The sequence below is a fragment of the Candidatus Acidulodesulfobacterium ferriphilum genome, from assembly GCA_004195035.1.
Classification (GTDB): domain Bacteria; phylum SZUA-79; class SZUA-79; order Acidulodesulfobacterales; family Acidulodesulfobacteraceae; genus Acidulodesulfobacterium; species Acidulodesulfobacterium ferriphilum.
This window is the reverse complement of record SGBD01000001.1, coordinates 690,518-877,655: the sequence shown is the minus strand read 5'-3', so window position 1 is coordinate 877,655 and position 187,138 is coordinate 690,518. Positions and strand designations below refer to the sequence as shown.

At 38.0% G+C, this 187,138-nt stretch carries 171 protein-coding genes, 1 tRNA gene, 1 pseudogene and 1 riboswitch (1 of these 174 only partly in view); of the genes and pseudogenes, 76 read left to right on the top strand and 97 right to left on the bottom strand.

Annotated elements, in window-relative coordinates:
• The first annotated feature begins 49 nt into the window (after nt 1–49).
• Genes EVJ47_04400 through EVJ47_04390 form a run of 3 tightly spaced genes read left to right on the top strand, consistent with a single transcriptional unit; the run spans nt 50 to nt 4,736 of the window.
• The gene (locus tag EVJ47_04400) at nt 50–673 is read left to right on the top strand and encodes a TolC family protein (GenBank protein RZD15519.1); all 624 of its coding nucleotides are present in this window, start codon (nt 50–52) and stop codon (nt 671–673) included.
• Nucleotides 670–1,671, top strand: a complete 1,002-nt coding sequence (locus EVJ47_04395; protein RZD15518.1) for an efflux RND transporter periplasmic adaptor subunit — start codon at nt 670–672, stop codon at nt 1,669–1,671. Before EVJ47_04400 ends, EVJ47_04395 begins: the two co-directional genes overlap by 4 nt.
• A complete protein-coding gene (locus EVJ47_04390) occupies nt 1,668–4,736 on the top strand; it encodes an efflux RND transporter permease subunit (protein RZD15517.1) in 3,069 nt (1,022 codons plus the stop codon). The genes EVJ47_04395 and EVJ47_04390 overlap by 4 nt, the downstream gene beginning before the upstream one ends.
• Nucleotides 4,737–4,754: 18 nt before the next feature.
• On the opposite strand, the gene EVJ47_04385 is transcribed toward EVJ47_04390, so the two are convergent.
• Complete coding sequence (locus EVJ47_04385; protein RZD15516.1) at nt 4,755–5,660, bottom strand: hypothetical protein; 906 nt, start codon at nt 5,658–5,660, stop codon at nt 4,755–4,757.
• Nucleotides 5,661–5,950: 290 nt separating this feature from the next.
• Nucleotides 5,951–6,057: riboswitch (SAM riboswitch) on the top strand.
• A 150-nt stretch (nt 6,058–6,207) separates the two neighbouring features.
• Between EVJ47_04385 and EVJ47_04380 the strand changes: the two genes are divergently transcribed.
• The 6 genes from EVJ47_04380 (at nt 6,208) to EVJ47_04355 (ending at nt 10,582) form a co-directional block, all read left to right on the top strand.
• Nucleotides 6,208–7,452: a threonine synthase gene (locus EVJ47_04380; GenBank protein ID RZD15515.1), complete on the top strand. Its 1,245-nt coding sequence runs from the start codon at nt 6,208–6,210 to the stop codon at nt 7,450–7,452.
• A 96-nt stretch (nt 7,453–7,548) separates the two neighbouring features.
• Entirely contained in the window at nt 7,549–8,064 is a 516-nt protein-coding gene (locus tag EVJ47_04375; GenBank protein ID RZD15514.1) for a hypothetical protein, read from the top strand.
• A gap of 29 nt (nt 8,065–8,093) precedes the next feature.
• Nucleotides 8,094–8,906: a molybdopterin-synthase adenylyltransferase MoeB gene (gene moeB, locus EVJ47_04370; GenBank protein RZD15513.1), complete on the top strand. Its 813-nt coding sequence runs from the start codon at nt 8,094–8,096 to the stop codon at nt 8,904–8,906.
• Between the two features lie 4 nt (nt 8,907–8,910).
• Nucleotides 8,911–9,159 carry a sulfurtransferase TusA family protein gene (locus tag EVJ47_04365; protein ID RZD15512.1) on the top strand — a complete coding sequence of 83 codons (249 nt, stop codon included), beginning with the start codon at nt 8,911–8,913 and terminating at the stop codon, nt 9,157–9,159.
• On the top strand, nt 9,056–10,066 hold the full coding sequence (locus EVJ47_04360; protein ID RZD15511.1) for a PLP-dependent cysteine synthase family protein: 1,011 nt from the start codon (nt 9,056–9,058) through the stop codon (nt 10,064–10,066). The genes EVJ47_04365 and EVJ47_04360 overlap by 104 nt, the downstream gene beginning before the upstream one ends.
• 84 nt (nt 10,067–10,150) lie before the next feature.
• Complete coding sequence (locus EVJ47_04355) at nt 10,151–10,582, top strand: M67 family peptidase (protein RZD15510.1); 432 nt, start codon at nt 10,151–10,153, stop codon at nt 10,580–10,582.
• A 126-nt stretch (nt 10,583–10,708) separates the two neighbouring features.
• On the opposite strand, the gene EVJ47_04350 is transcribed toward EVJ47_04355, so the two are convergent.
• From EVJ47_04350 to EVJ47_04330, 5 genes are all read right to left on the bottom strand, one after another.
• Complete coding sequence (locus EVJ47_04350; protein RZD15509.1) at nt 10,709–11,629, bottom strand: DMT family transporter; 921 nt, start codon at nt 11,627–11,629, stop codon at nt 10,709–10,711.
• A 54-nt stretch (nt 11,630–11,683) separates the two neighbouring features.
• Nucleotides 11,684–12,865: a bifunctional phosphopantothenoylcysteine decarboxylase/phosphopantothenate--cysteine ligase CoaBC gene (gene coaBC, locus EVJ47_04345; protein RZD15508.1), complete on the bottom strand. Its 1,182-nt coding sequence runs from the start codon at nt 12,863–12,865 to the stop codon at nt 11,684–11,686.
• A 199-nt stretch (nt 12,866–13,064) separates the two neighbouring features.
• Complete coding sequence (locus EVJ47_04340; GenBank protein ID RZD15507.1) at nt 13,065–13,694, bottom strand: MBL fold metallo-hydrolase; 630 nt, start codon at nt 13,692–13,694, stop codon at nt 13,065–13,067.
• A 15-nt stretch (nt 13,695–13,709) separates the two neighbouring features.
• A complete protein-coding gene (locus EVJ47_04335; protein ID RZD15506.1) occupies nt 13,710–15,212 on the bottom strand; it encodes a phosphoglucomutase/phosphomannomutase family protein in 1,503 nt (500 codons plus the stop codon).
• Nucleotides 15,184–17,712 carry a nucleotidyltransferase gene (locus EVJ47_04330; GenBank protein ID RZD15505.1) on the bottom strand — a complete coding sequence of 843 codons (2,529 nt, stop codon included), beginning with the start codon at nt 17,710–17,712 and terminating at the stop codon, nt 15,184–15,186. The genes EVJ47_04335 and EVJ47_04330 overlap by 29 nt, the downstream gene beginning before the upstream one ends.
• A 131-nt stretch (nt 17,713–17,843) precedes the next feature.
• Between EVJ47_04330 and EVJ47_04325 the strand changes: the two genes are divergently transcribed.
• The gene (locus EVJ47_04325) at nt 17,844–18,431 is read left to right on the top strand and encodes a phosphatase PAP2 family protein (GenBank protein RZD15504.1); all 588 of its coding nucleotides are present in this window, start codon (nt 17,844–17,846) and stop codon (nt 18,429–18,431) included.
• Between the two features lie 11 nt (nt 18,432–18,442).
• On the opposite strand, the gene EVJ47_04320 is transcribed toward EVJ47_04325, so the two are convergent.
• The 6 genes from EVJ47_04320 to EVJ47_04295 form a co-directional block, all read right to left on the bottom strand.
• Nucleotides 18,443–19,015, bottom strand: coding sequence for a hypothetical protein (locus tag EVJ47_04320; protein RZD15503.1), 573 nt, complete (start codon nt 19,013–19,015; stop codon nt 18,443–18,445).
• Nucleotide 19,016: 1 nt separating this feature from the next.
• Nucleotides 19,017–21,539, bottom strand: coding sequence for a leucine--tRNA ligase (locus EVJ47_04315; protein RZD15502.1), 2,523 nt, complete (start codon nt 21,537–21,539; stop codon nt 19,017–19,019).
• A gap of 31 nt (nt 21,540–21,570) precedes the next feature.
• Nucleotides 21,571–22,032 (bottom strand): signal peptidase II, encoded by a 462-nt coding sequence (gene lspA / locus EVJ47_04310; GenBank protein RZD15501.1) that lies wholly within the window; start codon nt 22,030–22,032, stop codon nt 21,571–21,573.
• Between the two features lie 36 nt (nt 22,033–22,068).
• Nucleotides 22,069–23,289, bottom strand: a complete 1,221-nt coding sequence (locus EVJ47_04305; protein RZD15500.1) for a phosphoglycerate kinase — start codon at nt 23,287–23,289, stop codon at nt 22,069–22,071.
• Nucleotides 23,289–24,302, bottom strand: a complete 1,014-nt coding sequence (gene gap, locus EVJ47_04300) for a type I glyceraldehyde-3-phosphate dehydrogenase (protein RZD15499.1) — start codon at nt 24,300–24,302, stop codon at nt 23,289–23,291. The genes EVJ47_04305 and gap overlap by 1 nt, the downstream gene beginning before the upstream one ends.
• 74 nt (nt 24,303–24,376) lie before the next feature.
• Nucleotides 24,377–25,024: a hypothetical protein gene (locus EVJ47_04295; GenBank protein ID RZD15498.1), complete on the bottom strand. Its 648-nt coding sequence runs from the start codon at nt 25,022–25,024 to the stop codon at nt 24,377–24,379.
• 270 nt (nt 25,025–25,294) lie between these two features.
• Between EVJ47_04295 and EVJ47_04290 the strand changes: the two genes are divergently transcribed.
• Together EVJ47_04290 and EVJ47_04285 are read left to right on the top strand one after the other, a co-directional pair.
• On the top strand, nt 25,295–25,960 hold the full coding sequence (locus EVJ47_04290; protein ID RZD15497.1) for an MBL fold metallo-hydrolase: 666 nt from the start codon (nt 25,295–25,297) through the stop codon (nt 25,958–25,960).
• Between the two features lie 12 nt (nt 25,961–25,972).
• A complete protein-coding gene (locus EVJ47_04285) occupies nt 25,973–26,956 on the top strand; it encodes an HD domain-containing protein (GenBank protein RZD15496.1) in 984 nt (327 codons plus the stop codon).
• Between the two features lie 36 nt (nt 26,957–26,992).
• Here EVJ47_04285 and EVJ47_04280 read toward each other — a convergent pair.
• Both EVJ47_04280 and secG read right to left on the bottom strand, forming a co-directional pair.
• A tRNA-Leu gene (locus EVJ47_04280) sits at nt 26,993–27,078 on the bottom strand.
• A 31-nt stretch (nt 27,079–27,109) separates the two neighbouring features.
• Nucleotides 27,110–27,475 carry a preprotein translocase subunit SecG gene (gene secG, locus EVJ47_04275; protein RZD15495.1) on the bottom strand — a complete coding sequence of 122 codons (366 nt, stop codon included), beginning with the start codon at nt 27,473–27,475 and terminating at the stop codon, nt 27,110–27,112.
• Between the two features lie 280 nt (nt 27,476–27,755).
• On the opposite strand from secG, the gene holA reads away from it, so the two are divergent.
• The gene (gene holA, locus EVJ47_04270; GenBank protein RZD15494.1) at nt 27,756–28,748 is read left to right on the top strand and encodes a DNA polymerase III subunit delta; all 993 of its coding nucleotides are present in this window, start codon (nt 27,756–27,758) and stop codon (nt 28,746–28,748) included.
• Nucleotides 28,749–28,750: 2 nt separating this feature from the next.
• Here holA and EVJ47_04265 read toward each other — a convergent pair whose 3' ends face one another.
• From EVJ47_04265 to EVJ47_04235, 7 genes are all read right to left on the bottom strand, one after another.
• Nucleotides 28,751–29,020, bottom strand: coding sequence for a 30S ribosomal protein S20 (locus EVJ47_04265; protein RZD15493.1), 270 nt, complete (start codon nt 29,018–29,020; stop codon nt 28,751–28,753).
• A gap of 133 nt (nt 29,021–29,153) precedes the next feature.
• Complete coding sequence (locus EVJ47_04260; GenBank protein RZD15492.1) at nt 29,154–29,708, bottom strand: HAD family hydrolase; 555 nt, start codon at nt 29,706–29,708, stop codon at nt 29,154–29,156.
• 4 nt (nt 29,709–29,712) lie between these two features.
• The gene (locus EVJ47_04255) at nt 29,713–30,621 is read right to left on the bottom strand and encodes a hypothetical protein (GenBank protein RZD15491.1); all 909 of its coding nucleotides are present in this window, start codon (nt 30,619–30,621) and stop codon (nt 29,713–29,715) included.
• Between the two features lie 7 nt (nt 30,622–30,628).
• A complete protein-coding gene (locus EVJ47_04250) occupies nt 30,629–31,747 on the bottom strand; it encodes a hypothetical protein (GenBank protein RZD15490.1) in 1,119 nt (372 codons plus the stop codon).
• Nucleotides 31,615–32,001 carry a hypothetical protein gene (locus EVJ47_04245; GenBank protein RZD15489.1) on the bottom strand — a complete coding sequence of 129 codons (387 nt, stop codon included), beginning with the start codon at nt 31,999–32,001 and terminating at the stop codon, nt 31,615–31,617. Before EVJ47_04245 ends, EVJ47_04250 begins: the two co-directional genes overlap by 133 nt.
• Before the next feature lie 13 nt (nt 32,002–32,014).
• Nucleotides 32,015–33,196, bottom strand: a complete 1,182-nt coding sequence (locus EVJ47_04240) for a pyridoxal phosphate-dependent aminotransferase (GenBank protein RZD15562.1) — start codon at nt 33,194–33,196, stop codon at nt 32,015–32,017.
• Nucleotides 33,180–33,716, bottom strand: coding sequence for a pantetheine-phosphate adenylyltransferase (locus tag EVJ47_04235; protein ID RZD15488.1), 537 nt, complete (start codon nt 33,714–33,716; stop codon nt 33,180–33,182). The genes EVJ47_04240 and EVJ47_04235 overlap by 17 nt, the downstream gene beginning before the upstream one ends.
• 246 nt (nt 33,717–33,962) lie before the next feature.
• On the opposite strand from EVJ47_04235, the gene EVJ47_04230 reads away from it, so the two are divergent.
• Entirely contained in the window at nt 33,963–36,827 is a 2,865-nt protein-coding gene (locus EVJ47_04230) for a heavy metal translocating P-type ATPase (protein ID RZD15487.1), read from the top strand.
• A 61-nt stretch (nt 36,828–36,888) separates the two neighbouring features.
• Entirely contained in the window at nt 36,889–39,282 is a 2,394-nt protein-coding gene (locus tag EVJ47_04225; protein RZD15486.1) for a phosphoketolase family protein, read from the top strand.
• On the opposite strand, the gene rsmD is transcribed toward EVJ47_04225, so the two are convergent.
• From rsmD to EVJ47_04210, 3 genes are all read right to left on the bottom strand, one after another.
• Entirely contained in the window at nt 39,267–39,842 is a 576-nt protein-coding gene (gene rsmD, locus EVJ47_04220) for a 16S rRNA (guanine(966)-N(2))-methyltransferase RsmD (GenBank protein ID RZD15485.1), read from the bottom strand. The genes EVJ47_04225 and rsmD overlap by 16 nt on opposite strands.
• A gap of 180 nt (nt 39,843–40,022) precedes the next feature.
• Nucleotides 40,023–40,658 (bottom strand): Crp/Fnr family transcriptional regulator, encoded by a 636-nt coding sequence (locus tag EVJ47_04215; GenBank protein RZD15484.1) that lies wholly within the window; start codon nt 40,656–40,658, stop codon nt 40,023–40,025.
• 30 nt (nt 40,659–40,688) lie between these two features.
• Nucleotides 40,689–41,798: a peptidase gene (locus tag EVJ47_04210; protein ID RZD15483.1), complete on the bottom strand. Its 1,110-nt coding sequence runs from the start codon at nt 41,796–41,798 to the stop codon at nt 40,689–40,691.
• 204 nt (nt 41,799–42,002) lie between these two features.
• Between EVJ47_04210 and EVJ47_04205 the strand changes: the two genes are divergently transcribed.
• Both EVJ47_04205 and EVJ47_04200 read left to right on the top strand, forming a co-directional pair.
• Nucleotides 42,003–42,278 (top strand): zinc ribbon domain-containing protein, encoded by a 276-nt coding sequence (locus EVJ47_04205; GenBank protein ID RZD15482.1) that lies wholly within the window; start codon nt 42,003–42,005, stop codon nt 42,276–42,278.
• 24 nt (nt 42,279–42,302) lie between these two features.
• Nucleotides 42,303–42,851 (top strand): methylated-DNA--[protein]-cysteine S-methyltransferase, encoded by a 549-nt coding sequence (locus EVJ47_04200; protein RZD15481.1) that lies wholly within the window; start codon nt 42,303–42,305, stop codon nt 42,849–42,851.
• 1 nt (nt 42,852) lies between these two features.
• On the opposite strand, the gene EVJ47_04195 is transcribed toward EVJ47_04200, so the two are convergent.
• The 12 genes from EVJ47_04195 to nifH all read right to left on the bottom strand — a co-directional run bounded on the left by EVJ47_04195 (nt 42,853) and on the right by nifH (nt 53,610).
• A complete protein-coding gene (locus tag EVJ47_04195) occupies nt 42,853–43,236 on the bottom strand; it encodes a P-II family nitrogen regulator (GenBank protein RZD15561.1) in 384 nt (127 codons plus the stop codon).
• 79 nt (nt 43,237–43,315) lie between these two features.
• A complete protein-coding gene (locus EVJ47_04190; GenBank protein ID RZD15480.1) occupies nt 43,316–43,633 on the bottom strand; it encodes a P-II family nitrogen regulator in 318 nt (105 codons plus the stop codon).
• A 63-nt stretch (nt 43,634–43,696) separates the two neighbouring features.
• Complete coding sequence (locus tag EVJ47_04185; protein RZD15479.1) at nt 43,697–44,305, bottom strand: response regulator; 609 nt, start codon at nt 44,303–44,305, stop codon at nt 43,697–43,699.
• 100 nt (nt 44,306–44,405) lie between these two features.
• Nucleotides 44,406–44,792 (bottom strand): nitrogen fixation protein NifX, encoded by a 387-nt coding sequence (gene nifX / locus EVJ47_04180; protein ID RZD15478.1) that lies wholly within the window; start codon nt 44,790–44,792, stop codon nt 44,406–44,408.
• Nucleotides 44,793–44,832: 40 nt separating this feature from the next.
• Nucleotides 44,833–46,125: a nitrogenase iron-molybdenum cofactor biosynthesis protein NifN gene (gene nifN / locus EVJ47_04175; protein ID RZD15477.1), complete on the bottom strand. Its 1,293-nt coding sequence runs from the start codon at nt 46,123–46,125 to the stop codon at nt 44,833–44,835.
• 4 nt (nt 46,126–46,129) lie between these two features.
• The gene (gene nifE, locus EVJ47_04170) at nt 46,130–47,491 is read right to left on the bottom strand and encodes a nitrogenase iron-molybdenum cofactor biosynthesis protein NifE (protein RZD15476.1); all 1,362 of its coding nucleotides are present in this window, start codon (nt 47,489–47,491) and stop codon (nt 46,130–46,132) included.
• A gap of 50 nt (nt 47,492–47,541) precedes the next feature.
• On the bottom strand, nt 47,542–48,927 hold the full coding sequence (gene nifK / locus EVJ47_04165) for a nitrogenase molybdenum-iron protein subunit beta (protein ID RZD15560.1): 1,386 nt from the start codon (nt 48,925–48,927) through the stop codon (nt 47,542–47,544).
• Nucleotides 48,928–49,036: 109 nt separating this feature from the next.
• The gene (nifD, locus tag EVJ47_04160; GenBank protein RZD15475.1) at nt 49,037–50,473 is read right to left on the bottom strand and encodes a nitrogenase molybdenum-iron protein alpha chain; all 1,437 of its coding nucleotides are present in this window, start codon (nt 50,471–50,473) and stop codon (nt 49,037–49,039) included.
• Nucleotides 50,474–50,610: 137 nt separating this feature from the next.
• The gene (locus EVJ47_04155; protein RZD15474.1) at nt 50,611–50,907 is read right to left on the bottom strand and encodes a 4Fe-4S dicluster domain-containing protein; all 297 of its coding nucleotides are present in this window, start codon (nt 50,905–50,907) and stop codon (nt 50,611–50,613) included.
• Nucleotides 50,908–50,926: 19 nt separating this feature from the next.
• Nucleotides 50,927–51,883: a methyltransferase domain-containing protein gene (locus EVJ47_04150; protein ID RZD15473.1), complete on the bottom strand. Its 957-nt coding sequence runs from the start codon at nt 51,881–51,883 to the stop codon at nt 50,927–50,929.
• On the bottom strand, nt 51,781–52,716 hold the full coding sequence (locus tag EVJ47_04145; protein RZD15472.1) for a radical SAM protein: 936 nt from the start codon (nt 52,714–52,716) through the stop codon (nt 51,781–51,783). Before EVJ47_04145 ends, EVJ47_04150 begins: the two co-directional genes overlap by 103 nt.
• Nucleotides 52,717–52,746: 30 nt before the next feature.
• Nucleotides 52,747–53,610: a nitrogenase iron protein gene (nifH, locus tag EVJ47_04140; protein ID RZD15471.1), complete on the bottom strand. Its 864-nt coding sequence runs from the start codon at nt 53,608–53,610 to the stop codon at nt 52,747–52,749.
• A gap of 456 nt (nt 53,611–54,066) precedes the next feature.
• On the opposite strand from nifH, the gene aksA reads away from it, so the two are divergent.
• Complete coding sequence (gene aksA, locus EVJ47_04135) at nt 54,067–55,200, top strand: homoaconitate hydratase (GenBank protein ID RZD15470.1); 1,134 nt, start codon at nt 54,067–54,069, stop codon at nt 55,198–55,200.
• A gap of 28 nt (nt 55,201–55,228) precedes the next feature.
• Here aksA and EVJ47_04130 read toward each other — a convergent pair whose 3' ends face one another.
• The 9 genes from EVJ47_04130 to EVJ47_04090 all read right to left on the bottom strand — a co-directional run bounded on the left by EVJ47_04130 (nt 55,229) and on the right by EVJ47_04090 (nt 66,417).
• Nucleotides 55,229–55,726, bottom strand: a complete 498-nt coding sequence (locus EVJ47_04130; protein ID RZD15469.1) for an exonuclease VII, large subunit-containing protein — start codon at nt 55,724–55,726, stop codon at nt 55,229–55,231.
• 282 nt (nt 55,727–56,008) lie between these two features.
• On the bottom strand, nt 56,009–58,168 hold the full coding sequence (locus tag EVJ47_04125; GenBank protein RZD15468.1) for a hypothetical protein: 2,160 nt from the start codon (nt 58,166–58,168) through the stop codon (nt 56,009–56,011).
• Nucleotides 58,165–59,016, bottom strand: a complete 852-nt coding sequence (locus tag EVJ47_04120) for a 4Fe-4S dicluster domain-containing protein (protein ID RZD15467.1) — start codon at nt 59,014–59,016, stop codon at nt 58,165–58,167. Before EVJ47_04120 ends, EVJ47_04125 begins: the two co-directional genes overlap by 4 nt.
• 41 nt (nt 59,017–59,057) lie before the next feature.
• On the bottom strand, nt 59,058–60,221 hold the full coding sequence (locus EVJ47_04115) for a hypothetical protein (GenBank protein RZD15466.1): 1,164 nt from the start codon (nt 60,219–60,221) through the stop codon (nt 59,058–59,060).
• Between the two features lie 28 nt (nt 60,222–60,249).
• Nucleotides 60,250–61,725 (bottom strand): hydrogenase 4 subunit F, encoded by a 1,476-nt coding sequence (locus EVJ47_04110; GenBank protein ID RZD15465.1) that lies wholly within the window; start codon nt 61,723–61,725, stop codon nt 60,250–60,252.
• A 5-nt stretch (nt 61,726–61,730) separates the two neighbouring features.
• On the bottom strand, nt 61,731–62,405 hold the full coding sequence (locus EVJ47_04105) for a hypothetical protein (GenBank protein ID RZD15464.1): 675 nt from the start codon (nt 62,403–62,405) through the stop codon (nt 61,731–61,733).
• Between the two features lie 35 nt (nt 62,406–62,440).
• Nucleotides 62,441–63,400, bottom strand: a complete 960-nt coding sequence (locus EVJ47_04100) for a formate hydrogenlyase (protein RZD15463.1) — start codon at nt 63,398–63,400, stop codon at nt 62,441–62,443.
• Nucleotides 63,401–63,700: 300 nt separating this feature from the next.
• Nucleotides 63,701–65,980: a nitric oxide reductase gene (locus EVJ47_04095; protein ID RZD15462.1), complete on the bottom strand. Its 2,280-nt coding sequence runs from the start codon at nt 65,978–65,980 to the stop codon at nt 63,701–63,703.
• Nucleotides 65,981–65,994: 14 nt separating this feature from the next.
• Nucleotides 65,995–66,417, bottom strand: a complete 423-nt coding sequence (locus EVJ47_04090; GenBank protein ID RZD15461.1) for a c-type cytochrome — start codon at nt 66,415–66,417, stop codon at nt 65,995–65,997.
• Between the two features lie 255 nt (nt 66,418–66,672).
• On the opposite strand from EVJ47_04090, the gene ric reads away from it, so the two are divergent.
• The gene (gene ric, locus EVJ47_04085) at nt 66,673–67,362 is read left to right on the top strand and encodes an iron-sulfur cluster repair di-iron protein (GenBank protein RZD15460.1); all 690 of its coding nucleotides are present in this window, start codon (nt 66,673–66,675) and stop codon (nt 67,360–67,362) included.
• Here the strand turns inward: ric and EVJ47_04080 are convergent.
• The 3 genes from EVJ47_04080 to EVJ47_04070 form a co-directional block, all read right to left on the bottom strand.
• The gene (locus EVJ47_04080; protein RZD15459.1) at nt 67,359–67,802 is read right to left on the bottom strand and encodes an Rrf2 family transcriptional regulator; all 444 of its coding nucleotides are present in this window, start codon (nt 67,800–67,802) and stop codon (nt 67,359–67,361) included. The genes ric and EVJ47_04080 overlap by 4 nt on opposite strands.
• Before the next feature lie 143 nt (nt 67,803–67,945).
• Entirely contained in the window at nt 67,946–68,962 is a 1,017-nt protein-coding gene (cydB, locus tag EVJ47_04075) for a cytochrome d ubiquinol oxidase subunit II (protein ID RZD15458.1), read from the bottom strand.
• The gene (locus EVJ47_04070; GenBank protein RZD15457.1) at nt 68,959–70,386 is read right to left on the bottom strand and encodes a cytochrome ubiquinol oxidase subunit I; all 1,428 of its coding nucleotides are present in this window, start codon (nt 70,384–70,386) and stop codon (nt 68,959–68,961) included. The genes cydB and EVJ47_04070 overlap by 4 nt, the downstream gene beginning before the upstream one ends.
• 440 nt (nt 70,387–70,826) lie before the next feature.
• Between EVJ47_04070 and EVJ47_04065 the strand changes: the two genes are divergently transcribed.
• Genes EVJ47_04065 through EVJ47_04055 form a run of 3 tightly spaced genes read left to right on the top strand, consistent with a single transcriptional unit; the run spans nt 70,827 to nt 73,729 of the window.
• On the top strand, nt 70,827–72,482 hold the full coding sequence (locus tag EVJ47_04065; GenBank protein RZD15456.1) for a hypothetical protein: 1,656 nt from the start codon (nt 70,827–70,829) through the stop codon (nt 72,480–72,482).
• Nucleotides 72,483–72,512: 30 nt separating this feature from the next.
• Complete coding sequence (locus EVJ47_04060; protein ID RZD15455.1) at nt 72,513–73,283, top strand: sulfite exporter TauE/SafE family protein; 771 nt, start codon at nt 72,513–72,515, stop codon at nt 73,281–73,283.
• Between the two features lie 20 nt (nt 73,284–73,303).
• Entirely contained in the window at nt 73,304–73,729 is a 426-nt protein-coding gene (locus EVJ47_04055; protein RZD15454.1) for a hypothetical protein, read from the top strand.
• A gap of 3 nt (nt 73,730–73,732) precedes the next feature.
• Here EVJ47_04055 and EVJ47_04050 read toward each other — a convergent pair whose 3' ends face one another.
• Nucleotides 73,733–74,350 carry a hypothetical protein gene (locus EVJ47_04050; protein RZD15453.1) on the bottom strand — a complete coding sequence of 206 codons (618 nt, stop codon included), beginning with the start codon at nt 74,348–74,350 and terminating at the stop codon, nt 73,733–73,735.
• A gap of 529 nt (nt 74,351–74,879) precedes the next feature.
• Here EVJ47_04050 and nosZ point away from each other — a divergent pair.
• The 9 genes from nosZ to EVJ47_04005 all read left to right on the top strand — a co-directional run bounded on the left by nosZ (nt 74,880) and on the right by EVJ47_04005 (nt 84,677).
• Nucleotides 74,880–76,904, top strand: a complete 2,025-nt coding sequence (nosZ, locus tag EVJ47_04045) for a TAT-dependent nitrous-oxide reductase (protein RZD15452.1) — start codon at nt 74,880–74,882, stop codon at nt 76,902–76,904.
• Between the two features lie 48 nt (nt 76,905–76,952).
• Nucleotides 76,953–77,585: a nitrous oxide reductase accessory protein NosL gene (locus EVJ47_04040; protein ID RZD15451.1), complete on the top strand. Its 633-nt coding sequence runs from the start codon at nt 76,953–76,955 to the stop codon at nt 77,583–77,585.
• Between the two features lie 69 nt (nt 77,586–77,654).
• Complete coding sequence (locus tag EVJ47_04035; GenBank protein ID RZD15450.1) at nt 77,655–79,745, top strand: 4Fe-4S binding protein; 2,091 nt, start codon at nt 77,655–77,657, stop codon at nt 79,743–79,745.
• 55 nt (nt 79,746–79,800) lie between these two features.
• Nucleotides 79,801–81,132 carry a nitrous oxide reductase family maturation protein NosD gene (gene nosD / locus EVJ47_04030; GenBank protein RZD15449.1) on the top strand — a complete coding sequence of 444 codons (1,332 nt, stop codon included), beginning with the start codon at nt 79,801–79,803 and terminating at the stop codon, nt 81,130–81,132.
• A complete protein-coding gene (locus EVJ47_04025; GenBank protein RZD15448.1) occupies nt 81,095–82,096 on the top strand; it encodes an ABC transporter ATP-binding protein in 1,002 nt (333 codons plus the stop codon). The genes nosD and EVJ47_04025 overlap by 38 nt, the downstream gene beginning before the upstream one ends.
• The gene (locus EVJ47_04020; GenBank protein RZD15447.1) at nt 82,089–82,928 is read left to right on the top strand and encodes an ABC transporter permease; all 840 of its coding nucleotides are present in this window, start codon (nt 82,089–82,091) and stop codon (nt 82,926–82,928) included. Before EVJ47_04025 ends, EVJ47_04020 begins: the two co-directional genes overlap by 8 nt.
• 21 nt (nt 82,929–82,949) lie before the next feature.
• Nucleotides 82,950–83,216, top strand: coding sequence for a hypothetical protein (locus EVJ47_04015; protein RZD15446.1), 267 nt, complete (start codon nt 82,950–82,952; stop codon nt 83,214–83,216).
• A gap of 30 nt (nt 83,217–83,246) precedes the next feature.
• Entirely contained in the window at nt 83,247–83,627 is a 381-nt protein-coding gene (locus EVJ47_04010) for a hypothetical protein (GenBank protein RZD15445.1), read from the top strand.
• A 6-nt stretch (nt 83,628–83,633) separates the two neighbouring features.
• Nucleotides 83,634–84,677: an FAD:protein FMN transferase gene (locus EVJ47_04005; protein RZD15444.1), complete on the top strand. Its 1,044-nt coding sequence runs from the start codon at nt 83,634–83,636 to the stop codon at nt 84,675–84,677.
• A 7-nt stretch (nt 84,678–84,684) separates the two neighbouring features.
• Here the strand turns inward: EVJ47_04005 and EVJ47_04000 are convergent, their stop codons facing one another.
• The 21 genes from EVJ47_04000 to EVJ47_03900 form a co-directional block, all read right to left on the bottom strand.
• Entirely contained in the window at nt 84,685–85,905 is a 1,221-nt protein-coding gene (locus tag EVJ47_04000) for a 4Fe-4S binding protein (protein ID RZD15443.1), read from the bottom strand.
• Between the two features lie 18 nt (nt 85,906–85,923).
• The gene (locus EVJ47_03995; GenBank protein RZD15442.1) at nt 85,924–87,312 is read right to left on the bottom strand and encodes a 4Fe-4S binding protein; all 1,389 of its coding nucleotides are present in this window, start codon (nt 87,310–87,312) and stop codon (nt 85,924–85,926) included.
• A 260-nt stretch (nt 87,313–87,572) separates the two neighbouring features.
• On the bottom strand, nt 87,573–87,734 hold the full coding sequence (gene ccoS, locus EVJ47_03990) for a cbb3-type cytochrome oxidase assembly protein CcoS (protein RZD15441.1): 162 nt from the start codon (nt 87,732–87,734) through the stop codon (nt 87,573–87,575).
• Nucleotides 87,735–87,790: 56 nt separating this feature from the next.
• Nucleotides 87,791–90,400: a heavy metal translocating P-type ATPase gene (locus tag EVJ47_03985; protein ID RZD15440.1), complete on the bottom strand. Its 2,610-nt coding sequence runs from the start codon at nt 90,398–90,400 to the stop codon at nt 87,791–87,793.
• 108 nt (nt 90,401–90,508) lie between these two features.
• A complete protein-coding gene (locus EVJ47_03980; GenBank protein ID RZD15439.1) occupies nt 90,509–91,396 on the bottom strand; it encodes a c-type cytochrome in 888 nt (295 codons plus the stop codon).
• Nucleotides 91,397–91,448: 52 nt separating this feature from the next.
• Nucleotides 91,449–92,795 (bottom strand): cytochrome oxidase, encoded by a 1,347-nt coding sequence (locus tag EVJ47_03975; GenBank protein RZD15438.1) that lies wholly within the window; start codon nt 92,793–92,795, stop codon nt 91,449–91,451.
• Between the two features lie 449 nt (nt 92,796–93,244).
• Complete coding sequence (gene polA, locus EVJ47_03970) at nt 93,245–96,121, bottom strand: DNA polymerase I (protein ID RZD15437.1); 2,877 nt, start codon at nt 96,119–96,121, stop codon at nt 93,245–93,247.
• Complete coding sequence (locus tag EVJ47_03965) at nt 96,105–96,521, bottom strand: hypothetical protein (protein RZD15436.1); 417 nt, start codon at nt 96,519–96,521, stop codon at nt 96,105–96,107. The genes polA and EVJ47_03965 overlap by 17 nt, the downstream gene beginning before the upstream one ends.
• 99 nt (nt 96,522–96,620) lie before the next feature.
• A complete protein-coding gene (locus tag EVJ47_03960; protein ID RZD15435.1) occupies nt 96,621–97,784 on the bottom strand; it encodes a radical SAM protein in 1,164 nt (387 codons plus the stop codon).
• Nucleotides 97,774–98,964: a 12,18-didecarboxysiroheme deacetylase gene (gene ahbC, locus EVJ47_03955; GenBank protein RZD15434.1), complete on the bottom strand. Its 1,191-nt coding sequence runs from the start codon at nt 98,962–98,964 to the stop codon at nt 97,774–97,776. The genes EVJ47_03960 and ahbC overlap by 11 nt, the downstream gene beginning before the upstream one ends.
• A gap of 50 nt (nt 98,965–99,014) precedes the next feature.
• The gene (gene cobA / locus EVJ47_03950) at nt 99,015–100,676 is read right to left on the bottom strand and encodes a uroporphyrinogen-III C-methyltransferase (protein ID RZD15433.1); all 1,662 of its coding nucleotides are present in this window, start codon (nt 100,674–100,676) and stop codon (nt 99,015–99,017) included.
• A 68-nt stretch (nt 100,677–100,744) separates the two neighbouring features.
• Entirely contained in the window at nt 100,745–101,704 is a 960-nt protein-coding gene (locus tag EVJ47_03945) for a hydroxymethylbilane synthase (GenBank protein RZD15432.1), read from the bottom strand.
• Between the two features lie 178 nt (nt 101,705–101,882).
• The gene (locus EVJ47_03940; GenBank protein ID RZD15431.1) at nt 101,883–103,286 is read right to left on the bottom strand and encodes a glutamyl-tRNA reductase; all 1,404 of its coding nucleotides are present in this window, start codon (nt 103,284–103,286) and stop codon (nt 101,883–101,885) included.
• 18 nt (nt 103,287–103,304) lie between these two features.
• Complete coding sequence (locus tag EVJ47_03935) at nt 103,305–104,168, bottom strand: hypothetical protein (protein ID RZD15430.1); 864 nt, start codon at nt 104,166–104,168, stop codon at nt 103,305–103,307.
• Nucleotides 104,165–104,815, bottom strand: a complete 651-nt coding sequence (locus EVJ47_03930; GenBank protein ID RZD15429.1) for a bifunctional precorrin-2 dehydrogenase/sirohydrochlorin ferrochelatase — start codon at nt 104,813–104,815, stop codon at nt 104,165–104,167. Before EVJ47_03930 ends, EVJ47_03935 begins: the two co-directional genes overlap by 4 nt.
• A 13-nt stretch (nt 104,816–104,828) precedes the next feature.
• Nucleotides 104,829–105,398 (bottom strand): AmmeMemoRadiSam system protein A, encoded by a 570-nt coding sequence (gene amrA / locus EVJ47_03925; GenBank protein ID RZD15428.1) that lies wholly within the window; start codon nt 105,396–105,398, stop codon nt 104,829–104,831.
• A gap of 92 nt (nt 105,399–105,490) precedes the next feature.
• Nucleotides 105,491–105,913, bottom strand: a complete 423-nt coding sequence (locus EVJ47_03920; protein RZD15427.1) for an OsmC family peroxiredoxin — start codon at nt 105,911–105,913, stop codon at nt 105,491–105,493.
• Between the two features lie 211 nt (nt 105,914–106,124).
• The gene (locus EVJ47_03915) at nt 106,125–107,159 is read right to left on the bottom strand and encodes an NAD(P)-dependent glycerol-3-phosphate dehydrogenase (protein RZD15426.1); all 1,035 of its coding nucleotides are present in this window, start codon (nt 107,157–107,159) and stop codon (nt 106,125–106,127) included.
• A 21-nt stretch (nt 107,160–107,180) separates the two neighbouring features.
• Nucleotides 107,181–109,574: a DNA gyrase subunit A gene (gyrA, locus tag EVJ47_03910; GenBank protein RZD15559.1), complete on the bottom strand. Its 2,394-nt coding sequence runs from the start codon at nt 109,572–109,574 to the stop codon at nt 107,181–107,183.
• A gap of 76 nt (nt 109,575–109,650) precedes the next feature.
• Complete coding sequence (moaA, locus tag EVJ47_03905) at nt 109,651–110,778, bottom strand: GTP 3',8-cyclase MoaA (GenBank protein ID RZD15425.1); 1,128 nt, start codon at nt 110,776–110,778, stop codon at nt 109,651–109,653.
• Between the two features lie 22 nt (nt 110,779–110,800).
• Nucleotides 110,801–113,173 carry a PBP1A family penicillin-binding protein gene (locus tag EVJ47_03900; GenBank protein RZD15424.1) on the bottom strand — a complete coding sequence of 791 codons (2,373 nt, stop codon included), beginning with the start codon at nt 113,171–113,173 and terminating at the stop codon, nt 110,801–110,803.
• Nucleotides 113,174–113,445: 272 nt separating this feature from the next.
• Between EVJ47_03900 and EVJ47_03895 the strand changes: the two genes are divergently transcribed.
• Nucleotides 113,446–113,859, top strand: coding sequence for a hypothetical protein (locus EVJ47_03895; protein RZD15423.1), 414 nt, complete (start codon nt 113,446–113,448; stop codon nt 113,857–113,859).
• Nucleotides 113,860–114,011: 152 nt separating this feature from the next.
• On the opposite strand, the gene EVJ47_03890 is transcribed toward EVJ47_03895, so the two are convergent.
• Nucleotides 114,012–115,217, bottom strand: coding sequence for an HTH domain-containing protein (locus EVJ47_03890; protein RZD15422.1), 1,206 nt, complete (start codon nt 115,215–115,217; stop codon nt 114,012–114,014).
• A gap of 495 nt (nt 115,218–115,712) precedes the next feature.
• Nucleotides 115,713–115,898: a DUF488 family protein gene (locus tag EVJ47_03885; GenBank protein ID RZD15421.1), complete on the bottom strand. Its 186-nt coding sequence runs from the start codon at nt 115,896–115,898 to the stop codon at nt 115,713–115,715.
• Nucleotides 115,899–115,994: 96 nt separating this feature from the next.
• On the opposite strand from EVJ47_03885, the gene EVJ47_03880 reads away from it, so the two are divergent.
• Nucleotides 115,995–116,510, top strand: a complete 516-nt coding sequence (locus EVJ47_03880; GenBank protein ID RZD15420.1) for a hypothetical protein — start codon at nt 115,995–115,997, stop codon at nt 116,508–116,510.
• On the top strand, nt 116,507–117,358 hold the full coding sequence (locus EVJ47_03875) for an SDR family oxidoreductase (protein ID RZD15419.1): 852 nt from the start codon (nt 116,507–116,509) through the stop codon (nt 117,356–117,358). The genes EVJ47_03880 and EVJ47_03875 overlap by 4 nt, the downstream gene beginning before the upstream one ends.
• Nucleotides 117,359–117,379: 21 nt before the next feature.
• Here the strand turns inward: EVJ47_03875 and EVJ47_03870 are convergent.
• The 4 genes and pseudogenes from EVJ47_03870 to EVJ47_03855 all read right to left on the bottom strand — a co-directional run bounded on the left by EVJ47_03870 (nt 117,380) and on the right by EVJ47_03855 (nt 120,151).
• Nucleotides 117,380–117,560, bottom strand: a pseudogene (locus EVJ47_03870) (hypothetical protein).
• Between the two features lie 76 nt (nt 117,561–117,636).
• Nucleotides 117,637–118,194, bottom strand: a complete 558-nt coding sequence (locus EVJ47_03865; protein RZD15418.1) for a sulfite oxidase-like oxidoreductase — start codon at nt 118,192–118,194, stop codon at nt 117,637–117,639.
• A 91-nt stretch (nt 118,195–118,285) separates the two neighbouring features.
• On the bottom strand, nt 118,286–118,675 hold the full coding sequence (locus EVJ47_03860; GenBank protein ID RZD15417.1) for a DUF488 family protein: 390 nt from the start codon (nt 118,673–118,675) through the stop codon (nt 118,286–118,288).
• Between the two features lie 105 nt (nt 118,676–118,780).
• Nucleotides 118,781–120,151 carry a hypothetical protein gene (locus tag EVJ47_03855; GenBank protein ID RZD15416.1) on the bottom strand — a complete coding sequence of 457 codons (1,371 nt, stop codon included), beginning with the start codon at nt 120,149–120,151 and terminating at the stop codon, nt 118,781–118,783.
• A 106-nt stretch (nt 120,152–120,257) separates the two neighbouring features.
• Between EVJ47_03855 and EVJ47_03850 the strand changes: the two genes are divergently transcribed.
• The 3 genes from EVJ47_03850 (at nt 120,258) to EVJ47_03840 (ending at nt 124,631) form a co-directional block, all read left to right on the top strand.
• On the top strand, nt 120,258–121,322 hold the full coding sequence (locus tag EVJ47_03850; protein RZD15415.1) for a hypothetical protein: 1,065 nt from the start codon (nt 120,258–120,260) through the stop codon (nt 121,320–121,322).
• 28 nt (nt 121,323–121,350) lie between these two features.
• Complete coding sequence (topA, locus tag EVJ47_03845; GenBank protein ID RZD15414.1) at nt 121,351–123,678, top strand: type I DNA topoisomerase; 2,328 nt, start codon at nt 121,351–121,353, stop codon at nt 123,676–123,678.
• Between the two features lie 119 nt (nt 123,679–123,797).
• Complete coding sequence (locus tag EVJ47_03840; protein ID RZD15413.1) at nt 123,798–124,631, top strand: HAMP domain-containing protein; 834 nt, start codon at nt 123,798–123,800, stop codon at nt 124,629–124,631.
• A 75-nt stretch (nt 124,632–124,706) separates the two neighbouring features.
• Here EVJ47_03840 and maf read toward each other — a convergent pair whose 3' ends face one another.
• The 3 genes from maf to proC are packed head-to-tail and all read right to left on the bottom strand — an operon-like array spanning nt 124,707 to nt 126,897.
• Entirely contained in the window at nt 124,707–125,291 is a 585-nt protein-coding gene (maf, locus tag EVJ47_03835) for a septum formation protein Maf (GenBank protein ID RZD15412.1), read from the bottom strand.
• Nucleotides 125,292–125,325: 34 nt separating this feature from the next.
• A complete protein-coding gene (locus EVJ47_03830) occupies nt 125,326–126,042 on the bottom strand; it encodes a YggS family pyridoxal phosphate-dependent enzyme (GenBank protein RZD15411.1) in 717 nt (238 codons plus the stop codon).
• Between the two features lie 3 nt (nt 126,043–126,045).
• Nucleotides 126,046–126,897, bottom strand: coding sequence for a pyrroline-5-carboxylate reductase (proC, locus tag EVJ47_03825; GenBank protein ID RZD15410.1), 852 nt, complete (start codon nt 126,895–126,897; stop codon nt 126,046–126,048).
• 250 nt (nt 126,898–127,147) lie between these two features.
• Between proC and EVJ47_03820 the strand changes: the two genes are divergently transcribed.
• From EVJ47_03820 to EVJ47_03795, 6 genes are all read left to right on the top strand, one after another.
• Nucleotides 127,148–127,588: a hypothetical protein gene (locus tag EVJ47_03820; protein RZD15409.1), complete on the top strand. Its 441-nt coding sequence runs from the start codon at nt 127,148–127,150 to the stop codon at nt 127,586–127,588.
• A 179-nt stretch (nt 127,589–127,767) separates the two neighbouring features.
• Entirely contained in the window at nt 127,768–128,331 is a 564-nt protein-coding gene (locus tag EVJ47_03815; protein RZD15408.1) for a cytochrome c, read from the top strand.
• A gap of 141 nt (nt 128,332–128,472) precedes the next feature.
• Nucleotides 128,473–129,795, top strand: coding sequence for a TolC family protein (locus EVJ47_03810; protein RZD15407.1), 1,323 nt, complete (start codon nt 128,473–128,475; stop codon nt 129,793–129,795).
• A 34-nt stretch (nt 129,796–129,829) separates the two neighbouring features.
• Complete coding sequence (locus EVJ47_03805) at nt 129,830–131,188, top strand: efflux RND transporter periplasmic adaptor subunit (GenBank protein RZD15406.1); 1,359 nt, start codon at nt 129,830–129,832, stop codon at nt 131,186–131,188.
• Nucleotides 131,189–131,267: 79 nt separating this feature from the next.
• Entirely contained in the window at nt 131,268–134,423 is a 3,156-nt protein-coding gene (locus EVJ47_03800; protein RZD15405.1) for an efflux RND transporter permease subunit, read from the top strand.
• 484 nt (nt 134,424–134,907) lie between these two features.
• Nucleotides 134,908–135,453: a hypothetical protein gene (locus EVJ47_03795; protein RZD15404.1), complete on the top strand. Its 546-nt coding sequence runs from the start codon at nt 134,908–134,910 to the stop codon at nt 135,451–135,453.
• Nucleotides 135,454–135,576: 123 nt separating this feature from the next.
• On the opposite strand, the gene EVJ47_03790 is transcribed toward EVJ47_03795, so the two are convergent.
• Nucleotides 135,577–136,851, bottom strand: coding sequence for an MFS transporter (locus EVJ47_03790; protein RZD15403.1), 1,275 nt, complete (start codon nt 136,849–136,851; stop codon nt 135,577–135,579).
• 119 nt (nt 136,852–136,970) lie between these two features.
• Here EVJ47_03790 and EVJ47_03785 point away from each other — a divergent pair, with 119 nt between their 5' ends.
• The 12 genes from EVJ47_03785 (at nt 136,971) to EVJ47_03730 (ending at nt 146,604) form a co-directional block, all read left to right on the top strand.
• Entirely contained in the window at nt 136,971–137,984 is a 1,014-nt protein-coding gene (locus EVJ47_03785) for a cation transporter (GenBank protein RZD15402.1), read from the top strand.
• 82 nt (nt 137,985–138,066) lie between these two features.
• Nucleotides 138,067–138,906, top strand: coding sequence for a fumarate hydratase (locus EVJ47_03780; GenBank protein ID RZD15401.1), 840 nt, complete (start codon nt 138,067–138,069; stop codon nt 138,904–138,906).
• A 113-nt stretch (nt 138,907–139,019) separates the two neighbouring features.
• Complete coding sequence (locus tag EVJ47_03775; protein RZD15400.1) at nt 139,020–139,589, top strand: Fe-S-containing hydro-lyase; 570 nt, start codon at nt 139,020–139,022, stop codon at nt 139,587–139,589.
• Nucleotides 139,590–139,763: 174 nt separating this feature from the next.
• Complete coding sequence (locus EVJ47_03770; protein RZD15399.1) at nt 139,764–140,927, top strand: ADP-forming succinate--CoA ligase subunit beta; 1,164 nt, start codon at nt 139,764–139,766, stop codon at nt 140,925–140,927.
• A gap of 66 nt (nt 140,928–140,993) precedes the next feature.
• Nucleotides 140,994–141,869 carry a succinate--CoA ligase subunit alpha gene (gene sucD, locus EVJ47_03765; GenBank protein RZD15398.1) on the top strand — a complete coding sequence of 292 codons (876 nt, stop codon included), beginning with the start codon at nt 140,994–140,996 and terminating at the stop codon, nt 141,867–141,869.
• A 223-nt stretch (nt 141,870–142,092) separates the two neighbouring features.
• Nucleotides 142,093–142,266, top strand: a complete 174-nt coding sequence (locus EVJ47_03760) for a 4Fe-4S dicluster domain-containing protein (protein ID RZD15558.1) — start codon at nt 142,093–142,095, stop codon at nt 142,264–142,266.
• A 40-nt stretch (nt 142,267–142,306) separates the two neighbouring features.
• The gene (locus tag EVJ47_03755; GenBank protein RZD15397.1) at nt 142,307–143,443 is read left to right on the top strand and encodes a 2-oxoacid:acceptor oxidoreductase subunit alpha; all 1,137 of its coding nucleotides are present in this window, start codon (nt 142,307–142,309) and stop codon (nt 143,441–143,443) included.
• Nucleotides 143,444–143,515: 72 nt separating this feature from the next.
• Nucleotides 143,516–144,343, top strand: a complete 828-nt coding sequence (locus EVJ47_03750) for a 2-oxoacid:ferredoxin oxidoreductase subunit beta (protein ID RZD15396.1) — start codon at nt 143,516–143,518, stop codon at nt 144,341–144,343.
• A 42-nt stretch (nt 144,344–144,385) separates the two neighbouring features.
• Nucleotides 144,386–144,940 (top strand): 2-oxoacid:ferredoxin oxidoreductase subunit gamma, encoded by a 555-nt coding sequence (locus tag EVJ47_03745; protein RZD15395.1) that lies wholly within the window; start codon nt 144,386–144,388, stop codon nt 144,938–144,940.
• Between the two features lie 112 nt (nt 144,941–145,052).
• Nucleotides 145,053–145,466 (top strand): nucleoside-diphosphate kinase, encoded by a 414-nt coding sequence (locus tag EVJ47_03740; protein RZD15557.1) that lies wholly within the window; start codon nt 145,053–145,055, stop codon nt 145,464–145,466.
• Between the two features lie 29 nt (nt 145,467–145,495).
• Nucleotides 145,496–146,134: an endonuclease III gene (gene nth, locus EVJ47_03735; GenBank protein RZD15394.1), complete on the top strand. Its 639-nt coding sequence runs from the start codon at nt 145,496–145,498 to the stop codon at nt 146,132–146,134.
• Between the two features lie 47 nt (nt 146,135–146,181).
• Nucleotides 146,182–146,604 (top strand): hypothetical protein, encoded by a 423-nt coding sequence (locus EVJ47_03730; protein ID RZD15393.1) that lies wholly within the window; start codon nt 146,182–146,184, stop codon nt 146,602–146,604.
• A 7-nt stretch (nt 146,605–146,611) separates the two neighbouring features.
• Here the strand turns inward: EVJ47_03730 and EVJ47_03725 are convergent, their stop codons facing one another.
• Entirely contained in the window at nt 146,612–147,244 is a 633-nt protein-coding gene (locus tag EVJ47_03725) for a radical SAM protein (GenBank protein RZD15392.1), read from the bottom strand.
• Between the two features lie 233 nt (nt 147,245–147,477).
• On the opposite strand from EVJ47_03725, the gene EVJ47_03720 reads away from it, so the two are divergent.
• Entirely contained in the window at nt 147,478–147,837 is a 360-nt protein-coding gene (locus EVJ47_03720) for a TatA/E family twin arginine-targeting protein translocase (protein RZD15391.1), read from the top strand.
• A gap of 25 nt (nt 147,838–147,862) precedes the next feature.
• Here EVJ47_03720 and gyrB read toward each other — a convergent pair whose 3' ends face one another.
• The 3 genes from gyrB to dnaA form a co-directional block, all read right to left on the bottom strand.
• A complete protein-coding gene (gene gyrB, locus EVJ47_03715; GenBank protein RZD15390.1) occupies nt 147,863–150,361 on the bottom strand; it encodes a DNA topoisomerase (ATP-hydrolyzing) subunit B in 2,499 nt (832 codons plus the stop codon).
• Between the two features lie 23 nt (nt 150,362–150,384).
• Nucleotides 150,385–151,647 carry a DNA polymerase III subunit beta gene (locus tag EVJ47_03710; GenBank protein RZD15389.1) on the bottom strand — a complete coding sequence of 421 codons (1,263 nt, stop codon included), beginning with the start codon at nt 151,645–151,647 and terminating at the stop codon, nt 150,385–150,387.
• 250 nt (nt 151,648–151,897) lie between these two features.
• Nucleotides 151,898–153,310, bottom strand: coding sequence for a chromosomal replication initiator protein DnaA (gene dnaA / locus EVJ47_03705; protein ID RZD15388.1), 1,413 nt, complete (start codon nt 153,308–153,310; stop codon nt 151,898–151,900).
• Between the two features lie 402 nt (nt 153,311–153,712).
• On the opposite strand from dnaA, the gene EVJ47_03700 reads away from it, so the two are divergent.
• The 6 genes from EVJ47_03700 to EVJ47_03675 all read left to right on the top strand — a co-directional run bounded on the left by EVJ47_03700 (nt 153,713) and on the right by EVJ47_03675 (nt 159,093).
• Nucleotides 153,713–153,862, top strand: coding sequence for a 50S ribosomal protein L34 (locus tag EVJ47_03700; GenBank protein RZD15387.1), 150 nt, complete (start codon nt 153,713–153,715; stop codon nt 153,860–153,862).
• Between the two features lie 64 nt (nt 153,863–153,926).
• Entirely contained in the window at nt 153,927–154,259 is a 333-nt protein-coding gene (gene rnpA, locus EVJ47_03695; protein RZD15386.1) for a ribonuclease P protein component, read from the top strand.
• Nucleotides 154,256–154,480 carry a membrane protein insertion efficiency factor YidD gene (yidD, locus tag EVJ47_03690; protein ID RZD15385.1) on the top strand — a complete coding sequence of 75 codons (225 nt, stop codon included), beginning with the start codon at nt 154,256–154,258 and terminating at the stop codon, nt 154,478–154,480. Before rnpA ends, yidD begins: the two co-directional genes overlap by 4 nt.
• Nucleotides 154,481–154,501: 21 nt before the next feature.
• Complete coding sequence (locus EVJ47_03685; GenBank protein RZD15384.1) at nt 154,502–156,055, top strand: membrane protein insertase YidC; 1,554 nt, start codon at nt 154,502–154,504, stop codon at nt 156,053–156,055.
• Nucleotides 156,056–156,160: 105 nt separating this feature from the next.
• Entirely contained in the window at nt 156,161–157,588 is a 1,428-nt protein-coding gene (gene mnmE, locus EVJ47_03680) for a tRNA uridine-5-carboxymethylaminomethyl(34) synthesis GTPase MnmE (GenBank protein RZD15383.1), read from the top strand.
• 86 nt (nt 157,589–157,674) lie between these two features.
• On the top strand, nt 157,675–159,093 hold the full coding sequence (locus EVJ47_03675; protein ID RZD15382.1) for a hypothetical protein: 1,419 nt from the start codon (nt 157,675–157,677) through the stop codon (nt 159,091–159,093).
• A gap of 102 nt (nt 159,094–159,195) precedes the next feature.
• Here EVJ47_03675 and fdhE read toward each other — a convergent pair whose 3' ends face one another.
• The 3 genes from fdhE to fdnG are packed head-to-tail and all read right to left on the bottom strand — an operon-like array spanning nt 159,196 to nt 164,582.
• Nucleotides 159,196–160,062 carry a formate dehydrogenase accessory protein FdhE gene (gene fdhE, locus EVJ47_03670; protein RZD15381.1) on the bottom strand — a complete coding sequence of 289 codons (867 nt, stop codon included), beginning with the start codon at nt 160,060–160,062 and terminating at the stop codon, nt 159,196–159,198.
• A 14-nt stretch (nt 160,063–160,076) separates the two neighbouring features.
• Complete coding sequence (locus EVJ47_03665; GenBank protein RZD15380.1) at nt 160,077–161,552, bottom strand: formate dehydrogenase subunit gamma; 1,476 nt, start codon at nt 161,550–161,552, stop codon at nt 160,077–160,079.
• Nucleotides 161,553–161,564: 12 nt separating this feature from the next.
• Complete coding sequence (fdnG, locus tag EVJ47_03660; GenBank protein ID RZD15379.1) at nt 161,565–164,582, bottom strand: formate dehydrogenase-N subunit alpha; 3,018 nt, start codon at nt 164,580–164,582, stop codon at nt 161,565–161,567.
• Between the two features lie 350 nt (nt 164,583–164,932).
• On the opposite strand from fdnG, the gene mnmG reads away from it, so the two are divergent.
• Nucleotides 164,933–166,744: a tRNA uridine-5-carboxymethylaminomethyl(34) synthesis enzyme MnmG gene (gene mnmG, locus EVJ47_03655; GenBank protein ID RZD15378.1), complete on the top strand. Its 1,812-nt coding sequence runs from the start codon at nt 164,933–164,935 to the stop codon at nt 166,742–166,744.
• 212 nt (nt 166,745–166,956) lie between these two features.
• Here mnmG and EVJ47_03650 read toward each other — a convergent pair whose 3' ends face one another.
• From EVJ47_03650 to EVJ47_03640, 3 genes are all read right to left on the bottom strand, one after another.
• Nucleotides 166,957–167,562, bottom strand: a complete 606-nt coding sequence (locus EVJ47_03650) for a hypothetical protein (protein ID RZD15377.1) — start codon at nt 167,560–167,562, stop codon at nt 166,957–166,959.
• 269 nt (nt 167,563–167,831) lie between these two features.
• The gene (locus EVJ47_03645) at nt 167,832–168,539 is read right to left on the bottom strand and encodes a hypothetical protein (protein RZD15376.1); all 708 of its coding nucleotides are present in this window, start codon (nt 168,537–168,539) and stop codon (nt 167,832–167,834) included.
• Nucleotides 168,536–168,727, bottom strand: a complete 192-nt coding sequence (locus EVJ47_03640; GenBank protein RZD15375.1) for a hypothetical protein — start codon at nt 168,725–168,727, stop codon at nt 168,536–168,538. Before EVJ47_03640 ends, EVJ47_03645 begins: the two co-directional genes overlap by 4 nt.
• 402 nt (nt 168,728–169,129) lie before the next feature.
• Between EVJ47_03640 and EVJ47_03635 the strand changes: the two genes are divergently transcribed.
• The 6 genes from EVJ47_03635 to nuoB all read left to right on the top strand — a co-directional run bounded on the left by EVJ47_03635 (nt 169,130) and on the right by nuoB (nt 176,558).
• Entirely contained in the window at nt 169,130–171,046 is a 1,917-nt protein-coding gene (locus EVJ47_03635; GenBank protein ID RZD15374.1) for a hydantoin racemase, read from the top strand.
• A 112-nt stretch (nt 171,047–171,158) separates the two neighbouring features.
• On the top strand, nt 171,159–172,139 hold the full coding sequence (locus EVJ47_03630) for a formate hydrogenlyase (GenBank protein RZD15556.1): 981 nt from the start codon (nt 171,159–171,161) through the stop codon (nt 172,137–172,139).
• 32 nt (nt 172,140–172,171) lie between these two features.
• Complete coding sequence (locus EVJ47_03625; GenBank protein ID RZD15373.1) at nt 172,172–172,783, top strand: hydrogenase; 612 nt, start codon at nt 172,172–172,174, stop codon at nt 172,781–172,783.
• Nucleotides 172,784–172,845: 62 nt separating this feature from the next.
• Nucleotides 172,846–174,360, top strand: coding sequence for a hydantoin racemase (locus EVJ47_03620; GenBank protein ID RZD15372.1), 1,515 nt, complete (start codon nt 172,846–172,848; stop codon nt 174,358–174,360).
• A gap of 8 nt (nt 174,361–174,368) precedes the next feature.
• Nucleotides 174,369–175,865, top strand: a complete 1,497-nt coding sequence (locus EVJ47_03615; GenBank protein ID RZD15555.1) for a proton-conducting membrane transporter — start codon at nt 174,369–174,371, stop codon at nt 175,863–175,865.
• Nucleotides 175,866–176,033: 168 nt separating this feature from the next.
• Entirely contained in the window at nt 176,034–176,558 is a 525-nt protein-coding gene (nuoB, locus tag EVJ47_03610) for an NADH-quinone oxidoreductase subunit NuoB (GenBank protein RZD15371.1), read from the top strand.
• 100 nt (nt 176,559–176,658) lie between these two features.
• Here nuoB and EVJ47_03605 read toward each other — a convergent pair whose 3' ends face one another.
• Nucleotides 176,659–177,402 carry a sulfite exporter TauE/SafE family protein gene (locus EVJ47_03605; protein RZD15370.1) on the bottom strand — a complete coding sequence of 248 codons (744 nt, stop codon included), beginning with the start codon at nt 177,400–177,402 and terminating at the stop codon, nt 176,659–176,661.
• A gap of 292 nt (nt 177,403–177,694) precedes the next feature.
• Here EVJ47_03605 and EVJ47_03600 point away from each other — a divergent pair, with 292 nt between their 5' ends.
• Both EVJ47_03600 and EVJ47_03595 read left to right on the top strand, forming a co-directional pair.
• On the top strand, nt 177,695–178,687 hold the full coding sequence (locus EVJ47_03600) for an aminodeoxychorismate synthase component I (GenBank protein ID RZD15369.1): 993 nt from the start codon (nt 177,695–177,697) through the stop codon (nt 178,685–178,687).
• Complete coding sequence (locus tag EVJ47_03595; protein ID RZD15368.1) at nt 178,671–179,294, top strand: 4-amino-4-deoxychorismate lyase; 624 nt, start codon at nt 178,671–178,673, stop codon at nt 179,292–179,294. Before EVJ47_03600 ends, EVJ47_03595 begins: the two co-directional genes overlap by 17 nt.
• Nucleotides 179,295–179,313: 19 nt before the next feature.
• Here the strand turns inward: EVJ47_03595 and EVJ47_03590 are convergent, their stop codons facing one another.
• The gene (locus EVJ47_03590; GenBank protein RZD15367.1) at nt 179,314–179,979 is read right to left on the bottom strand and encodes an alpha/beta hydrolase; all 666 of its coding nucleotides are present in this window, start codon (nt 179,977–179,979) and stop codon (nt 179,314–179,316) included.
• A 312-nt stretch (nt 179,980–180,291) separates the two neighbouring features.
• Entirely contained in the window at nt 180,292–180,744 is a 453-nt protein-coding gene (locus tag EVJ47_03585; GenBank protein RZD15366.1) for a hypothetical protein, read from the bottom strand.
• A 979-nt stretch (nt 180,745–181,723) separates the two neighbouring features.
• Between EVJ47_03585 and EVJ47_03580 the strand changes: the two genes are divergently transcribed.
• Nucleotides 181,724–182,332, top strand: a complete 609-nt coding sequence (locus tag EVJ47_03580) for a hypothetical protein (GenBank protein RZD15365.1) — start codon at nt 181,724–181,726, stop codon at nt 182,330–182,332.
• 89 nt (nt 182,333–182,421) lie between these two features.
• On the opposite strand, the gene EVJ47_03575 is transcribed toward EVJ47_03580, so the two are convergent.
• The 3 genes from EVJ47_03575 to EVJ47_03565 are packed head-to-tail and all read right to left on the bottom strand — an operon-like array spanning nt 182,422 to nt 184,560.
• Nucleotides 182,422–183,048, bottom strand: a complete 627-nt coding sequence (locus EVJ47_03575; protein ID RZD15364.1) for a hypothetical protein — start codon at nt 183,046–183,048, stop codon at nt 182,422–182,424.
• A gap of 25 nt (nt 183,049–183,073) precedes the next feature.
• Nucleotides 183,074–183,532 (bottom strand): hypothetical protein, encoded by a 459-nt coding sequence (locus tag EVJ47_03570; protein ID RZD15363.1) that lies wholly within the window; start codon nt 183,530–183,532, stop codon nt 183,074–183,076.
• A 38-nt stretch (nt 183,533–183,570) separates the two neighbouring features.
• Nucleotides 183,571–184,560 carry a hypothetical protein gene (locus EVJ47_03565; protein ID RZD15362.1) on the bottom strand — a complete coding sequence of 330 codons (990 nt, stop codon included), beginning with the start codon at nt 184,558–184,560 and terminating at the stop codon, nt 183,571–183,573.
• A 308-nt stretch (nt 184,561–184,868) separates the two neighbouring features.
• Here EVJ47_03565 and EVJ47_03560 point away from each other — a divergent pair, with 308 nt between their 5' ends.
• The gene (locus EVJ47_03560; GenBank protein RZD15361.1) at nt 184,869–185,288 is read left to right on the top strand and encodes a hypothetical protein; all 420 of its coding nucleotides are present in this window, start codon (nt 184,869–184,871) and stop codon (nt 185,286–185,288) included.
• Nucleotides 185,242–185,697: a DUF86 domain-containing protein gene (locus EVJ47_03555; protein RZD15360.1), complete on the top strand. Its 456-nt coding sequence runs from the start codon at nt 185,242–185,244 to the stop codon at nt 185,695–185,697. Before EVJ47_03560 ends, EVJ47_03555 begins: the two co-directional genes overlap by 47 nt.
• A 109-nt stretch (nt 185,698–185,806) precedes the next feature.
• Here EVJ47_03555 and EVJ47_03550 read toward each other — a convergent pair whose 3' ends face one another.
• Nucleotides 185,807–186,202: a heavy metal-responsive transcriptional regulator gene (locus EVJ47_03550; protein RZD15359.1), complete on the bottom strand. Its 396-nt coding sequence runs from the start codon at nt 186,200–186,202 to the stop codon at nt 185,807–185,809.
• A 225-nt stretch (nt 186,203–186,427) separates the two neighbouring features.
• Between EVJ47_03550 and EVJ47_03545 the strand changes: the two genes are divergently transcribed.
• Together EVJ47_03545 and EVJ47_03540 are read left to right on the top strand one after the other, a co-directional pair.
• The gene (locus tag EVJ47_03545; GenBank protein RZD15358.1) at nt 186,428–186,814 is read left to right on the top strand and encodes a heavy-metal-associated domain-containing protein; all 387 of its coding nucleotides are present in this window, start codon (nt 186,428–186,430) and stop codon (nt 186,812–186,814) included.
• Nucleotides 186,815–186,892: 78 nt separating this feature from the next.
• Nucleotides 186,893–187,138, top strand: the 5' portion of a protein-coding gene (locus EVJ47_03540) for a hypothetical protein (GenBank protein ID RZD15357.1). 213 nt of this gene lie beyond the right edge of the window; 246 of the gene's 459 nt are visible here — the first part of the coding sequence; the start codon lies at nt 186,893–186,895; the stop codon falls past the right edge of the window.

Here is a 187,138-nt window from a genome sequence, read left to right as displayed (position 1 = left end):
CATTTGTTTGGTATAATGAATGTAAAACTTATGATGAGAAAGAACAGTTGTGATTTGCGGTCAGGCATTTGTCAATTACCGGATTCCTCCTTTAAACAGGCTGATTTCTAAAGCTATAAAAAAACAGCCGCTGATTAAAATAGTACGCGCTGAAATTAAATCTGCAAAGGCATTCGTTTCAATAAATAAAGCAGGAAGACTTCCGAGTATTCATGGCGGCGCCGCATACGGAGAGGACACCGTAAATTCCTTCGATGCCCCGAATCTGGGGTGGCAGTTTTTTGTTATGCTGAACATCCCTATTTATAATTTTGGACTTCATAAAGGTTCTATTGATGCGGCAAGTGAAAGGCTTATGGCGCTAAAATCCGCAAAATCCGCTGTTAAATTATCCGTAAAAAAAAGGCTGGCAATTGATTACGGCAGAGCGGCAGCCTCAAAAAAGAAAATTTATGGAGCAAAAATTTTAGTCAAAAAATCTGGGGAAGTTTTTAAAATGACAAAAGAAGGTTACTTAGCAGGAGCCTTTAACGCTCTTGAATTACAGGAAGTCCAGAATAACTGGATAAAATCGCGCATAGAACTTGCTAAAGCAGTAAACGAGTTTTATCTGGCAATTTCTCAGTTAGATATAGATATGGGAATAATCCCCTCTGGAGACGGAAAACTATGAAAAGAACAACCGTGTTTATTTCAATTTCAATTTTAACCTTGTGTATCGTTTACAGCATCGGCATGCCCTTAGCTTTTGCCGGTTCCGCAATGCCGGTAAAAGTCGCCTATGCAAAAAAAACGCTTGCGGTAAAAAATATTACCTCGCCCGGAAAGGTTCACAGCAACGGCAGACAGGTTTTTACGGCTCCTTTTACGGGAAGGCTGATAGAATCCTTTCCTTTCCCAAAATCCGTAACCGCCGGAACGGTTATCGCAAGGGTCGTAAGTCCCGGCTTATACGCAAAAATTATTTCGGCGCAGGCTTCGGTAAAATACGCGAAGATAAAGTTTAAAAGAGAAAAACTTTTATTTAATTACGGAGTTGCGGCAAAAAAAACATTGGAGCGGGCGGCTTTAAATCTGTCTAGCACATATTCGTCTCTTCACGCCCTTGAGTCCCTTGACCGCGAAGGCATCCTTATTTCACATTTTAAAGGAACCGTGCATTATCTCACGGCCGACGGCGCAATAGTTGCGGCGGGAAGCCCCGTTGCCGTGTTAAACGGCAAAGGATTGCCGTGGGCAAGGACATATTTAACTCCTTCCCAGAGTTTTAATCTTTATATTAATATGCGGGTCGAAATAAAAAGAAGGCGCATTAAGGAAACCGGCAGGATAATTTCTATCGGCGGCAATGCCGCTCATAACGGTCTTGTGCCTGTTTATATAAGCCTGCCCAAAAATTCTCCTTTATTACCGGGAGAATGGGTTAACCTTCGTTTTGCCGAACCTTCCGCCACCGCCTTTTCTTTGCCAGAAAGAGCGGTTGTTATGCTTAAAGGCGGGACGGTCGTATTTGCGGTAAAACATAACAAAGCTCAAGCCGTGAAAATAAAAGTAATAGGACGGAAAGACGGCAAGGTATATGTTAAAGGAGATATCAACGCCGGCGAACCCGTAATAATATACCCCGTTACACGGCTTGTATCCGGTATTGCCGTGGAGATAAAACATTGAAAAGATATCTTAATTTTCTTTTAAAAAATAAGTTTTCGATAATTCTTCTTTCTTTAATGGTTATCGGCATCGGCTGGTTCTATACGCGCAATATGCCTGAAAGCATTTTCCCCGATGTCAATTTTCCAAGGGTTTCCGTTTTAGTCCACAGCGGCAGACTTCCCGTAAAATTTATGCTTGTTCAGGCGACCAAGCCTCTCGAAGCCGCGGCGGAAGGAGAACCCGGCGTCCGTCTCGTCCGCTCCCAAACGGGCAACGGCATATCTAAAATCACCGTTTATTTTCAATCGAACATAAAACCGCATATAGCTTATTTAATGCTTGAATCCCGCTTAAGCCAGGTGGCGCTGCCGCCGGGAAGCAAGATGACCGTCCGGCTGATGTCCCCTAACGTATATCCTTTTGCCGAGTATGCCCTTGTTTCGAATAGGAAAGATTATAACAGCTCCGATATGATGTCGGTTTTTGCCTTTAAAATCAGGCCGGCTTTACTTTCCATTAAAGGAATTTATCAAATAGAAGGAACCGGGCGCGGCTGGCCGGAGGCCGGAATAAACTTAAATCCGCTTCGTCTTGCCCAGTATCATATCGGTCCGGAAAACATCGTAAAAATACTGAGGTCGTATCAGGGACCTTTTTTTTCGGGAGTGCTGAATACATATCATAAGCAGTTCGTAATCGCGACCACCCCGCGTCCGGCAGATATAAAAGACCTGTCAAACCTTATGATTCCGGTAAGGCATACTCTTCTGCCTTTAAAAGCCTTAGGCAGGGTAAATATAATCTCTCCGCCGTTAATCCGCGAAGCGGCGGTAAGCGGTTACCGGCATACACTTCTAATTGATATTATGCCGGATTTAAATATAAATACGGTTAAAGTCGCCGGAAATATCGGCCGCCGCATTAAATCTTTAAACAGCCGCCTGCCGAAAGGTTTAAAAATAATCTCAGTCTATAATACAAGCCGGCTTATCCATTCCAATCTTAAAGATGTCTGGATTGCGCTTATTCTCGGCGGTTTAATAGCATTGTTCGTAGTATTCCTCTTTTTAAAGCGTATGGACGGCGCTCTTATAGCCCTTGCCGTGATACCCGTTTCGGTATCTTTAACGGTCGTTATTCTTAATGCCTTAGGCTTCGGTCTTAATATTATGACGCTCGGCGGATTAACCGCTTCGATAGGGGCTATGATAGACCATGCGATTGTCATAGTGGAAAGAGGTTTTCATAAGATGAAGGGAGGGCTGGCGAATGAAACAGGCGGCGACTCGGCATTAGAGCGTGTAGGCAAAATACTTCCGCTTATGACCGCGGCGACAATTACGTCTTCCATAGTTTTTATACCCCTTATCTTTATCCACGGAACTCTCGGCATCCTTTTTAAACAGATGGCGCTTTCGATAGTTATCGCGCTGATAACGTCACAGCTGACGGCTTTAACTCTTACCCCGATACTTACCGTAATGCTTGCAAAAAGAAAAAACGGCGGAAAAAAAAGTAAAATTTATAAAAAAAACAGGCTTAGAAAAATTTATGGCTATATACTGATTAAGGGCATGAGGTCGCCTTGGTTTGCATTGCCGGTAATTTTTGCGCTGATAATAACTATAGCGTTTTCTATGTTTTATCTGCGGACGGCTTTTTTGCCGAAATGGGACGAGGGAATTTTTGTCGTTCCGTTCAGGACTCCCGTGGGAAGCAGTGTTGCCGGCACCGAAAGAACCGGAAAATATCTTATGCATATCGCTAAAGAAAACTCTAACGTAAAAAGGGTTTCCTTAGTAGTCGGCAGGAGCTTGGACAACCCTTATTCTACGCCTAACAAAGGCGATTTGACAATCGTATTAAGAAGAAACCGCACCGAAACAACCGAAAAAATAATGAGAGGGCTTTATAATAAGTTTCATAACGCGGCTCCCGACCTTATCGACCTTAATTTTCAACAGCTCATGGTAAACCGTCTCGGGTTTTTATCCGGCTCCCATGCGCCTTTAGAAGTTATGCTTTTCGGCAAAAGCTCCGGCACGCTCAGAAAATACGGTAAAACTTTAGCAGGTAAACTAAGAAAAACCGGCGATTTCCAGTACGTCAATTTTAAATCTCCTTCGGCAGGACCGGAAATAACGCTGACGCCGTCCGATTACGCGGCGGCTTACGGCGTACCGCCGCCCGTTATAGCGGATAAAGTCAAAAGACTCCTGTGGGGACAAAAAGCGGGCTTTTTGCTGTACGGCGAACAGGTACTGCCGGTACGCGTTTTTCTTAAAAACAAATCCGTCACCCTGCCGGAGCTAAAAAACTGGCCTTTTACCCTTAAAAACGGCACGCATACCAGATTAGATTATCTTTCTAAAATACGCGTCAAAAAAGCCGTCCCTTTTATAACCCACCAGAATATGGCTCCGTATGCCTATATCTTCATTCAGCCCGTAAAAGGCGAAGGTCTTTCGGCAGGAGCGGCTAAAGCGCGCTTCGTTATAGGTTCAATGCATCTTCCGCCGTCTGTTACAGCCTCTATCGGAGGATACTACCGCTCTCAGGTAAAGAGCTTCGAGCAGATGGCGGTTATGCTTATCTTTGCACTGATTTTGATTTTTGTCTTTTTTGGTTTCCAGTTTGCAAGCCAGCGGGCGGCAGTCGCATCTATGACAGCTATTGCGCTGTCTGGAGCAGGGGCGCTTGCCGCCCTTTTAATAACGGGCATAGAACTCGATAGCACGGCATTTCTCGGTATTCTTTTAGTTTTTGCTATTTCCACCAATAACGCGATCCTTATATTCGCAAGGTCAAGGCAGATAAGCGGCGCGGTTAACTCGTCCCCAAGCCCTTCGTCCGTTTTTCTTGCCGCCAGAGAACGCCTCCGCCCGATACTTATGACTATGCTTGCCGACGTTTTCGGTTTTCTGCCGCTGGCTATAGGCATAGGAAGAGGAACCGACCTCCTGAAACCCCTTTCCGTTGCGGTTATGGGAGGCTTATTAATATCCGTTTTTATGTCCCTGTGGCTTGCCCCCGTTATATACGGCGGACTTTTTATGAAGAAAAATAAAAATACGTTACCTTAAACCTAAGGCATATTACTTTCAGCAGGGAGCAGGAGGTATATTGTTATTGCTTTCAAGGCTGGATTTATCGAGCTTCAAACTTATTTCAACGGGAGCAACCTTGAGGAACCGGGATATAGCCGTATCTTTCAAATTTTCTTTTAACCATTCGACGCTAACGGTATAAGAAGGGGCAAAATAAGGGCATTTTTCCTGCATGCACCCATGGGGATGCAGTTCCTTGAAATTGCATGATATATCTACATCGTTATCTATTAAAAGAAAGTTAAAATCTTCGTAAAGACTTGCGGAGATTATCTCAAGAGCCTTAAAGAGATAAGCTTTACAGCATGAAGGTCCCGTTAAATCGAATACGGCTTTGGAAAGAAGAGCCGTAATCTTCATGGTTATTTTTTGTTCAATATCCTTGCCGCAGACCGAACCGGTTAAAATTGAATATACGATACCGCCCGCAGGAACTATGCCGCAAACGCCGCTTAAGCCGCAGTAGCCTCCTACAGCCTGCTTTGAGAGCCTGTAAAACGCTTCTTCGATATCGGCTTCTGAAATATGCACGTATCCCCTGTTTTTTAGCGAAGCTAAAACCGCTCCCGTTAAAATATAAGCATGGTGGCATCCTAACATAGGCACCGTTACGCTTGGATTATTTAAAATATCGAATGTAATTTCGAAAGGGTTTTTGCCTTCCGTAGATAATATAAAATCTTTTATATAATTGAAAGAAGATAGGTTATGGCAGTCGTCGCAAACGTAATGAGACCTATCCGACGAACAAACGATACTCCCCTTTTCTTTTTTGCCGCAGTAAAAACAGGTCAGCTCGACGGCGAAAGGCAGATATTCAAGAGAATGCCCGCATATTAAGCAATTAGCAATTAGATTATGTTCCTGTTCAGAACAATAACTGCCGGACTTATTAGACATTTTATTCCCTTTTAAAAATCTCTTAAATAATTTATAAGCAATTTTGCCTATTAAATTTCATTATAATTTGTTTTTTACCTCCATGCAAATTATATTTGCCTTTTTTTGGCAATTTTACCTTAATCCTGCAATAGAAAATATTTAAATGTTCCTATTTTACGTAAATACTGGATTAAGGTTTTATATTGACATTCTTTATAAATAATGTTATACATAATAAAATATGTTTATTAGCCCAATATTTAATATTAATAAACAATAGATCTTTTTATATTTATATACAAATTTGTTTCTTATCAAGAGCGGTGGAGGGACGGGCCCGTTAGATACCGCAGCAACCGATAGCAATATAGAAATCGGTGCTAATTCCCGCAGGTTAATCCCTGGAAGATAAGAAGAATTGAGTTTTTAAAACCCCTTCTTCTATATTTATCAGGAAGAAGGGGTTTTTTAGTTTCAATCCGGCATTTTGTCATTATCTTAAAATATACAGCTTAAATAAAAAAATAGACAGCTTAAATAAAACAACTTAAAAGAAGGAGAAAAAATGTTCGTTAAAGGTTTAAAATGCCGTGAATGCGGCAAAGAATACCCTGACAGCCCCCTTTATGTTTGCGATTACTGCTTCGGACCTCTTGAGGTAGATTACGATTATGACGAAATTAAAAAACACATAAGTATCGATAAAATTAAATCCAGAGAGCCTAATATGTGGCGTTATCGCGAACTGCTTCCAATAAAAGGGGAAATTAAAATAGGTAAAAATGTGGGCTATACCCCTCTTGTGAAAGCGGATAATCTTGCAAAGGAATTAGGCGTTAAAGAATTATATGTCAAAAACGATGCCGTAAATTTCCCTACATTATCCTTTAAAGACAGGGTTGTGTCTGTTGCGATAGCCAAAGCTAAAGAATTTGGCTTTAAGGTTGTGGCATGCGCTTCGACTGGAAATCTTGCCAACGCGGTTGCGGCTTTGGCGGCGTCGGCAAGTTACGAAAGTTTTGTATTTATTCCTTCAAACCTTGAAATCGGAAAGGTTTTGGGGACTTTGATTTACGACACCAATTTGGTTAAAATTGACGGGAGTTATGACAAGGTCAACAGGCTTTGCACGGAAATTGCGGGAAAACATAACTGGGGTTTTGTCAATATCAATTTAAGGCCGTATTATGCCGAAGGTTCAAAATCGCTTACCTTCGAAATGCTTGAACAGCTCGGCTTTAAAGCGCCGGATAATGTGGTTGTTCCTATGGCTGGAGGTTCTTTAATTACAAAGGTTGGAAAGGCGATAGACGAATTCGAATATTGCGGCCTGCTAAAAGAAAAGCCGCATACCAAAATTTTTGGCGCTCAGGCTGCGGGATGCAACCCGATAACCGCCGCCGTCAAAGAAAAAAGGGAATTCATCAAGCCGGTTAAAACCCCGGACACGATAGCAAAATCTCTTGCAATAGGCAACCCTGCCGATGGATATTATGCCTCTGACCTTATGAGTAAAACAGGGGGATACGGCGAGGATGCAACGGATGATGAAATCGTCGAAGGGATGAAACTTTTAGCCAAAACGGAAGGAATATTTACCGAAACCGCCGGCGGCGTCACCGTTGCCGTGGCAAAAAAGCTGATAGACAAGGGTTATATCAATAAAAATGAAACTACGGTTCTTGCCATAACGGGCAACGGCTTAAAAACGCTGGAGGCAATTAACGGAAAGCTGAAAGAACCGGCAACTATCGATGCAAATTTGGAAGAATTCGAAAAGGTGCTTGCTAAAATCAGGGGTAAAAGCTAAAAGAACTTAAATTATTTAAATTTTAAAAAAAGTATAAAATAAAAAATTCTTATCATAAATAATAATAATTTATAATTATCATAGCAGGAGGATTAAATGTCAGTAAAAGTCAGAATACCAACACCTTTAAGGTCTTTAACTAACGGAAAAGCGGAGGTCGATTCTAACGGTTCAACCATTATCGAAATAATAAACGACCTTGAAAAAAATTTTGCGGGTATTAAAGAAAGAATATGTGAACAGAATGACCAAGTTAGGAGATTTGTTAATGTTTATCTTAACGATGAGGATATCAGATTTATAGACAGCATAAATTCAAAAGTTCAAGACGGGGACACGATTTCCATAATTCCCGCAATTGCGGGAGGCGCGGCCGAAAAGAAAAAATTTTATCTTAACTATCCACAGGAAGCTATTAAAGAACCGCTAATCTATCTTGCAGGTAAAAATTACAATGTTATTACAAATATAAGAAGTGCAAGTATCTCGAACGATATAGGAATAATTGCTATAGAGATAGAAGGCGAACCTAGGGAGATAGAAAAAGCCATCAAATTTTTGGAATCAAAAGGCGTAACGGTGGAACCAATTGTTCTCGATGTGGTAGAATAACTAATGCAAAATTTAACGGAGGATATAATATTTTGGAATTTACCGAAGAACAGATTAAAAGATATGCAAGACATATAATATTGCCTGAGGTGGGCGGCGAGGGGCAGATAAAATTACTATCCTCAAAGGTGTTATTGATCGGAGCGGGAGGGCTCGGCGCTCCTTGCGGATATTATCTGGGCGCTGCAGGAATCGGAACACTCGGCATCGTAGATTTCGATACGGTTGATCTGTCTAATCTTCAAAGGCAAATATGGCACGGCACTCGTGACGTGGGAAGGTACAAAGTGGACTCTGCAAAAGATTCTATCGCAAGGATTAACCCCGATGTTAATGTCGTAACTTATAAGGAAAAGATTAGTTCGGAAAACATAAAGGGTTTAATAAAAGATTATGATGTAATAATAGATGCCACCGATAACTTTCCGACAAGATATTTAATAAACGATGCCTGCCATTTTATGAGAAAACCCCTTGTTTACGGTTCTATTTTTCGGTTTGACGGACAGGCAACGGTATTTTTGCCGGAGGAAGGGCCTTGCTACAGATGCTTGTTTCCGTCGCCCCCTCCCCCCGGTTTGGTTCCGAGCTGTCAGGAGGCAGGGGTCTTGGGAGTTCTTCCCGGGGTAATAGGAGCAATTCAGGCAAACGAGGCTATAAAAATTATTCTTGGCGTAGGCCTTACCTTGAACGGCAGACTTTTAATCTATGACGCATTAGATATGAAATTTACCGAGATGAAACTAAGGCAGGACAAAACCTGCCCGTTATGCGGGGAGTCCCCCAGCGTTTTTGATTTGATAGATTATGAAGATTTTTGTGAATTTAGAAAGGAGAATTAATTAAATGCCGGAATATAACAGTAATAGCGAATTAAATATAAAAGGGGAAATTTGCCCCTTTACATTCGTAAAATCCAAACTTGCTTTAGAAAAGATGAAAAAAGGGGAAATTTTAAGGGTTATCGTCGATTATGAACCCGCCATAAGAAATGTCCCACGCTCTATGGAGGAACAGGGCCATAAAGTCCTGTCTATTAATAAAATTAACGATACCGATTATGAAATTATCGTCGAAAAAGATGGAAAAAAATAATCCTTATCTGTTTAGTTCCCTGTCGAATATAGGCGGCACTGGCGCGGTTTTGCTTAACAAAATAATTAACCCGGGGGCTGGTTCAAAATTATACGCAAAATTAGAAAGCCTTAATCCCGGCGGTTCCGTCAAAGACAGACCTGCATTGTATATGATAAAAAATGCTCTTGAAAAGGGACTTTTAAAAGACAATATGACCATAATCGATTCTTCTTCGGGCAATACCGGTATTTCATTTGCTATGATAGGGGCTTTTTTGGGGATTAAGGTTAAAATTTACGCCCCTTCCAATATGAGCGAGGAAAGAAAAAAGATAATGCGGCTTTTTGGAACGGAATTGATACTTACCCCCGCGGAAGAAAGCCATGACGGCGCAATAAAAAGGTCGATGGAGGAATACGCAAGGGGAGGCAAAGATTTATATTATATGCCGGACCAGTATAATAACCCGTGTAATCCGCTGGCGCATTACGAAACAACCGCGGCGGAGCTTCTCAATCAGACGGGCGGAAATATAGACTGTTTTGCGACCGGCATCGGCACTGGCGGAACAATACTCGGCGTAGGAAAAAGGCTTAAGGAATATAACGATAAAATAAAGGTCATAGCAATAGTTCCGGATAGCGAAATGCACGGAATAGAGGGTTGGAAATACAACTATTCCCTGAATTTCGAAGGTTTCGACCATAATAAAATTATAGACGATTTTATAAAGGTCGACACTGAAGGAAGCTATGCAATGCTTAAAAGAATTATTAAAGAAGAAGGACTTTTATGCGGATTTTCTTCCGGAGCCAATGTGTACGGCATTTATAAACTTGCGGGCAAATACAGGGGGAATTTTGCGACGGTATTGCCCGACACAGGCTCAAGATACCTTTCTACAAGGGTTTTTACCGAGTTATAATTTAAGGATTTTGTAAGCCCCTGCGGCTTATAAAATTTAACAAATTTTAGTTATATGTTTTAACTTTTAAGTTATAATTTTATTATGGCTATAATAATTCCGGAAACCGAACTTGAAATTATCAAAAAGCATGCGACGGAAATTTTTCCGTACGAAGCATGCGGGGGGCTTTTAGGAAGGCTCGAGGGAGACGATAGAGTAATCGTAAAGGTTTATCCCGCCGAAAACCGCTTTGGAAAAATAGCATGGGACAGCTTTGAAATCGAACCGAAAGATATGCTTGAAATGGATAAAATTGCAAGAAAGGAAAATCTGGAAATCATAGGCTTTTATCATTCACATCCCAACCACCCCGCAATACCCTCAAGTTTCGATATAAACGCCTCCTGGCCATATTATTCTTATGTAATCCTTTCGGTAAAGGGCAACAGCCCCGAAAATGTCGTAGATGTTAAAAGCTACCTGATGCCGGATAAAAATTCGGCCCCGGTTTCGGAAGATGTAGTGATTGGCTGACCGGTTTCTAAAATTAATTTTACCTGCAAGCCGAAATCGGCAGGCAATTGGTTAGATTAGTCTTGCGGCTTGCGGCTCTTGACCGCAGCCGCCGTCAGAGGGGTTACTATAGGGTTTTTGTCAAATTTATTCTTGCGCTTCCGCAGTTTTTTCCTTTATTATTACAAGTATAATGCCTCCTAAGATTAAAATAGAAGAAATTATAAAGGTATATGATATTTTTTCGTTTAAAAATATTATTCCTAAAAATGCGGCCATAACTGGCGCTAATAATTGAACCGATGACGCTAAAACGCGGGATAATTTTATTACCACCTTATACCATATTACATAGAAAAGTGCCGAAAATATAGCCCCCGATAAAATACCGTAAATTATGGGATGCAAATATACATACGGCGTATTAATAAATTTTTCGTTAATAAAACCATTTTTTAGGAAAGCAAATATGACGATAAAGGGTATAAAATAAATTAATGAATAAACGAAGTTTGACGCAGTTCTTAATACATACTGTTTTTCAAATTTGCCTTTTAGCGTATAAATTCCCCATGCTATTCCTGAAATAATCATCATAACGGCTCCAAAATATCCGATAATATTTTGGGGAACATTTAAGCCTTTATATACAAACAAGACAAAGCCGGCCATCGCAATTATCACCCCTGATATTTGCAATATATTAAGTCTTTCTTTATAGATAAACACCGCATTTCCTATTATCGTAAATTGGACTGCGGAAAACAACAGAAGCGCTCCGACCGCCACGCCGACAAAAACATAACCGACGGAAAAACAGAACGCATAAGCAAATAAGGCAAATGCGGATAAGTATTTCGGCTTTGGAAGCTGATTTTTTTTATGGAATACCAATAAAAAAAGAATAAGCGCTCCGCTTCCAAGGCGGAGTAAGCTATAAAATACGGGGGTTATCGCATTTTTATCTAACGCTACCCGCGCAAGCAGGCTATTTACGGCAAATCCAAAAATCGTAAAAAATGTCAAAAAACCAATCCATATATATTGAAATCTGCCTGATTTATTCATAACGGTTTTAAGTGGATAAAAGAAATATAAAATGAGGGACTTGTCCTTAATTTATTACCTTAGTATTTCTGCAAGAAGTTTCCCTGCAAGTTCGGTTTTTAGCTGTCTTACGAACCTTTTTATTTCGCCTTCTTTGTTTATTAAAAAACCTTCATTTTCGTCTTCGCCTATAACATTTTTTGAAACATCGTTGATAAAGATATAGTCCAATGATTTTTCCATAAGTTTTTTCCTTCCGTTTTCTATCACGGAATCGGTTTCGGCGGCAAAACCGAAAATTATCTGTTCCTCTTTTTTCATTTCGGACAGAGCCTTCAACAAATCCTCATTCTGAACAAGCTCTATATTAAGATTTAAGTCCCCCTTTTTTATCTTATTTGAGCTTTTTTCTTTAAAGCTATAATCCGAAACGGCGGCCGCCATCAAAAGTATGCCGCACCGTTTAAATTCACTCAATAATGCATCTTTCAAATCGGCAAAACTTTTACATCTTATTATTCTTATGTTTTTATTGATATATTGACAGGAGGCATCGATATTTAAGGCTATTAAGGACACATCCGCACCGAGTTTCACCGCTTCGTTGGCAAGGCTGATACCCATTTTTCCGCTGGAGGCGTTTGAAAGAAACCTCACAGGGTCGAGATATTCCCTTGTAGCTCCTGCCGTTATTAAAACTCTTCTGCCTTTAAGCGTCTTTTCTTTAAAAACCGATTCAAGTTCAAACATAATGTCGGAAGTGTCGGGAAACCTTCCTTCTCCAAAATCGCCACAGGCCATATTTCCCATTCCCGGTGAAATAAGATAAAAATTATGTTCAGTTAGCCTGTTCAAATTTTCTTTTAATATTTTGTTCGAAAACATATTTGGATTCATTGCCGGAACCAGAACCTTTAGTTTATCCTGCGAGGCTGAAACAACCAGAGTTATTAATGTATCCGCTATACCTGCGGCAAGTTTATTTATTGTGTTGAATGTGGCGGGAGCAATTAATATCAGGTCGGCATATTTGGAAAGCGAGACATGGGCAAGAGGGCTCTTGAAAGCATCATCGCTAAAAACCTCTTCCCCGAAAGATTCAAAAATATAAGGAGAGATAAATTTGGCGGCGGACGAGCTGACTATTATTTTAACATCTGCGCCCTCCCTTTTAAGCTCTCTATATAAATCAACGCTTTTATAGCAGGCAATGGAACCGGTTATACATAAAAGAATATTTTTGCCTTTTAATGTCATAATTTTAAAAGCATTGAAATTAAGCTATATTAAATATCGTTACGCATTTTGCATATTCATACATTACTGGATTAACGCTTCGCGCCATCTTCACCTGCGTTTTCGACATGCGAAAACGACCGTGCAAGCGAAGATATGCGCCTCTTCGAGGCACTCATGAAGTTCCTTAGGAACTTCATGAGTGCGCAGGAATGACGGGTTAGATTAAATACGCGTTATATTTTCTTTCTTCCCCTATGGTGGTGGTTTCGCCGTGACCCGGCAAAACTATTATGTCGTCACCTATTATTAATAATTTGTTCTTAATAGAACTTATAATCTCGTCAAACGAGCCGCCTAAAATGTCAGTTCTTCCGATAGTGCTTTTAAAAAGGGTATCTCCGCTAAAAAGATATTTTTCATTTACTAAAAATGATGTGCTGCCAGGGGAATGCCCCGGCGTAAAAATCGGCAGAATACTAATATCCCCTATATTGATAACATTATTTTCGGTTAAATATTCATCTATTACAACATTTTCATTAAAATCAAATCCTAAGTATTCAGCCTGATTTTTCAAGTTTTTTAATATAAGTTCATCTTTTTTGTTGGCAATAATTTTAATGCCGTATTTTCTCTTAAAATAATTATCCATACTTACATGGTCTATATGGCAATGCGTATTAAGTATAAATTTTAAATCTATATTTTCATCCTTTATTATCTTGTCTATTCTTTTTTCCTGGCCTCCAGGGTCGATTATAAAGCCCTCTTTTTTGCCATTCTTATCATTAAATACAAGGTATGTGTTTACCTCGAAAGGCCCTGCCGGAATAGTGTAAAATTTCATAATTTATTTTTTGAGTTAAATTAAATATTCTTGAAATGAATTTATTAAGGTATTAAGATTTTCTGCCGTATCGGATTCGCCGTAGATTCTCATTAAATCCTCGGTTCCAGAAAGCCTTGCCAAAAGCCACGAATCGTCGTCAAAAAATATCTTATAGCCGTCGGCCGTATTTTTGCCGGTAACTTTCTTGCCTTCGTAAACGGACGGAAAATTTTCCATCTTCTCGTCGATTTCCGCTTTAAATTTTTCTTTATCCACCGGAACATTTATTCGCTTGCTATAAATAGGCCCAAATTTTTCAAGAAGGGCTTTCACAAGCAATTTTAAAGGCTTCATATAATAGGATAACATTTCAAGAACTAAAAGACATGTATAAATTCCGTCTTTATCCGGGGTATGCCCCATTACCGTTAACCCGGAGGATTCCTCCCCTGCCATTACGGCTTTGCCCTCCGATATAAGTTTACCGAGATATTTAAAGCCGACGGGGGTTTCGATGACTTTAAAACCGTAATATTTCGCAACCCTATCGACTAAGGCGGTAGTAGCCACACTTCTTGCAACATCACCCTTTATGCCCTTTCCCTCTATATAATAATTATAAAGAAGCGGAAAAATGATATTGGGTTCGACAAGCTCCCCGTCTTCATCCAATATACCGTATCTATCGGCATCCCCGTCTGTCGCAAGCCCTAATGCCAGCTTCCCAGGTTTATTTCCTGCCGCATTTTTATTATAATCTTTAATTAATTTCCCCAAACCTCTCAAATTTTTAGCGGAAGGGTCTGGCGCCATGCCCGGCAAAAAAAATGCATCTCTTTCCTTATCGATTTCTTCAAATTCAAAACCGGCTTCTTTCAATACATTTCCTATAATACCCTGCCCCGTTCCATGCAAAGAGGTTATGAAAGGAAATATATTTTTATTATTTTTCGATATAAGTTTTAAATCTAATTTAGTTTTTATTAAATCCGCATAATCACTTATAAAATCCGCCTCTACCAATAACCCTCGGTTTTTCGCATCATCTATGTCCATAAATTTATATTCGGGTAATTTTAAAAGTTCATTGGATTTTCTTGTTATAATTTCCGTATCTTCGGGAAGAGCGGGTCCTCCCCAATCGGGGGAAAACTTAATCCCGTTGTAATTATAAGGGTTATGGCTTGCCGTTATGTTTATTGCCCCTAAGGCTTTTTCTTTCAGGATTTTTATAGCTATAACCGGCGTCGGGGTAAAGGTGTTTGCAAAAATCACGGAAAACCCGTTGGCGCAAAAAACACAGGAGCTTAATTTTGCAAATTCTTCCGATAAAAATCTTGTATCATAGCCTATGATTATCTTTTTTGAAGGAAACGAACCGCCGTATTTTTCCGTTAAAAAATCGCATATAGCCTGCGATACGATTTTGACGGCATCAAAAGTAAAATCGTCCGCAATCCTGCCTCTGTAACCGGATGTTCCGAACTCGATCCAAGGGCTTTCCTTGCTATGACAGAGCGCTGAAATTTCTTTCATTTTTCCACCTATCTATATCGCCGCTAAATTGATTTATTAAAGCTAATGCTTCGTCTTTTTCCCTGCTTTCGGAAAATATCTCAAAATGGGCGCCTTCGGAAGCCGGATATGCCAGAACCCAACCGTTTGGCTTTATCAACTTTATCCCATCGATGAATAACGCATTTTCATCCCTGTATTTTTCTATGAGTTTTCTCATTATAAACCCCTTTAACTCGGTTGGGCAAGGAATTATTTTATATTCAAAATAGGTCGGCTCGATATAACGCATCTCATTTTTAATTGTAGTGTTAAGTCTGGCAAGCATCTCGAGAAGTTTTACCGCGGAATACATTCCGTCAAATGCGGGCATAAATTTAGAGTAAATGTAGCCCCCTTCGTTATCGCCGGCAAAATAAACATTGGAATCGGCAGATTTTTCCATAAGGGCGTTGGAAGAGTTTTTAGCTAAAATAACTTCAAAGTTATAATCCTTGGCCATTTTTAATATATTACACGATGAATTTACCGGAACGGAAATTATCTTATCCATTTTTTCCGTCTTCATAACGAGAAGGCACATTAATGACAATGCCGTATTTCCGTCTATATTATCCCCGTTTTCATCGCAGATATATATCTTTTCTCCGCCGTTGTCGATAAAAATACCTATATCCGCGCTGATAGATTTTACAATACTCGACAAGTCCTTAAGCGATTTTTTAAATTCCCTTTCCGTTTTTGTAATCTTCGTCTGGTCTAAATTTGCATTCAAATGAACGGAATCTATCCCCAGCCTTCCAATTATCGCCGGAAAAATCTTGCTCGAACTTCCATACGAATAATCGATTACAATCTTAAATTTTTTCTTTATAATTTTATCGGTATCGATTTTACTCAAAAATCCGTCCGTATAATATTCGGTTCCATGCGTGGGATAAAATATTTCTCCCGTCTCTTCCGAACCGACCCTTGCATAATCTTCCCTAAAAAACAATCTTTCGATTTTCTGTTCGCCTAAGGGAGATAAATCTAAGCCGTTGTGGTCAAAAAACTTTATATTCAACAGTTTTTTATCAAAGGGGTGTTTTCTGACATGAATGCCTCCATAGCTCTTAAACTGCTTTGCCTGATACCGAACGATGGATATTGGAGTATCGCTAAAGTCGTTTACATTGACCCCCACGGAAAGAACTCCCGACATCATAGCCCTTGAAAATAATCTTGATGTTTTATGGCTGTCCCTCGAAACTGAAATAGTTCTGTTTTTACCTATCGTTGCGCCAAAGGCGGCCCCCAGTTTCGACGCGAATTCAGGGGTTATTTCCAGATTTGCGAGAGCGGTTATACCGTATTGGCCGAATATCTTAGCGCTCCATTTATCCGACCAAATCAGGCTTTCCGATAATATTGCCCCGTCTTCCACATTTTTAAATGGCCAAATTTTAACATTGGGATTTATTACCGCTTCGTTGCCGATATTGCAAACATCGGATATCACGGCGCCTGAACCGATAAAAACATTTCTGCCGATATTTGATTTGTATCCTATTATGGCTTCCTGAATCTCGCAATTTGCGCCTATTTTTGAATTTTTTCCGACCACGGAACCGCTTAACGCCGTATTTTCACCGATGATGCAGTTATCTCCTACAACGCAATTTTTAATTTTGCAGTTTTGAAGTACATGAACATCTTTTCCGAATATCGAGTTTTCGACATCGCAGCTTATATCAATAATGCTTTTTTCGCCGATTTTTATATTGTTCTTTGCAAGCGTTTCCCCCTCTACATTCAAATCTATTTTACCCGCTATGATATCCAGATGGCTTTGCCTGTATTCCGAAAGCGTGCCTACATCCCTCCAATAGCAGGAACATATGTGGCCGAAAAGGTTCTTATTTTCTTTTAAAAGCAGGGGGAACAGGTCTTTCGAGAAATCAAACTCGCTTTTTTCGGGGATAAGCTTTAATACATTTTTACGCAAGATATAAATTCCGGTGTTTACCGTGTCGCTGAAAACCTCGGACCATGTAGGTTTTTCAAGAAATTTAGTTACCCTACCTTCGCTGTCGGTAATGACAATTCCGTAAGGCAATGGATTTTCGACCCGCGTGAGAACGATTGTGGCATCGCTTTTTTTGCCGATGTGAAAATCTATAGGCTTTTTTAAGTTGACATCGGTAATTATATCGGCGCTGATTACAAGAAAGTCGTCATCATTTCCGTCCTTAATTATTTTTTCGACATTTTTAACCGCTCCAGCGGTTCCGTAGTCTTCTTCCGCCAGCACATATTCGATATTCACCCCGAAACCGGCCCCGTCCTTAAAATAATTCTTTATTACCTCAGGCTGCACATAAAGCAAAACAATTAAATCGACTATCCCGTGTATTTTTAACAGATTGACGACATGCTCCATCATAGGTTTGTTTGCCACATGTATCATGGGTTTTGGAGCATTATTCGTCAAGGGTTTAAGCCTTGTCCCGAAGCCGCCTGCCATTATAACTGCCTGCATATAAATACTCCTTTTTAGACGATAAGAATAGTATTTTAAGAAATATTACAAAATCCCGGGTTGCATTACAGGATTAATTCTATTAAAATTATATCTTAATAATTTATAAAATCAAAAATAAAAATTTATTTATGCTTTCCTATATTCTTCATTTAGATACTGCCATTTTTTTATTCATAAACAATAATTTTCATTTTTCCTTTCTCAATGAAAATATGCGGGCATTTACATTTCTGGGCAACGGGTGGGTGGCATACTGGCTTGTTCTTGTTTATGTTTATATATATAACCGTTCAAAATTGAAACAATCGTTCTTTGTGCTTGTTTTGACGCAGCTTGTTCCCGGGATATTCGATATTATTATAAAAAGGTTCGTGAATAGGCCGAGGCCGATAGTCGCGCTTCATAACCTTATAAAAGACGGCGCAGTGCACATTAATTTACTTGGAAGGCACCTCACCGAATACTCATTCCCATCAGGCCACGCTACTACCGCTTTTTCTTTAGCCGTTGCTCTTTCATACCTTTTTCCGAAGCGCTATAAATTGTTTTATACTCTGGCATTCATAGTTGCCTTTTCCCGTGTTTACGACGGCGAACACTATCCATTGGATGTTATAGCGGGAGGAATTTTAGGTTACCTGTTTGCAAAAATTACCCTTATAGCGTATAAAAAAATAAAGAAAATAAACGGCTATAACTTTGAAAGAACGGTTTAATATCGGATAGATTATTTCTTAATATTATTATTTCTTATTAATCTTTTTGACTCGATAAATATCGCAATTTTTCTGGCAACCCTTTTTGACACGGTTTTCAACGCCGCCTTTTCTTGTTTATGCGCAATAAGGGGATTAATATAATTATAATAAAAAGCGCTGGACGAGATATTAACATTTTGAAAAATTATTTTTCCGCTTGTCTTGTACAAGCTTACCTGTACGGTTGCCGTTATCATATATTCAACCGCCGCGGCAACGCCGGTGTATGACATAACGCTATTTTGGATAGAAACAATCTTTCCGGTTAAATAATATCTTGCGTCTCCCTGGTTTGCGGTAAACATATCCGTCGAGGTATTTAAATAATAAGCGAGATTATTTGAAAAGTAAACTCCCACACCGGATTTATAGGTTAAATTTTTAAAAGGCTTTATAAATATTTGAGAAATATTATTATATTTTTTATATCTGCCGTAAATATTAACGGAGCTATTTTTTTGACTTAACATGCTAAAGCCGCAAGCGGAAGTAAAAAGAGAGGCAAAAGCAATAATAACAACTAAGGCAAATTTATTTTTCATATCACACTATTATGCTTAAAAGCTTATTTTTAATATATATAGTTTTTTTAATACTGCTTTTATGCGCGACATATTTTCTTATCTTATTGCTGTCCAACGCGGCTTCTATTACCGAATCTTCGCTTGCATTTAAATCTGCAACAACAAGGTCTCTCATTTTCCCGTTTATCTGCACGGCTATATTGCATTTTTCCTGAATATATCCCGTGTCTTTAATCTCCGGCCACGGTGCCTTTTCTATTGCCGAACCGTTCAAAATTTCATAGGCTTCCGAACAGGCATGTGGAATAAACGGATATAACATTATAATCACGGAGTTTAGAAAATACTTTAGTAAATATCTATCCGCCGGATTTAAAACCCCCTCTTTTTGAATCTCATCCGCCATATAATCGTTAAAATTGTTAAGTAATTCCATTGAAGAACTTATTATCGTATTGAAATGATAACGCCCGTTCATCTCCGCTTCCGTTTTTTCTATCACCAGAGAAAGCTGATAAACAATTTTTTTAACGCCCTGATTTATGTTGTCCGCGCTTCCGTCTTCCATTGTAAAATCGTTATCCATATTTTTAAAAATATCCGCATAAGCCGTAATAATCGTTTTGTAAAACTTATTGATAAACCTGAATGCCCCTTCGACCCCGGAATCGTTCCACTCTAAATCCTTTTCGGGCGGAGCGGCAAAAAGAATGAATAACCTTACCGTATCAGCTCCGAATTTTTTAATAAGCTCATCGGGATCTACGACATTGCCTTTAGATTTGGACATTTTGGCGCCGTTTTTTACAACCATTCCCTGTGTTAAAAGATTTTCAAACGGCTCGTCTAAATCAAAGTAATTTAAATCCCTCAAGACTTTTACAAAAAATCTTGAATATAAAAGGTGCATAACGGCATGCTCGACCCCGCCTACATACTGATCAACCGGAAGCCAGTAGGATATATCGTCTTTTTTAAACGGAACCTGTTCTATCCTGTTTAAAAGAGTATATCTTAAAAAATACCATGAAGATTCAACGAATGTATCCATTGTATCGGTCTCACGCCTTGCATAGCCGCCGCACTTAGGGCATTTTGTATTTATAAAGGATTCCAGCTTTTCTAAAGGCGAAGCGCCTTCCCCCGTAAAAGTAATGCCGTCAGGAAGAATTAACGGCAAATCGATTTCATTTAAAGGAACCGTTCCGCATTTTTCGCAGTAAACCACGGGAATAGGGCACCCCCAGTATCTTTGTCTGGATATTCCCCAATCCCTGAGTCTGTAATTAATAACTTTTTTACCTATCCCCAATTTTTCCGCATAAGCCGAAATCTTTTCTTTTGCCTCTTCGGAAGAAAGCCCGTTAAACTCTCCTGAGTTGACAATTGTCCCCTGCAGCATATATGGAAGACTATCGTCCTGTTCTTTTTCAAACCCGCTTTTATGCCTTATTACCCTGATTATTTCAAGGTTATATTTTTTTGCAAATTCATAATCCCTTTCGTCATGGGCCGGAACCGACATTATCGCGCCTGTTCCGTAATCCATCAGGACAAAATTAGCCACATATACCGGAATCTTTTTATCCGTAAACGGATTAATAGCATAAGAGCCGGTAAAAAAACCCTCTTTTTCCGCAATATCTTTTGAAACTAACGAATTGTGAATAATTCTTTCTAACTCGATTCTTTTTTCAGGCTCTTTAACTAATTTTTTTGCAAGCGGGTGAAACGGGGACATTGCAACAAAAGTCGCTCCGAAAATAGTATCCGGCCGCGTGGTAAATATTTCTATTCCGTCTTCGCTATCTTCGGAACCTTCTATCTTAAAAAATATGCTTAAGCCGGAACTCTTGCCAATCCAATTTTTTTGCATTGTTCTAACCTTATCCGGCCAGCCTTTCAAATCGTCCAAATCTTCGAGCAGCTCTTCGGCGTAAGCCGTTATCTTGAAAAACCACTGCTCCATATTTTTAATCGTTACATTATTTCCGCATCTCCAGCACTTGCCGTCTTCAACCTGTTCATTGGCAAGCGTGGTATGGCAGGACTCGCACCAGTTGACATTTGAAGCCTTCTTATAAGCCAATCCATTCTTTAGCATCTGCAAAAAGAATAACTGCTCCCATTTATAGTATGACGGGTCGGATGTTATTACTATCCTGTCCCAATCATAAGAGAAACCGAGTCTTTTTAACTGCAGGGTCATTGAACCTATATTGCTTTTAGTCCACCCGGATGGATTTGTTTTATTTTTTATTGCGGCATTTTCGGCAGGAAGCCCAAAGCTGTCAAAACCGATAGGATGAAGCACAGAGCAACCCTTTAATCTTTTGAATCTCGCAATTGCATCTCCGATTGCGTAGTTTCTGACATGCCCCATATGAATTTTGCCCGAAGGATACGGGAACATTTCTAAGCAATAGAATTTTGGCTTGCTTGCGGAAATATTATTCTGTACGCCGAATGTCTTTTCCTGTTCCCAGAGGAATTGCCACTTGCTTTCTATTTTATTAAAATCGTAACTTTTGTCTATTTCCATTTTTATGATGTATAATGCTTACAACAATATTCTATATGTACTTAATTATAGAAATAAAAAACAGTATTGTTCCCGTCACAACGGAGCTGTCCGCAAGATTAAAGCTTGGCCAGTGATAGCCGTAAATATGAAAATCAAGAAAGTCAACGACATATCCCTGAAAAATTCTGTTTAGAAGATTCGAAAATGCGCCCGAAATTATTAAAGACGAACTAATTATAAATAAAGGCGAACTAATTTTTAATTTAAACAAAATATAGGTTATAAGAACAATAATTAAAGCCGTAAATATTATAATAAACAAAGACGAGTAATTATTCATAAGGCCGAAAGCAACGCCGGTATTATCGACATGCACTATATTGAAATAGTGCTTTATAACGGTTATCTTCCGAAATAACGAGATGCGTTTATTAACTAAATATTTTAAATATTGATCAAAAATTAAAACTGGAAGGAAAATCGAAATTAATATGATTAACTTTTTCTTCATTTAGTTCATTTAATAGGTTAAATTAATAATGAGGATTCACAGCAATTTTTTTAAATTATTCTTTTTGGAGCAGTTTATCAATGCCTCGATTCCCGGCAATTTCTTCCCTTCCAAAAGCTCCAGGAATGCCCCTCCGCCGGTTGAGACATAGGACATTTTGGCAAACTCTCCCGCTCTGTGCAGGGCAACATCCGTATCTCCGCCACCTACAATCGTGAGAGCATAAGCATTTGCCACGCTGGAAACCAAAGCAAATGTTCCTCTGCTAAAGGCATCGAATTCAAAGACGCCCATCGGGCCGTTCCATACAATTGTTTTGGCATTTTGAATAGCCTCCGTAAAAAGGGTAACCGTTGCAGGACCTATATCTAACGCCATCCAGCCTTTTGGAATTTCCTGAACGGTGGTAACCTTAGTTTCCGCATCTGGAGTAAATCTGTCGGCAACAACGACATCTACCGGAAGGTAAAGTTTTATATTTTTTTCTTTTATTTTTTCAAGGGTTTTTTTTGCGTATTCAATCATGTCGTCTTCAACTAATGAACTGCCGACATCATACCCCATAGCCTTAAGGAAGGTATTAGACATGGCGCCGCCTATTATAAGTTTGTCCACCTTGTCCGCAAAATTCGATAATACCTCTATTTTCCCTGAAACCTTTGCCCCTCCGACAATGGCGACAAACGGCTTCATAGGGCTTTCTATCGCCCTTGTAAAATAATTTAACTCTTTTCTGATAAGAAACCCGGCGGCACATGTTTTTACGAATTTAGCAACCGAAACATTAGAGGCGTGAGACCTGTGCGCCGTTGCAAATGCATCGTTAACATAAATATCGCATAACGATGCCAATTTTTTCCCGAATTCTTCATCATTATTTGTTTCTTCCGAATAAAATCTTAAGTTTTCCAGAAGTATAATATCTCCATAAGATGCAGACTTAACGGTATTTTCCGCTAACTCTCCGATGCAGTCGTTTACAAATTTAACATCTTTATCTAAAAGCCTGCTTAATCTTTTCGCAACCACTATGAGCGAAAGTTCGGGAACCTTATTTCCTTTAGGCCTTCCCATATGGGATATTAAAACTATCTTTGCATTCTCGTCCAAACAGTAATTAATCGTGGGAAGAACCGCTCTAATTCGGGTATCATCGGTAATGTTTCCGTTTTGATCGAGCGGAACATTAAAATCCACTCTTATAAGCAGTGTTTTATTCTTTATTTCGATCTCGTCGATGTAAACTATATTTTCCATTATTGCATCATCATAACCGCCATTTCGGCAAGCCTTGTGGAATAACCCCATTCATTGTCATACCACGCCAGAACCTTAACGAGATCGTCTCCTATCACCTTCGTGCTTAAAGAATCGACGGTGGAGGAGTAAGGATTTCCGAGATAATCTATCGAAACCAAAGGCTCTTTGCTAAAAGCAAGAATTCCTTTTAAATAACCTTCCGAAGCCTCTTCCAATTTTGAATTTACCTCCAAAACGGATGTTTTTTTAGAAACCTTGCATACTAAATCGTTAATAGAGACATCGGGCGTAGGCACCCTTAAAGACATCCCGTCAAGTTTATCTTTGAGTTCTGGCAACACCTCGCAAAGCGCCTTTGCGGCGCCGGTTGTCGTAGGAATAATCGAAACGGCGGCGGCCCTTGACCTTCTTAAATCTTTATGCGGCAAATCTAAGATTCTCTGGTCATTGGTATAAGAATGAACCGTGGTCATGTTGCCCTTTTCTATCGCAAAATTTTCATGTATTATTTTGGCCACCGGAGCAAGGCAGTTTGTGGTACATGATGCCATGGAAACGATGAAATGCCTGTCTTTGTTATATATCTTATCGTTTACTCCAAGAACGATAGTAACATCGGGATCATGGGCAGGCGCCGAAATTAAAACCCTTTTTGCTCCTGCCTTAAGATGTTTTGCCGCATCGTCTCTTTTTGTAAAAAGGCCGGTCGATTCGATAACAATATCGACATTCAGATGTTTCCAGAGAAGCTCGGAAGGGTCTTTTATTGCCGTAATCAAAGTTTCCCTGCTATCCGCAATAATATGGTCAACATCATATCCGACATAAAAATTAGCTTTACCGTGAACGGAATCGTATTTAAGAAGATGGGCAAGCACCTGCGGGTTGGTAATATCGTTAATCGCGACTATTTCAATCTCTTTGCCCTTTTCTATCATACCTTGAAACACCCTGAAAACATTCCTTCCGATTCTGCCGAACCCGTTTATCGCAATTCTTAAATTTGCCATAAAGCCCTCCCTGCCGTTTATTGAATGCCAAAAATTTTAAACCGTGTTTATTTTCTAATGAAACTAATTTATCCTTAATGCCCAAAAAATGGACCGTGATGCCCGTGCATAAATCCCGGGCCCCCGTGTTCAGGGCCTCTGCGTCCGGGACCCTCGCGTCTTGGACCCCCGTGTTCAGGACCTCTGGGTCCGAAATGTCTCCTCATTCTCCAGTTTTGGTACGGATGATTGCGGTAAAAACGATTTACATGCAACCGCCATTCGCCGTAATTCCTTAAAAACATTTGATGCCTTGCCCACCAGCCCGGATGATAAGCCCTATACCATGGACCTACATGCATCCTCCACCATACAAAATACGGCCTGTAAGCAATTACCGGGGGCGGCGGACCAAAAGCCAATATACCCGGAAGAAAAATCCCCGCGGTTACCGGATACCAGGGACCCTGATATACGCTTGCGTAAACCCAGCCGCCGTTAAGCCACCTGTAATAATAACCGTTATATCCGTAAATATAGGCGCCAAACTCGGGAGCATAATATGCGTTTACGCCTTCGCCGAACGAAAAGGCAAAATTGGGCGTAGCAACGCTTATGTATCCCTGCGAATATGCCGGTGAGGCCAGCGGACCGTAATATGCCGCACAGCCGCTTAAAAATAAGACAAACATACCTAAGGATGCGGTAAATAAGAAAAACTTTTTGATTCTTTTAGCATTCATGGTTTTAACCTCGAATAACTTTAAAACTATTAAAATTAATTTTAGATATTTTGTTCGCCGCAAAACAAAACATATCATCCCCGCAGCGTCTTCAGTGCGGGTATGCGATATTATTATATATTACAACTATATATAATTACAATATATATTTATATGTTCTAATTCTTAACAATTCCACGATAATTATGATAAAATATAATACAATCTTTTAATATCTTTTGCATTGATAATTAAGATAACAAATAAATTAAATTTGCGGGAGGTTTTTTTATGTTTAACTATAAAGGACTTGAAATAAAAAGGTTTTGCCACGACAGTTTTCTGGTAACGAACGGCAAGGTAAATTTATACTTTGATCCATTTAAATTGCACGACGGCGAACCTAAAGCGGATTATATTTTCGTATCGCATGAACACTTCGATCATTTTTCCATGGATGATATTCGCAAAATAATAAAAGATTCTACCGTTTTATTCATGAATAAAATGACGCATAAAGAAATGGGTGCATCGCTTGATAATAAAGTCGTAATTATTGCCCCGGGCGATTCAATCGATTTTAAAGACTTGCATATAGAAGGCGTCTCTGCTTATAACATAAACAAATTTCGGGAACCGGGCAAGGTTTATCATCCGAAAGAGGATAAAAAACTCGGGTTTATCGTTACTTTTAACGGGGTTAAAATTTATCATACGGGCGACACTGACCATGTACCCGAAATGGACAATCTGGCCTCAAAAAATATCGATTTGTTATTTATTCCGGTTAGCGGCACATATGTGATGACTCCTGCCGAAGCGATAGGCGCTGCCGAAAAAATCAGGGCGGCAGTATCTATTCCTATGCATTACGGAACTATAGTGGGGGACAGAAAACAGGCTGAAGATTTTAAGGAAGGTTGTCAAAAAAAAGGGTTGAACTCTGTGATAATATAATTTTAAACTAACATGCGCGACCTTAGAAAAGGAGAACTTCCCTGCATGGAAAAAAAAGAAAATTATCTTCCGATATTAATCGAAAGCCTGATTTTTGGCAAAAATTCCGACTACCCCCTTTATATAAAATCGGGAGAAAACTATATTTTATACAGGGCAAAAGCCCTCATATTTTCTCAAAGCGATGCTTTAAGATTAAAAAACAACGGCGTAGACCATCTTTACATTAAAGGAGAGGATAAAGAAAAATATGACGGCGATATAATGGGACATATGGAAAGTATCGTAAACTCAAAAGATTTAGCTCTCGAAGAAAAGGCCGTAAAAATTTATATTTATTCTAAAGTTTACGCGGAATATCTTATAACAACGGGAAATCTTAAGGATAATAAGGAAAATGTCAAAAAAACCATCGAAGCCACAATCGATTATCTTTTAATCAGCGAATTTGCTTTTACTAATCTTTTAAATCTTTCGGATTACGATTATAATGAAGTAAGCCACGGGATTAATGTTAGTATTTATGCCATGTCTTTGGCAAACAGGCTTGGCTTTGCCAATAAAATTTCGCTTTTTGAAATCGGTTTAGCGGGGCTTATACACGATATCGGAAAATTAAAAATTCCCAAAGCGCTTCTGTCAAAAAGGGGTTTGGGGGAAATCGAACTTAACGAAATCCAAAAACACCCTATATATTCAAAAGATATTGCGCTGCAAAACGATATGGAGAATAATGACATTATTAACGGTATTTTAGACCATCACGAAGCTTCAAACGGCTCGGGTTACCCGTTCGGCAAGACAGAAGAAGATATTTCCACTTACGGAAAGATTTTAATAATCGCCAACAAATTCGATTCTCTTACAAGGAATAGGCCGTATAGAATAAAATTAAACATGCCGGACGCGTTAAACCAGATGAACTTAAACAGCCATCTTTATAATAACGCATTCTTAAGGGAATTTACCCTGCTTATGTCAAAGAATATTAGCTAAAGAATAATTATTTTGCAGAAAGGTTAAAATAATGAATGGTGCCGAAGGCCGGAATCGAACCGGCACGGATATTATCCACCACCCCCTCAAGATGGCGTGTCTACCAATTCCACCACTTCGGCATTTTTATTAAAACTTACCTATTAAAGTAAATTATTTATTATTAACCGTTTTTAACGGCTTAAATGGCTTAGTTAAGGCTTGGTCTTTTGGAGCAGGCTTGGCAGCCTTTTTAACTAAAGGCGGTTTTTCCGTCTTTTTAATGTAACTTTTAATTGCGATAGGGCTTATCTGCCTGGCCGAAATATAAGATATTAGAAATGCCGAAGCCATAAAAATTAAGGCTAAAATAGCGGTAGCTTTAGTTAAAAAATTGCCCGCGCCGGAAGCTCCAAATATGGTTTGGGAACTCCCCCCGAACACGGCGCCCATTTCTTGTCCTTTGCCCTGCTGCATAAGAATAACGATAACCAAGAAAACGGCGGAAACTATTAATATAATCGTCAAAAATTCTATCATGATGAAATTATATTAATAAAATATGATATAAAAGTCAACCGCAAAATTTAACCTTAACCCCCGATAGAAATTTATTTTCTGGATTCCCGCTTTCGCGGGAATGACTTAAAATGACTTAATAAGGGTTGGAAGTTTCACCTTTTAGGTGTCATTCCCGCGAAAGCGGGAATCCAGTATTACTTAATATTGAGTATTGCAATATCTAAACAGTTTCTATTGCGGAATTAAAACTTAAGATTAATATCTTTAAAAAAGATATTTTTTATTATAAAATTTAAATATGGAAAAAGATACTCTCGTCTATTTTTTTTACGGGGAAGATGATTTTAGAATTGCTAAGGAAATAGAAAAAATAAAATCCGGAATATTAAAAAAAGAACAGACGGATTTTAATTTTGACAGGCTTATATCCCCCTTGCCCGTCGATTTTTTAACCATAGCCAACAGTTATCCTGTGCTTTCGGAAAAAAGGGTTATACAGGTAGAAGATTTTGACGGCTCGTTTCTTAATGATACGGAACTGCTTGATTACTTAAACTCTCCATCTCCGTCAACAGTAATCATTTTTTATGATAACAGCCCGAAAATTAACGAAAATATTAAATTTTTCAAGGAATTAAAAACCAAAAATTATTTTAAACTTCATAAAATCAGGCTTCTATATGAAAATGAACTTTTCTCTTATATTAGAAATTTATCTAAAGAAAAAGGTATAAAAATTTCCGATGAAGCAGTATATTACCTCATTAGATATACGGGTAATAACACGGTAAATATCGATAACGAACTTAACAAAATAGTATCGGGAATTAAACCCGAAAACAAATCAAAAGAACTTTCCGTTAACGAATTAAAGCCGCTTCTTGCTTTTTCAAAAACATTCACTATTTTTGATTTTATCGATAAAATATTAGACAGGGATATAAGGGGGGCATTTTCAATATTCGGCGTTATTTATAATGACGGGGAAGAGCCTGTAAAAATTATATCGGTATTGTATAACGAAGCGAGAAAGCTCCATAAAGCAAAGGTGCAGGAATCCTCGGGTATGGATTTCGAAACCATTTTACGGATAAACGGGGTTCTGCCTTTTCTCAAAAAGAAATTTCTAAAAAATCTATCTTTATTTTCTGTTCATGAACTTAAAAGAATTATGGAACTGCTGGGAGAAACGGATTTCAGGCTTAAAACAACATCCCACCCTCAAAACCTGATATTCGAAGAATTTATCTTTAAACTTGGGTTTTTAGATATTTCCAGAAACTTAAGATAACGCTAATCCTGTTTGATTGAGTTATGAAGCCTCGCCAGCGCCGAGATTTTCCTTGAGGCATTATTTTTATGAATTATACTTTTGGATGCCAAATGCATAATATAAGACGCATTTAATTTAAAAAGTTCCAGAGCCTTTTCTTTATCGTTTTGAGAAACAGCCGCTTTAAATTTTTTAATATTCGTTTTCATTTTCGAAATACTGCCTGTGTTGCGCAAAGTTCTTTTTTTCGTTTGCCTTGCCCTTTTCTCAGCCGATTTATGATTTGCCATAGTTTACTCCTTGTTTATGAGGACAAACTTAAGTCTGTCCTCTTTTTATTGGTATATTTAAATTTAAGCATTAAATTTTAACAAACTTTTTATTTAAAATCAAACAAAAAAATAAAGATGCGATAACTCTTTCTCAGCCGCCCTGTAATTCTATTATAATATCCGAAGCTTCTTTCAAATCTGAAACATAAAAATCCGGGGTTATATTTTCATCATGTTCGTACATCGAATTTTTTATATAAAACGACCTTAAACCGGAATTTTTTGCGAGAAGAATATCGCTGTCCTTATCTCCAATCATAAATGATTTATTAATATCGATGCCGAACTTTTCTACGCCCTTAACCACCATTCCTAAATCGGGCTTTCTGCAAGAGCATTTGATATTATAAGGCTCTACAATTCCATTTTCGTGGTGGGGGCAAAAATATAAATCGTCTATCGCAATATCGTTAGTTTCATAAACCTTTATCAATCTTTTATTAACTCTTTCCAAATCATCTACGGTGAAAAAACCTTTTGCGACACCCGCCTGATTTGTAACTATTATGAGCAAAAACCCGATTTTCTTTAAATTCTTTAATGCCTCGATCGTTTGCGGCATTAAAATTATATCGTCCGGATTTTTTAAATAGCCTACATCTTTAATCAGAACGCCGTCCCTGTCTAAAAATACGCATTTTTCCATATATTTATTTCTCTGGATCCGGTCTTGTTTTCCACCTGTTGTGAATCCAAAACCACTGCTCCGGATAATTTTCTATTATGTTTTCTATTGTTTCATTGAACATTTTCAAGATGTTTATCATATCGGTCTTTCTGTCTCCGGTATAGGTTATCTCAAGGGGTTCTCCGATTATCAGTTTATGTTTTTTAAAATTGCCGTCTTTAATCCTGACAATAAAAGCCGGAATGACCGGCGCTTTTGTCTTTGCGGCAATATTCGCCATACCCGGCATAGTGCAGGCTTTAACGCCAAAAAAATCTACAAATACGCCTATCCGTTTCGAAGCATTCTCGTCCGGCAAAAATCCAACCATTTCATTTTTATTTAATGCCGACATTATGCTTTTAATAGCATTTTCCCTGTTATATATTACCTTATTCCCGGAATTTGTCCTTAATCCATAAAGAATTTTTTCTATATAAGGGTTGTCTAACGGCCTTGCTAAAACATTGCCCGAATAACCTTTCAGGCTGAAAGTTTTTGCCAAAAGCTCCCAATTGCCGAAATGAGCGGTCAAGAGAAGTATTCCCTGCTTTTTGTAAATGCCCTTAAACGCGTCGAAATCCGAGTCGACAAAGCTGTCTATATTCTTTTTATTATACCTGTTTAATCTAAAAATCTCAACGAAAATCATGCCGATATTTTTGTAAAAATTAATGCAAATATCGTTTAGCTCCTCTTTTTTTTTATTCGGAAAAGCGATGGTTAAATTATTAATCGTATTTTTTGCATGTCTTTTGTCGATTTTATAAAATATTATCCCTAAAATCCTGCCCAATTTTAACGCTAAACCAAGAGGGATAATGTTTATAAAAAGATAAAACCCATAAACTGCGATAAATTCAGCATATAACAGTATCCTATTTTTCTTCATCTTTTGTTTAATTTTTAATTATATATGGAAGTAATTCTGGATTGATCCTTTCTATATATTTTTTATAATTATCATAAATAAACTCAAAAAATAATTTATCTATAACCAGCTCAAAATCCAAATAATAAACCTTTTCTATAATATCCTTATATTCTTTCCGTTCGCCAAACTTTTTTAATTTAACATAATCTTTTAAAGTAGTTATAATAATACAGGGATTATTAAGATTCAGGTCATTCTTTAATAAGGTTAAATCCTGCGCCGTATATATATGGTGGTCTTCAAACTCGAACTTGCCGTCTATTTTAATCCCGCGGCTACTCAAATTATCGTAAAAGTAATCCGGGTTTCCGATTGCACAGACGGTCAATATCCTCATCCGTTTGTCATGGAGGCTATCAAAATTTAACGATTTTTGCCCAGCGTCCCCTCCTAAAAGATTAACGGGCTTATAATGAGAATAGAATACTGGGCAGGATTTATTAAATCTTTTAATGTCTTTCTCTAAATTTTTATCGGTTATTTTTGTAATATCGCAGGCTTGTTCAGTATTTTTGGTTATAATTATAATATCGGCATATTTAAGAACAGTTAAGTCCTCCCTTAAAACCCCTGCGGGAATAACATTTTGATCGAAAATGTTCTTAGTCCTGTCTATCAGAACTATATTTAAATCCTTTTTGATATTTAAAGCGGTAAATCCGTCATCTAAGACGGCAATCTTTTTATATTCTTCATATTTATCGCAAACATCTTTATATAAGCAATGATCGGAAAAATTATGCACGGCATCATCGGACGGGTTTGCGCTTAAATCTACCTTTTCGCCCGGGGGTTTTGTCGAATCTAAGTTTGAAAATACATTAAGATCTTCGGCAAGATTATAATATATGCTATCTTCCCCCGAACAAACTTTTGCGGCCGATAATCGGTTTCTGGAAACTATAACGGGTATCCGAATATTTTTTGATTTAAACCTTTCAACTAAAAGAATTACTTCGTCGGGAAGCTTTTGCCGGACATCCTCAAGCTCGTACTCCCAACCGGCAATATAGATTTTTTTTTTAAACGGCCTTTGTAGCCCCTGCTTATAATGCAGGGCTTTAAACCCCGTCCGTACAAGTATTCGGCAATAGTATAGGAAAACGGGGTTTTCCCTGCTCCGCCCAAATTTATATTCCCTATGCTAACCGTAAACATGCCAGGTTCTTTAGATTTAAAAATAAAAGAACGGTTATACAATGTTCTTTTTATTTTTGTAGAAAGAATAACCGCATACGATATTAAAAATAAGGGGAGCTTAAGGATAAACTTAAATAAGTTAAAATCGCCCCTGTTATTATTAAGAAAGTTAAGGATGTATTTATGAGCCCTTTTCATAAAATTATTTGCCTCAAAAGGATACCGCTTCTTTTATTCTATTTAAACCTTCTTTTATGACATCGAGGCTTGTCGCAAAAGACAGCCTTATAAAATTGTCATTGCCAAACTCAACGCCGGGAACGGCTGCGACAAGATATTTATCTAAAAGATAATCGCAAAATTCGGTCGAGGAATTTATTTTATTCTCGCTTTCGCCAAAGACCTTTGAAATATCGGCAAATATATAAAATGCCCCATCCGGCTTAACGGGAGTGATGCTTTTTATGTTTTTGTCAAAAAAATCCATCATATAATCCCTTCTTTTTTGAAATTCGTTCCGCATCATAACGGTAAAATCATAGCCGCCCTTTAATGCCGCCAAAGCCCCGTATTGGGCAAATGTCGTGGGGTTGGATGTGCTTTGGGACTGGATATTATTCATTGCCGATATTAAATCTTTGGGGCCGGCCGTATAGCCTATTCTGAATCCTGTCATAGAGTATGTCTTGGAAACTGCATTGACGGCAACGGTATTTTCTTTCATCGATTTGCCGGCCATCAGCGCATTAAAAAATTTTTTATCGTCAAAGATTATTTTTTCGTAAATATCGTCGGTTATTATGTATAAACCTTTCTTTTTGACAAAGTTTGCAATTTCGATAATATCTTTCTCGTCCATTAAAACCCCTGTAGGATTAGAAGGACTGTTTATGATTAATCCCTTTGTCTTTTTCGTCAAATTGCTTTCGAGCATTCTCAGGTTAAATTTAAACCCGTTTCGGGATGTATCGACTATAACCGGAACGCCGCCGGAAAGCTTTATGATTTCGGTATAAGACACCCAATAGGGCGATGGAATAATAATCTCGTCGCCTTCGTTTAAGAGAGCCGAAAAGAGATTGTAAAGGCTGTGCTTTCCTCCGCAAGAAACGATTATCTCGCTCTGTTCGTATCCGACATTATAATCGGATAAAAACTTATCCGCAATCGCCGATTTAAGCTCCTCGATTCCCGACACGGGGGTATATTTGGTATAACCTTTGTCAAGGGCATCTTTTACGGCGTCTTTGATATAGCCCGGCGTGTCGAAATCCGGCTCGCCCGCCCCAAAACCGATAATATTTTTCCCTTCGGCTTTAAGTTTCTTAGCCTTTGCGGTTATGGCAAGAGTGGCCGACGGTTTTATTGAAGACGCTCTACATGAGAGTTTCATCATTTTCTCCTTTGGAATAAATTTTCGCAAGCTCGGAGGCTATTACCTTCGGAACCATGCTGGAAACATCTCCTCCGAGACGGGAAATCTCCTTGACTATCGTGGAACTTAAAAATGAGTACTTTTCGGCGGTCATCATAAATATCGTCTCTATGTCGGAATTAAGCGTCCTGTTAGTTATCGCAAGCTGAAGTTCGTATTCAAAATCGGAAACTGCCCTAAGGCCCCTTATAATTACCTTTGCGTTAATACTTTCCACATACTTAACAAGGAGCCCCTTTAAAGCTATTACTTCAACCCTGCCGTTGTCGATTTCTTCGTCTTCTTTTAAAATCCTGTCTATAAGGTCAATCCTCATAGACTGCTTAAAAAGATAAGGCTTCTTTTTATTGCAGGCAACCGCTACAACCACCTTGTCAAATACGCTGAGACTTCTTTTTAAAACATCTAAATGACCGTAAGTAACAGGGTCGAATGAACCAGGGTAAACGGCGGTTTTATATTTAGATATATTTGCCATTCATCAGCCTCGTTAAACGCTTTTATTTTGTATATAAGTGATATATTATAAAACTTAACGATTATTTTTTCAATAGAATAAATCCGCTTACCCCGTTTGAAAAAAGCTCCTTTCGATGATATGATATATTGATAAATATATAATTTGGTCTAAAAGTAAAAAAGCACGGTATATATTTTAGTTAATCATTTGGTTAACCGCGGGTTATTAATAAAGCCGGTTAATAATAAAAAAGAGGTGCATATTATGAAAAATGAAAAAATAGCCGTCCACGGAATGACATGCGAACATTGCGTAAAAACTGTTACAAAAGCCGTATCTTCCCTTAAAGGAGTAAAATCCGTCAATGTAAGCCTTAAAGATAAATGCGCTGATGTGACATTCGACGAAGGAACTACCTCGGCTTCGGATATTAAAAAAGCCATAAAAGAAGCGGGTTATGAAACCGAAGAAGAAGGCGACCCTGGACATGAAACAAAAGACCGTTCTCCCACCTTGACTGATAAAGGAAATGCCGCCCCCGCGCAACAAAAACAATATAAATTTAAAATAAGCAAAATGGACTGCGCTTCATGCGCGGAAACCATAGTGGACACCGTAAAAAGAATAGACGGCGTCAAAAACGCGCGGCTTAATTTCGTAAACGAAACCCTCTATGTCGATTCGGGTGCAAATAATCTTTCGCCCGATGAAATAATTAAAATGGTTAAATTTGCAGGGTTCGGCGCCGAGCTTATAGACGAAGCACGGCAAGCCATACCGCAAGGTTGGACAATTCAACCGGCAGAGAGTAAAAATAAACAGGAAAAACCGGAAGCAGAAAACCTCAGATTTAAGATAGAAGGAATGCACTGTACCAACTGTGCCAGAACTATCGAAAAAGGGGTCGGGAAGATCGATGGAATAAATAAAGTAACCGTTAATTTTGCCGGGGAAAGCGGATTTGTATCGTTCGACCCGTCCCTAACATCTAAAGAGGCTATATTTAAAGCCGTAACGGAAAGCGGATACACGCCTGTGGACGAAACTGAAACCGGCGAAGAGGCGGAAAAATCCTTAAGCATAAACGCACATATCCCGTTTATGGACAAATGGTTTCGTAAAATACCCGATTGGAAAAAAGATATTTATTGGCTTATATTCACATTTATTCTTACGATTCCCGTCGTTATACTGACCTATAAAAATATGTTCGGCATGGCAAAAATGGCGGAAACCCCGAATGAATTTAAGATATTTATTTTATTTATATTAGCCACGATAGTTCAATTTACCGCCGGACTTACATTTTATAAAGGCGCCTATTATTCTTTAAAAAGCTTTTCCGCCAATATGGATGTTCTCGTCGCATTGGGAATATCCGCCGCTTATTTTTATTCCGTCGCGGGGGTATTTTTATTTAAAGGCGAACTTTATTTCGATACATCCGTTTTGCTTATACTCTTTATCAGAACGGGAAAACTGCTGGAAAAGATTTCAAAACAGAGAGCGGCATCATCATTAAAAGCCTTGTTTAAACTTCAGGCTAACAAAGCGAACCTTATCGAAAACAACGGGGCAGTGAAGGTGGTGGACACTTCGAGCGTGAAAGCGGGGGATGTTCTTTTAGTAAAAAAGGGCGATAAAATTCCCGTTGACGGTGTAATCATGGAGGGGCAAACCCAGATAGACGAGTCTATGCTGACGGGCGAGCCTATCCCCGTTGAAAAAAAGGTTAACGGCGAGGTAAGCGGCGCAACGATAAACATAGGGCAGGTTATAAAAATAAAGGCTTTGAGGGTTGGCAAGGATACCATACTCTCCCAGATTGTCCGCTTAGTCGAAGATGCCCAGGCGGATAAAGCCCCCATTCAGCGAATAGCCGATGAAGTAACTAACTATTTTGTTCCAATCGTCGTTGCAATATCTTTAGCAGTATTCTTCTCATGGAGATATATTTTTCATTCTAATTTTTTATTTGCTCTATCCGCCGCTATCGCAGTACTGGTTATAGCCTGCCCCTGCGCAATGGGGCTTGCTACGCCTATGGCTCTTATGGTTGGAAGTTCAATCGGCCTCGAAAAGGGGATATTAATAAAAAAATCATCCGGCCTCGAAGAAATCGCAAGAATAAACGCCGTTGTTTTTGATAAAACTGGTACAATTACTTACGGCAAACCTGAGGTAACGGATATAATACCCTTAGGCAGTTTACCCGCAAACGAAATTTTAAAAATCGCTGCTTACGGAGAGGGTTTCTCCTCCCACCCTATTGCAGCGGCAATAGTTAAGAAATATAACGAATCTAACGAAAAAACTGCCGTCGGTATAGACAGAGCCGAGATTCAGCCTGCCGATTATAAAGAAATAGGCGGCCTTGGCATAACATTGAATTACGGCGGTAAAAAGATTTTTATCGGGAAGAAAGGGCTGTTCGAGACCGAAAATATCGATTTGTCTAAATTTAGCGAACTTGAGGAAAAATATGCAAAGGAAAGCAAAACCGTTATCGGAATTTCTGCCGGCTCAGATATGGCCGGCATTATTACTTTAGCAGACAAAGTTAAGAAAGGGGCAAAAGAAGCGATAACTAAATTAAAATCCATGGGTATAGCGGTATATCTTTTAACGGGGGATAATCTAAATTCAGCTGCAAACGTTGCCGTTCAAGTGGGGATAGACGAAAAAAATGTCATCGCAAATGTTTTACCGCAGGACAAACTTAATGAAGTAAAAAAACTAAAAAATTTAGGCTTAAAAGTCGCAATGGTCGGCGACGGCATAAACGATGCGCCGGCGCTGGCTTATGCCGATGTAGGAATAGCAATAGGCAGCGGAACCGATGTCGCAAGGGAAACCGGCGACATTATATTAGTAAAAAGCGATATTAAAGATGCTTATAAAAGCGTGGCGCTCGGCAGAAAAACTTTAAACAAAGTGAAACAAAACCTTTTTTGGGCATTTTTCTTTAACGGGCTAGGTATTCCGTTCGCGGCGGGGGTTTTTTACCACTTCACCGGCTGGCTGCTGCCGCCGGCAGCAGCGGGGGCGGCAATGGCGGTTTCCAGTATAACCGTGTCGCTTAACTCCATTATGTTAAGGGGCTATTCAAAGAAAATAGATAGGTTATGAAACGGCCTGCGATATAAAAACAACCTTAAATATTAATTTTATTATATATAAGGGGGTATGAATGAATATCAAACAATCCGATAAATTCCAGAATTATCTTTCCGAAAGCGAACTTCAAACATTAAATCTGTATTTCGACGCGGCAAACTATTTAACGATAGGGCAGATTTATTTAATGGACAACCCATTACTGCTAACCCCCTTAAAACTCGAACATATAAAACCCAGGTTATTAGGACACTGGGGTACCTCGCCCGGACTTAATTTTATTTATGCGCATTTAAATAGAATCATAAAAAAATATGATTTAAATTCGCTGTTTATTACCGGTCCCGGGCACGGCGGCCCTGCAATCATCGCAAATACTTACATCGAAGGAACCTGCAGTGAATATTATCCGAATATTTCCGAAAACGGAGGCGGACTTAAAGCGCTTTTCAGGCAATTTTCTACGCCGGACGGCGTCCCAAGCCATGTTTCCCCTAAAACTCCGGGCTCTATCCACGAAGGCGGCGAGCTTGGTTATGCCTTAAGCCATGCCTATGGGGCGGCGTTAGATAACCCTGATTTAACCGTTTTTTGCGTAGTCGGAGACGGCGAAGCCGAAACCGGACCGATGGCAGCCTCATGGCATATTAACAAGTTTTTAAACCCCCTGATAGACGGTATCGTCGTTCCGATTTTACATTTAAACGGCTATAAAATTAATAATCCGACAATATTAGCCCGCATAAGCGAAGAAGAGTTGGTAAATCTGTTTAAAGGCTATGGATATACGCCTTATCTTGTCGAAGCGGAAGATGTAAATATAGCCCATAATAAAATGGCGTTGACGCTTGATAAAATTTCTGAAGAAATTAATACTATTAGAAATACCGTAAATAAAAAAAATGATAAAAATTTTACAAGACCCGTCTATCCCATGATAATTTTAAAAACCCCTAAAGGCTGGACATGCCCGAAAGAGATCGACGGGCTTAAGCTTGAGGGGTACTGGCGCGCTCATCAGGTTCCTATCACGGATTTTAAAGAAAAGCCTGAACATATAAAAATATTGGAAAACTGGATGAAATCTTATAAACCCGAAAAATTATTCGATGAAAAAGGTTCTTTAATAAACAAAATAAAGGAATTTACTCCTAAAAAAGAAAAGAGGATGAGCGCCAATATCCATGCTAACGGCGGCTTATTGTTAAAAGATTTAGTTCTCCCCGATTTTACAAAATATGCCGAAAAGGTGGAAAAACCCGCTACGGTTTACGGAAAAGCCACAACCACGCTTGGATATTACCTGCGCGATGTAGTTAAATTAAACCCCGATAACTTTAGAATTTTCAGTCCCGACGAGCATAATTCAAACAGGCTTAACGCTGTTTTTGATGTAACCGATAGGCAGTGGTGGGGTGATATTTTTAATTATGACGACCATCTGTCCCATAAAGGAAGGGTTATCGAAATACTTAGCGAACATACTTGCGAAGGCCTTCTGGAAGGATATTTATTAACAGGAAGGCACGGCTTTTTTTCATGCTACGAAGCCTTTATTCATATAATAGACTCTATGTTTAATCAGCATGCAAAGTGGCTGAAAGAAGCAGGTGAAGTAGAATGGAGAAGACCGATACCTTCTTTAAATTATCTTCTGACATCTCATGTATGGCGGCAGGACCATAACGGTTTTTCACATCAGGATCCGGGATTTATCGACCATGTAATAACAAAAAAACCTAAATATATAAGAATATATTTGCCGCCGGATACAAATACGCTCCTTGCAATTGCCGACAAATGTTTTAGAAGTAAAAACAGGATAAATGTCATAATAGCCGGCAAGCAAGAAGAGCTTCAGTGGTACGATATGGACTCCGCTATTAAGATTTGCAAAAAGGGGCTGGGAATAATGGATTTCGCAAGCAATGACAGGGGTTATGAACCTGACATCGTTATGGCATGCGCCGGGGATGTCCCGACATTGGAAACCCTTGCGGCCGCGTCTATTTTAAACAATCTTGCTCCAGAACTTAAAATAAGGGTTATTAATGTGGTTGATTTAATGACGCTAACGCCGAAGGAAGAACACCCTAACGGCTTATCCGATAAGGAATTCGATACCCTGTTTACGGAAGACAAACCGGTTGTTTTTGCCTTCCACGGGTATCCGTGGCTGATACACAGGCTTAGCTACAGAAGAACGAACCACAAAAATATTCATGTAAGGGGCTACAAAGAGGAAGGAACAACAACCACGCCTTTTGATATGACGGTTAGAAACGACTTAGACAGATTCCATCTTGTCATGGATGCCGCAGACAGGGTTCCGTATCTTAAATATAAAGCCGCATATATTAAAGAGGAAATGACTAATAAAATTATAAATCACAAAGAATATATTTCAAAATACGATGACGATATGCCCGAGATTAAAAACTGGAAGTGGGTTTATAACACGCGGTAAAACGATAAAACCGATTTGCCGTGTTTTTTCTCACTTACGAGTTTATAAGGGGGATATTCCCCGGATAAAATCTCCCGTTTATCGTGCTGGACTATAATATTATTGCCCCTATTATTACCCGCGTTAAAATTATGGGAATATAAGTTTGCCGTTATCCCGTCAATTGTTTTCCCGCAAAGCCCTGAATTATAAGGCGGGTCAAGAAATATATAATCAGGCTTATACTCTTTTAAAAGCCCCTTTTCTAAAGCCTTAAACGCATCCTTTTTTATAATCTTAACTTTTTCTTCGATGCTGAATTTTTTTGAAAGATCGATTATTATCGATATTAAAGCGGGTGAGGTTTCAACAAAAACACAGAAAGCCGCCCCCCTTGAAAGGGCTTCAAAACCTATATTGCCTGAACCTGCGTATAAATCGCAAAAAACCTTGCCCCTTATGTCGCGTCCGATTACATTAAACAATACCCCTTTTAAAAAGTCCGATGACGGCGAAACATTTTTGATTTTATATACATTGGGAATTTTCCTTCCCCTTAATGACCCGCTTATAATACGCATTTCCGGTTGTTATTTCGGTTATTCCCCCTAATCACGATTTAGAAATTTATTCTGGATTCCCGCTTCCGCGGGAATGACACCTAACGGGTGAAATGATAAATCACTGCATTGTCATTCCCGCGAAAGCGGGAATCCAGATTTACTTAGCATTGGAATATATAAATATTTTCTAAATCGGGATTAGGATTCCCCCAAATCCTTCAATTTTTTCTTATCTAATATTATTATATCTCTTTTATCTATCTTTACGATGCCCCGGGACGAAAAATCCTTTAGCGCCCTCGAAACAACCTCTCTTGCCGTTCCCGCGATATCGGCAATTATTTTCTGGCTTAATTTTTTGCCCTCGAATAAAAGGAGTATCTTTGCAATTCTTTCCTGCGTATGTTTTAACGAAAGGTCCTCTATCCTGCCAGTTAAATATCTTAGTTTCTCGGTCATACTCTTTATGATATTCAAAGATATTTCGGGATGTTTGTAAATTAAACCGATTATATTTTCGCGGGACAATAAATATAATTTTACATTTGTAACGGCATCCGCCGAAGCAGGGTTTATATCGCTTGTAAATGCCGTAACATCGTTAAAGGAATCCCCCGCGTAAATAAGCTTAAGTATCTGCTCCCTGCCGTCTTTAGACGATTTATATACTTTGACCGCTCCCCGCATAACAAAGTATATTCCTTTAGATTTATCCCCTTCTATAAAAATATTCTCGCCCGCTTCATAGTTTTCTTCCTTGAAGAGGGGCACAACATCGTTTAAAATGCCCTCATTTAAAGATTTAAAATAATCTATCGATTTTATGTCTTCCATAATTTAAATAATTTAAAGCAAATGCGATATTTAATGCGATAACTTAAAACTATTTCCGTCTTTTGTCGTAACCGTTATTTCGGGATTAAATAAAATAAAATCCTCATGAAAATTGACCCTTACAATTCCGCCGAATGATGAGTTATCTCCAAGCGCCATATGGATAGTGCCGTAAATTTTTTCGGCCTCCAGTATATTTTGAAAGTTTTTCGCCGCTCTGTTTGTCCCTATGCCGAGCTCGGCAATATTGGATACAAGATTGTTCTTTTCTATCGCCTCGGTCAAGTGCCGTTTGAAATCGTCGTTCCCTTCGATATAGCTTAACTTGCCTTTGTCTATATAAAGCGTAAGAGGCTTTTTAAGTTTAGAAGTCGGCGCATATTCCATAACAAATTTTCCATGCGTCATATTTTCTAAAGGCGCGGTATAAACCTCTCCAGCAGGAAGATTACTGAAAGAGCCTCTGCCGGTAAGCAAGCCCGTATCGGGCATAAAACCGTTTTCGCGGATATAAAATGTTATATCCGTTCCATTTTTTGCGCTTATGTTCACTTTGGAAGCATCTATCAACTTTTTATAAACATTTAAGGTAAAATCGGCTAATTCGGTTGGATCGATATTTAGAGCGGTTTCGAACATAGAGTCTTCGAATAAAGGCATACTAGCGAACCGCGCGCCGCCGTAATTGGTTATGAGGTCTCTGAACAGGGTATGGCTTGTGGAAAAATTAGAAAGGGCAATAACGGCATTCACATATTCGCCGTTATGATTTTCGATAAAATCGGATAATAATTTTTTTTGCCCGCCGCTTATTATTTTTTGAGTAATATTAACCAAAAGTTTATTTTCTTTTATAAATTCAAAAAATGATTTGCCGAAGGCAGACTTCCAGACTTCTATCGGAGGTTCGTTTCCGTGTTCTTTTAAGGATTCGTATTCGATATATTTAACATTCCCAAAACTTTTTCCTATATCTACAAAATCGGAAGCAATTTTTATAAGTTTTTCTCTTCTTGACCTGTCCTTTTTTGTGATATTTTCATCTTTAGATATTGTATCGGTATAAATTAAAACAGTTTCTCCGGGTTTCACGCAGAAATTTTTTTTAAATATGTTTTCTATTACAGTTTTTCTGTCCATTGTAATTTCCCATAATTTAAATTAACCTATTTTAATTATAAAATAAACAAAAAATCTCATAATAAATAATCTTATATGTATTATATAATAAAACTGCGCAAAGATGTATAATCATATTTCATGATTTGTAAATTTATGATATAATTAACTAAATAATCGAATGTTAATAAAATTTATAAATAAATATTTTTACGGAGGTCAAAAATGCCTATCAGGGAATACAAATGCAAAGACTGCGGCAATTATATGGAAGTGATTCAGGGTATTAATGAAAAACCTTTGGGAACCTGTCCTGAATGCGGAGGAAAATTAGAAAAGCTCATATCGAATTCAAGTTTTGTGTTAAAAGGTTCGGGCTGGTATAAGACCGATTACAGCAGTTCTAGTTCGGAAAACGCATCCCAAAAAACAAAAACGGAAAACGCGGCAACCCCTGCTCCTGCTTGTTCCTGCGCCAATAAAACTTGCGGGCATAATTAAAATAAAAAGCTAAATCACAAGTCATTGTTATATATTTTTGAATTTAAGACAAAAATAGCCGATTTGGAAATAAAGTTATCGGAAAATTGTATCGAAGAAATAAAAATAAAAAATCCCGATATCAAAACTTTTAAGGAATTTAACGGCAGGCGGTTAAATCAAAACGGGCAATCTTTAATATTGCTGGGGCAGAATGATTATAACCGCCTGGACTATTTATGCAGCCTGATAAATCTATTGGATAACTATTTTTCGGGCAAAATTGCCGACTTCGCAAAAACCCCCGTAAACTTTTCTTACTACGGCGATTTTACAAAAAAGATACTTTTTGCCTCACGCTCTATTAAGTACGGCGAAACGATGTCATACAAGGAACTTGCGCTGAAAGCAGGCTTTGAAGGAACTTACTCGAGGGCTTGCGCCGGCGCTTTATCTATAAACAAAACGCCCATCGTTATACCGTGCCACAGGATAATAACCTCCGGCGGAAAATTGGGCGGATATTCCGGGGGCGGAGGCGCACATTTTAAAGCCAAACTGCTTTCGTTGGAGCGGCGCTCCTTTTCTTTTTGACTTAACTCACCGCGTACAGTCCTTCTTCCGCCGTCCTTATCCTTTCGACAAGCCTCACCGGCACAACAAATATCTTGCCGTCGCCGTAATGTCCTGTACTATTTACATCCGTTATTATCTTTACGATTTTATCCGTCTCCTGTGCCGGCGCCACTAATGATATCATCCTTTTAGGCAAAAAGCTGTAATCGTTATCGGCTATATCGGTTTTATTATTAATTAGATTTAACCCCGGGTCTAGTTCATTTGCAAGTCCTCCACGCCCCTTTTGCCTCCCCCTGCCGTGAACGGAATAAAAGGTCATCTGGCTGAAACCTTCTTTATCTAACGCATCTTTTGTTTCCTGAATTTTATGTCTTCTTATTATAGCAATAATCTCAACAATATTTTCTTCGAATTTAGATTCCATAAAAACCTCGTTAATATGAATTTAACATAAATAAATTAATGTATAATAAATAATATTATAAGCCTTCGGCGCCGGTTCTTACCGTATATGTCCTTGAAACAGGCACAACAAATATCTTGCCGTCGCCGATATGCCCCGTAACGGCATTTTCCTGAATAATATCGCAAACCCTGTTCGCGTCCTCTTTTTTCACGACAATCATAAGTTCCAGTTTTGGCAATTCATCGTAAACCACATCCCCGACTTTAATTCCCTTTTGTTTCCCTCTTCCAAAAACATGCATTTTCGTAACCGAAACAAATCCGTTTTCTTCAAGCGCCTTAAGCACATCTTTTTCTTTCTCCGGCCTGATAATCGCTCTTACCATTTCCATAAATTACTCCTTATTATTATGTTATATTTAAATTATCTTATAATCTTTTTCGAGTAAATATCTTCAACTTGAACTTGTCAAAATAATAGCTTTTGCAATATCCGCTAACGGACGCCCGCTGCTCATGCTTAATCTTTGAAGTCTTTTATGCGCTTCTTTTTCGGGGATGCTTTCTTTATCCATAAGGATACTTTTCGCCTTGTTAATTAACTTTCTATCCTCGATATATTGCTTTAAAGTTTCGTTCTCTTTTTTTATATCCTGCAATCTTTTAAAATTTTCGATTGCGATAATTGTTTGGGCCAAAACCTCGCTCTTTCTGGCAGGTTTCATTATGTAAGAAAATGCCCCGGATCCTTTAAGCTCTTCCATATATTTATCGTAATCTTTTATATCGCCCGCACCCGCCGTTAAAAAAATAATTGGAAGGGGGTTTGTCTCCATAATCTTTTTGCAGGCGGTAATTCCGTCCATTGACGGCATCTTTATGTCCATAAAGATAATATCCGGTTTAAATTCTTCTGCCGCTACGATAGCTAACGCTCCGTTATCAGCCTCATATATATTAGTTGTAATAGAATTTAAAATAACCTTAAGTTCTTCCCTTCTTTCTTTTATATCATCGACAACTAAGACTTTTATATTTAAATTCAAGCCTTTTTCATTTACCATAATTTAATAACCGGACGGGGTGTTATTTTCAATAAAATAAAAGACACAATTTTTTATTTATTAAATTTAGTTGCAAATTTAATGCCATTTATCTAAAAGTTCAAGCCAGACCTGCAATATTTCCGGATTCTTTAAGAATAATTTTTTTTAGCCATGGAGGGGGATTGCCTGATAAAACCGTTTTAAGGTCTTTCATAACATATTCTATTTTATCGTTCGGTTTGGATTTAACCGGATGAATACCTGATTTTACGACGCGGGCGGCCGCCGTCCCGCCGATGCTTTCTACAAAAATAATCTTCAAATCTTTTAGCCTATCAATCTTCTTATCTATCTTATTGAGTTCCTCAATCTCGTCTTCTTCAAAATGCCTATTTTCCAAAAATCTGAAGCCTTCCTGATTTATTTCGTATATTGCAAAATTTTTAGCCCATCCAAAGTGGTCGTTGATTAAAATATTATCAGTTGTGGCAAAACCTACCTTCATTTAGACCCCCTCCTTAAAAATTTTTAGATTAAATTGAATTTTATCCTTTATTAAGCAAGTTTGCGCTTTCAACGGCAAGATTAACCGCCCCTCTGTAGAGTATATAATGCTTATAGCCGTGTCCTATTTCGTCGATTAGCGGAAAGCCCGCCCTTAGCAGGGGTATTCTAAAATCTTTAGCATAAAATCCTGCATTGGAATTGGAAACAATTAAATCGACATTCCTGTAATTATCGAGCAAATCTAAATCGCCTTCGCAGAAATTTAAAAATCTATATTTAATATCATCGCTAAATTTTGTCGATATTCCGATTTTTAAATTTGCGCCCATTTCCGAATAAATCATAGAAAAAGAATCTAAAAGATCTATGCCGAGAGCCAACGCAATATCTTTTCCTAAAAAATAAAAATGCGTATCTAAATAAGCATCCATAAGCTGTCTTCTCTGCCTTTTATATTTTTCGGGAATTTCTTTACCCGAAAGTTCGGATAAAAGATTGAAGAGTTTATCGCTATTTTTAAGCCCGCACACATTCGGAAAGTAATATGTCGCTAAACCGGTTAATTCACTAATGGATTTAACCGCGTTCCCCAAACTTAAACCTATAACTATGTTAAATTCGCTATTATGAATATTTTCCATATCTTTAATCCCAAGCCCATCTGCGGTTGTCTGTAAATATCCCCTTTCGTCAAGATGTCCGTCTAAGGACAAGCCCAAATCGGGTATCATAACCGGCTTTAAATCAAAATAACCTACGGCCTCCCGGAGTTCCAAAAAATCCTGGGGGGTGAAAGATACCGGGCAGAAAACATTTATGCTCTTTGTTAATTTCTTTGATTTTTTAAATGTTTTATATGTTTCTTTACCCGAAAAGTCCTCTAACAGCGCCAACATTGCTTTCATATAGCCGTCTTCAAGGCTGCCCTTATAATCCGGAGTGCCTGCATAAATTATTTTTGAAAACGGTAAATCCTGTTTTTCTTTAAAATCCCTGATAATGCAGGCAATATCTTCGCCGCTCGTTTCCGTGAGGCCTGATGACGCAATACCTATAAAATCCGGCTTCATTTTTTCATAAATGTTTTTAATTCCCGATGTTAAAAAGTCGGTTCCCCCCAGAATTGCCCCATATTCATTTAAAGCCGTGGTAACTATCGGAATGTTTTCGCGAAAATGCTTTGTCAGCGTAACTTTGTCAAAGCTTGCGCAACCGACGGCCCCGTGCATAAGAACCACGGCATTGTTAATCCCTAGAAAAAACATCGCCGCTCCCAGCGAAGAGCTTGCCTGTAAAGGATTAATTTCCATATTTTTTATTGGATTCATCATAGAATTATAAATTTATATTTGATTCCTTTAGCAATTTAAATAAAGGATTTTTGATCTCGAAATAAATCTGTTTAGCCAAAAATTCCATGCCCTCATAGGATGTATAAGGATTAAACCTTTCTTGATTGACATCTAAAAAGGGTATAAGGGATTTTATTGCGGTATATTGATTCCTTCCGCCTGCAAGTATAATGTCAACCTGCTCTTCCCGCGCTATTTTAATAAGATTGACGGGGTTGCCGTTATCGAGCATTATTATATTCCCGTTTCCATCGATTTCTTTTATTCTTAGTTTGTCTTCCTCGGTGGATTTTTTTACCCCCGTGGCAATGACCTTCATGCCTAAGTCGTTTAAGGCAGATACCAGGGACCAGCTTTTAACCCCGCCGGTATATAAAAGAGCCTTTTTACCAGTTAAAAATCTTTTATACTCATAAATATTTTCTTCGGTATTCCTTGTCCTTATTTTGATGTATTTTTTCGCGCTGCAGGTAAGTTCATAATCCCCGATCGAGTTTACTATATCCATTATCGCCTTATTGGTGGATGTTAAGCCGAAAAACGACCCTTCTATATAAGGAAGCCCGTATTTTTCTTTCATTTTTCTTGCCAGATATATCAAGGCCTTGGAGCACACCACGACATTAAGCCCCGCTTTGTGGGAATACATTATTTCTTCTATCGTAGAGTCCCCCGTTATGGTTGAAAGAACATTTATGCCGGCCTGTTTTAGAGCCTTTTTTATTAAAAAAAGCTCTCCTCTGATATTATATTCGCCTATTAAATTTATGTTATAATCCGATAATAAATCTATTTCAGGCTCCTTTCTCCCTATAATGTGGGTAAAAAGGGCATCTCCCGCAATTTTATTGCCAAGATTCTTATTTCCCGAAAACCCCTGTGAAAAAACCGGAACAACGGGAATTTTAAGTTTAGCCGCAAGTTCCTTGGAAACCCCTTCTATATCTTCCCCCGTTAGCGCCGGCACGCATGTGTTATAAATAAACACCGCTTTCGGTTTAAATCTGTTAAAAACATAAATTACGCCCTGCCTTAATTTGTCTTCCGAGCCGAAAATGAGGTCGTTTTCATTTATCGCCGTCGTAAAACCGTACATATAATAGTTTTCTCTTTGAGTAGTTTCGGATGTTCTTTGATTGTAACTGTTTCCAAGACAATTTATCGGAGCATGTACTATGTTCAGGGCATCTTTTATCGGGCTTAAAACAATATATGCCCCGTCAAGCGCGCATCCGCCGGTTGAAGAACCCGGTGTTGCCGTTTTACAGGCTTTTTTATCCTTAGCAACGCCGTTATGCTCGCAGGCAGGTTCGTCAAAATATTCTTCTTTGGCTGTAATGTGCATTTTGTATCACTTCCTTTAATTTAAATCTTGTTAGGTTAATATTGCCAAATTTACCTCATAAGCTCGAAATGGGCATCGTCGCTGGTATCATCCAAAATATCCAAAAATTTATTAACTATCCATGTGGTCAGATTAATAACCCCGCTATACCCGTAAAGCGGATAACGGTGAATATTTACCCTGTCAAAAATGGGATAGCCTACCCTGATATGAGGAATATTAGCTTCCCTTGCCGCAAATTTACCGTGGGACGGTCCCAAAAGCATATCGACGGGTCCCGTCATGAGTAATGACCTCAAATGCCATAAATCCTTGTCTATATAAACCTCGCCTTGATTTTCCGAATAAGAGGCAAACAAATCCTCGATTTCTTTTTTAAATTCCTCCGTACCGTTTGAGCATAACACATATTTTGGAATTCCGCCCATTTCAAGGAGATAACCCGTTAATCCCATGAGCATATCCGGGTCGCCGAATATCGCAAATTTTTTTCCGTGAATATACTGCTGTGCATCCGTCATAGAGTCTATTGCCTTACCTCTTTCGTCTTCAAGCTCTTTCGGAACTTCTTTGCCGGAAAGTTCGGAAAGCGTCATTAAAAATTCATCGGTATAACTTATTCCGATAGGACTTTTGACGACCCTGACATCCTGTCCGAATTTTTCGGATAATGCCGCCGCCGTTTTTTTTGTAGAAAATTTCTGCAGGGCAATAGCAGCTTTATTGTTTACGCAATTTTTAACATCCTCAAGCTTTGTAGCGCCGTCAGGGTATAGTTTATACTCCCCGTTTAAAGGGCTGTCTAAAGTATTCGAATAGTCTGCAAGAACAAGATAGTTTATTCCGAAAATTTTTAAAATCCTCTTAATCTCGTTAATATTGCCGATAGTCGTGTCAAAACCCGGAATTATGTTTATCGTGTCCTGTTTATTTGCATCCGATTTTTTACCGAGCGTTTCTATTATTGCATTAAGCATACTATCGTAACCTTCGAGATGGGAGCCTACAAAACTCGGCGTATTTGCGTACGGCGCCGCTATATCTTCAGCCAGATACCCCTTTTCTCTGGCGCCGCCCACTATCGAACCAAGATCGTCGCCGATAATCTCGGACATACAGGTGGTAGATATCGCAAACATCTCCGGCTTATATAAAGCCGAGGCGTTTCTAAACCCCTCGAACCCGTTCGCCTGTCCTCCGAAAACCGCCCCGTCCTCCGTTAAAGATGTGCAAACCCCTGCAATCGGCTCCCTGAAATGACGGGATAAGTTATTTCTATAATATGCAACGCATCCATGGGAACCGTGGACAAACGGCATCGTATTTTCAAAACCTGCCGCGCATAACACTGCGCCGAGCGGCTGACAGGCTCTTTCCGGATTTATTACTATAGCCTTTCTATTAAAGTTTTTTTCTTTATACTCTTCGGTATTCATCCAATCTTTTATCTTTTTAACCTCTTCTTTTTCCACAATCAAACCTCCCGTATAATTTTATTAATTTAACTAAATACTTTTACCTGCTCCTCTCAAGTATTTATTTCTTTTATTTTTTCCAACGCGGCTTAACCAATTTCCACGACGGGCTGTTTATCGCCAGATCCATATCTCTTGCAAATATTTCAAAGCCGTCGTAACCGTGATAGGGTCCGGAATAATCCCATGAGTGCATCTGCCTGAAAGGTATTCCCATTTTCTGAAAAACATATTTTTCTTTTATCCCGGAGGCGACTAAATCCGGCTTAAGCCTGTTTGCAAGCTCGACAAATTCGTATTCATTCATATCGTCGGCAACAATAGCCCCGTCTTCCAGCTCTTTTGTCGTTCTTTCATAATCATCGGTATGAGCAAATTCATATGCCGCGGATACAACCTTCATTCCTAAATCTTCATAAGCTCCGACTATATGACGGGGCCTCAAGCCGCCGACTAATATCATTACTTTTTTGCCTTCCAATCTCGGCCTGTATTTATCTATAACCTCCTGCATTTTAGGTTCGTATGCCTTGATAACCTCTTCGGATTTTTCCTGAATATTTTCATCGAATAATTTTGCTATGCTCCTGATGCTTTCTTTTATTTTAGTGGGACCGAAGAAATTATATTCAATCCACGGGATACCGAACTTTTCCTCGAAATGCCTCGCTATATAATTCATCGACCTGTAACAATGCAGAAGATTATAATTTACCCCGTGAGTTATCTTCATTTCCTCTATAGAACCGTCTCCAGACCAGTGGGCTACTACATTCAAACCCATTTCTTTAAATATTTTCATCGACGACCAGACATCCCCGCCTATATTATAATCGCCGAGTATCGCTACATCATAAGGGGTCTTTTTGCTTTCGTCTATTTCTCCTGTTCCTACGACAAAATCCCTTATAGTATCGTTTGCTATGTGATGCCCCAAAGACTGGCTTACTCCCCTGAAACCCTCGCACCTTACGGGAATTACCGGAATCTTTATTTCACCTTCCATTTTTTTCGCCACAGCCTCGATATCGTCGCCTATTAAACCTATCGGGCATTCCGAATCTATAATTATGCCTTTTGCGGTAGGAAAAAGTTCATGCAACTCTTTAATCGCCTGCTCCAATTTTTTATCGCCGCCAAAAACTATATCCCTTTCCTTAAAATCCGTAGTAAATTGAAAAGACACAAAATTTTCGACTCCGGGCTCGCCGTTAGCCAAATTTCTTCTTGTACCCCAGCTGTAATGGCCGCATCCTATCGGACCGTGGCTTATATTAATTACGTCTTTAACCGGCCCCCAGACAACGCCCTTGGAACCTGCGTAGGCGCAGCCTCTCGGCGTCATAACGCCGGGAAGGGATTTGACATTAGATTTTGCAACACAGCTCCCGCATGCCTCTTTGCTATTAATGCCGATATGTTCTTTTCTGTTTTTCTTTGCCTTTTCGGAATAAACATTGAGAATATCTTCAACTATTCCTTCGGTTTCTTTAAAGTTAACAGCCATTTTACCTCCGCATATTTATATAATGTAATTAAGTTGCTTCGCAACTTTTAGGGTAAACATATTCTTCCGCTAAAAAGCACTGCTTTTTAATGCCCGCAGAAAAATATATGTCGATCTTTATTTTAATTATTTATTTGTCATTTTGTAAGCGGCGAAAATTTATGCAGATGCATCGTCTTGTTTTTAGGGCAGACCTTTTCGCATGACATATCGCCGATACAATCATCCATGCTTTCTATTCTAACAATCATCTTATCCCCGTCGTCCTCAAACGTGTAAACCCCGCCCGGACAAACCTTGATACATCTGCCGCATGATATGCAGTTTTCCTTATCGAATTCTACCAGAAAATGTGGAACCCATTTTCCGCCCGACCGGCGCGGCGCATTGACATAATTATCGATATTGCCGGTAAATCCATCCATGATACTCATTGCTATTTTTCCTCCTTTGTCAACAATTCTTAGATATTCTTATTCTTAAATCTAGTCCTTCTGTTTTTATATCGGCAAACCCTGTTAAGCCTGCTTTTGATAAATATTTCTCATAATCTTCTATGTCTAAGGAGCAATTTAACTTGCGTTTTAAAGACTTTACCTTTTGAGGATTCATATGCTCCGTAAGCATACTAAATTCGTCATCCGGAATTTCTTTTCTAAATTCGTATATTAAAATATCGCCGTTATCCGCCAGAACCCTGAACATTTCCTTCAGGGAATTCAGCTTATCGTCCAAGCATTTAAATGTCCCTTTAAGTATAATTAAATTAAAGCTATTCTTTCCGAAAGGGAGATTCGCGCTGTCCGCAATCATATATTTAAGCCCGCGATTATAATTATAGCAATCTGAATAACCCGCTTCATTCCCAAGCATTTTAAGCGCCGTGTCGTTAATTTCATACGCAGAATGAATGGCGTAATCCATTTTCAACATTTTTACGCTCATAGGGGAGGGTAACGTTTCTCCGCGCAGCATATCTCCGCTTGCGCGTTTTGAAAAGCATGCCTTTTCAGCAAACGGAGATGCAAGCAACATTTTTTTAAAAACCTTATTTGCATGATTTATCATTGTGATAGATTTATCCAACCCAAAAACAAAGGCATTCGGCAAGACCTCGCTGATTCTCCTTGCTATATAGCCCGGACCGCAGCCGAGATCTAGAACGCTGTATGGAATATATGGAATATTGTTTAAAATTTTATCGACGAACGGCGCATAGTCCTCTTCCATTTTTATTTTGGTATCGCTTGTCGCAATATAAAGCTCTTCATCCTGAGAAAAACTAAGGCTTTTTGAGAGCTTGCATCCTAACACGGCATCTTCTTGAGTTTGCATCCTAATCCCCCCTCCTGTCCCTTTAGTTTTTTGCTTAAATCTTCGTTTAAAAGCCCTGCGGCGTCGGACCGGCATTGTCTGCAATGGCTCATTATATTTATACCTTCAAGCCCGTCCGTGATGCAGGCGACATCTTTCCTGCTTGCGCCTTTTACGCCAATTTTATAAAAATAAGATTTTTCGGCAGGTATCATAGGCATAACATTAAACAGATACACGCCTAATTTTTTAACCGCTTCCGATAGCGCTTTCATATGAAAGTCGTTAATGCCGGGTATGAGAACCGAATTTATTTTTATCGTAAATCCCATTTTTACCGCCCTGTCTATGCCTTTTATCTGCCGTTCCAATAAGAGTCCTGCGGCATCCTTTTCCGTATAGGATACGCCGTTATAATTAACATACCTGTAAATCTTTGCGGCGATAGACACATCTATTGCGTTAAGCGTTACGGTTATAAAATTAACGCCGTTATCTTTAAGTTCCTCTAAGTTGTCGGCCAAATTTAAACCGTTTGTGCTCATGCACAGGATAATTTCCGGAAACTCTCCTGCAATAAGCTTAAATGTTTTCATCGTACCTGCCGGCTCGGCTAAGCTGTCGCCCGGACCTGCGACGGCGGCGACGCTTATATCGTTAAAAAGGCTTTTAACCTCGTATATTCTTTTAACCGCATCCTCCGGCGCAAGCAAACCCGATGTTACTCCAGGCCTTGATTCATTCGGGCAGTCATAATCCCTGTGGCAATAGTTGCAGGAGATGTTGCATGATTTTGCAACCGGCAAATGAACCCTGCCAAAGTGTTTAGACGCTTCTTTGCTAAAGCAGGGGTGTTTTTCAATGCCGGCTGCAAAAGAAAGCTGTGAGCGGTTCTTATTCTTATTTAATTTAAAATCGGTTATATTCATATATAATTACCCTGTTTCTCTTCTTTAAAATTAAACCGCTGCCGAACTTTTCCCATCCGTAGTCCTTTCGTATTCTTCCATGAAGCCGTATTCCATCATATGGTCCTCAAGATCCTGCATGGTCATGGGCTTTGGTATGACAAACATTTTGTTTTCCTCGATATTTTTTGCAAGCTGCCTGTAAACATCCGCCTGGGCGCAGCTCTTATCAAACTCGATAACGGTTTGTTTTTTTATCTCTGCCCTTTGAACGATATTATCCCTCGGAATAAAATATATCATCTGTGTTCCAAGTTTCTTCGCAAACGCCTCGACCATATCTTTTTCGTTGTCGACATTCCTTGAATTGCAAATAAGCCCGCCTATTCTAACCCCGCCGGAATTTGCAAACTTAAGAACGCCCTTGCATATATTGTTTGCGGCGTATAGCGCCATGAGTTCTCCCGAGCAAACAATGTATATCTCTTTTGCATAAGCCTCCCTTATAGGCATGGCAAACCCGCCGCAGACGACATCGCCTAAAACATCGTAAAAAACATAATCCAATTCCTTTTCGTAAGAACCTAACTGTTCGAGCGTAGTAATGGATGTGATAATACCCCTTCCCGCGCAACCCACGCCGGGCTCAGGCCCTCCCGATTCAACGCATCTTACGCCTCCAAAACCTATTTTAAAGACATCCTCTTCGGTTACATTTTCCTGTCCCACCTCTTTGACCGAATTTAGCACCGTTTCCTGGCTTTTTCCGCCCAAAAGCAGTCTTGTGGAATCCGCCTTCGGATCGCATCCTACGAGCATTATCTTATTGCCTCGTTCCGCAAGAGCGGCAAGAGTATTCTGAGTCGTTGTGGATTTTCCGATTCCCCCTTTACCGTAAATAGCTACCTGTCTCATTTGTTTTACCTCCAAAAATAAATAGTTTTATTGAATTAGTAATAAAATTAAAAACAAAAAACGCCATAACCAAAGGGATAAAGCATACAAATCCCTTTAATTATGGCGTCATCGCCACAAGCGCCCAATTGCGCTTTTATTTATTTAATTTTAAAATTTTAAAATAAGTTAATTCATGGACTCCTTTGATTAATTTAATTTAAATAGGAGCAATTTTCATGCCATAACTTTTGTTTAAGGATTATTTATAATCGCAATGGTTTATCCGCCCTCTTTAATTCCTTATTGTATTTAATTTGCTTATTTTTTAGTCATATTTGATTAAATATATGGCAACTATGTAAACTTTTAATATTATCTATAACAATCTTAATATGGAATATAAGTAAAAGCGCGCTTTATAACTTTAGTAAGTTTTAACAGGTTTTCTGGCATAAAATATGCTTTTAATTCAATATGGAAAAAATCATTATCAACGATACGACATTAAGAGACGGCGAGCAAACCGCGGGAATCGTGTTTTCGGCTTCCGAAAAGATATTAATTGCCAAAATGCTGGATGAAACAGGCGCGGACGAGATAGAAGCGGGCATTCCGGTAATGGGGGGCCATGAAAAAAAGGCAATTAAAGAGATAAACGAATTAGGACTTAAGGCAAAAATAGTCGGCTGGAATAGAGCAAAGATGGAAGATATTTATTCATCGCTTGACATCGGTCTTAAAGTTATTCACATATCGATTCCGGTTTCCCAAATTCATATGGAATATAAGTTAAAAAAAGATTTTCAATATATTAAAACTAGCCTGATAGACATTCTAAAAATATTGAATAAAGAAGGGGTGCAATATTCCGTGGGCGGTGAAGACTCCTCGAGAGCCGAGGAAAACACGATTATCGAGATCATCAAAATTGCTAAAGAGGAGGGGGCATATAAATACAGGTATTCAGACACCGTGGGGATGCTTAATCCGTTAAAAACCTTCGAAAATATAAAAAAATTAACATCCCTATTCAAAGACATAATAATAGAAATTCACACGCATAACGACTTCGGCATGGCTTCGGCAAATTCGGTTTCGGCTTTAAAAGCCGGCGCAGGTTCTTTATCCGGCAGTATCTCCGGCATCGGCGAAAGAGCCGGAAATTGCGCACTGGAAGAGGTTATCGCATATTTTAATTTTATAGAAAATAAAAAAATTAAATTCGATTTAATAAAAGCAAAAATTTTGGCAAAGCTTATAGCAAAGATAACAAAAAGACCGATGCCCGTATCAAAGCCGATTTTCGGCAAAAACATATTTTATCACGAGGCGGGCATACACACCGACGGAATATTAAAAAACCCTATAAATTACGAGGCCTATCCGCCTGAATATGTCGGGGCCGAAAGAAAACTCTTAGCAGGAAAACATAGCGGTTCTGCGGCAATCAAGCACAAGTTAAATAAAATGGGGCTTCAAATAAATAATGAGGATGCTAAAAATATTCTCGATATCGTAAAGGCAGAATCGGTTAAATTAAAAAGATGCTTAACCGATAAAGAGGTTGAATCTATTTATAACGATTATAAAATGAATGCCGGTTTCTAATTAAAAACGGCTTATACGGAACTATTTCTTATTTTATAAAATGGATGCCGATTATTACCGCAAACATTATTGTAAAAAAACCCATCATTAAACCCATGCCCCAGGTAAATTTCCTATCGAGTACAGTAAATTTTTCATCGATTTTCCCGTCAAGCTCGGTAAACTTGACATCTATTTTTCTGTCAAGGAAGGTAAACTTTTCATCGATTTTTTTATCAAGGAAGGTAAACTTTTCATCGATTTTTTTATCAAGTTCCGAGAATCTATCATCGATTTTCTTGTTTAACTCGTCGGCTCTTGCCTCAAACCTAAACTCTGAAGCTTTTGAATCGATTTTTTTGTCTAAGATATCTATTTTCCTGTCAAGCTCGGAAAATCTTATCTCAAATTCGTCAAACTTGGTATTCACATAGCCGGTAAGATTGTCAAACCGTGAATTAAACAGTTTTTCCTGACCGTCAAAGCGGGCATCGAAATATTTTTCGGGGGATATAGAAAAATCCATAACATGTTCCTTAGCTTCCATTTAATAACTCTCCTTTCAATTATAACATCAATTTTTTAAATATCCAATTACGAAAAAATTGGAAGAGTTATTATTTTAACTTAATTACTGTTACAATATTATGACAAAATTATTACAATTTGATGAAATTTATGATAAATATTGAATTACGATATTTCATAAAAATAGAAAATATATATTGAGGGTTAATAAATGAAAAATTTAGGGATAGCATCCGAACGGCTTGATAAAAACGTACTGTTCATTTCGCTCAATTACTTTCATATAATAAAAATTTTTAATTTAAACGGGAATTAGAACAATTATAAAAAACGCCGCCGCAAAAACAAAAAATATATAAAAAATATAAAGATTTAAAGACCCGTTTTGCATTAATTCGGTCATTACGGAGCTTATCTTTTCGAAGAATTTTATCAAGGGCAGATACAAATAATATTCGATAAGCGGAAATATGTAGGAACCGTAGCCGCTTGAATTGTGATAATAAGATGAATAAGGGAACGGGTTGGATATGCCTTTTTTATCCTGTTTTAAATAATCATCCCCGTGATAATAAGAAAGCGGATAGGCTTTTCTATCCGAAAGCCTCTTTCTCTGCCCGTAAACAAGATTAAACATTATCCTTAGAGCATTGGAAAAACCAAGCGTAGAAACCTGAGCGTGCGGGTTAATTATATTTTTACCGCCCGTCCATGCATAATCCACAAACCGTTTTTTGGGTTTTATTATAACCTTATATAAGATATAAAGGGCTGACAAAAGCAGTATAGATACAAAAAACAGATATATGGGGCTTGATGCGGAAAAAGAGCTGTAATACGGTATAAAAATATAATTGTGTAAAATGTTTTTGCCGATATTTATGCGGTATATCGATTCCGCCACCTTAGAAAAAACAGGCGTATATAGAAACATAAAACCGGCAAGGGAAATGCTTAAAAGTACCGGGATTATCAATGCTATATTCATGGATAACGGAACCTCTTTCACCTTTTTTGCCTTCTCAGACCTTGGCAAACCAAGAAAGGTTAAACCGTATAATTTTACATAACTGGAAATTGCAACGGCTGAGCTTAAGGCTAAAATAGAACCTGCGCCAAAAAGAAGTATTCTTGGTAAAACGCCGCTTATATGGAAACCCAAAAAAACCACCTCAAGGTTAAGCCATTCCGAGACAAACCCGTTAAGCGGCGGAATCCCCGCGGCTGCAAGAACCCCTGCAAATATAAGCGCTCCGGTTACGGGCATCCTCTTTAAAATTCCCCCAAAATCGTCCATATTGTGACTTCCGGTTTCATGCTCGATATTACCTGCACCCATAAACAAAAGGCTTTTAAAGAATGCGTGATTTATGAGCGCATATAAAGATGCAACCAGCGCTAAAGCGGAAAGCCCGTATAATCCGTAATATTTATAATACAGGGACGCCCCTATCCCCGTTAATATAAGACCCATGTTATCTACGGTGGAATAAGACAACAAAACCTTTATATCATGGGTTTGAGACATATACAGCACCCCAAAAAACATCGTGAAAGCGGCTACGATTAATATCATAGTCCCTATCGGCAGCGCGCTGTCCGCAGGGTGAAGAACATAAAGCCCAAACCGCATAATGCCATAAACGCCGCAGGATGTAAGCACGCCGCTTAAAACTCCCGACACTCCCGAAGGGGATGCCGGATGGGCTTCAGGAAGCCAGATATGCAAAGGAACAATCCCCATCTTTGCCCCAAACCCAAATAAAAACAGGGTAAAGACTATTTCTTTTGTATAACCGGGTATTACTGCATCTTTTAACGCATATAGATTAAAATTGTTTGAGTATAAATACAGAATCATTAATCCAACTATTATTAACATTGCGCCGATTTCGGTAATTACCGCCATTAAAAATGCCGCCCTTTTTGTCCCTTTTATATAATGTTTGGTCATTACTAAGAAAAATGACGATATGGCCATTATTTCCCAAAAAATCATAAATACAAAACCGTTAAAGGCAATGATGACAAAATAAACACTTATAAGCATTATCCCGTATAAAAAAGAAAATAACGACCGGTTTATTTCAGAATCTAACCCTTTAACATATCTTATCTGATATAAAGAAATGTAAAAAAATACGGCAAAAATAAATAATATAAAAAAATCGCTTAGCGTATCGAATTTCAACATTACTCTGCCGGCGGGAAAAAACCTGCCGATATAGAGCATCCGGTTTAATATATTTCCGCCTTTAAAAAATGCAATTACAGAAAATGAAACTGCCGTTAAAGAAGCCGCCATGTAAAGAATGTTTGAAAAAGCGAAAAACATTTTAAAGGGGGCAGATTTAAATCTGTCCCCGAATATCAAACCTAAAAACGAAACTAATATCCCTGCCGCAGAAAAAATTAAGAATAAGTAATAATAATTTAAAGGATTTAAGAGGCTTAAATTCATTTGAAATCACCCTTTTTGATTAGCAATAAAACATTTAATATTTCGAATGGATTAGGCGGACAGTGAGGCAAAGCAATAACATTTTCGTTCAGCAGAGGGGACGGATTTAAATCCGTCCCCTCTTTAGTTTCCGTACTGTTTAATAACCCTGTATTAAAACCGTCTTCATCGGCTTCCGACCTCTCGAATACGCCGCCGGTCAGGGAACAGGAGCCGATTAGAACAACATATCTCGGTTTTGGAATATTGTCCAAAACATTAAAAAATATATCGGACATCTTTTTAGTGAAAGTTCCTGTAACCAATAACACATCGGCAAACCGGGGACTCGGCGTTATAAAAATACCAAGCCTGTGCATATTGTAATACGGATTGTTCAACGCATTAATTTCCGACTCGCATGCCCCGCAAGACCCTGTATCTATATGCTTTACAAATAGAGATTTTTTAAAGGCTTTTATCTTGCCTGCACAGGGTGAAGGGGCTATATCGAAATCAAAATCATTGCTATAATAAATTGCGCCCGCAATATCGCTGCAAGCGTCAATGCATAATCCGCAGAAGATACATCTGTTCGCATCAATCGCTTTTAATGCCTGCCCGCCCTTCCCGTTTTCGCCGTCTGCTAAATTATTCAGGTTAACCGCTTTAGTCGGACAGACAAGCTCGCATTTTCTGCACTGCAACCCGTCGCTTTTCCCTGATAAACCGGCCGTTTTGTCTTGATTTAGACACTTTTGCCCGTTGATTTTTATGGATGAGATAAAACCATCGTAAAAATCGTTTTCCTTCGGAAATTTTACAGATTTTATTCCAAATTTCAATCCGCTATATGTCCAGAAAGCCATTATACTTCAATCCTTTATTAAAAAATATTTTGATTTTTCAATTATTTATCCAGCGCCGCAACCGAAAAGTTATAACTCGTTTCGTTAATGTTAAAATCCATCATCATAGTATTTTTAACTCCGCAGGCAAATAATTTATAATTATTTTCAAACGGGTATTTTAAATTTATTTTCTTAAAAACGCATCCGTCAAAATCTTTTATATAACAGAAAATTGACCCCTCGGAAGATTCCGCATAACCGAATCCATGCCTTTTTTTATTATTTTCAGGTCCAGAATCTTTTAGCCTGTCTATTTCATCCCTGTTTATGAAATAATCCGAAGTGTTATTAAATCTATTTTTTTTAAGCATTTCTAAACAATAATCAAGTATCCTTAATGATTGAGTGATCTCTCCTATCCTGACCATATACCTTGAAAATGCATCGCCGTCATTAAATATAATACTATTTAGTTTTATATCGCCGTACAAAAGATAAGGTCTTTTAATTCTTAAATCCGAATTTATTCCTGCGCTTTTTGCGGCAACACCCTTTGCGCAAAACCGCTTCGCCGTTTTCATATCTATTTTCCCCGTGGTTTTTAGCCTATCTATATGGGACTTGGTCTCCATATTTTTTTTAATGATTTCCTGAACGCGGCTCACAACAGGCTTAACCGAATTGAAAATAAATTCTATATCATTCAACGATAAATTTTTTCTAATTCCTCCTATTGTATTGATGCCCATTAAATAACGGGAACTTAAAAATTTCAAAGATAGTTGCTTTAACATCTCGGCATAATAAGAATACATGGCTGAGGGTACCTGAATATAGGTTGATTCCGCTATTTCGGATAAGTTTTCTATGTGATTCCTAATTCTTTCCACTTCCGCAAAAAACATCCGTAAGATTTGCAGGTTTTTATGAATTTTATCCGCAAGCCCAAAAAAGTTTTCAACGCTAAGGCAATAACTAAGCGACGAGCTAAAGGCATGGAGTCCCGATATTCTTTCTATGGCTAAAACCTGTTCGTATAAATTACCCTTTTCAGCAAGGACATTCCCTGCATCCCTTTGTTTATATCCGGATGTTATATCCAAATTATGAAGCTCTTCCCCCGATGACAAAAATTCATATAAAATAGATTCGGAGACGCCTTTTCTCACCGGACCCCAGATAAATTCGTAATCTCCCAGAAATTTATATTTACTATGCGGCATAATGGTCTTTAAATATTATTATTTTTATTTATCTAATTATCTGAACTATATCCAGCAATAAACTATGCAGGTTTCCCGGTATATAAAACCCTAAAATTATCAATGCCGCAAGCGGCAGAGCCATGGGCAAATAAGATGAGAGCCCAAAATCGCCCTTTTTAATATTTAAATCATTATCTTTTTTTCCGAAAACAATAGAGCCGACTTTTGCCAATAAACTAACAAATGCCGCAATTAAAAGACTTATAAGCATTATCGTTACTACATAATAGCCGTTTTTTAAACTTTGAAGTATAATTAAAAATTCGCTTATAAAGGTTACCGAAGGCGGAGACCCGGTTAATGCAAGCACGCCAATGGAAAATAAAAAAGCGGTTTTAGGCATAACATAAAAAACGCCTTTAATTTTTTTAATATCCTTCGTTTTATACTTGTGCAGCAAATTTCCGGAACCAAAAAACATGACAGGTTTTGCAAGGCTGTGACCGAACATCTGCAAAAGGGCGCCAAAAGTTCCAAATACGCCCCCCAGACCAAACCCTAAACTAATTATTCCCATATGTTCGATACTCGAATATGCAAAAAGCCTTTTTGTCGATTTTTGATTAATAATTCCCATTACCCCTGTAAATATTGTAAAAAGACCTATAATAACCATTATTGTGTTCGGATAATTAAATCCAAGATTTTTCCCCGTAATACTAAAATACCTCATTATGCCGTATATTGCCGTATTTAAAAGAGATGCCGAAAGCATGCTTGAAATAGGGGAAGGCGCTTCCGAATGGGCATCGGGAAGCCATGTATGCATTGGAGCAAGACCGACTTTGGTACCTAAACCTATCACGATTAAAACAAATGCAAACCTTACTATATCTTTATTAAGATAAACGGCATTCAAGCGTAAAGTTGTCCAGTCTAAAGATGAAACGGCATTTGCGCTTCCGGGAATATTTCCCGAAAGATAAAATAGTATCGTGCCTAAAAGGGCAAGCGAGATTCCCGAAGAAACTATCAGGATGTACTTCCATGCCGCTTCTATCGATTTTTCCGTAACCTCCGCAATAACCAAAAAAGCGCTTGCTACCGTGGTAAGTTCTATGTCTATCAGGTAAACCGCCATATTGTTAATCATTGGAGCGATAAGCATCGTCAAAGCAAAAAGATTCAAAAAAAGATAATACCTGTTAAACTCCCTATCCGTCATCTGCTCGTCTTCCATTGCAAGCCTCATATATGAAATAGAATACATCGACGATAAAAAATATACGATACTAACCAACAGGATTATATAAGCGCCAAACTTATCTATTACTATTGCACTGTTAAAAATAGAAATAGCTTTAAGGCTTATTAAAAAATAAAGAATAATAAATGCGCCAATCAGGCATAAGGATGAGGACAAAAGGCTTATATATTCGGCAAATCTATTATTTTTTATAATAAAAGAACTTAAGGATGCAAATAAGGGGATTATCAAAAATGTAATAATGAAAATATTCATATATTTTACCCGACTAATCTATTTAGCATGGTTGTGGAAAAAGAACCTGTCTGCATCTTCATAAACATCGATAGAATCAGCATTGCCACAACGGTAACCAAAATATCGAACAAAACCACCAATTCTACGATTATCGGAAGAGTCGGAACTACGACGACGGATAAAAGAAATATTCCGTTTTCTATAACAAGTAATCCTAATATATGGGTTATCGTCGTAAACCTCGATATAATCATAAAAAAACCTATAAATATAAGACTTAAAGCAATAGACGAGGCATTAATAACTATTTTAGGCGAAAAAGGAGAAATCAACCTGTATATCAAAAAATAGGCAAAAACCGTCAGTAATAGTCCAGAGATAATTGAAAGCGGTATCTTTATAATAAGTTTTACTTCTTCTTTAATATTGAATTTTTTAATCATTTTTAAAAGTATGTAAGGCACTATGATTGTCCTGACAAATAAGGTTAAAAATGCAACAAAGTATAAATCTATATTTTGCGATTCGATTCCTAAAACGAGCGTTAAAATAAATATTAAAAACGATTGAAATCCGTAGGCATGGATATAAAAAGATATCCATCTTGAGCTAAGCATCACAAAAGACGATAAAAGAATCAATGCAGCCAAAAGGTCTTCTATGACATAAACATAAAGCGGCATTACATATCCCAGCATATTTGATTGCTCCAGAATTTTAATATTTAAATAATTTAAAAACCCTTATATTGAAATGTCATTATCGCAAGAACGCTTAAAACGAATGCGGCGGCAAAATACTCCTGATACCTGAAGAATCTCAATCTTGAAATAGCGGTATCTATAATTCCGGCTATGAATCCCACAATTAACATTTTTAAAATAAGACTGATTACAGCAATAATAAGACCTGCGAGACTATGATTAATGGATAGCCCCCATGGAAAAACCAGTACATTCAAAAAAATCACCAAAAGTAAAAATTGTTTCATATACCCTGACCATTTTAAAAGAGCTAAATATGGACCTGAATAATCCAAAATTCTTGCCTCTTCAATCATGCTCATCTCGGCATGAGTTGAGGCGTTAATAGGCCTTCTATCCGTATCCGCCAGAAATAAGAGAAAAAATGCGGCTATAATTAAGAAATGGGGCGGACTAAAATAAAAAGGCAATGATGCGGTTATAGTACGCAGCATCACATAAGGCAGTGTGGATTGTGCTATTAAAGCTACGCCCACAAAAACGAGAATAAGGGTAGGCTCGGAAAGAATCGCGAGAAGGGTGGCGCGGGACGAACCCAGCCCCCCATAGCTTGTACCCAAATCAAGGGAAGCAATGTTTATAAAAAATGATGAAAGGGAAAAAAGAAATGCCCCTCCGAGCATATCGCCCATAAATCCAAGGGGAAGCGGATATGCGGTTAAAACAGGAATAAGAAGGGTAATAAGCACCATCGAAATAAAAGAAACGAACGGGGCTGACTTAAAAATAAACGAGGCGGAAGGCGGTATCAATATCTCTTTTTGGAATAGTTTATGAATATCGTAATAAGGCTGAAAAACCGAAGGTCCCTTCTTCCCCTCAAAAATCTCCTCTATCTTGCCGATAAAGCCCGCAATAAACGGGGAAAAACCAAGGACGGTTATAACCTGAAAGATTTGAAAGACGGTTGAATTTAAAAAGATGTTCATTATAGGCTAATATCCCTCTCTAACATTACACTTAAAAGCAGAGCGGCAAAATTATTTTAATAAATAATGTAATGTAGGAGTCATTAGCCTTTTATTTCTTCAGGCGGCAGGTGTCGATTTATTTTTTAAACAACTCAAGCAGACCCCATTGCCTAAGCGATTTTTATTAATATTGCCATATAATAGATAAATTGTCAAGAAGAAACAACACTCCCCCCTTCCCCCAACCCTCCCCCTGCGGGAGGGTTGGGGGGGCATGATGAAAATAAATATTTTCTAAATCGTGATTTGGGAACCCTTTTATTCTTTTACCGATTTTTTAACCTGTAGAAGTTTTATTGTTATATCTATAAAAAGAACCAGAACGCCTATCGTAAATACAAGGTCTCCGGGCGATCTTAACCACAGCCACATGTCGGTCTTATCATAAAAGTAAATGCTTCTCGAATACCAGTAACCGTGTTTTACGGATGCCGCAAACTGCATAAATCCTTCCGGCAGAAAATTTAAAATCACCCATAGAATCATACCTGCATTAAAGCACCACAAAGCTATTCTACCGGCTTTATCGCTCCATTTAGAAGGTTCGACAATCATCCTCAGGACATAATAGCTTAAGGCAATTCCTAAAAGGCCAAAGACGCCGAATAAAGCCGTATGTCCATGGTTTATCGTCAGATACTGACCATGTTCGTAATAATTCATAAGCGGGGTGTTGATTAATGACCCGAAAACACCGGCGCCGACGAAGTTCCAGAATGTCGAAGCCTCTAAATATTTAAACGACAAATCCTGCGGAAATTCTTTCCCTGCCTTTACTAAAACATTTTTTTCATAAACAGCCTGCATTGTTAAAAGTAAAAGCGGGATAACCTCAAGAAACGAAAACATCGAACCGAGAGCTATCCATATCGAGGCATCGCCGATAAAATAAAAATGATGCCCCGTTCCGATAATTCCTCCCAAAAATATAAGGAGTATTTCAAGAAGCAGGGTGTTTTCGATTGTCTGTCTTTTTACGAGACCCTGAGCAAGAAAGAAATAACCTATAACCACAACCGCAAAGAATTCAAATGTCCCCTCAACCCATAGATGAACGACCCACCATCTCCAAAAATCGGTAATCGTCCAGTTTTTGAGAATCCACGCTAAAGGAAACATCCCAAACACATACATTAAGCCGATAGTTGACGCGCTGATTAAAAGGAGCCATTCAACGCTCCATTTATCGGTATTTTTTATAAAATTAGGTTTTAATGCCCTGTAAAGTATAACAACCCAGAGTAACAGACCGACAAACACTATAATCTGATTAAGTCTGCCTAATTGTAAATATTCAAGACCCTGATTGCCGATAAAAAACCATAGACCTTTGTGAAAATAGCCTTTTGCGCCAAGATACATTCCTATAAGGGCTGCAACCCCGTCGATTAATAATGCCCACCATAGAAAATCAATGAGAAAGGATTGCCATTTAGGTTCTTTTCCGCCGCCTATATATTTCGAAACAAATATGCCTGCGCCGAGCCACATCGAAGCGATGAAAAGAATTGCAAGCTGGATGTGCCATGATTTAACGATATTAAAAGGAAGTATCGTAAGGGTATTTATGCCAAAAAATGAAGACCTTTCGGCATAATAGTGAGCTAAAAGCATACCTGCTATTATTTGCAAACCTAATAAGAAAGCGCCTAAGAAAAAATATTTGCCTGCTTTTTTCATTGAATGAGTGATTTTAAAATTGCCCAAGTCTTCCATCGGCTTCCAGTTATCAAGCATTGCCGGAGCCTCCTGCCAGCCGGGAGAAATATAGGTAAGGAAAAACCAGATGACAAGTCCTGCTAATGCAATAAAAACGGCTATGGAAGCAAATGTCCAAGTATAGAGATAAGTCGGCGGAACATTGCCCGCCCCTCTGTTATACGGCCAATTATTGGTGTAAGTATGGTCAACGCCCGGCCTTAACGTTCCCGCGCTCCATGCCGCCCATGAATAAAATTCGACTATTCTTTTTATATCATATTTTGAAGGAACTAAATCTTTACCGATTCCCAATTTGGGATTGCCGTTCGTATAAAGATTTTCAATCCTTTTTTGAATTTTGTCGAAGGCATATATCTCGCCCGGAGTGTATGTGAGAACATTTCCTGCCGAAGAAAATCTATTTTTCTTTATCTTTGATATTACAAGTGATTTTATATAATCCCTGTCACGCGGGGAAATTTGGTTATAAGGCTTTTTATAAAGTTTTTGCGACTCGAAATCGCGGTAATATTTAACCTCCCTGTGAAGATACTGGTCGGTAAAATCCGGCCCGAAATATGCGCCGTTCCCGTAAATACTGCCATAATCCATCAGGTCGAATTCCTGAAACCTTGCTTTGCCTGCAACGATATCCTGTCCCGTAAAAAGGGTCTTACCCTTAGCGCTTATTACCTGTCCAGGTATTGGCGGAGCGCCGTAATATACCTTAAACGTTCCGTAAACCAATATGGCGACAAGAACTATAATCGTAAGCGATAACGTGATCTTTAAAAATTTGTTTACCGATTTTTCATCATAATAAATGCTTTTGCTCATAAACACTCCTCCTTTTATTTTTTATTTTTATTTTCTATCGTTTGCGCCTTTTTTAATTCGGCTATTATAATTTTTCTATTTTCTTTGCTCAGATGATTAAACATCAAAATAAAATACATCGTTCCGGCCGGATTTTTCAAAAAATCGTTCAGGCTTTTTCTGTAAACTTTTTCGACATTGGAATACGCACCTGAAAGGTCGGGGCCGACATGTCCCCCTTTAATATTTAAAGCCCTTATGTTATGACATTTGACACACCCTAAATTATAAAATATAGCTCTGCCGTTTTTAGTTTTAAGGTTTTTTAAATTGCTTCCGTTAGAGGTTTTCATAAAAACCAATAAGGCTAAAACAGGTACGGCTAAAATGAGAATAAGTCCGAGGGAAACGAAAATACCTATTTTAATAATATTTTTATTATTCTTTGGCATAATCATTTTTTTTGCTAAAAAATAAAATAGTATTATAAATTAATTTGAATTTAAACCCGACAATAATGCAGCGACAATTCAAGTTTCCCTGATTATAAAAAATATAAAAAATAAATGTTATGACTTTTGTCACAAATTTAATAATTTAATTTTTATAAAATTATTTTATTTATGTGATAAAAATCATATATTAACGGTTAAAATTTTAAGATAATAAAATTTAGGATAAGATTTAACCGGTAAATAAAAGGAGAAACAAAAATGAGAAGAGATGCGGATGATTTATTTTTAAGGAGCGTCGGCGAAATTGCATCAGAAAACCCTGAAAAGATAGAGGTATTCAAAAAATACGGCGTCGATTTTTGCTGCGGCGGCAATAAAACATTAAAAGAGGCATGTGAAGAATCCGGCATAGACGAAAAATTTATCGCCAACGAATTAAACGCCGTTAAGGAACGCGGTCTGGAGAAGGACAAAAATTATGTTTCAAATCAAAGAGCGAACAATTGGAATACAGATTTTTTAATCGATTACATAGTTAATATTCATCACACATTTTTAAGAATTCATCTTCCCGAAGCAACGGAATATGTAGAAAAGATTGCCCATGTTCACGGAGACCGCCATCGGGAACTTATCAGAATAAGGGAACTTTTTATAAAAATGTCGCAGGCTTTAATTATTCATTTAGATAAAGAGGAAAAGGAGCTTTTCCAGCATATAAAAAACCAGGAAACCGGCGGGATTATGGGAGAAATAAACGATGCGGAATACGACCACGAATATGTCGGGCATATTCTTAAGGAGATGAATTTTTTAAGTTCCGGCTACTTAAGTCCCGAAGATGCCTGCGCTTCTTACAGGCACGCTTACAAACTGCTAAAGAATATTTCAGACGACATAATGATTCATATACATTTGGAAAACAATATACTTTTTAAAAAAATCTAAGAAAAATTTAAATCGTATTCCGACAGCTTATTTTTATGCGTATTACTTGCAAAATCGGCAATAGAATAAGAACTTAAGGCTTTTGTGAGCATTTTTTGAATATCGGCCCACATAAAATGCACATCGCAATTGCCCACATTCCGGCAGGATGATTTATTAACGACGCATCTATTTAAAACAACAGGACCGTCTATAATTTCGACAATCATTTTTATGGTAATATTTTCGGGCGGAATGTTAAACGTAAACCCGCCTTTCGTTCCGATAAAAGAATGTACAAGACCGCTTTTTGCCAGAGATTGAAAAATCTTAGACATAAAAGAAGCGGGTGAATCGGTATTTTTAGCAATATCTTTTACAAAACATATACTTCCTGCCGGCTTTTTTGCCATATAAACCAAGCCTCTAATAGCATAATCGCTGGCTCTTGAAATCTTCATATATACACCTCAAAATAAAACCTACATAACATTATAAACCATTTAATGCGAAAAGGCTATATAAACCCAAATCCTGCTGATATTAAAAAAATGCCCTATAAAAATTAAAGGGATTAATTTAATTATAGGGCACCCACAAAATGTTAATAACTGCTTTCATCCATTTTAACCTTCAATCCAAACTTTTTATACGCATAAAATGCATATATCAAAACAAGCGGAAGTCCGATAATAGTCGCTATGAGCATTACAAAAAGCGTAAGGTGATTCGATGCGGAATTATAAATATTAAGGCTGTATTCCGGATTTATGGACGACGGAACGATATCGGGAAATATCCCGACGGCTAAGCTCGCAACCGCTCCTACGATTCCAAGCACAGAGTAAGCAAACGGCTTAATATCGCTTAATGATTTAGCCGATACGATAACGCCGATTCCGCCGATTATCATAATAACCGGAACAATATCCCCTATAATGCCAAAGCTGTTGTTTGCAAGCCTTTGCGCAAATACCAAAGAGAGCAATAAAAATAATATTGTAAAGATAATATATGCGTAAGCAAATCCTGACGCAAAAACCCTTGCCCTCTTTTGAATCTCTCCCTCGGTTTTCATAATAAGATAAGCTGAACCGTGCATCAAAAACATCGATAGCGACAGAAGTCCCCCCGTCAGGCCAAAAATATTCAATAAACTAAAAAGCGATTGATAATCTATGTGGTCTTTATTTAAAGGAACGCCCATTAAGATGTTGGCTATCGCGACGCCAAGCAATAAAGAGATGCCGAGGCCCGTAACGGTGATATCGGTATCCCAAAAATTTCTCCAGCTTTTACTTTCCACCCTGCTTCTAAATTCAAAAGAAACCGCTCTAAATATTATCAGCCATACGACAAGCATAAACGCGAGATAAAACCCGCTGAAAACGGAAGCGTAAACCCGCGGGAAAGCCGCAAAAACCGCTCCGCCGCCTAATATCAACCAAACCTGATTCCCTTCCCAAACTGGGCCTATCGCATTCATTACATATCTTCTTTCATCATCATTTTTGGATATAAACCTTAAAAGCCCGCCGACGCCGTAATCAAAACCATCCATAACCGACCAGCCCAAAATTAAAACCGCAACCAAAATGAACCACAATATGTTTAAGTTCATGACAGCACCTCCTTAGCTTTTGCGCCGGCCATGCCGCTTACCTCGCCGGCAAGTTCATCCTTCCCTTTCAGTCTTTCGTTTAGTTCCTTTTTAAATAAGAAAATAGCAAACGCGGCAAGGGTTATATATATCATCACAAACATAAACAAGGATAACCCTACCTCCAATGCGCTGACATTGGGCGATACGGACTTTACGGTCGTAAGCAGTCCGTAAACGGTAAAGGGCTGCCGCCCTATCTCCGTCGTAAACCAGCCAAGTTCTAACGCTATAAGCGGTAAAAATGTCGAAAACCAAAAAACTTTTAACATTTTTCGGCTGTCGTATAGTTTATTTTTTAACAGAAGAATAAGGGCTATAATCATCACCGCCGCAAAATAAAACCCCAAATACATCATAATATGAAACGACCAGAATACTATCCATACGGGCGGGAACATGGCCGGCGTCAACTTTAAATCATACTTATTATTGATATACTTTATCGATTCGTTAAAACCCATAACTTTGGCCGCCGGATTCATATAAGCCAGCATGCTTAACATACCGGGAATCCCGATTTGCGGTCCGTTAGACTCGGTTTTATTGTTCGGCAGGGCAAAAAGCGTTTCAGGGGCATATCTTTGAGAATGCCATTGCGCCTCCATCATTGCTAATTTTGTCGGCTGATACCTGACCACTTCTCTTGCGCTGATATCTCCCAATACGATTTGAAGACACGCGATTATCACACCCGCTATAACGGCTACTTTCAGGGCTTTTCTCATTACCATGTCTTTGCTGTTTTTAATTAAAAACCATGAAGCTACCCCCGCCATGAAAAATGCTGAATACTCCCATGCGCCCGCAATTACATGGAGAAACTCCGATGGAAAATAGGGGTTAAAAACGACATGCCAAAAGTTTGTCATCTTAGGTATTCCGTTTGAACCGATTTTATAACCCCTTGGACTTTGCATCCATGAATTTGCCACAAGAATCCAGACGCCCGACAAAGTCGAACCAAAGGCCACAAATATCGTCGATACCCAGTGTGCCTTGGCCGAAAGCCTGTTCCACCCCAGCAGCATAACACCTATAAAAATAGATTCCATAAAAAAGGCAAACAAGCCCTCTATGGCAAGAGGCGCGCCGAATATTGCACCGACAAAAGAAGAATATTGAGACCAGTTTGTTCCAAACTGAAACTCCATAACTATTCCTGTCGCAACGCCGACAACAAAGTTAATTGCGAATAATTTTGCAAAAAAGCGCGTAATTCTCAGGTAATCCTGATTTTTCGAATAAACATAAATTCCCTCTGCAATAACAAGCAGCACGCCAAGCCCGATGGTTAAGGGCGGGTAAAGAAAATGAAAAAAGGCCGTCATTCCAAACTGGAACCGCGCCAGAATTAAAGCCAAACTATCCATAAACACCCCCATGTAAAATTAGATAGAAATTAAATATTGGCAAAATATCTTGAATAATAATTATTCAAGAGTAATTATATCTTAATAGTAATAATTGCATATACGATTATATCTATACATATGTTGCAAGTCAATAAAAAATAAAATACGCCAAAACCTCACATTATAAGGTGTTTAACATCTGCGCTAAATTTTCATATCTTTTTTTATTCTACCCCTAAATTAAAAAATATCAAATTTGCCTTAAATTGTCTTAAATTAAGACTTGACAAATCTTAATTTAATGTTAATATTATAGTTAATTTAACATTTAAATTAACGCACAACTGTAAAAACTCTTCCTCACCCCCTCCTTAAAGGAGGGGGATTTAAAGTAGAATTTAAGTGCGTCAGGAAAAAGATTATATTAGTTCCCATAAATAATAATTAACCGCTTAAAAATGAGGTTCGTTATGAAAAAGGTATCTTCGTACATTTTTTTAATCTTTTCCGTTTTACTTTTAACAATTACATTATTCCCGAAAAAAAGCCGCGCAATTCCACCATTTGCCGAGAAATACCACTTTGCATGCGCCGTCTGCCATACCGTTTTCCCCAACCTTAACCCGTTCGGAAGGGCATTCTGGCGAAACGGCTTCAGGCTGCCCAATACAACAGGAACGCCCGCCGATGCAACTTCCATCACCGAAGGGTTATCGCTTCCTAACCCGTGGCCTGTTCCTCTTTCCGTGGCAACATGGATTCAGTACACCCATGCGACAAACGAGAATGTTCTGCCTCAAACACTTCCAATGGTTGGACTAACCGATAATAATACCGATAATTTCAGTGTTTCGACCATGATAGATTCGGGAGGGGCATTTAAGTTAAACAGCCCGTTTACAGATTCTTTGTCTTACTTTGTTATGAACAATATCGGCGCTACGACCGGAAACAATGTTCCATTTACCAACGCCCAGACATGGGCATCGTTAAACGATTTAGGTTACGGCTTCGGGATTAAGCCGCATTTGTTAAATTTGAAAATCGGGGAACCGAATACGGCAGGCCCATATTTTTACCGGCAAATGCCCATGTTTCTTCCATCGTACTCCGATATGAACGCTCAAGGACTCAGCATCGGTTTTGATGAAGAAGGCGGTAAATTAATTAATCATGTAAGCCCGGGATTTGAATTTTACGGAACCCCGGGGTACAATTTATGGTATAAGTTTACCGTTACAAACGATCAGGGCGCAAGTTCTTCGGGTATGAATATGGGCGGTATGACTCCCTCGTCACCTATTACATCTAATGCAATGACTTACTCATATTCTTTAAAAGAATATCTTCAATTAAAAAACGGTGGACAGCTTGAGTTCGGTTATTATGGGGCTACTGTTTCCGAACCCGTACAGGGAAACCAGAATTGGGCTTTAATGGGCAATGGAATGTCATCACCGGGTGTTTCAACTGTATGGATAAACCCAATCAGGGTTGACGGCTTTGACATCGATTATGCCTTTCCGGGTTATATGAGCGAAGTTGGTCTTACGGCTATGCACCAGGAAGACTTTCATCCCTACGGAAACCCTTCGCTCCCTTCTCAGGAGCTTTGTCTGCCACAGAATAATACCCCCGTCTGGATGACTATGATGAACGGCACCTTGATGAACGGCTTTCCCGGCGATGTGAACGGCGCTTGCCCCGCGGGTTATTCTTCCTATGGCACTACAAATTCATCTAACGGTTACAGTACCATCGATGTTTATGCAATGGCTTCATTTATGAACAATATGTACACGGGACTCATGCTGATGGCGGAATATTCCGTGTACCGCTGGGACCATAAAGCGCTTCAGGAGGCGTACAATTTTGATTATAATTCGATGTCGAAGACGCAATATTTTTATAATTCTTTAAATTTATTAGGTAATGCCGGCAGCGAGTTATACCAGAACGGCTTTTATGCAAATAATTCGGGTGTGATGAACGAAGGGGTGGACCAGACCTTAACCCTAACGGCAACATATAATATAGCTTACAATGCTTATCTATACGCAACCTATCTATTAACAGACAGGGTGCAGGATGATATGTTCGGAACCGGACTTGCTTTTGCATTTTAATTTTTTAAAATTAAAAATATAATATAAATAATGGCAATAATAATTTTAAGTGTTTTTATTACGGGGCTTATAGGGGGGTTTGCACACTGTTATTTTATGTGCGGACCCCTTGTCTTTAGCTATTCTTCTAAAGATACGGAATTTGTCGGCAAAAATAAATTTACCAGGACTGAAAAAAGGGCATACCTTTTTTTATCGAACTTTTTATTCACTCTCGGAAGAATTACCGGTTACGGGATAACCGGTTTTATCGCGGGGGCAAGCGGGTCATTTATACTATTAATGGCTAAAACATCCATATTCAGGGGCATATTCGAGCTTTTAATCGGGTTAACCCTGATACTAATGGCGCTCAGTTTTGCCCCGTTTATAAAATTAAACTTTCATCCCGAAAAATTTATGACTCTATTTTCGCCTTTATATTTAAAATTAATAAATTCGAAATCAAAAAAGCATATCTTATCCTCTCGTTTTATTTTTGGGATTATGATAGGCTTTTTGCCGTGCATGCTGTCGCTTACGGTTGCAATAACCGCAGCCGGCACAATGTCCGCATTCTACGGAGCGCTCGTCATGGCAGCTTTTGCCGTAGGAACGGCAATTCCTCTTAATACTTTTGCATTATTATCGGGAAGGCTTTACGATAAGCTTAAATTTTCTAACTCAAGGATCTGGCTTGCATCTTTGGCTTCCTTAATAGTTCTTGCCGTCGGGGTCTTGTTTATCCTGCGGGCGCTGTCTTTTGAAAATTTTATCAATCTTGGACATTCATATTTAGTTAATAATATTCTTATGATCTAAAAAACGATGAGGAGGTTTTTATGAATTTTCATTTAAAAAAAATCAGGCTAAAATTAATCTTGGTTTTTGTATTTGCGCTGTCTATAATTTTAGCAGGCAAGGACGTTTACGCACTCAAGCCTTTTTACCGCATTAATCACTCCGGCGGCTACAACTTTAAGACGGTTATTGCGCCGGGCGCGGTTAAATTTAACAAATTAAAATTCGCGCTGTTTATCACAAAAAGCGGCAGACCCGTTCAAAATTTCAGAGGGAAAGTTTCCCTTTCGATGCCGGGGATGTATATGGGGAAAAATATTGCAACGATTCATCCGGTAAACGGCAGACCCGGAAAATACCAAACTTATATTTATTTTACGATGGGCGGATTATGGAAATTGGATTATGTTTTATATGATAGCAGGGGCAGGTTGTTCCGCTTTTCTAATGAACTTAATGTGAATTAGGGGTTAGAATTTCATATGCGATATTATTTCGTCGAACGATACTATCTCCCCGCCGAATCCTTTTTTGAATCTTTCCGCATCGTCTTGTCTCGCAAAAACAAGAATAGGCGGGGAACAGCATGGAATAACATCCGTTTTAAACAAAAGGAAAGCATTTCTTAAATCTAACGGATTTCCGTATAGAAAATCCCTCCCCATTATAGAATTAACCGCATTTAAATCGCCGATGATGTGCAGCACTCCCAAAACGGCGCAATGGGCACAGCAAAATTCATGCACTTGACCGTTCTTTTGGTTAACGGCAACGGCAAGTCTTTCATCGGTAATATGTTTAAGACATATAACGCATTTGCGTATGGCAGGACTTTTATCGGCTTGGGTTTGGGCGGCGTAAGGATACAGTTTATTAAAAGTCTTTGAAATTTTGCCCTCATCTATTAAAGCGCGGATATATCTGTAAACGCTCATCTTAGATATGTTTAATACACTGCTTATATCCGCCACATTATCCGATTTTCCGCTTTTCACCAATTCCAGAACCCTTTCTTTCTGGGTAAGTTCATCGAACTTTTTCGATTTTTCCTTATTTTTAATTACCCTTTTCATAAGGTAATTATACATAATAAACCCTGTTAATGCAATATCGGCGCAATCATAAAAACATCGGAACAGGGGAAATTTTCTCTTTTAATAAAATTAGGAACTCTCTCGGGCTAATAATGGAAATATTATTAATATTTTTATCCACCAAACAATATATATAATAAATTTGACAAATTGAAGAAATGGGATAATATTTAAAATATAATGTTTTAGATTAATATAATAAATTATAATAAATAATAATAATTATTAAATAATAAAACAAAACGCCGGTTTAATTCATTAAAAATGGTTGCATTAATTTAATATAATGTGACTTTTGTCATATTTTAACTTTTTTATAATTATTAATATAATTCTACTTAGTTATATAATGCATTAAAGTTTAAACCAATGTTCTAATTTAAAATTAGATTATGGAGGTGGTTAAGTTCGGCACATAATCGTACCGCGCAGTTTAGTAATTCAATTTAGTGTCTTTTTTTGATTTTTAATTTTTTAAATTTAACTTTTTTCTTTTATTAATACCCTATGAGGAGGGGTTTTTATGGAAAAAAATGAAGATGATTTGACTAAAGAAGAAGATTCACAGATTCAAAAGGGAACCACGAGGCGCGGCTTTTTATCTACAATGGCAAAAATTGCAGCAGGGGCCGGGCTTATAGGCAGTGGGGCTGGAATTGAGGCGTTATCGGGATGCGCAAAAGCGCCGACGGGAACCGCAACCGTATCCGCGGCCGTCGCAAAAGCTATAGTTCCTCCCGGCAAATGGGATAAATATATGGGATTCTGGAGCGCCGGACCGTCCGGCGAGGTTAGAGTTAAAGGTATTCCTTCGATGAAGACGCTCCTAAGAATACCCGTTTTTAACAATGATACGGGAAGGGGTTACGGCGGACCGTCCGGCGATGACCAGAGCGCCAAAATGCTTGAGGATGCCGGAGGATATATAGAGGGCGACACTCATCATCCTCATATATCCTATGCTAATGGAGATTTTGACGGCAGGTATTGTTTTATCAACGATAAATCAGCAGGAAGAATTGCCAGAATAAGGCTTGATTATTTTCAAACCGATGCAATTACCGCTCTTCCAAATGTCTCTGCCGTTCATGGCTTATGCGTCCAACGCTATCCAAAAACAGGTTATGTTTTTGCGGCATCCGAATTTGAAGTTCCCATGCCCAACGATGGCAGAGATATCGTCCCCACGGGTAATAATGCGGCACAGACAAAAAATTACTGGACATTACTTAGCGCTGTCGACGGAGAGACCATGGCGGTTAAATGGCAGGTCATGGTTGACGGCAACCAGGATAACATGACCACCGACTATAAGGGGCTTTATGTAGCAGCTACATGCTACAATGCAGATAAAGGATGGGATGTTTCTACAATGACAAAACCCCCTGTAATGTGGGCTGTTTTTGTCAATATCCAGAGGGTTGAAGCCGCAATCAAAGCCGGAAAATATAAAACTATCGGAAAATCTTCGGTTCCCGTTCTCGACGGCAGACACGGTTCGGATTTAACCGCTTATATTCCGGTAGAAAAGGACCCTCACGGAATATCGCCTACGCCGGATGGAAAATATTTCGTTGCGAACGGCAAGCTCGCTCCAAAGGTTACCGTTATAGACCTAGAAAAAGTAGGTCAGGTTTTCGAGAAAAAATTAAAACCTAAAGATGCCGTTGCCGCCATTCTTACGGTCGGGGTTGGTCCGTTACACACCGTTTACGACGGCAGAGGCAATGCCTACACGACCCTTTTCGTCGATTCGCAGATGGTCAAGTGGAACATCGAGGATGCAATTAAGGCTTATAACGGGGATAAAAAAGTCAAGCCGATAGTACAAAAACTTGATGTTCAATATCAGCCCGGGCATAATGCGGCAACACAGAGCGATACAAACCACCCCACGGGAGAATGGCTTGTCAGCTTAAATAAATTTTCAAAGGACAGATTTCTCCCTGTCGGACCCCGGTTCCCCGAAAACGACCAGTTAATCGATATATCCGGTCATAAAATGGTTTTAGTGTCAGATAATCCCGTTTATATAGAACCTCATCAGGCTACGATAGCCCTTGCCGACAGGATAAAATATGTGAAAAAGACTTACGACCCGAAATATTTTGCCAACCATATTGCAGCCGGCACAGAAGGCGTAAAACGCATCGGGCCTCACAGGGTTATCGTAAGACTAACAGGTGTTGCGCCAATCTTGACCCCAGTCTATTTCCATGTCAAAGAGGGCGACCTTGTAACCGTTATTTATTCGAATAACGATACGGTCGAAAATCTTGCCCACGGATTTAATATGACGATGCACGGCAAAAATGTGAATATCGACCCTGGCGAAACCAAAGAGGTTACGTTTACCGCAGACAGGGCAGGCGTTTACTGGTATTACTGCACTATATTCTGTCACGCCCTTCATCTTGAAATGCGCGGCAGAATGATAGTAGAAAAAGTTCCGGGTTACCGTTCAAGGCCGATTAAACCGAACAGGCTCAGCGGAAAACCGTCATTGCACGAAAGATTTAAAGATTTTCCTGAGGTAGGAAAGGCATAATATTCTATTCAGGGGCTGGATAGAATTAATACTGTAGGCTTTATTAAAATGTTCTTTCCCTTCTCTATCCCTCTCCTTAATATTTTCTATTTAAGGAGAGGGTTTTTATATGCCCGTAAAACAATAAAAGGGGTAAAAATGCACAACAAAAAGTTCTTTTTTATTTTATTTTTTATATTGGCGTCTTCGTCCGCGCTTTTAACCGCATGTTCGCCAAATAAAGCCAAGTTCCCGCCGCCGAGAAAAATCACATCTACTACTACATCAAAACTTTGCGGAATGTTTCTTAAACAGTATCCGGGACCGGAAGCTCAGATAATTTACAGAAACGGGAAAACCTATTTTTTTTGCGACACGGTGGAATTATTCGAATGGATTCACTTAAAAAGCGTCGCAGCCCGAGTCCCTTTAGTTATGTATGTTCAGGATATGACCGATAACTCTTGGCGGCATCCCGAGGACCGCTTTATAAATGCCGAAAAGGCTTATTATGTTATAGGTTCTAAAAGAATGGGCTGTATGGGTCCCACATTTGTTTCGTTTTCTAGCCGAAAAGCCGCGGGTAGATTTATTAAAAAATATGGCGGCAAAGCATATAAATTTCATGAAATTACCGTAAAAATGATAAATAAGGCGGCAAATCCCGCCAATATGAAAATGAAATTTAAAAATATGGGGTGAGCTATATAAAAACTTATATAAATTAAATAATGATGCATATTAAATAAAAGGGGATAAGCTATTCAAATCATGAGAAAACCTAATAAAGTCATTCATATATTTTTATTTTTTATCATATCTTTCGTTATATCTTTTATATTAAATTCCTCTTTCGTGTTCGGAAAAACCGATATCACATTAAAAGACTCTTCTAAATATTACGGTTACGCATTAAAAGGCGCCGCCGCATTTAAGTACGGAAACATTAAAGGCACGCCCGTTATATACGGCTACGATAAAAAAGGGAAATTCCTCGGCTATATCTTTCTTTCGACCGATTTGGTCGATATAAAAAGCTATTCCGGAAAACCGTTAATATCGTTAATATCCATCGATAAGAAGGGCATAATAAAAGGGGTAAGGGTAATCCACATCGACGACCCGATATTTTTAATAGGCATTCCTGTTTCAAAACTGTATTCCTTTACCGGCCAGTATATAGGAAAAAATATAAGAAGCCATATCTATATCGGCGGAAAGGGCAGGAACCATGTATCAGCCATAGCAAGCGCAAGCGTTACGACCGTAGCGATGGACCAGACGATTCTTATGGCTGCGAGAAGATTTGCCGCCAAGGTCGGAATTATCAAACCTATTACTAATGTAAAATATGAATTAAAAACTTATTATAAGCCAAAAAACTGGGGTGAATTAAGAAGGGACGGCAGTATTAAAAAATTTGTCATATCATGTTCGCAGATGGGCGTAAAAGACTGCGGCGGGCCGTATGAAACTTTGTATTACGGAATATTAAGCGTACCGAACATTGGAAAAAATCTTCTCGGCAATTATCAATACGGCTATTTATCAAAGAGATGGCAAAGAAGACGGCAGGCGGCTCTTTTTATGATTGCAAGAGGCGTATCTTCTTTTCTGGGTTCCGGTTTTGTCAGGGGGGGGGTATTCGAAAGGTTTCATTTGGAGCAGGGGTACAGTTCTATAATATTCAGGGATGCCGATTTTAATTATATCTCTTACATTAAGATAAAAGGCGCTCCATACTTTAAAGAAGGCGGAATATTTACGATTCCCCTTTCGAAATTCAATCCGATTCTTCCTTTTCATATAGTTTTTACTTTCCACAAACATGTTTCCCACGGTTCTATGCTAAAAAGGGAAAGTTTTCAGACCTTTTACTCAAGCTATCACCTGCCGGGCAAGTATTATATTTCAAGCTACCGGTATATTAAAAAACTTAAGCCGTATGAACTTGCATGGCTAAACGATTTCCATTATATTATTGTGCTCGGTTTATTTCTAATTATTTTAACCGTTGTCTTTTTAATTAAAGACAGGATTATAACAACAAAAACATCGGCAAACGGGCGTAAAAAGATAAAATGGCTATATTATTCCGTATTATTTTTATTTCTCGTATTACTCGGCTTGATTAAACCCTCCCAGCCTTCTATTACCCATCTTTACACAATTTACGACAGCTTATTCGTAAGTTATAATCCAACGCTTTTCCTGCTCGACCCGTTAATTTTTATTCTTTTTGTATTTATTTTTATTACCTCTATCGTATGGGGAAGGGGTATGTTTTGCGGCTGGATTTGCCCATTCGGAACCATTCAGGAATATATTTATAGAATAAAAAAAAGAATACTGCCCGAAAAACTTGCAAAAAAAATTTCGCTCGAGTTTAATAATAAATTTCATTTTAAGCTGGTATATTTAAAATATGTTATATTTATAATATTAATGGCAACGGCAATTATATCTATTGCTTGGGGGGAAAGGCTTGCGGAGGTGGAACCGTTTAAAACCGTTTTTTATCTGCACTTCGAAAGACAGTGGTATTTCGTATCATATGCCATAATATTAATAAGCATATCCGCCCTATCTTACAGATTTTTTTGCAAGTATATGTGTCCTCTCGGGGCTTCCTTCGGCTTGCTTTCAAAATTAAAAATATTCAGCATAAAAAGATACGAGGAATGTAAAAGCTGCAAAATTTGTACAAGGTCGTGCACTATAAGGGCGATAGACGATAAAGGAAAAATTAACAGGTCCGAATGTTTCTACTGCTTGGAATGCCAGATTAATTATAACGACGAAAAACTCTGCCCTCACTTACTGAAACTTAAAAGAGGAAATATCGTCGAGAATATTAAATAATCCAGAGCTAATATTTATAGGATATATATAATATAGTTTTTATTCGGGATTAAAGATGAAATACAAAATTATTTTATTTTTTTTATTATTAGTGCCGATTTTATCGAACCCTTCTATTTCCCTGTCTAAAACTATTTACGCGGAAAAAGGCAAGCCTTTTAATTCTATCCAAAAGGCGATAAATTCGGCAAATAACGGTGATACGATTATCGTTGGCGGAGGGGAATATTCGGGAAATATATTTATAAATAAACCGATAATCCTGATCGGGATAAATAATCCAATAATAAACGGACTTTTAAAAGGAAGCGGGATAACGGTCAATGCAAAAAATGTTACGGTTAAAGGATTTAAAATAATAAATACAGGTAATAATCTTGCAAAAATGGATGCGGGCATTCTCCTCAGGCAAAAAGCCCGTTTTGCGGTCATCGAAAATAATCGTATAATAAATTCTAACTCAAACGGGATTTATGTGGACGGCGCGTTTTACGCGACCGTTAAAAATAATTTTATAACATCTTCCAGAAAAATCCAATACGGGAACAGGGGTTATGGAATCTATTTATGGAATGCGCAATACGGCGTATTCGAAAAAAATATGATAAAGTGCTTTATCGGCGGATTTTATGTCGTATCGTCCCCAAATTCTTATCTTTTAAAAAACATTATTATAGACGACTATTACGGCACGCATTATATGTTTTCAAACCACGACATCGTTGCGGGAAACTTTGTGAAAAACACGGTGGACGGGTTGGCGCTTATGTATTCAAGACATATCCTCGCAGCTCTGAATACTGTGATTGATGCAAAACATAAGGGCTTTTTATTTAATCAATCATTTCACGATACTGTGGTAAACAATGTGGTAATAAAGTCCGGTAAGGGAATGGACTTATACAATACCGTGTATTGCAAAATAATTCATAATCTTGTCATAAATAATAAAATAGGAATGCATATATGGGGAGGGTCTTTCCCTAATATTGTTTACGATAACTCTTTTATCGACAATATTTTTCAAATAAAATTCCTTGCTCATAACGATGTTTACTGGGATTATAAGGAAAAGGGCAATTACTGGTCGGATTATAACGGCTTTAGTATAAAAAAAAATAATACAGGTTCCCTGCCTTACAGGTCTAACTCTATCTCCAGTTATATTTACTGGAAATATCCTATTGCAAAACTTTTATTAAGCGGTTCCCCCGTTATACAAACTCTGCAGTTTATTGAAAACAGTTTCCCCATTTTTACCATTCCGGGCATCGTTGACAGATACCCTTATTTAAACCCGACTTTTTCAAAAATAATAATAATAAATTCAACAAAGGACGGATTTTTTTATGTTAAAACAGGAATTAAACAAAGAACAGGCAAATAACGATAAACAGGTAATAAGGCTGAATAATATCCATAAAGACTATAAACTCAGGGGCGGGTATTTATTTAAAGCGCTGATAGACATAAATTTTTCGGTAAAAGAAGGGGAGGTTTTAACAATCGTAGGCCATAACGGCGCCGGCAAATCTACCCTTATAAAAATCATTATGGGTCTCACAAAACTTACCTCCGGCGGGATAAAAATTTTTGACATGGATGTGTCCCGAATGCTTCCTAAAAATATAAAAGCTCGAATCGGTTATATCCCTGAGGCGGTCAGCTTTTACGGAAACCTGTCGGGATTTGAAATTATGCGGTTTTTTGGAAAATTAAATAATATTTATAATAAAAAACTTTTTGAAGAACTGCTGTATAATGCCGGAATACTTAAGTCCGCAAATAAAAAGGTAATTACTTATTCAAAAGGAATGCGGCAGAGATTGGCATTTGCGGTATCGAGAATTAAAAATCCCGAGCTTTACATATTTGACGAACCGACCAGCGGAATGGATCCATCCGGCATAAATGAATTTGTTTCCCTTGTCAAACTTATAAACAATGAAGGGAAAACGGTGATTTTAACATCGCACATACTCCCGGAGGTAGAAGATATTTCAAGCAGGATTTGCGTTATGTTAAACGGAAGGGTTGCGGCTTTGGGAAATATTCCGGAGTTAGCCGCCGAACTTGGTCTAACCTCAAAAATTAATCTGAGGTTTAAAGAGAATGTTAGACCCGATAGAAACTGGCTCGATATGATAAAAACGGAGCAATTGGTTACCGATTACCTGATTGACGATAAAAATTCAACGATGGATCTTAAATTTTTAGAAGAAAACAGGATAAAATTAATCAACGAGGTTTTCGGTAAATATAATAACGACCTTGCCGATATGACTATGCAGAAACCGGGTCTTTTTGAAATTTATAACTATTTCTCTATTAAAAAGGTGTCAAATGATTAACCTAAAAGTAATTTTAGCAATCTCCAAAAAAGAATTCATTAACAGGATTAAGAATATTTCTCTTTTTATCTTAATTTTTATTCTTGCAATTCTATCCCTTGCAATCTCCTACTTTGGGACAAGCCCTTTCGGTTTAACCGGTTATCACGGAACATCCGTTACGATAGCCTCTCTTATGAGCCTTTCGATATATTTAATCCCCTTGATTTCTTTTATTCTTGGCTATGATTCCATTACGGGGGAGGAGGAGGACGGAACTATGCCTTTGCTTTTGTCGTCATCCGCCTCCAGAAGCGAAATATATCTCGGAAAATTTATAGGACTCATACTCGTTATCTCAATCGCTATTCTTGCGGGGTATGGAATATCCGGCATTATAATTTTATTAAAAGAAAATGCAAGCCATATAATCGACTATTTCGCTTTTATATTTTCCTCGATATTGCTTGGCATATCTTTCATATCGGTTGCTTTGTTGATTTCCAGTTTCACAAGGTCAAGAACATCCTCGATAACCATTTCCGTTTTTTTATGGTTTTTTTATATTTTTATTTATGACCTCTTATTGATAGGAATTCTCGTCGCGACAAAGGGAAAGGCCGTATTTATAAATAATGCCGTTATAGGAGGCTTTTTGCTTGTAAACCCGGCAGATGTTTACAGGCTTTTTACTATCTCCTTTATCCGGGGCCTTAAGGGCTATTACGGTCTTACAAGCATTTTAACGGGAAAATTTATACTGAACCGCTTTCTTTTAATTTTTGTATATATTATGTGGATTTTTCTGCCCATGTTTTCGGGTATGTTTATATTTTATAAAAAGAGATATTAATTATTTAAGAGGATTAATTATATGACTGATTTCTTTAAAAATGTAGAGGATGTTTCAAAGAAAAAAGAGCTTGCGGATATGGTTCAGGAAATAACTTTAATGAAAGTCGCCATAGACGATATTAAAGAAGCTTATGATGTTAAGGATGAAAACGGATTATTAAATAGAATCAAAAAAGGACTCGTACCGGAACATCCGGCTTACGAGGGTTATCTTTCGATACTTCATCTCAAGGACTACATTGCCCATTACAGGCTTAAAATACAAAAATTTATGGATGAATTATAAAAGAAAAGAAATTAAATAAGAGGAGGATTTATGGCATATAAAAAGGATTTTCTGGAAAAGAAAAGGGTTCCCGAGGAATTTGCAGTAAAATTAGCCGATGATATAAACGCCGGATTTAAAAACATATTTAAAACTCCCGCAGAGGTAAAAAGCGACGGCTTATTGCTGCGGTTTAAAGACGGCTCGCAACTTGAATTGCACTATCCTTCTAAAAAAGAATATTCTTTTAATTTCTTAAGGGGAGAAAAACTATTTATAATCGATACTGCCCCTATTCATAACGAGCTTGAAACCTATCCTAATCATATCCATGATTTTGACGGAAAATTAATAAAAGACGGCATCACGGATATTAACAACGAACCTGTTAAAAATATCGAAAATTTTTTACGGTTTTTCGGCTACATATGAGAAAAAATGAATAAATCCGCCAAATTAATTATAATCGTTATACTTTTGTCTGCCTCCGCTTTTATTTTAAATTCCTGCGGTAAATCAGACAAGAAGACTGCCGGTAAAAAAGTAGAAATTAAAAAATCCTTTTATTCTATGGGAACTTTTTGGGAAATAAAGGTTATTTCTACAAATAAAAATAAATCGAGGGATTTAAAAACAATCAGCCTTGCAATAAAAAGGGTAAGAAAATTAGACGGGATATTAAGCGATTTTAAGCCGTCAAGCAATGTTTCGTTAATTAATAAATATTCCGGAATAAAACCTATTAAAGCAAACCCCGACCTTTTAAAGCTTTTAAAGCTGAGTCTTAAATTTTACCGGTTAACGGATAATTCCTTCGATGTCGCTATAGGCCCCGTAATGAAAATTTGGGGATTTTACGATAAAAAATACACGGTACCAGATGAAACAAACATTAAAAAGACCATTTTTCTTAGCAATCCCCAATTCATAAAAATAAACGGAAAAACGGTTTTTCTCGAAAAAAAGGGTATGATGATAGACTTTGGAGGAGACGGCGAGGGATACGGTATTGACGAAGCGCTTTTTGTCTTAAAAAAATATGGAATAAAAAATGCCCTTGTAAATGGAGGAGGACAAATAACCGCCATAGGAAAAGATATAAACGGAAAAAGATGGAGTGTGGGTCTTTTAGATCCGTTGAATAGAAATAAGATAATCAAGGTCATTAAATTGACAAATGCCTCCGTTGAAACCTCTGCAAATTATGAAAACCGGTTTTTTTACAAAGGCAAATATTATGGGCATATTATGAACCCAATCACGGGAACACCTGTTAAAACAAATACCTTAAGCGATACCGTCATCGTCGAGAACAAAGATTTCCGCTATCCTTCGACCGTTGCCGATGCGCTTTCCTGTTCTTTTTTTATACTGAATAAGAATCGAATATCTGCCGTTATAAAAAAATTAAATAAACCTTTAAAGGTTATAATTATTAAAAAGATGAACAAATCGCATCTGAAAATTTATGCGCTTAAATAATTGAATGTTACGCCTTGCGCGGCACATAAATCGAAACGATATTTGTTTCGTAAGGCTTTCCGTTTTCCGGCGATACCAAAGAAAGCTTAAAATCGTGAACGCCCGGACTTAACGCGCCCCTTTTTACTCCTACATAAAAAATAAGCCTTTCTTTTTCATGCGGGTTTAATACGGCAAACTGCTTTCCTCCTTTTAAAAATTGATGCTTCGAAAGAACGGGATTGTTTGCTTCAGGTTTTACCTTAATTTTTTTATTCGTGAAATTTGTTGCGTTTATTATAAACTTATTCAAAAAATATCCCTTTAACTTTGAGGAATTATAGTTCCAGTAATGATAAAGATTGTAATTTGCCGCCGTAAACCTGATTTTGCCTGCCCTGAGGGGCGCCAGATACATTAAAAAACCTAAAGCAGCCATAACAATTACGAGAAAGCCTGCTTTATAATTCAGAAAGGACAGCCTGTTGTTTTTCCCTCTAAAACCGAACTTAATAAATTTTTCGGGGCATGCATCAACACATTTCGCACAGTTAAAGCAGGTTCTGAAATGGGTATTTCTCGGGTCAAAACCCTGCGGACAGACATCTTTGCAATCCGAACAGGTTTTGCAAACGGTTCCAGAAGGTTTATAGCTTATGCCGATTGAATTTTCATCCGACAGCGAAGACTGCGTGTAGCCGTATAAGCAATAATCGCACATCTTAGGCCTTAATGCCGTTAAATCGATTATAAATAGAGGAAACACGATAAGCAGTGGATATAAGAGATTTTCAAAATTAAATGAGCCGAAATTATTAAAATTAATAAAATATGAAGAAACGGAATAAGTCAGAATAGCCGAAAAAGCCGCGATAAATAAGCCGGTAACGATTTTTTCGGGAAAGCCGCGCCTTTCGCCGTTAAAAATTCTTTTTATTTTATTTATCGCGTAATCCCTGAATTCATAAATAGTAAGCTGCGGGCAAAAGAAGCCGCACCAGACCCTGCCGAACAACAGATATATCAAATATCCCGTAATGACTAAAAATGAGATAAACAGCGTAACTTCATAAACCGAAACGGAATTTAAAAATATTTCATGATGCAAAAGCCATATAGAATCATTTTTTTTGTCAAACCTTATAAATCCCAAAACGGGAGTTAAAAATAGTAAAAATATTATTAAAAACTGTGTAAACCTCCTAAAAATCAAAAGTCCGGTAATTTTAGAATCCTTTTTATTTTTCATTTTTCTCACCTTTTCTTTTTATTTCTTATTATTAAATATTTTTGTTATAAAAAAAACCGTATTTTTCTCCGAAATAATAGTATTTTTAGAGTTTATAATTTGAAATATCAAAGGATAAGGCCCTTTTTTAAAATTTTCTTTTGTTTCATTCTTAAGAATATAAAGAACGGGATACAGGGTTAAACTGCTATGCGGTTCGATTTTAAATTTGCTCTTCGTTAGAAAATGCAATTTTAACTTTGAACTTAACACTTTTATTTTTAGCCGCTTCGTTTCATTCGACCCGTTTTCCACTATCAGTTTATATTTGTTTCCGAACATTTTAGGATTACGGGTAAAATAATTTTGATTTATATTAAAAATGGATTGATTCAAATAGTGATAATTGGAAAACTTAAAGAAAAATATTAAAAAAGACGCCAATAATAAAAATAAAGCTATCGCTGCCTTATAAAAAAACGGCCTGTTTTTAACTTTATTTTTTTTATCTTCATCAAGTCCAAACGAATAAAACAGGTTCTTCCCTTTTTTGTTTTTAGAATCGAATCTTTCTTTGCAGGAATCTATGCAATAACCGCAATTTACGCATTGGACCTGAAGGGCTTTTTTACGCGGATCTATTTTCATAAAGCAGGAATCCGTACAATCAGTACAGTCTTTGCACATGCTGTTATTTGCGGGCCTGTATAAAATCCTTAATGTTCTGGAATCGTTAAACAAAAATTGTATAAATCCGTACGGACAGGCATAGATACAGTATTTATGCCTGAGCAGCATCATATCGAATATAATTAGAAAAGCGATAAACCCTGCAATTACCCAGATATAAGGCGTTAAATAGTTTTGTTCCAGAAATGCGTGCTTCGCAACCAAAGACGGCGGGATAAAATAAGCAATCAAATTAAACCCGATAAACAGGGATAATACGGTCATAAAAATTAAAACTGCCGCGTATATTGCAGGCTTTGAGAGTCCGCCTGCCCTTTTTTTAATAAAACCAAAGAGTCCCTCGAATATTTGAGAAAGTATTGTCTGCGGACAAACAAAGCCGCAGTATACCCTTCCAAAAACTATCGAAACAAATATGAACGCAAAAAGTATAAAAAGAAGAAAAAGCCATAAAACATAAAATTCGTTTATAAAATAATACCTGCCGAATAAGACAATGGTCCCTTTTAAAACATTTATCCTTAATATATTAAGCAAGGGTGCAAATATTATAAAAAGCGTTGAAATTACTAATAAAACTTTGCTTATAAAATTAATACTTATATTATATTTCATATATTCATATACTCCTATATATAAAGGAACAAAAAACCCTTTCCAAAATTTAGTTTCAACATTATTTGAACTTTCGCCGCTCATCCCCAATCTTTCGAAAGGGGATATCAGCGGAAAAGCCAAGGGAAGCCTGAGGCTTAATTAAAAACTTTCACAAAAATTAATTAACGATAAAAAGACGAATATCGAATCTCACCAGTAAAGATACAAATAAATAACACCCCAGATAACTAAGCCTGCCATAACTAAAATAAGCCATAACGGCACAATGCCGTGTCCCGAACTTACTTCGATGTTTGAAGATTCTTCGCTATGTTCCTGATTCATAATGAAACCTCCTTTCGTTTAAAAATAAATATTAAAATTAATAATCCGAATAAGATTTACTGTTTAAGTTTGGCGCTTTCTTCCTCGTTTTTAAGCATTCTTCTGGCTATATCTTCGGAATTTTTAAACTGTCCAGTTTTTATTCCCCAATAAAGAAGGAAGAAAAAACCAAGACCCATAAATAAGCTCATAAGAATAAGTAAAAGATAAAAAAACATTTTTAATTCACCCCCTTAACATCATTAAATAAATTTTTATAGATTAATATTAATTTTCATTTTATCAAAGCATTTCCATACACTGCAATACCGCTTTCGGTATCCGCATCAGTCCTTTTAGCGGCGGAAGGTTCAACTCTGCGCAGTTTTATCTTTAGAGAATTAAAGGTTATAAAAATAGAGGAAACCATCATAGAAATTGCCGCGCTTAACGGGTTTAAAATACCGAGAACGGCGAGCGGTATTGCGGCGGAATTATAAATAAAAGAAAATAGCAGGTTTTCTTTAATAATCCTTCTTGTAACGGATGATAATTTCAACAAAAGGACGATAGATCTTAGGTCCCCGTTTAACAGAACCACATTCGGCCGGGTAAACGGGACATTATAATGGGACGGCGATAAAATGGAAATATCGGCTTCTTCCATTGCCGGCATATCGTTTAAACCGTCGCCGACAAATGCTGCTATGCCGCCCCCGTCCTTTTTCTTTAAATTTTGAATAAATTCGAGCTTGTCCTCCGGCTTCATTCTAAAATGCGCGTTTTCCTTTGGAATCCCGACTTGAGAGGCTATAAAATTCACCGCCTCTTCGCTGTCTCCGCTTAACATTATAACCCTCTTTTTAAGCTTTAAAATATTTTTTATCGCGTCACCGGAACTGCTCTTTATTTTATCCGTTATAACAAAAAAACATTTCGGTTCTCCCCCAATGCTCAGATAAACTACCGCCGCCCCTTCTTTTTCAAATCCTAAAGCCCTTTTTTTGATTTCCGCGTTCAAGGATATGCCGTTTTCTTCCAGAAATTCGGGATTCCCCAGTAATACCTCATCGTTTAAATATTTTGCGCTAACGCCGTAACCGATTTTAAATTTTATCCCGCTAATATCATCCGCGTCTATCTTTTCGGCATTTTCGGCTTTTCGCTTAAAAGCCTCGGCTATCCTGTCGTCGATATTTCTTTCGATTAAAGATGCAACCTGAATTAAGCCTGTAATTTTGCCTTTAGTCGAATTTAACGGGACAATCTCTTTTATTTCCGGCAATCCTTCGGTTAATGTCCCTGTTTTATCAAAAATAAATGTATCAGCATTTGTAAATAGTTCAAGGGTTTCGGCCCCGTTAACGAGTATCTTGTCTTTTTGCGCCCTTGAGATTCCGTTAGTTATGACAAGCGGCGCAGCAAGGCCGAACGCGCAGGGGCAAGCCACCACCAGCACGGATATGAATCTCACTAAAGATGCGTCAAAATTTTTTGTTAAAAAATAGTAAATTGCAAATGTTAAAACGGCAACGGCTATTATCGCCGGAACAAAAATTTTTGCTATGTTATCGACATATCTCAAGGGTTCGGTTTTCAAATTATAAGCTCTTTCGGCGAATCTTATTATTTTAAATAAGTAACTTCCGTACGCGCCCGTCGAAGCCTTTATTTTTATATCTTTTCCTTTATTTATCGACCCGCTGATTAAATTTTCGTTATTTTTTTTATTTACCGGCAAAGTTTCGCCGTTATACATAGATTCATCGATAACGGCATATTCGGAAATAAGGATGCCGTCGGCAGGCACTAATCCCCCTTGCTTGACGAATACAATGTCGTCTTTTTTTATATTCCCGATATCGACTTCTTTTTCTTCTCCGTCAATAAGAATTGTCGCAAAATCCGGCCTTAAATTAATCAAATTATGAAGTCCCGACACGGACGATTTCTTTGCCGATGCCTCAAGAAATTTTCCAAAGGTGATTAAAATCAATATCATTGCCGCCGTATCGAAAAAAACTCCCGAAGATTTTTTATAAAGCCCGAAGGTAATAAAAGAGCTGTAAATATAAGCGGAAAGAACCCCCATGGAAATCAGGGTATCCGAGTTATACGCTAAAGCGATAAGTTTCTTATAGGCGCTTTTAAATATGGGATAGCCTACGACAAGGACTATCGCGGTTGTAAACGTCCACAATATAATATGGCTGTAATTAATAATTTCGTTTTTAAGCCTTAAAAAATAATCTGAATACAGCAGCAATGAAAAAACCATTATATTCATGGACATAAAAACCCCGAAAGCAAAACGGGCAAGAAGGGAATATGATTCTTCCTTAAGGTTGTCATAGCTGTTGTCATATTCCGATACCCCATACCCTAATTTCTTTAAAATATTTTTAACGGCTTTTAAATCGGCGCCGCCTTGTCCCGTGTTAAGCGTAACGGAATGGGTGACGGGGTTGATTTTTGCGCTTTCTATATTATCCTGCAGTTCTAATGCTTTTTCTATAACGGGAATACACGACGAACATGTTATTCCCTTAATTCCAAAGCTAATCTGCCTTTCGTCATTTTTGCCGCGGGTAACGGTGTAAGCAGTGGTCGGCTCCGCGGAACCGGCGGGCTGCCCGCGCCGGATTTGCGTTTGGCGTTCCCTTTCTTTTTGAAAAACAGGCATCTGACCCGGTAACGCAAGGTCGTTTATAATAAGATTAGATATAGAACTTTCGCTTTTTCCGAGGGTCAGATAGCCTATTTTACAACCGTAACAGCAGAAGTTTAACATATAGGGGGGTGTTTTAACCTCTGCCGTTACAGGTCGTTTAACGATTTTAGCCCCGCAAAAATCGCAGTGCGAAGGCTTTGCTTTATCTTTTATTTTATTTATAAAATCAAACATAATTTTTAAATAATTCCCTTTTAACGCTGATATGAAACCTTAATCCGCAATATAAATTGCATCTCTGGATTCCCGCGTACGCGGGAATCCAGAAGTATTAGTTTACTTTTACGCGGTTTTTTTCTGCGAAAAAGTCTTGATGTAATATAAAACTTCCCATATCTGGTTCGGTTTTAAGGTTGTAGCCCATTCAGGCATCGATGTATGCGGAACCCCCTGGGCTATACGATTATAAATATCCTTATCCGCCGTGCCGTATTTTTGTATCCACTTACCAGATGTAAAATTCCACGGCGCAGGTTTTAAACTTGCGGCCGCGGGGCCGTTTCCGCCGCCTTTTATTCCGTGGCAACCCTGGCAGTTTGCGTTATAAATCTTCATGCCTTCTTGCACGGCCTCCGGCGTATTGGAAACTACGGCCGAAACAGCGCTGACCTGAGCGGCTTTATATTGCCAGTAGCTCTTATATCCTGTTCCCTCGGCAACATCGGTGCCTAAAGTTTGAAGATATGCGACAAGTTCAACCGCCCTTTTTGTGGGCTTAGAAGCGCCGCCGTTAAATAACCAGCTAAAAGCCGGCATTATTGTCCCGGGAGAAACTGAATTGGGATTGTATAAATGGGCAAACTGCCAGTCGTTTGTGTGCTTTCCTCCCTCGTCCGATAAATCTGGTCCGATTCTTCTTTTACCCATAAGCATAGGCAATTGATAATTATAAGTTCCCGCCTGCGCGACAGGGCCATAATACTGTCTTTCTCCCGAAACGGGCCTGACAAATTGCGTATGGCACACCCAGCATCCCTCGTGAATATAAACCAATCTTCCTTTAGCGGCTGAGCCGGTTAAACGGTGGACAAGTTCGGGTTTCCCTTTTAAATTTATTATGGTATGGGTTGTCTGTTTTGGCTGAATCCACGGTATAAGGCCGACTACGACAAATCCTAAAAGAAAGAATCCTAAGCCGGCAATTAGTATAATATTACCACTCCTTTTCATAAATTTATCTCCTTACTTAAATTTAATTTTTCTAATGAGGCCTGACCCTGACCTAAGCCGCCGCTTTTTTATTAGTCTTCCACATATTGTAAAGCATAATATAGAAGCTAAACACCATCATAGCCCCGGCCACCGTCCTGATTACCCAGTACGGCTGAATATCCCATACGGTATTAAGAAACGGCACCTGCGCAATCCATAAGATTCCCTGAATCAAACCGGCCGCCCATAGAACCATAGCCATAATGGAAAACCCGACAAACCCTAACCAGAAATGCCAGTTTCCCAATTTTTTATCCATTTCTTTGCCGGACACTATCGGCCACATAAGGTATATCGCCGCAAAGCAGAATAAAGAAAAGGCTCCATATAAAGCCATATGGGCATGCCCCACGACCCAGTCGGTAAAATGGATTATTTTTTGCATGGACCGAAGCGACTGCATAGGTCCCTGGAAACAAGTAAGAAGATAAAATACCATACCTAAAATTACAAATTTAACGGGAAGGCTTTCCGTAAGTTTAGTCCATTTTCCCTTCATAGTTCCGAAAAAATTAGTTATGACAACCCAAACGGGTATAATAAGAAGCACGCTTGTAACAATAGCTATCGTTTGAACCCATGTGGGAATCGGGCTGTAAATATAATGATGGGCGCCCGTAAAAGGGTATATAAAAGCAAGCGTAAAAAAGCCGATTATGGATAACCTGTGGGAATAAATCGGTTTGTCCGCCCCTATGGGAAGAACATAGTAGGCTATTGCCAGACCTAAGGGCGTTACGGTCATACCGACGACATTATGAAAATAAAACCCATTCAACATGGCTCCTTCCGTACCTGCCGCCCAATAGTACGGAATCCAGTTGCCTATAATATAATTCAATGCCGTCCAAATTATGCCACCCATTAAATACCAGAGGCTGACATAAAGCTGGTTTTCCTGCCTCGTGAATATAGTTCCGAATATGTTTACGGCATATATAACCACAGCCACGACAATAATATAATTAATCCAAATCGGAATTTCCGCGTAAGGAAGCCCTTTGTTGTCCCCAAGTAAAAGCTCGATAACGGCGGCAACTATAATTGCGTTCCATAAGTATAAATTAAACCATGCCAGTTTAACGCCGAAAAGCTTCTGCCTTGTGAGCCTCGGCACATAATAATAAGAAATACCAAAAAAAGCGGTAACAAGCCATGCAAAAGCAACCCCGTTAACATGAACCATCTGAAGCCTTGGAAATGAAAGATATGAAATATTGCTTAAAAACGACGGCCACCAAAATTTAACGGAAAGTAAAAATCCGACGGTTGTGGCAACGCACAACCAGATTACCGCGGAAAACAAATAACCCTTGACAAGTCCTTTGTCAACATAACTATCCAGCGACTCTTCCATAAAAACTCCTTAAACTTAAATAAAAAGTTAAACTAAAAAAAATAAAAAAGACAAAATAAAAACTAAAAAACTCCCTTTGCTTCACCTCCCGAATCTTAATTAATATATTTAATTTACATTTTTTTAAACATATGTTTTATTTTTATAATTAGGATTAATATTATCCTATTTATCATATTTATATCACTAACAAAAATTTTGTCAAGTAAAAAATTATATTTATTTTAGTGTTATGCGATATAAATCAATTAAGAAATTTTGATAATGATTTAAAATTCGTAAAACAAGTTTATAAATTTAAGGAATTAACTGCCGTGAAGGCTGCCTCATTGAATGCGGCGGAAATGCGGCAAGATTAATGTTCGGAATAATTAAGGTAATTATACAACTAATATGCGGGAGAGCGGAAACGGATAAACGCTAATACGGGATAAATTAAATATGCGCCTTTAATGCGCCTCCGCCCAATTTTTACCGGCTCCGATATTGATAACTAACGGGACATTTACCAGAAGGTTTTTGTCCGTCATTAAAACGGTTACAATATCTTTCAGTTCGTTCACTAAAGATTCTTTGACCTCGAATATAAGTTCGTCATGGACCTGAAGTATCATTTTTGCACCGCTTTTTAATTCGGGACTGCTTTGAAGTTTTTTATAAATATTCACCATGGCAACCTTTATAATATCGGCGGCTGTTCCCTGAATAGGGGCATTTATTGCGGCTCTTTCGGAAAAAGAAGCCAGATTTTTTATTTTGGAATTAATATTTTCCACATAACATTTCCTTCCAAAAGCGGTCCTGACAAACCCGTTCGATTTAGCCTCTTCAACGGTTATGTCCATATAATCCTTAATGGCGGGGTGATTTTTAAAGTATAAATCTATGTAAAGTTTCGCCTCGTCGGCAGAAATACCGAGTTCTTTCGACAGCCCGAAGGGGCTCATACCGTAAATTATTCCAAAATTAATTACCTTTGCTTTCCTTCTCATAGCAGGGTCAACACCTTCGGGATTAACTTTAAATATTTCGGACGCCGTTTTTGCGTGAATATCTTCGTTGTTTTGGAAGCTTTCAACCAATGCTTTATCTCCCGAAATAGACGCCATAACCCTTAAGTCGATTTGAGAGTAATCCGCCGACAAAAGAAGACAACCGTTTTTTGCAATAAATGACTGCCTTATTTTAGTCCCCTCAACACCCGCGGCCGGAATATTTTGAAGGTTCGGGCTCTGGCTTGCAAGCCTGCCCGTAGAGGTCGTAATCTGAGAAAAAGAGGTGTGAACCCTGCCATCTTTGTCGATTTCCTTTAATAGAACATCCGTAAAAGATGTTTTGAGCTTAACTTTGTTTCTGTAGGATATAAGGCCGTCTATAAATTCCAGATATTGCCTTATTGTCCCGTCTTCACTCTTTTGCAATAAAAATTCAAATCCAGACTTTAATGTTGAAAGAACCTCTATATCGGTGCTGTTTTTCTTTACCCTGTTAAATTTCATTTCGTTGAACATAATTTCGCTAAGCTGTTTGGGCGAATTGACATTGAATTCTTTTCCCGCTATTTTGTGCAGGATGCCTGCAAGCCTCTTTGATTCTATGTCTAATTCGACCGACAAAGACATGAGCTTATCTTTGTCAACCATAATCCCTACATCTTCCATATCGCTCAAAACCATAGAAAGCGGCATATCGACATTGTAAAACAGATATTTTAAATCCGCATCTTTTTCAATCCCGGCTTCAAAAATTTTATACAGGATGTAAACCGAAAAGGCTTCGTCCGCGGCTTCTATTTGAACATTTGAATCCTCTGGCGGCATTAAGTCTATGCCGTTTAAACCTCTTGACTCATTTTCGAATTCTTTTTTTATATCTGTAAAACTATGGGAATGTCTTATCGGATTTAAAAGGTAGGACGCTATTTTTATGTCAAAAAACAAATTATTTAATTCAATGCCGCTTTTCCCCAGAAACCTTTTAATGCCCGTAAGGTCGTAACCCGTTTTATAAATGGAATCGTCCTTTAATAAATTTAATACTTGCGGGCGGGCGGCAAGGTCTTTTAGATTGATAATTTCGGTTCCCGTTTCTTTTGAAAATAAGTGTATTAAATCCCCGCCATTATCGCCTTCAAAGTTAAAATCCGGCAAATCTTTGTTTTTATCGTTAAAGTCTATATAAATTGATAGAATTTTATATACTGGATTCCTGCTTCCTTCGGAATGACAAAGAATTTTGTTATCTTTAATATTAGTATCGTTAATGTTGTCACGGTAATAATTGCCTGAAGAACCGTCCCCGCCGCTCATGCCCGCTTCCAGCTCCTTTAATAGGGAGTTAAATTCCAATTTTTTAAAAACATCGTAAAGTCCGTTATTGTCTTTTTGCCTCATTGCAAAATCGCCTAATGCATAAAAACTCTTCCCTGCGCAAGTTTCCAAGCTTTTATCGGCAGGTTCTTTTAGTTCAGGTGTAAAACATGCCCCCTCAATATCGATGTCTTTGTAAAATGAGGCAAGCTCCAGACTCTTATACGCTTCTTCTTTATGATTTATAAGCAAATCCTTGAGCTTTTGCTGTTTAATCCCGCCTATATTTTCGTAAATGCCGTCCAAGTTATTATAGGTCTTTATTAAACTAAACGCCGTCTTTTCACCGATACCTTTGATCCCCGGAATATTATCGGAGGCGTCCCCCATTAATGCAAGAACATAAAGGTATTCGTCCGGCTTTATTCCGTATTCTTCCTCAAAACCCCGCGCCGTAATAATTTTATTTTTAAGGGCGTCGTATATAAAAACCTGATCCGATAACAGCTGTTTCAAATCTTTATCGCTGCTTACAATACAGGTAGGTATAGATAATTTTTTTGAAAAATTGTTTACGATATAAGCAATTAAATCATCCGCTTCGTATCCTTTAAGCCTGAATGTGCTAAACCCCAATAAATAAGAAATATCCGTTAAATAATCGACCTGCGACAGCAAGTCTTCGGGCATCCCCTTTCTGTTGGCTTTATATTCTTCGTAAGATTCCTTTCTTAAACTTTCGTGGGAATCGAAAAGGCATGCCCCATACCTTATATTTGCCTCTTTAATTAGCTTCATAAGCATCCGCGTGTATCCTAACGCGGCGCCTGTGGGAATACCTTTGGAATTTGTAAGGGAGGGGAGGGCATAATAAGCTCTGTAAAAATAGGAGCTTGAATCTATTAAAAAAAGGTCTGCCTTAATATTAAGAATCTCTTTGGCTTTAGGGCGGCTTTTCTTTTCCGTTTTTTTTTGAGGCAGGCTATTTTCCATTATTCGTTTAAAATTTCTTGACATCTATAACGCGGGTAAAGGCAAATCTATCCCCCAGCCTTTCACCTTCTGGGCTTTTTATGACAAAATAGGTCTCGACGCCAAATATGAAAAGACCCACCGTGAAAAGTAAAAAATATCCGACAAACGGTATGAGGGAAAATAAAAGGGCTAAAGCAAGAAAGGAATTTCTTATAATCGATTCCTTAAATTCGATTCGTTTTTCATCCGAAATTGTTACAACCTTCAAACCTATAATCTTTTTCCCAAGGCTTTGCCCGTCAAAAAACCCGTCCGCAATTAAAATATACAAAATACCCGCTAAAAAGCCGAAAGGATAAAACACTTCGCTTAAAAAGCCAAATATCAGTAAATCGATAGCCTTAGCTATAAATCTGTGAAGGGTGTTTGCTTTCTTATCCATAAGTTAATTAAATTATTTACCCTGTACTGCAATAGAAATTTTATTTACTGGATTCCTGCGTAAGCAGGAATCCAGTGTTCGTATAACTTTAAAGTCATTTTAGGGATTTCTATCGACAATTTTGGGATTGACAAGCCTTCCCTTTGTCGGCTCATAAATACAATACGGCTCTTCCTCCATATAATCTCCTTTTTCATAATAAGCCCTTGCCCTGCATCCTTCGCATACCTTTTTATATTCGCAAATGCCGCATTTACCCTTTAAAAGACCGGTATCCCTTAAGTTTAAAAAGACTTCGGAGCCGTTCCAAATTTCACTGACGGATTCTTTTGTAATATTCCCCGCTTGAACGGGAAGATAACCGCATGGCTGAACGACGCCTTTTCTAGATATGAACATAACGCCGCTCCCGGCTAAACAACCCTTTGTAACGGCAGCCATGCCATGAGTTTGAGGGGATATGGTTATGCCTTCATCCTTTGCTCTTTTATGCATAATCCTAAAAAAATGAGGGGCGCATGTTGCTTTAAGCTCGATTCTGCCTCTTAACTCCATAGTCTTATCGTAAAACCATGATAATACGTCTTCATATTTTTGTTTATCGAGCATTTGGGAATCCGCTATCTGAATGCCGCAGCCAACCGGTACAAGCATAAATATATGAAGAGCCTTTATGTTATTGTTTAAGGCTAAATCCAGTATCTCTTTGACCTCGTCCTCATTGTGCCTTGCGATAGTGGTGTTTATTTGTACCTCGATGCCTTCTTTTTGCAGATTTCTAATGCCGTTAAACGCGCTTTTGAAGGAGCCGGGTATCATTCTGAATGTATCATGGGTTTGGGGGTTTGCCCCGTCCAAACTTATAGAAACCCTTTTGATGCCGCTTTCTTTAATCTGTTCCGCAACCTTTTCGTTCACTAATGTGCCGTTAGTAGCAAGCGCGACGCGAAGACCTTTACCCGCGGCATAGCGGGCAATATCAAAAATATCGTCTCTGTATAGCGGTTCTCCTCCTGTTAAAATAAGGATGGGGCTGCTAAATCCGCACAACTCGTCTATAACGGCAAAACACTTTTCCGTCGAAAGCTCGTCTTCCTGCCTTTCCGTCTGAGCCTCGGCACGGCAATGAATACATTTCAAATTGCATCTTGCGGTAAGCTCCCAAAAGACTAATCTCAGCTCGTTTTTTTTCGAAGGCGCCAAACCGCCGCCGTGCATTTGACCCGGATGACCGGCAGGCATCGAAATATTTTTATTTTCCATTATAAATCTCCTCATCCGTCAAATAACAAGCCGGATCCGGCGCCCAAAGATCCCCCTCTTTCGCCTCCGACCTGACCCTGAAGTTGCCGTTGCAAATATCAAGCCATTTACAACTTTCGCATCTTCCTTTTACATAAGCCTTTTTATTTTTAAGCTGTTTCATAAGCTGGTTCGAGGTATCCGTCCATATCTCGCTAAACTTTCTTTCTTTAATATTGCCGAATGAATAGTGCCTCCAGAACTGGTCGGCATAAACCTCGCCATCCCAGCTGACACAGCCGATTCCAACCCCGGAACTGTTGCCCCCGTTCATCTTGAGAAGGCTCATAACATTTTCCGCTTCTTCCCGTTTGCCCTCTTTTAAAAGCTTTAAATAAATATACGGGCCGTCGGCATGATTATCGACGGTAAGAACTTCCTTTTGGTTATCCCTTGAATATACCTCTTTTGTAAGTTCCAATATTGTATCGACCGTCTGCCTCGTTTCTTCTAGAGATAAATCCTCGTCTATCAGCTTTGTTCCCCGTCCCGCGTAAACAAGATGATAAAAACAAACCCTTGGGATATTTTCTTCCTCCAGCAGTTTGAAAATGCCGGGAATTTCCTCAGCGTTTCTTTTATTTATGGTAAAGCGCAGCCCGACCTTAATTCCTGCCTCTTTGGCATAATTAATACCTTTCAGAGCCTCCCCAAAGGCGCCCTTTTTGCCCCTGAATCTGTCATGAACCGCCTCAAGCCCGTCTAAGCTGATGCCGACATAAGACAGTCCCACTTTCTTTAATTCGGAAGCTAACTCCTTAGTAATAAGGGTTCCGTTGGTAGATATAACCGCCCTCATTCCTTTCGACTTTGCATAAAAGCACAAATCAAGGAAATGCGGATGCATTAACGGTTCGCCGCCCGAAAAAAGCATAACCGGGGAGCCGAACGCAGAGATATCGTCTATAAACGCCTTGCCCTCTTCAAGCGTAAGCTCGTTGTTATACTGAAGATTTTTAGATTGGGAATAACAGTGGATGCAATTTAAATTGCATGTCCTTGTCATATTCCATACGATTACAGGCTTTTTATCCTCGGAAAATTGTAAAAGGTGGGAGGGCAGTTTGCTCGACATGCGCCCGTAACGAAGGGCGTCGGAAGCGTGAACCCCGCCGCAATAAAGTTTCGATATTCCTATCATTTTTATATTAACCCCTTGATTTTATTTTTATTAATATCCTTAATCCGGCATTAAATCTTGTTTTTTCGATAAAAATCTACTATTCCGTCAACTAACGAATCTATATTGACATCTTTAGATATTATATCAGATTTAATACCAAACCCCAACGCATATTTAGCCGTCTTTTCCCCAATGCTCGCAAATTTGACCCCGGAACCCGTAATCCTCTTCAAAAGCCCTTTTTGAATGCCTTCGGCTAAGTTGACAAAATTTTCGACGGTTGAATAACTTGTAAAGCTCACAACGAAAGAACTTAATGAGAGGTCATTCGGAAGGCCTATATTTTTATGAACCCTTTTTGCGCCGTTACCTTTTGTTGTTATAAGGGAGCTAAAAATTTCATATATCTCTTCTTTCGATTTTTCGGGTATAACGGTTTCATAAACGGGCAAATTTTCTAAAATTGCGCCTCTCGATATAAGAAATTCCGGAAGTTCGGCGTTTATTTTCAAAGCCTGAGGAAAAAGAATTTTTTTGCCTTTAAGTTCAGTATCTTTAATAATATTTATTATGCCCGTCTGGGAAAATTCGGACGGGATAATATCCGGAACTATGCCGTATTTTTTTAACTCCAACGACGTGACTTTGCCTACGGAAATTATTTTTTTGCCGAAAAGCGACCTTGCGTCCAGCCCTTTCAAAAAAAACTCGTCAAAAAACCCCGAAACACCGTTAACGCTTGTAAAAATGATATAATCGTAATCTTTAATATTTTTTATTGCCTCATGAATCTTAGCCCTATCTATATTACTTCCGCCTTTAACCGCCTTTATAAGCGGCAGGTTCATTACGAAAGCCCCAAGCCTTTTAAGCCTATGGATTAGCGTGCCTGCCTGCCCCTCCGCTCTTGTAACCATCACTTTTAAACCGCTTAACGGTCTTTTTTCAAACCAGTTCAGTATATCTCTAAGTTTAACGACATTCCCGACAATAAGTATAAGCGGACTTTTTAAACCGTGCCTGTCAGCTTCGTCTTTAATCGTAGCCAATGTTCCTGCCGCCGCCTTTTGATTTAAAGTAGTCCCTTCTTGAATCACGGCGCAAGGGGTATCTTTATCTTTTCCCGAAGAAATTATATTTTTAGCGATAGAATCCAGATTTTTATGCCCCATTAAAATTACTATTGTGTCCGCGCCGGACAGCTTGTCCCAATTTATTGTGCTTTTTTCCTTATGTTCTCCTTCGTGTCCCGTCACAATTGCAACGGTAGAGGCATAATCCCTGTGTGTCAAAGGAATGCCCGCATAAGCAGGAACGGCAAAAGACGAGGAAATGCCGGGTATTATTTCAAAGGGGATTGCGTCTTTAAAAAGTCTTTCGGCCTCTTCCCCGCCCCTTCCGAATAAATAAGGGTCCCCCCCTTTAAGCCTGACGACAACCTTATTTTCTTTGGCTTTTTCTGCCAAAAGTTCATTAATAGAATATTGCGGAAGGCTGTGATTTGACGATCTTTTACCCGCATAGATTATCTCGCACCCATCTTTTGCGTAGGATAAAATCTCTTCCGAAATTAAACTGTCATATACGATAACATCCGCCTCCTGCAAAACCGTTTTGGCTTTGAGGGTCAAAAGCTCCGGGTCTCCGGGTCCGGCGCCCGTAAGATAAACCATTCCTGTTTTTGAATTTTTATCCGTTTTTTTTTCCTCTTTATTTTTGTTTTTATCCATTTACTTTATAATCCTCTTGTTCGTTGCCTGCCGCCTCTTCCAAGGCGCGCGCAAAATCTATAATGATTTTATAGTATCGTGTTTTTGCTCAGTATCTCGAACCCGCCTTTATTTATTAAACTCAGGGCTAATTTTTTCCCGACATTCTCGTAATCTATTTTTTTACCGGTAACCCCATCCTCTAAATATTCCCCGTAAGTATTAGAGACAAAGCCTTTTATATGTACATCATTACCCTCGATATAAGAATAAGCCCCGACGGGAGACGCGCATCCGCAGTTTAACCCTTTAATGCATGCCCTTTCGGCAAAAACCGAAAACTTTGTGTCTTCATCGTTCAACGGTTTAATTATTTCGCCTATATCGGCTCTGGCGCTTTTATATTCTATTACTATGGCTCCCTGTCCGCACTGGGGAATAAATGTAAGGGGGTCTAAATAAACATCTATATTGGAAGAAAGATTAAGCCTTATAAGTCCGCTTGACGATAGGACGATAGCATCGAAAAATCCGTCTCTTAATTTTCCTAATCTCGTATCGATATTGCCTCTTAATGGTTCAAATATTATGTCATCCCTGAAGCGGGCAAGCAAGGCTCTTCTCCTGAGGCTCGATGTCCCGACTATCGCGTGATTTTTCAACAAAGATGCAAAATTTACGGAATCCAATTCCTTATCGGATTCCGGTTTATCCTTTAAAATAACGCAGTCTCTCGGGTCGTCCCTTTTTAATACCGCACCCAGAGCCAGTTCTTCGGGTATTACCTGCGGGACATCTTTCAAACTGTGTACGGCAATATCGATATCTTCGCTAAAAAGAGCCTCTTCTATTTCTTTTACGAATAGTCCTTTGCCGCCAAAATTGCTAAGCGACGCAGTCAAAATCCTATCCCCCGAGGTCTTAATAGTTTTTATTTCGATATCTATTTTTTTATTTTGATCATCGAAAAGCTGTTTTATTTTATCCTTGACAAGATTAGCCTGGTATAACGCAAGCTTGCTTCCGCGCGTTCCTATTTTTAGTTTCAAAACTTACCTTTTATTTATTAAATTATGTGAACTACCCAAAATTGCCGATAGAAAATTTCTTTTCTGGATTCCCGCTTTCGCGGGAATGACAATACGGGATTTTAACTTTTCACCCAACGGGTATCCCAACCCGCTTCAGCGGGAATCCAGAATTTATAATATTTAAATTATTTTATAATTATTTTATTAACTTTATCTTTGACAAATTATTTTTATCGCCGGACCCTTTTTCACATTCCTTATTTATTATATTATCGTTGTTTCTCTTATGCCCGATTTCCTTGTCTGTGCCTAAACCAAGATTAAAAAGGGTTTTTAATGTCTCTAACATATTCGCTTCGCTTGAATCTACAGCGGCTTTTTTGATAAGGGTTATCGGCTCATGAAGGATTTTATTCGTGAGTGAATTGATAATTAAGCCCTTTTCTTTTTTTTCGCCGATATATTTCGATAACTCTATCTCTAATATATCTTTTACCTTGTTTCTAAGTAAAACTATGACCGGCACGGCATTTAACGAATTCTTCCACTCCATAAACTCCTTTGCGTTTATTTCTACAAGTTCGCTCGCGGTCACAGCCTCTTTTTCTCTTATTTCTAAGTTACCCTCGATCATTTTTCCGATATCGTCAATGTCGTACAGATATACATTGGAAATCTTGTTAATTTCAGGGTCGATATTCCTTGGAACGGAAATATCGATTAAAAATAGCGGCCTTTGTTTGCGAAGTTTTATAACGGGCATAATATCATCATACCTTAGCACATACCCTTCCGAACCGGTCGAGCATAAAACAATATCGGTGTGGGGCAGTAATTTATAATACTCCGAAAAATCAATCACATCTATACAGTTTTTTTCATTCACCCCAAATGACTCTTCTACAAAATGGCAGGCCTTGTCTTTTGTCCTGTTCGCTATATAAATATTATGAACTCCGTTTTTTATAAAGTGCTTGGCGGTAAGCTTGCCCATTTCGCCTGTTCCCAAAAGCAATATCTTCTTATCGCCTAAGCTGTTAAAAATCTTTTTTGAAAGTTCTACCGCCGCATAACTTATAGATACGGGAGAGGATGCTATCTTTGTTTCGGTTCTAACCCGTTTTGCGCAATAAAAAGCCTTATGAAACAGCTTATTTAAAACTTGGCCGTTCATTCGAAATTCGCATGATTCGTTATATGCATCTTTAATCTGTCCCAGTATTTGCGGTTCCCCTATTACCATAGAATCTAAACTTGAGGCTACGCTAAAAAGGTGTTTAACAGCTTCAAAGTTAAGATACATATATAAAAGATTATCCGCGTCTTTTTTCACAAAAAAATACCCGGAGATATAATCTTTTATAAAATGGGCTTCTTTTCCAACCGCCCATGGGGATAAATCCATTATAAATTCAGACCTGTTACAGGTAGTAAGTATCGCCAGCTCTTTAATTAACGGTCTGCCTTCTTCATCTTTCAAATTAAGCAGTTTTTTTGCGAATTCCTGCCTTAATTCGGGGGTTAAAATCTTCTTGGAGACTATCTCCCTATCGCCGATATCTGCAGATTTATGGCTTAAGCCTATAATTAAAATATCCATATATTTAATATATAAATCTTATTTAAAACCATGAAATTCGGGAAATAAATAAAAAGAAAAACTTAAACTGGAAATAATCAATAAAAATCCGACTATGCTAAAAACCGCAGCCTTTTTCCCCCTGAGTCCTTTTGCAACCCTTTCATGCAGCAGCACAGCATAAATAAGCCATGTCGCTAAAGATATAATTTCGATTGGTTTTACAATCATAAAAGATTTAAATAAAGAATTAGACAAATATATTCCCATAGCAATACCGATGGTAATTAAAGGGAAACCTATTTTTAAGCACTGGTAATTCATGTTGTCCAATAACTCCAAATTATAGCCCTTGCCCTGATAAAAAACCTCGTCGAATGGATGATTTTTTTTATCGAATAATTTTAAGTTTTTCTTAATCTTAATCCTTCTTTCTTGAAAAATATATATTAAAGAAATTATAAAAGCAAGAGCAAATAGTGAATCCCCGATTAATATAAGAATTATATGGATTAAAAGAATAGCCTGATCGAAGTTTGAAAAAATTGATTTAATGTTAATATAAACATGGGGAGCAAAAAAGCCTATTAATAAATTTATTGCAACAATAGGGGTTATATATATCAGGATATATTTTGCTTTGTAAAAGAGATTAAACAAAACAACCACAATCATAATAATCCATGCATTAAAGAAAACAATCCAATCTACCGACATCATACCTTTAAATCCGCGAAGGTTCAGCCATATAAAAAAAATTAAACTTTGAATGATAAATCCCGCATAAATTAACGATATAAAAACCTGATAAAATCTTTTTTTTCTTAATAGAATAAACATATAAGAAAAAACATAAATAAAAAACGGGATTAGATATAGTTCTCCTGCGGTCATAAATATCATGCTTGGGCTCTCTGTATAAAATTACTTATAAAAAGGCTAATTTCAGAATATTTTTTATCTTTGACGAGTTCAAAAAGGTCAGAATCGACTAATTCTTCAAAAAGTTTTTGATTTTTGCTCTGAGGCCATTTTTTCATCTTGATTTCATGCCTTATTAAGCCGAGAATTTTAACATAAGTATCATATTCGCTGCCATAAACCTTTTCCAGATCCTCTTTTATTTTTTTAGCAAGCCTTGGGCTTAATCCGCCGGTAAAAATAGCTATATCGAATTCCCCCCTTGAAACAAGGGCGGGCAGGGTAAATGTGCAAAATTCCGGCTTATCGGCAATATTTATCAAAATATTTTTTTTTACGCATCTTTTGAACAGCCCTTCTTCTATTTTTATACTTTTTTTGCCGGGAGAAATTGCGCAAAATACGGCAAACGCTCCTTTTTCATCCCCTGCTTTATAAGTTCTATCAACCCATCGAACCATGGATTGCTTAACAAATCCGGCGATTTCAGGGGAAATTTCCGGCGAAACTATGGTTATATCGGCGCCCCTTTCCGCAAGCCTTTCCGCCTTTCTTGTCGCAACCATACCGCCGCCGACGACAAGAACCTTTTTATTATAAATGTTTAGATTAACGGGATAATATTTCATATAATCCTTCTATTCACTCCCCAAAAACAAGGGCCGAAAATGTACATATATCGGCGCCGTTTTTATAAGCATCGGGCGAAAGTCCCGCCTTCATCGAAACGGCTTCCAGGAAACCTTCTTTATCCATATTGCATTCGGTAGCAACCTGCGGGAGCAAAACCCCGTGGCACGGCCCCTTTATAAGATACAAGCCATGCCTGCCTATTTCTATATTATCGAGATTATCTATCCTTTCAAGAGGGGATAAAACCGATATTTCTATCTTTATTTTTTGAAGTTCCTGGTTGTTTAAAGGCATAAATCTCGGGTCGCCGAAAGCCGCCTCTTTTGCCATTTTATAAACATTTTTATAAATCGGAATATTAGAAATAAAATTGCCTATACATCCCCTTAACTGCTCTCCCCCCGTCTTTAATGTGACAAAAACGCCGGCATTTATTTTAAGGTTATCCGTAAGTTCGGACAATAGTTCCTGCGAGTTAAGAAATTCATCCTTATTTTTATTAAGTGTATCCTCGATAGATTTTCTGGCTGTTTTTACCAAAATGGCCTTTTCCTTTTCCGTTAAATCAAAATTTTTCATATTATATGCACCCTCCCCTAACCCCTCCCGTCAAGGGAGTGGAACAACTTTACCATTGAATATGCTTTTTTCCGCCTATCTTATTTTTAATTTTAAATATTTTCGATTTTATATGACCACTCGATATCGACGGCATTTTTTAACATAGCCCAGACGCTGCAATACTTATCTTTCGATAATTCGATTGCTCTTTTTACCGCCTGCTCGTCGATATTTTTACCCTTAATTTCATAAGTTATAACCATTTTCGTAAATACCCTCGGATGCGTTTCCGCTCTTTCGCCGCTAACATTAGCGCTATAAGAAATTATATTCTGCCTTTTTTTCTTTAATATGGAAACTATATCCATAGAACTGCATCCGGCAAGTCCGGCGAGAATTAAGTCCGTAGGCTTTATACCCTCGTCGTTTCCTCCTGCCTCTTTTGAAGTATCGAGTAAAACAGAGTAGCCGTTGCCGTTATCCGAATATGCTTTGAACTGTAAATCTTGAAGGTATTCTAATTTAATCCCCATAATCAGGCTCCCTTGTCATTTACATTTCCTTAATCCTGTGATAGAAACTATATTAATATATCCAACAGTTAATAACACTGGATTCCTGCTTTCGCAGGAATGACACCGTTGGGTTAAAAATTAAATACCAGCTATGTCATTCCCGCGTAGGCGGGAATCCAGAATATAAAATTCTCATGCAGGATTAAGGTATTTATTATAAATTATAAATTTAAACAAACTCATTTTTTATATCCCTTTCCAAAAGTTTCACTATCGCGTCCGCAGGTTTAAGCCCTTCATAAAGCACGGAATAAACAACATCCGTTATCGGCATATAAATATTTTTCTCCTTAGCTATTATGTGGACGGACTTTGTCGTGGCTATACCCTCCGCTACCATTTTCATATCTTTTACAATAGAATCTAAGCTCTCGCCTTTTCCTATCCTTACCCCGACAGATCTGTTCCGGCTTAAATCCGATGTCGATGTAAGTATTAAATCGCCTAAGCCGGACAAACCGGTAAATGTGATATTATCTGCCCCCAAAGCCTCGCCGAATCTCGTCATTTCGATTACCCCTCTCGTTAAAAGCGCCGCTCTGGCATTATTGCCCAAACCAAGTCCATCGGAAATACCTGCCGCCAGCGCAACAATGTTTTTAAGGCTCCCGCCCAGTTCAACCCCTATAACATCGTCTAAGGTGTATATTCTAAAGTTTACTATATTTTTAAAGAAATTTTTTAATTCGTCTAAAATTTTTTTATTAAAAGACGCGACGCACACGGCCGTGGGAAGATGCTTAGAGACTTCGACCGCAAAACTTGGGCCGCTTAAAACCGCATATCTTTCGAGCATTAAATTCCCGAGGGTTCTTGAAAAAACTTTGTGCGGCAGTTCCATAGACTTATCGCCTAAACCTTTTGCCGTATTCACGAAAATATAACCTTGAAGGTTAAACTTGCCGCTATATGTCTTTATATCCAATAAAGTCTCCCGTAATGCATTCGAAGGCACGGCAAGAAATATAATATGGCAGTTCTTAAAAATAGTTTCATAATCGTCTGTTATTATTATATTCTCGCTAAGCGGCACCCCTTTAAGATAACATTCGTTTTGCCTCTCCCTATTTAATTTTTCGGCAAATTCTTTGCTTCTGGCTTTTAAGTAGACATGCGGCGTAAATTTTGAAAAATTGACGGCGAGGGCCGTTCCAAAACTTCCTGCGCCTATTATGCCTATGGGTTTAGCTTTTTGCATATTCAATTTGTTTATACCCGCGTTGTTTTATTTTTGTTCTATTTCTTTTAAATCGCCGGAAGCGATTAAGGCGCTCACGACTCTTTCGTTTTCATCGAGATTAATCAGCTTCACGCCCATAGTGTTTCTTCCGATGCTTCTTAAATCGGACGCATTTATCCTTATAATCTTGCCGTTGGAGGTTATTATTATTATGTCGTTGTCTCCGGACGCTTTTAGAACCGAAACGACAAAGCCGTTTCTTTGCCCCGTTTTTATAGCGATTATTCCCTTTCCGCCTTTATTTTGTTTTCTAAACTCCGTCATCTTCGTCTTTTTCCCGTAGCCCTTTTCCGTAAAGGCTATAAGGTAATCATCCGCCGAGGAAAGCAAATCCATAGAAACGACGGAATCATTCTTGGAAAGCCTGATCCCCCTGACACCCATCGCTCCCCTGCCCAGAGTTCTAAAATCGTTAATACCCACGCAAATGGACTTTCCCATTTTTGTGGCTATTACGACAAGCTGATTCTTTAAGGCGTTGTCGGCAATTTGAGTGCTTATGACCTCGTCGCCGTCTTTAAGCCTTATTGCGATAAGCCCGCCTTTCCTGACATTTGCAAATTTATCTAGCGAGGTTTTAATAATCTGGCCGTTTTTTGTGGCAATAAAAATCGAATAATCCTTATCGAAATTTGCAATAGGAAGAACGGATGAAACCAGTTCCTTTTCCCTTAAATTAAGAAGGTTTACGATAGGTTTGCCCTTGGAGGATTTTAATGTTTCAGGAATATCGTAAACATTTAGTTTATAGGCATTCCCCATATTCGTGATAAACAGGATAGATTCAAGAGCATTTGCACAGAAGGAGTTTGCGACAAAATCTTCTTCTTTTGATTTAATGCCCGTCTGCCCTTTGCCGCCTCTATGTTGAGCCTTAAAGGTCGATAACTTTGTCCTTTTTATATAACCGTTTTCGGTTATCATAACTATCATGGCTTCATTTGGTATGAGGTCGGTGAGGGTTACCTCGTTTTCTTCCTGTACTATTTCCGTCTTTCTTTCATCGCCAAACTTATCCTTTATAAGCTTAAGCTCCTCCTTTATAACATTCTTTATAAGTATCTCGCTTCCCAGCAGGTCTCTTAATTTTTTAACTTTGTCGAGTATTTCCTCATATTCTTTAATAATTTGTTTGCGCTCTAAGCTTGTAATCTTCTCTAATTTTAAATCTAGAACGGCGCGGGCCTGAATTTCGGAAAAATTAAATCTTTTCATAAGGCGCTCTTTGGCAACGGACGGGGAATCGGATGTTTTTACAAGCTCGATGACTTCATCGATATTTTGGGCTACAATTTTAAAAGCTTCCAATATATGAAGGCGGGATTCAGCCTTTTTTAATTCGAATAGCGTCCTTTTTATAACTACTTCTTTTCTAAAATCCACAAAAAGGGATATCATATCCTTTATATTTAATATTTTTGGCTGATTATTCACTATCGCAAGAAAAATCACTCCGAATGTTTCCTCAAGCTGGGTGTGTTTAAAAAGATTGTTAATTATGACGGTCTCGTTGGCATCCCTTTTTAGTTCGATAACTATTCTTAACCCTTCCCTATCGGATTCATCACGCAGGTCGGATATTCCTTCAATCTTTTTTTCCTTAACAAGTTCGGCTATTCTTTCAAGTATTTTTGATTTGTTTACCTGATACGGTATTTCGGTTATGATTATTTTTGATTTCTCGAAATGGTGCTTGGCCCTTACCTTTACAAGCCCCCTTCCCGTTTTAAAATAATTATTTATTCCCGAATGACCGTAAATTATGCCTCCCGTAGGAAAATCGGGGCCTTTGATTATGGCTGTCAATTCCTCTATGCCGCAGCCTGTATTATCCATAAAATGGAGCGTTGCGTCTATTGCTTCGATGAGATTGTGCGGAGGAATATTTGATGCCATTCCTACGGCGATACCCGATGAACCGTTAATGAGCAGGTTTGGAAACTTAGCCGGCAGGACGGCGGGCTCTTTTAACGAACCGTCGTAGTTGGGGGCAAAGTCAACCGTTTCGAAATCTATATCGTCTAATAAAAACGACGAAAGTTTGGTCATTCTGATTTCGGTATATCTCATGGCGGCAGGAGGGTCTCCGTCTATCGAACCAAAATTCCCCTGCCCGTCAACAAGCGGATATCTTAAGGAAAAATCCTGCGCCATTCTGACGATAGAATCGTAAACCGCCGCATCCCCGTGCGGGTGGTATTTACCTATTACATCGCCGACGATTCTTGCAGATTTTTTATAAGGCTTGTTAAAATCATTGCCTATCTCGTTCATAGCAAAAAGAATCCTTCTATGAACCGGTTTTAACCCGTCTTTAACCTCAGGAAGAGCTCTTCCTATAATCACGCTCATTGCGTAATCAAGATATGACTGCCTCATCTCGTCTTCTATGTTAATATCGACAATACTCTTTTGATCCAAAATTCCTCCTTTGCTTGCAGTGTTTTAGTAATCATTACCCGCCGATTCCGTTCATAAAATCGTTAGCCCATAATAAAGAACCGGGCTTTTTAGCCTTTTCGCTAAAATTATGCTTATCCTGTTTTAACTGGATTAAACCTGCAACCCAGTTAAAAATAGCTTCGTCATCCCGTCCGACGCTTAGAATTTCTTTAATGTCATATTCGCTGTCGTAAAAAAGGCAAAGCCTTAGTTTGCCAGAAGCCGTAAGCCGCAACCTGTTGCAGCCTGTGCAAAAATGCTCCGATAACGGACTTATAAATCCGATAACCGCGTTGCTATCCTTAAATCCATATTCTTTACTAACCGCTTGATACCCGTTCCCTGAAATCAGCTCAAAGCCGTCAAACACGCTTCTTATTTTCTCCTCAATCCATTTTGATGTGATAGTTTCCGTAATATTTCCGCCGATAGGCATATATTCGATAAACCTTAAGTTAATTTCAAATTCCCTTGCAAAATTTACGAAATCTATTATCTCGTCGTCATTTATCCCTTTTATCAGTACCGTATTGATTTTTATGGGGTTAAAACCTGTTTTTTGCGCAAGCTTTATGCCCATTAAAACATCTTTTAAATTGCCCATCCTCGAAATTTGCCGGAACCTGTCTTCTTTCAAAGAATCAAGGCTTATATTAATCCTTTTGAGTCCTGCATTATAAAGCTCGGCTGCATATTTTTCAAGAAGCGTTCCGTTCGTGGTCATGGAAATATCGGTTATGCCCGTTATTTTACCCAAATTGCGGGTAAAGTCCACTAAGCCCTTCCTCACTAAGGGCTCGCCGCCGGTAATTCTTATCTTATTAACCCCGTGATTTGCCAGGACATTAACAAATCTCAAAATATCCTCATAAGATATTATCTCGCTGTGGCTTAAAGGATTAATCCCTTTTTCCGGCATGCAATAAACGCATCTTAAGTTGCACCTGTCCGTTATGCTTACCCTTAAATAGGTTATTTTCCGGCCATGGCTGTCTATCAAAGGTTTTGGCGTATTCAAAATAATTTTATCCTCTCGTTTGTCGTTCCCCTGCCCAGAAGCTCTGAAGAGGGCAGGCTCTGCACGTCTTTTGCCTGCGTTTAAAAGTGCATGCCGCCTTTGCAGGTGAAAGGCGGCAGGAATCTATATAGCTAAAATAAAATAATTAAAACAGTCCAAAAAACAACTGCGGGTTTTTGATCTTTTTTTGTTTTTTACTCAAGGTCGGCTCTGTCCCCGAAACATACGGCATCAAAATCGGATCCTTATAATTTGAATTTGCAATTAAACCCGTGTGAGGATTAATTTCCGCAAATACCACTCCTTTTGGAATTTTAAATGCCTTCGGAGGATAAATATTCAGCGCCTTAGACATGTAAGCGTCCCAAATCGGCGCGGCAGTGATAGCCCCGACCATAAATCTTCCCATCGAATGAAAATCGTCCAGCCCAGTCCAAACACCGGTTACCAAAGAAGACGTGTATCCCATGAACAAGCCGTCCCTGTACTGGCTTGACGAACCTGTTTTCCCCGCGACATACGGGGTAATTTTCCTTATTTTCGAGACGGTAACGCCGGTTCCGTTTGTAATGACCCGTTCAAGCATATTTGTCAGAACATAAGCAACCTGAGGGGTCAGCACCTGTTTACAGACAGGCGTATTATGATAAAGGGTTTTACCTGCGGGCGTCAGTATCTTTACGATAAAAATGGGCTTGCACTCCTTTCCGCCGTTAGAAAACGCGGTATAAGCATCCGTTAAATCGATAAGCCTGACGCTTGACGAACCCAGAGCCATAGTAAGGTTTCTTACGACATGGCGGATACCCATCTCGTTTGCTAAATTCGCCACTTTATCCACACCGACCTTCTCCAAAAGCTTTACGGCAATAACATCGATGGAGTGCGCCAGTCCTATTAAAAGCGTCGTCGGGCCGGTAAACCGGCGCGAAAAATTGTGGGGCTTATAATACTTCCCCTGAACCCCCGTCGGATAAATCACGGGAGTGTTGTTTATTAAAGAAGAAGGGGAGTACCCGAGCGTTAAAGCCTCGGCATATACGATAGGTTTGAATGCCGAACCGGTTTGCCTTTTGGCATAAAGCGCCCTGTTAAACTGAGTATCTTTAAAACTGTAACCGCCGACCATGGCTTTCACATACCCGTTTTTAGGGTCAATCGAAACTAACGCCCCTTCGATAACATCCTTTTCTTCTAAGGAAAAAATGGGCGTATGGTTTTTATCTGCGCCGTCAAATTTGACTAATATTTCATATCCGGGCTTTAGGGCCTGATTCACATTGCTAACGGTTCTATAAGCAAAATAAACATAGCGTTCAAACCTGGATGCCCACCTCATATTATTAACGGGAAGAATCCCTTTGAATTTCCCGACGGTAACATAAGCAAGCTGCCCATCAGGGGAAACGCCGGTAACAAACCCCTTATAAATACTGCCTATGTATAAACCTTCTACCCGGTTTTTATTTTCGTTAATTTTTTTAAGCATTTCATCATAGCTTAACTTTTTAAGAGGACCGGTATAACCGTATTCGTGAGAAAGTTTAGTAAGTCCGGGTTTTACGGCTTCGTCGGCATATTTCTGCGCCCTTGCGCTTAAGGCGGAGTAAATCTTAAGTCCGCCCTCTTTATAAACGGTTTTACCGTACTTATCTATAATCCTCTGCTTGATAAAGGCAAGATAGTATGGAGCAATCCCGTAATATTTAAAGTAGTTGTGAAAAACAAGTTTTGTATTATAGGCGGATATAGCCTGCGCCTTAGAAATGAATCCGTCATTGGCCATCTGTTCCAGAACATATTTCTGCCTTCTTTTGGCATCTTTAAAATGAATATAAGGGTCTAAAAACGACGGCGCCTGCGGAAGCCCTCCAAGCATAGCCGCCTGAGCAAGGTTTAGTTTCCATACCGGCACTCCGAAATATGTGAGGGAAGCCGCCTCAACGCCATATGCGTTGTTGCCCAGGTATATTTGATTAAGATAAATATCTAAAATATCGTTTTTTGATAAATTATTTGCTATACGGTAAGCTAAAATAGCCTCTCTCAGCTTCCAGATGTATGTCCTTTCATACGGAACGAGAAGGGTTTTTGCCACCTGCTGTGTTATCGTCGAACCACCCTCGACAATGCGTCCCGCCGTGAGATTAACTACAAAAGCCCTCGCAATTGCCTTATAATCGAGCGGTCCCTGACTATAAAAATTTTTATCTTCCGCCGCCAAAAAAGCCTCCCTGACCTGCAGAGGTATATTTGAAAAAGGAACAACCTCCCTGTTTACCGAACCTAAGTAGCCTACAAGTTTTCCGCTGGATGAATATACATAATTCACCTGCTGCGGATGATAACTCTTAAGGGAGATAATATTGGGAACGGTGGATGAAAGCAAAAAATAAAGAACGGCTACAATGATAAAAGGTGCAAGTATTAAGACGAAAGCCGCGATTGCTATTATCCCTATTAATTTTTTTTTCGTTTTTTTAGGTTTGTTTTTATTTACCTGTTTCTTTACGGACATTAAAGTTCCACAAATAAATTTAAATTAATTAATTTTATACACATTGTTACATTATACAATATAAATTTTAAGTTTAAAAGTTTAAGGCGCAGGAGCAATGATTTAACAGGTTTTTAAGGATATAATTTTCAAAATGTAATTTATACATAATAAATATAAATCATAAATTTTTAGCCGAAATAATCGAAATAGGGTATAATGTTATGGTAAAATAATATAAAACGAAATGAAAACAGAATAAACGTAAAGAAAATTAAAAAAAGGAGAAAAAGATGCCTTACAAAGTAGATACCGTGGCTTTTTCCGGCCTCTTGAAATGGGAAGATGTCGAAAAGCTAATAGGCGCAGTCAAAAACTCCGGCTCATCCTGGTATTATGTCTATACGCAGCTTGATGATGAGAAAGCTGAATTAGGCGCCGGCAAAGCAGCCGATTTTATAAGCGAAAGAATGGAAGAAATTAAAAAGTTAGATAAGATTTGCGGATGGTTTTATGTCCATACTAAAGAAAACCCTTCCATAATAAAGATTTATCATCCAAGAATGTCGGGCGGCGGCTGTTCGATATCCACCCCTCCGCCATGGATAATCGTTTCTATTGAAAAACCCGAAGATATAGCCGATTTAGAATCGTACAAACCTTTGGTAAAACCCGAAAAAAAGGGGATATTTAAGATATTCGGCTGATTGGCCCAATTAAAACGGATATGAAAAATAGCAATCGCCTGAGTTCAGACATTGCAATTAAAATAAAAATTTGCCGTTATAAATTTATAAAAATAACCGAGGAAGAGTTTCTAAATATTTTAAAAACGGTAGGAATTTAAGCAAATAAATCTTTAATATAGAAATCCAAAAAGCCAAAGAGGTATTTTTCTTTTATAGCCTATTTCTATTCCGTCCAATGCAAGAAATGAATTTTCTATATCTTTTATTTGTGAAAAATCTTTATTCTTTCCGCCTATTTCAAAAATAAACTTATCGTCAACTATAAAATCTCCTGATTTATAGCTATTTACTCTTTGTACTACCGCTGAAACTTGATTTATGAAAAAAATTTCTCTTATTGTTCCCAAGCTGTTATTATTGCAGAGAGCATAAACTAAATTAGAATTATTCAGGTATAATTTTTCAGGTTTAGTCATTATCCCATATCCTTTAGCTTTTTGATATAATACCGTAATTAAATGTGATTCATTAAGGTTTTTAATATATTTATAAACTGTATTTCTATCTATTTCTGCAGAAGCAGCAAGTTTCTCTATATTAATTTTAAAAGGGTCAGATGCACAAAGTATATCTAAAAGTTTTTTAATTTTATGAATATGGGAAGGATGTATAAGTCCAAGGATTACCATATCTCCTTCGAGCACTTCATTTATAACATTATATAATTTAATTAAATATCCACTTTTGCTTTCCTTATAAAATGGATAGTATCCATAATTTAAATATTTTTCAAAATATGATAGCGGCTTAATTTTATTTGTAATATTCAAAGATACGGCATAATGATTTTGTACAATATCTTTTATACTTACGGCAGGAAAATTTAAACCTGTTTCTAAATTAATAAATTCTCTAAAAGATAATCCATTCATGTTGTAAACTATTGCTCTTCTTGATAAATCAACCCCATCCCTTTTTAAGTGCAATTCGCTGCTGCCTGAAAATATAATCTTTAATTTTTTAAAAGAATCGTAAATAGATTTTATATGCTGGTGAAAATTGTTATATTTATGAACCTCATCTAAAATAAGCAATTTTCCATTTTTGGCTACAAAATCTTCTGTAAAAAGCGTCAAATTAATCCCTGCTACTATAGGATTGTCTAAAGAAAGATATAGTCCATCTTCAGGATTGATAAAATTTTTTTTAAGATATTGCAGCATTAAAGTAGATTTTCCGACCCCTCTTTGCCCTACAATTCCTATTAATCTTTCATTAAAATCAATTTTGTCGTATAGATATCGCGTGAAAGATAATGGTGTATCGTTAATTATGCCGGCATGGAATCTTACTATATTTTCTAAAAAATCAGCCATACATTAAAATTTAATAATTTAACTTTGATTGGTTTGTATATTTATAATAAGCAGAATATCAATAATTATGCTTATTATGATAAGCATTTTAAATATATATTTGCTTATTATGATAAGTATAATATGTAATGAGAAAGAAAGCAATAAAATAGTTTAACCCAAATCCCGATTTAGGATTTTATTTTCTGGATTCCCCTTCGCTCTCGGCTTTCAGCCTCGTGAAGTTTCAAAGAAACTTTCCCGCCTACGCGGGAATGACTTTGAGAGGATTTATCGTTTCACCCTTTGGGTGTCATTCCCGCGAAAGCGGGAATCCAGAATTGCTTATTATTAGTTTTATCATCTTTATAAATTTATAATTTATTATATATTTTAATTAAATTAAGTAATGTCATTAGAGCAATTTGGATGCGATTTTTATATTCTTAATTTGCAATTTGTGTAGCGTGCAAAATGCATATGACTTTTAACCTTCGGAAACATTATTTTTCATTTTCACATATTAAAATTAAGTTTTTGACCATGACTTTTCTTAAATTCATTTGAAGGAGCGATGTCTTTAAACCAGAAATTTATTTCGGCTTTTTCTTTGCTTACGCCCCTCGGCCATAGCCTATCGACCAATATTCTTATGCCGTCTTCCTCCGACGGTTCGTCGTAAATCCTTTTTATGTTTATCATGATATTTTTACCTCCTTAATATAATATATATATTATATTAAGTATAAATTTTTAAGGTATAATGAACAATATAAACATATCGATTATAAAGATAAAATGACCGAAGAAGAGTTTATTAATATTTTAAAAACTGGAAGTTTTAAAGAGCGGTTTGATGCCGTAAGCAGGGCTGACCCTGCTTATCTTACCCGTGCCGTAAGCGATAAAGACGAAAATATAAGGTACAAAGCCGCCTCGAGAATACCGCCTGAAAATTTAGCGCCCCTTATAAGCGACCCTTACAAAGAAGTTCGCTTAATCGTCGCGAAAAGAATCAATGCGAAAGAACTGCCGAAGATGATTAACGATAAATCGTTCTGGGTAAGGCATGCCGTTGCGGAAAGAATAGACAAATCGTTTTTGCCTTCACTTGTAGAGGATAAAGAGCCTATCGTAAGGATTATGGTTGCGGAAAGAATCGATGAAGAATATTTAAAAGACATGGTTAAAGACGGAGAACCGTTGGTTAGAAAGGCGGTTGCAAAAAGAATTCCTGCGCAATATCTTTTTTTATTGCGGAATGACGCCAGCGAAAGCGTCAGGAATATCGTATCGGAGAGGCTTAAACTATGAAAACGGTTCTTATTACCGGCTCAACAGACGGAATAGGCAAGCAGACGGCGATTATCCTTGCCAAAAAAGGTTTTTTTGTGTTAATACACGGAAGAAGCGGGGAGAAATGCAAGCAAACCGTGGATGAAATTTCCGCCTTAACTAAAAATAAACATTTGGATTACTTTGTTTATGACTTAATATCTTTAAAAGAGGTTTTTAACTTTTTCAACGAGGTTAAAAGGAGATACGATAATCTGGATGTCTTAATAAACAATGCGGGCGTTTATTTAAACGATTATACACTTTCCCCCGAGGGCATAGAGGCAACATTTCAGATAAACTATCTTTCCATGTTTTTTCTGACATTAAATCTCATTCCCATAATTAAACCGAGGCAATCCGAAGCGGCGCGCATAATAAACGTAAGTTCTATGGCGCATTCTTCCGAAATGGATTTTGAAAATTTAATAACCACGGCAAAATATGACGGACACAGGGCGTATGGTCTTTCCAAATTATGCGTCATTTATTTTACCATCGAATTAAGCGAAAGGCTGAAGGATAAAAATATCACGGTAAACTGCCTTCATCCTGGCGTAATAAATACAAAGTTGTTAAGGGCGGGCTGGGGCGGATTCGGCAAGTTTTTCAGCAGGGATGCGGGCGAAGGGGCAATTACGCCTGTTTATCTGGCAACCTCGGATGATGTAGCAAATATTACGGGAAAATACTTTAGTGACCTTAAAATAGTAAAACCGAATCCCGTAAGCCACGATATAAATGCAAGAAAAAAATTGTGGCAGCTTAGCGAAGAATCAATAAGGCAAAAAGGGTATGATGTGCAGGAACCGGATATAAATATATAAGATTCAATACAAATGCAGGAGTTAAGTTGTAACGGAAACAAACTCTTTTTCCGATTGAACGAACATTCCGCCGGAACCGCAACAGGGGTCAAGCACTCTACCCCTATAAGGCTCTATCATCTGAGCAAGGAGCTTAACTATGCATCTAGTGAGTATAAAACTGCCCGCCCTTTTTCCCTTCCGCATCCGCAAACTGTCCTAAATTCAAATTTACATAGATTAACCTTTAAAACTTTGGAAAGAGCGGTTTACTTACCTGTTTTCACCTAATATTATAATTACCTTTCCGAAGCATACCTTTCTTCTTTAAAGGGGTCTGCGCTATTGGAATAACCCCTTTGCTCCCAGTATCCAAGCTCTTCTTTATCTAAGAAAGTAACGGCTTTTACCCATTTGGCGCTTTTATATGCGTATTTACCGGGGATAACCAACCGCACCGGAAAACCGTGTTCGGGAGTTAAAACTTCTCCGCCGTATTTAATTGCAAGTATGGAATTATCTTTCAATAAAAAATCAATGCCCACATTTGTCGTATAACCGTCGTAGGAAGCTATCAAAACATGCTTTGCATATTTATGGGGTTTAACTTCCGCTATAATCTTTTTTGATAAAACGCCCTTCCATTCGGCGGATTCTTTCGTCCAGCCGGTAACGCAATGAAAGTCGTCTATTACTTTATCGTTTCCGATATTAACAATATCGGCATAAGTCAAAATGACGGGATTATCGACAAAGCCGTTTATCGTCAGCCTGTAATCTTCGACACTTATATCGGGAATATAACCTAAATCCAGTTGAATCAAATCGTCAACTTTGTTTTGATTTGGCGGAATCATATAATTTTTTTTACCGGCTTAAACCTTAAGCGGGTATGATTGTTATAATATTTAGCTATTATAATCAATAAAAATAACAAAATTTATTTGTTTATACCGATTTCAATATAAATTCTTTCAGAACTGCGGCATTATTGTTTATTTCGTCCTTCAGACCGTACAGCAGGGTTATATTTTTACCGCCGGTTTTTAATAATCGGGATATTTCCGCCAGCGAATTACCTGATTCCGGTTCGTCGAACGAATTACGGCTGTGGGAGTATTCTGAAAGCTCCTTTAAGTATCTTTTTTTAAATTCGTTAAAATCGATTGCCGCCGTATGATACAGTTTCCTTAATTCGTTTGAAGGAGCGATGTCTTTAAACCAGAAATTTATCTTGGCTTTTTCTTTGCTCATGCCTCTCGGCCATAGCCTATCGACCAATATTCTTATGCCGTCTTCGTCCGATGGTTCTTCATAAACTCTTTTTATGTTTATCATATTATTTTCACCATATTATATTTTATATTTACATTAGATTACTAAGAAAATACCATTTTTTATTTTGCGGCTGCAAGGCAGGTATTTGATTGGAATACTTATATTTTAGAAAGGGCTTTCGAGAATGTAAATCTTGTTGTTCTTGTATTTAAACAGGTACAGTCCTTTTTTAAACCTGTTGCCGCTTAAACGGCTGATGCCGCATACACCTCTGTACGACTTAACGCGTAAAATAGAACCGTAAAACGCAACGCCGTTAATATCTTTGTCCGGCAGGTTCTGTAACTGCCCCAAGCCTAAAGGCAGGGAACCGCCGCCGCTAATCGCCGCCGCCCCTGGGCGGGGAAGTTTCTCCGCCGCCTTAATCAATATCCCTCCGATATCGTAACCTTCGGCGCTGAGTATATTAGGCATTTTCCCATAATATTTTTTATACGCCGCATCGAATTTTTTAACGACGCCGTTGTCGTCATACTTAAAAAACCCGTTGGGAAAAATTGCGCCTTGCATATAAAATCCGTACTTTTCTACAAACGATTGCGAATCAAGCGAACTTAAGCCGAATATAGGAAACCCGTCAATATTATAATACATAAGCTGGGTCAAAATCAGCTCAAGCTTTGAGGGGCTTCCTATTACAAAAAGACCTTTAAAAGGGATGGTCGGTTTTGCCTTTGTTATGCCGTGCATAAGGTCGTAAGGGGTAACCCCGAGTTGCGCCTCCTCGGCTTTTGTTAAATGACCCTGTCCGACATTATGAAACCGGACGATTGAATTGAAATTATTAAAAAAATCGACCGTTTTGGAATCGTATGCGGCCGTATTTAAAATATTAATGCCGTATCTCAAAGAATAACGCCTTATATACGCAAGGATTTTTTCTCCGTAGCCGCCGTAAGGATATATGACCGAAATAGAATTTATACCGGCGTACGCGGCGTATTTAATTTCCGTTTTCATCTCCTGCTTTAAAGTCATGCCGTAACCGAAAACAAACGGCGAAATATCTTCTTTGGCCGCAAGCGGAGAGGGTGTTATTACCGGAATTTTAAATTTAACGGAATTATGCGCAAAATATTTTAATTGCCTCGCAAAAATCGGGCCGACCACGGCGCTTATTCCCTTTTTTGCCAAGGAGCCAAATATATAACCGATGTTAGTTCTGCCGGCATTTTCCGGTAAATTTACGATTACATACCTTATTTTTGAGCCGTCGGGGTTATTTGAGCTAAGCAGCAACCCGTTTATAAACTGTTTGCTAAAATAAGCAAACCTTCCTTCGGTCGGAAGCAGTACGGCAATTTTTATCGTTCCGCCTTTACCTGAAATATTTTTACCGTAAGCCGTATTTCCGTAAGACGGCAGAGGCGCAACGGCAATGGATAATAAAGGGGTTAGAACGGCAAGGCAGATTAACAAAAACCGAAATAATTTATTCTTCGCTTTTATAAAGATAAAACCCGTTGTCATTTTCATAAACAAAAAATCATTTTAATTTTTTTTATTTTATCATATTATTTAAATAAATTACAGGAAAAGATTACAAAAAATTTCAGATATAAAACCTCACACGCATGTGCTTATGACGGACGAAAAAGATTACCGGCTGGGCGAAAGCCCGCTATATTTTAATTACAGGATAAGACTGAAGGCTAAGGCGGAAGGATATATAAAAAACATCCAGGATAATTGCGATATTGCAGGGAGCGATTTCAAAAATTCCGCCTTTTACCATAAGTTTGCGGAAAAGGTCTCGGGCGAAATCGCCGCATTGAATAAACACTGCATAAAACCTATACAAACAACCCGCTTGATAAAAAATTGCGGAAAAAATTCTTTTACTCCCGCACTCCCGCAATTTTTGCATATCTATGACCCGCTTAACATTTTTAATATAAACATAAAGCCGCCTAAGGGTCTATTTTTGACATCGTCCAGATTCAAAGACGCTAAAATTTATAAGCCGGGCAAGAGTATATTAAAAGATTTTAAAGATTATTATGCAGGCAAAGGTAACGCAGAAGAGGGCTTTATTTGCATTGGAACAAACAGCGAGGCTGAAATAGAATTTATAGAAAAATTTGACGATCCTTCTCCGCTGATAATTTTACCGCATTATTCGCTGCTCACTTCCAGTATCCCAAATAAACAGGCTAAACTATCCAAAGTATCGCCAACCTCGAGGTTTGATTTTAAAAACATTTTGCAAATTTCTGCCTTAGACCCGTTTTCGAAAACTTCAAAATACGGATTCGCCTTAAGAAATAACCTTGCTTTTCATTTATCGGAAGAAATGGCTATACTGTATCTGTCGGAGAATAGTTCATTGTTAAGCGTTATGAAAAAATTTAAAGATGCGGGCAAACAGGTAAAGATTTTTGAAGGGGAACGGCATGCCAAAGGTATTCATAATAATTTAACCCTGCCCGGCAGCGATGCGGCTAAAAATAAAACGGAATACAGCCCTATTCAAGAATTTATATTAAAAACTTTGGAAAAAGAAAATATAACTATTGACAATTTAATAAAACTAAGCAATATTAAGTTTAATATTAACTCAAACGAAATTCTTAAGAATGTCTCGATGCTTGAGATGAATTCGGAAATAGAAAGATTCCCCGGCGGGGTTATTAAAAAATCAAATTAAATTAAAATAAAAATAATACTAAAACCTTATGAAAAATCTTGTACTTGTCGAATCTCCATCGAAAGCGCACACTATAAATAAATATCTGGGCGAGGATTTTATAGTTAAGGCTACGGTCGGGCATATTAAAAATTTACCCAAAAACACCCTTGGCGTCGATATAAAAAATGACTTCGAACCAAAATATGAAATTATAAAAGGCAAAGAAAAAACCATCGAAGAAATTAAGAAAATAGCAAAAAACGTGGAAACCGTATATCTTGCGGCAGACCCTGACAGGGAGGGTGAAGCTATAGCATGGAATATTAAAGAAATCATCGATACCATCAAAGGCAAAAAACCTGATGTGAAAAGGGTTCTTTTTAACGAAATAACAAAAGACGCTATAAAAAATGCTATAAAAAATCCTACTTCTTTGAATGAGCCAATGTATGAATCCCAAAAAGCAAGGAGAATTTTAGACAGGCTCGTCGGCTATAATCTTAGCCCGTTTTTATGGGAAAAAGTGCGCAGAGGACTTTCGGCGGGCAGGGTTCAGTCGGTTGCTTTATATTTGATTGTCGAAAGGGAAAAAGAAATAAAGGATTTTAAAAAAGAAGAGTTTTGGACTGTAACCGCGCTTTTTGATATAAAAGAAAATAAAATCATAAGCATAGAGTGCGAACTTTTTAAAATTAACGGAAAAGAACCTAAAATCAAAAACGAGGAAGAGGTTTCGGGATTAAAAGAAAAACTATTAAAAACGGATAACTATAAAATAGAGGAGATAGGCAAAAAACAATCGTCCAGAAAGCCTCCTCTTCCGCTTATTACGAGCACGCTCCAGCAGGAAGCCGCTAAAATTTTGAGATTTCCCGTTAAAAAAACAATGACGATAGCCCAGAAGCTTTATGAAGGAGTGGAACTGGGGACGGTGGAAGGGGTAAGCAATAAACCGTTAGGTCCAGTCGGTCTTATAACTTATATGAGAACGGATTCGACCAGAATATCCGGAATGTCCGCCGCCGCGGCCAAAAATTTTATAGAAAATTCATTCGGCAAAGAATATTTAAACAAAAACGAATTTAATAAAGGAAAGGGAAAAGCAGGGAAGATACAGGACGCACACGAAGCAATAAGGCCTACCGATGTTTTATTGACGCCTAAAAAAATTAAAGAATATCTGACCCCTGACGAATACAAACTATATAATCTAATATGGACTTATTTCGTGGCCTCGCTTATGAGCGAAAGCATATACGACCAATACAGCATAGTTATAAAGGGCATCTATAACGAACCGCAAGCTGATAAAAATACCGCATATACCTTTAAAACGACGGAGAGTGTTTTAAATTTTGACGGATTCCAAAAAGTAATAAATGAATCTGCGGTTGGCACAAGTTCAAATATTAAAGCCAAATCTGACGGCGAGGAGCAGGAAGATGCCGAAGCATCCCGTAGTTCCATATTAAAAATTTTTGCGCTTCTTACGAAAGGCGACCCCGCCGATATAAAAAAGGTTGATACTTTTCAGCATTTTACTTCACCTCCGCCCAGATACACCGAGGCAACCTTAGTAAAAGCCTTAGACGAAAACGGCATCGGCAGGCCGTCCACATATCAAAGCATCATTGCAAACATCAAAAATAAAGATTATGTGGCTATGACGACGGAATCGGCGGATGCCTCAAAAAAAGGCGGTTCCACGCAAAAGTTTAAGCCTACCGAATTGGGAATGACGGTTTCGGATATTTTAAAAGCAGGTTTTTCCGATATCGTAGATTTAAAATTTACGGCAAATATGGAAGCAAAACTTGACGGGATCGAAAAGGGAGCAATGAGCAGGAAAGAGCTGCTGGCAAATTTTTACGACCAATTTATGAAAAGCTTTGGCGCCGCCAAAATGAACATTAAAAACATAAAGGGAACTTCGGAACCCACGGATATAATTTGCGAAAAATGCGGGAAACCGATGGTAATAAAGATGGGGAGGTTCGGCAAGTTTCTGGCCTGCAGCGGATACCCCGAATGCAAAAACACTAAAGAGATTCCAAAAGAAAATGCGGAAGGCGGCGCTCAGGCGGATGAAACGGATGAAATATGCGAGAAATGCGGGAAACCGATGGTAATAAAAACCGGCAGATACGGCAAATTCCTTTCTTGCAGCGGATACCCCGAATGCAAAAATATAAAACCTATACCCGTTAAGCATAATAAATCCAAAATTCCCTGCCCAACCGGCTGCGGCGGCTATTTAGTCGAAAAGCGGACAAAAAAAGGCCGAAAATTTTACGGATGCTCTAATTATCCAAAATGCGATTACGCGGCATGGACATTGCCAAAACTGGCGGAAGGCGAGAAATCTTCCGACTAATATTAATTAATATAATAAATATAAATTTAAAAAGCCTGTTTATATAATCCATAAAACATATTTTCTAATTAACCAATCGTTCTTCTTATTTAATTTTATTTAATTAAAGGTGGTGTATTATGCCCAACGGCATTTTTAAATCTTTTCAGGATGTAAGGGTAAAGACAAAAATTATCGTTCCTCTTGTCTTGCTCGTCATTATTCCAATCGCTTTAATCGTTTACAACTCTTACAATCTCCAAAACAAACTTACTGTTTCTCTAACTAAACATGACGCTGTAGTAACTGCAAAAACAGCCCTCTCAAGTCTCAACGCCATGATGCTGAACGGGACAATTAAGAAAAAAACCGATAGAAAGGGGCTTTTTTCCATTTATAAAAAGATTAGGGGGATAAAAGACTTTCAGGTAATAAGGGGAGGAATTGTAAACGCCGAATTTGGAAAAGGACTTAAGGAAGAAGAACCGAGCTCTTCCTTTGATAATAAAATCTTAAGTTCGGATAAAACATCGACCGAAATTATTTATAAAAACGGCAAGCCCTTTGAACTTATGGTGGGAGTCCCTTTCGTGGCAAGAACAAATTCGAGGGGAATAAACTGTTTAATGTGCCATACAAGAGCTTCGTCGGGGGATATTTTAGGCGGCGTAAAGTTAATATACTCTCTGAAGCCTCTTAAAAATGCTCAAAACATTTTTATTAAAAATTCTGTGATTATTGCGGTAATTTTTATTGTTATCATTATCTTATTCCTTTATTTTATTATAAAAAGCGCAATAATAAAACCGATAACTAAAATGTCGAAACTTGCCGATGAAATATCGAAGGGGCATTTTACCGAAGAGATTGTCCATCCGAGAAATGATGAAATAGGCTCGCTTGCAAAATCATTTAACAGGATGCAGATAAGCCTCAAAAAGGCAATGGAGCTACTGAGGCGGGGGAACAAATAAGGCTCCCTGACACCCGCTGTTTAGACCCCCCTTTTTTTATAGGGGGGGTCTAAACTTGCATTTGCGCGGAAATTGCTATATCAAGTGATATTCATTTAATAGCGGGATTAATTTTTGAACGGGCAGTCCTAAAACATTTTCAAAAGAGCCTGCGTATGACTCCACAATCCCGTTATCATCTTGAATTCCATAACTTCCCGCCTTATCAAACGGGGGATATTTATTCAGATAATTTTTTATCTCGTCGTTATTTAACGGTTTTACCTTAACGAAGGTTTTATCGTAAGCGGTTCTATAAACATTTTTAAGCTTGTTGATCAGGCTGACACCTGTGTAAACCTCATGGGTTTTGCCCGAAAGTTCTTTTATCGTATTAAAGGCATCGTCAAAGTCTTTGGGTTTGCCGTAAACCGTTCCGTTCAGGCATATAACGGTATCGGAGCCTATTATAAAGTTATCGGGATAGTATTCCTGCAAACTTTCCGCCTTCTTTAACGCAAGATCCTGAACAAAACGACCGAGGGGCGCGCTTCCGTCAAACTGCGGTTCCACTTGAAGCCTGTGATTTACGACAATAAAACCCGCGCCTAATTGTTTAAGCAGAAATATTCTTCTTTCCGAAGACGATGCCAGTATTACCTGTTTTTTATAATATTCCACCTTAGGTTAATTTATTATCTTATTTATTATGTTATTATGCTGATTTAACTTTCGGGGGACGACTGCCGAATATTACGGTTCCAAGCCTTATTATAGTCGCGCCCTCCTCGATCGCCTCTTCGAAATCGCCCGATGTTCCCATCGAAAGGGTCGAAAGTTTTTCTTTATAAATGCCTTTATCGTTTATATCCTTAAGAAGTTCTCTTAAAGACTTAAAATATTTTCTATTATTTTTTTCCAAAGGGGGCATTGCCATAAGGCCTTTCAGCCGGAGTCCCTGCAATTTATTTATTTCTTTGACCAAATTATATGTTTCATCTATTGTCGCGCCGTTTTTGGTTTTTTCGCCGGCAAGGTTTACCTCGATTAAAATATCCGCAACGATATTTTGGGAAACCCCGCGGTTTTCAACGGCTTTCGCAAGCGGGACGCTGTCAATGGAATGAATTAAATCGACCTTTCCGGTTATATATTTAACTTTATTTTTTTGAAGATGCCCTATGATATGCCAGCGAAGGTCTTTATAGCCCGCAAGCAACTCAAACTTGGACAAAAACTCCTGAACATAGTTCTCCCCGAAAACCTTTATGCCACAGTTAAACGCTTCCAGAATCTCCCCGGGGCTTCTCGTTTTAGACGCCGCCAAAATCGTTATATCCGAGAAATCTCGGCCGCTTTTTACGGCGGCGGTTTTTACTTTTACATTTATATTTTTTATATTATCCGCTATTACAAGAGAAGATTCCGGCATTTTTTAAAGCAGCCCCTTTGCCCTCAAATACGCCGCATTTACGGCCGAGTCCAAAACATATTTAATTCTTCCTTCTTCTAACTTTGCAAGTCCGTAAGCCGTCGTGCCGCCCGGGGATGTTACCATATCTTTAAGGTCTTTCGTGGAAGATTTCGAAAATTCCGGAGCGTTTAGCAGAACAGCCGAACCGAGAAGCGTTTGAAGCGACAAAGTCTTTGCCGCATTTCTCGGAAGACCAAGTTTAACCCCCGCCTCGATAAGCCCTTCGGCAATTAAAAATACATACGCGGGGCCGCTCCCGCTTAAAGCGGTTACCGCATCAAAATATTTCTCCTCGATAACCAAAACCTTCGAGGATGTTTCCAATATTTCGGTTGCTATTTTTATATCTTCATCCGAAACATAATTATTGTAACACACCGCGCTCACCCCCTTACCCACTAAGGAGTTTATGTTCGGCATAATTCTGAATATTTTTATCGGGAAAATATTTTTCAGCGTCCGGTTGAAAACCTCTTCCATAAAGTCAACCTTAACCCCGCCAGCCATCGAAATAAACATTGGAAAATCTCTGCTATTTTTAAAACCGTTCAAGGCCTGAGCGGAAACCTCGAGCACGCTTTCCACGGAATAAGGTTTGACGGCAATAAAAACTATGTCGCAATTTTCGATAACCTCTCCTATGCTATTCAGCGGATTTACTCTCAAGGTATCCCTGACAAAATTTGCCCGTTCGGCATCGGTATCGTAAATCAAAATTTCCGCACCGGGCTTTACGCTAACCATTCCCTTAATAAGCCCGTAAGCCATATTGCCCGCACCTATAAAACCTATAACCCTGTTTTCTAACGACATTTTCCCTCCTTAACTTTGGAAGTTATTTATAAACGCACCGGCATTTTAAAACCGCCTTTCCTTATAACTATGTATATTATACCATTAAATCGGGTAGGAAGGTATGAGCATACTTAGGCGGGATTATGCTCGTGCCTACCATACATATATTGTTGTCTTACAAAGGCCCAAAGGCCGAGAATATCCTTGACATTTCCTATGGCAGGTGATATTCTTTCCAATGTAATGTATATATAATAATATATGTAATATGAAAATCCAAATACTTTTGAATAAAAAATATAAGTTTTTTCTATTTTTTCCTCTTGCCGCTATTGCGGTTTTTTCTCTAATCGGAGCTCCCGAAATAAGCTCCATGTTTAATGCTCCGATGATAATGTCCCCGATGCAGGCGGGAATGTCTATGAATACGATGCAGGCGGGACAGGCGGCGGGGAAACTTGTGCAAGGGGTGCAAAAAGCATCTCCGCTTACTTTTTTTAAAACCGTTTCGCCAAATTCCAATGAGTTAAATTTGCAGTCTTACGTAACCTGCGTAGAATGTCAGAATTTACCAACCACTTATTATCCCGTATCATTTTATTACGGTAGTTTTGTTAAAACAATCTCATCCCCGGGAAAATCCTATATTAAACATTTTTCTTCCGATATACCCCATCCCCCTCAAAACAGCCTTACCTTATTTAGTTAAATTAAACAGCCAATCTTTATCGCAAATGCATCGAACATAAGTTCGTCAGCTTAAGATATGATCCGCTATAGTTTTATCTATTATTGTATCTTATGCTATCATCCTATGTTTATGTTTAAGATGCTCGCAAATTAAAATTAACATAATTAAATTATTAAATTACAAGAAGGGAGTTCTTTATGAAAACAAAATATTTGCATAACAAGAAATTTGTAACTGTTTCGATATTATCGGTACTGTTAGTTATAGTGGTTATTGCAGGGATTTATTTAGCGAAATTTAGTTATGCTCAGGGTGCGGCTAACACCAGCGGCAATAAGGGAATGATGGGCATGGGCGGTAACGGAATGATGGGCGGTAACGGCGGCATGATGAACGGAATGATGGGCATGGGCAATAACATGACTGGAAAAGAGGTAAATAATATGGGACACAGGATGTTTCCCCAATATAAAGGTGTAAAAACCGGACCGGCTTTATTCCATTATGAAGGCTGTTTTATGTGCCATACGATAAACGGCTTAGGTGCCGGCGGCAACGATGCGCCCAATCTATCGCATATCGGCTCTATAAGAAGTTTTTCATGGATTGCGACCCAGATAGCCGACCCCTCCGCGCATTTTAAGAGAAACAGCGTAGTAACTTTAAGCGGGGTTAGATACAGGGCTGTTATGCCTTCTTTTAAAAATATGTCCTCAAAGAATATCGGCATACTGGCAAAGTATCTCGAATCCTTAAAATAATAAAAAGAGATTATTCAAAATTTTACCCTAATCCCGCACTCCTTACGCATCGCCATAACAAGGCGGGGCGGGGGATTAAGCGAAGTTCTCGTGCAGTATTGCAGGATTAGGATTTTATATTAATTATGGAGAATAAATAATATGAATATATTTAATTTATGCTGGTTAAAGCGAAAGGTTTTAATCCTGTTTTCTTTCTTTGTCATTTTAACAGGTTTAATCTTTTACGGCGGCAGGTCTTATGCGGCAGACGCATTGTCTTTAAAAATGCTTATAAAAAATGCCTTGAAAAATCCTGATATAACTTCATCCGCTCTGAAGGCTGAAGGGCGCAAAGAAGAAATTGCTATTGCAAAAGCCCTTCCGGAACCGGTGGCAGGAATAGGGCTTACCGACGCAAACGGGTTTAATAATCCCGGAATCGGGGTTAATGGGATGAGCTATATCGGCTTCAGTATAAGCCAGAAGATACCCTTTCCTTCGAAACTTGGAACAAAAAGCCAAATAAATAAGTATTCCTATATGTCGTCAAAAGCAAAAACAAGAGCATTAAAAATTAATACCGCTTATTTGGTCAAGGAAACCTATTATAATCTTGCTTTGTTAGAAAAACAGATTATTGTGGTGAAATATAACAGGCTGCTTTTAAATATAATCCTTAAAGATATTTCCCAAAAATACGGCACGGGAAGCGCTTCCGCTCCGGCTTATATCAGGACTATGCTGGAAGACGCATCGTTGAAATCGGAATTGTTTTCGCTTAATAAAGCCAAAGCTGAATTAATTTATTTACTGGGCGAACTCACAGGGTTAAAAGTTTCGTATATTAAATCCAGCCGCGCCGAACTGCCGAAAATATCGGAGGAAAAAAAGGGGGCAAAAACGGGCATGTCCCCGAAAGATAAATTAAACGAAAAAGAAGATATAAAAACGGCATATAAATTTAATCCGGAATTAAAATCGCTAAAATATCTCGCCAAAAAATCGGATTATGAAACCGCATATGCAAAGGAATCGTATCTTCCCGATTTTTATCTTAAAGCCGGTTACGGGGACAGATATTCGATGGTTCCCATTTTATCGGCTTCGGTCGGGTTATCCCTGCCCGTATATTTTAATTCCTATCAAAAACCTTTGATAAATAAAGCCGAAAAGGACAGGCTTGCGTCTATTTACGATATTAGCTGGGAAAAACTGCGCATTATAAAAAACATTAAAGTATATGCAAAAGATATGCGTTTAAACAAAAATAATTATAGATTATACGAAAGCCTGTATGTTCCCGAAGCAAAACTTCTTTTTAAAGCCGAAACGGCATCTTTTGAAGTAAAAAGGTCGTCCGCATTCCCGCTTTTAGACAGTTTCAGGAAGTTAATCGATTCGGAGTTTAAAAGAGATACATATAATGCAAAATATTATATAGACAAATCCCGTCTCGAACAGGTTATGGGAAAAATACAATAAAAATCAAAGAAATAAAATTAAGGAGTTTATTAGAATGAAAATTTTGAAAAAATTTCACGAGGCCGAAGGCCGAGAGCGAAGCGGTCAAGTTTCAAATAACGCTAAAAACATCTTAGTATTTTTATCCGCCTTTATTCTCGGCGGCATTATTACCGTTATAATTTTTAGAAATACGGGTATATTTACCGGAACGGATAACAGGATTCCCGCCGGAAAAAGCGTAAACGCAAAACCTAAGATGAAAATGGCTAAGGGCGGGGTAATGGTAAGCACGATTCAAAGACAGCTTTACGGTATAAAAGTCGGAAAAGTAAAATTAATGAAATTGACGAGAAAAATTAAAACTATAGGCGAGGTTGCTTACGGCGTTCCTTTAGAAAAAACCGTAACATTGAAATACGGCGGTTACGTCAAAAACCTCTTTATAAATAAACCCGGTATGAGCGTTTATAAAGGAGAGCCCCTTTTTACGGTTTACAGTCCGGAGTTGGTCAACAGCGAAAATGATTTCATACTTGCTTATAAAAATTATATAAAATTAAAAAAATCCGGTTTTAATTTCGGCAAAAATGAAGCTAAATCCTTTTTAAATTCCTCCGTCTTCAGGCTCAAACAGTTCGGCGTAACAAACAGCCAATTGAACATGCTAAAAATGGGAATGCTTATCTTAACGAACACGACGGTTTATTCGCCGGTAAACGGCGTCTTCTTGAAAAAATCTATTTTTTCCGGAAGTTATTTTAATGCGGGACAGCCGCTTTATAAACTGGCAGGACTGAGCCGCGTATGGATGAACATATGGGTCTATGAAAAGGATATGCCTTTCGTAAAAACGGGGGAAACGGTAAGGGTGAGATTTAACGCTTATCCCGGGCGGGTATTTTACGGCAGGGTTTCGTTTATTTACCCTTATCTTGCCGGCAAAAAAAGGGTTAACGAGGTCAGGCTTGTTTTTAACAATTCAAAAGGCGAAATAAAACCCGGTATGTACGGAAACGCCGAAATTATGATTAAAAGCGAAAAGATTATTGCGGTTCCTACATCTGCCGTTCTTATTACGGGGGCAAAACCGCTGGTTTTCGTTTATAAAGGAAAGGGATATTTTATGCCGAAATATGTCGTTATAGGGACAAGATACGGCGATTATTATCCGGTAATATCGGGCTTAAAAAACGGCGAGAGAATCGTCGTATCGGGAACCTTTCTTATGTCGAGCGACTCCAATCTGTCGCAGACTACCGGTTCTATGGCGGGAATGCCCGGAATGTCTGGAATGTCAAACAATTCAAATTTATCGCAAAAGACTTCTTTTAAGGCAGGAACGCAGGCAATATCAAACAACAGTGGCCGGCCAAAAAAGACTTCTTCTATGACCGGTATGCCCGGAATGTGACAAAAGCGATGCTTAAGAGTAATAAATTTAAAATTTAATATTAATATTAAGATGTTATTTAAAATACCGGGGAATATATATGATAAATAAAATAATAGATTACTGCATAAATAATCAGTTTTTGGTTTTTGTTTTTATGTTATTTCTGGGGCTCGGCGGGGTTTACGCAATTCACAACATAAGGCTTAATGCCCTTCCTAACATAGCGCCTTCAGAGGTTATCATTAAAACGGCGTGGCCGGGACAGCCGCCGAACATAGTCCAGCTTCAGGTAACCTACCCCATAGAGTCCTCGCTTATTTCGGCTCCGAGGGTTAAAGAGGTGAGGGGAAATTCTATGTACGGTACCTCTTTTGTTACGGTCGTATTTAAAAGAGGTACCTCGTTAGGATGGGCGAGGGCGCAGATACTTACATATCTTTCTCAGGCAAAAAAACTGCTTCCTCCGGGCGTTTCACCTGTTTTAAGCCCTTACGCAAACGGAGTGGACTGGGTTTACCAGTATGCGATAATAGACAAAGCGCATAATCAGAGTTTGGCGGATTTATATTCCTATCAGGAGTATTTCCTCAGATATGCCTTAGAAACCGTGCCGGGAGTGGCGCAGGTTGCGACTTACGGCGGCTGGAATAAAGAATATCAGGTTACGGTCAATCCGAAAGCGCTTCAGTATTACGATTTGTCGTTATCTCGGGTAATTAATAATATAAAATCTTCCAACTCCGATAATGGGGCAAGAATCATAAACTCTTCGTCGGGGGTAAGCCACTTAATCTATGTCAAAGGTTATCTTCACGATTTAAAACAGATACGAAACATAGTCGTGGGGGAGACGGCAGCCCACACGCCTGTTTTGGTCAAAAACATAGGAACGGTTCAATTGGTGCCTGCTTCAAGCCGTTCTATATCGGACCTAAACGGCAAAGGACAGATGATAGGCGGAGTCGTAATAAAAGACCAGGGCTCCGACACGCTGAAAGTAATCGCCGCCGTGAAGAATAAACTCAAAGAACTTAAAAACTCTCTTCCGAAAGGCGCGAAAATAATAACTACATACGACCAGAGCACACTTATTCACCGTTCCGTTTCTACGCTTAAAACCACGCTTATTATGATAGTTTTAATAGTTATTTTCGTTATTATGCTTTTCTTGTTTCATTTAAGGTCGTCCCTGGTTATAGTTATAATGATTCCGTTTGCTATTCTCGGGGCATTTTTTCTTATGTATATGCTCCACATAAGCGCGAACATCATGTCTCTTTCCGGCATAGCGCTTGCAATCGGCGCAATGACCGATTCCGCTATAGTAATGATTGAAAACGCCCATGCGCATCTGGAAATTTTAGAACGCGCGCCCGAAAAATGTCCATACGGCGGCATGGAAAACAGGGAAGATGCAAAAAAACTCTGCATCGTGGATTCGGCAAAAGAGATGGGCAAACCGCTTTTTTACTCGCTTATTATTATAGCCGTGGGATTTCTGCCCATTTTCTTTTTAACCGGCGAAGTAGGTGCATTGTTCAGGCCCTTAGCATACACTAAAACATTTTCGATGATTTTTGCGGCTGTTCTATCCGTTATATTCGTGCCTATTCTTATGGTTTATTTAATTAAAGGCAGGATAATGCCTTTAGACAAAAATCCTATGAACAGATTTTTAGTTTTTTTATACTCGCCCGTTTTAAAATTTGTCATGAAACATAAGGCTGTATTTTTGGCTATGCTGTTTGTTGTTTTGGCAAGCGGATACTTTGCGTTTGTCAGGCTCGGTTCGCAGTTTATGCCGCCCTTAAACGAAGGAACGCTTTTATATATGCCTTCCTCTACTCCGGGTTATTCTTACACCGATGCAGCACAGCTTTTACAGATAGAAGACAGGCTCATTAAAAAATTTCCGGAAGTAAAAATGGTCACCGGTAAAGCGGGCAGGGCAAATACGGCTTTCGACCCGGCGTCTTTAAGCATGGCCGAAACGACGATAGTTTTAAAAAGAAGGAAATACTGGCCTGCCGGCATGACCGCCTCAAAGCTTATTAATAAAATGAATAAAGCGTTAAATATACCCGGCCTCGAAAATGTATGGACTATGCCCATTAAAAACAGGATAGAAATGACGTCTGCCGGTTTAAGGACGCCTATAGGAATCAAAATATACGGCTCCAATGTAAAAACCCTGCAAAAATTGGCTGAGGGTGTTGCCGGAGCCGCCTCAATGGTAAAGGGAACATTGAGCGCATATGCCGAAAGAGTTTATAATAGACCATATATAGTAATTAAGCCGAATGCCGATGCTATGGGTTTTTACGGAATATCGCTTAAAAACATAAACGAAGCTATAGACTCCTCTGCGGGCGGCAAGACGATAAGCACTATTTACGACGGATTAGCCCGTTATCCGCTTTCGGTCAGATACCCTTATGCCTATAGAAATAACTTAAAATCTCTGAAAAACATACTGGTAAAAACCGACGGCGGGTTTATACCTTTGAAAGAACTTGCATCTATAAAGTATGAACTCGGTCCGTCTTTCATATCTTCCCAAGGCGGAACGCCTGACGACACCGTCGATATAACTTTAAACACGCCCAATATGGTATTATGGGCTAAAAACGCTAAAAAAATGATTAATGAATATGTTAAATTTCCCAAGGGCTATACATATAATATAAGCGGCGAATATAAATCCCTCAAAAGGGCAAACAACAAGCTTATGGTCATAATTCCAATAACAATATTTATTATTTTCCTTTTGATATATTTTAATTTTAAATCCGTACCGTTATCGCTTCTGGCGCTTTTTTCGATACCGTTTGCGTTAGTCGGAGCGTTCTGGTATCTCTACCTTATACATATAACGATGTCCATTGCCGTATGGGTCGGCATCATCGCCGCAATGGGGGTATCGACGGAAATAGGCGTGGTTATGATTTCCATACTGGAGCTTACGTTCCATAATGATTACGAAGCCGGCGCCGACATAGAGCAGATAGTAATCAAAGGCTCGATATTAAGGCTCCGCCCTATCGTTATGACGGCAATGTCCATCATCATCGGGCTTATTCCCGCAATGTTCGCCTACGGCACGGGAGCAAGAATGACAAAATTCATAGCGTCGCCTATGGTCGGCGGGATGATCACGGCTACGATACTTAACCTGCTTTTATTGCCGACGTTATATCTTATCTGGAAAAAATGGGAAATTGGACATAAATACTATTTCAGATATAGAAACTGATTTAGCAAAAGAGATGGTATTTTATCACTTACTTGGCTGGGCAGGTACTTAATCCTGCCTAAAGGCTTAAACTTGCCCGGCTCTTACAAAAAAATAAAAAATGAAACCAGCATTGTCGTCTTACATTTGACACGCCATAATTTTTGTGATAACCTAAATAACAATAGCAGTTATTAAAGTTGTTTTATTTTTATCCTACTTTGTTTGTCGATCTTTGAAAATTAACATTTATTTAAATTTAAGCAGTAATAAATGTTAATTTCCGCATACATTGCTTTTTATCCAGACTTCTCGACTACCGATAATAATTTCTTATAGAGGTGCTTTATATGCAATTTTCCATAAAGAATTGTTTCACGGCTGTTAATTTTTGCCGTTGCGATATTTTTCTTTTTCTTTTCTATCGTATGCTTGCCGCATAATTATAATACATATCCATTAAGTTAATCAAACTTAAATCAAACTAATTCAATGGAGGTTCAAAATGAAACTATTTATTTACTTAACTGCTTTGATGTCGCTTTTGGCATTTAGTGTCAATGCCAATGCTAATTTGTTAAATTCGCAGGGGCAGGCGCCGATGCCCCCGGCAAGTCCCCATTCTTCAAGCCGGTATGCCCCGCCGCAGCCTGATAACCAGCCATATGCTCCGCCTCCTACTAACGCTCCTTCCATTAATAATGCCAATAAGCCGGCAAAGTTATATGTAAGTCCCGATAAGATTAAGGCCGTTAAAAAAGTGGTGTCGAAAGCGGTCAATGCTCTGGCAAAAAAAAATTATACCAAATTCATTAAAACATCCTCGCCCGCATTTAAAAGCATCATAAGCAAAGCCAGCTTCGATAAAGTGTCAAACTCTCTAAATAATAAATTACAATTAAAAAACGGCTACGATATTAAATACTTGGTTGCATTAAAACAAGCGGGGCTTAAGTTTTATATGTGGAAATTAATGCTGAAAAGCGGAAAAGCCGTATATATTAAAACCGTAATTAAAAATAATAAAATTGCGGGAATGTCCTTTCTGTAATCGAGACAATAGAGGCGTTTACCTATCGCGTACCATCTAAACAAGCACAATTACCGTACGCGATAGATTGCCGTTGCGTGCAAAATCCGCGGTTGACGGCATCTGTTGCCAAGGTACAAAATATTATGCATACTGCCCGTCTTTAATTAAGCCGGATATCGCGAAAGAAAGCATCATTACAAACCCGAATAATACAAATATCCAGTGCAGGGCAAACCTTTGAGCAATGACGCCGCCAATCGGAGCGGCAACGGAACCTATTCCGAAGCCCGCAAAGAAAAATATCCCGTAAGCTGTCGCTCTATACTTCTCATGAGCATTTTGGCTTATCATAAGGTTTGAGATAGGATTCAGGGAAAAATTAAATGCCGAAAATGCCAGAATAGATATAAAAAGTAAAATATTATGGGTAAAACCGGATATTAAAAGAAATATGCCGCTCACTAATATTAATAAGGAAAAAACTTTGTTCGGTTTGTAATTTTTTGTGATTCTCGTGCTGTTATACTGGAAAATTACCCCTACGATAAGCGCAATCGTAACGAAAAACCCGCCTGCGGCAGCTGCCTGATTATGAAAAAACAGGTAGTTTTTTAATTCAATCCCGACATAAGCGGGCAAAAATGAAAAAACCCCCTGAAACACAAATCCGTTTAAAAATTCGGCAATAAAAATTAAAATTAAATTAAAATGGAAAAATTCTTTAACAAAATCATTTATCGCAATCTTAATTTTACTATTCCTTTTCCCCTTTACATTTTTATTATAATCGAATTTATTAGCATAGGCATGGCCATCTTTATCCTTATCTTTATCTTTATCTTTTAAACTATTAATATTAGCATCGTTGACATCTATTTTTAATAAATATGATAAAATAAAAAGCAATAAAAATATAATGCCGAGTATTAAATACGGAAAATTATACCCGAAAAAATAGCCCAGCATTCCGGCAAAGCCTGCGCTTAAAGCCACGCCAAGCGTCCCCGCGATACCGTGAATTGCAAATGCCCTCAGCTTATCGCTCCCGATAAAAGACATCATGCTTAAGCCCACGGGATGATAAATACTGCCGACAAACCCGATAAAAATAACGGAAACGGCAAAAACATAGAAATTACCTGAAACGGCGGCCATAAAAGAAAAAACGGCCATCCCCAGCAGATAAATTCTTAAAATACGTTTCTTATTAATATTATCGGCTATAAAACCGATAGGCAAAGAACCCGCGCCGAACAAAAAAAGATATATCCCCGCAACGGCTCCAAGCGTTTCATAGTTTGCATGAAATCTATCTTTAATAAGTATTAAAATTGCCGGATATGTAAGTATGGCGACATGGCAAAAAAAATGTGAAAGGCTCAAAAGCGTTATCGTTTCTTTTTCTTTTTTTTCCATTATTTTTAGTATTATACATTATTTTAAACACGCTTATCAATTTGGAAAATTAAATTAATTTTAAAATAATCATATAATATGCTATAATTTTACCTATTATCGGGGGATATTTTATTATTATGGAAGATATAGTAAAAATAAAATCAGGCGAATTTACCTTGCATACCCGTAACGGGCATGCGGAACATCACCGTCCGCACGATGATAATGCCCATTCCCATTCGCTAAATTTAAACGGCGAGGCCTTTAGATCCGAAAAAAACTTAAAAATAGCCTTTCTGCTTACTATTTTTATACTGATTACGGAATTTAGCGGAGCGGTAATATCGAAAAGTATGGCGTTATACTCGGATTCCGGCCATATTTTAGTCGATGCGTCATCGCTTCTTCTGGCATGGTTTGCCCAAATGCAGGTAAGAAAAACGCCCACCGAAAAAAATACATACGGCTACCACAGAATGGGAATACTTGCGGCGCTTTTTAATTCGTCTTTACTTTTAGTGATATCTTTGATATTGATTTATGAAAGTTATTTAAGGCTTGTTCATCCGGAAACGGTTAATTCGGGCATTATGATTATTTTCCCTTTAATAAGCCTTGTTATAAATATCATAATAGGCATTAGAATCCATAAAGATATTCATAGCAATTTAAATCTTAAAAGCTCTTTTTTCCATATACTTGGGGATTCCTTAATTTCAATAGCGATTATAGCCGCCGGAATAATTATTTATTTTACAAAATTTTATTACATTGACCCTATAATAAGTTTAATAGTCTCCCCGATTATTGCGATAGGCGCATTCTCCGTCATAAACGAAACCATAAATATATTGTTGGAAGGAGTACCGAAAGAGATTGATTTTGAAAAGGTAAAGGAAGAAATACTTAAAACGCGGGGGGTAAAAAATGTTCATGACCTCCATATATGGAGCATGTCAAAATCTTTTAAGCTATTAAGCGCGCATATTCTTGTCGAGGAAACCGTCGTTAAATCATCCGACATATGCTGTATTATCGATAACATTCAGGATGCGCTCGAAGAAAAATTCAATATAAATCATGTTGTCATTCAGCCCGAATTTAATGCCTGCGATATGACAAACAGTTTTTGCGTTCATCAAAATTTATAATCACGGTTTATTTTTTACTTGAAATTATTTTTTAAATGTGTAAAATAGTTATAACATTGAATTCAAAGGGAATATTTTATTGATGAGGTTTATAACATCCGAAGAAATATCAAACACCGTTAAAAATTTAATTATTAATTCAAGCGTCAGCTTGCCCGAAGATACCTACAAAGGCCTTAAGCAGGCTTTTGAAAAAGAAATTTCCGAATCCGGAAAAACCGTACTGCGCCAGATACTGTTAAACGCGGAGGTCGCAAAAACCGAAAATAAGCCTCTATGCCAGGATACGGGACTTGCCGTTTTCTTTGTGGAAATCGGGATAGATGTTGCGGTTAAAGGCAGAAACTTAACGGATGCTATAAACGAGGGCACAAGGCGGGGGTACTCCGAAGGATTTTTAAGAAAATCTACATGCGACCCTTTAACAAGGAAGAACATAGGAGACAATACGCCTGCGATAATACATTATGAGTTTACGAACGGGGATAAACTTAAAATAATGTACGCGGCAAAGGGCGGGGGAAGCGAAAATATGAGCGGAATTAAGATGATGCGTCCCTCGGACGGAAAAGACGGCATTATGGATTTTGTCGTTCAAATAATGCAGGCGGCGGGACCAAACCCCTGTCCTCCCAACATTATCGGGGTCGGCATAGGCGGCAATTTTGAAAGGTCTGCCATTCTTGCAAAAAAATCCCTTTTTAGAAAATTGGGAGAGAAAAACAACGATCAAGAATTAGATGAAATGGAAAAAATAATATTGGAAAGGATAAATAACATCGGAACGGGTCCGATGGGTTTTGGCGGGATTTGCACGGCTCTCGGGGTTCATATAATTAAAGAACCGTGCCATATTGCAAGCCTTCCCGTTGCCGTTAATATCGAATGCCATTCGCACAGGCATGCCGAAATAACAATATAAATTATCAATTTATCTCATTAATTTACTATATTTCCGTATTATCCCTGTTTTCGAATTATTATTAATTTATTAATTAACTATTGCAACATTATTATAATATAATTCTAAGCAAAATGAGCGTTAAAAAAATAACTACGCCCCTGTCAGACGACACGGTATTAAGCCTGAAAACGGGCGACGAGGTTTTAATAAGCGGGGTAATTTATACCGCAAGGGATCAGGCTCACTTTAGATTGATTAAATTAATAGAGGAAAATAAGCCTCTGCCGTTTGACATTCAAGGGCAGATTATTTACTATGTCGGACCAACCCCTGAAAAACCGGGCGAGGTTATCGGCGCGGCAGGACCGACCACAAGTTACAGGATGGATAAGTACGCCCCCGCATTAATGAAGCTTGGCTTAAAGGGCATGATAGGCAAAGGCAAAAGATCCAATGAAGTGAAAGAAGCGATCCGAAAATACGGGGCAGTGTATTTCGGCGCTATCGGCGGAGCAGGGGCTTTAATTTCTAAATCAATAAAATCCAATAAGGTTATCGCATACGAAGACCTTTTGTCCGAAGCCGTCCGCGAGCTTATAGTCGAAGATTTTCCGGCTATCGTCGTAAACGATGTATATGGGGGAGACCTGTACGAAGAAGGCAGAAAACGATATGAAAACAAATATAGCATTGCAATATAAAATATTCACGCAAAATGAATTCTTGCCTTCGCAGATATTCCCGTCTGCGTTTATCAAAGCATGTCTTTGATGCAGACGGGAATGACAATAGATTTTAATCTGGAGTGCATTAAGCTTTGATAACGATTAAATAAATTAAATAAAATTAAAAACTTATAAACGGACATTATTACTATGGATATTCATGAATATCAGGCAAAGGAAATTTTAAATAATCACAACATTAAAACCCTCAGGTCTATCTTGTGCCGTAACGGTGAAGAGGCATATAAGGCATATCAAACATTATCCTCCCCCGTCTGTGCCGTAAAAGCGCAGGTTCATGCAGGAGGGAGAGGCAAGGCGGGCGGCGTTAAAATTGCAAAATCTGCCGTCGAAACCAAATCTATTGCCGAGAAAATGATCGGCATGACACTGGTTACCGCTCAAACGGGCAAAGAGGGCAAAATAGTCAGAAAGGTTCTTATAGAGGAAGGCGCCGAAATAATTAAAGAGTTTTACCTGTCCCTTACGATAGATAGAAAAACCGCGTCCATTGCCTTTGTTCTCAGCGCGGAAGGCGGCACGGAAATAGAGGAGGTTTCCAAAAACACGCCCGAAAAAATTTTAACCGTCTCGATAAACCAGTGTCATGGCTTGAAATCCTTTCATGTACTTAAGATGCTTTTATTCCTCGGCATTGAAAAAACCCTTTACAACGATTTTTCTAACCTTGTAAATCTCTTATACGATTCCTTTATTAAAGAAGATATGTCTATGCTCGAGATTAACCCTTTAATACTGACGGGGGCTAACGCATTTATTCCATTGGATGCAAAAATCATATTAGACGATAATGCATCTATAAGGCATCCTTATTTTAACGACTTTATCGACGAGGATGAGGAAGAGCCACTGGAAGTCATGGCAAAAAGCGTCGGGCTTAACTACATTAAATTAAGCGGAAATGTCGGATGCATGGTAAACGGTGCGGGACTTGCCATGGCTACGATGGATACGATTAAGGAGTTTGGCGCAATGCCTGCCAATTTTTTAGATGTGGGCGGAACCGCCGATACTAAAAGAGTTGAAACGGCATTCAATATCCTTTTATCCGATAAAAATGTCAAGGGAATATTTATAAATATATTCGGCGGAATCGTCAAATGCGATATGGTTGCGGAAGGGGTTGTCGCCGCAGCCAAAAATATCGGGTTAAAACTGCCCGTAGTCGTCAGGCTCGAGGGCACGAACGCCGACATTGCCGCTAAAATAATAGAAAGTTCGGGAATGAATTTTATAGTCGGGGAAAGCCTCGCAGACGGCGCAAAAAAGATTTCGGATATCGTAAACGGCTAATTTGAAATTATAAAGTATAAAATATAAAGTATAAAAATACAAAATAAATATTAAGGGTATCAAAATATGAGCATTCTTGTAAATAAAAATACCAATGTTCTGGTTCAGGGAATTACGGGCAAGGAGGGGTCGTTTCATACCCTGAAGTGCCTTGAATACGGCACAAATATCGTTGCAGGCGTTACTCCTTTCAAAGGCAAAACACTGTTTAACAATTCCGTGCCTGTTTACAATACGATCGACGAAGCCAAAAAAGAGCACAGGATCGACGCTACTATGGTTTTTGTCCCCGCAGGTTTTGCGGCTTCGAGCATAATCGAGGCGGTAGAGTCTGAAATTCCGCTCATTGTTTGTATAACCGAAGGGATACCCGTAATGGATATGCTAAATGTTAAAGATGCTTTAAACTGTTCGGAATCTATAATGATTGGCCCCAACTGCCCCGGAATTATTACCGCGGATGAGTGTAAAATCGGCATTATGCCCGGGTTTATTCATAAAAAGGGTAAAATCGGGGTTTTGTCGAGAAGCGGAACCCTGACATATGAAGCGGTAAATCAGCTCACAAAAGCAGGGCTTGGCGAAACCACCTGCATAGGTATCGGGGGCGACCCTATAATAGGCTCTCCTTTTATAACCTTTTTAAAGATGTTCGAAAATGATAGCGAAACAAAAGCCGTTGTTATGATCGGGGAAATCGGCGGAACGTCCGAAGAGGAAGCGTCGGAATTCGTCAAAAAAAATATGAAAAAACCCGTCATAGGTTTTATTGCGGGAAAAACCGCTCCTGCTGGCAAAAGAATGGGGCATGCGGGCGCAATAATCTCCGGCGGCGTAGGCACGGCATCTGCAAAACTTAAAACAATGGAAAAAAACGGGGTTTTTATTGCCGATAATCCGTCCATTATTGCCGAAACCGTAAAAAAGGCTTTAAATTTGTAGAATTAATGCTGCTTGTATTTTTAATTAATTAACATTTTTGTAGGAGGCTAATGTGCCTGAAAAAGAGAACAAAAACTTGAATAGCCAAACGGTAACCCTCACGAACTATAATGTATGCGAGGGCATAGAAATCGAAGATCAGCGCAGCTCAACCGAAATCAAAACAAAAAACAGCCTTACCGTTAAGGAAGTCTCGGGGACGGGCAAAAAGGGCGCCGTTAAAATCGACATTATCGTCAATTACTGCAAGGGGTGTGAAATTTGCGTCGCTTTCTGTCCCGAACAGGTTCTTGTTATGAATAAAGAGGTGGCGGAAGTTGTGGATATTTCCAAATGCACTAAATGCAATATTTGCGAATATCTGTGTCCGGACTTTTCGATTAGCGTGGAAGGATAAGATAAATAATCTAGTCAGTAACGGAGGAATAAGATAAAAAATGACTAAAAACATAAAACTTATGCAAGGGAATGAAGCAATTGCCGAAGGCGCTGTTATAGCCGGGTGCGATTTTTTTGCGGGTTACCCTATAACGCCGTCTTCGGAAGTAGCAGAGATTTTATCGAGCAAACTTCCGAAAATCGGGAGAGTATTTCTTCAAATGGAAGATGAAATTGCCGCTTTAGGCGCCGTCCTTGGGGCGGCGCTGGGCGGCGCAAAAGCTATCACGGCATCATCGGGGCCCGGAATTTCTTTAAAACAGGAGCACATCGGATATGCCTCGATGTGCGAAATTCCCTGTGTTATTATAAATGTTATGCGGGGCGGACCTTCCACGGGCTTGCCGACGCTTCCTGCCCAGGGCGATGTTATGCAGGCAAAATGGGGAACGCACGGGGACCATGCTATTATAGCCATTACTCCTTCAAGCGTCAACGAATCGCTTTATGAAACTATCCGCGCATTTAATCTGGCTGTAAAATATAGAACCCCCGTCCTTATTTTAACCGATGAAATCATCGGGCATATGAGAGAAAAAGTTGTTATTCCCGATAAAAACGATGTCGAGATAATAGATGTCAAATTACCCGGCGTCCCGCCCGAAAAGTATAACCCGTATAACTACACGAGCGGAAAAGTGACCCCTTTAGCGCCGATGGGCGAAGGATACCGCTATCATGTTACGGGGCTGATCCACGGAGAAACCGGCTTCCCGTCCCAAAAAACCGATGTCATCCAAAACGCTCAAAACTGGCTTATGGACAAGATTTATAAAAATATCAAGGATATTGAAAAGTTCGAGGAGTTTCAAACAGAGGATGCCGATATACTTTTGGTAGCTTACGGTTCAACCTCCCGCTCCTCCCGGCAGGCTATCAGGATGGCAAGAAGCGCAGGCATAAAGGCGGGCATGTTCAGGCCTATTACGATATGGCCGTTTCCCGATGAACAGGTTTCTAAACTTTCTAAGAAAATAAAAAAGATATTGGTTCCCGAAATGAATATGGGTCAAATTATTTTTGAGGTGCAAAGAAATGCCTGCGGCTCGTCGGTTTATGGTTTAAATGTGGTCAGCGGCGAACCTATCACGCCCGATCAGATATATGAAAAGATTAAAGAGATTTCAAAAATATAATTATACAATTTATTAATTATTAATTTAAAATTAGGCTGCCTTGATTTAATCTTAATTTACGGGAGATACAAAATGATAAAAACAAAATTCGATTATAATAAATATTTGCGAAAAAACACATTGCCTCATATATGGTGCCCGGGATGCGGAGACGGAATTATTTTAAAAGCGCTCTTAAGAGCAATCGACAAGTCCGGCTATTCCAAGGACGAGGTAGTCATTACATCCGGCATAGGGTGCGCTTCGAGGCTTCCGGGTTATGTCGATTTCAACACGATACATACAACCCACGGAAGGGCATTGACATTTGCTATCGGGATAAAAATGTACAAGCCGAGACTCAAAGTCATTACGATTTCCGGAGACGGCGATGCTCTTGCTATCGGAGGAAATCACTTTATACATGCCGCGAGAAGAAATATAGACATGACTTTAATCGTTTTTAACAACTACACCTACGGAATGACAGGCGGGCAGTATTCCCCCACTCAGCCTTTAGACAGCTATTCGACTACGACGCCCTTCGGAAATATCGAACCGCCGTTCGATGTCTGCAATCTGGCTCAAGCCGCCGGCGCGACATGGGTCGGGAGATCCACCTCTTACCACGCAGTTCAACTTGAAAAGTTTATGGTTGACGCATTGAATCATACCGGTTTTTCCGTCCTCGATGTCATCACTAACTGCCATATTTCTTACGGAAGGAGAAATAAAATGAAATCCCCTGTAGAAATGATTAAATATCAAAAGGAAAAGGCGGTTCCTGCAAGGTCTGCAGAAAATATGACGCCGGAAGATTTGGCAGGCAGGTTTAAAACAGGCATTTTATTCGAAAAAAAAGATATGCCCGAATTTTGCGGGGAATATTACAAAAAATTAGAAACGATAAAAATAAAATAATAATTTTAATAATTTTACAAAAACAAAAGGGGATAACTTAATATGAGTGACAGGACTGAGTTTAGATTTGCGGGTTCCGGCGGTCAGGGTTTAATCCTTGCAGGCATTATACTGGCAGATGCGGCTGCGATATACGAAAACAAAAATGCCGTTCAAACCCAATCTTACGGCCCCGAAGCGAGGGGCGGTTCCAGCAAATCCGAGGTTATTATATCGGATAGCCCTATCGAATACCCGAAGGCAACAATGGTTGACTATATGGTTGCCTTAACGCAGGAGTCTTTTACCAAGTATATCAAGGATGTTAAAGATAACGGCATCGTAATTGCCGATAAAGAACTTGTGGCGGATTTTTCAAATGCTAAGGGCAAACTTTATGTTATCGATATGGTTAAATCCGCAAGGGAGGAACTGGGAAAGCTTTTAGGATTAAATATTATTGCGCTGGGCGTTCTCGTTGAACTCTCCGGCATAGTTTCTCACGAGTCGATTGAGCAGGCATTGATGAAAAGGGTGCCTAAGGGTTTTGAAGATTATAACAAAAAAGCTATAGAAATCGGTTTCAGGCTTGCAAAAGAAATTAAGAATAACAAATAGATAACAGGGTAAACTCTGGATTCCTGCTTCCTTCGGAATGACAGTGGATTTGCAAAAGAAACTAAAAACAATAAATAATAAATAATATTAAAATAAAGAGGTACATTAAATGATAGAGCGGACACTTTCCATTATAAAACCGGATGGCGTGAAAAACGGGTTAACGGGAAATATTATTAGATTATTCGAGGAAAACGGCTTTGAGATAAAGGCCATAAAAAAGGTCCATCTTTCGAAAAGCGAAGCGGAAGGGTTTTACTATGTCCATAAAGAACGTCCCTTTTTTAACAGCTTAGTTTCTTTTATGACGGAAGGGCCTGTCGTCCTTATCGTATTATCCGCTGAAAATGCTATTCTAAAAAATCGTGAGTTAATGGGGGCAACAAACCCGAAAGACGCAAAGGAAGGAACTATAAGAAAAATGTATGCCGAAAGCATTGAAAGAAATGTGGTGCACGGCTCCGACTCTTTGGAATCCGCAAAATTCGAAATTCCATATTTCTTTAATGTATTCGAGATATTATAATTATATATTATATCTAAATGCTTAATTCTATGTTTGCAAAAAAGAATATAGGCGGTATAGTAAAACTTTTTGAAAAAAATTACGGAGAACTAAAGCCCTTTTTAAAATTCAACAACGCCTTTCAGCTTTTAATAGCAGTGGTTCTTTCTGCCCAATGTACCGATAAACGGGTTAATATAATTACCGCAGATTTGTTTAAACGCTACATTAAACCGTCAGACCTCGCCAAAAAAAATTTAAAAGATTTTGAAGAAGAGATTAAAACCTGCGGCATGTATCACAACAAGGCAAAAAACCTTATAGAAGCCTCTAAAATACTTACCGAAAATTTCAATAACGAAGTTCCCAAGGATTTCGATTCGTTAGTCAGCCTTCCGGGAGTCGGAAGAAAATCCGCCAATGTAATACTCGGCACTTACTTCAATGAAGAACGGTTTCCGGTAGATACCCATGTATTCAGGGTTGCAAATCGAATCGGGCTTGTGAGCCAGAAAACCCCCGAAAAAACAGAGGACGACCTTACCGCAATAATTCCTCCGAATCTCTGGATGAAAATGCACCGCTGGCTTATTTATCACGGCAGAACTTACTGCATTGCCAAAAATCCGAAATGCGCCGATTGCTTTCTGAAAGGCTATTGCCTTTATTATAAGTCTAAAAATTTGTGATATTAATCATAAAAATTAAAAGATTAAATTGATATAATAACCTCCAAATGAGTCCAGTAATAAGATACTTTACCATAGCCTCTTTATTATACTTAATTATCGGGGCGGGTCTCGGCTTAGTTATGGCAATTTATCCTCCGTGGGTTAACTATTTGCTTTTAGCCCATGTTCATTTTCTTTTGTTAGGATTCATCGCTATGATGATATATTCCGTGGGTTATCATGTTTTGCCCCGTTTCAGCGGCTTTAAACTTTATAGCGAAATACTCGTAACGGTTCAATTTTACCTTACCAATATAGGATTAATCGGTATGGCTTTTACATGGATTATTTCAGAAGACGGGTCTTCCGGATTTTATTCTATTTCAGCCCTTAGCTTTTTTGCCTTAATGGAGTTTTCGGGTATCTGTATTTTTGTTTTTAATAATATTATGACATTATCGGGCAAGGGTGGAAGGATGATGCCGTAAACCGGGTTTATTTTAATTGCAGAACTTTGTGAAGCTGTATCCCCAGCCTGACATTCAATTCATCTTTTAATATTTTTAATGCCAGATCTTTCGAAGGCATAGCGGCAAAGGCCGCGGAGAATATAATTTTTGATGTTTTTATCAAGTTATTTTTTAAAAAATCTTTAGCAAAGGCATAATCATCTTCCGTTCCTATAACAAATTTCAGCTCATCCGTTGCAGTAATATAATCTAAATTTTTATAATTATTCTTATGGGAAAAACCGCTTGAAGGACATTTTATATCGACAATTTTGACAACATGCCCGGGAACGCTTTTTAAGTCTATTGACCCGTTGGTTTCTAATAATACCGTATAATTTAATTTTATCAATTCATCGAATAATCCATAAACGGCTTCCTGAATTAAGGGTTCGCCGCCGGTAATCTCCACAAGCCTTATTTTTCCGCCTATCTTACTTAAATCATTAACAATTTCGCTTACGGATAGTTTTCTGGAATTTTCGGTCGTTAAAGCCTCTTCGGTATCGCAATAAGAACATTTAAGGTTGCAGCCCGCAAGCCTGACGAACTTACACGGATAACCGGCAAAGGAAGATTCGCCCTGAATACTGTAGAAAATATCGTTTACGAATAACATTTCAGTCCTTTCACCCAAATCCAGATTTAGAAACTATTTTAGATATTCCAATGTTAAGTAAATCTGGATTCCCGCTTTCGCGGGAATGACACCAGTTGGGTAAAAAGTAAAATTCCGTTATTGTCATTCCTGCGTAGGCAGGAATCCATTAAATAAATTTCTAAATCAGGATTTGGGTTCCATTTGAATATTTTAATAAATTATTATATAATTTTCTATAGAGGAAATAAAAAATGTTTGGAATAGGAACGCCAGAAATACTTATTATTATCGTAGTTGCTCTATTAATATTCGGTCCCACGAAACTTCCGGAACTTGGCAAAACTCTCGGTAAGGGACTCAGGGAGTTTAAAAAAGCATCTTCGGATTTAAAAGATCAAATTAATCCTTTGAATAACGAAGAGCAACCGCAGGCGGAATCCCCAAACCTGATTTCCGGCGAAAAGACGGCAGGCAAAAAGAAACGGCAGGCAAAAAGAAAACCGGGCAAAGCGTCAAAAACCCGCTCAAAAAAACCTGTGCAAACGACAACAGCCAAAACAATCCCAACGAAAAGGTCGAAGGCTAAAAGCGATAAACAAAAACCGGAGTAAATAAAAACGCGTCCCTTCTTTAAAGCTAAATATCCAAATTTACCACATTAAGGGCGTTGTCTTCAATAAACTTACGCCTCGGCTCAACCTTATCGCCCATCAGAATGTCAAACATTCCATCTGCCTCCACAAGGTCGTTTATATTAACCTTTCTTAATGTCCTCGTCTCTTTGTTCATAGTTGTTTGCCAGAGTTGCTCCGGGTTCATTTCTCCAAGACCTTTATATCTTTGAATGGAAATATTTTGGGGAATTTTTGATTTAATAATGTCATAAAATCCATCAGGATTTTTTATTTCAAACTTTCTGGATTCTACTACAACAACCAAATTGGAAAAATCTAAGGATTTTATCTCTTTGTCCAAATTATAAATTGTTTTGTAGTCGATGGAGTCTAAAAACTTTTTATCGATATAAGTAAGGGGATTAAAGTTATCGTATTGAATTGATACTTTAAAATAGTCTTCAAAATCGGCATCGCCTGTGACGCTTATATTGCAATTCAGGCTTTGAAAATCATTAATTAACATGGCTAATTTGCCTGAATATTTTGGGCCGAGGGATGCCCCCTGCTCTTTGGCAATCAATAGATCGTTTGCGATAAAATCGCCGTTTATTAAGTATTCCGCTATCTTTTTATTTATATGGATTTTACTTAATTTATCGATTAAACTCTTGTAAGCTTTTATTTTATTAATCGCATCTTTAATCCATTTTTTATCTAAAATATGTTCTTTGTTCGAACCTTCCGGCTTTCTATAAACACTTAAAGAATTAAGGGACTCGTTTAAGAGATATTCGTCTAGGGATTCCTCATCTTTAAGATAATGTTCGCCGTTACCCTTTTTAATCCTGTAAAGCGGCGGTAAAGCGATATAAAGATAACTGTTTTCTATAACTTCTTTCATATATCTGTAAAAAAAAGTAAGCAGCAATGCCCTGATGTGCGATCCATCGACATCGGCATCGGTCATTATGATTATCTTATGGTATCTCAGTTTTTCTAAATTAAAAAAACTTTCTTCTTTTTTAGAACCGGAGGTGATTCCGCCGCCTAAGGCGGTAATTAATATTTTTATCTCTTCTGAACCCAGCATTTTTTCAAGTCTGGCTTTTTCGACATTTAATATCTTTCCTTTTAAGGGTAGTATAGCTTGATATTTCCTATCCCGCCCCTGTTTGGCGCTGCCGCCTGCCGAGTCCCCTTCTACTATATATATTTCGCACTGTGAAGGGTCTTTTTCCTGGCAATCGGCTAATTTTCCGGGTAAAGATGAAAAATCTAATAAACTTTTCCTCCTGACAAGTTCCTTTGCTTTTCTTGCAGCTTCTCTTGCCCTTGAGGCATCTAATGCTTTTTCCACTATTATTTTTGCAACAGGGGGATTTTCGTCAAAAAATTCGGCAAGCTTTTCATTTACAAGGGATTCAACGACACCTTTAACGAAGCTATTGCCGAGTTTAGTTTTAGTTTGGCCTTCAAACTGGGGATTGGGCATTTTAACGCTTATAACGGCGATTAAACCCTCTCTTACATCATCGCCTGAAATTTGAATAACTTCGTTGCGTTTGCCGCCTCTATCTTTGAAATTAGCTAAATTTGCCGTGTAATAATTATTTATAACCCTTGTTAAAGCGGATTTAAAACCTACTAAATGCGTCCCTCCTTCCTTTGTGTTGATATTGTTTACATACGAATATAATATTTCGGAATAGCCGTCGTTATATTGAAGGGAGATTTCCGTTATAACATCGTCTTTTTTTGCCGATATTAAAATCGGTTCTTTTATAATGACGCTTTTATTCTGATTTATATATTCGACAAAAGATTTAATGCCGCCGTCATACTTAAAGTCATGTGATTTATTATTGATTTCGTCTATAATATTTATATGTATGCCTGCATTTAAAAAGGCAAGCTCCCTTAGTCTGTTTGATAATATATCAAAATCAAAGCTGTTAACCTCCATAATCTCGTCATCGGGTGAAAAGGTTATGGATGTTCCTCTTTTTGTGGTCTTTTCACATTGTTCAAGTTTGCCGAGCGGGACGCCTTTGCTATAACTTTGCCTATAAACATAACCGTCTCTGTATATTTCCATATCCAATCTTTTCGATAAAGCGTTCACGACGGAGATGCCGACGCCGTGAAGACCGCCGGATACTTTATATGATTTTTTATCAAACTTGCCTCCGGCATGAAGTACGGTAAGAACAACCTGTGCCGCGGAAACACCCTGGGGTTCGTGAATATCCACAGGAATCCCTCTTCCGTCATCTTCTACGGTAATACTGCCGTTAATGTTGATGCGGACATATATATTTTTACAATAGCCGGCCAATGCTTCGTCGATGCTGTTATCCACAACCTCGTAAACTAAATGGTGAAGTCCTTCTATGCCGGTTGAACCTATATACATTCCGGGTATCTTTCTAACGGCCTCCAATCCTTCCAAAACTTGAATATCGGAACCCTTATAGGTTCCGGTATTATCTTTATATAAATTTTTTTCGTTTTCGCTCATTAATTACCCCATTTTTTAATATATTAATATCTCATAGGCATAAATACGCCTATAATTTCCATTATTTTATCACCGCTTTCGTTATCACCCGTGAAGGGTTCAACAACAAAAGGGGTGTAAATCGTGTTAAATTTGACTTTTATATTTTCCTCCATAATATTTAAGATAAAATCCATAATATACCTTGAATTTAATTTAATACTTATGGGTTCGCCGCTATATTTAATATCTAATTCGTCGCTTGCCTCTCCAACGCTTGTATTTACCGTTTTAATTAATAAATTATTATCGCTGAAACTTAGTTCTATAGAATGGCTTTTTTCCTCGGCTAATAAAGAAACCCTTTTAATCGAATTAAAAAAATTCTTAGTATTTATTATCGATGTCTTATAATTATCTTTAGGTATTACGGTTTGATAGTCAGGAAATTTTCCTTCGATTAATCTGGATATAAGCTCGGTACCCTTTATAGGAATATCTGCGCTACCCAAATCTTTAAGGGGTTTTGTCGGACCTTCGGCAGGGAGCGGAGCGGTAAATTTTCCTGTAAAATTAAAAAATATATTATTTGAATTTATTGAAATATTAACCGAATCAGATTTATCCAACTTTAAAATCTCGGCTAAAACCTTTTTAGGTATTATCACTCCATTTTTTAATAAATCATAAATACCTTCATTTGTTTTACCGCTATAAATAATTTCCGCTTGAGCTAAAGCTAATCTATGCCCATCGGTTGCAACTAATCTGAGATAATTCTGTCCGTTTAAATTAACCAAAACAAAATATACGCCCGTAAGATTTCTCTTTGTCTCTTCGTTCGCCGCTGTGGAAAATATAACATTATTAATAAGTTTCTTTAATATTTTAAAATCGATATTAAAATTATCTTCCGATTTAAAATCAACAATCGTCGGATAATCTATGGCGGGCACCGTTGTTAATTTAAAAACCGTTTTTTTATAGCTGATAGTAACAATCCCTGAATCGTTTTCTTTAAAACTTATAACAATGCCGTCTTCATTTTTACTTTCAGGAAATTCTCTTACGATGCCGTAAGTTTTTTTTGAATTTACGGCAACCTTGCCTTCGGAGATAACTTCCGCTTTGCAGTATGTTATAATGCTAATTTCTAAATCCGTTGCGCTTATTTTAATAGAATCTTTTCCTATATTTTCTATTAAAAGATTGGAAAGAATAGGCAGGGTTCCTTTTCTTTCGGATGCCCCTTGAACTATAAATAAGCAATTTAAAAAACTCTCCTTTTTAATTTTAAAATTTAACATTTTTTAATTTTCCTATTATTATTATTAATTTAATAATATTTTAAAAACCTAATAGTAATAGTGGTGTTTAATCTGTTTATAACTCTATAACTATTTAGAATTATTAAATAATATATTGTTTAATAGTATGTGTAATTTTCATGCCTTTTCTAAAAAACATTGTTTAATTTTTTTTAATTATTTTTTTTAAACACGATATAAACATGAATTAAACATTTTTATCAACAATATTTTATTAATTTTATATAAACTATTTTTTAATTATTTTGATAATAGTATCTAAAGTTTTTTCTAATTCATCGTTATTCTTTAGCATTTTTTTAACTTTATTAACCGCATAAACAATAGATGAATGATCCTTGCCGCCAAATTTGTCGCCTATTTCGGGAAACGATAAATTAGTATGATTCCTTATTAAATACATCGCTAATTGCCTGGGAACGACAAATTCCTTTAATTTTTTATTTGATTTAATATCGCAGATTTTAATATTAAAATAATTACAGACAACTTTTATTACCGCCTCTGCCGTAATAACCTTTTCTTCTTCCTTTAAAATATTTAAAGTAGCCTCTCTCGCAAGGTCTATTGAAATAGGTTTTCCGGTAAACGACGAAAAGGCGGCGATTTTAATCATTGCGCCCTCTAATTCTCTTATATTAGAATTAATTTTATCCGCCAAAAGATTTAGAACATCGTCTGGAAAATCTATATTATTAAGGAAAGCCTTTTTTTTAAGGATTGCTATCCTGGTTTCAAAATCGGGCGGTTGAATATCTGCTATTAATCCCCATTCAAATCTTGATCTTATTCTTTCTTCGAGGCTTATAATATCCCTTGGAATTTTATCGCTTGAAACGACGATCTGTTTCTGGTTTTCATATAACGAATTAAAGGTATAAAAAAACTCCTCCTGAGTGCGTTCTTTTCCTGCAATAAATTGTATATCGTCTATTAAAAGCACATCGACATTTCTATATTTATTCCTAAATTCTACCATCTTATCATCCCTTATGGAAGTAATCATTTCATTTGTAAATTTTTCCGATGAAACAAGGCATATATTTAAATCCTTTTCTTTAAGTATTTTATTAGCGATAGCATTGAGCAAATGCGTTTTGCCAAGCCCGACATCGCTATAGATAAACATTGGATTATATGTTTGCCCGGGGAGATTGGCGACGGCAAAGCTAGCCGCATGCGCAAACTGATTTCCGGAGCCTATAACGAAATTTTCGAAAGTGTATTTGGGATTTAAATTTATATAATTCTTTTTAGGATTTTTTTTATTCGCAGGTTTATTTTCTGTATCAGGCTGCGCGGTTAAAGATACTCTGGTTAAACAGCCATTATTTTCTTCCTGATTAATTTTGTTATTATCCAATTTAATCAGGTTTTGATAATAATTTTTAATATCATAGCCGTTTTCGTCGTTTATATCGTAAATAAAATTTAATTCATCGTTATTGTTTAGTTTTTTCCAGATATTTAAAATAATATCTTTATAAGATTCGTTTATAATATCTTTAAAGAATTTATTAGGGACAGAAAAGGTTATGGTATTTTTATTTAATGTAATATTGGCAGGGATAAACCAGATATTAAAATTATTACTGCCTATCTCTTTTCTTAATTCTTCCAATAAAGGTTCTACAAAATCCATAAATTTATTATTTTAGTATTATTTATAATAAGAGGAATATTAGAATTAAACAGAGTTATCAACACTTGTTGATAACTCTAAAAGTATAATAATTACGATAAGTTATATTTTAAAATTTAAGATTTATTTAAATTAATTTAATACTTTTAATAAATTTTAAAATAAAACAAAATAAAAATATGCGATAATTAAAACCTTATCAAATTTTTAAATATATTTCAATAATATTATAATAAATTTTTTATAATAAAATCAATATGTTAGTGAATAAATTTCTTCTTGCACCCTTATAATAGCATATTTTGGCTTTAAAGTGTGAAAATAAAAATTCTTGACATCTTTATTCTTATTTGCTTTAATTAAAATTTATCATAATTTTAAAATTTAGTTTGGAGCAACCTTATGAAACGAACATTTCAACCCAGTAAATTAAAAAGAAAGAGAACTCACGGTTTTTTGAGCCGCATGAGTACAAAGAACGGAAGATTAGTTTTATCAAGACGCAGAAGAAAAGGGCGCAAGATACTGGTTCCCGTTATAAGTTCCAAATAATTTTTTACTCTTGTAAATTTTTTATCGATTACCAAAAATATATTTATTTTTAGCGCCGGCTTTAATGGCTATTTCACCTATCAGGTTTAAATTAAGGGATAGTTTTAAACTAAAAGATAAAGGATATATTAACTATATCTTTAATAAAGGCAGTAAAAAACTTCAAAAAAGCTCGATTATCTTTTATACCGAATCCGATCGGTTTAAATTTTTAATATCTTTTAAAAAAAAGCTCTTAAATTCGGCAAGGCGAAATAAGTTAAAAAGGCAGATTAAAGAATTTATAAGGCTTAATCAATATAACCTTAAAAAAATCGATTGCGCAATCCTGATTGCAAGGCATCCTTCTTCCAAGCGCCAATTATCCGATGAACTTGAGTTTTTGTTAATAAAATGAAAATTCTAAATAAAATTTTTATAGGAATAATAAATTTTTATAAGAGATTGATATCTCCCTTACTGCCGCAAAGCTGCAGGTTTTATCCAACTTGTTCGGAGTATGCGCTTGAATGTTTTAAGTCTTTTGGCTTTATCAAAGCTTTATATCTATCTTCGTACAGGATTTTAAGGTGCAATCCTTTATCGAAAGGCGGATACGACCCTGTTCCCAGAAACTAATATTTTTAATGGAGAATTTTTTTGGAAAAAAGAATTATAATCGCGTCAATTTTATCCGTTATCTTAATTTTAGCATGGGGCTATCTTATGCCCCATACAGGGCAAAACAAGGCCGCGGTTACCAAGCCGGGGGCTACAAGCAGCAAGATTACGCAGGCGCAGACCAAGGAACCTGTCGTAGAAAAAAATGCCCCTTCCAAATCTAAAAAGCTGATTGCCGTATCAAAATCCGTCCAATCCATCAAAAGCGTATCATATAAAGGGGACAAAATTTATGCAATGTTTAACATACCAGACGGCGCCGTTTCCAAATTAAATCTTTTAAATTATTCATATACCGAAAAAAATTTAGAAAACAAGGTTAATCTGGCAAACACGCAAAAAACAGCGCAGATAATTAATTTTATTCCCCAAAATGCCCAATCGTCCCTTAAGCTTGTAAACATAAAAAAAGAAAAAGATTCGATTAAATTTTTTTACGATATTAATAATAAGATAATCTTAGTAAAGGACTATAAATTTTTAAACGGAAAATATCTTTTAACTAATGACATTTCTATTAAAAACCTTACAAATAAACCTATAATATTCAAGGGTCATTATGTTCTTTCGGCTACCTTAAAACCTGTTTCTAAAAATTTAAATTACATCAATTTTTCGCCGGTTATTTATATTAATAAAGGTTCTGTAACACCTGATACGACCCAAACCACAAAATATAAAGGAGATATTTCGTTTGCGGGTTTTAACTCAAAATACTTTATGCTTGCGGCGGTATCGCCCGGCAATACCGTTTCCGTTAAAAAAACCGGCGAAATAATCTCTTTTATAATTCCTAAAACGGTATTGGTTTCTCCTAAAAAAACCGCCGATATTTCTTTGAATGTTTACGGCGGTCCAAAAAAATTATCCCTGCTTACGCCGCTGGGGCACAGCCTTAATTCAACTCTGGATTTTGGATTTTTTGGATTTTTCTCGATAATTTTATTGCACGTACTGGAATTTTTTTACGGCTTTGTTCATAATTACGGTCTTGCAATAATACTCCTTGTTTTGGCCATAAGAATCGTTTTTTATCCGCTTACCTATACGGGTTTTAAATCGATGAAACAGATGCAAAAGTTAACCCCTAAAATAAACGAATTAAGGGAAAGATATAAAGACAACAAGACAGAATTAAATAAAAAAATTATGGAACTTTATAAAGAAAGCAGAGTCAACCCTTTCGGCGGATGCCTGCCTATGATATTGCAAATTCCGGTTTTTTACGGCTTGTATATGACGCTTTTAATGTCCATACAGCTTAGAAACGCGCCGTTTGTCTTCTGGATACATAATCTTTCAATCCAGGATCCTTATTATATTTTACCCGTTTTGATGGGGCTGACCATGTTGATTTCGCAAAAAATGAACCCCGTTATCGGGGACCCCACTCAGGCTAAAATAATGTTAATCCTTCCGATAGTTTTTACCTTTGTTTTTATCCACTTTCCTGCAGGGCTTCTTTTATACTGGACGGTTAACAATATATTAACCATCGCCCAACAATATATTATTAATAGAAAATTTGCTTAATTATTAGACGGGTAAACTGGATAAATCCAAGGTTGTTTCGTTATTTTAGTTGCATGGTTATTATATAATCCATATGCCTTTATATGGCTTTAAGGTTAGCTAAAAATGGCCGTTAAATCCTCGCTTTTTAAAGAAATCGACACTATTTGCGCAATATCTTCCCCCGCCGGCGAGGGCGCTATAAGCATTATACGGGCTTCAGGAAAAGACTCTATAACTATTATAGGAAAAATTTTTAGGCCGTACGGCAAAAGCGCTTATCCGCTTACGCCGCGTTATTTTTACGCCGGCAGGATTTATGATCCGTTTATAGGTTCCTTTATAGATGAAGCCGCCTGCATTTATATAAAAGGTCCGGATTCATACACCGGCGAGGATATGTTCGAGATATATCCCCACGGAGGCATATTCAATACGCGCTATATTCTTGAAATCATACTGAAATCGGGGGCGAGGCTTGCTTATAACGGGGAATTCACCAAAAGGGCATACCTAAATAACAAAATAAACCTTATTAAGGCAGAGGCAATTTTAGAAATTATAAAGGCTAATTCGGTAAAGACGCTTTTGATTGCCAACAACGAATTAAACGGCCTTCTGGAAAAAAGGATAAAAGCCGTTAAAGATGATTATCTTTATCTTTTGGCTGCGGTGGAAGCGTTAATCGATTTTCCGGAGGAAGAGTTTAAAGATATAGATAGCGCGTTCTTTAAAGCGGCTTATAATCTTGCAGGTTCAATTAAAGATTTGATTAACTCTTATGAAAATTATAACTTAAACAGGCAGGGTTTAAGCGTTGTTATAGCAGGAAAACCTAATGCCGGAAAGTCCAGTCTTTTAAATGCCTTGCTGGGAAAAAACAGGGCAATCGTTTCGGATATGCCCGGAACCACGAGGGATTACATCGAAGACAATATATTTTTATTCAATAAACCGATAAAAGTCGTCGATACCGCGGGATTGCGTAAATCCAATGATTTAATCGAAAGTGAAGGTATAAAATTAACGCACATTCAAATCGAAAAAGCCGATATAGTAATTTATATTTGCGATGCGCAGGATGATTTTACGGATTTTAATTTCACCGTAGATTATGAAATACTCAAGCTTAAAAATGTGATTTTAGTTTTGAATAAGATTGATTTATTGCCGCCAGGCGATTTAATAAATAAAAAGGACGAGCTATTTAGGAAGGCGGTTGATCAATTTGCATCATCAAAGTTGGTTTCGATGAGCGTTAAAAATAATATCGGAATAGATTTGTTAAAAGATGCCCTTTACGATATAATTTTAAAAATAGAAAGCGGCGTTAAAGAAGATGTCAGCATTACGACTATAAGGCAAAAGGCATTACTAGAAAAATCTTACGACTTATTACAAAAAGGGATTGAGAAATATAAACGTAAGGAACCTCTCGAACTTATATCAATTGATTTAAGGGAGGCTACCTGTTATCTGGATGAAATAATCGGCGGCGTTACAAATGAAGATATACTCGATAAGCTTTTCAAAGAGTTTTGCATCGGGAAATAATATAATGGGGTGTTTTTTACCAACCTTAAGCGAAGCGCCGCAGGAGAGTTAAAATTAATCTTAATTAATTAAAATGGGGGACAAGAATGAAAAGGAACTTATCAGGCATTGCTCTGATTGCATTAATTGCAATCAGCGGAATGTTTTTTCTTTCAGGATGCGCAAAAAAAGTTTCCAAGCCGTCCGTTACTTCCGTGCCCGGCATAGCCGGCGTGGTTTACCCGTCAAGCTGGCACATGTACGCTTTAAATCCGGGACATGCCGCAACATTTAACAAATCCGGTGAAAAAGCCGCCGCCGTTTCTTGGAAGTTTGGGGTTAAAGACGCGATACCTTTTGATATGCCTGTACCACTGATTAAAAAGAAGTATGTCGGCATCACCAATGTCCGCGATCTTATCGGCATACCGATCGGCGTTGCAGTTGTTAAAGGCGTGGTCTTTGCGCCAAATGATAACGGTTATGTTTATGCCATTAATGCGGCAAACGGGAAGCTTATCTGGAAGGCTAATGTCTTAAACCAAATTATGTCAACCCCTATTGTTGCGAATACTTCGAGGGGCGAATTGGTATATGTAGGAGGCGGTAATTCTGTTTTTGCATATTCCCATGCTGTAAAATTCGGCGTTCCGGGCGCTCAAGTTATCAGGGGAGTCGATATTAGCGGAGTGTATGCGTTAAATGCAAAAAATGGCCATCTTGTTTGGGCTTATCACACAAAAGGCGAAGATATGCCGACGGGTGTTTACTATAAAAATAAATTTATTTTCGGCAACGGCGACGGGCATATTTATGCTCTTGATGCCGCCACAGGCAAACTCTTATGGAAGGTATATATTAAATCGTTTGTAAGTATGTCGTCGGCTGCGAGGTATCATAATTTAATTATTATGGGCGGAACGCACCCAAATTATCTTTATGCCGTAAATGCCGATGCGGGTAAACTCGCATGGAAAGTTATGCCGGAGGAGGTGTTTTCCAGTTCAATGGGAGACGGTTCTCCCGCGGTTTCCGTAAAAAATGGTATAGCCGTCATACAGATTGAACATAAAGCCCCCGGCATTCATCGTTCTTCAAGCGTCGAAATTGGCTTCAATGCGAAAAACGGAAAAATTTTATGGTCAACTAATCTTGGCGAGGGTATTGTGCCGCCAAGAAATAAAGATGCCGTTCCGATGATTTACAAAGGGGTTGTTTATACGGGAAGTCCGGTTACGGCTACGGCTTATGCTTTAGATGCAAAAACAGGCAGGATTCTTTGGAAAACCCCATTGCATGTCAGGATGAAAGCCGCCCCGAGCATTCAGGGCCAAGACCTGTTCTTTCCGGTTGGCAACGGAAAGATATTTGCGGTGAATAAGGCGAACGGAAAAATTATCCATGTATATGTTTCGGGCAACGGCGGCTTCGGCCCGCAGAATGCGGTTATAGTTGACCATACGATGTTTATCGGAAGTAATTTCGGCTGGGTTTATGCAATACCGACCTCGAAGATAACAGGGTAATTTTCATAACCACCTTTCCGGTTATTGTTAATGCTTGTTTTGCTAATGTAATTATACAAATTATGCAATAAACCGGGGGTGGCTTTGTAGTTTTTGGAGATATTACGCAACCGTATTTGCGGAAATTTCTAAGGGCATATTTTTATGCATCCAGATATCGAGAGGGATAGTAAGAATATCCTCAATCTCGGGTATAAGAGTCTGGTCGTTTCTAAGGTCGATTATCTTAAAATAATTTTTGCATATCTTGCAGTATTGCAGACAGGCATTGCCGTATTCATCGGATTTGAAAATTTCTAACTTAGAGGGGTCTTCCTCGCCGCAAAAAACACACTGAACCCTGTAATATCGCCATGCGCTTCCGCACTTTGAACATTCAAGCATTAAATAATTTTGCGTTTCATCATCGGATTTTAAAAAACCGTAAGAAGGCTCACTGCCGCAAAAAGAGCAGGTATTGCTAAAATTATCGAGGTTATCATTGGAATTATATTCGCTGAGACCCTGACCATCTTTATTTTTCATACATATAGCCATAGACTCCAAAAATGGTCTTAAAAATCCCTCAAATAAAATAATCTCGTCCGATTTAAGGCGTGTCAAATAATCATAATTATCATTAAAAAAATTGCGCGCATATTTTTCTATATCATTATTTAAACCGGATGAAATGCTATGCAACGGAATGTTTTTAATAAAAAAATCAAACAGATTTGCTATGCAGGCAACATTAACATTCATGTTTCCGATAAGCGGGCGGTCAAAAGTTTTCCCCCTTACAGGCAAAGGCAAGCTGTAAATATCTTTAATATTTTCCTTTAAAATTTTTGAAACAAGGTTTTTTTGCGAAATAAGGATATTTTTATAAATGTCGGATACGCCTTCAAGGTCTGCCCCCGCCTCCTTTCTTTTGCCTAAAGCATATAACTTAAGGTCGATATTTTTTATTACCTGCTCAAAACTATCCATCGTTTCGTATCTCCTTATTTATTGCCGTTAAGCCATAATCCGTGATGGAATCTTGCCCATGACGATTTTACTTTTCCCGTAATCATGCCGGCGAGCGAACCGGGGATGGCTATTAAGCTCAGATAAAAGTGCGCTATTATCGCGCTTATAAAAAATATTGCCGTCAACTCGTGAAGAAAAAGGCCGAATCTTGCCGCAAAGGAGCCGAAAAAACCGGGAAACCATATAAACAGTCCCGAGATAAAAAGCAGTGCGAGCCCCGCCGAAAAACACCAGAAGACCAACTTTTGTCCGCCGTTAAATTTATCCGATTTAACGATATTTTTTTCGTCATGAATCAAGTACGAATATATATTTTTAATGAAATCTATATCATACGGCTTTATCGCCATATCCTTAAACCATCTGATAAAAAGGAGGCCGAACGATATAAGGAATATAACCCCTATCCACGGGTGAAGGAACCGGGAAGACTGCGGTCCGCCAAGGATATTTGACAGCCAGAAAAGTTTCGGGGAATAAAGGGATAACCCCGATACAATGAGCAAAACGGCGGAAATTGCCACAGTCCAGTGAATAATTCTGGTTGCAAGATTATGCCTGTCTATTTCCTCCTCTTTGCCCTCTTTAGCGGCTAAAGCTTCCGGCGCTTTCGACTGTCCGGCGGTTATGAGGTGCGCAAACGAACCGAGAGTGGTCAGCCCCATAAATAAACCTCCGAATACCGCAAGCGGACCCTTAGTGAATGTCGTAAGCGGCGAAACTTCGGGATTTTTTGGGAGTTCGTAATCTTCCGTATTATTTCCGTATGGAAGGATAGTCATAACATGGGTTCCGCCGACGCCTTTGGGGCTGTATAGCTTTGCGTTTTTAAACCCTCTTTTTACAAGTTTTTTAATTTCCGTCTTTGCGTTGTCCAATATCTTATGTTTTTCTCCAAATGTTATAGCGGAAGTAGGACAGGCTTTGGCGCACGAAGGGGGAAGCCCCGCGTCTATTCTGTCTATGCAAAGCGTGCATTTATATACCCTATTGGATACGGAGTCAAATTGGGGAATATTGAACGGGCAGGCCGAGACGCAAAATTGGCAGCCGGTGCATTTGTCCTGATTGAAATCCACTATGCCGTTTTCATATTGAACGATAGCATAAGGGGAAGGGCATGCGGTAAGACAGGCCGGATTTTCGCAATGCATGCATCCGTTTTTTCTCATAAGGTATTTGACATTTCCGTCTATTACGGCTTCGTTAAAATATACCATCGTCCATGTCGTAGGAGTAAGCGAGCGGTGAAGCTGCATGCTTCCGAAGTTTTCGGTTTTATCCGGGGGCAGGTTGTTCCATTCCTTGCACGCCACCTCGCAAGCCTTGCACCCGGTGCATCTTGAGAGGTCTATAAGCTTAACTAATTCGGGCATTTCCGTTCTTATAGCAGGTGAATTTGACGAAACAGCCGAAGCGTTTTTTATGGCTATACTATTATTAATCATGATAATCTCTCCTTACGGTTTAGAAATATTAACAAGGAATGTTTTGTATTCCGGCGTGAAGGCATTCGGGTCTCCGACAGTAAGAGTAAGCAAGTTTGCAAGAGGACCCTTAACCAATCCTTCGTACCCCCAGTGAAGCGGAACGCCTATCTGCCATACCTTTTTACCGTTGACGATAAGCGGTTCGATTCTTTTTGTAACGACCGCGACGCCGACGACCTCGCCTCTTGCCGAAGATACCTTAACCTTGTCCCCGTTTTGAATATCTTTTTCTTTTGCAAGTTCATGGGGAAGCTCGACGAAAAAATCCGGCATTATTTCGACGAGATACGGAACCCATCGGGTAAGGTAATGCTCATGTTCGGCAACCCTGTAAGTCGTGCATACATAAGGATATTTGGAGGATTTTCCGATAATGTCGAGCTTGTCTTTAAAAAATTTTACCGCCGGGTTTATCGAAACATTCGGATGAAGAATGTTAACCGTGGGCGATTCTATAGGTTCATAATGTTCGGCAATAGGACCATCGACAAGGGCGCTGGAAAATATATTGGCATAACCGCTGTTAGTCATAATAAAAGGACCGATTTCTTTTGAAGGCGGGGCTGTCGGCGGATAATCAGGCACATCGCCCACCCATTCCTTGCCGTTCCACCATAAAGCGCGAAGTTTTTCATTCCATGGATTTCCCTTAATGTCGGCGGATGCCCTGTTGTACAGTATCCTCCTGTTGACCGGCCAGCTCCATGACCACTCATGGAACATGCCCATTTTGGTATTATCCGTCAGTTTTTTCCTTTTCATCATATTTCCAGCTTCCGTAAACGACCCTGAATATATCCAGTTTCCGCTGGAAGTGCTGCCGTCGTCTTTTAAAACGACAAATGAAGGAAGCAGCTTCCCCGTTTTTAGGTCTCTTCCGTTAATCTCTTTTGCTATTTCCTCCTTTGTAGGGGAATATATATCCTCATAATTCCACGATAGTTTTGTAATTGGTTCAGGGAATACCCCTCCGCTTTTCTCGTACAGTTTCCTGATTTTCAAGAAAATATTAGATATTATCCATGTATCGGATTTTGCGTTATGCGCGGGGTCGTAAGATTTATATTTCCATTGTACCCACCTGCCGCTATTTGTAAAGGAACCATCCTCCTCTATCCAGTCGGAAGAGGGAAGCATGAAAACCTCCGTATCGATATCTGCGGAATTAGCGGCTATCCCCTTGGAATCATAATCATTCCCCGGCCTTTTCCAGAAACATGCGGTTTCATGGGCAAAAGGGTCTATGACGACAAGCCACTTCAGCCTTCCGAGCGAAGCAAGCATTTTATCGGAATTTGGACCCACGCACGCCGGATTCATTCCGAAATCTATAAGCCCGTTTATCTTTCCGTAAAACATCGCGTTAAAAGCGAACATCCATGTCGTATTGCTGTCAAGCTTCGGGAGGTATTCATAATTAAAATCGTTTTCTTTCGTAGCATTGCCCCCCCACCATGCCTTTAACAGGCTGACGAGAAATTTGGAAGTATTAGACCAGTAGTTTACGGCATGCGTATCTATTTTAGAAGGGGTATTTTCTTTTAAATATGTTTTTAGGTCTATTTGCGTTTTGGCAGGCATTTTAAGATAGCCGGGCAGAGTTGTGGCAACAAGACCGTGATCCGTCTGCCCCTGCACATTCGCATGACCTCTTAAGGCGTTAACGCCGCCCCCCGGTCTTCCGATATTGCCTAAAAGAAGCTGAAGCATTGATGCCGCCCTTATATTTTGGGAGCCGACGGTATGCTGAGTCCATCCGACTGCATACATTACGGTTCCGACCGTATTTGGATTGCCGGTGGAACATATAACATGCGCGGCTTCGATTAGCTTTTCTTCGGATACTCCTGTTATTTTAGAAACCGTTTCGGCGGTGTATCTTGAATAATGCTTTTTGACTATTTGAAAAACGGATTGCGGATTTTCAAGCGAAATATCTTTCAGAACATTGCCCTTTGTATCAAGCTGGAAGCCCCAGCTTTCGGTGTCGTATTTATGTTCGTTTTCAATGTAGCCGCTGAAAAGGCCGTCCCTGAATCCGAAATTACTTTTAACAAGGAACGGGGCGTTGGTATAATTTACGACATATTCTTTAAAATATAAATTGTTGGAGACGGTGTAATTGATGAGCCAGCCTAAAAACGCAATGTCGGTTCCGGACCTCAAAGGGATAAAAATATCGGCAACCGCCGCGGTTCGGGTTAAACGGGGATCTATTACTACTATTTTTGCATTTTTTTTCTCGCGCGCTTTTAGCGCCCATCTGAAGCCGACAGGATGATTTTCAGCAGGGTTTGCGCCCATTACCATCACGACATCCGAGTTTTTCAGATCTATCCAATGATTTGTCATTGCCCCACGACCAAAGGAAGCGGCCAAACTGACCACTGTGGGAGCGTGTCATATCCTTGCCTGTCCGTCTATATAGACGAGACCAAGCGACCTCATAGCTTTTACAAAAAGGTAGTTGTTTTCGTTTGCGCAGGGGGAACCTCCTACCGCGGCGATAGTCGGAAGCTGATTTAAAGCGTAGCCTTCATTGTCTTTTGTTATAAAATTCTTATCCCTTTCTTCTTTAATAAGCAACGCAATTCTATCCAATGCAAAATCCCATGAAACCTCTTCCCACTCTTTTGAACCCTTTCTTCTGTAAAGAGGGGCTTTAACCCTGTTTTTATTTACCGTTATCTGCATTGTCGCGGAGCCTTTCGCGCAGAGCCTTCCCTGATTTATCGGGCTGTCGGGATCGCCTTCTATATGCATAATAGACGGCCTTGCGTTTACGGAACCGTCTCCCGTAGAATATGCTATCATACTGCATCCTACTGCGCAAAACGGACAGATGCTTTTAGTTTCTTTTGCCTTTTCTATTTTTAATGTTCTTGATTCCGCCATGGCTTTATCCATGGACAGGCCGAATAAATCGGTTTCCCCGATTATTGAGGCTATCAATACCCCTTTAATGAACGAGCGCCTTGAAACCTGCATTTTGCCCCTCCGTATTTAATCTTAAAAATTATAAGAATTAATTAAGTTGATTAGGATGTCAAATTTAATTTGAGTATATCACCAAAAATAAATATGTCAAATGTTGTGGTTATTCTGTGGTTATTCCCAAAATTGCCGATAGAAAATTTCTTTTCTGGATTCCTGCCTACGCAGGAATGACAATCCCTGAATTTAACTTTTCATTCAACAGGCGTCATTCCTGCGTAGGCAGGAATCCAGAATTTTATAATATGTTGAAACAGTTTCAAAGATTTCTATCGGCAATTTTGAGTTATTTTTGTATAATAAGTAAATATAGCAAGTAAAAAATTTTATTTTGGACAAAATTAATGATTATAAAAAAAGACAAAGATAATTTTTTCGATGTAATTGTCGTCGGTGCCGGACATGCAGGCATAGAAGCCGCTTTGGCGGCCGCAAAAATCGGCTTGAGCGCCGCCGTCATAACTATTAATTTAGACAATATCGGACAGATGTCCTGCAACCCGGCAATAGGCGGTTTAGCCAAAGGGCATCTCGTAAGGGAAATAGACGCCCTTGGCGGAGAAATGGGCAAGGCGATAGATAAAACAGGCATCCAGTTTAGAACGCTTAACACCAAAAAAGGCCCCGCAGTCAGGTCTTCCCGCGCTCAGGCAGACATGTTTCGTTATAAAGCTTATATGAAAAATGCTCTTGAATCGGCCGGAAATTTAACCATAATTCAATCCATGGTCGATTCATTAATTGTAAATCAAGGAAGAGCGGAAGGGGTTGTTTTATGGACAGGCGAAAACCTTTATTCCAATGCGGTTATTTTAACTACCGGAACATTTTTAAAGGGGCTTATCCACATCGGGCTTTTTAATTATAGCGCTGGAAGGGCGGGGGATTTTGCCGCCGATAAGCTTTCTTTAAGTTTAATCGAAAACGGTCTTGAACTCGGAAGGCTTAAAACAGGCACAACCCCAAGATTAGACGGAAGAACGATCGATTTTTCCGGGCTTGAGGAGCAAAAAGGCGAGGACGATTTTATACCTTTTTCCATTGCGGATAAGAATATCACGAACGGCATCAGCTGTTATATAACCTACACCAATGAAAAAACCCATAATATAATTTTAAGCGATCTCGATAAATCCCCTTTATATTGCGGGGTTATCAAGGGCGTCGGGCCGAGGTACTGCCCGTCCATAGAGGATAAGGTCGTCAGGTTTAAAGATAAAGAAAGGCACCAGATATTTTTGGAAAGGGAAAGCCTTGATTCCGTCGAATACTATCCGAACGGGCTTTCGACAAGCCTGCCGTTGGATACCCAGCTTAAATTTTTAAGAACGATAAAAGGGCTTGAAGATGTTAAAATCATGAGGCCGGGATATGCCATTGAATACGATTATGTACTGCCCGTCCAGCTTAAACATTCTTTAGAAACCAAAAATATCGAAAATCTTTTTCTGGCGGGGCAGATTAACGGAACATCGGGCTATGAAGAGGCGGCGGCTCAGGGGATTATCGCCGGAATTAACGCCGCTTTGAAGATTAAGGGCGAAAAGCCTCTGATACTTGCAAGAGACGAGGCGTATATAGGAGTTTTAATCGACGATTTAATTACGCTTGGAACCGCCGAACCTTATAGAATGTTTACATCCAGAGCCGAATACAGGCTTTTGTTGCGGGAAGACAATGCCGATTTCAGGCTTTGCGAATACGGCAAAGAGGCAGGCTTGTTAGACGAAGAAAGATACTCTATATATAAAGACAGATTATCCAGGTTTAATGAATTATTATCTTTTTTAAAATCCTATGAAAACGGAAAATATTACGACCTGTTAAAGCGGCCGGATGTTGCGATGGAAAATCTTATGAATGAATTTGGGGCGGAAATCGACAAATTCGGAAGGGATATACTAAACAGGGCACAGCTTTTTATCAAATACGAGGGCTATATCAACAGGCAAAAGGAAGAAATCAGCCGGTTAAAAAAATTTGAGGGCATTAAGTTAAGTAAAGATATTGATTTTAATACAATTCCGGGTCTGTCGCTCGAAGTAATCGAAAAACTTAATAAGATTAAGCCCGAAACCATCGCCGAAGCCGGCAGGATTTCCGGTATTACGCCTGCCGCCGTCGGTATTTTATTGATGAGATGCCATAAGTCCTGATTTGCTAAAAATTTGTTTCACATGAAACATAAATCTTATAACCCTAATCCCGATTTAGAAAATATTTATATATTCCAATGCTAAGCAAATCTGGATTCCTGCTGAAGCGGGTTGGGACACCCAACGAGTGAAACGATAAATCCTCTCAAAGTCATTCCTGCGAAAGCAGGAATCCAGAAAATAAATTTCTAAATCGGGATTAGGGTTATAACCTATTTATCCATTTTAGGATATTGAATGCCGTTATTAGTGAAATCATCATCGGTTGATGCCGATACGATTATCTTAGTTTTTCCGTAATTATATGATAAAAGCCATAAAAATGCCAAATAACTTACGGCAATATTAATCAGCATCATTAAAGGACCTGTCCAGAAAAATAGCAGCCGCGCAATAATACCTAAAACAAATCCGCGCCAGACAACACCCCACCAAAGCCCTAAGGCATTATTCCACGATACGGGAATATTTAAAATCGTATTATCGTAACTTACAGAAAATCTTTCCGGTTTGTCGTTAAAAACGAAATTTTTCTTAAAAAGCTCTGAACGAAACAGCCATATGCCAAAAAATAACGCCGCAATAAAAAATATTAATATAAGCGCGGTCATTATACCCATTACTTTCATATTATAGGGCGTATAACGGTATAGATGGTTTTTCATCATTTCGGCAAAAAACATCATACCGCTTTCACCCACCGAAAGGCTTCCTATGATAACAAGCAGGCTACCTATCGCAAAAAGAAATAACCATATTCTCCATGTGTACCTCCACCATAAATGCAAGGCAGGGTAAGCCGCATTTTTAATATCCATATTGCAATTCCCCCATTATTTAGTATTAAAGATTATTCCGGTACTATTTTGTTTCCATTTTTATCTTGCTATCAGTTATATCATTGCCCTTGTCCATCGAAAATTTCTTTTCCGATTTTAATTCTTTATTCTCCTCTTGCCCGTCGCTTTCAGAAATGCGGCTCAACAATAATTGGCCGTTGCCTTACTATTGTCTTGCTTTCACTATCATATTATTTATGATGGGTTTAATTCTCTTTTATGAAGATTAATAATGATTTTTGCATTAATCACTTTCCCTTTTTAACAACGCCGATACCCGATGATTGCGGAATTATTATTTTTCCGGCATTATTCTTAATAAGGATAGATTTAAGTTTTTTTGCAAAATCATCGCAGGATGTTCTTAAAAGCAGACGATTGTCGCTTGAAAATGAAAATGAATTATCGTGCGAGCCGCGCGCATTAATAATATTGTTTTTGCCGTTTATAAAAACATCCGCATTAAACTTAACTATATTAAAATGAAAATTACCTGAACCGGAAGAAGGGAGAGAACCTCTGCCCCCTGCTAAACCTTCCCCTAAAATGGCGAACGGCAAAATGATGGCAGCCGAAACCATCCCTGCATCATCTGCAGCGCTTGGAACCGCCCATGTAACCGTATTCCCGAAATCATGAATATAGGTTATTTTTTTGTCAATCGGTTTTCTATTCACTATGAAAACATCGGCATTATCGATATTTTTTATTATTCCTAACCCTATACAGTTATAAATAGCGACGCGGCGATTCGTTAAAGGACTATTGCTGCTAAAAAAACCGAAGCTGGTTGTTGCAAACCGCACATCCCTTTTCTTTATCGCAATCTTGATTTTACCTTTTCCTGGAGGGATTATAATGCTTGAAAATATAGGAGGCGGCGGAGCGGTGGCGCACCCGCTTAACAATGTTATAAATAAAAATAAGCTTAAAAACATAAAGATTATTTTTTTCATTTTTCTTTTTCTTCTTCGTTATAATCTTTTATTTCTTTTTTATCAAGTTCTTCTTTAATTTTTTGCCTTTCGTTCTGCTTAACCCTTTCAAAAAGATTCCGGTAGGCGGTTCTTTCCGTTTTACCCTTACTCTTGCCGTCCTTGTCTTCTTCGGACGGTTTATCCGGCATGTTTAATGTTGTATGCATAATATATGCCCCCTTAGAGTATTCTTTTATTATTTACTAATATTATATCCTAAAAAGAATAAAAGAATTAATAACTTATTGAAAAATTACCCAAAATTGCCGATAGAGATTGTTAAAAATACTGCAACGCATTAATAATTCTGGATTCCTGCCTACGCAGGAATGACATCCAACGGGTGAAACGATAAATTAGGTAAAGTCATTCCTGCGTAGGCAGGAATCCAGAAAATAAATTTCTAAATCGGGATTTGGGTATTAAATATTTCTTGCTAATTTTTTAATTTTTGTTATAATCTAAAAGTTTGCTTTAATTTACATTTAATTTTTATTTATTTTATATAGATAAATAAGTAAATAATTTTTAAAAGAAAGGGGGAGGTTAAGAGTTTCGATAAATAACAAATGAATGCTAAATATAACGATATTTATAGATATTTCTTCGGATGCCTGTCCATTTTAATCCCTGCTTTTTTTACAGCCTTAAGTTTTTATGATTTTAAGCAAGAATTTATTATAAAATCAGCATTCCTAAGCTTTTCGTTCAAATTTGACCCCCTTTCCGTGTTTTTTGTTATATTCATATCGTCTATTTCCATATTTATCTCGATTTTTTCGATTAAATACGGGGAGAAATACGATAAAAAACCGTCCCTCTTTTTCTATTCTTTTTTCTTTATAATATCCATGATAATTCTTGTTATAAGCAACGATATGCTGACATTTTTGATATTTTGGGAATTAATGTCGATATTTTCCTTTTTATTGGTTATTTACGAGGAAAGCGAGGAATCGAGAAGGGCGGGCTTTTTATATTTTTTAATGACGCATATCGGAACCGTTCTCATAACGGCAAGTTTTATCATGCTGTATTTAAAAACCTCCTCGTTGTCTTTCGACAACTATAAAGGTGCTGCCGGGGTTATTATAATAGCAATCGCAATACTCGGATTTTCCATTAAAGCCGGCATTATGCCCTTTCATACATGGCTTCCCTATGCCCATCCGGTTGCCCCGGCAAACATTTCCGCTATTATGTCAGGCATAATGGTCAATATGGCGATATACGGTATTTTAAAATTTTTATTTATTTTTAGCTCCGGCAGCGGCTCTTTTTTGGGCATAGCATTGCTTATTTTAGGGGCTTTATCGGCGCTTTTAGGCATAATGTACGCAATGGTTCAAAAGGATATAAAAAAACTGCTGGCCTTTTCAACAATCGAAAACATGGGCATAATTTTTATGGGCATAGGCATATCTTACTGGGCAAAGATTGAAAATTTTAAGTCTTTAGAACATCTTGCAATGTTAGCCGTTTTGCTTCATATAATAAACCATGGGTTAAGCAAGAGTTCGCTTTTTATGGGTTCTGGACTAATTGACAAATATACCCATACTAGAAATATGGAAAAACTGGGCGGACTTTCTAAAAAAATGAGGCAGTTATCAGTTTTATTTCTTATAGGGGTGATGTCAATTTCCGCGCTCCCGCCGCTAAACGGTTTCTTAAGCGAGTGGTATTTGTATGTTTCTTTAATCGGCTCCGTCTTTACGGGGAATTTATATATGGTGTATTTTTCCGTTATAGCCATTGCCCTTTTGTCGCTGAGCGGGGCTGCGGCGGTAGCCGCTTTTACAAAACTATTCGGCGTTACCTTTCTGGGAAAGCCCAGAACGGTTCACGCCGAAAATGCCGCAGAGCCCCATGCTGTCGAAAGAATAGGAATGGCAATTCCTGTTTTGTTATGCGTTTTTATCGGTATTTATCCTTATCAAATAATATCGGCTTTGAATATGATTATATTTTATTTAACGGGCGGGACCGCCGGTGCAAGTCCGTTTTCCGCCGTGCGCCTTACGCATGCACAATCCTACACCTTATACATGCCCGGTTTAGTTGCAATTACCTTTGTTTTAATTTTATTAATTTTATTTTTCTATCTCAGGATATTCTCTACCGATAAAAAAAGGATATTTGAAACATGGTCATGCGGGCTCGATGAAAAAAATTCAAAAGCTCAGTATTCCGGCAGCGGATTTTCCTCAAGCATAATGAAGGTTTTTTCCTCTTTTTATTCCTCCGTTTCCGAGGTTAACTTTGAAAAGGACGTAAAAAAATATTTCAGGTCTAAATCCGTTTATACCGAAGAAATTAACGATATTTTCGAAAAATACTTTTATATTCCCATAGAAAAATTATATTTAAAATTATCCGATATTTTTAACATATTAACCAATTCGGAAAATATAAATGTTTCTTTAGGGTATTTATTTTTATCGTTAATAGTTTGCTTCATTATATACATATTTATAATAAGGTAATAAATGGATTACCGCTTTTGCGGATATTCCCGTCTGCATTTATCAAAGCATGCCTTTGATGCAGACGGGAATGACAAAAAATTATGTCGAAGTCGGGGTACATATAAACGATATGACTTATAATTATAATATTCAACATTTGACAATAGGGATCATTCAATTTTTTATAATAGTCTTTCTTGCGCCTTTTTTTGCGGGTTTTATTCATAAATTAAAACAGCGGGCAAGAGGGCAAAAAGGAATAGGCATTTTTCAGTTTTATATAAATTTTAATAAGTTATTAAAAAAGGAGATCGTTTTATCCAAAGATGCGACTTTTATATCCAATATAACCCCTTATATCGTTTTTGTTTCATATCTTGTAATATTATTAATGCTGCCCGCATTTTACAGGTATTCTTTGCTCGGCATATCTTCCGATGTAATACTGATTGCTTATACCCTTGCCCTGTCAACCTTCTTTATGACCCTTTATGCAATGGATCAGGGCAGCGCTTTCGGAGGACTCGGGGCAAGCAGGGAGTTGTTTTTAACCGTTCTTTCCGAGCCGTCTTTGATATTTGTTTTTATATCCCTTGCCATTTATACTAAAAAGGGAAGAATAACCGATATATTTTATTTTATTCAAAAAGGGGCCGCCAATGCCTTTTTATCGGGCGTTCATCTCCATGCTATATCTATTGCTATTCCTTTTTTACTGTTTATTTCGCTCTTTATCGTAAGCATATCCGAAAACGCAAGGATCCCGATTGATAATCCCGAGACACATCTTGAACTTACGATGTTTCATGAAGCAAATATTTTGGAGGCTAGCGGAAAACATCTCGGTTTATTTGAATACGGCAGTTATTTGAAACTTACCGTCTTTTTAACCGTAATGTCCCTTATCTTATTTCCATATACGGCCGCGCATATCTACCAGATTCCGTTAGCTTTGGCGGTATATTTTTTAAAGATGATTATTCTCTGTGTTTTTATTGCAGGCGTTGAAATCTTTAACCCTAAAATGAGGATATTCAGGGTGCCGAACATACTTTCCGTGTCTTTTATTTTGTCTTTAATAGCGATGATTTTATCTATCAGAGGGTTTTAAAATTTGAAAATTTAAGGAATTTCAAAATGTTAATGGAAAAAATAGCCGAGCTATTTATCATTTTAATATTAGTTTCAGTGGTTTTAAATGTCGGCTCCCCTTTTATTAAATTTGCAATAAAGCTTTATTCGTTTCAATCACTTATGCTGGCGTTTTATATTTTAATGGGCGCCGTTCATTTTAATTCTATAAATTTATACGGGTCTTTTGTTATTACGGTAATCTTTAAGGTTATTCTAATTCCCTATTTTTTATTTAAAACGCTTAAGAAGGTTAAAATGGATAAAGAAATAGATATGTATATAGGCATACCGGAGGCCGTTGTTTTCGCAGGTTCTTTAACCCTGCTTTCCAATTTGATAGCTCAAAAAATTGTTACGGCAGGCATAACATTCGGGGCTTTTGTTTTCACGATTTCCCTTGCTACATTTTTGATTGGAGCTATGCTTATGATTACAAGAAAAACTTTGTTCTCCCAAATTATCGGATTTTTAACCATAGATAACGCTATTTTTTTAGCGGCTAATAGTATAACCCACGGTATGCCCCTTTTAGTTGAGTTGGGCGTGCTTTTCGATCTTTTTGTCGGCATACTCATATTATCTATCCTTATACTAAACCTGAAAAGAAATGCCGCCGTATGAATATAAATTTAAATAAACTTTATTTAAGGTTATATTATTAAATTATTAAAGGACTCGATATAATGTATGAATTAGTATTGATACTTCCGGCGGTTGCCTTAATTTTTTCCGTTTTTACGGATGTTTTATTAATGTCTTATTTACAGCTGATAATTTCTACATTAGTTTTTTTAACGGTTGTCGCAATTTCTTTATCTTTTCATGCTATCTCCGTATTTTTCGGAGGACTTTTCTTTGTCGATTATATCAATCTGGTAATACTTATTACCGTTTCAACCCTTGAATTATTTGTCGCTTTTTATTCGTTTGGATATGTGAGGACGGAAATAAAACACGGATTGTCGAAAAGAAAATTTAAATTTTACTATTTTTGGAAAAATTTATTCGTTTTTAGCATGATGGTTTCGATAATGTCCAATAACCTCGGCATTTACTGGACGGGGCTTGAGGCGACTACCTTGGCTACAGCTTTGTTGGTTTCCTTCAACAGGACAAAAGAATCTTTTGAGGCAACATGGAAGTATGTAATTATGTGTTCGGTCGGCATAGCAATAGGGCTTTTTGCCATCGTTATTTTATATTTCACGACTTCGCAGATTTACGGCGAAAGCATGAAATCTTTATCCTTTATTAATATTATACAGGCGGGTTCGGAATTAGACAAAAACTTTCTTATGCTTGCGTTTATTCTTGCCCTTGTCGGGTTTGGAACGAAGGTGGGTTTTGCGCCTATGCATAATTGGCTTCCGGATGCCCATTCGCAGGGTCCGAGTCCGGTTAGCGCTTTATTATCGGGGGTTCTACTTAACACGGCGCTATTGGGCATTTTAAGATTTTACCAAATTAATGTTTCGGCAGAAATATATTATCCGAGATATTTTTTGATAGGTTTTGGTTTTCTCACGATTTTTGTTTCCGCGTTGTCAATAATAAAGCAAAAGGATTATAAACGCCTTTTCGCGTTTTCCTCTATGGAAAATATGGGTCTTATTGCGTTAGGTTTTGGTATTGGCGGAATTGCCGTAATAGGGAGCCTTTTTCAGATATTATTTCATGCTTTAAATAAGGGAGCCTTATTTTTATCTTCGGGTAATATTCTTGCGGTTACCCATGAAAGAAAAATCGATAAAATAAGAAGTTTATCCAAGCGTTTTCCGATTACGGGGCTTATGCTTCTTTTTGGGGTGATGGGAATTAGCGGAATGCCCCCCTTTGCAATGTTTCTGGGAGAAATTTATATTATGTTCGGCGTATTTAAAACCAATATCTGGTTTGGATTTTTAGTTTTCTTGTTATTGATTTTTATTTTTGCAGGACTTTTTAGTAAAATTCTTAAAATGTATATAGGTATAGGCGTTAAAGGCGGCGAAAATGGGCAGCAAAATGAAAACAGGGCTAATAGAGGGACAAATAAAGACAATCAAGATAAAGGAGAAAAAGGGATCCATCCGTTTATGCTGTATGCCCCTTTAATTCTTTTGCTGATTTCTTCGATATTGTTATTTTATATACCATCCCAGTTTTTACATATCGTAAAATCGGCATCGGCCGAATTTGGAGGAAAGATAAATTTTTAATGAATAAAATTATAGTAGATAAGCATATTACCACATCAAGCGATTTTATAAAATCGGCTAATAATATTAAAGAGTCCGGAAAATATTTGCTGGGCATCGTTGCAAATGACGAGAGAAGTATAAATTCAAAATTTAACATAAGGTATTTTTTCGGGGGCAAAAATATTATAGGTGAATATTCCATTCCTGTGGATGAAAACTTTCAATCTGTTTCTAAAATTTGTCCCGCCGCCAAGATGTATGAAAGGGAAATCAATGATTTATTTGGACTTACACCCCTTGGACATCCCGATTTAAGACCACTGATGCTATATCCCGAAAATTGGGATTTTTCCGTCCATCCTTTAAGAAAGGATTATAACAACGCAATTCCCGAATTTAAAAAATACGGTGACTATAAGTATAAAGAGGTTTCGGGAGAGGGAATTTTTGAGGTTCTTGTCGGCCCGGTGCATGCCGGCATTATAGAACCAGGGCATTTTAGGTTTTCGCTGGCTGGAGAGCCTGTTTTACAGCTTGAGATAAGGCACTTCTGGAAACACAAAGGAATAGAAAAAATTTGCGAGGGAAAGGATTTTAACGAAGCGTTAAATTTGATTTCCCGGGTTTCAGGCGATAACAATGTAAATATAGCCGTAAGCTATCTTGAAGCAGTCGAAAATCTTTTGGATGCAGCGATTTCCGAAAGAGCAAAACATATCAGGGTAGTACTTGCCGAACTCGAGCGTATTTGGAACTATGTCAGGGACATAGCATGGATTTTTATGGATATAGGTTTTGCATTGCCCGCGCAAAACCTGTTTGCTTTGCAGGAAGAATTAATGAGGCTCAACAAAAGTTTAACCGGACACAGGTTTATGTTTAACGCGCTTGTACCCGGCGGCGTGAGCGTAGATTTTGATTCTTCTAAGCTATTTACGATAGATAATATTATTAAAAAGGTCGAAAAGGCAATAAAAGAGTGTGAAGCATTTATTTTAAATTCATCGACTGTTTTAGACAGGCTGGAATTTACGGGAAAAATTAACAAAAAGACGGCGGAAGAGCTTTCGTTATGCGGCATAAGCGCGCGGGCATCGGGACTGCCGAGAGATTCCAGAGTGGAATTTCCCTATCTTATATACGAGAAGTTTAACCTAAAACCTGTTTTGCTCGAGAGCGGGGATGTTTTTGCAAGAACGGCTTTGAGGATTAAAGAAATTCTGCTTTCCGTAAAAATCGTGGGCGGGCTTTTGTTTAACTTGCCGGAGGGAGGCATTATATCGCCCTGCGGAAACAGGGCAGAGGCATATAAATATGCCGTAGGCAATGCGGAAACACCGAGGGGCAATGCGTTTTTTTACATAATGGCGGATGACAGCGGAAAAATTTTCAGGCTTAAATATATAGACCCGTCTTTCAGGATATGGCCTTCCATTCAGTACGGCGTATTGGGCAATATAATTGCGGATTTTCCGTTAATAAACAAAAGCCTGAATTTATCTTATTCAGGGAACGATATGTAATCCAGTGTTTGTCATTCCGAAGGAGGCAGGAAAGTTTTAAAGAAACTTCACATATCGAAGGCACGCGTTAAAGGGCCCACGCCGCCCTTGCGTGCCGAAGATACTGAAGTCGAGAGCGAAGCGGTAATCTATATAAGAAATTTCTACATTTATAACGGGTGGTAATATATGAGCTTTTTAATCAAATTATTATTTAAAAATAAGACGCAGGATATTGTTAGCGGCAATATTGATTCTGTTTCAATCAAAGGAAAAGGGGATGAATTAAAACGCTCGATTGACAGGATATTCGGCAGGAGTTTATTTGTAAGGCTTGTCGATACGGGTTCTTGCAACGCCTGCGAAACCGAGCTTGCCGCTCTTTCCAATCCTTATTACGATTTAGAAAGATTCGGCATAAAATTTGTCGCTTCCCCAAAGCATGCGGATGTCATTATTATAACGGGATGTTTGACAAGGAACATGCTTAATCCGCTCTTAAAGACTTTTGAGTTTGTTCCTGAACCTAAATTCGTTATTACGGCGGGCGATTGCCCCGAAACAGGCGGGCCTTTTAAAGATTCCTATGCCGTATGCGGCCCCGTTTCAAAATATTTAAAGGTTGCAATGCACATAAAGGGATGTCCGCCCGAACCCGAAGCAATAATATCCGGGTTTTTAAGCTTTATGGGTATGTTAAAAACTTCGCCTTAAAGGAATAATATCCCGCAGGTAATGATAATATCCTCTTTTTAGATTTTTTTTTTTTGGGGGGGGGGGGGGTGTTTCATTCGTTCTTGCGTTTATGTTTTTGCTAAAATATAGAGTGAAATATTAATCCCAAAGCGGCTATTGTTAATATTATAATCACTAAATAGTAAAATGTTTTTTGATTTATGACAAAATGGAGTTTATTTCCCAAAAAAAGTCCCGCCAACAAAGAGGGTATTAAAATTGCGGAAAATTTTAATACCTCAATCGTTAAAAGACCGAAGGAGGCATAAATTACGGCCCTAAAAATGCTATCCGTAATTGCGACTATTTGAAATGTGGCCCTAAATGTGCGTTTGCCGTGGTGCTTCATTTGCAGATATGCTACTATCGGAGGTCCGCCGCCGCCGTATAAGCTGCCGATTAGCCCGCCTAAAAATCCCAGAGGAGCTCCCACGCTATTTTTCACATAAGGCAATTTATTTTGTTTAACCTTTAAAGCGTATATTATATATGTTAAAATAAAAATTCCAAGGAAAATGGTCAGTTTTTGAGGGTTTGCGTATTTTAAAATATATGCGCCGGATAAAAGGCCAAAAACGGTTGCCGGAAGCAAATAGGAAAGGTCGCTCCATTTTACTTCTTTAAAATCGTATGCTCCGAGCAGGATACTGCCTAAAAAATCGAGAATAAAAACAGCGGGGACGGTTATTCTTATCGGAAGGAATATCGTCAGCAAAGATACGGAAATCAGCCCCGAACCGAAACCTATTGTCGCCCTGACAAAAAAAGCGATTAAAACGATAATAATTCCTATGATTATGTCAAAAGGGGAGATAACAGGCATTTTTTGTAATTGCTTAGCGGCAGTTTAGTTTATATTATTATAACCGCTTTGTTTTTAAAATTCAATATTGCGTCCCGGCACAAAATTGCCGATAGAAAATTATTTTTCTGGATTCCTGCCTACGCAGGAATGACGCCTGTTGGATGAAAAGTTAAATGCAGGGATTGTCATTCCTGCGTAGGCAGGAATCCAGTATTGATAATATTTTGAAGCAGTTTTAAGAGTTTCTATCGGCAATTTTGGACCCGGCACTGCATCTTGACTCAAATCCATAAATAGGGAATAATATGATATGGCTTCGAAACCCGATTTTATTGAAAGAATGAATTTTTATACGAGAAAAGGGATTCAATTTCTTTTTATTATCGATTATGAGATGGAGTTTCCCATGGTTTTAAAGTTATCCGAACTAAACGATCTTTGTATTAAGTATTTTATAGACGGAGTAAAAAACTATGATGATAATGTTGACCTTATCAAAGGCAATAAAGAATTAAATATTCAAAAACGCCCCATTTCCTTCGAAGTTTATAAAAAAGCTTTTAATAATGTTATCGAAAACCAGAAAAACGGCAATTCGTACCTTTTAAACCTAACCTTTAAAAACCCTGTCGAAATTAATTTCAGCTTGGAAGAAATATTTCATAAAAGCTCGTCGAGATACAAGCTTTATTTTAAGAATGAAGAAAATGAGTTTGTATTGTTTTCCCCCGAGACTTTTATTAACATAACGGCAGGCAGTATATTTACCTATCCGATTAAAGGAACAATCGACGCAAATATTCCCGATGCGGAAGAAATCCTTTTAAACGATAAAAAAGAAAAAGCGGAACATTTAACGGTCGTGGATCTTTTGAGGAATGATTTAAATATCGTATGTGAAGGCGTAAAGGTAAACAGATTCTGTTTTACCTGCAAAGTAAAGACAAATTTTGGAGAGTTATTACAGATGGTTTCCGAGATTGAAGGTAAGGTCAAACCGGATTTAATGTATCGTTTCGGCGATATTCTCTTTAATATGCTTCCTGCAGGGTCTATCTGCGGGGCGCCGAAAAGGCAAACTTTAGAGATTATTAAAGAGGCTGAACTTGATAAAAGGGGCTATTATACCGGTGTTTTCGGCATATATGACGGGAAAAATCTTAAAAGCTCGGTTATGATAAGATTTATCGAAAAGAAAGGGGATTACTGTTTTTATAGAAGCGGCGGCGGGATAACGGTTTATAGCGACGCAAAAAAGGAATATAACGAAATGGTGGAAAAAATTTATGTTCCGATTTATTGAAACAATTAAATTGGCGGACGGAAATTATAAGTTAATCGATTATCACGATAAGAGAATGAACGCAACCATTGCGCATTTTTTTAATATTGATTGCGGGCAATCGCTTGCGGATTTTTTGCCGGAAGCTAAAACATATCGGCAGGGGATTTACAAATGCAGGGTAGTTTATTCGAGCAATATTGAAGATATTGAAATTACCCCTTATTTTAAAAGGAAAATTAAAAGATTAAAAATAGTTAATTTAGATACTTACCCGTTTTTATCCCCCGGCGGGTTATTTGATTATTCGTTTAAATATGAAGACAGAAGTTTCATAAATTCATTATTAAAAGGATTGGATGATATAACCGATATACTTATTGTAAAAAACGGTTTAATAACCGATACCTCGTTTTCCAATGTTATTTTATTCGACGGCAAGAAATGGATTACGCCGGACGCTTTTTTGTTAAACGGGGTAAAAAGGCGTTATCTTTTAGATTGTGGCATTACCTCCGAAGGAACGGTTTCCGTTAAAGGCTTAAAAGATTTTCAAAAAATATCTTTAATCAATGCCATGCTTGAACCCGGGGATATAGAAATCGATATAAAAGATATAATATATTAAAGATATTAAAAATTCCGAACTACAAATTTCCTGTAAACCACTTTGCCGTAATTAGGGCAACCTCTTCCAGCGCTCCCGGTTCTTCGAATAGATGGGTAGCGCCCTGTATAATTTCAAGCCTTTTTTTAGCCGAAATATTTTCGTACGCGGCCTTATTTAATTCGATAACCTCAAAATCTTCTCCCCCGACTATTAACAGCGTGGGCGCTTTAACCCCGGGCAAACTCTCCATGGCAAGGTCGGGGCGGCCGCCCCTTGAAACGACGGCATAGATAATGTCGGATTTTTTGGCCGCAGCGATTAAAGCCGCCGCCGCTCCGGTGCTTGCCCCAAAATAGCCTAATTTTAAACCCTTTAATGATGGTTCCTTAAGCAGCCAATCGGTAACACCCTCAAGCCGTTCCGCAAGAAGTTGTATATTAAAACGGTACTCGGCGGTATATTCATCTATCTTTTCTTCTTCGACGGTGAGCAAGTCAAACAGAAGCGTGCCGAGATTGTTTTTATTTAAAATCCCCGCCACATACCTGTTTCTCGGGCTGAACCTGCTGCTGCCGCTCCCGTGGGCAAAAATGACAAGCCCTTTAGCTTTTGCGGGAATTTCCATGCTCCCCGCAATATCTTTGCCCTTTACCTTAATTAAAATCTCTTTGCGTATAGGAAACAGGTTATCATTCTTTTCCATCTCTTTAATCTCCCGTTACCCGCTGCTTTTCCCCATTCTATTATACTACGCCGGATGGTTTACGGCGCATCGCTCTTAATTTGAAATATACACGCAATTAATCCTAAAGTCAAATACATACGAGGCAAAATAAATTATGATAATTTAGGTAGGGCATTACCATTTCGGTATGATGCGCTAATGTATTGCAAATTTAAATTTTTTAAAGTATATAGAAAAATGACCTTAACTACATTGAGATTAATGTAGTTAAGGTCATAAAATTAAATAAAGATTTTAAATTTTATTTATAAATCACTTTTAACCAATGTTTTAATGAGAATGACTTAATGAAACATCGATATGATGGCTATTTACATCCCACATAGCTCCTGTAAGCGGGTCAACAATAAACCATCCGATTACGCCGCCAAATATTAAATTGCCTTCTATATACCATGACCAGCCGTTTACCTTCATTCCATCGGTAGCAACATATTTCAGGTAGCCCTTTTTGGAAAAAGTCATCGTATAAGTCTGACCGGAAAAATAACCGTCATATTTTTTCAGTGATACCATGGTCGGCGTTGTTCCTTCATACACCAAGTTGCCTTCAGAATTTGTAACCTTAACTTTTGCATGTTCAGGAAAGCTGCGGATGCTTACATTCGCAGGCGCACTTTTTCCTACAATTGTTGCACAGCCTGAAAAAGAACCAACAACCGCTAAAGAAAGTAAAACCAATGACGATAATTTAATTGCTTGATTTAAATTATTTTTTTTCATGACTCCTCCTTTTCTTATTTATATCCTTAATTAATTTAATGGATTGAATAATCAATCCCATAACTAAACCGCCGGTAAGCGAAATAATTACGATATATAACAACCCCTTTTGATTTTTAAAATTTATCATAGCCGTTATAAATTATCATATTTTATTTTAATCATATCATTATTTTATAAATAATCAATATTTTTTAATTTGCGATATTTTTGAAAAAAAATAAAATAAAAATTGCCTAAAACATTAGATAAATCGCTGTTTATAGCTGGAGTATCTTTTTTTATTTCAGATTATCCCAAATCCCAATTTAGAAATTTAATACCACTATAACTTAACCGATTTTTTTATTTTTTTAAAAAAATAGGTTATTTTTATATGCGGTATTATAAAAATAATTTTATTTTGACTCCAAAAAAACAATTTCTGTAAAATATATTGAAAAATCAGATTTTAAGGCTGTTTTTAAACAAAATTCTCCCGCAGTAGTTAAATTTTTCAAAAATAAGCCAAGGTACATTCGGTTATATCTTCTTTTGTTGTATCTATTGTTAATAACCCCTTATTTTTTTCTACAGTTTGTGAAACCTTTTTGGTTGGAGATTTCAGTGATTATTATCACGTAAACATAGAAAAAATAAGGGGGGTTTGTCATATTTACAGCTATTTTTTTTATTCTAAATCGGGATTAGGGTTCTAAAATTTTATTTGCCTTTTTTAAGAAAGTATGATTATATTTAAGGTAACATTTATTAAATGTATTTAAATAGTTGTTTATTTAAACTTAACCTCCTTGATAAGCATTGGGGTTAATTATGAAATCAAGGTTTTCACATAGAAGCCTTTTTTCATTTTATTCACTAATCATAGTGGATACATCCCCCTCCCCTGACAATATTCTCCCTATGCAGGTCCGTGCAAGTCCGCAGCGGTCGTAAAGCTTTAATTAATTAGCTTTAATTAATAAGGGAGGATTTCAACATGATTAATAAAATTAATAAAACTTTTATTGTTGTTATTTCAACTTTACTTGTTATACCAATACTTAGCGGGTGCGCTCTAACTACATCATCCGTTCCTTTGCACTATGGACTGCAGAACAACGTAAGGAAAATAAAGGCGGCTCGAAATGTAATTGTCGGCGTTCACGTTCAAGACCTGCGCAAGAATAAGAGGGTCGGCAACAAGAAAAACGGCTTCGGCATGGTAATGGCGCCGATTTATGCCAAGAAAAACGTGGCCGACACTGTCCGCAATGCCATTGAAAAAGAACTGCAGGCACGCGGTTTTAGAATTGGAAAAAAAGCTATCGTTTTCGTTAATGTCGGTATTACGAAATTCTATAATAACTTCAATATGGGATTTATTTCCGGCAGTGCCGTAGCTAAATTAAATATGACGGTTATCGTAAAGAACAAGCACGGCGAGCAGTTATTCCACCGTAAAATTTTTGCGACAGGCGAAAATGGCGGCATTATGATTGCATCGGGAAGCAATGCGGGAGTGGCTCTGGATCGCGCGCTACAAAACGGGGTTAATATATTATTTAATGACCCTAAATTTACGGCGGCTTTACTACAAACAAAATAAAACGATATTGTTGCAAATTATAAAAATACCTTAATCCCTGTATAATGGTATTATACAGGGATTAAGCAAAATATAATAAATTTACGTTATTATTTAGCTCTAAGAAGAGAATTTATAAAGTTCCTGTCGGATAATAATTTTTTTATGCCCTTCTTCAGCGCTTTATTTAGCGCAATTCCGGCATCCATGCTGCTGCCGATAATAACCCCTGTGCCGCTTAATTTCCCATGTGCGATATAATTGTTGGAATATATAATATTTCCCTCCTTATTAACCACATTAACGGAAAATGCAATTTTAGCGACGGCGCTCTGCGACATGAAGCCAATTCCATAGTTGTTATAAAAGTATGTAATATCGGCAAGAACATTTACATTAGCGTTGGAACCAGACCCCGTTTTAAAACCTTTTGCTTTTAATTCTTTTTCTAAAGCAGTTTTAAATACATAGGCGACGTTTTGTTTTGAATAAATTGCCGCCATTACTATATCCGAAGGGAAAATCCTCTTATTGCCGACCTTTTTATGCTTCCTTGAGTCAGACACGGCAACATGGACGGCTATATTCTTAGACCCTGCTAAAGGCTTGACATTCGGTTCGGGGATATATGCCAAATTAACCTTTCCGGGCATTGAGGATAGCAAAACCGTAACGGGGCAACCCGAAAGAATAAACGGCAAAAGCATTATCGCAATAGAAATAAAAAGTTTTTTCATTTATATTTCCCTTTAAGATTTTTACCTATTTTGATTGAGCACCGACCAAGGCAGCATCGATATGATGGCTATTTACATCCCACATAGCTCCTGTAAGCGGGTCAACAATAAACCATCCGATTACGCCGCCAAATATTAAATTGCCTTCTATATACCATGACCAGCCGTTTACCTTCATTCCATCGGTAGCAACATATTTCAGGTAGCCCTTTTTGGAAAAAGTCATCGTATAAGTCTGACCGGAAAAATAACCGTCATATTTTTTCAGTGATACCATGGTCGGCGTTGTTCCTTCATACACCAAGTTGCCTTCAGAATTTGTAACCTTAACTTTTGCATGTTCAGGAAAGCTGCGGATGCTTACATTCGCAGGCGCACTTTTTCCTACAATTGTTGCACAGCCTGAAAAAGAACCAACAATCGCTAAAGAAAATAAAATCAAGGATGATAGTTTAATTACTAAATACGCGCTCTTTCTTTTCATAACCCCCTCCTTAATAATTTAATAACCGTAAATGTTAATTAAAATCCGAATTTTAAACCGAATTGTAAAAATATCTGGTTATATTGGTCGGATGGTTCAGTAACAGAGGCTGCATAAACATTTCCATTGATGATATACCCTTCTTCTGTATTAATATTAGACCTCCCCATTTTATTTTGGCTAAATTTAAATCCTAAATAAGGACTTACTGATATATTTTTGTATTTTAAAACCGTGTAACCAATTTTCGCACCTAATATGTAACCGGCTTTAGGAGCCATTGTAAAATTATAATGAGCATCTGTAATATAAGGTGCTTCATAAACATATCCTGGACCCGTAAATCCAATATCAACGGTATCGTGTATGTCGTTAAGATAATAAGCCTCGCCTTCAATCCACAAATTATTATTCAATACAGGCGGTATGTAATAACCCTTTAATCCTATCATATAGTAATTAAGATGATAATAATCACTATTTAAACCGGGGATATTTCTATTCCAGTTTACCCATTCATAGCCAAAATTAGGTATTAAAGCTATTCTGCTGCCAATATGAAAAACATAACCCAATCTAAATCCATATCTTGACATATCCGAGGAATGTCCTATATTAGTAATGCCTACAGGTTCGTCGTATGTGCCCGAGCCCGGCAAGTAAGAATAGCTTGCTTTATACCATATCGGTACTTGTTTGGTTAAAATGTTTTGAAAAGATATTCCCCAGCCGTGAAATCCTATATGCTCGCCATCAAGATAGGAACCAGCAGGCTGTGATGCGGAATAAAAACCCGGCAAGTTAGGAGTATATTCTCCGTAATGAAAATAATCATTTTCATAATAGATATTAATCGAATTAATTATTGAATCGATAGAATAATTTTTAGGTTTATTGCTGTTGTAATAGGCAGGTTTTGAATTTGCCTCATAACCGACAGGATACCCGTATTTTGACATGGTTTGCGCATAAACATTAACGGCGCTAAACATAAAAAATGCTGCAAACAAAATTAAAATCTTTTTCATTTTGCATTCCTCCCATTTTAATTAATTTAATAATTTTGGAAAGTTAATATTTAATTATTATTATTCAGCATAATATCATTACAAAATAAATTATGCCATAAAAATATAAAAAATTAGAAAATTTTTAAGGACAGGATTAAGGCAACACAGGCAAATTTGGGGCCACCTTGGCATGACCCGCCATCAATTTGATTTATTTCCGGAATAGTAGTATATATAATTAAAGCGTAAAAACCTGCATGTTAATAACTTTAAAATGTCTATCCATATAAATAACGAAACGCTTGTTTGATATTATTTTTAATATTATGAATAATAATATGAATACTAATCCAACTAATATTAATACGATAAGCAATGATAATATATTAAAATTAAAGGACTTTTTATATAAAGATGATAATATAATGCTTGCTTTTATATTTGGTTCTTTTGCCGCTAAAAGGATGGGGAAGAACAGCGATTTAGATATTGCCGTTCTATACGAAAACCCTCCGACCGGATTTGAAATTCTTCGCGAAATCGATAAACTATCTAAAATTGCTGGAATGGAAGCACACTTAGCTATCCTTAACGGCGGCTCGCCGCTTTTTAAGCATCAGGTTATGAAAAACAAGATAAACCTCGTTATAAAAGACGAAAAATTTTTTGGGAAATTCAGGGAAAACGTAATATCTCAATATGACGAATATAAATATATCTCAGGGATGGACAAATATGATAGATAAAGTGTTAATAGAAAAAAAACTGCGCAAAATAAAAGAATTTTTGAACGAGATTGAACCTGTTAAAGTAGATTCGTTCAAGGAATTTAAAAATAACGTGATGGCAAAAAGGTTTATAGAAAGAAATATCGAATTGTGTATAGAGCAGATGATAGACGTCTGCAAACACTTAGTAGGAGGGCTGGATCTTAAGGAACCGGGATCCTACGGCGAATGTTTTGAAATTATTTCGTCAAGCGGCATAATATCGGCAAAAAATTTTAAAATCTATGAATCTATGGCTAAATTTAGAAATTTAATAATCCACTCTTACGATGATGTTGACGATTCTATTGTTTACGAAATATTCAAGAACCATTTAGTCGATTTTATAAACTTTATAGATGAAATAAGGAATTATCTGAATAAATAAAATTGCCAGGATTACGCGCAGCAGCTAAGTTTGCTTATATCTTTCGTAAATGTCTGGGCGCAAAGTTTCAAGCTCTCTGCCATGGTCGGATAAACCCCTATTTCCTGCGCTAACTTTCGAACTTTAAAATATCTAAAATCGGGCACCTTTGGTTATCGGTTTTTTCTTCGCATAACGATATAAGATTTAAAAGCTCTTTGCGCATCAGATTTAAAGAATTAAGTTTCTTGTCTATTTCATAGACTTTTTCTTCGGCCAACTTTTTCACATTCGAGCAGGTGTTATATTTATTGTTATCTAATGAAAAAAGTTCGGAAATCTGCTTTAAGGAAAAACCGATATCCTTTGCGTGTTTTATAAAACGCAAAACATCGGCAGCCTTTTCCGGATATATCCTGTATCCCGCTTCATTTGTATCGGGTTTATTAATTAACCCTATGCGCTCGTAATACCTTATGGTTTGGGTGTTTAAATTAACCGTTTTGGCTAACTGTCCGATAGTCATATTTTTTTATCTTCCCTTCATAATACAATTATAAACCTTATAGTTAAACATAATATCAAGACATTTTTTTATTGTAAATCCTATTAATATTTTAAACATCTATTTTATCATATATTTATATTAAAAAAAGCTTGACATTATACCAAAGTATAAGGTGTAAAATATAAATATTGAGTTTGGAATAAAAAAGAAAAATTATAAAAAATAAACGATTTGGAGGTTTTTATGAAAAGTTATTTAAATTGGAAAAATGTTATTGCGGGTATTTTCGCTGTTTTGATTTTAGCTTTGCAGGTATCGTCGGTATCGGCATTCGTCTATCAAAAAAACGCCGTTTCGGGGGCGCTTACGCCTGCCGTTTTTACGAAGACAAACGCTCTTAATACGGATAAATTTAAAGTTTACGGGCTTGTGTGCGGGGATACTTTTTGCATAACCTCTATTCAGAATGCGTTATATAAGATAAAAGGGGTTGTTTCGGCAAAAGTTGATATGGAAAATCAGGAGGCAATAGTAAAGTTTCACGGAAACATTCCGCCCGAAACCTTTATAAAGGCAATAGACGGCGCATCGAACGCCATGTTTCATTATACCGCCCATTATATAAAATAAATTAACGGTATAATATATCGATTAATTTAATTATTTATTAATTATTAATTATGTAAATAAGCAAAGAGGTAAAGTATTATGAAAACAAAAAATATGTCTAACGCAATTTCCGGCGCAAGCTCCAGTGTAACTTCCGGTTCCGCAGCCCTGTTCGCAATTTTGGGAGGGGCTTGCTGCTGGGGACCGTTAGTTTTCAGCATACTGGGAGTGGGTGCAAGCACAGGGGGAGTTTTAGGTTCCACCGCCTCTTTTCTGGGAGTTATCTCGCCTTACAGAAATTATTTCTTGATATTAAATATTGTCGGCATCCTTTTATCCTTTTTC

Bases quoted from the DNA above. Each gene is read 5' to 3' on its own strand.
- EVJ47_03750 (RZD15396.1), top strand. From the start codon at position 143,516: ATGATAAAAACAAAATTCGATTATAATAAATATTTGCGAAAAAACACA.
- EVJ47_03565 (RZD15362.1), bottom strand. From the start codon at position 184,560: ATGAAAAAGATTTTAATTTTGTTTGCAGCATTTTTTATGTTTAGCGCC.
- EVJ47_03930 (RZD15429.1), bottom strand. From the start codon at position 104,815: ATGAAATATTATCCCGTTAATCTAAACATTTATAATAAAAAGGTTCTT.
- EVJ47_03895 (RZD15423.1), top strand. From the start codon at position 113,446: ATGCCTTACAAAGTAGATACCGTGGCTTTTTCCGGCCTCTTGAAATGG.
- EVJ47_03630 (RZD15556.1), top strand. From the start codon at position 171,159: ATGACTTATAATTATAATATTCAACATTTGACAATAGGGATCATTCAA.
- EVJ47_03580 (RZD15365.1), top strand. From the start codon at position 181,724: ATGATTAATAAAATTAATAAAACTTTTATTGTTGTTATTTCAACTTTA.
- EVJ47_04080 (RZD15459.1), bottom strand. From the start codon at position 67,802: ATGAAGATTTCAAGAGCCAGCGATTATGCTATTAGAGGCTTGGTTTAT.
- EVJ47_04145 (RZD15472.1), bottom strand. From the start codon at position 52,716: ATGAATATAACCGATTTTAAATTAAATAAGAATAAGAACCGCTCACAG.
- topA (RZD15414.1), top strand. From the start codon at position 121,351: ATGAAAAATCTTGTACTTGTCGAATCTCCATCGAAAGCGCACACTATA.
- EVJ47_03755 (RZD15397.1), top strand. From the start codon at position 142,307: ATGACTAAAAACATAAAACTTATGCAAGGGAATGAAGCAATTGCCGAA.
- EVJ47_04055 (RZD15454.1), top strand. From the start codon at position 73,304: ATGAATTTTCATTTAAAAAAAATCAGGCTAAAATTAATCTTGGTTTTT.
- coaBC (RZD15508.1), bottom strand. From the start codon at position 12,865: ATGACATTAAAAGGCAAAAATATTCTTTTATGTATAACCGGTTCCATT.
- EVJ47_04245 (RZD15489.1), bottom strand. From the start codon at position 32,001: ATGAAAAGGGCTCATAAATACATCCTTAACTTTCTTAATAATAACAGG.
- EVJ47_04150 (RZD15473.1), bottom strand. From the start codon at position 51,883: ATGCCGGTCCGACGCCGCAGGGCTTTTAAACGAAGATTTAAGCAAAAA.
- EVJ47_04295 (RZD15498.1), bottom strand. From the start codon at position 25,024: ATGAATGCTAAAAGAATCAAAAAGTTTTTCTTATTTACCGCATCCTTA.
- EVJ47_03940 (RZD15431.1), bottom strand. From the start codon at position 103,286: ATGGATATTTTAATTATAGGCTTAAGCCATAAATCTGCAGATATCGGC.
- nifE (RZD15476.1), bottom strand. From the start codon at position 47,491: ATGCACATTACAGCCAAAGAAGAATATTTTGACGAACCTGCCTGCGAG.
- EVJ47_03830 (RZD15411.1), bottom strand. From the start codon at position 126,042: ATGCCGGAATCTTCTCTTGTAATAGCGGATAATATAAAAAATATAAAT.
- EVJ47_04385 (RZD15516.1), bottom strand. From the start codon at position 5,660: ATGTCTAATAAGTCCGGCAGTTATTGTTCTGAACAGGAACATAATCTA.
- dnaA (RZD15388.1), bottom strand. From the start codon at position 153,310: ATGGATTTTGTAGAACCTTTATTGGAAGAATTAAGAAAAGAGATAGGC.
- sucD (RZD15398.1), top strand. From the start codon at position 140,994: ATGAGCATTCTTGTAAATAAAAATACCAATGTTCTGGTTCAGGGAATT.
- EVJ47_03965 (RZD15436.1), bottom strand. From the start codon at position 96,521: ATGGATAAGAAAGCAAACACCCTTCACAGATTTATAGCTAAGGCTATC.
- EVJ47_03700 (RZD15387.1), top strand. From the start codon at position 153,713: ATGAAACGAACATTTCAACCCAGTAAATTAAAAAGAAAGAGAACTCAC.
- EVJ47_03650 (RZD15377.1), bottom strand. From the start codon at position 167,562: ATGGATATTAAAAATGCGGCTTACCCTGCCTTGCATTTATGGTGGAGG.
- EVJ47_03920 (RZD15427.1), bottom strand. From the start codon at position 105,913: ATGGGGATTAAATTAGAATACCTTCAAGATTTACAGTTCAAAGCATAT.
- mnmE (RZD15383.1), top strand. From the start codon at position 156,161: ATGGCCGTTAAATCCTCGCTTTTTAAAGAAATCGACACTATTTGCGCA.
- lspA (RZD15501.1), bottom strand. From the start codon at position 22,032: ATGAAGAAAAAGTTAATCATATTAATTTCGATTTTCCTTCCAGTTTTA.
- EVJ47_03975 (RZD15438.1), bottom strand. From the start codon at position 92,795: ATGGAAGAGTCGCTGGATAGTTATGTTGACAAAGGACTTGTCAAGGGT.
- rsmD (RZD15485.1), bottom strand. From the start codon at position 39,842: ATGCGTATTATAAGCGGGTCATTAAGGGGAAGGAAAATTCCCAATGTA.
- EVJ47_03960 (RZD15435.1), bottom strand. From the start codon at position 97,784: ATGGAAAATAAAAATATTTCGATGCCTGCCGGTCATCCGGGTCAAATG.
- EVJ47_04115 (RZD15466.1), bottom strand. From the start codon at position 60,221: ATGCCGCATAGTAAATATAAATTTCTGGGAGATTACGAATTTATCTGG.
- EVJ47_03620 (RZD15372.1), top strand. From the start codon at position 172,846: ATGTATGAATTAGTATTGATACTTCCGGCGGTTGCCTTAATTTTTTCC.
- EVJ47_04110 (RZD15465.1), bottom strand. From the start codon at position 61,725: ATGAATATTTTCATTATTACATTTTTGATAATCCCCTTATTTGCATCC.
- nosD (RZD15449.1), top strand. From the start codon at position 79,801: ATGAAATACAAAATTATTTTATTTTTTTTATTATTAGTGCCGATTTTA.
- EVJ47_03985 (RZD15440.1), bottom strand. From the start codon at position 90,400: ATGTTTGATTTTATAAATAAAATAAAAGATAAAGCAAAGCCTTCGCAC.
- EVJ47_04305 (RZD15500.1), bottom strand. From the start codon at position 23,289: ATGGAAAATATAGTTTACATCGACGAGATCGAAATAAAGAATAAAACA.
- EVJ47_04230 (RZD15487.1), top strand. From the start codon at position 33,963: ATGAAAAATGAAAAAATAGCCGTCCACGGAATGACATGCGAACATTGC.
- EVJ47_04155 (RZD15474.1), bottom strand. From the start codon at position 50,907: ATGAGTATCATGGATGGATTTACCGGCAATATCGATAATTATGTCAAT.
- EVJ47_03585 (RZD15366.1), bottom strand. From the start codon at position 180,744: ATGAAAAAAAATAATTTAAATCAAGCAATTAAATTATCGTCATTGGTT.
- EVJ47_04215 (RZD15484.1), bottom strand. From the start codon at position 40,658: ATGGAAGACATAAAATCGATAGATTATTTTAAATCTTTAAATGAGGGC.
- EVJ47_03980 (RZD15439.1), bottom strand. From the start codon at position 91,396: ATGAAAAGGAGTGGTAATATTATACTAATTGCCGGCTTAGGATTCTTT.
- EVJ47_03570 (RZD15363.1), bottom strand. From the start codon at position 183,532: ATGAAAAGAAAGAGCGCGTATTTAGTAATTAAACTATCATCCTTGATT.
- EVJ47_03665 (RZD15380.1), bottom strand. From the start codon at position 161,552: ATGATTAATAATAGTATAGCCATAAAAAACGCTTCGGCTGTTTCGTCA.
- aksA (RZD15470.1), top strand. From the start codon at position 54,067: ATGGAAAAAATCATTATCAACGATACGACATTAAGAGACGGCGAGCAA.
- EVJ47_04005 (RZD15444.1), top strand. From the start codon at position 83,634: ATGAATAAATCCGCCAAATTAATTATAATCGTTATACTTTTGTCTGCC.
- EVJ47_03595 (RZD15368.1), top strand. From the start codon at position 178,671: ATGTTCCGATTTATTGAAACAATTAAATTGGCGGACGGAAATTATAAG.
- EVJ47_04365 (RZD15512.1), top strand. From the start codon at position 8,911: ATGCCGGAATATAACAGTAATAGCGAATTAAATATAAAAGGGGAAATT.
- nuoB (RZD15371.1), top strand. From the start codon at position 176,034: ATGAGCTTTTTAATCAAATTATTATTTAAAAATAAGACGCAGGATATT.
- EVJ47_03815 (RZD15408.1), top strand. From the start codon at position 127,768: ATGAAAACAAAATATTTGCATAACAAGAAATTTGTAACTGTTTCGATA.
- EVJ47_04095 (RZD15462.1), bottom strand. From the start codon at position 65,980: ATGAGCAAAAGCATTTATTATGATGAAAAATCGGTAAACAAATTTTTA.
- EVJ47_04360 (RZD15511.1), top strand. From the start codon at position 9,056: ATGTCCCACGCTCTATGGAGGAACAGGGCCATAAAGTCCTGTCTATTA.
- EVJ47_03780 (RZD15401.1), top strand. From the start codon at position 138,067: ATGAGGTTTATAACATCCGAAGAAATATCAAACACCGTTAAAAATTTA.
- EVJ47_04205 (RZD15482.1), top strand. From the start codon at position 42,003: ATGCCTATCAGGGAATACAAATGCAAAGACTGCGGCAATTATATGGAA.
- EVJ47_03725 (RZD15392.1), bottom strand. From the start codon at position 147,244: ATGTTATTCGTAAACGATATTTTCTACAGTATTCAGGGCGAATCTTCC.
- EVJ47_03855 (RZD15416.1), bottom strand. From the start codon at position 120,151: ATGAAAATGACAACGGGTTTTATCTTTATAAAAGCGAAGAATAAATTA.
- EVJ47_03850 (RZD15415.1), top strand. From the start codon at position 120,258: ATGACGGACGAAAAAGATTACCGGCTGGGCGAAAGCCCGCTATATTTT.
- EVJ47_04125 (RZD15468.1), bottom strand. From the start codon at position 58,168: ATGAATTTAAGCCTCTTAAATCCTTTAAATTATTATTACTTATTCTTA.
- EVJ47_03590 (RZD15367.1), bottom strand. From the start codon at position 179,979: ATGGAAAAGAATGATAACCTGTTTCCTATACGCAAAGAGATTTTAATT.
- fdhE (RZD15381.1), bottom strand. From the start codon at position 160,062: ATGGATAGTTTTGAGCAGGTAATAAAAAATATCGACCTTAAGTTATAT.
- EVJ47_03840 (RZD15413.1), top strand. From the start codon at position 123,798: ATGCCCAACGGCATTTTTAAATCTTTTCAGGATGTAAGGGTAAAGACA.
- EVJ47_03675 (RZD15382.1), top strand. From the start codon at position 157,675: ATGAAAAGGAACTTATCAGGCATTGCTCTGATTGCATTAATTGCAATC.
- EVJ47_04190 (RZD15480.1), bottom strand. From the start codon at position 43,633: ATGGAAATGGTAAGAGCGATTATCAGGCCGGAGAAAGAAAAAGATGTG.
- EVJ47_04260 (RZD15492.1), bottom strand. From the start codon at position 29,708: ATGGAAAAATGCGTATTTTTAGACAGGGACGGCGTTCTGATTAAAGAT.
- nifX (RZD15478.1), bottom strand. From the start codon at position 44,792: ATGAAGGTAGGTTTTGCCACAACTGATAATATTTTAATCAACGACCAC.
- nosZ (RZD15452.1), top strand. From the start codon at position 74,880: ATGGAAAAAAATGAAGATGATTTGACTAAAGAAGAAGATTCACAGATT.
- EVJ47_04225 (RZD15486.1), top strand. From the start codon at position 36,889: ATGAATATCAAACAATCCGATAAATTCCAGAATTATCTTTCCGAAAGC.
- EVJ47_03575 (RZD15364.1), bottom strand. From the start codon at position 183,048: ATGAAAAAACTTTTTATTTCTATTGCGATAATGCTTTTGCCGTTTATT.
- EVJ47_04120 (RZD15467.1), bottom strand. From the start codon at position 59,016: ATGGCTTTCTGGACATATAGCGGATTGAAATTTGGAATAAAATCTGTA.
- nth (RZD15394.1), top strand. From the start codon at position 145,496: ATGTTTGCAAAAAAGAATATAGGCGGTATAGTAAAACTTTTTGAAAAA.
- EVJ47_04035 (RZD15450.1), top strand. From the start codon at position 77,655: ATGAGAAAACCTAATAAAGTCATTCATATATTTTTATTTTTTATCATA.
- EVJ47_03720 (RZD15391.1), top strand. From the start codon at position 147,478: ATGTTTGGAATAGGAACGCCAGAAATACTTATTATTATCGTAGTTGCT.
- EVJ47_04325 (RZD15504.1), top strand. From the start codon at position 17,844: ATGCTTTCCTATATTCTTCATTTAGATACTGCCATTTTTTTATTCATA.
- EVJ47_04395 (RZD15518.1), top strand. From the start codon at position 670: ATGAAAAGAACAACCGTGTTTATTTCAATTTCAATTTTAACCTTGTGT.
- EVJ47_03900 (RZD15424.1), bottom strand. From the start codon at position 113,173: ATGTCCGTAAAGAAACAGGTAAATAAAAACAAACCTAAAAAAACGAAA.
- polA (RZD15437.1), bottom strand. From the start codon at position 96,121: ATGTCAAGAAATTTTAAACGAATAATGGAAAATAGCCTGCCTCAAAAA.
- EVJ47_03865 (RZD15418.1), bottom strand. From the start codon at position 118,194: ATGATTCCGCCAAATCAAAACAAAGTTGACGATTTGATTCAACTGGAT.
- cydB (RZD15458.1), bottom strand. From the start codon at position 68,962: ATGAACTTAAACATATTGTGGTTCATTTTGGTTGCGGTTTTAATTTTG.
- amrA (RZD15428.1), bottom strand. From the start codon at position 105,398: ATGAAAAATTTTGATTTAACGGAAAAGGAAAAGGCCATTTTGGTAAAA.
- EVJ47_03560 (RZD15361.1), top strand. From the start codon at position 184,869: ATGAATAATAATATGAATACTAATCCAACTAATATTAATACGATAAGC.
- gap (RZD15499.1), bottom strand. From the start codon at position 24,302: ATGGCAAATTTAAGAATTGCGATAAACGGGTTCGGCAGAATCGGAAGG.
- EVJ47_03810 (RZD15407.1), top strand. From the start codon at position 128,473: ATGAATATATTTAATTTATGCTGGTTAAAGCGAAAGGTTTTAATCCTG.
- EVJ47_04070 (RZD15457.1), bottom strand. From the start codon at position 70,386: ATGGGGGTGTTTATGGATAGTTTGGCTTTAATTCTGGCGCGGTTCCAG.
- EVJ47_04380 (RZD15515.1), top strand. From the start codon at position 6,208: ATGTTCGTTAAAGGTTTAAAATGCCGTGAATGCGGCAAAGAATACCCT.
- EVJ47_03550 (RZD15359.1), bottom strand. From the start codon at position 186,202: ATGACTATCGGACAGTTAGCCAAAACGGTTAATTTAAACACCCAAACC.
- gyrA (RZD15559.1), bottom strand. From the start codon at position 109,574: ATGAGGCAGTCATATCTTGATTACGCAATGAGCGTGATTATAGGAAGA.
- EVJ47_03605 (RZD15370.1), bottom strand. From the start codon at position 177,402: ATGCCTGTTATCTCCCCTTTTGACATAATCATAGGAATTATTATCGTT.
- nifD (RZD15475.1), bottom strand. From the start codon at position 50,473: ATGGCTGTTAACTTTAAAGAAACCGAAGGAATAGTTGAAGATATTCTC.
- EVJ47_03600 (RZD15369.1), top strand. From the start codon at position 177,695: ATGGCTTCGAAACCCGATTTTATTGAAAGAATGAATTTTTATACGAGA.
- mnmG (RZD15378.1), top strand. From the start codon at position 164,933: ATGATTATAAAAAAAGACAAAGATAATTTTTTCGATGTAATTGTCGTC.
- EVJ47_04350 (RZD15509.1), bottom strand. From the start codon at position 11,629: ATGAATAAATCAGGCAGATTTCAATATATATGGATTGGTTTTTTGACA.
- EVJ47_04210 (RZD15483.1), bottom strand. From the start codon at position 41,798: ATGGACAGAAAAACTGTAATAGAAAACATATTTAAAAAAAATTTCTGC.
- EVJ47_04105 (RZD15464.1), bottom strand. From the start codon at position 62,405: ATGCTGGGATATGTAATGCCGCTTTATGTTTATGTCATAGAAGACCTT.
- nifH (RZD15471.1), bottom strand. From the start codon at position 53,610: ATGAGACAGGTAGCTATTTACGGTAAAGGGGGAATCGGAAAATCCACA.
- EVJ47_04025 (RZD15448.1), top strand. From the start codon at position 81,095: ATGTTAAAACAGGAATTAAACAAAGAACAGGCAAATAACGATAAACAG.
- EVJ47_04355 (RZD15510.1), top strand. From the start codon at position 10,151: ATGGCTATAATAATTCCGGAAACCGAACTTGAAATTATCAAAAAGCAT.
- yidD (RZD15385.1), top strand. From the start codon at position 154,256: ATGAAAATTCTAAATAAAATTTTTATAGGAATAATAAATTTTTATAAG.
- EVJ47_04290 (RZD15497.1), top strand. From the start codon at position 25,295: ATGTTTAACTATAAAGGACTTGAAATAAAAAGGTTTTGCCACGACAGT.
- EVJ47_03555 (RZD15360.1), top strand. From the start codon at position 185,242: ATGACGAATATAAATATATCTCAGGGATGGACAAATATGATAGATAAA.
- ahbC (RZD15434.1), bottom strand. From the start codon at position 98,964: ATGATAGGAATATCGAAACTTTATTGCGGCGGGGTTCACGCTTCCGAC.
- EVJ47_04020 (RZD15447.1), top strand. From the start codon at position 82,089: ATGATTAACCTAAAAGTAATTTTAGCAATCTCCAAAAAAGAATTCATT.
- EVJ47_04240 (RZD15562.1), bottom strand. From the start codon at position 33,196: ATGAAACTCTCATGTAGAGCGTCTTCAATAAAACCGTCGGCCACTCTT.
- EVJ47_04065 (RZD15456.1), top strand. From the start codon at position 70,827: ATGAAAAAGGTATCTTCGTACATTTTTTTAATCTTTTCCGTTTTACTT.
- EVJ47_03875 (RZD15419.1), top strand. From the start codon at position 116,507: ATGAAAACGGTTCTTATTACCGGCTCAACAGACGGAATAGGCAAGCAG.
- EVJ47_04285 (RZD15496.1), top strand. From the start codon at position 25,973: ATGCGCGACCTTAGAAAAGGAGAACTTCCCTGCATGGAAAAAAAAGAA.
- EVJ47_04235 (RZD15488.1), bottom strand. From the start codon at position 33,716: ATGGCAAATATATCTAAATATAAAACCGCCGTTTACCCTGGTTCATTC.
- EVJ47_04315 (RZD15502.1), bottom strand. From the start codon at position 21,539: ATGGAAATAGACAAAAGTTACGATTTTAATAAAATAGAAAGCAAGTGG.
- EVJ47_03880 (RZD15420.1), top strand. From the start codon at position 115,995: ATGACCGAAGAAGAGTTTATTAATATTTTAAAAACTGGAAGTTTTAAA.
- EVJ47_03640 (RZD15375.1), bottom strand. From the start codon at position 168,727: ATGCATACAACATTAAACATGCCGGATAAACCGTCCGAAGAAGACAAG.
- EVJ47_04000 (RZD15443.1), bottom strand. From the start codon at position 85,905: ATGAAAAATAAAAAGGATTCTAAAATTACCGGACTTTTGATTTTTAGG.
- EVJ47_03935 (RZD15430.1), bottom strand. From the start codon at position 104,168: ATGATATTTATGACCGCAGGAGAACTATATCTAATCCCGTTTTTTATT.
- EVJ47_03745 (RZD15395.1), top strand. From the start codon at position 144,386: ATGAGTGACAGGACTGAGTTTAGATTTGCGGGTTCCGGCGGTCAGGGT.
- EVJ47_04185 (RZD15479.1), bottom strand. From the start codon at position 44,305: ATGGTAAATGAAAAAGGCTTGAATTTAAATATAAAAGTCTTAGTTGTC.
- EVJ47_03625 (RZD15373.1), top strand. From the start codon at position 172,172: ATGGAAAAAATAGCCGAGCTATTTATCATTTTAATATTAGTTTCAGTG.
- EVJ47_04320 (RZD15503.1), bottom strand. From the start codon at position 19,015: ATGAAAAATAAATTTGCCTTAGTTGTTATTATTGCTTTTGCCTCTCTT.
- EVJ47_03770 (RZD15399.1), top strand. From the start codon at position 139,764: ATGGATATTCATGAATATCAGGCAAAGGAAATTTTAAATAATCACAAC.
- EVJ47_03730 (RZD15393.1), top strand. From the start codon at position 146,182: ATGAGTCCAGTAATAAGATACTTTACCATAGCCTCTTTATTATACTTA.
- EVJ47_03805 (RZD15406.1), top strand. From the start codon at position 129,830: ATGAAAATTTTGAAAAAATTTCACGAGGCCGAAGGCCGAGAGCGAAGC.
- secG (RZD15495.1), bottom strand. From the start codon at position 27,475: ATGATAGAATTTTTGACGATTATATTAATAGTTTCCGCCGTTTTCTTG.
- rnpA (RZD15386.1), top strand. From the start codon at position 153,927: ATGGCTATTTCACCTATCAGGTTTAAATTAAGGGATAGTTTTAAACTA.
- holA (RZD15494.1), top strand. From the start codon at position 27,756: ATGGAAAAAGATACTCTCGTCTATTTTTTTTACGGGGAAGATGATTTT.
- EVJ47_04130 (RZD15469.1), bottom strand. From the start codon at position 55,726: ATGGAAGCTAAGGAACATGTTATGGATTTTTCTATATCCCCCGAAAAA.
- EVJ47_03545 (RZD15358.1), top strand. From the start codon at position 186,428: ATGAAAAGTTATTTAAATTGGAAAAATGTTATTGCGGGTATTTTCGCT.
- gyrB (RZD15390.1), bottom strand. From the start codon at position 150,361: ATGAGCGAAAACGAAAAAAATTTATATAAAGATAATACCGGAACCTAT.
- EVJ47_03795 (RZD15404.1), top strand. From the start codon at position 134,908: ATGAAACTATTTATTTACTTAACTGCTTTGATGTCGCTTTTGGCATTT.
- EVJ47_04335 (RZD15506.1), bottom strand. From the start codon at position 15,212: ATGAAAGAAATTTCAGCGCTCTGTCATAGCAAGGAAAGCCCTTGGATC.
- nifN (RZD15477.1), bottom strand. From the start codon at position 46,125: ATGATGAATCCAATAAAAAATATGGAAATTAATCCTTTACAGGCAAGC.
- EVJ47_03890 (RZD15422.1), bottom strand. From the start codon at position 115,217: ATGGCTGATTTTTTAGAAAATATAGTAAGATTCCATGCCGGCATAATT.
- ccoS (RZD15441.1), bottom strand. From the start codon at position 87,734: ATGTTTTTTTATCTTTTACTTATTCTTATGAGCTTATTTATGGGTCTT.
- EVJ47_04090 (RZD15461.1), bottom strand. From the start codon at position 66,417: ATGATTATGCCAAAGAATAATAAAAATATTATTAAAATAGGTATTTTC.
- EVJ47_04265 (RZD15493.1), bottom strand. From the start codon at position 29,020: ATGGCAAATCATAAATCGGCTGAGAAAAGGGCAAGGCAAACGAAAAAA.
- ric (RZD15460.1), top strand. From the start codon at position 66,673: ATGAGAAGAGATGCGGATGATTTATTTTTAAGGAGCGTCGGCGAAATT.
- EVJ47_03800 (RZD15405.1), top strand. From the start codon at position 131,268: ATGATAAATAAAATAATAGATTACTGCATAAATAATCAGTTTTTGGTT.
- EVJ47_03645 (RZD15376.1), bottom strand. From the start codon at position 168,539: ATGAAAAAAATAATCTTTATGTTTTTAAGCTTATTTTTATTTATAACA.
- proC (RZD15410.1), bottom strand. From the start codon at position 126,897: ATGTCGTTAGAAAACAGGGTTATAGGTTTTATAGGTGCGGGCAATATG.
- EVJ47_04050 (RZD15453.1), bottom strand. From the start codon at position 74,350: ATGTATAATTACCTTATGAAAAGGGTAATTAAAAATAAGGAAAAATCG.
- EVJ47_04015 (RZD15446.1), top strand. From the start codon at position 82,950: ATGACTGATTTCTTTAAAAATGTAGAGGATGTTTCAAAGAAAAAAGAG.
- EVJ47_04060 (RZD15455.1), top strand. From the start codon at position 72,513: ATGGCAATAATAATTTTAAGTGTTTTTATTACGGGGCTTATAGGGGGG.
- EVJ47_03635 (RZD15374.1), top strand. From the start codon at position 169,130: ATGAATGCTAAATATAACGATATTTATAGATATTTCTTCGGATGCCTG.
- EVJ47_03885 (RZD15421.1), bottom strand. From the start codon at position 115,898: ATGATAAACATAAAAAGGATTTACGACGAACCGTCGGAGGAAGACGGC.
- EVJ47_03790 (RZD15403.1), bottom strand. From the start codon at position 136,851: ATGGAAAAAAAAGAAAAAGAAACGATAACGCTTTTGAGCCTTTCACAT.
- EVJ47_03775 (RZD15400.1), top strand. From the start codon at position 139,020: ATGAGCGTTAAAAAAATAACTACGCCCCTGTCAGACGACACGGTATTA.
- EVJ47_04340 (RZD15507.1), bottom strand. From the start codon at position 13,694: ATGAAATTTTACACTATTCCGGCAGGGCCTTTCGAGGTAAACACATAC.
- EVJ47_03820 (RZD15409.1), top strand. From the start codon at position 127,148: ATGAAAATCCAAATACTTTTGAATAAAAAATATAAGTTTTTTCTATTT.
- cobA (RZD15433.1), bottom strand. From the start codon at position 100,676: ATGGATAAAAACAAAAATAAAGAGGAAAAAAAAACGGATAAAAATTCA.
- EVJ47_04375 (RZD15514.1), top strand. From the start codon at position 7,549: ATGTCAGTAAAAGTCAGAATACCAACACCTTTAAGGTCTTTAACTAAC.
- EVJ47_04330 (RZD15505.1), bottom strand. From the start codon at position 17,712: ATGCAGGCAGTTATAATGGCAGGCGGCTTCGGGACAAGGCTTAAACCC.
- nifK (RZD15560.1), bottom strand. From the start codon at position 48,927: ATGAATACCGAAGAGTATAAAGAAAAAAACTTTAATAGAAAGGCTATA.
- EVJ47_03785 (RZD15402.1), top strand. From the start codon at position 136,971: ATGGAAGATATAGTAAAAATAAAATCAGGCGAATTTACCTTGCATACC.
- EVJ47_04255 (RZD15491.1), bottom strand. From the start codon at position 30,621: ATGAAGAAAAATAGGATACTGTTATATGCTGAATTTATCGCAGTTTAT.
- EVJ47_04040 (RZD15451.1), top strand. From the start codon at position 76,953: ATGTTCTTTCCCTTCTCTATCCCTCTCCTTAATATTTTCTATTTAAGG.
- EVJ47_03710 (RZD15389.1), bottom strand. From the start codon at position 151,647: ATGTTAAATTTTAAAATTAAAAAGGAGAGTTTTTTAAATTGCTTATTT.
- EVJ47_03860 (RZD15417.1), bottom strand. From the start codon at position 118,675: ATGATAAACATAAAAAGAGTTTATGAAGAACCATCGGACGAAGACGGC.
- EVJ47_04100 (RZD15463.1), bottom strand. From the start codon at position 63,400: ATGAACATCTTTTTAAATTCAACCGTCTTTCAAATCTTTCAGGTTATA.
- EVJ47_04010 (RZD15445.1), top strand. From the start codon at position 83,247: ATGGCATATAAAAAGGATTTTCTGGAAAAGAAAAGGGTTCCCGAGGAA.